The following is a 230,686-nucleotide window of genomic DNA, read 5'->3' on the forward strand; positions in this document are numbered from 1 at the left end:
TTGGGGGTCGCCATGATCGACCTCGGTGGCGGCACGGGTCATGTCGATCAGGGCCCGTCGTTCCGCCGCGTAATCCTTGGACAAAAGCCGGGCAAGCGGCACATCGTAAAAATCCGGATCGGCATAAAACCGCGCACGATCTTCAAACGCCAGTTTCTTGGCTTCGGTCATCAGGTGCAGATAGTCCGCCGAATTGTGCCCCATGGCCGCTAGGTCATATCCCTCAAGGATGTTCAGCATCTGCAACGCGGCGATACCCTGCCCGTTCGGCGGCAATTCCCACACATTATACCCACGGTAGGAGACACTGACCGGATCGATCCAATTGGCGCGCTGCGCTGCGAAATCGCTTTTGCGCAAGGGCCCGCCAATACGCTGGAAATAGGCATCCATGACATCCGTCAAGGGTCCGTCGTAAAAGGCGCCGCGCCCGCCATCGGCAATGGCCTGAAGGGTTGACGCCAGGTCCGGGTTACGGAAAATCTGGCCTTCCGCCGGCGGGTTTCCGTCAACCAGATAGGTCGCGCGGTAATTGTCGATTTCCTCGATCACACCCTCGCCGTGCAGGCGTTCGAACAGACCTTTCGAGCGTCCAAGATAATAGCCGATCAGCTGATTGACCGGAAAACCGTCACGGGCATAGGCAATGGCCGGCGCCAAAACCTTCGCCATGGGCAAACGCCCGAACCGGCCGTGCAATGTAAACCAGCCGTCCACGGCACCGGGCACCGTAATGGACAGGCTGCCCCAGTCCGGAATATCGTCATCCTGACCGGTGCGCTCCATCAGCGTGGCTTTCAGCGCTGCCAGCGTCTGCCCGCGCGGCGCGCGCCCGGACGCATTCAACCCGTGCAGACGGCCTGTCCGGGGGTCCCAGACAATGGCAAAAAGGTCGCCGCCGATCCCGTTGCCGGTGGGTTCCATCAGGCCCAGGGCGGCATTGGCGGCAATGGCCGCATCCGCCGCACTGCCGCCGGCTTTCAGAATATCGACCGCCACCTGACTGGCCAGCGGAACAGAGGTCGCCGCCATGCCCTGCACACCCAAAACAGGGCTGCGTGTCGCCCACGGCGCGCCGTTGATGCGGTCGCCGCGATTGTCGCCGCGCAAGGCATGGTCGGTCATGGCGGCAGCCTCCTTATCGTCCTGTGTCTGCGTATCACCGGCCGGCTGTGCGCATCCGGCGGCCAGCCCAAGCGCACCGGCCAATAACATCTGTTTCAACACTGTCCTGTATCCCATTTGCATTCCCCCTTGGGCCCCATGTACGGCCCGCCATCGCAACCAAGCCGGTTGCCGCCCCGGTCAGATAGGCGATAATAGAAGCCACGCGCAATGATACAAGACATGAGGACAATTCCCATGACCGGTGGCCGACTTCTGATGCTTGCAGCCCTGAACGGTCTTGTCGCCACGGCACTGTCCGCACTGGCGGCGCACGGCCTGACCGCGATCCTTGATGAAACGCCGCTCGGCTGGGTACGGCTGGCCGCGGATTTCTGGCTTGTGCATGCGCTGGCCATGGCCGTCTGTGCCGGTGCTGTCCACGCAGGCGCCGGACACTGGGCGGCGCGCGCCGGACTGTTGTTTCAGATCGGCGTGCTTGCCTTCTGTCTCAGCCTTGTGATCAGGGCTTTCGGATGGTTGCCGCCCGGTCTGACATGGCTGACGCCTGTCGGCGGTCTCAGCCTGTTCGCCGCTTGGTCCAGCCTAGCGCTTGCAGGCCGGTCGTGGCATCGTGCCCTTTCAGGGGCAGAATAACCACGACCTCCAGCCCGCCGAGTGATGACTGATCAAGACGGCTGAGCCCGCCATACATATCCACGATATCGCGCACGATGGACAGGCCAAGACCCGATCCGGGCACCCGTTCATCCAGCCGCTGCCCGCGTTCGAACAGGCGGTCGCGCTCTTCGCGGGGAACGCCGGGACCATCATCGCCGACGGACAATTCCATCATCGCGCGGCGCCCGTCGTCGGGCAAACGGTGCGCCGATATGGCAACACGGCTTGCCGCCCACTTGCCGGCATTGTCCAGCAGATTGCCGACGATCTCGTCAAAATCAGCGGTTTCACCATCGAACATCAGACCGGCATCCAGATCGCGGATGAATTTTATCTCCTTGTCGCCCCGCATGCGCGAGACCGCATGGATCAGCTTGTCCACACGGTAGCTTATCGGTACGCCGGGGCCGGTCCCGCCACCGGCGATCCGCGCCCGTTTCAGATGATGGTCGATCTGGCCGCGCATGGTATCAACCTGATGACGGATACGCCGCGATACCGTCTCCGGTAATTCATCCGTTTCATTCTGCAGGACGGACAGCGGTGTTTTCAGCGCATGGGCCAGATTGCCCACATGCGTGCGTGCCCGTTTGACCAGACGCTGATTCTGATCAATCAGGGCATTGATTTCCTGCGCGATGGGGCGCAGGTCTTCGGGAAAACTGCCTTCCAACCGGGCGGCGTGCCCCGCCCGCACATCGGTCAGCTTGCGGCGTATACTGCGCAGTGGCCGCAGTCCGTATGCCACCTGGATGATCAGTGCCAGCGTCACGATCACCATCATCACACCGAGAGCCGCCACCAGCAGCCAGTTGAACCGGCTGATGGCGCGTTTGATCCCGGCGGTATCGGTGGCAACCTGATAGCGGAAAATCCGCTCCGCCTCGGGCAGGATGATATCCCGTTCGGCAATACGCAGGGTCTGACCGCCCGGCCCGCTCCCTTCGCTGAGACGCAGATCGAACATCTGGCTCTCCAGATCTGGCTGTAGGGCAAAATCCCAGAGCGACCGCGACCGGAACGGCCGCTCGCCAGCCTCGGAAATCTGCCAGTACCAACCGGAATAAGGACTGTCGAACCGTTGGTCGAATAAAGGCCGCGAAAAACGCAGCACGCCGTCGCGCCCGATCTCGCTGTTGCCGATCAGCGTATCCAAGAGAACCGACAGCCTGTCGTCCATGTCTTCCAGAACATAGCGTTCAAACGCATAGGACAGGATTGCCTCGCCCACGCTCAGTGCCAGTGCGGACCACAGGGTCGCCGCGATCAGCAGCCGTCCGGTCAGGGTCCTGAGAAACTGCCGGGGATTGCGCCGTTCGCCGTCCACAACGTCACCCCTTGCCGGCCCATTCCAGCCGGTAGCCAAGGCCGCGTTCCGTATGCAACACGGGAACGCCAAGCTTCTTGCGCACTCGGTTGACGAACACTTCAATCGTGTTCGAATCCCGGTCGAAATCCTGATCGTAGATATGTTCGGTCAGTTCCGTGCGGGAGATCACCTTGCCCTCATGATGCATCATATAGGACAGCAGCTTGAACTCCTGGGCCGTCAGCTTCACTGCCGTACCATCCACATAGACACGCCCGCCACGGGTATCCAGTGTCACCGGCCCGCAGTCCAGTGTCGGACTTGACTGTCCGGCCGCACGGCGGATCAGGGCCCTTACACGCGCCAGCAGTTCCTCCATTACGAACGGCTTGGTCAGATAGTCGTCGGCACCGGCGTCCAGTCCTTCGACCTTGTCATTCCAGCTGTCGCGGGCGGTCAGGATCAACACGGGAACGGTATGACCCTGATTGCGCCAGCGTTTGAGGATACTGGTACCGTCCATGACCGGCAGGCCCAGATCCAGAATAATGGCGTCATAGGGTTCCGTATCCCCCAGGAAGTGGCCATCCTCGCCATTATCGGCATGATCGACGGCATAGCCCGCTTCCAGCAGTTGCGATTTCATCTGGCGTGCCAGTTCGGCATCGTCCTCGACAATCAGAATACGCATGATTTCCCCCTAAATCATCGTTGCCCGACTAGCCTTTTCGGGCAACTCATTTCCGTGACATGACCTTGCCGTTTGCCGCATCCACCAGGGCATAGACGACCCGGCCGTCCTTGCGGCGCACGCGCACCTCATAAGTCCAACCCGTATTGGTGCGCATCAGACGCTGGCCGACAATCTCGCCGGCAAGCTGCCGTTCAACCCTTTTTTTGAGCTCGGGGTAGGGAAGGATATCGCCCTCGCGTGCGGCACGCAGAGCCGCATCCTGTTCATCGCGCTGTTGCGGATAATCAGCGGTGTCCGCAGTCTCGGCAGACGAAACGGCAGACGAACACAGCAGAGCAACCAGGGCTCTGGCAGGGTGGGAAAAGGCACGGATGATGTGAACGATCGAAATCATGATACCGTCTTGCCGTTCATTGCCATACCCTTTGTGAACCCAGTCTGAACCGCATTGTTCATAAAACACCCCCTGCACACTCTCTGGCAGGGCGCTTCAACACTCAAACCATATCCCTTGACCTCGATCAAGCTTGCCTATGGGCTGCCTGCCTAGGATGATGACCATGGAACACACCTTATCCGCCTGTCCTGCGGAACAGGCTGGTCATGTCGACACATGCACGGAGGAAGCAGACATGCTGAAATCGATTATCCTTCCGATGACACCGGGATCGCCGGACAATAGCAGCATCGCCGCCGCCGCAGATCTGGCAAAGGTGTTTCAGGCCTGCGTGACAGGCCTTTTTGTCCGCTCTGACCCGCGATCCGCCGTTCCCTTCATGGGCGAAGGACTGACCGCCGACATGATCCAGCAACTGTGTGACACTGCGGAACGCCAGGGCCTGGCGCAGGCGGAGGAAGGCCATGACCGCTTTACCTGTATCATGGCCGAGAAAACGATCCCGGTTATCGATGAAGGCGGGGGCGACGATGCCCGCGCGCACTGGTCGGTCATGGTGGGCGCCATCACCGACCATGTGGGCCGGCGCGCACGGGTGGCCGATCTGGCTGTTTGCCAGCAACCGGGCGACGACGACGGCGATGCACGCGATATCCTGCATGAACTTCTGTTCCGCTCGGGACGGGCCCTTTTGATGGTGCCCAAGGGCATGACCGGCGCCATCGGCCGCCGTGTCATGATCGCCTGGAATGGGCGCGCGGAGGGTGCGCGGGCGATTGCAAACGCAATGCCCTTTTTGAAAAGGGCGGACAGCGTTCATCTTGTCCAGATCGGCGACATCGATGCGGAACGTCCCTGCCTGGAAGATCTGGCTGCCTACCTTGCGGAACACGGCGTCACAGGCCGGATTGACAGACGCCCCGACGATCCGAGGGATGTGGGCAGCGCCCTTTTGGCCGTGGCCGGCGAGATCGACGCCGATCTGATGGTGATCGGCGCCTATTCCCACGCCCGCTGGCGGGAAATGGTTCTGGGCGGCGTGACGCGGTCAATTGTGGCGGATGCCGGGATTCCCGTTTTTATGAGCCATTAAGCCGTTGACGGCAAAAGGACCGACCAAAGGCCCCTCCAGAAAACCGGCCGGTAAAACGCAGCCGGGAAACGACCCGCATCTGTCCGCCTGCATTCGTCATCGGCATTCGTCATTTGCACAACCGGCGCACAGGGCACGGCCGCAATATGAATAGTGGTTTGACCCGGAAGGTATAAATCAGCATAGGCTGACACATGACCCCTCGCATCCTGCATGTATTTCCAAGCTTCGAGGTGGGCGGCGCGCAGCGTCGCCATGCCACCCTTGTCACGAAAGGCAGCGGCCATTTCATCCACAGCGTGTTTGCAATGGACGGAAATTACAAAGCGCTGTCGCTGATAACGTCCGTACCCACAGCCGAAACACAGCCCGCATTCCGACGCCGTACCATGGTGCGGTCTGCGCTTGCCTGCCGCCGCCTGCTGGCGGAGATGCGGCCGCACCTGCTTGTCACCTACAATTGGGGCAGTGTGGAATGGGCCCTGGGCAACCGTTTCAGACCGCTGGTCCCGCATATCCATATCCAGGACGGTTTTGGCCCCGATGAGGCGAACGGCGAACTGTGGCGACGCAAATTGGTCCGGCGCCTGGCATATGGCGGAGCGGCCCGTGTCATCGTACCGTCCGAAACGTTGGAACACATCGCCCGCAGTCACTGGCATATCCGGGATGCACGCCTGCGCCGCATCGATAATGGCGTCGATCCCGGCCGCTTTGCCGGTCCGGCGGACGACCACCTGGTCCGCCGCCTGAAACTGGACGGCGACGGACCGGTCATCGGCACGGTGGGTGCCCTCAGACCGGAAAAGAATATGGGCCGTCTGATCGAAGCCGTCCGCACCGTAGCGGACAGCATACCCACAGTGCGTCTTGTCATTGTCGGCGACGGCATTGGCCGCAGCGCCCTTTCCATGCTCACGGAACGTATCGGCTTGAAGGAAAATGTGATTTTCGCGGGGCATCTCGACAAACCGGAAGACATTCTGCCGGCTTTCGACGTCTTTGCCCTGTCATCGGATACGGAACAGGCGCCACTGGCGCTGATCGAGGCCATGGCCACCGGTCTGCCCGTCGCCGCCACGGATGTGGGCGACGTGAGGACGATGGTCCACCCGGACAATGCGCCCCATATTGCAGGGCACGATGCGCAGACACTGGCCGGCAATCTTATGACATTATGCAGCGACGCCGACCGCCGGACGGCTCTTGGTGCGGCAAATCGACGAACCGTTCATGACCGGTTTGACGAAACGGCGATGATCGCGGCCTATGAAAGGGAATTCGACGCCGTACTCGGCGGCGTCTGACCCTGTTCCCGCGCGCCTGTATCATCAGTCGGATTATCACCCGCGGTAATCCGAACTTCTGCCAGATCGGGCAACAGTCTCTTCAGACAATTGGCGACCGGCCGTAGACACGTATCCTCAAGCGCCGTACACAGCAGACGCTGTACGCGGGGCAGGTGACGCAGATAGCCTGGTTTGCCGTCGCGGCGCCACAGCCGTACGAAAATCCCCAATACTTTTGCATGGCGCTGGGCCCCCAAAAGCCGCATGTCCCTGAAAAGAGATTGCTTTTCATCCTCGCGCAAACCGGTGCAATAAACATCCAGAACGGCGGCACACACATCGGGTCCGACATCGCGGCGCGCATCTTCCACCAGGGACACCAGATCGTACGCACGCTGTCCGATAACCCCGTCCTGAAAATCGAGCAGCCCGCATATGCGCGTGTCCAGCGGGCCGGTGGGGTCGGCACCGTCGACAATCATCAGATTATCCACATGATAATCCCTGAGCACAAAGGTCTCGTATTTGCGCGCGAGAGGGGCCAAAACGTCCCGCCATGCGGACAGATACGCCTGTCTTTCATCGGCGGCGACCCCATGCCCGCGCGCAGCCGGCACGAACCAGTCGATAAAAAGCGCGGCCTCCCCCATCAGAAGGTACATATCATAACGGGGCCGGTTTATATCGGTTGCCGCAGCCTGCCTGTGCAGAACCCTGAGAACATTGGCGGCCTGGGCATAAAGGCAGATCTCATCCACACCGCTTTGCAGGAGACGCGTAAAGGTGGACTCGCCAAAATCCTCGATCAGGGCAAGGCCGGCCTCTTCATCCGCCGCCATGATCCGGGGCACCCTCAGGCCAAGACCCGCCAGATGGCGATTGACACGCAGATACGCGTCCAGACTTTCATGCGGTTTGGGCGCATCGACCAGCATGGCGGTACCCTGCGCACTCACAAGCCGGACATACCGGCGAAAAGAAGCATCCGCCGGCAGGGGGTAACGCCCGGCCTCTTGCCAACCGGCCCGCTCCAGAAAATCATCCTGCCGGCCTGCCCCGGGATTCTCTACTCTGACCATGTCCGTAACACGCCACACCCTCGGAATATCCTCCTTGGGTGGCATGATCGCGGTCATGATGGCAAGTGTGGAATGCAGCGGTGCCATACCGGCATTGCAGGACAACGCCGCCGATCCCCGCTCCCGGTCCTCAGAGAACCGGTTTAGTCCAGTGTTTTCAGGTCGGTTGCCGCGACCTTTCCATCCCGCACTTCCGACAATTCAAAGGCGAGTCGCTGACCTTCGGCCAGCGTATCCATCCCGGCAGAACGCACTGCGGTGATATGAACGAAGACATCCTTGCCCGGGTCTTCGGGCACAATAAATCCATATCCCTTTTCAGAATTAAACCATTTTACCGTACCGGTTGGCATTGCTGTCTCCTTGGGTATTCATAGTTATTCGCGCCGTCCGCCCATATGGGATTCACAGACGCTTTCCGACAATTTCACGGGAAAGGCCCTTTCCTTCCTTAGCAGGTTTGGCGGACTCTTTTGTGACCGTCCCGATCGTGATCTTTTCCATGGAAGCGCAACTGACTGGACCCGAGACTGTCATCCCGCATACGCTTGAACCGCTGAGCTCCCGCAAGAATCCCAGGGTCGCGCAAGGCACTGCGGACACAGACATTATGGTATGATGGAGAAACACGATGACGATCCGGCGCCGGGATATTCTGATGGGACTTGGCGCGGCCGGCACGGCGGCTTCTCTGGCAAGCATGGTCAGAACCGTTCCGGCAGCGGCGGCACCAAATGTTGATGTCCTGGTTGTCGGCGCGGGGGTCTTCGGCGCGTGGACGGCGGCGGCCCTGCACCGGGCCGGGATATCCGTCGGTCTGGTCGAGGCTGTCAGCCCGGCACACAGCCGCGCATCCTCGGGCGGAGAAAGCCGGGTCACGCGCTGCGGCTATGGTGACGCCGATCTTTACACCGACTGGGCCTACAGTTCACTGGACGACTGGCGGGCCCTGTCGGACCGCAGTTCCCTGCCCCTGTTTCATGAAACAGGTGTGCTGTGGCTCAGCCGGCCGGGCGACCCGTTCCTGCAGGCGACGCTGGCCGGGTTGACCAAGCGCGGCATCGCCCACGACCTTCTGGACACGGATTCCCTGCGGCTCGTGATACCGCATATGACATTGGCCGACGACGATGTCGCCCTGCTGGAGCCCGGCGGCGGCGCCCTGATGGCGCGCCGGTCCGTCCAGACACTGGTCCGCGACCTCGTGGATGGGGGCGTGCCCCTGATCACGGCCAGAATCAAACCGGTCACCGGGGATGACAGCGGTCGCCTGACCGCAATTGTCACCGAAAACGGCGACAGACTGACAGCGGACCGGTTTGTTCTTGCCTGCGGCCCCTGGCTTGACCAGGTCGCGCCGGACGCCATGGCGGACCGCTTGTTCGTCACCCGGCAGGACGTATTCTATTTCGCCGTTCCCGCCGGCGATCCGTCCTATGCCGCCGGCGGCATACCCGTCTGGGCCGATCTGCCCTTTTACGGCATGCCGGACATTGAAGGGCGCGGTTTCAAAGTGGCCAGCGATACGCACGGCCCGGCCATTGATCCGGACCGGGCCGACCGTCGTCCCAGTCCGCAAAAACTGGCCGAAGCGCGGGACTTTCTTCATCGCCGCTTCCCAACCCTGGCCGGCGCACCACTGATCGAAAGCCGCGTCTGCCAGTATGAAAATACATCTTCCGGCGATCTTCTGGTGGACCGGCACCCGTCTTACGACAATGTCTGGCTGGCTGGTGGCGGTTCCGGCCACGGTTTCAAACACGGACCGGCCCTGGGACGCTTTACCGCCGATCTTGTCATGGGCCGACGCACCCGCACGGAACCGCGCCTGTCTCTGGCCACCAAGTCCAGAACACAGGATCGCGCTGTCCAATAAAAAATTGGTCGGGAAACTGGTACAAGCACAACCAAAACAGACATCCCCGTGACAAACCGCACCCTTGCCGATAGCCTGAAGCAAAAGCCGCTTGCGAGATGGGGAGGACACCGCACATGACACGACGGAATTTTATGATCGCCGCCGGGCTGAGCGCATGCCTTTGTGCGACTGGCAGCGTCGCGGTAGCGTCCAATATAGCCGATGACACCGACGTCCGGGCCAAACTGCTGCTTGCCGATGCCTGGATCGAAACCCAACTGGCCTATGACCGGGTTCCGGGGGCCTCCTTCGCCCTTGTCCATGATCAGGAACTGGTCTGGGCAAAAGGCTACGGCTTCTCCAATCTCGAAACGAAGTCTCCCGCCACGCCGGATACCAAATACAGCATCTGCTCGGTGTCCAAACTGTTCACCAGCATCGCCGTGATGCAGTTACGCGACGCCGGCAGGGTATCCATCGACAGTCCATTGTCCGAAATATTGGACTGGTACGATCTGCCTCCCGCACCAACGGCGGAAGAGGCCGTAACGCTCCGCGCGGTTCTGTCCCACGTGGCGGGTCTGCCGCGCGAAGCCGCCACCCCCTATTGGACGGAGGTCGATTTCCCCGGACGCGATGTGGTGCGAGCAGAACTGGCGGCGCAGCAGCCGCTGTACAATCCTTACGACCGGTTTCAGTATTCCAATCTGGGTATGACGCTGGCCGGCGAAGCCGTCACTGCGGCATCGGGACAGGACTATCACGACTATGTCAGAGCCAATATCCTCCGGCCCCTTGGTCTGAAGGACACCCATTCCGAACTGCCGGAAAAGGATTACGGGAAATCGATGGCCGTCGGCTATATGCTGCCGGGCGAGGACGGCACCCGTCCGGCGGTTGATTACTACCCCGTCAGGGCCATCGCGCCGGCGGCGGGCTATGCCTCCACTGTGCGGGATCTCGGCAAATTTGCGTCCTGGCAATTCCGTCTGCTGGATCAGGGCGGTGAGAATGTGCTCAAAGCCACGACCCTCAGGGAAATGCAGCGCGTGCACTGGGTCGCACCCGACTTTGACGGGCCGGCCTGGGGCTTGGGCTTTGCCTTCACACGGGACGGGGGGAACACCTTTGTCGGCCATGGCGGCTATTGCCCCGGATACCGGACCGCCTTTCTGATGCGCCGTGAAAGCAAGGTTGCCGTCATTGCCATGGTCAATGTCAACGATGTGTCCCCATCACGGATGGCACGGATTCTGTACGGTCTGACAGCCGGCGCCATTGCCGAAGCCGCCAACGGCTCTGATGCTGAAAACGGCAAGACCAAAAAAGGCGGGAAGCCCCGCAAACAGACCAAAAACAAGGATGCGGATTATTCCGTTTATCAGGGCCGGTACACACGGCCCGGCTTTCCAACCGGCATTGCTGTCGGTGCCGGACGGGACGGTCTGTTCATGACGGAAATATACAGCAGCAATCCGGTCACGCGCATGCGCACATTGGTGCCTGTGGAAGACCATATTTTCCGCGTTATCGACACGAAAGGCCGCGAGGCCGACACGGTTCGCTTCGAGGTGGACGACAAGGGACGGCCCGTCCGCCTGTGGCGCCACGGCAATTATCTGGAACGCAGCGGCTAGCCCCTGCCCGGCCAAAGGGCGGAAAGCACTTTTTAAACGATCTCCGAAATGGGGACGGGAATATCCTGCCGGTGTATCCAGATCAGGCCGTATAACAGCCGCAAAAATGTCAGCCCGTTGTCAGCGATCCGCTTTGTACGCTCAGGATCCTGATTCAATCGCTCAAATTCTGCCCTGTTGAGATACCGCCAGACGTCACTGTCCTGTCCGCACGAGAACAGCAGGTCGAAAAAATAATCCTCAAGAGCCACGATATCCAAAGCATGGCCTTTCAGTCCCGCCAGCCTCTCTTCAGGGCCGTCGGTCAAAATGGGATCGGGAACCGATTTCATCGATACTCTTTCAGGGGGTTTCCCGCCGGCCTCGGCGTCCGTCAGCACCTTGAAATATCCATCATGGACGGCAAGGGACGAACGGCTGAAGGGAATGGACAGGACATCCGGGTCCAGCGCTGAAAATAAATCGTGAAAGGCCTTTTCATCGTGCCGGTCTTCATTTGAATACAGGCAGGCAAGACGCCACAGCTCGATATCGGCAAGGGGCTCGAAGGTCGGCCGGACCAGATTCAGCATTTGCGACGTATAGGCGAAATGCCGGCGCGCCCGGTCCGTCAGATACAGGGCATTGACCAGAAAATGCGCGGGCATGCCCCCACCGGCAAGCGACAGAAGATGATCGGTTATCCGCATATAGGCCGCCTGCCGGAAGTCATCCGTAAACAGTTTTCTATGGCCCAGCATGCGGCGCATGACAAAGAATGCCAATGCTCTGCCATCCGTCAGTGCCCCGAATATGTCCCGTGTGAAAACACGCCGCCAGTTGTCCAGAACAATGCGGTCTTTTTCCCTGATGCCTTTCAACAGGGTATGCCATTTGACCACGGCGGACCGCAGGGAACGCAGCCGGTAGGACAGGCGGGCAATCTCGCCAAACCCGCCTCTGACCCTGACGACATCCGTGACCCGGCACCGTCCAAGATCGAACTGGTAAATCGTCGATTGACCCTGCTGCCTGAAAACGGCCCGCCGTGCCAATGTCCGGCGGTCGATGCGTTCGCCGTTGAAGTTTTGCGGAAAAGGCGCGAACCGCATCCCGAACCGGTCCGCAAGACGGTCCGGGATGACGATATCATCGCGCTGACCGCCCTCGCTTCTGAAAAACAACTGATTGCGCAGGCCCGCATGGCGCGACGCCGCAAGCACCATGCGGCTGTCAAGGCCGCCGGTCAGGTCATAAACAATGTCATGGTCAGGATAACAGGCATGGACGGCCCGCAGACTTCGGCTGAGCGCCCCGGCTGCACGGGCAAGCTGTCCATCCCTGTCCGCCGAGCCGTGCGCAAGACGGTTCAGCGGCAGAAACTCAAGCTCATCGCGGCGACTGTCCCCTGTCAGCATCATGTCGGACGGAAACAGCGCGACATCCTCAAGCCCCGTCGTATCGACAGCCCCCATGCCAAGAGCCGCTTCGAACGCGGCCCCGCGAAACAGCCGGCGGGGCCGTTGGCCCAGCGCCGTCAACACGGCCTCGATCATGAAAATATTGTTGCCGAAAACCCGAAGGTCCCGCGTCTCGAAAACAAAAACATTGTACTGCGACAAGGGGTCCAGCGTCAGGTCGAACCGCCCCGTCTCGAAATCGATATGGCAGATACAAAACACACCCGATGCCGGCACATGGGGCGCCCCACCGCGTTTGGCGGCAGCGGCATAGTCGCTTAAAACCGCCCGGACACCGGGACGGGGTTTCGCGCCATCAGACGCACTGACGGCCTGCCCTCCGATGACACCATGTCCATCGAAGATCACGGCCTCCGACGTGCCGTCCACACTGTTTTCCGGCACGATGAACATATAATTGTTCAGACACCCGATGTGATGCCCGCCGTCAATCGTCGTCAGCCGGTGCCAGTCGAAACCGTTTTTAAGGCATGCCAGATCAGTTTTGGCCGATGCTCTGGCAATCAGGAATTCCACGGCTGGACCTTCATCATTCCGGGTCGCACCGGACGCCCCGCACGCACGGCACAGCCTGCAAAACAGGTCAATCCCGTGTCAGCGCGCCGGCATCGATCTCGAGGATACTGCGCAGCAGCACGTCCGCGCCCCGCGCCATATCCTCCGGCGCGGTATATTCCTGCGGCGAATGGCTGATTCCGTCCTTTGACGGCACGAAAATCATACCTGTCGGCGCAATGGTCACCATATCCTGTGCATCGTGCCCGGCCCCGGACGGCATAACCCTGGCGCTGTAGCCCAGGCTTGCGGCAGCCTCGGCGATAATGCGGCGCATGCGCGGATCGGTCGGTGCCGGATGCGAGGCCACATCGACGGGCTGAAAGCCTATGTCGGTACCGGTTTCACTGGCGATCCCGGCAGCGGCCTGCCGGATCAGGGAAAACATGCGATCAATCTTGTTCTGCTCCAGATCGCGTATTTCCAGGCTCATCTCCACCCGCCCGGGGATGACGTTCGGGGCCCCCGGAAATGCCTTGATACGGCCCACCGTCGCCACCTGACGTCCCGGTTCCTCAAGAGCGATACGATTGATGGCCAGGGTCAGCCGTGACGCCGCCACCATGGCATCCCGCCGTCCCGCCATGGGGGTCGTGCCGGCATGATTGGCAAAGCCCTCGACGGTCACATCCCACCAGCCGATGCCAACGATCCCTTCAACCACACCGATATGAGTACCGTCACGGTACAGGACCGCCCCCTGTTCGATATGCAACTCCAGAAAGGCCGCGATATCGCCCGGGCTCACGCTGTCGGCATTGACATCATCGGGGTTGCCGCCAATGGCCCGGATCCCTTCGGCAATGGACATGCCCGCATGGGTCTCTACGGACATGGCCTCTGCCTTCAATCTGCCGGTATAGGCCAGCGATCCGACAAGACCGCCTTCCTCATTGGAAAAATTGATGACTTCCAGCGGATGCCGGGTCTTATGCCCGGCGTCGTTCAACAGTTCAATCACTTCCAGCGCGGCGATAACGCCAACATCGCCGTCATAATTGCCGCCGCCGGGGACTGAATCGGTATGCGAGCCGAAAACAATCGGTTTCAGACCCGGTTCGCGTCCGGCACGGGCACCGATGATATTGCCCCCTGCATCGATACGCACATCGAGGCCCAGGGCACGCATTTCATCCATCAGCCAGGCGCGGCTGTCGATATCAGCCTGACTGTAGGCAACCCGGTCCACGCCGCCGTCGGCATTGCGCCCAAACTGGCTAAGCGCATCTATGCGCGCCTGCATGCGCTGCGGTTGCGCCCTGTCCATGTCCGCCGAAACGGCGGGCAGCATTGCCGCCAGTGCCGCGCCAAATGCCATGGCCCAAACCTTCCACCCCGTCATCGGCATCTCTCCCTATTCAAAAGGCGGTTCGCGGTCCCAATCGAACCCCGCCGGCAATCCGCCGGATACCGGGTCGGAAAACACCGCATCGCGTTTTTCCATGAAAGCGGCAACCCCTTCGCGGCCGTCATACATGCTGGCGTGATACATGGTGCGGCTTTCGAGCCTGTGCGCTTCCATCGGATGGGCGGCCCCCATCATCCGCCACAATAACTGGCGGTTGACGGCAACCGACATGGCACTTGTCCGGTCAATAAAACGGTGCGCCCGCGCCAAAGCCCGTTCCATCAGGATATCCGCATCGACAATCTCGGACACCAGCCCCCCGGCCAATGCTTCTTCCGCCCCGAAAACACGTCCCGACAGGGCCCATTCCAGCGCCTGCGCCATACCGACCAGGCGCGGCAGAAACCAGCTGGCATTGCTTTCAAGCGTGATACCGCGCTCGGCAAAGACAAAACCGAATTTTGCATGCCGACTGGCAATCCGGATATCCATCGGCAACTGCATGGTGGTGCCGACACCGACACTCGCCCCGTTGACCGCCGCGATCAGGGGCTTTTTCATTCTGAACATTCGCAGGGTCAGAATACCGCCCAGGTCACGGTTGCGCACCATATCCGCAGAAGCGACATCGACACTCTCATCCAGTCCGAACACATTGCCGCCCGTCCCCAGGTCCATGCCGGCACAAAAGGCCCGGCCTGCCCCAGTAAACACAAGGGCACGCACGGTGTCATCCCGGTCCGCGTCATCCAGCACGTCCAGCAGTTCGTCATTCATCTGAACGGTAAAGGCATTCAGCCGGTCCGGGCGGTTCAGCGTGATAATCCGCACCGGTCCTTCATCGGTGATTGCAAGACACTCATAAGCCATCGGCATTCTCCCCCCGTCCGTCTTCGCCTGCGGTCCGGCAGGATAGGAATGTGCGGCGGCCGTGGCAATCCGCAAGCCGGTTTTGTCAGTGAAAAACAGGTTGTACCCTTTCAAGGCAGCAACAGGTCAAGGCCCGTCCGCAATAACATCCCTGGGGAAAATTCCGCGACAGTAAAGACTTATTTCAGATCGTCCAGCAGGGTATCCAGCGCCGCCTCGCCCGTGCGTGTCGGGCTCACCGGTTCGGATACGGGCGGCGGGGCATTGACGGAATCGGCCTTTTCGCCGCCGGTGGAGGCATCGCGGACCATCACCCGGCTGATGGCCGCAAAAAGAGCATTCGGGTCCACCGGTTTGGAAACATAATCATCCATGCCGGCTTCAAGATATTCCTCACGCTGGCCTTTCATCGCATTGGCCGTAAAGGCAATGATCGGCACATGGGCCATATCGCCGTCCATGGACCGGATTGTCCGCGCGGCGGTGGGGCCGTCCATCACCGGCATCTGGACATCCATCAGGATCAGATCATACGGCATGGACCGGACGGCGGCGACGGCTTCCTCGCCGTTGGAGACGATATCGATGGAATGCCCTTCTGCCGTCATCAGTTTCTCGATCAGCAGCTGATTGACGGGATTGTCTTCGGCGGCCAGAACCCGCAGGCTTTTCATCGCTTCGCGGTCGACACGGATACCGTTGGCGGTGCTGTCAACGATTTCGCCGATCTGGAACGGGATCTCGAACCAGAAGCGACTGCCCTTGCCGGGTGTGCTTTCAAAATCAATGCTGCCGCCCATCAATTCGACAAGCTGTTTGCAGATGGCCAGCCCCAGCCCGGTGCCCTGATATTTGCGTGAAGAGGATGTATCCACCTGGGTGAAGCGTTCGAACAGAGTGCCCTGCTCGCTTTCCGGAATGCCGACACCCGTGTCGCGGACCTCGCAATAAAGGATACGCGTACCATCCGGACCGGGCCGGCAGGCGGCACTCAGCGTCACCCGGCCTTCCTCGGTGAATTTGATGGCATTGCCGGACAGGTTGAAGAGAATCTGCCGCAAACGCCCACTGTCACCACGCAGCCATATATCCCCGTGGGCCTGATTATCGCAGTGAAAGGCGATATGCTTGTCACGGGCCAGCGGCTCCAGAAGGGACGTCACATTGTCCAGCGTGGTCGACAGGTTGAAATGCTCGTCCTCAAGCTCGATCCGCCCGGCCTCCAGCTTGGAGATATCCAGGATATCATTGATGATTTCAAGCAGGGCCCGCCCCGATGATGTGATGTTCCTGGCATAGCGGGCCTGTTCCTCATTCAGCCCGGTTCTCACCAGCAGACCCGCCATGCCCAGAATGCCGTTCAGCGGGGTGCGGATTTCATGGCTCATATTGGCGAGAAAGTCGGTCTTCGCCATGTTGGCACGCGCCGCATCCTTGGACGCTGTCATAAGGCGGGCTTCCAGCTCCTTCATCTGGGTGATGTCGGTATGCGTCCCCACCAGGCGCAAGGGGTTGTTGTTTTCGTCCCAGGCAACGACAATCCCGCGGGACAATATCCAGCGATATCCGCCATTCTTGTGCTTTAAGCGGAACTCGGTCCGCATGACCGGCACCCGTTGCTCGACACAATCGGCGATATCCGCTTCGGAGCGTTCTATATCGTCCGGATGGGCCAGGTTTCGCCATGTCTCAAAATTGTGCGGCAGTTCTTCCGGATCATATCCCAGCATGGTGCACCAGCGCGGGCTGTAATACACTTCATGGGTGACGGCGTTCCAGTCCCACAGGCCGTCTTCGGCCCCTTCCAGCGCGAACTGCAAACGCTCCCGATTGCGGCGCTCTTCTTCCAGGGCCTCGATTTCGGCGCTGATAACCCGGCTGACAATCACCAGACCACCCACATCGCCATTCTCAGTATGCCAGGGCGACACCGACCACTTCAAGTGCAGGATCGACCCGTCCGCGCGCTCGAAAATATCATGGTCGTTGACTTCGGTCTCTCCGCCGAGACAGCGCTTGAGAACCTCGCGCCAATGATCCGGCATGTCGGGAAAGACGTCATAATGCAGCTTGCCGATCAGCGGTATGAAGTCTTCGAGACTGTACTCCCGCACCCAGGCATCATTATGGGCCAGATAGTGCATATCGCGGTCGAAAACCGCGACAATGCCTGGCAGGGCCTTGACCAGACTGTTAAAATCGGGCGACGTAACCATGGGGCTATAAAGACAATTCCCTTTGCAGCTGACGCGATTTTAGCGCAAGCCCCTAAAAAATGTTAAAAAAGTTAAATCATAAGGCGAACTCCCATGCAGAATGCACTGGAACGCAAAAAACTGGACGCAGGCAACATCATTGCGCGTGTCGGTACCATCAAAGGGGCCCGCGTCTTGCATGATGATCCGCTTGTGTTTCAGGTGGATGGCTTCGTTGACACGAAAACCTGCGCCCACATACGCCGCGTGGCCCATGGCAAGATGCAGCGTGCCCATGTTTCCGGTGACAAGGCCGGTTTTGTCAGCCCCGGCCGCACGAATTCCGTTGCCTGGATGGATCACGGACAGGACGACATATTGTTCGCGCTGGCCAACCGCCTGTGCGCCATGCTGGACGTCCCGCTGTCGCACGCTGAAAACTATCAGATCATCCATTATGGGCCCGGCGCTGAATACCGCGCCCATTTCGACGCGTTCGACGCCGGCACGCAGCGCGGCGAACGCAATATGAAAAACGCCGGTCAGCGCATCGCCACCGTCTTATGCTATCTGAACGATGTGACCGAGGGCGGCGGGACCTATTTCCCGAAACTGGATGTACGGGTCCGGGCCAGGGCCGGACGCCTCGTCGTCTTCGCCAATTGTGCGCCGGGCACGACCCAAAAACATCCCCTGTCCCTGCATGCCGGCGAACCTGTCATCGCAGGCGAAAAATGGGCCTTTAACCTGTGGCTGCGTCAGTGGCCGAAAACCCAGGCTAAAGCCGGATAAAACTGGATACCCTGCCCTCATTTTAACAAGCGGGAAACCCCGGCCACCGCTCGACCCCGGTGCGACCTTCCTTGCGGATACGATATCAAGTGGCGGCCACACGGACCATCGTGGTACGGCCCGGTCCGGTCAGCACGGGTCGGAACCCGGACAGGTCGCGATCAAGGGACGGGTCGCCGGTGTCACACAAAAGGGTTCGGTCCGGCAGGGCCAACAGCTTTTCCATGGACGCCATAATAACGATATTGGGGATGCCGACACGGCGGATGACAGCAGGGCTGAACTGCTGGTTGCCGCGCCCGAACAGAAACCCCTGCCCACCGATGACACTGACAACCAGACGCGCGGGCATATCGCCGATCCCGGTCAATATCTGCCCCGCCCCCAGATCCGTTGCGATCAGACGCCCCCGGCAAACCAGATCGATCCCCAGCAGCGTCCCGTCAAAACCGAGATCCCGCTTTACCGCGTGCAGGGTGGTGCCCGGTCCAAGCAGTGTCATACGCTCGTCTGCGGCCAGACGGCATATGTGCCGTATGGCACCGGCCTGCATCGCATCCTCGCCCGTCCGCGTTGACGCCTTGGCCCACTGCACCAGCAAGGGCACATAAGGCACCTTCATATACCCATACAGAACCGGCGATCCGCCGGCACTGCCGGCCGGGCGGTCCATGACCTCGGACAATCGCAGCAGGTCGCCGCGCCTCTCAGCGTCCACATAGGCGACAACGGCCCGCGCGGCGGCGGCCGGCGTTGTCGCGAAAACCGCCGAATGCATCTTCACCCCTGCCGGGATGCCCAGAACGGGAACCCGGTCACCGACCGTGTCCAGCAGAACACGGGCGGTTCCATCACCGCCCGCGAACAAAATCAGGTCCACACCGTGCCGGATCAACGCATCCGCCACCCGGCGCGTATCGTCAGCGCTGCTGGGATCGCCCGGCGGGTCGGCGACACAGACGGGGGCAAAACCGGCAGCCGCCGCCACATCCGCTCCCATAACGCCCGGACAGGTGACAACGGATATTTTACCGGCCCCTGTACACTCCTCCTTGTCATACAGTTTGCTCAGGGCCAGGCATGCACGCCCAGGGGCCAGCGGGGACGCACCCATGGACAGCGCCCGCCGTGCAAGCGACCCGTCGGAGCCCTTCAGCCCCACCGCACCGCCCAGTCCGGCAATCGGGTTGACAAGGAAACCAAGACGAAACGGCATCGTGTTATGCGTCCCCCATCAACGGCCGGCGGCAATCGTCAGCGGTTTCTGTGCAAGAATGGGCGTGTTTGGTGCCTCTGTCAGGACGCTAGCCGATGACTGTCGTCTTGGCGAGCGCAAATGTTCGTATAGAATTTTTTTGTGCGCATAGCGATACAAAAATGCCTGTGAATGATTGACTCATCCGCTCACCGACATAGACTGACCCCATCCGTGAGATGCAGGAAGAGAAGCCCCATGACCGAGCACCCGCAGCGCCCGCACCCCTACATGCCCAATTCTGTTTCCGCTATAAAACAGAGCATGTTGGACGCTCTCGGCATATCCTCGCCGGCAGTTTTGTTCGAACAGATACCGGCAGGCCACAGGCCGGCGACCCCTATCGCCCTGCCACCCGCCATCAGTTCGGAGAGCGAACTTTCCCGGCATATGCTGAGCATGCTGTCGCGCAATGCCTCCTGCGAGGATCATCTGAGTTTTCTCGGCGGCGGCTGCTGGCGTCATCATGTACCGGCGGTGTGTGATGAAATCGTCAGCCGCAGCGAATTTCTGACCCCCGTCTGGGGCACCCCCTCATCCGACCACGGTCGCAATCAGGCCTGGTTTGAATTCACCAGTCAGCTGGGCGATCTGATTGACGCCGACCTTGTCGGTCTGCCGGTTTACAGTTGGGGATGCGCACTGGGCCACGCGGTCCGTATGGCCGTACGCATGACCGGACGGCGCAAGGTCCTGGTCCCCGCCATCCTGTGCCCCGAACGCCGGTCCGTCCTGGAGAATTACTGCGAACCGCCGGACATGCCGTCCCATATCATAATCGAGTCCATTCCCGCAGGTGCCGACGGCGCGCTGGATATGGATATGCTGAAAGCCAGGCTGGACGACGATGTGGCCGCCGTGTATTTCGAAACCCCCGGCTATTTCGGCACCATCGAACCGAACGCCGGGGATATCGGCGCACTGGCACGCGCCAACGGGTCGGAAACCATCGTCGGTGTCGACCCGCTGTCCCTTGGCATTATGGCCCCGCCAGGCAGTTACGGCGCCGACATCATTGTCGGCAGCATACAGCCCCTTGGCGTGCACATGTCCGCGGGCGGCGGCTTGGGCGGCTTCATCGCATCGCGGGACGAACCGCGCTATGCCTATGAGTATCCGACCCTGATGCTCAGCATCGCGGAAACGGATCGGCCCGGCGAACACGGTTTCGGTATGGCACTGATGCACCAGTGCTCATACGGCGCCCGCGAGGAGGGAAAGGACTGGACCGGAAATTCCACCTATCTCTGGGCCATTGCCGGCACGGTCTACATGGCCCTTCTGGGCCCACAGGGTTTCCGCGAACTGGGTGAACTGATCATACAGCGCGCCCATTTCTGTGCCCATATTCTGGACGAAATAGACGGTGTCAGCGTGCCGCGCAAAACCGGCTTCTTCAAGGAATTCACCGTCAATTTCGACGGGACCGGCAAAAGTGTAGCGGACATCAACAAAGCCCTTCTCAGCCGGGGTATTTTCGGAGGCCACGACCTGTCCACCGATTTCCCCGATCTGGGTCAGAGCGCCCTGTACTGCGTCACCGAACTGCACAGCGAGGCGGACTTGCACCGTCTGGCCGACACCCTGAAAGAGGTATGCCAGTCATGAGCAAACACCCCACTCTGCGTCGCTATCAGGCCCCGGTCTGGGATGAACCGCTGATCATGGAAATGGGGGCTCCCGGCCGGCGGGGCGCACATTTCCCGGTTACCGAGACCGCCATCGCCGAACTGGTCGGACCGGCGGCGGATCTGGTGCCGGCATCCATGCGCCGGCGGACCCCGCCCGCCCTGCCGGAGATGAGCGAACCGGATGTCCTGCGCCATTATCTGCACCTGTCGCAGGAAACGCTGGGCATGATGGGGATCAGCCTGTTCGGCACCTGCACCATGAAATACAATCCGCGCCTGAACGAGGCCCTTGCCGCGCGTCCGCAGGTGGCGGAAACACACCCTTATCAGGATCCGTCCACCCTTCAGGGGACGCTGGAAATCCTGTATCGCTTCGACGAATTGCTGCAATCATTGTCGGGCATGGATCAATTCACGTTCCAGCCCGCCGGCGGCGCGGACGCGGCCTATACCCATGTCTGTCTGACCCGTGCCTATCACGCCGCGCGCGGGGAGTTGGGCAAGCGTAACCAGATCATCACCAGCATCCAGTCACACCCGTGCAATCCGGCAACCGCCGCCGCCGCCGGTTTCGAGGTTGTCACACTGATGCTGGATGACAATGGCTATCCCAGTCTGGACGCCCTGAAAGCCGCGGTTTCAGACCGCACAGCGGCCCTGATGATCAACAATCCGGATGACATGGGAATTTACAATCCGGACATAAAGGAATGGGTCCGCATCGTTCATGAGGCCGGCGGCCTTTGTTTCTATGACCATGCCAATTTCAACGGTGTGATGAGCAAGATTCGCGCCCGCGATCTGGGTTTCGACGCCTGCATGTTCATGCTGCACAAAACCTTTGGCGTGCCGAAGGGCGGCGGCGGCCCGGCGGTGGGCGCCTATGGCTGTACGGCGGAACTGGCCGAATATCTGCCAAGCCCCGTCGTCCGGCGCAGCGGCGGCCTTTATGAACTGGTGTCAAGCGGCACGGGATCGGTCGGCAAGGTCAGGGAATATCTTGGCAACGTTCATCAGGTGATCAAGGCCTATTCCTGGCTGCGCGCCATGGGGGCGGAAGGGATCAGCGAGGCCTCCGACATATCGGTCCTGGTCAACAATTATATGGAACGGGAACTGCTGAAAATCCGCGGCATCACCCGGTCCCATCCCGATGTCGACGGCTGGCGCATCGAAATGACGCGTTACAGCCTGGGCCAACTCCATGAGGATACGGGCGTCACCGTGGCCGACGTTCAGAACCGCATGGTTGATTTCGGAATCGATGCCTTCTGGATGAGCCATGAGCCCTGGATCGTTCCGCACCCCTTCACACCCGAAGCCGGCGAAATGTGGTCCAAGGAGGATGTGGATTACTGGATCGCCGTCCTGCAACGCATATCGGACGAAGCCTATACCAACCCCGAAATCGTCAAAACCGCGCCGCACAATCAGGCCATTGCCAAAGTAAAAGGCGACGGTCTGGACGATCCGGACACATGGGCGATGACCTGGCGGGCCCACAAGCGCAAGGGCGGCAGGCGGGGTTAACCCGCCTGCCCGATGCCGGTAGGACTTTTAGGAAACCCGCCTCCGCTCTGGGAGGAAATCATCAGGGCCGTGGAATCAGATGGAACCGTTCCTGCCGCCCATCGAGAAAACGGACCGTCTTCCCGTCGAACCAGGCGTCTTCCTCCAACATGAAACGGACACTCTGCCCGTCCCATTCGGGCACGGCTTTTTCCACGTTCAATTCAATTGACCAGGCGGTATCGGGATAAAGGGGATAATCGCCCTTGCCCGGGGTACCGTCCTGATTGTCCCACATGCCGACCCATGGTCCCGCGCCGTGACCGTGATACCCGATAGGATGGCTGTAAATGGTCGCGGCCAGCCCCTCGGCCGTCGTCTTCGCACGGGCCGCGGCCAGCAGGTCATTGCCGCTGTCCCCGGCGCGGTAGCTTTCCATCAGGATATCCTGCACCCGGTTACCGGCCGCCAGTCCCGCCTTCAGGCCGTCCGGCGCGTCGGTTTCCCCCGGGCGCAGCACATAGGCATGATGCTGGGTATCGGTATTCAGCCCCAGATAGGTTATGCCCAGGTCCACATGCAGCAGGTCACCGGGGCGGATCACCGTATCCGGCTTCATCTTGGAGAACATGGTGGTCATGTTTTTGGTCGGGTTCGCCGCGCGCTGAATACGGACCGACGGATGGAACCATGTCTCCAGACCCAGGGCGCGGATACGCTCACGGTACCACCAGACCACATCCTCGGATGTGGTCAGCCCCGGCGTGATGACCCGTTCGGAAAATCCTTCGGCGATGATGGCATGGGCGATCCGGACAATCGTCGGATACACCTCCAGTTCCGCGGCCGTGCGGGTTTCCAGCCATCCGATCGCCAGGTTTTCCCCCGATACAAGACGGGATGCATAGGTCGCGCCCAGGGCATCGGTCAACCCGTCGGCCTCGCTTGCACTCAGCCCGTCCGCAAGGGCGAAGGTTGCGGACCGGTTGACGGCAATGCGCTTCGGGTCCCGCTCCGCCACAAGGGCGCGGATGCGCGCCCATTGGTCGGGCTCGGCCTCGGGGTTCCAGGCCGCCTCGAACGCCGTGCCGACCGCATACCGGCTGACGGACAATTTTTCCACCGGCTGTCCGTCACCGGGGTCGAAAAACATCAGAACGGTGCGCCGCCGCGCCGCCAGCCAGGTGGCCGGCAGCATGGTTTCAACCACGGGGTCTTCATTGTATTCCCGCGCGATGAGGATCCACATGTCGATGCCTTCGCGCCGCATCAGGGCCGGCACCACCGTTTCCAGCCGGTGGGCCAGCCATGCGTCGCGAACCTTTGCCTGGGCGCGCAGGTCCAGAATGGCGGGCATGGCGGGATCGCCTGTTTCCCCCTGCGCAAGGGCACTTCCCGGCAGGCAGGCCCCAAAGGCTGCGGACACTCCCACAAGCAAGACGACAACACACGGACTCAGTCGCATCACGACCCCCTTTCCTTCCTGTTCACCAGCGCAAGGGGCAAGAGCCCGGCGCCCGGCCCGCCTCTTTACGGCCCCTTATGTCACGGATGCGGGGCGCGACCATGCGCCCGCGCTTTCCAGGTCCTGCATCACACTGTCGGCGGCATCGCGCGCTGCGTGGACGACCGCGTCAATCTCCCTTTTGCCAATGATGAACGGCGGTGAAAAGGCGATTGTATCGGCATTCGGCAGGGCGCGGCTGATCACACCGCGCTCGATCATGGCCGCGACGATCCTGGGGGCGACCTTCAGCGCGGGGTCGAAAGCGCGCGGCGTGTCCCGACGCGCGACGAACTCGACCGCGCCGATCAGGCCAAAGCCCCTGATTTCGCCCACCAGCGGATGATCGTCGAAAGCATCCGCCAGGCGTTCATGCAGATAGGCCCCCATCGCCCCTGCCCGTTCAACCATGTTTTCCGATGCGATCAGGTCCAGATTGGCCAGTGCCGTTGCGGCGGCAATGGGGTGCGCCGTATAGGTATACCCGTGGCCGAAGGCGCCGTAGTGTTCGCCCCCCTTGACGATGGTCTCCCATACAGGCTCGGAAACGATGCACCCCGACAGGGGATAATAGGCCGATGTCAGTCCCTTCGCCACGGTGATCAGGTCGGGCCGGATATCCAGGGCATCGCAGCCGAACATATGGCCCAACCGGCCGAAGCCGCAGATGACTTCATCCGCGATCAGCAGAATGTCATGGCGTGCCAGCACATCCTGTATAGCGGCATAATAGCCTCGGGGCGGTACGATCACGCCGCCCGCTCCCATGACCGGTTCCATGATCATCGCACCGATGGTATCGGCCCCTTCGCGGGCGATCAGCTGTTCCAGGTCGTCCACCAGCTTGGCGGTGAATGCCTCGTCGCTCATACCGTGACCTTCCCACAGGCGATGCGGTGCGGTGGTATGCAGGATATGCGGCAGCGGCAGGTCAAAGCCCGCATGCAGACCCGGCAGGCCGGTCATGCCGGCGGACATCACCGTCACCCCGTGATATCCCCGGCTGCGGGCAATGATCTTCTTTTTCTGCGGTCGGCCGAGCACATTGTTGTAGTACCAGACCAGCTTGACCTGGGTATCGTTGGCATCCGATCCCGAATTGCCGAAGAAAACCTTGGACATGGGCGAGGATGCCGCGGACGGCGCCATTTCGATCAGACGCGCCGACAGCACGGCCGGCATATCGCTGGCCATGGATGAAAAGGCATGACAGTAGGACAGGGTTGCCGCCTGATCACGCATGGCATTTGCCAGCTCATCCCGGCCATATCCCACATTCACACACCAAAGACCGGCCATCGCGTCAATAAAACGCCGGCCTGTCACATCCTCCAGATGAACACCGCTGCCGCGACTGATGACCAGCGGCGGACCGCTCCGTTCATGTTCGGCCAGCATGGTGAAAGGGTGGAAGCTATAGCGCCGATCCAGGTCGGATACATCTGCGGCGGCACCCGCGCTGCCAGCCATTTTGGCGTTATTTTCGGTCAAAGGATCCTCCCGTCACATCGGCACCGTATGGTAGCATATGGCGACCATACGGAATTTCCGTACATATGTTCGCGTATTTTATCCAACAAGCACGGCCATACAAGCGCAAAAACCCGCCTGTAAAAATCATTCTTCATCATCATCTTCGGCATCTTTTTTTATTATATGTGAACAAAATCAGGAATCCCGCATGGCATCATCGCCATATGCGTCAACCGAACCACGCATGATATGACGGCACCAAAAAGTTCGTATTGAGAAAGAATGTGCGTTATAAGAACATTATTCAGGCAAAATTCTCTTAAAGGGGTGTTCAGTATATGCCAAAGCTGCAGGATAAGGGGCTGCTTAAAACCGATCTGCTGATCGACGGGGGGTGGCATTCCGCCAGAGGCGCGGCGACATTTCCCGTTCACAACCCGGCCACCGTCGATCTCATTACACAGGTTGCGCAGGGCGGACGCACGGAGGCGGACGCCGCAATCGCGGCGGCGGACGCGGCGCTGCCGTCCTGGTCCGCCCGCACCGCCAAGGACCGCGCGGCCATATTGCGTCGCTGGCACGACCTGATTCTGGAAAACGCCGAAGATCTGGCCCGCATCCTGACTGCGGAACAGGGCAAACCGCTTGCCGAAGCGCGCGGCGAAATCGCCTACGGCGCCGCCTTTTACGAATGGTTTGCCGAAGAAGCCAAAAGAGTATACGGCGAAACCATTCCGACCCCCGATCCCGACCGCCGCCTTATGGTGCAAAAACAGCCCATCGGGGTCTGTGCCGCCATCACACCGTGGAATTTTCCCATGGCGATGATCCCACGCAAAGCCGCGCCGGCGCTGGCCGCAGGCTGCACCATGGTCCTGAAACCCGCGAGCCAGACGCCCCTGTCCGCCCTGGCGCTGGCGGAACTGGGCCAGCGTGCCGGCCTGCCGGCGGGGGTTTTCAATGTCATCCCCGGCAAGGCTTCCGAAGTCGGCGATGCACTGGTCACCAGCCCGCTTGTGCGCAAGGTCACCTTCACCGGCTCGACCGAAGTCGGCCGTCACCTCATGGCCAGGGCCGCCGGCACCATCAAGAAGCTGTCGCTGGAGTTGGGCGGCAATGCCCCCGTCCTGATTTTCGACGATGCGGATATGGACCGCGCCGTCGAGGGTGTGATCGCCTCGAAGTTCCGCAATATGGGTCAGACCTGCGTTTGCGCCAACCGTATCTATGTACAGGACGGCATATATGACCGCTTTGTCCAAACCCTGAGCACCGCGGTATCCGCGCTGAAGGTGGGCGATGGTACCGCGACCGATACAGAACAGGGCCCCCTGATCGATGCGGCCGCCGTACAAAAAGTGGAAGACCATATCGAGGACGCGGTATCCCTTGGCGGACAAGTGACGGCAGGCGGAAAACGCCATCCCCTGGGCGGTCATTTCTTTGAACCGACGGTGATCGCGGGCGGTACCCAGGACATGAAGATCGCGCGCGAGGAAACGTTCGGTCCCGTTGCGCCCATTTTTCGCTTCAAGGACGAGCGGGAAGCCATTAAACTTGCCAACAGTACGGAATACGGACTCGCCGCCTACTTTTTCACGCAGAACAATGGACGCATATGGCGTGTCGGCGAGGCGCTTGAGTTCGGCGTTATCGGGGTCAACACCGGTAACACATCCTATGAGGGGGCGCCGTTCGGCGGCCTGAAAGAGTCCGGCCTGGGCAGGGAGGGATCTCATCATGGAATTGATGAGTTTCTGGAAACGAAATATCTCTGTATAGCCGGGATAACTGGTTGATAAAAATGGATAAAATAGTGCCGTCAGACGTACTTGACACAGAACCGCAACAGGCTTCCGCCCCGCAGATCAGCGACCGGGATTATGTCAATTCACTGGCCAGGGGGCTGGAAGTGATCTGCGCCTTCACCCGGTCCAAGCCACGCATGACATTGAGCGATATCGCCCGTGCCACGGGGATGACCCGCGCCACGGTGCGGCGCTTTCTGTTGACGCTGGTACGTGAAGGCTATGCCGAGACGGACGGCAAATTCTTTGCCCTGCGCCCCAAGATCCTGCAGCTGGGTTATTCCGCCCTGTCCTCGATGGACATCTGGGATGTGGCGCAGCCCATTATGGACCAGCTGTCCGACAAGCTTCAGGAAAGCTGTTTTGCCGCCGTCCTGAACGGTCATGACGTCATTTATGTGGCGCGGGCCACATCGGACCGACTGATCAATGTGGGCATCAATGTAGGCAGCCACGCGCCTGCCCATTCGGTCTCGACCGGGCGCGTTCTCCTCGCCGCCCTGCCGGAAGAGGACCTGCAACAGTATCTGGAAAATGTGACACTGACCAAGCTGACGCCCAACACCACCACATCCAAGGTCAAGCTGCGCAACCTGATTGAGGAATGCCGTCTCAGTGGTTGGTGCATTGTCGATCAGGAACTGGAAATCGGCCTCCGCTCCATATCGGTGCCGATCCGTAACGCCGACGGCACGGTCGTCGCGGCCCTGAATGTTTGTTGCCCCAGCTCACGCATCACCCCGGAAGAGATGCGCACGTCCATTCTGACGGAATTGATGACCGCCTCGCAGGCGATCACGGCCGGTCTTCAGAAATAGCCTTTCGGAAAAACTTCGGCCGGCATATGCCCGATACAAAGAGAAAGCCGCGCGGACCTTGGGTGTCGCGCGGCTTTCCGTTTTCTATTTCAAGCCCGCCTTAGTTCAGCTTCGCCTTTGACAAAGGCGTATGCTGCCAAAAGGCGGCAATCTCATCATCCAGACCGGTCATTTCCCAGCGGATCAGTGACATCGGCAAGCGCCCTGCCGCCATGAAGGCATCGTGGAAGTCCTTCAACGCAAAGGCGTCGCCAAGCTGGTGCTTGCGGTCAGCCAGCAGTTCCTGCATCTGAAACATGCCGACAGTGTATCCCAGACCGTATCCGGGCGGACGGCGCAGATAAATTTCCGCATCCACCCGCGCCACATCCGGATCCAGAAACGGTGTCCAGTCCATCCAGTAGGCGGCCGCTTCCGCCGTGGTCATCTCATTGCTTTGCATCAGCACATCGCCCACCGTACGGACGGCCCGGAAAATGCCGAAGATATAGATCAGTTCGCGCGTGCGCGGCCGGGTCTCGAACAGCCCCAGTTGCAGACCCATTTCTTCCAGATAGACGGCCCAGCCCTCGCTGCGCCCCCCGTCGCTGATATGCCGGCGGATGGGATGGGTGCTGTTGCGCTCAACCCAGCCGTCATAGCGGTGCCCGGGAATCACGGCATGCAGATGGTCAGGCGACGGATCGCGGTATTGTATCTGCTCCCAGAAATTGGGGCCCTGCGGCCGCTCTATCCACGGTACATTGAACCCCATGGACACCCAGTCTCCCGGAATATAATCGGGGATGGAGATAATCTCGTCCTCGACCAACCAGGCGCGGATCATTTCATCCGTTTCCTTGATGCGCAGCTCATACTCTTCGCGCGAAGCCGGCAAGCTCAGCACCGGCAGGTCGCGGTTGCGGTGCTGCTCCAGGGCGTAAAACGCCCAAAGACGTTCCAGTTCGCGCCGGCCGAGGGCAACAACCTCATCCGGTCCGTAAGGCATCAGCTTGACCTGCTTCAGATACCAGTCGAACGCCCGCTTTCCGACACCGGCCGGCGCGGTCATGCCTGCCCGGCTTTCCCTCAGCCAGACATGAAACGCCTTGACCGCATCGGCGGCTGCCGTGATCGCCGGCAACAGGTCGGGCTGGGCCGTCCTTGCCCGCCCGGCCAGATCCTCATACCAGCCGATCACACCGGCCGGCGGCACATCGCGGTAAGGATGGCCGTGACCGACCCCGTCCGCATGGGTCAGATTATGAATGGCAAGATCCGCATAATCGCCGGCGGCCTCCGTCAGATTCTGGCGGGCCTGTTTTGTCAGGGCACTGATCGCGGCCAGTTCGGTCTCGAAGGTCTCGCGCGCCTCACCGGATACCGGCAGGTCGGTAAAGGTGACGCGCAGCATCCGGTCCACATAGAAACCGGGATCCCGCGACCACAGACGCGACACATTCAGATAAAAATCGTGCTGGTCCAACTGTGCCCGGACAGCCAGATAATCGACCTGTTGCGGCCGGCTCCACCGCGCCACCCCCATATCGCCCAGACGGCCCTGAAACGCCCTCAGATCGGCTCTGCGGCGGTCTACCGCCCGCCGGCCGTAATCCACCAGGCCATTCACCTTGGGTGGGGTCTTCCATTCACGGAATTCCTGAAACAGAGCGACCAGGTCCTCATATGATCCGGTCCCGTCCGGTGGGCCGGCAGCCTCTGCACCAGCCGGCAGGACAGCCACAGCCATCCAGCAGACCACAAAAACGGCGCAAACGCCTTTCATGCCAGTCTTGAACATTCTCTTCCCCCTGAAATATCGGGATATCCAACGGTTTCATCCCCCTTTGAAGGCTATGGGATGTACCTTACAGGGTCAATATAATTGTTCTCTATACGAACTAAAAATTACATAGCGAACATATATGATTTTTGCACGAACTTGAGAGTGTGTTTTCCATGTCCGAAAAATCGCCGGAAAGTATTTTATTGCAAGCAATTATACCACAGCGCCCGAAATTCGGCGGAACACAGCTAAGAACGAAAAACCCTGAACACTGGTTCACAAAATCCAACCGATCCGGCCACCTATGGCATCCGTCACTCGCGCAAGGCTTCAACAGATGGCCGTTCCCAGAACATGACCGACCCCATCCTCAAGACCCGTCATTTCATAACCGACGAGAGAAATGGGAAGACCGCCCACCGCCATAAAGGCGTCGCGGGGTACACGCAGATCAAACGCATCGCCCAATTGCCGCCTGGCAGCCAGGCAATAAAAAAACCGGGACCGGGAACCCGCAAAGTCCCCAATCCCGGTGAAGTATCGGAGAAGAGCGCCCGGTGAACCACCCGGACGCTCCCGCTCGCATCAGAAGCTGAGGGTCGCGCCGAAGAAGAAGCGGCGACCTATGGGATCGTAAAGCTGTACATTGGTGTTGGCATCACCGCCTGCCCGGAAACCCAGAACCGGCGGATCATTGTCCAGCAGATTGTTGACCCCGGCAAACAGACCGACATTGTCCATCAGCTGATAGTTGACGGTCAGATCCCAATAGATCTCGGATCCAACGGTTCCGTTTTCATTGGGGAAAGCCAGTTCTGACAGCTCCAGGTCACCGATATAACGCAGCTCATTGCGCAACTGCAGCGGGCCGCTGCTGTAGGCGGCGGTGAACATGGCCCGGAAATCGGGCGTGATACGCGTCCCGTCGTTGGAACACGGACCCCCGTAAAACCCGGCACAGTCAATTTCAGCCTGACCTTCAATCGGCACCGTGGTGTCCTCGAACTGCCAGGTCGAGACCATCCGCAGGTCCAGCGTTGCCCCTTCGCCCGGCAGGGCAATCGCATCGGGCAGGTCCAGGCCGTAATTGACCATCAGGTCGACACCGCGCACCTGCCGGCGCGCAACATTCAGCAGTGGCGCGGCCACCTCGTCGATATTGCCTGTCGACAACCGGGTGATCGACTGACACGCCGTGCTGTTGATGTCCAGATTGGCGAAACAGGTATCCACCAGCAGCTGGGCCCCGACCTGGGCGACCGCGTCATCCACCTTGATATCGAAATAATCGATGGTGACGGACAGACCCGGAACCGCCGCCGGCGTAAAGACGGCACCGACGGTCAGCGTGTCGGACTGCTCCTCGTCCAGATTGGGATTGCCGCCGGAAAAGGTGAAAAAGCCCTGGCTCGCGCCCACGTCCAGCGTATCGATAACCTCCGCCGGGACACCCTGTTGCAGGCACAGGTCCTTGACCGCCTGCGATGGATTGTTCGCAGCCACACACGGATCGACACCGCCGATAAAGCCGGTTGTCGGCGCCGCGAACAGTTCGTTCAGGTTCGGCGCCCGGATGGCGCGGCTGTAGGACGCGCGGGCCCGCACCCCTTCGGTGATCAGCCAGTCAAGACCGCTTTTCCATGTCACCACACCGCCGATGGTGGAATAATCGGAATACCGCACGGCGCCTTCCAGAGCCAGGCTTTCCACCCCGGGCATGTCTGCCAGAAGCGGCACCCGCACCTCGGCGAACAGCTCGAACAGGTCGAACTGACCGCTATTGATAATCGGCGCCACCGCCTGGGAGGCCAGATCCCCGGACAGGGCGATCTCATCCGGCACGGTGTCAAAGGTCTCTTTGCGCCACTCCACGCCAAAGGCGGACGAAATCGCGCCCGCCGGCAGTTCGAACAGATCACCGGCAATGGACGCGCCCGCCACCTGACGGGTGAACTCATCCCGCTGACTTGTACTGACGCTGAGGAAGTCGGACATTTCAGGGGTCAGCGTATCGGTCCCGAACAGATTGACCGGCACGCAGTTCAACAGATCGATGCGGCACTGGGGCACACCGTCCACCACAACCACATCCAGTCCCAGTGTCGTGCGGGACCTGGACAAAAGGCCGGTCCTGTTGGTGTTCACATCGGCCCGCTGATACTGGTAAAAGCTGTCCCAGCGCCAGGTTTTCTCGCCGATGTCCAACGTTCCGCGCAGACCGCCCGTCATGTTCAGCGAGTCCGTGACAAAGCTGACATTACGCGGCCCGAATTCCTCGAACCGCCGCCCCGTGTTGCGAACCACGAAAACGCCGTCACCGTCCTCGTCAAAGAAATCCGTGTTGGCGGCAAAGAAATCGCGCAGTGGTTCCGGGAACAGCGGGTTCGTATCCGCATTGGGAATAACCAGCGTGCCGTTTTCCTGACCGAAACTGGTCGGGCTGACGGCTTCCGGCGCCTGCTGGAAGGCATTTTCATTCTTGGTGTAGAACAGTTGACCGTATGCCTCGACACTATCGGAAATCTCATAATGCCCCGATGTCGTGAACTGCCAGCGCTCCAGCGGCCGCAGCAGGAAGTTTTCGTCCGCATAGTTAAACTGGTCCGTCGGACGGCAGAAGGGCGCGGGCGCACCGTCGGCACCGAAGCGCACACCCTGAACCGGCCCCGGACAATCGGTATTGACCAGATCCACACCGTTGATCTGGTCAAACAGCGATGAATTGATCCCGATCAGGCCGCCCGGAATATTGCCGGACCCGAAAGGCTGCAACACCCCCTGGCTATCGGCCAGAAGCGGCTGCGCCGAAAAGGCCCTGTCGCCCATGAAAACAGGATCCCGCTTCGTGTAGGACGCCTGCAGTGTGATGTTGCCGCGTCCGTCATTGGCGTTCATGCCCATCAGCACGTCGACCTTGTGGGAATTGCCGTCACCCTCATCGGATTGGCCATATTGGTACCGCGCCTCAATCCCTTCGAAATCGTCGCGCAGGATGAAGTTGACGGCACCGGCGATCGCGTCCGATCCGTAAACGGCTGATGCCCCGCCGGAAATAATCTCGACCCGTTCGATCAGCATATCGGGAATGGCGGCAAGATCGGCAAGCCCGTCAATATTGCCGGGCACAAACCGCCTGCCATCGACCAGGACAAGGGTCCGCACGGCACCCAGACCGCGCAGGTCGGCTGTCAGAACACCCGATCCACCGCTTTGGTTGGTTGTACTGGTGGTGTCGGGGTTCAACTGAGGAAACTCATTCAGCGTTTCTTCAAGTGTGACATTGCCCGACGATCGGATTGTGTCCGACCCCACGGTCAGGACCGGGCTTGTCGCCACCAGGTCCTGACGCACCAGACGCGAGCCCGTGACCACCACTTCCTCTAGCGTTTCCTCTTCGTCCGCACCGCCGCTGGAAGACTGGGCAATCGCATGACCGGACGCCATCAGGACGGCCGTTGACAGCGCCGTGGCCGTCAACAGTGACCTTCGCATGGACAGTGTACGCACTGCCCTGCCAACCGTTTCTTGATCGTGCATATTTTCCCCCTCAAACCTTTAATTTATGTCCCAACAGGCACAAAAGGGTTCGCACTTCTTACGTGCTTCTTGCGCCCTTCGGCTATTGCCCGGCTCCCCTGCCGCTCACCAAAAACAAATCAAAACAAAAGCTTACGGGTTCGCACGCGGCTTACAATGAAAGCAAAATGGCTGCTTTCATGGATATCGTTATCCAGGACCAAACATGAGTCAATGAAATTTGGGCGCATAGCGAACATTAAAAGATATTACGCACGCATAGTGGTTCATTAATGTAACAGTATAAATATCCTGAATCTGCCCTGAACTTTCCCCCTGGCTGCAGGCAAGCAACCATTCAGAGCATCTTAAACCTCAGGAAAACCCGGCTTATTTCATCATATATACCTGAGTTGCGCGGCACACGCCCCATGCCGCACCAAGCCCACATACAATAGTTTCCATCGCACTGATATATCCGACGACGACGCATGTTGATTAAAAAAATCTGTTCGCTATTGTAATCAATGTACGCAAAACGTTTATTGGATGAGGCTTCCTTTGGCTTCAATCGACACACAGAAGACCAAAACGTCCAACAGCGAGGATTGGGGGGATTTCTGGTCCCGGTCCGCGATAGATGCCTGTACCGCCCAATTCCCTGACGACGCGCGCAAGACCATCGCCGACCACTGGCGGGGTATTTTCGCCGCGCTGCCGGACGGGATATCCATTCTTGACGTTGCAACGGGCCGGGGGGCGGTGTTGCACCTGGCACAGAATACCCTGCCGTCCCTGAACGGTGTCTCGATGCTGGGCGTGGACCAGGCTGAGATAGAGACCGCCGCTCTGCCTGCCGGCGATGCAGCACCAATTGTCATCAAAGGCGGCATTGATGCTGCCGACCTGCCGCTGCCCGATGGGGCCTTTGATCTTGTCACCAGTCAGTTTGGCCTTGAATACGCTGACTTCCATCGTGCGCTTGGCGAATGCATCCGGGTCTGTCGCGGACGTTTCGTCGCCCTGGTTCATGCGGCCGACGGGATCGTCGTGCGCCAAAATGGAGCCCAGAGCGGTCAGATTGGCTGGCTGATGGGCGAAATCGGCTTTACCCGGCTGCTCAAGGATCATTTCGCGGCGCCATCCCGGACCAGCGCCGGCCATATGGATCATGCCCTGACGGCAATCAGGGAACGCGCACGGACGGAAGAAAACCCCGGCATGCTGGCAAAACTTTATAATGACGCTCTGGAACTCCAGAATCTCGCGGCCCGTTATCCCGTTGCCGAAATCCTGAACATGATTGACGGCATGGAATATCGCATGGCGGCGCATGCCATGCGCATGCGTGCGCTGGCCGATGCCGGACGGGATGCAAATGAGATGCAGGCAGCCGCGGCGCTTTTGGAAGCGGCCGGGTTCGCGGCACCGTCCCTGGCACCCGAACGCACCCAAAGCGGCCATTTGGTCGGCTGGTGGATAGACGCGGCGCGGACAGCGCCCTGAAACAAGCAGACGATTGGATTGCCCCGATGAAACAACCGGAAATCTCGAACACCCCGATACCGGTATGCTCACCCCCGACCTGGGCCGATAGCCCGGCCCTGTGTGTGTGAGGGGGGGCAGATACCGGTCAGGACGACTATTGGCCGGAATATAAAAGCGAAGGAGACACCATGACGCAGAACAGAAGATTTCGAGGGATCGCCGCCGGGGTCGCCGCGATCACCGTCGCCCTGTGGGCGGTTCCGCTATCGGCTGCGCAAAAGGGCGGCAGCCCGCAGTATGACGACCTTGTCGCATTGTTCGGCGACTGGCGCACCTTTGAGTCCCCCGGCCTTCTCGAAGGGGCACCGGATTACACCGCCGCCACCACCGCGAAACGTCACAAGGCACTTCAATCCTATCAGGACCGACTGCAGGCAATCGATGCGTCGGCATGGCCGGTGGTACAGCAGGTCGACTGGCATGTGCTGCGGGCAGAGATGAACGGGATGGATTTCAACATTCGCGTTTTGAAGCCCTGGGCGCGCGATCCGGCTTTTTACAAATCCGTCTGGACCTATCAAAGCGACACTCCGGCCCACGAAGGCCCGACCCATCACGCCCTTGTCGAGCTGTGGACCTACAGCTTTCCGCTGTCCCGCGAGTCCGAGAGGAAACTGGCCGCCGAGCTTGCCACCATTGCCCCCCTGCTGAAACAGGCGCGCCGTAATCTGGTGGGCAATGCCCGCGACCTTTGGGTTGCCGGTACGGCAACCATGCGTGAACAGGCGGATGCCTTGGGCGGCCTGGCGGACCGGACCGCTGCGGCAAGCCGCGATCTGAAGGCCGCTGTGGCGGACGCCCGTGCGGCCACCGACGCCTTTATCGCATGGCTTGATGAACAGGAGCCCTCCAAGACCGGTCCGTCGGGTATCGGCAAGGAAAACTACACCTGGTATCTGCGCAATGTACATCTGGTGCCCATGACCTGGGAGGACGAGGTGCAGTTGCTGAAACGCGAACTGGCGCGGGCGCATGCATCCCTCAGGCTTGAAGAACACCGCAACCGCAATCTGCCCCAGCTTGTCCCCGCCAGGGATGCCGCGGAGTATGAGCGGCGGGCCCTGCAATCGGTCGACAAATACATGGCCTTCATGGTGGATCAGGATATCCTGACCGTTCAGCCCTACATGAAACCCGCCCTTCAGGAACGGATCGGCGTTTTCGTGCCGGAAGAGCAGCGCCATTTCTTTGGACGCGCACTGCATGTGGCGCCGATGACATTGTGGACCCATTTCTATCACTGGTGGGACCTGGCGCGCATATCGGACATGCCCCATGAAAGCCCGATCCGGCGCGGTGCGCTTCTGTACAATATTTTTGACAGCCGCGCCGAAGGCATGGCCACCGCGATGGAAGAAATCATGCTGCATGTCGGCCTGTTCGACGACAATCCGCGCGCACGGGAAGTGGTCTGGATCATGCTGGCCCAGCGTGCGGCACGCGGTCTGGGCTCTCTGTATGCCCACGCCAATACCTACACCATGAAAGAGGCGGCAGATTATCATGTGAAATGGACGCCGCGCGGATGGATGCGGGCAGATCTGGACCTGCTCGGGTTCGAACAGCAACTGTTCATGCGCCAGCCCGGCTATGGATCAAGCTATGTCACCGGCAAACATCTGGTCGATTCCCTCATGGCGGAACGCGCCGAACAGCTCGGCGCTGACTTTTCCCTGAAGCGCTTCTTCACCGAAATCGATGAAACCGGGGTCATCCCCATGTCTCTGGTCCGCTGGCAACTGACCGGCAAACGGGACGAGATCGACGCCCTTATGAAAGCAGACTGAATACAGAAGGCAAACGGCGGGTTCGCGGCACGGCAGTCAGCTGTTGTCGCGGACCCACCGGGCCACCTCGGAATGGGTGGCAAACCAGACCGGCCCGGCCGCCTTGGCATGGTCTATGATCCTGTCCAAAATCCAGATACGCGACCGGTATCCGATGACGAAGGGATGCATGACCAGTTGAAACAGTCCGCCTTCGGTAAGGGCAGCATCCAGTTCCCGGCGGAAGATATCGAAGACCGCATCGGGCGGCGTCCACGGCCGCGTCGCCGGCTCGCGGTTGAACATCAGATAAACCGCATCATCCCGCAGCCATTCCACAGGCACCTCGACAACCCCTGTCGGCTGACCGTCCGACAGCAACTCATAGCACGCCTCGTCCGCCATGAGAGAACTGTCATATTCGATGCCGAGCTCGGCGATGATATCGACGGTATGCGGACTCAGATCCCAATTGGCGGACCGGAAGCCCACAGGTGCCTCACCGATCAGGTCGGCCAGCACATCGCGGGCGCGCAGGATCAGGTCCCGTTCCGTCGCCGCATCCAGCAGCGAATTGTTTTCATGAATCCATCCATGCAGGCCCACTTCATGGCCCGCGTCAACCAGACGCCGGGTTTCGTCCGGATCGATCTGCGCGCACACCGCCGGCATGAAAAAACTGGCGGGAACATCGTGCCGACGCAGAACATCCATGATACGCGGCACGCCCACACGCCGGCCAAACTCACCCCAGGCCAACCGGCCAATGGCCCTGCCGCCCGCGCCCAGCTCGAAGGTTTCATGATCGCAGTCAAAAGACAGCGCCACCGCACACCGCGCCCCACCCGGCCAGAACTTGGGCTTTAACGCCCGGCCCGCACGCACACGCTCCACAAGGGCCCGCCATTCTGTTTCCGGGGTGTTCCAGGGATCGGTTCGGCGTGTCATCGGCCAGCCCTCTCATTATAGCGGTTTGTCTGAAAAACAGGGCTTAAAGCGTCTGTTCCCGGCCCCCGCCTGTCAACACAAAATGGGCGCTTAGCGAACAAATATTCCAAATACGTACACTTCTTACATGAGAACAGCTCTTATCATGTTTCATTTTTTGCATCGGTGCGGCGCTTGCGCTCCGCCAGCAGGGCCATAAGCTGCCGGTCCCGCCAGGCACACCGCGCCTGCCAGTCTTCAAGCGGCATAAGACGGCGACGCGCCGTCTCCACCTCGGCCACCATCTCCTCGGTCCAGGGGTCGTCCTGTCCGCGCTCCGCGCCCATTCGGGCATAAGCCGGACCCAGCCGCTCGGCATGGGCGCGGATACCGCCGCGTGTGTTCAAGTCCACCGTTTCAAAAGGCCCCACCACGGACCAGCGCAGGCCGAGGCCGTCGCGCATCACCCGGTCGATATCCTCGACCGAGGCCACCCCGTCGCGCACCAGGCAATATGCTTCCCGCAGAACCGCGCCCTGAAGGCGGTTGAACACAAATCCCGTCACTTCTTGGCGCACATGCACCGGAACCAATCCGGCACCGGATAGAAAACTCTTTGCCTGATCAATGATTTGTTGGCTTGTAAACGGTGCCGGCACCAGTTCGATGACGCGAATCAGATATGGCGGGTTGCCGGGATGTGCCACAAGACAGCGCTGTGCACCCGGCAAGCCCGTGGCAAACTCGGACACCGGCATGGCGGATGAGGAAGATGCAAGAACGCAGTCATCTGGGGCCAACGAAGCCATCTGGTCGAACAGGGTACGCTTTAATGACAGGTCTTCGGGCGCGCATTCCTGTACATAGGCGGCATCGCCCACCGCCTCTGCCAGATCGCCTGTATATACGATCCGCGCGGCAAGATCGTCCGGTGCGGCGTCAATCAGTCCGTATGCGTTAAGGTCTTCCAGCGTTGCTCGAATAAGGGCAGGCGTCGCCCGGCGCTGTTCCTCGTCCGGCTCAAACACGCGCACACTGTGCCCCCTCGCGGCGAACAGAAGGGCGAATGCACGTCCAATACTGCCTGCACCCACCACCCCCACAGGGCGCCGGCTGACGGATTCAAAGACTGTACTCACGAAAAATCCCCCCTGTGACCGGCCATGAATGCCGGCAGTTGCGTTCGTATTGCGAATATGTGTACACTTTATTCGACGCCTCTGGCGTAAAAATCAAGGGTCGGAAGTACGGTCTTGGCTGCCATCCGTCCAACACACAGCCATATGGTCACACAGTCATACAGATACGTCAGGCAAGGGGGCGGCTATGCACGATCTTTCCAGTAAAACCATTCTGGTTACGGGCGCATCAAAGGGAATTGGCGCCGCCATTGTCCGCAAACTGGGCGCCACCGGTGCCCACGTGGTGGCCCATTACGGATCCGACCGTGCCGGCGCGGAAGATGCGGCACGCAATATTCCCGAAGGCCGCAAGCATTTCGTCCAGGCCGACATGAATGACCCGGATGCGATTGAAAATTTATGGGATGACGCTGCCGGCTGGCGTGGCGGGATCGATGTTTTCGTCAACAATGCCGCCATAATGTTGTGGGATGGAGGTGTAGACGAACCGCTGGACCAGTGGGATGCCGTCTGGGAACAGACGTTACAGGTCAATGTTCTGGCGCCGGCACGCCTTCTGCGTCGGGCTGTCCGCGATTTCAGCGCCAATGGCGGCGGCGCGATCGTAACAATATCCAGTTGGGCGGCGCAGCGCGGCGTGTCCAACCCGGCGACCATCGCCTACGGTGCCTCGAAAGCCGCCATTCACAATGCCACCCAGGCCATCGCACGCAGCTACGCCCGCGACAATATTCTTGCCTATGTCATCGCGCCGGGGGTGGTCCGCACCCGAATCTCGGAGGAATTCGCCCGGACGCAGGGCGGCGAGGACAAGGTCTCCGCCGGTCTGGCCATGGGCGCCTGGGTCGAGCCCGAGGAAATCGGCGATCTGGTCGCATTTCTATCCGCCGGGACTGCGCGTAACCTGTCCGGCAGCACTATTGATATCAATGGTGCAAGTTACATACGCTGACGGCTGGAGGGCTTGAAGCGGACGGTATGGAGGTCTGATGCGCGTTTCCGTTCCGGGTGTCAGCCGGCACCCAACACCGGTCACTTTTGATTATGAGGGACAGGCCGTCGACGCCGCCCCAGGCGAAACCGTCGCGGCCGCTCTGCTCAATGCCGGCCAGGGCGTGTTCCGCGAGGATAACAAAGGGCATCGGCGCGGTCTCTTCTGCGGCATGGGCGTATGCTGGGACTGCGGCGTTCTGGTTGACGGCGTGCCCAGGCGCGCCTGTATGGAACCGGTAAGCGCCGGGGCACATGTCAAACGCCTGACGGCACGCACGCAGGCACCGCCTGTATCACAGCCGCCTACCGGCACCGCCCCGTCCTCTTCCGCCCTTTGGGCGGTCCGGTCACCGGACATATTGGTGGTGGGCGCGGGACCCGCCGGTCTCAGCGCCGCCAGGGATGCCGCAGCCGCGGGACTGGATGTATTGGTGGTGGACGAACGCGCCAAGGCCGGCGGTCAGTATTTCAAGCAGCCCGGCGACGGCTTCGATGTGCGCGAAGACGTATTGGACGCGCAGTTCCGCGAAGGACGCGGCCTCGCCCGGGACGCGGCCCGTGCCGGCACGGAGTTTCTGTTCGGCGCCACCCTTTGGGGTGCGTTTACCGACCTGGAACTGGGCGTCGCAACCGATCGGGAAACCCTGTTGATACGGCCCAAACGCCTCATCCTCAGCCCCGGCGCCTATGAGCGGCCCTTGCCCGTCCCCGGCTGGACATTACCCGGTGTCATGACGACGGGGGCGGTGCAAACCCTGCTCAGGGCATACCAGACCGCGCCGGGCCGGCGTGTGCTCATCGCCGGCAACGGTCCGCTGAACCTGCAGGTCGCCCGGGAACTGACCGATGCCGGTGTCAAAGTGGTCGCCGTCGCCGAACTGACGGCACGCCCCGGTCTGGCTGCGGCATCCGCCCTGCTCGGCATGGCCGGGTCATCCCCGTCCCTGGCGCTGCAGGGGGCAGGTCATTTGGCACGATTGGCCATGCGCCGCGTTCCGGTACTGTATCGTCATGTTCTGTTAAGCGTCGACGGCAACGACCACGCCCGCCGCGTCACCATCGGCCGTATCGCACCAGACGGCAGCCTTGTCCCGGGAAGCGAGAAAAGCTGGGATATCGACACTGTGGCCATGGGCTACGGATTTCTGCCGCAAAGCGAACTGGCGCGTGCGCTGGGATGCCGCCACAGCTATGACCCGAAACGACGCTGCCTTGTGGTTGATCGCGACGACAACGGCCGCACATCCGATGAGCGGATATTCATATGCGGTGACGCCGGCGGCCTGGGCGGGGCCCGTATTGCCGCCGCACAGGGAAGCCTGTCGGCCCTAGCAGCGGCCGAAGACCTGAAGGGCGGCCTGACACCGGGCGAGACAAAACACCGCCGGACCGCTTTACGAAGCCTGGCACGTCACAGACGGTTCCAAACCGGTCTTTGGCGGTTTTACGATGCCCCCGTACCGGACGTGGGGCTGGCCACGGCCGATACACTGATATGCCGATGCGAATGCGTGGACCGCGCCGCCATCGAGACCACCATGGCCGAAGGGAATTGCAGTCTTGCCGCAGTCAAACGGGCGACACGTGCGGGCATGGGACGCTGTCAGGGACGCTATTGCGGCCCGGCCATGGCCGCCATGCTGCAGGACATGTATGGTCGAGAGCCGGCGGAAGAAGCCTTTTTCGCACCACGGACCCCCTTCAAACCCATGCCGATCGGCAAACTGGCGGGGGACATTCCGGGGGCGCCCCACAGACGCGGCGCCGTTTGAGAACATTTGTTCGCATTGAGAACATTTCTCCTTGATTTCCCGTCTGTCTCGTCTAACCATGGGGCCAAGGACAAGAAACGGTGTAATGATTTCCAGGACGGGAGGACAGGAACACATGGGCATGTTTCAACAAATCCGGTTTGCCGCACGGCATGGGAAAAGCGTGCTTTGCAGCCGGTTCTCATCCCTGCTGACGGTGCTGTCCGTAACGGCCGCCATGGTGCTTGCCATCACCGGGGACGCGGCCGCGCGGCCGCTGGATACCATTCTCAAGGACGGCACGCTGAAGGTTGGCGTCAACCCCAACTTCCCGCCCATGAGCGCATATGGCATGACCAATCAGCTTGAAGGGTTCGACGTGGACATCGGCAACCGGATCGCCGCAGCGCTCGGCGTGAAAGTGCAATTCGTCCCCACGGAAGCGGCCCAGCGCGTTGCCTTTCTGACGTCAGGTCGGATCGATATCGCCCTCGGCGCTCTGACCCGTACGCCCGACCGGGCCAAATTGATCGATTTCACCGTGCCCCTCCACACCGAGGCCATGGGGGTTCTGACAACGGAAAAAGTCGACGCCGCCAGCTGGGCGGATCTCAACAACGAGGATATCACCCTGGTCAATATGCGGGGCAACCTGTCCGTCGATATCCTGAAGGAACGCCTGCCGAAAGCAAAAGTCCTGCTGGTGGACGGCAATGCGGATACGGTGCGGGCGCTGGCGCAGGGCCGGGCCGATGCACTGGTTGAAAACATCGATTTTTTCATGAACTTCACCAAATTCTACCGCAATGTGAAATGGCGCGTCCTTGACGATCCCATCTTTGTCGCCTGGTGCGGCATCGGCGTTGCCCGTGACAGCCGGTCCCTGCGCGATTACCTGAACGTGCTTCTCTTCGACATGCATAAATCCGGCACGGTCAACGAGATATGGCAGAAATGGTACGGCGCGCCGATGGTGATACCCATTGACCCCGATCCGTTTTTCTAGACTCCAGCCGCCAGACCGGACTCCCAGGCCGGATTTTGATGCCACAGCATATGCCGGCAGCCGCCCGTCCGTAGTCCCGGAGCGTTTCACAGGATGACTTACACATTCCAGTTCGGTGAGGTGATCGAGGCCCTGCCCTATCTTCTGGGCGGGGCGGCGGTGACGCTTCAGATCGCCTTCGCGGCCTTCTGGGGCGGGGCGCTGATCGGTATCCTCGGTGCCGTCGCCAAGGTGTACGGACGTCCGGCCACCGCGAAGGCCGTGTCGGCCTATGTGGTTTTCTTCACCAACACGCCCGCGCTCGTACAGATTTTCTTCCTGTATTATGCCCTGCCGGATGCCGGTGTGGTGCTCGACCCCATGACCGCCGTTTTGATCGGTTTGGTTCTCAATTCCGGTGCCTATCTGACGGAAATCCTGCGCGGCGGCGTGGAGTCGGTGCGCCGCGCCGAAATGGAGGCCGCCAGTGTGCTCGGCATGTCGCGCCTGCAAGTGCTGACATACGTCATGCTGCCCCACATCACCCGGACCATCTATGCCCCGCTTTCCAATTTTTTCGTCTGGCTGGTGCTGGGCAGCTCGCTTGCCGCCCTGTTCGGGGTGGAGGAACTGACGGGGCGTGCCATCAATATCAGCACATCCAATCTGCGCACGATTGAAACCTTTATCGTCGTCGCGGGCATCTATGTGGTGCTGACGGTCATTGCCAGCCTGTCGCTGGCCGCTGTCGGGCGCTGGGTCTTCCGCGTCAAGGCTAAGGTTCTCTGATGCTTGACTATATCCTGTCACAGATCCCGATGTTCGCCACATGGCATAATCTGGTTTTCTTTCTGGAAGCGGCCGGGCGCACCCTGACCATGACCCTGATCGGCTGCGGCATCGGTTTCACGGCCGGTCTGGCCATCGCGGTGCTGCGACAATCGCGCGCAAGGGTGCTGGCACCGCTGCGTATGCTGGCCGTCGCCTATGTGGAAACCTTCCGCCGCATACCGTTTCTGGTCATCCTGTTCATTGTTCTCTATGTCATACAGCCGTTGGCACCGGATGCCTCGCTGCTCGCCATTGCCACGGTCGCGGTGTGTCTTCTGTCCACAGCATTCCTGTCGGAAATCGTACGGGCCGGACTTGAATCCGTCCCCCGCCAGCAGACCGAAGGGGCGGCGGCTCTGAATTTCACGGCGGCGCAAAGTCTGTTCCTGGTGGTCCTGCCACAAGCCTGGCGGGTCATTCTGCCGCCGGCGGCGGCCTTCATCGTCATGTTCATCAAGGACACGTCGCTTGCCTCCCAACTGGGGGTCATCGAACTGACCTTCGCCGGGAAAATCCTGGTCAATCGCGGGTTTTCGCCCTTCCTCGGCTATGGGGCGGTGCTCATTCTGTATTTTGCCATGTCTTACCCCTTAAGCCGGCTGGGGGCCTATCTGGAGAAACGCCTTGCACCATCTCGACATTCGTGACCTGTCCAGCGCATACGGCTCGCAGCAGATCCTGAAAGGCGTCACCCTGTCCGCCGACAAGGGCGAAGTGGTCAGCCTGATCGGCCCTTCCGGCTCCGGCAAAAGCACCCTGCTGCGCGTGCTGATCGGCCTGACGCCCCCCACCGGCGGCGACGTCCGGATCGCCGGCGAGACGGTCAATTACGCCAACCGCAAATCCGTCCGCGCACTGCGCGACCGCATGTCAATCGTGTTTCAGCAGTATAACCTATTCCAGAACATGACCGTCCTGCGCAACGTCACCATTGCCCCCGTCAAGATCCGCAAACGCGACAAGGATGAGGTCCACACCCAGGCCCGCGCCCTTCTGACCAAGGTCGGCATGGCGGAAAAGGAAGACGCCTATCCCGATCAGTTGTCCGGCGGCCAGCAGCAGCGGGTCGCCATCGCCCGCGCGCTCGCCCTGAACCCCGAAATTCTTCTGCTGGACGAGGTCACATCGGCCCTCGACCCCGAACGCGTCAACGAGGTACTGGACACCATCCGCAGCCTGACGCGCGAAGGCATCACCATGATCATCGTCAGTCATGAAATGGCCTTCGTGAAAGAGGTCTCGACCCGTGTCGTCATGATGGATGACGGCCAGATCGTCGAAGAAGGGCCGCCTGAACAGATATTCGACAATCCGCAAAAACAGCGGACACGCGACTATGTCGGGACCATTTTGCGGCACTGATCCGGCAGCACCCCGCACAGCCCCCAGCGGCATCTGTGACAGGACGTTATGTCCGCCTTGCGGCACCGGCCTGCTTGTGTGATTATATACGAACGTATGTACGCTGATCGCACAAAAATTCAGGGGGAAATGTGCCATGCATCGTCGTTTCTGCAAAGGCCTTGGCCAGGCCTTCATGATCCTGGCCTTTTTGACCGCACCGGTATCGGGCGCGTCCGCGCCACCCGGCTATGACACGCTCGTCACCCTTTTCAAGGACTTCAGGGCCTTCGCACCGCCGACGGTCAAAGACGGCGTGCCGGACTACAGCGCCGATGCCATGGCGAAACAGCATGCCGCGCTCGGCGGTTTCATGGACAGGCTGCAGGCGATTGACGACAGCCGCTGGCCCATCCCCCGGCGTGTCGATTACATGCTTGTTCTCGCGGAAATGCGCGGCCTTGATTTCCAGCACCGCGTGATCCGCCCCTGGGCGCGGGATCCGGCTTTCTACAGCACGACCAATCTGGGGTTCGGGCCGAAAATGCATGGGGCCATGGCCATCCCGTCCCTGCCACTGGCGCCGGAAGATCTGCCCGCTTTCGCTGCAAAGCTGCGCGCAGTCCCCGCCATTCTCGTCCATGCGCGTGAAAATCTCACGGACCCACGCGGTGACCTTGCCCGGCTGGCGATCGAACAGAAACGGATTGAGCGCAATGTTTATGACCGTCTTGCCGGTGCATTGGCAGCCCACCACCCCGCGCTGGTTCCCGCTGCCGAAGCCGCGCGGGATGCCGCCGCCGCCTTCATGGACTGGCTGACCGGGATTGAAAGCGAACTGCCCGCCCATGGCGGTATCGGGCGCGAGCAATACGACTGGTATCTGAAGCATGTTCTGCTGTTTCCCTATTCCTGGGAAGACATGCGCATCATCGGCCAGCGTGAATATGAACGGGCCATGGTGTTCCTGAAACTTGAAGAACACCGCCACCGCGACATCCCGATGACCGCGCCGGCGGACTCGCTTGCCGAGTTTGAGCGCCGCCGCGAAGAGGCGGATGCCGACCTCCTGCGTTTTCTGGCGGAAGACGGCATCATGACGGTGCCGGACTATCTGGTGCCTGTGAAGAATGAAGGGCCTTACATCCTGCCGGCCGACCGCGACCCGGCGAAACCCGGCCCGTTCGAAGCCCCGATCCGGCGCCATTTCTTCCGGGAGGCCGAAGACCGCGACCCACGCCCCTTGCGTGCGCACAATGTTCCCGGACACCTGTATGATGCACTGTTCATCCAGCGGGATGACCGTCCCATTCGCGGCACACCCCTTCTTTTCTTCATCAGCGGCACCCGGGCCGAAGGCTGGGCCTATTATCTGGAAGAAATGATCCAGCAGCTCGGCTTTCTGGACGACCGGCCCAAGACCCGTGAAATCAACTATATTCTTCAGGCCAAGCGCGCCGCCCGCGTCCTGCCGGAACTGATGCTGCACGCCAATGGCTGGACATATGCCGAGGCCCTTCACTCCCTGACCAGTCGCACGCCTTACTGGATGGGCCCCGATGATGCCATTGCCCGGTTCGATCTGGAACTGTATCTGCGCCAGCCCGGCTACGGCATCGGTTATTATATGGGAAAAGTGCAGCTTGAAGCCCTGATGGCCGAGGTCGCGGCGGCGGAAGGCCGCGCTTTCGAGCTGAAGACGTTTCACGACCGCTTCATCGGGGCCGGCGTCATCCCCATATCGCTGATACGCTGGGAAATGACCGGCAAGGATGACCAGATCGCGGCCATGCGCTGACACACGGAGCCTCTCGCCAGAGGCAGCCGTGAACACACAAAAGGGGCCCCGGCATGGCATCGCCGGGGCCCCTTTGCACTTGCTGCGCTTTGGATGTGCGGTCAGCCCGTCTTTTTGCCGATATGACGGCGCGACAGGAAAAACGCGTATGATTCCGGCAGGACCGTATGGGGCGCCGGATGTCCGAGCGCAATGGCGGCATGATAGGCGAAATTGGGATTGGCGATCAGTTCGCGTCCCAGGGCCACCAGATCGGCACTGCCGTCCGTGACAACCCGCTGCGCCTGTTCCGGCTCCAGGATCAGACCGACCGCCATGGTCGGCATGTCCGCGTCCGCCCGCACCGTATGGGCATAGGGCACCAGGTATCCCGGTGCCGGCGGTGCCTTCGCACGCCCGGACGCCCCCGTGATACCGCCCGCCGAACAGTCCAGCACATCGACCCCTTGCGCTTTCAGGGCCTTTGCCAGGGCGACGGTGTCCTCAATGGTGACGCTGCCGTCCTCGCTGTCCACTGCGGATGTCCGGTAAAACACCGGCATATCCGACGGCACCACGCGGCGCACCGCTTTCACCGCTTCCACGGCAAAGCGCATGCGGCCCGCCAGATCGCCCCCCCAGGCATCGCTGCGATGGTTGGACAGGGGCGAGAAAAAGCTGTGGATCAGATAGCCATGGGCGCCGTGCACTTCGATGAAGTCGAAACCGGCCGCCACGGCCCGCGCTGCGGCATGGCCGAACTCGGCCAATAAAGCCTCGATTTCCGCAGACTCCAGCGCGCGCGGTGTCGGCCAGTCTGCCGTCAGCGGAATGGCGCTGGGGGCCACCGTCTGCCAGGCCTGATCGGGCACGGTCTCGACCAGCGGGCGCGCGCCTTCAAGCGGTACGGCGGCGCTGCCCTTGCGCCCGGCATGACCGATCTGAATACCGACCGGGGTTCCCTGATCGTGGTACAGCCTCGTGACGGCCTTGAGGCCCTCGATATGGCTGTCCTGCCAGATTCCCAGACACCCCGGTGTGATACGGCCGTCCCTGGTGATGCCGGTGGCCTCCACCACGGCACCGCCGACACCGCCCAGGGCGAAACGACCATGATGCGCCATATGCCAGGGAGTGATATGCCCCTCATCGGCACAGTACTGGCACATGGGCGTCACGACGATACGGTTCTTGAATGTCACGGACCGCACGGCAAAAGGCTGAAACAGCGGCGGCACCGCTTTGGTGCCGTCGGTGTCCCGGCCTACGCTTTCCGGATCCGCGTCCCGTGTTACGCCGGACCGGCTCAGGGTTTCCGCCGCACCGGCCTCAGTCGATTGCGCCATTGTTTCCGCCTTTATTCATAACTGTTCAGCAGATCGTCCATTTGTTTCATCAGGGCAACCACCTTGGTGCGCCGATCGATACCTTCCTGGCCCAGATCGTCAAACCGCATCAGTGGCGGGCGGACGTCGCCCACCGGATATCCGGCCGCGGCGGACAGGGCTTTCGAATAGCACTGGTGTCCATATGTCGGATGCCCTTCCGCGATAATATGATCGATCTTGACCAGAAGCCGCTGGATCTCCTCGGCACGGTCACGGTGGCCTTCCACCAGATAGTCCCACATCCGCGTGGTATGCCAGGGCAGATAGTTGCCGTATGGATTGACATAGCCGACCGCCCCGAGAAGGTGGCTTTCCACCGGGCGCTCGCCGGCGAACACATTCATCACGCCGTCCGTCGCCTCGACAATATCGTAGACGCGCCCGACATCCATGCTGGCTTCCTTGATGTAGCGGACATTGTCGAACGCCTTTGTCAGCCGTGCCACCATGGCCGCAGACATGTCCACATTGGATGTGAACGGATTGTTGTACAACATGATGGGGATCGAGATGGATTCGGCGATCGCCTTGTAATAATTGAAAATCTCGTCGTTCGTCGGCGTGTAGTAATAAGGCGGGATCACCATCACCCCTTGCGCACCCAAGCGTTCCGCCTGACGGCTGAACCGGACGGCACGCGGGGTATGGGCATCCATGGTCCCGACCAGCACATCCATCCGTCCGTTTACATGCGATACGGTTTCCGCGACCACCTGTTCGCGTTCTTCCTCGGTCAGGGTCAGAAACTCACCCGTCGTCCCAAGCACGATGATCCCCGGCACACCGCTGTCAACCTGCCAGTCGATGAACCGCCGCAGTGACGGCACGCATATGGCCGAACCGTCCTCGGTAAATGGCGTTATCGCTACCGTGTAGCTTCCCCGGAATTCTTTGGACATATCCCCCGTTCACTCCTATTTTGCCACGGGCCTCCCCGAGAGCGATATATCGACCTTTATTGCAGAAGCGTTGGAATCAAAATAAACGCTCTGCGAACATGTGTTAGCATAGCGCCCAAAAATTGGTAATCAATCCAAACTATGAGACAAAATGATATGCCGGACGTGATTATCATCGGTGGCGGGCTTTCAGGGTGCGCCACGGCCTACTTTCTCGCCGCCGACGGCGTGAACGTCACGCTTCTGGAACAGGGCGATCTGAACACCTTGGCGTCGGGCTCCAACGCGGGCAGCCTGCATGCGCAAATTCCCGCCGATGTTTTCAATGAATATGGCGAGGACTGGTGCCGTGCCTTCGCACCGACGCTGCGCCTCTATGCCCGGTCGATCGACCTGTGGCATGACTGCGCCCGCACCTTCCGCGCGGACGGCGGCACGGATATGGAGGTCGCGACGACAGGCGGCCTTCTGGTCGCCGCCGACGCCGCTGACATGCGCTGGATGGAAAGAAAGGCGGACATTGAACGCGCCGCCGGCATTCCCATCGATCTTCTCGACCGGACGGCCCTCAGGGATATGGCACCGTATCTGTCGCACACGCTGGAAGGCGGCGCCTTCTGTCCGCTGGAGGGCAAGGCCAACCCCCTGATCGCCGCCCCCGCCTTTGCCCGTCAGGCGGAAAAACTGGGCGCGAAAATCCGCCGCCGCACCGCCGTCCTGTCGTTGGAGCAAAATGCGGGCGGCTATGTGCTGGAAACAACGCACGGGCGCATGACCGCCTGCCATGTGGTCAATGCCGCCGGCGACCGGTGCCGCGATGTCGCAGCCATGCTGGACGTACCGCTCGACATTTTCTCCATGCCCATACAGGTCAGTGTCAGCGAACCGGTGGCACCGTTGATCCGGCATCTGCTGTATTACAGCCGCAAGGCCCTGACCATGAAACAAAGCGCCGCCGGGACCATTCTGATCGGCGGCGGCTGGCCCGCGCGGCTGGACGCCATGGGCAGGCCCGTGGCCGATCCGGCGTCGCTGGCCCGCAATCTGGCCGCCGCGCTCGAGGTTGTACCCGGCCTCGCACCCGTCAACATCGTCCGCACCTGGGCGGCCCATGTGAACGGCACGCGGGACTGGCGGCCGATCATCGGCGAGGTCCCCGGCCTGCATGGGTTCCATATCTGCTATGTCCCATGGATGGGCTTTACCGGCGGCCCTGCGGCCGCCCGCATTATCGCCAGCCGCATTCAGGGACGCGAACCGCCGCTGGACTGCGATACAAATATCTTTGCGCCGTAACCGGCAATGCAGCGGACCGGGTGGGATGGTATCGATTGCGGGCGGCACGGCCGAACCGCCCGCAACGTCGGCCTCTTCCGTCTACACGGCAGCTGGAACCGCCGTCTCGGAAAGGCCCGGTGTCCACTGAATGGGGTCGATTTCACCGCCGACGTCATAGACAGCACGGCCCATGATATCGTTGACGATGACGGCGCTGCGCCAGGCCAGCAGGCTCAATTGGGCATCGGCGACGCCGTGGCTGTGCCGCGCCGCATTCTGGGCGTAGATCCGGTTTTCACCGGGGCCCGACCATGACACACGGTAGCGCGCATCAAGTCGCAGCCGGCCGTCACCGTCCACGTCAATACGGTCCGTCAACGGGTCCAGACAGTCCGGCAGATACCATTCATAGCCCGTGGCCAGGATCACCACATCCGCCGGCACACTCTCGACGGCGCCGGAAAAATCATTGCGCAGCGTCAGCCGCGCCCCGCCGGCCTCATGACGCATGTCGACCACTTCGCGGCCCGGCATCAGCGCTGCGACATCGGGACGCCCCTGAAGATAGTGCAGATCGTAAAGACGGCGGTAAATGCCGGTCAGCGTGCTGTCGGAAATACCGTCGCTGGCCAGTTTCTGATGCGCCAGCAGCCGCTGCTTGCGCTGCTCCGACACCTCCTGAAACGCGGCCACATAACCGGGTGTGAACCATTCATTGGTAAAGGCGCTTTCATCAAGGGGCAGAAAATTCGGCCGCCGTGAAATCCAGGCGATATGGGACGGCATGCCGTCCCCCTTGGTGATCAGATGTTCGAAAATCTCGGCGCCGCTTTGCCCGCCGCCGACAACGGCCACACGTTTGCCGGCCAGATCCGTGTCGCTCAACAGAAACCGGCTGGAATGGATACAGGCGGCCTTTTCATCCGCACGCACCCACTCGGGCATGCGGGGGCGGCTGCCGCTGCCCACCGCCAGATGTCTGGCCCTGACGGCACCCTTGTCATGCCGCAGAAGGAACATGCCGTCGCCGTAAGTTACGTCCCGCACGGACGCACCGAAGCGCAGCGCGTCGATACGCTCGGCGACCCAGCCCATATACTCGGCGAATTCGCTGCGCAGCACACTGCCGAAATTGGCGGACAGAAACCGGTAAAACCGCTTCTTCGCCACCAGGAAGGACACGAAGGAATAAGGGCTGGTCGGATCGGCTGCGGTGACAAGGTCCTTCAAAAAGGATGTCTGTAGGGCAGCCGTCTCGAACAGCAGACCCGGATGCCAGGAAAATGCCGGCTTCTGTTCGAAAAACACCGTCTGCGCATCGTCAAGCGGCGCCATCAGCGCCGCCAGGCTGAGATTGGCGGGGCCGACACCGATCCCTGCCACGGTATGGGGAAAATCGTTCATGTGTTTATGACTCCGTTGATGAAGGGTGCGCGGCGCTGTCAGCACCGCAAAGATGCAGGGGGTTGGCCAGGTCCGTCCCGACAATCGGCAAGGGACGCTCGGGGGAATCGCCGTATCCGATGCGGAAGCGGGCGCGGTTGATACACACCCGCTTGACTGTCGGCGCCAGGATATCGAACAGGGCGAACCGCTCACGCAGGTCAGGGTGGGACGCCCTGTATCTGGCCAGCACGGTGGCGCAAATGCGGTAGAAACGCTGTTCGTCATATCCGTCGCGCCGTGCCAGTCCGGCGGATATGAAGCGCAGAACCGTGACGAAATGCGCCGTCAGCAGATCGTGCAGAATATGCAGCGCCGGCTTGCGCGGCAGGGCCGCCAGAATGTCCGCGTCCAGATCGTCCCATTCCCGCAGGGGCATGTCCACCAGGGCGAAATCCCCCTGAAAATCCTTCAGGGCCAGGCGGGACGGCACCCAGTCCCGCAGAACCAGCGTGATGTTCTGACCGTGCGCGATGGTGCCGATGCCATAACGGCACATCAGATGGTACAGCGGCACCAGCACCGCCTCGAACAGGCGTTCCAGCCACGCGTCAGGCTCCAGTCCCGAACGGGCGATGATCTCACTGATGAAAGGACGGCCGGTGTCGTCCTCCTCCATCAGTGTGGCCATCAGCATCGCCGTCTCGCCGGCGCCGAGGTCGTCAAAGACATTTTCACGCCAAATCACGCCCAGCAGTTCCTGAAACTGATAGGGGGCCCCGTCGATACGGTCATAGGCCGGGTGCGGATAAAAGGCGCCGGCCACCTCCTCCAGCACCTGGACATTGCGCGACGACAGGACGGGATCGCGCCGGCACAGGCCGCTCAGCCAAGCCGACAGGCGCGGCCCGATGGCAATATATTTGCCCGGTATCCCGCGATAGGCCGACGTGTTGAGGATCGTCAGCGCCAGCTTGACATCCAGCCGTCCGGGCCGGTCCTCATTCGTCATGGTACGCAGCGATATCTGCGGTCTGTACCGGTCGCCGAACGGGCCAAGCCAGACAATACGCCCCGCCGCGATCTCATCGCCGTAAGCGGTCCGCAGATGGTTTTGCCACTGCCAGGGATGCACCGGCACCGGCAGATAGGACGCCGGATCAAGACCCCGTGCCCGCATCAGGGCCTCAAGCCGCGACCGCTCGCCCGTGTCGAGCGAGGCGTCGACCAGATCGGACATATCCATGCCCGCCTTCAGACTGAACCGGCAGTGATCCCGGCTGACGGCAAGCCATGTCAGTGGCCAGACAGTACCGTGTTCGGGGGCATACATCTCGAAATCATCAACCCCCCAGCCGATCCGGCCCTTGCTGGCCGGCGCCTTGGGATGACCGGACAGCATGCTCTGCAAGGACCCCGGTGCCATGTCCAGAAAATCGCCCACCGAAAGGCCCTGGCGGACGGCTGCGATCCGCATGTCGGCGGCGCAGGTGCTGTACAGCTCCCGCAGATAGGTGGCGAGCGTCGCCGGGGTCATCTCCGTCTCGGCCGCCGCGTCGAGAAAAAACTGCGCCGCGCTCAGGGGTGTGTGCAGGCCGCCGGCATCGACACGGCACAGCGTCCCGGCATCGATATCCAGCTGTGTCCAGATACGTCGCCAAGCCTGAAAGCGATAGCGGACGCCGCTTTTCAGTACCAGTTCAAACACCGCCCCGCCATGTTCGCCGGGACCGGTCTCCGTCGGCGCGAAGGCCTCTTCATAGGACAGTTCGCTGATTGTCTTGGCGACAAGCGCGCGGTTGACCGCGTCCCATGCATCGGCCTCGTTGGCGGACAGGCCGACGGGCGCCGCGTCCTGCACGGCAACAGCCACCTCAGAACCCGGCATGACGAAAAAACTCCTCACGTTCGCAAATCAGCAGGGCCGCCCGCTTATGGGGAAAATCGAACTCCTTGACCTTGCGGTAACCGACCATCTCGCCGTACCGGATCATGTGCGGATGGGCGGCGTTCGGCTCGCCCACAATGCGCCGGGTGCGCGGTTCATCCAGAAACAGATAATGACTGATACTGCGGAAGGCGCACAGGGTACGGTGGCGCCCCAGCATCTTCGGATTGCCGATCAGGCCGTGCCAGCCGCGATCGTAATCCTCGGCATCATAATAAGGGCCCAGCCTGTCCTCTTTCGCCCAATAGGCCTCGAAATATCCGGTGTCTTCGCCGTCAAAGGCACTGATCAGACCGTATATGTGCGGGTCCTCCGCCTGGCGGCGGAGATAATCGGCGTGGTCTTCCCGGCTGCCCGCCAGGTCCCAGTGTATATCCACCCGTGGCTGGTTCATCCAGCCGTGAAACAGGTCCAGGTCCGCCACCGGGTCGATGACGCGCATGGAAAAGGTCTGTCCCACGATCGCGTCCGCCCGTGAATAGACCTGACCCCTTGGTTGTGGCGGGCGTATGGGGTGGTCCGCCTGATGCGGTATGCGGCTACTGTCCGGCATGATGGTCCGTTCATCCTTCTTTGATGTGTGCGATGGGATTGTCGATATCGACATAGGCGGCCAGAATGCTGCCGGCCGCCGCTGTTTCATCGATACCGCCGAGAAATGTGTGAAAATTGCCCTTGCACGCCAGTGTCGGCGACGCCAAAAGATAGTCGGCAAATCCGGTATCCTTAAGAGTGGACCGGCGCACATCGGTCAAGAACCGGCGCAGGCGGCCATGCAGGATACGTTCATCCGCCAGACCGGCGATGCCGATCGCGCTGATCACATTGAAGATATTGTTGACGACGAAATAATAGGCGAACAGCCGGTGCGTCAGGTCGTCCGGCATGACCAGCGGCGGCGTGGCCTCGCCCCGCACCAGATCCTCCATGGGCACGGCCACCGCCTCGGAAAAGGCCGTCCCCTGACAGTCCCGAAAATGAAAAATGCGCGGCAGTCCGTCGTCGTCCACTTCCATCACCGTGTTCTGCTGATGGGCACTGAACAACAGGCCGTAATTGGCCTGGGCGATCAGGCACGGTTTGACGGCGATGTCGAGAAACCGGTCGAACCACAACAGCGCGGCCTCACCCTCGTCCAGGGTGCGCCGCCCGGCAATGCCGCGGATCAGGCGGGCGATCAGACTGTCGCGTCCGTCATACCCTTCCTGACACAATGTCCCCATGGCAAAGGCGCGCCCACCGGCGGCACCACGGAATGGATTGTCACGGAAAATCATCGCCGACGGCCAGAAGGGCGCGCCGCTCCCGTCTTTCAGCATCAGATGCGCCGGCTCCGCCATGATGCGCAGGCTGGGGCACTCCGCCACCAGGGCCTGTCCCGGTGCACTGGCCAGAAAGCGGGCGACGAATTTGCCCCGGTCCGCGTCCACCGGCTGTAGAACCCGTTCGGAATTGGTCACCCGCACACTCAGCGAAAATTTGATCATGTGCCGTGCATGACCAGCCCAGACCGTGCGGGTGGATGAGGTCGGGCGATACTCGCTACCGCCCGGCCCCAGATCGATCACGGCACCACTGTCCCTCAGGTCGGCCAGCACGGGTCCATCCGCCAGCGTCGACGCCTGCCAGGGATGCATCGGCATCAGCATGAAATCCGGTGACGGCAGCACACGGTCCGGAAAACCGGCCCCCAGACGGGGGTCATCGCCGGCCAGATGCCGGGTGATCGCGTCAGCCGTCGATCCCACCGTCGCGCTCAGAACCGCATCGCGGTGAACGGCAAACCAGTGCAGCGAAAAGGCGGCATCGTATTCGGGGGCATAAAGGCGCATGTCCGCGTCGCTGAACTCGTCACAGCTGCGCGGTGCCGGATGGACCGGATGCCCCAGAAGAGCCTGTTCCGCCCTGATAAAGTCCGTTTCTCCATCCGGTGTGGCACTGCCCTCGTCCCTGCCCTCGCGCACCTCGATGGCCCGGACGATATTGGCGGTGCTGGTTGCCACCCGGTCGCGGAAACAGCGGCTGTCAGCCGGGGATGTTTCACCCGCAATCGAGGGCTCGGTCAGAACCAGGCGCACCAGTTCGGCAAAGGCGATCGGTTTTGGCCGCGCCCAAGCGTCGTCCCGGACCAAAAGGGGAAACCGGAAACTGTGACGGCCGCTGATCGAGAAATGGCGCAGCGGCACAAGAACGCTCTGCCGCGCCCGGTCAAGCGGCAGCACGATCATGCCGTCACCGTGGCCATCCTCCACCGCGCCGTCCTGCCCAGCATCCGGCACATGCCGCCACCCCGCCCACTCGCGCAGCAGGGCATTGAGAAAGGCCGTGGCCGATACATCCTCGCCCAGAATGCGCGGCAGCGCCGCAAGCCTGCCGGTGGCAGCCGCTGCCGCCTCCGCCTGTGACAGGGAAGATATCTTTTCAGAAACGGGCAACGGCACTGACATAATCTTCTCTCTTAAATTGATTAAGGGTCTATAAACGCAACTTATTGCGTCTTTTGCGAGAGTTATCAAGAATGAATTTCATTTTCAATCGCAAATTTATGACACTTAGGGTAAAGAAAGGCGGCGCCTGTACAACCGCCCGAAAATGCAGGGAAAAGGGCCCCGGGGAAAATTGCCGGGGCAAGATTTGGATAAGGAATCAACACCGTGACAACTGAAAACGACTGTCCGCAGAACGCGAAAACCGGCATATCCGCCGTGGTGGCCATCGCCGGCTGCCTTGGCCTTGGTCAGGCGATTGTCTTTGTGTCCATCCCTGTCTTGGTCGATATGACCGGGCTGGGTCCCGCCGCCCTTGGCACCGCCGTGGCCATCGGCACCGCATTGTTTCTGGTCGGCGCGCCGTATTGGGGCCGGCAAAGCGACAGGCGGGGCCGGGCACCGGTCGCACGAATCGCCATTCTTGGCCATGGCGTCAGCAGTCTGCTTCTTCTGGCCAGCACGGGCGCGGCCCTTTGGGACCATATCGCCGCGCCCGTGGCTTTCGCCGGCATTCTGGCCTCGCGCATCGTCTACGGACTGACCGTATCCGGCCTGTATCCCACGGCCCAGGCCTGGATTGCCGATCTGACGGATCCGGCCGGCCGGTTGAAGGCGGTGGCCACGCTCAGCGCCGGACTCAGCCTTGGACGGATCATCGGACCGATGATCGCGGCGGCGGCCGCCGCCATCCATATGCTGGGGCCGCTGGTGGCCCTGGTGCTGCTGGCGATACCGCCGCTTCTGTTGCTGAACAGTGCCCCTGACCGGCGGTCCGCGCGGGAAAACGGGCCGGTGGCCCCGCGCCTGAAACTGACTGACCGCCGCATCGCCGGCCCGGTCCTGTTCGGATTTCTGCTCCACGCCGCTTTCGGACAGGTGCAGTTTGCCGCCGGTCTGGTTCTGGAAACGCGCTTCGGGCTGGCCAGCCACGCCGCGTCCAGTTGGCTCGGCATTTTGATGACGGCGGCGGCCCTGGCCATGCTGGCCGTCCAGTTGGGCGTGATGCGGCGCCTGAAGGCGCCGCGCCCCTCCCTGCTGACCGTCGGCGCCGGGCTTCTGACCGCCGCCGCCCTCATATTGGCGACGGGGCAGACCATGGCGGTTTTCGCCGCCGGCTTCATTGGCATGGGGACCGCCGTCGCCCTTCTCATCCCCACCTACACCGCCGCATGCAGTCTGGCGGTCTCACCGGACCAGCGCGGCGCCGCCGCCGGCGCTCTCGGCGTTGCCCATACCTGCGGCTATACCCTGGCCGCCCTGATGGGCGGCGGCCTCTACGGCGTGGACCCGCTGCTGCCCTTTGCCGGCTGCGCCCTGATCGGAACCGTCCTTGTCGTCATCGCCCTGCGCCTCAGATTTGCCATGCCGGCCCAAGACCAAAAACAGAAACAAAGGCAGGAACAGGGACAGGCGGACGGACCCGGTCGGCAGACCGTTTGACGGCTCTTCTCCCCTCGCCTAGAAAACGGGGGATCAGGGGCTTGTGCGGATTGTCCGGTATGAAATTTACAGAAGACGACTTTACCGTCGTCACCCAGGTGATGCGCTGGCGCAGGGATACCCGCCATTTCCTGACAGAGCCGCTGCCGCCCGACATTCTGGCCCGCATCCTGTCGACGGTCGACATGGCGCCGTCCGTCGGCAATGCCCGGCCATGGCGCATTGTCCGTGTACGCGACACGGACCGCCGCGCCGCTGTCGCGTCCCTGTTCGAACGGGCCAACAGGGCGGCGGCACAAGAATATGAACCGGAAACGCGCGCCGACTATCTCCGGCTGAAACTGGCGGGTCTGCGCGACGCCCCCGAACATCTGGCCGTTTTTACCGTCCCCGACCCGGTCGAGGGGCGCGGCCTCGGCCGGCAGACCATGCCCGAAACCGTGCAGTATTCAACAGCCATGGCCGTCCACACCATCTGGCTTGCCGCGCGCGCCCTCAATGTCGGTGTCGGCTGGGTCTCCATTCTGGACCCCGTCGCGGCCGCGACCGCGCTGGACGTTCCCGGCCACTGGCGGTTGACGGCCTACCTCTGTCTCGGCTGGCCGGAACGGGATGACGACCGCCCCCTTCTGGACAGAACCGGCTGGCAGCCCAACACCCCGACCGAAATCCTTGATCGCTAAGGCGAAAGTCCGACTGACAGGGACCATATGTCCACCCCGGCGCTTGGCAGGGCTGCAAAGGACCGCCCCATGATTGACATCGGCTACAACCTGATCCTGTCCTGTCCCAACCGTCCAGCACCCATTTACAGGCACCCGGACGGTTGGACCGATTGACTAGTCAGTCAGCGAGCACTCCATAAAGCCCCTATAGACGCCTCTCTCACCGAGCCAGGCCAATATGACGATAAGGAAAGCATGAGCCACGGCACGACGCGCTCTGGCAAATCATGCCGGACCCGCTAAAATGACCCCTGCATTTTGGGAGGGATGAATGCACAGGGCATATCAGGGACTGTTCGGTCTCGCCGTCGCGGCGGGACTGCTCAGCGCGTGCGAGCAAGACACGCACACCACGCCGGAAGACACACGCGTCCGCTCGACCGATGAATTTGTCGCGCGCGGCGGCGCCGCGATCGATCCGGAAACCCACCCCGGCAGGGCGTTGTTCGAGGACAATTGCGCCTTCTGCCACAATGGCCGCGTGCCCAAGGCCCCAGCCAAGGTGTGGCTGGAAATGACCGCGCCGGACGCGATCCTGGGCTCCATGCGCGAGGGCATCATGCAGCAGCAGGCCGCCCATCTCGGCGCCCTGGAACAGCAGCAGATCGCGGAATATCTGACGCGGACATCACTGGCCGATTATACCCCGCCACCACCACCGCCCGCCTGCCCTGCGTCGCGGGCCGGTTTTGACGGACGGCCGCCGGCCCGTGTCGGCTGGGGGCATGACACAGCGCGCTTCATCCCCGGTGATGTGGCCGGACTGAACGGCGCCGACATCCCCGGACTGACGCTGAAATGGGCCTTCGCCTTTCCGGCGGCGGTCCGCGCCCGCTCCCAGCCGGCCATCGGGTGGAACAGTATTTTTGTCGGCAGCCAGGACGGGCGCGTCTATGCCTTCGACACGGAAACCGGGTGCAGCAAATGGACCTTCCGCGCCACCGGCGAGGTCCGGACGGGCATTGTCGCCGACCCGGAAACGGCGCGGCTGTATTTCGGCGACTTTCTCGGCAGGGTCTACGCGCTGGACGCGAAGACCGGCGCGCTGATCTGGCGAACGGGGGTGGACGACCATCCCAATGCCACCATCACCGGCACGCCGACCCTGGGCGGCGGGCGGCTGTACGTGCCCGTCTCCTCGCTTGAGGTCACATCGGCCGCGGACCCGGATTATCCCTGTTGCAGTTTCAGGGGTGCCCTGGTCGCGCTTGACCCGGAAACGGGCGATGTCTTGTGGAAAACCCACACCATCGATGCACCGCCCTCGCCCCAGGGCACGACCAGCGCCGGCACCACCATCCTCGGCCCGTCCGGCGCACCGGTGTGGAGCGCGCCCACATACGACCCGGCGCGGGACCGCGTCTATTTCGGGTCCGGTGAAAATTACTCCTCCCCCGCCGACGGCAATTCGGATGCCGTCTTCGCCGTCGACGCGGCGACGGGGCGCAAACTGTGGCACACGCAACTGACAGCCGGCGACGCTTGGAATGTGGGCTGCATGCTGGGCAACGCCAACTGCCCGGTGGAGGAGGGGCCGGATCTGGACCTGTCGGCCGCGCCGCTTCTGGTGCCCCTTGACGACGGCCGGGATATTATCGTCGTCGGGCAGAAATCGGGGGTGGTTTACGGCATCGATATCGATACGGGCGCCAAGCTGTGGCGGCAGCGGCTCGGCCATGGCGGCACGCAGGGCGGCGTGCATTTCGGCATGGCACGCATCGGCAGCCGGATTTTCGTCCCCATTGTCGACATGAAGGACACGCACGACGCCCGTGTCTATGACGCACGCCAGTATGGCGCCGGCATTCACGCGGTCGACGCGGCGACGGGCACCATCTTGTGGCGCGCCATCGCGGACGATGTCTGCGACGGGCGCCCGCACTGCGATCCCGGCATCTCGGCGGCGGCGACCGCCATTCCCGGCGCGGTGATCGCCGGCCATCTGGACGGGCGCCTGCGGGCGTATGACGCGGACACGGGCGCCGTCATCTGGTCATACGACACCACCGCGCCCCACGACACCGTGACCGGCGCGGTGGCGCGCGGCGGCTCCATGAGCGGACCCGGCGCGGCGATCATGGACGGCCTGCTTGTGGTCAATTCGGGATACGGGCTGTATTTCCATATGCCCGGCAACCTGCTGATGGTCTTCGGGACGTCCGAGCCCCCCAAAACATCTGAGACGGCCGTGGCCGTTGGAAACGGCACTCCCTGATCCGTCAGCAGGCAGGCAGACTGGCCCGGCTCATCAGCCGTCCGCCAGTCCCCAGGCGATACAGCGGTCGAGGATCAGGTTGAAGGGCGCGATCTCCCAGGCGCCCTTCTCCACCGTGTCGTAATAGGACAGCAGCGGCTCCATGTCATAGTGGCCGCGCCGGTGTCCCAGGGTGAAATAGACGATTTCGCCCGCACCGACCTTTTTGCGGTACAGCACCGGGTGGCGGCCGTCATGGGGCCAGTCCCGCTCGACAAAGCCGCGCGCGGGGCCGGTGGCCGCCGCGTCCAGAAGGACCTCGGCCTCACCGAACAGACGCATGTAATAAAGCTCGTCCCCGCCTTCGACATCGAAATCGCCCAGCCCCGCGACCAGCGGATCATCCGGGGCCCGCACCGACACCCGGTAAGGCGCGATGGGCGGATGGGCGGCGAACTGGCTGCCGATCAGGTCCATGAAGCCCGTATCGTCCTCGGGCGCGTACCAGCGCCCGCGTTCATTTTGCGCCAGGATGGAATTGGTCCCGTGCAGCGCCAACCAGCGCCCGCCGCCCTCCACAAAAGCGCGCAGCCTTGCCACCGCATCCGCGTGAGGCACGACATTGCAGGTATACGTCACCAGCAACCGGGCCGTGTCCAGCGGCGTCAGGTCGGCGTAACTGTGCGAAACGGTCGTCCGCACATGCGGGGATGCGCCCAGGCGCCGCAACAGGTCGGCGCGCGCATAATCGATATCGTGATACTGACCGCCCGCGATCAGATGGGAGCGGATTATGGGCTTTGTCATGGCTGTGTCCCGTCATATGCTGGCGCCCGCGCGGTTCCAGACCACCCCATGCCGGAGGATGCATGCGACAGTTTGAAGACCTGACCGTCGGCGAAACCGCCTGTTCCAAACCCATGACCGTCGCGCGGGACGCGATGCTGGCCTTTGCCCGCACATACGATCCCCAGTGGTTTCATGCGGACGCGGAGCGGGCGCGAGAGTCCGTGTTTGGCGAGGTGATCGCCAGCGGCATCTACACCGCCGCCCTGTGGCGACAGCTTGACCACACCATCAACGGCGATGTGGGTTTCATCTGCGGTGTCGCCTGGGAGGACGCGCGCTGGCCGACCGCGCTGAAGGCCGGCGACACCATCCGCGCGGCATCCGAAATCCTCGACCTGCGTCCGTCCGGGGGGGATGCGACGCGCGGGGTCGCCGTCTATCTTTACCGGTTGCTCAATCAGCATGATCAAGAGGTCTTCTCCTGCCGCAGCGTCAATCTTGTCCGCCGCGCGGCTCAGGACTGACCCACACGGCCCCCTCTTCGCACTTCACGGGGAATGTCTTCAGCGGCACGTCGGTCAGCTTGCCGATCGGGCTGCCGTCCTTCAGGTTGAAACGCTGGCCGTGCAGGGGGCAGAAAATGAAACAGCCCCTGATCTTCCCGCCTTCCAGTTTCTGAAGCTGATGCGTGCACTTGTTCTCAACCGCGAAAACCCCCTCGCGGGTCCGGCAGATCAGAATGTCCGTCCCCTCCAGGGTAACGGCCCTGTCGCCGTTTTCCGCGATGTCGTCTTCGGCGCAGATTTTGTGAAAGACCCCGGACACCGGCCTCTCCTCAACGCCGCTGGTCGAACCGGCGGCCGACCATGGCGGACGCGATGTTGACCTTCTGAATATCGATGGCGCCGCCCGCGATTCCCCAGCCCCATGCGTCCCGCATGCGCCGTTCCATGGCAAATTCGGCCGAATAACCGTAAGCGCCCATCAGTTGCAGGGCCGACCCGGTGACCTCCCGCGCGATTTCATTGGCGTAGCATTTGGCGACCGAGGAATCGAGAATGCTCGGCAATCCGTATTCCGTGTTGCAGGCCACACGGTGGATAAGAAGCCGCGCCGCCTCGACGCGCATCTGCATCTCGGCAAGGCGCAGCTGCACCGCCTGAAATTCGACAATCGGTTTGCCGAACTGTTTGCGGTCCTGCACATAGGCAACGATGTCCTCCAGCGCGCCCGATGCCTGTCCCAGCGCCATCGTCGCATTGCCGCAGCGTTCCAGGTCGAACGCTTCCATCAGTTTTTTAAACCCGCCGGCGGGCACGACGATATTGTCCTCCGGCACCACGGCATCGTCGAAAAAGATGTCGCACGACGGTACACCGCGAAACCCCATCAGGCTTTCCTGCGGGCCGAAGGTCATACCGGGCGTGTCCTTTTCCACATAGACGGCGCCAATGCCGCGCGCGCCCGGATCATCGGACAGACGGCAATAGACAAGATACCCTTCCGCGTGGCCGCCGCCCGAACACCAGCGCTTCATACCGTTGATCGTGACCTTGCCGTCCTTGGACACCGCACGGGTCCTCAAATCGGTCAGGGCCGAGCCCGCATCGGGCTCGGACATGGCGATCGCCACCACCGCCTCCCCCCGGCACACCGCCGGGATGACCCGGCGTTTCAGCGTATCACTGCCGAAATGCTCAATCGCGCGCACCGGCCCGACACAGGATTCAAACACCGGAAACGCCATCGCCGACGAAATCTTGGCGAATTCCTCGACGATCAGCAGCGCTTCCAGATTGCCGAGGCCGAGCCCGCCATACGCCTCCGGAATATTGACCCCCAGAAACCCCATCTCGGCATATCGTTTGACAAGATCGTGGCTCGGCGGGGTCGCGGTTTTCTCACACACGGCGGCGGCCTCGGGCAACTCCCGCCGGGCGAAGGTCCGGGCGGTCTCCTGCAGTTGGCGCTGCTCGTCGGTCAGTCTGAAATCCATATGTCACGGTCCTTGGGTGGTTATGGGGCGCAAGTGTAGCCAGTCCCTCAAAACCTGCCAATAAAAAAACAGTCATGATTGTTTTTAAGGTGGCGTTGGCGTATTCAGGGATAAAGGACGACACAGCCAAGGGGACGCGTGTGGACAAACTGCTGGCAGGCTTGCGGATTCTGGATATCGGCCGCTATGTGGCGGGGCCGTATTGCGCCACGCTGTTGGGATATTTGGGGGCGGACGTCATCCGGGTCGAACGCCGCACGGGCGGCGAGGACCGCTATATCGCCCCCCTGTTCGAGGATACGGGCGGCACACCGGGGACCGGCGGTCTTTTCATGCAGACCGGCTGCGGCAAAAAATCGGTCACCCTGAACCTCAGCCAGGACAAGGGGCGCGAGATTCTCAGACGGCTTGCCGCCACCTGCGACGTGGTTGTGGCCAATCTGCCGCCGGCGGCCCTGGAAAAACTGGGGCTGGACTGGGACAGCTTTTCGGCGGCGGCGCCGGGGGCGGTACTGGTCACCCAGTCGGCCTTCGGCAGCCGTGGTCCGGGCCGGGACAAGGGCGGTTTCGACGGGATCGGACAGGCCATGTCCGGCGCCATGTATCTGACCGGCACACCCGATGCCCCGGCCAAGGCCGGCGCCCCGTATGTGGATTTTTCCACCGCGCTTTTTTCCACCATCGGTACCCTGGCCGCCCTGATGGACCGTACGCGCACCGGCAGGGGCCAGTGGGTGGAAACCACACTGCTCGGCAGTGCGCTGGCCGCCATGAATGCCCATCTGGCCGAACAGGCGGTCACCGGGCGCAACCGTCCGGGCACCGGCAACAGGGTTCAGACCTCCGCCCCTTCCGATGTGTTCAGAACCACGGACGGCCACATTCTCGTCCACACGGTGGGAGACGGCCTTTTTGCACGCTGGGCCAAACTTGTCGGGCGGCCCGACCTGATCGAAGACCCCCGGTTCAAGGGGGACCAGGCGCGCGGGGACGCCCGCGACTTTCTGTGCGGCATCATGGCCGACTGGTGCGCGGGCCGCACCATGGCGGATGCGCTGGACGCGCTGGACGCCGCCGGCGTGCCCTCGGGCCCGGTTCTGACCCAGCAGCAGGCGCTGGACAATCCGCTTGCCCATGCCTTGCATGCCTTCCGGGCCATGGCGGTTCCGGGTCACACCGCCAGCGCGCCCGTGGCGGACATCCCCATCCGGTTTTCCGCACTGGACGCGGGTGTGGAGACACCGCCGCCGGCCCTCGGCGCGGATACGGACACCGTTCTGGAAGCCCTGGGCATCGATGCGGCCGCCCGCGCGGCACTGCGGGACGACGGTGTGATCTGACGGTGTCATCCGGTGGCGTCATCTCGGGACGTCATTTCAGGGCGTCATATGGCGGTGCGACGGCACGGTGTGACCGGACAGCGTCATTCACGCGTCCCTTACAAGCCCCTTCCTTGGGTCGTATCAATCTCCACATTATTAAAAAAACAGACATGTCTGTTTTTCTTTTTTTGCCGGAAAAGTCATGCTAGGCTTGAAGGAAGCAATGCAACCCCTATCCGACGGAGGCCTGACCGTGGACTCGCAAACCATCGCAAGAATCAAATCGGGCATGGCCTATGAAAAGGATCGCGACGGTCCACCACCCGGCTTTCCCGCCTTTCCACCGATCCCGAGCGCCCGGTATGTGGACGAAGACTTCAACACGCTTGAAATGGACCGCATGTGGAAACGGTCCTGGGTCTATGCCTGCCATGCCAGCGAACTGCCGGACAGGGGCAGCTTCATCCTGTGGCGCAAGCTTGGCTCGCCCATCGTGATCGTGCGCGGCAAGGATGACACGATCCGCGCTTTCTACAACACCTGCCGCCACAGGGGCGCACCGCTGGTCAAGGAGGACAGCGGCAAACTCAACCGGTTTGTGTGCGGCTATCACGCCTGGACCTACAGCCTGGACGGGGACCTCGTCGGTCTCAGGGATGAACGCGACTTCCCCGATTTCGACAGAAGCTGCCACAATCTCATACAGGTCAGCTGCGAAAGCTTCGGCAACTGGGTCTTCGTCAATTGCGATCCCGAGGCCGAACCGCTGATGGATTATCTCGGCCCGGTCGCGGACGAGATGGCCGAATTCCAGCCCGACAAGATCAGGCTGGCGCACAAGGCGGAATATGAAATTCCCTGCAATGTGAAAGTGCTGCTGGACGCGTTTCTCGAAACCTATCACCTGAAATCGATCCACCAAAAAACGGTCGACCGTTTTCTTGACCATATGGGCACGACGATCGAACTGTGGGCCAAGGGGCATTCGCGCATGGTCACCCCGAACCGCCGGCCCGAATGGAAAGACCCCGGCGTCGCCGGCCTGCCGGAAATCGACACGGTGGGCGAGATCGCGCGGGACAGCAATGTTTCCTACAACATCTATCCCAACATCGTGTGCCCGCCGTCGCCGACCGGCATGCCTTTCATCATTTTCTGGCCGAAATCGGTCAACAGCATGACGCTGGAATGCATCTGGTTTTCCCCGGACTGGGGGGACGGCCCCCTGCCCGATATCTGGAAAGCCCGTCTCGACAATTTTGAACGCATCCTGGAAGAAGACACCCAGTTCGCCCCGCAAATCCAGGCGTCGGTGGAATCGGACGGCTTCCGGGGCATCCCCCTGTCCTATCAGGAACGCCGCATTTATCACTGGCACGAAGAACTGGACCGCCGCATCGGCGCCGACCACGCGCGCGAGGGTGTCAGCGTCGAACTGTTGCTGGAGCCCTATGTCACGAAGCCCGGCATGTCGAGCGCGGCGGAATAGGCCCGCATGACCGCATTCGGCATTCTTGACTATGGCGCCTACCTGCCCCGCAGACGGTGCCCGCGCGCGTCGATCCTGGACGCGGTCGGGTGGGCCCAGCCCGGCCTGAAGGCCCTGGCAAAGGGCGAGCGGTCCTTTGCCGCCTGGGACGAGGACGCCGTCACCATGGCGGTCGAAGCGGCCCGCGGTGCCACGGCAGGCGCGGACACTTCCCCGGAACTTCTGTGTTTCGCCACCACGACCGCGCCGTTTCTGGACAGGCAGAATGCCGGCATCATCGCCGCCGCGCTGGACCTGCCCCAGGCAACCCAGACCATGGATATGGGCGGCTCGCAGCGCGCGGCGAGCTCGGCACTCATCAATGCCTGGCGGCAGAGGCCGGTTTCGTCCCTTGTCGTTGCCGCCGACACACGCCCGACACAGGCGGCCAGCGTAATGGAAATGCTGTCCGGCGACGGGGCCGCCGCCTTTCGTCTGGGGGAAGGCACGCCGCTTGCCGTGATCGAGGCGCATGCCTGTGTCCAGGCCGACATTGTCGACCATTACCGCACCGCCGGGACCGAAACCGACTATGTGCTGGAAGAACGCTGGTACCGCGACATGGGGCTGGCCAGACTGGCGCCTGCCGCCGTGTCTCCGCTGCTGGACCAGGCACAGATCACGGCGGACGACGTCGACCATCTGATTGCGCCGCTGGCCAATCCCGCTCTTGCCCGCGCGGTCGCCAAAAGCCTGGGCGTGGATGCGGCAAGGATTGCGGACAGCCTGTTCGACCGGGTCGGCCACACCGGCACCGCGCACGCCCTTTTGATGCTGGCTGGTGTCCTCGACACGGCGGCGCCGGGGGACCGGATTCTGATCACCGCATTCGGACAGGGGTGCGACGCCGTGCTGCTGCGCGTGACGGACGCGATTGCGGATGCGCCGCGCCGCCGTCTCGCCCGCTGGCTCGGCGACAGGCATGTCGAAGACAATTATATGAAATTCCTCGCCGCCAGGGGTGTTGTGGACCTGGACTGGGGCATGCGGGCGGAGCGCGACAACCGCACCGCGCACACCGTCGCTTACAACAAAAGCCGCGACACCTACGGGCTGGTGGGGGGCTACTGCCGGGCGTGCGGCACACCGCAATATCCCCGGTCCCGCCGCTGTGTGGCCCCTGATTGCGGCAAGCTGGACACACAGGACTCGTACGGATTTTCCGAACGGTCCGGCACGGTGAAATCCTTTACCGAGGACTGGATGGCCTTCACCCGCGAGCCCCCGCTCATCTACGGCAATGTCTCCTTCACGGGCGGCGGCAATATCCTGATGGAAATGTGCGACTTCGCACCGGGCGCGGTTTCCATCGGCACCGAGGTCGAAATGCGGTTCCGCATCAAGGATTTCGATCAGGCGCGCGGCTTCCGCCGGTATTTCTGGAAGGCGGCACCGGCACAGACCGACACACAACGGGGAGACCGGCATGGCTGAAGGCATCCGGGACAAGGTCGCGATCATCGGCATGGGCTGTTCCAAATTCGGCGAACGCTGGGATATGGGGCCGGAGGATCTGGTCAACGAAGCCTTTGAAGAAGCGATTGCCGATGCCGGCATCGACAAAACGGCGATCGAGGCCGCCTGGTTCGGCGTCTTTTTCGATGAACAGAATGTGGGCAAATCCGCCTATCCCCTGTCGCAATTTCTGCGGCTGCCGAACATTCCGGTGACCCGTGTCGAAAATCTGTGCGCCACCGGCACGGAAGCCCTGCGGGGCGCCGTGTATGCCGTCGCGGCCGGGGCCTGCGATATCGCCCTCGCCGTGGGTGTTGAAAAGCTGAAGGACACCGGCTTTTCTGGCCTGCCCGAACGGACCAAGGGCACGTTCGAGGACCTGTACCAGCCGGGCTTTACCGCACCGGGTGCTTTCGCGCAGCTGGGCGCCGCCTATGCCGCCAAGCACGGCATGAATATGGACGACCTGAAACGGGCCATGGCCCATGTTTCATGGAAAAGTCACGAAAACGGCGCCCGCAACGAAAAGGCGCATCTGCGGCGCCGGCTCGCGGTGGATGACATTATCAGGGCGCCCATGATTGCCTACCCGCTTGGCGTCTATGACTGCTGCGGCGTATCGGACGGCGCCGCCTGTGCCATCGTCGCCCGTCCAGAAATCGCCAAAAGCCTTGTCGGCGACACTCATGTCACCATCAAGGCGATGCAGCTGGCCCCCTCCAACGGGGTGGAAATGGGGCATCAGTCCTGGGACGGGGCCCATACACTGACCACCCGCAAGGCCGCGGACCGCGCCTACAGGGAAGCCGGCATTTCCGATCCGGTCGCCGACATCAGCCTGACGGAGGTGCATGACTGCTTTTCCATCACCGAACTGGTCCTGATGGAAGATCTCGGCCTGTCCCCCGACGGACGGGCCCCGAACGACATTCTCGACGGCCGCTATGACGCGGCGGGGGCCATTCCCTGCCAGATCGACGGCGGGCTCAAATGCTTCGGCCACCCCATCGGCGCGTCGGGCCTGCGCATGACCTATGAGATTTATCTTCAGCTTCTCGGCCGTGCCGGCGGGCGGCAACTGCCATCGCCCAAATTCGGTCTGGCGCACAATCTTGGCGGCATTCCCAACCGGAATGTGGCCGCCGTTTCCATCTTTGGCGTATCGGACTAGGTCAGGTAGAAACCGGCGACGTTTCATACAGAAAGAAAAAACCATGGCATCTCAGGCCAAAACAACCCCCGCCCTCGTCACCCCCGACTATTCGGGCATGTCGCTGGAAAATCTGGCAAAAACCGCAACCGTATATCGCTCCGACCTTCTCGCCGGACAGACGGCCGTCATCTCCGGCGGCGGCAGCGGCATGGGCCGGGCCATGGCCGTTCTGTACGCCAGGCTCGGCGCCGATGTGGTCATCTGCGGCCGGCGCGAGGAAAAACTGGCCGAGGTCCGGGACGCCATCAAGGAATATGTCGGCCGGGAGATCAGCTATCAGGCCCTGACCATCCGCGATGCCGACGCCGTGGATGATTTCATGCGGGACGCCTTCGACCGCCATGACGGCATCGATGTGCTGATCAACAGCGCCGGCGGCCAGTTTTCCCAGGATGCGATCGACTTTTCGCGCAAGGGCTGGCTGGCGGTCATCGACACCAACCTCAACGGCACCTGGTGGATGATGCAATCGGCCGCCCGGCTGTGGCGCGAACGGGATGAGCCGGGCAACATCATCAATGTGGTGGCAACGGTTGAACGCGGCATGCCGCAATCGGCCCATTCCTGCGCCGCGCGCGCCGGGGTGATCTATCTGTCAAAAACCGTGTCCACCGAATGGGCGCCGCTCAAGATCAGGGTCAACTGTATCGCGCCGGGCGCCATCCAGTCCGAAGGCGTCACCCAGTATCCGGACGAGGCCCTGAAGGATTTCCCCCTTGCCAACCCGATGAAACGGTTCGGCTCGGTCTGGGACATCGCGCAAGGGGCGGTCTATCTGACGGCGGACACCTCGAATTTCGTCACCGGTGAAGTGCTGACCATCGATGGCGGCATGTCACAGTACGGGTGGGTCTGGCCCATCGGCAAACCCGACTATTTCAAGGACTGACCGAAAGGACGTTTGGACAATGGCCGACACCCCCCTTGCCCGCATGCCCCGGCACGCCATGGATGACGGGCTCGGCGCCGTCTGGGACAGATTGAACGGCCTGACGGGCGAACCGGCCTTTGTCGAAGCCTTCGCCGTCGCACCGGAGCTGCTGTCCTTCGTCATGGACGACTTTTACGGTAAAATCTTCTTCGCTGGCCGTCTCGACAATAAATACAAGCAGCTGGCCCGCCTGTATCTGTCGCTCACCCATGGCTGCATGACCTGCAACAAACAAAATATTCCCGGCAGTCTTGAGGCCGGCTTAAGCCGACAGCAGATCGACGCCCTGCCGGACCATATCGACGACGGTCCGTTCGACGCTGCCGAGCGCGCGGTGTTGCGCTATGCCGCCCAGATGGCCCTGACCAACCATGATGGCCATATGACCGCCGCCCTGCATAAAGATCTGCGGGCGCATTTCGACGACGCCCAGATTTGCGAGCTTGGCGTGGTGATGGCCGTCATCGGCGGCATGGCCAAACTGTCCTTCGTGCTAGGTCTGGTCGAAAAGGAAGACTATTGTCCCTTCGCCTGACGGCAGTGCCCGAAACAGGCAGCCCGGACTGAACGGCCGCAGCCCCTAGAATTTGACGATGGCGCCGCCGTCCACATTCAGCCCCACACCCGATATGAACCCTGCATCGTCGCCGGCGAGAAACAGGGCGGCCGCCGCAACATCCGTCGGCACGCCAAGCCGACCGACAGGGGCCTTTTCCACCCAATAGGTGCGAAAGGCCTCATCCTCGAAAAAGGGGGCGGACAGGGCGGTCACCACGGCGCCCGGTTGCAGATAATTGGCGGTGATGCCGTAGCGCCCCAGATCGACCGCCATGGACTTTGTCATGCCCGCGACCGCGTGCTTCGACGTCCCATAGACGAACAGCTCCGGCCCGCCCATGTCCGACATGATGGAGCCCAGATTGATAATTCGCCCCGCGCCGCTTTCCTTCAGAAGCGGCAGGGCCGCGCGGGTGATTTTGAACATGGCCGTGACATTGACGCCCATCACCCGGTCCCACAGCGCGTCCGTCGTGGTCTCGATACTGCCGCCGTGGGCGATACCGGCATTGTTGACCAGAATGTCCAGACCGCCCAGCGCCTCTGACGCCCGTGCCGCGATCGCATCCGGCGCCGCCGCTTCCGTGATATCCTGCGCCATGGGGACGGCGCCCGCATGATCCGCATAGACATCGCCCACATTGGACTGCGGCAGATCCACGGCAAGCACCCGCGCCCCTGCCGACAGGAAAGCCCTGGCGATGGCCTCGCCGATGCCGCTGGCCGTGCCGGTCACGACCGCCCGCTTGCCGTCCAGTGCCGCTGCCGTTCCGGTCATATCCCTCTTCCCCCTGAAACGGGAAGACCGGCCCGCAAGCCGGTCTTCCACACTCGAAACAACGCCGAAGGACGTGCCTAGAAGCTGACGCCCATTTCAACGCCCCACACAGCCGGTTCGCCGTACTGGCTGAAAATCCACAGGTTGGCGACCGCCTGCGACGACACGCGGTACGTTTCGTCCAGAAGGTTGCGGCCAAAGGCCCGCACGAACCACCCGCCGTTTTCGCTGACGATATCCACCGTGGCGTTGACCAGGGTGCGCGAATTCAGGAACGTGTCGAAATCCTCATCAATGTCCGAGTAGGAGAAGACATTGTCATCCTCGTAAGCCGCCGTTGCATTGAGGCGCAAAAGCAGCTCGTCGGCGATGGGGGTTTCATAGCGGCCGAAAAGCGTCCAGGTGAATTCGGGCGTCCGGGTCAGCGGCCGGTCCGAAAAGTCCACATCGATCACGCCGTCAAAATCGGTATCGGCTTCAAAGGTGTTGAACTTACCGTCCTGCCAGGAAAAATTGCCGCCCAGCACAAGGCCCTCGACCCCGGTGACCCACAGTGTTTCCAGCTCGATCCCGAAAACGCGGGCGTCCGCCGCGTTGAAGAAACGCGTCTCCTGAAACTCGACACCCTGGCTGTTGGTCAGCGTCGCCGCGATCTGACGCTGCGCATCCGTATAATCCGCATAGAAAAAGGTCGGATTGAAACGGAAGGTGCCGTCCGCGAACTCGGTCCGCAGGCCGGCCTCATAGGACGTAACCTTTTCAGGCCGTGTCGGCGCGATCAGTTCCGGCGTCAGTTCATTGCCCGTCGTCCCCGACTGGTCGTTAAAAGCGCCCGAGCGGAAACTGCGGGACACGCTGGTATAGCCATAGATATCGTCGGTGAATTCATAGGAAATCACCGCGCGCCAGCTGGGCTCGTTAAACTCGCCGTTTTCCGTATCGGCCAGAACACCGGTTGAAAAACGGTCGAAGTCCGCGGCACCAAGCGGCCCCAGGCTCTGGAAACTGAGGCTGGGATCAAACCCGCCGCCAAGGGCCTGATAGACGATCTGGTTGCGGCCGATCCAGTTCTTGTCCTCCCAGGTGTAACGAAAACCGCCGGCAATGGTCAGGCGGTCGTTCACCTCATAAGTGGCGTCGGCGTAAAGCGCGAAGGCGTCGGCATCCTGTGCGTTACACAGCACCTGCGGGTTGGAGTTGAAGAAACCGGGCGGCGTCCCCAGACCGAAAAGATCAAGGAAACCAAGCGTCTGGGTCACACAGAATGTGGTGTCGTTCGACTGGTAGAAGGTGCCGGTCACCATATCGATCCGGTCATTGATGGTGAAATTTGCCCGCAGTTCCTGTTGGAAGGTTTCCCTGTCGTCCGCCCGATTGGCATCGAAAAGCGAAACGGGCCCCACTTCGCCCACATAATTGTTGGCCAGCAGGGAAAGCTGTTCGCGGTATCCGGTGATCGACGTCAGCGTGACATCGCCCATCTCGTAATTGATATTCAGATAATAACCGTCGACATCGACCTCATGCCCGTTTGAAAGCCCGATATCGGCCCCGATGGCACTTGGGGCGGTCACACCGGCATTGTCCAGCGGATTGCCCGGGTCCTGCGTAAAGCCAAGCTGGTTGAAGACAAAGCGCGGATCGCCCACCGGCGTCTCGTTGACCGCCGGCACGGTATCCGAATCATCGCGGATCAGTTCATACTGAAACAGAACTTCAAGTGCGTCCGTCGGCTGCCACAACAGCTTGGCGCGCATGTTGAAGACTTCCTCGCCGCCGAGACGGCTGTTGTCACCCTCGCCCGTCTCACCGGCCAGCGGGTTAAGATTGTTGCCCTGATCGTCAAACGGTCCGAACGGTGTCACCGGCCCGAAACTCGCGCCGTTGCGGTAAAACCCGTCGGAGCGTTGATACTGGCTGGAAACCCGCAGCGCCAGCCGGTCGCTGATCGGCACATTGACGGCCGCCCGTCCCTCAAACCGGTTAAACGAACCGTACCGGGCCCTGAGATCAACGGCAAAGTCGTCAAACTCCGGCCGCCGCGTGCGCACATTGACGACCCCGGCCGTGGCGTTTTTCCCGAACAGGGTCCCCTGCGGTCCGCGCAGCACCTCGATCTGTTCGATATCGAACAGATCGAGCAACTGCGTCTGAACGTGCGGCACGACAAAATCGTCCAGTGTGACGGCAACCTGCGATTCCGAATAGACGATGATATCGGTTTGCGCGGCACCGCGAATCGCAAAGGAGGCGGCATTGAACCCCGTCACCTTGGACGCGGAAAAGTTCGGCACCAGCGCGGCGATATCCCCCAGATCCTTGGGCACAAGGGCATCGGCCTGCTGCGCGGTCAGTGCCGTCACGGCGACCGGCGTTTGTTGTAGCTGCGTCTCGCGCCGCGTGGCGCGTACGAACACTTCCTCGATTTCGATAAACTGGTTTTGTTCGGCACCGCTGTCCTGTGCCACCGCCGCCGACGGGCACGCGGCAACCACCAGCATGCCCGCGCCGGCCAGCGCCACAGGCGCCGCACTCATGCGCAGACGCGCCTTCGTCTTGCATCCTAAAGGCATTCCAAACCCTCCCACTTGATGCTCCCTCCCCGGTCTGGACGTACCGGTTCCCCCCACGAAATCCGGTCATCCACTGTATTACTGAGAACAAATTAAAAACAATTATGACTGTTTTTTTTAATGCACGCAAGTCACAGGAATCTTTCTAAAACCAAGACTTATAAACACCCTACCTTTGGTATATTTTTTTGCGTCGCACAAAAACAATCCGACATGTTTGTTTTTTGTTGACCGCTACCGGGTTTCGCGATGAAACTGAAAAAGGAGGTACCTGCCGCAGGCGGAAGCGCCGCGGCGTCAGCGGAGGGGAGAGGTCCGCGTGTCCTATACATTCATCGCAAGATTCAAGGTTTTTCCCGACAAAAAGGCCGCCTTCATCAAGGCCGCCCGCCAGATGGAAGACGCCGTCCGGGACCGGGAACCCGGCGCCATTCATTATAAATTCCACCGTCTGGATGAACCGGATGCCTTTGCCGTGATCGAATCCTTCGCGGACGAGGCGGCGGAACAGACCCACCGGCAATCGGACCATTTCGCGGCACTGGCGCCCGCCCTGATCGACTGTATCGACGGGACATGGACGCGCGAACATCTGCACCCGCTGGAGGACTGAACCCGATGGCCCCGCGTGATCCGGATACCGTCCTGACCCTGTGTGATCTGCTGCTGGCCGCTGTCGCGGACGGGGCGGACCGGGATGCCGTGGTCTTCCCCGAGACCAGGCTCAGCTATGGTGCGCTTCTGGCCCGTGCACGGCGATGGGCGAAGGCCTTTATCGCGCTCGGTGTGCCGCAGGGGGGCCATGTCGGCCTTCTGATGACAACGCAGATGGATTTTGTCGAAGCGCTGTTCGGCGCCGCCCTTGCCGGCGCGGCGGTTGTTCCCATCAATGCGCGCTATGCCCCGGCCGAACTGGCGTATCTGATTGAAAACGCCGACCTCAACACACTGGTGACCACGGACAAGGTGGCCGGCGCCGTCGATTTCGTCGGGCGTATCGGGGCGGCGTTTCCCGGACTTGACCGGTCAGGCGACGCCCGCCACCTGACCCTTGAACAGGCCCCCCGGCTCAACAATATCGTTGTGACGGGGACGGGCCGCTATCCCGGTTTCATACCGGAAGAAGCACTCGACGCTCTGACCGCCGGCGTCAGCGACGCCGATGTCGACGACCGGTGTGCCGCTGTCCGCCCCGACGATCTGGGACTTATTCTCTATACATCGGGCACCACGTCCAATCCCAAGGGATGCATGATCCCCCACAGGGCGATCACCTCGAACAGCCGCGCCCTGGGCCGGTACCGGTACCGGATGACGGACAAGGACCGTTTCTGGTCGCCACTGCCCATTTTCCACATTGCCGGCATCCTGCCGATGATCGCCGTCTTCGATGTGGGCGGCGCCTATCTGACCATCCCGCATTTCGAACCCGGCATCGCACTGGACATGCTGGAACGCGAACAGGCGACCATGGCCTATCCGTCCTTCGTCACCATCATGCAGGACCTGATCAATCATCCGCGTTTCGCCGGGACCGACCTGTCGCGCGTGCGGCTGATGAACTCGAACCTGGGCGTACAGCCGGCCGCGATCAAACAGGCGATCATGGACGCAATGCCCCACACCGTACAGGTAGGCACCTACGGTCTGACGGAAGCCTCCGGTACGGTCTGCACCAGCCGCCTTGACGACGATGTGGGCACCCGCACCTCGCGCCTCGGCGTGCCGCTCAGGGGCTGGGACCTCAGGATCGTTGACACCGACACGGGCCGGGACTGCGGACCGGACGAAAAGGGCGAAATCCTCATACGCGGCCCCGGCATGCTCAAAGGCTATTACCGTGATCCGGAAAAGACGGCGCAGTCCATCGACCCGGACGGCTGGCTGCATACGGGCGATCTCGGCTCTCTCGATGCGGACGGACAGATCATGTTCCACGGCCGCACCAAGGACATGCTCAAGGTCGGCGGCGAGAATGTCGCGGCCGCCGAGATTGAAAATGTGCTGAACACCCATCCGGCCGTGGAACTGGCCCAGGTCGTCGGCGCCCCCGACCCCCGCTATGTTGAGGTGGCGGCCGCTTTCATCAAACTGCATGACGGTGCCAGGGCCAGCGGAACAGACCTGATCGCCCACTGCGACGGCAAGCTCGCCCGTTTCAAGGTGCCGAGATATGTCCGGTTCGTCGACGACTGGCCCATGTCGACCAGCAAAATCCAGAAATTCAAACTCAGAGACAGGATCGCGGCGGAAATCACCGCCGCCGAGACCGGCTGAAACGGAAACGGCTGAAAGAAGCCGAAAAACAACAGGGGCACCGGAAAGGACGCACCATGACCGCATTTGTCGCCAGGCTTGTCGTCAAACCCGAAAAACGCGGGGAGTTTGAGCGTCTTCAGACCGAACTGCGGTTGTTGACCCACGCGCATGAGCCCGAAACCCCCGTCTATGAACTGATCCAGTCGCGCGAGGATGAAAACACCTATCTCTGCATCGCCACCTTCACCAGTCAGGATGCCTTTGACCTGCACATGGGCACGGACTTCCACGACCGTCTGGCGCCGGCCATCCTCGACTGTCTGGCGGAGGATATGGATCTCGGCTTTTACAACATCATCGGCGAGGCAAAGCGCCAGCCTTGAGAAAACATCGCCAAGGACACGGATATGACCGCATCCTCCCAACCTGCGATGCCGCGACTGGCCGGCAAGACCGCCGTCATCATCGGCGCGGCGGGACGCGGCAATATGGGCGAGGTGATCGCGCGGCGGTTCGCGGCCGAGGGTGCGCATGTCACCGTCGCGGGCCGTCACCGGCAACCGCTTGAAGACCTGGCCACCGATATTGGCGGCACATCGGCCCTGTGTGACATCACCCGCAAGGCGGATGTGGACCAGCTGTTCAGCGAGGCCGCCGCCCGCCACGGCCGCGTCGACATCGCGCTCAACGCCACCGGCTGGGGGCTGGTCAAACGGTTTGAAAAGACGACCGAGGACGAGCTGGACGCAATGCTCGCCCTGCAATTCAAGGGGCCGTTTTTCTTCCTCCAGGCCGCCGCCGCCACGATGAAGCAGACGGGCGGTGCCATCATCCAGATTTCGTCCGCGACCGCCACCGTGATGCTCAACCACCATGCCGCCTATATGGGCAGCAAGGCCGGGATCGATCACGTGGTGCGCTGCGTCGCCTATGAATACGGGCGCGACGGGATACGCGCCAACTCGATCTCGCCGGGCTTTACGCAAACGCCGATGACGGCGGACGCCGCCGCCATGCCGGGCATGGTCGACGCCTTTGTGAAGGAATATCCCCTTGGCCGCATCGGCACCTCGGATGACATCGCGGCGGCGGCGGTCTTTCTGGCGTCCGACGAATGCTTCATGACCGGCCAGAATCTTCAGGTCAACGGCGGCCTGACCCTGCGGCGCAATCCGACACAGGCGGAAATCAACGCCGCCCTCGCCGCCGCGGTCCCTCAGGATTAAAGATCGATCGGGCGCAGCACACGAGCCCCGTCCCAGCCCGCCGCCTTGCGCGCCACAAATCCGTAAAACCGCCGCATGTCCGCTGTCGGTTCATAGAATTCCAGAAACATCCCGTAATCGGCGCGACCGTCCATCATGACGAACCGGGTTCCGTCGTCCGTGGTCGCGTCAAGGGCGCAGGCCAGGCCGTCACCGGTGGTGCGCGCCACCGCCGCGTCCAGGTCCGTGACAAAAATTGCCGCATGATGCAGGCCGTGCTCACTTGCCGCGAACATGTCGCGCACGGCTGACGGTTCGTCGTCATGCTGGTGGATCAGCTCGATCATCAGGCCGCCCCACTGGCCGTAGGCGGAACTGTGATCGAACGCGGCATCACGCCCGCGATAGCGGCAGCGTGCCAGCGGAATATGGCTCAGCAGATAAAACGGCCCGGCGCCGAGCTCCGCGGCCGCCTTGTCCGCCATCCGGGCGATATCGGGGGCATGGTAAGCCAGTTGGACGACCCGGCCATAAGGCGTATCGCGCGGGATATCATGCGGATGCGGGCGAAACATCGCCCCTAGCCCGCCAGCGCGCTCGCATCCCGTAAGGGGTCCGTCCCGTCCCACGCTTCGCCCGCCGCGCGCACGCGGGCGAAATAATTGTGGATGAACGGCAGGTCTTCCAGCACTTCGACCATGCAGCCAAGCGCGGGCGAGGTATCCACATAACAGAATTTCAGCGGCCCGAACGTCCCGCTTGAGGCGACTTCGAAACCAAGCCCCCGGTAGCGGGCCACTTCCGCCTCGTAATCCTCCACGATCACCGCGACATGGTGGAAACCGTCCCGGCCTTCGGGCACCAGATCCCGGTAACAGGACGGGGACTGGCAGTGTTGTTCGATCAGTTCCACATGAATGTCGCCGGCCTGTGCCAGCGCGGCCGAAAATTCCACCGCCTGCGGCCGACCGCGATAAAGCGGCGTGCCCACCTGGGGCCGGTCCAGCACGAAAAACGGGCCGATGCCGAAGGTATCGGTCCAGTACCGCGCCGCTGCCTTCAAATCCCGCACCACATAGGCCATCTGAAGGATTTTGTGATTGGTCAGCGGATGCGGCGCGATCATGGCATCCCTCCTTAAAGCGTCTCGGGCGCTTCGAGGGCCGCCGCCAGCGCCGCGAGGAAACGCCCGCCGAGCGCCCCGTCAATCGCCCGGTGATCGCAGGACAGGGTCAGCGCCATGACACTTTCAAACCGGCCGTCCTCGCGGGCGACACGCTCAATGCTGCCGGCCGCCAGAATGGCGCCCATGGGCGGGTTGATGACGGCGTCAAAACTCGTCACCCCGTACATACCCAGATTGGACAGGCTGAAGGTTCCGCCCTGAAATTCGTGCGGCGCCAGTTTTTCCGCCCGCGCACGCCCGGCCAGGTCCTGCATGGCCGCCGCGATCTCGGCCACCGGTTTCGCCTCGGCCCGGCGCACCACCGGCGTGACCAGCCCGCCCGGCACGGCAACCGCGACCGCAATGTCAGCATGGGCGAAACGGCGGATGGTATCGTCGACGAAGTGTACATTCACGTCGGGCACCTGTTGCAGGGCAACGGCGCACGCCTTGATCAGATAATCATTGATCGACGGCACCGTCCCGCCTGCATCCTTCAGGGTCTGCCGCCGGGCCAGAAGCGCATCAAGGCCGACCGTGCGGCGCAGGTAGAAATGCGGGATCGTCCGGTTCGCCTCGGACAGGCGTTTGGCGATCGCCCGGCGCATACCGCTCAGCTTGATCGTCTCAAAACTGTTTTCTTCGTCCGCCGCGTCGCCGTCCGCATTGGCCGCAAGGCCCTGCGCCTTGGCCGCCTGTTCCACATCCTGTAGGGAAAAGCGCCCGTTCCGGCCACTGCCGGTCACGTCCGTCAGGTCCACCCCCAGCGCCAGCGCCAGTTCCTTCGCCTTGGGCGACATCGAAATCCCTGCGGGCAACACCGCCTGCGGCGTGTCGGTTTTTGCGGGCGCGCCCTCCCCCAGCCCGTCCAGATCGAGCGCATATCCCCCCACCGGGTGGGCCTCTGCCGGGCCGTCCGCCGTTCCGGCAGCGGCCTCAGGCGCGTCGCCAGCCGGGCCGTCATCGACCCCGAACCCTGCATCGGCCGCCTTGAAATCGGCGACAAAGGCATCGACGGCGCCGTCAGGCACATCCTCGGGCGCGAAAACCGCGATCAGCGCCCCCACCTTGAACACATCGCCGTCCTCGCCGATCCGCCGGCGCAGCAGCCCGCTGTATTCCAGCTCCACCTCATTGGCGATCTTGTCGGTTTCGATCACCACCAGGATATCGCCCTTGTTGACCGTCTGGCCCACCTCGGCATGCCACTCGCGGATGACCCCCTCTTCCATCTCGATGCCCCATTTGGGCATGGTGAAGGCTGTGATCTCGCTCATCGGGTTTTCCTCTACCGGTAGGCCGCGACGGTGCGCACCGCCGTGTCGATATGGGCCGGTCCCGGCACATAGGCACGCTCCAGCCCCTTGGAAAACGGCACCGGCGCATGGGGGGCCGTCACCTGCTGGACCGGTGCCTTCAACGACGAAAATCCGTGGCTTGCGATAAAGCCCGCAATGTCGGAAGCCACCGAACAGCGCGGCGGACATTCGTCGACAATCACCACCCGGCCGGTTTTCTCGACGCTGTCCAGGATCGCGTCCTCATCCAGCGGACTGATGGTGCGCAGGTCCAAAAGATCGCAGCTGATACCGGCCTCAGCCAGGCCCGGCAGGGCCTTTTCGGCGAAAGTCACCATGCGGCCCATGGCGATGATCGTCACATCGTCCCCTTCGTTCAGCAGGGCCGCCTGTCCGAAGGGGACGGCATGGTCGCCTTCCGGTACCTCGCCCTTGCGGCCGTACATGGCCTTGTGTTCGAAAAAGACCACCGGGTCATCATCGCGGATCGCCGTGGTCAGAAGACCCTTGGCATCCGCCGGATTGGACGGCATCGCCACCTTCAGCCCCGGGACCGAGGTGATGATCTGATACATGGTCTGACTGTGCTGGGCCGCCATGTTCATGCCGGCGCCGTAGGGCACGCGGATCACCACCGGACAGGTCGCGCGGCCGCCCGACATATAGCGGAACTTGGCCGCCTGGTTCATGGTCTGATCCAGCGCCAGCCCCAGGAAATCCGCGAACATGATCTCCGCGACCCCACGCTTGCCGGCAAGGGACGCCCCCACGGCAAGGCCGACAATGGTGTTTTCGGAAATCGGCGTGTCGATCACCCGGTCTTCGCCGAATTTCGGCAACAGGCCGGCGGTGACGCCGAAAATCCCGCCGGACGCCTCGCGCTCGCCCGAGGTGCCGCCGGCCCCGCCCGAGACATCCTCGCCGCAGACGAAAACACCGGGGTCGCGCGCCATCTCGCTGTGCAGAACCTCGTTCAGTGCCTCTCTGTAGGTTATGACTGGCATCGGGCGCTCCTACTGGTAAGACACGTAAACATCGGTGGTGATATCGTCGGCAGGCGGCATGGGCGCGGCCCGCGCCTCATCCACCGCCGTATCGATCAGGTTCAGGACTTCGGCGTCGATGGCGTCCAGCGCGGCCGCATCGAGGCTGCCGTCCGCCGCCACGCGGGCGCGGAAATTCTTCAGACAGTCCATGTCCTCGCGGTGGCGCTTGACCTCGTCCTTCGCCCGGTATTTCTGTGGATCGCCCTCAAAATGGCCGAAAAACCGGGTGGTGGTGAACTCAACCGTGCAAGGCCCCTTGCCGGCGCGGACATGGTCCAGCAATTCGGCCATGGTTTCATACACAGTGAAATAGTCGCAGCCGTCGGCCTTGACCGCCTTCATGCCGAACGCCGCCGACCGCCCGGCGATATCCTTCGACCCGACCGCATAGTCGGCGCCGGTGTGTTCCGAATAGCCGTTGTTCTCGATCACGAAAATGGCCGGCGCGTTGATGACCACCGCCATGTTCATGGCTTCCAGCACCGCACCCTGATTGACGGACCCGTCACCGCCGAAGGAGATGGCGACCCGGCCCTTGCCGTCCAGCTTGGCCGACAGCGCCGCGCCCACGGCCAGCGGACCGCCGGCGCCGACGATACCGTTCGCCCCCAGCATCCCCTTGGTAAAATCGGCGATATGCATCGAGCCGCCCTTGCCGTTGCACAGACCCGTCGCACGGCCGTAAATTTCCGCCATCATCGCCTTCACATCACAGCCCTTAGCAATGCAGTGGCCGTGTCCCCGGTGGGTCGAGACGATCATGTCGCTGTCGTCCAGATGGTCGCACACACCGACCGCGACCGCCTCCTGCCCCGAATACAGATGGGTGAAGCCAGCGATCTCGCCGGTCATGATTTCCTTGTGCAGACGTTCCTCGAACTCGCGGATCGTCTTCATCTGACGATACGCCTCAAGCAACTGGTCGCGGCTGTATTGTGTGGCCATGGTCCTGTCCTGGGTTAGACCCCTCGCCTAAGACCCTTTGCGGGCATGAACGCCCGCAAGATAGTCTTCGAGTGTCTTGTGGAAATGACGGATGCGCAGTTCCTGCTCGCCGAGCCAAAGGCCCTGATATCCGACGCTGTTCATACCCTTCTGGACAAAGGGCAGATTATAGGCGTCCTGATTGATCACCAGGCCGAGCGAGGTCTCGCCATGCTTATACTGGCGGTGTTTGGGCCGCTCGTAAGCCTCCATGTCGAACTCGTTGTCCGGCAGCTCGAACATGTAATAGTCGAACAGCATCTTGTTCGGGTCTTCCGGGTGCGGCCGCTGCCGGAACATCATCATGTCGTCCGCATGGACGTTCATGGTGATGTTGGGGAAGATCATGTAATGATAATCGTCCGTCAGCTGGTCGTCGTTCAGGCGGGAATAATCCTTGCCCTGCGCCGCGCCGTTCTCGCGCTTGAACGTCTGCACCGCCTCCCGCACATCGTATATCGATCCCTCATACGCGGCCGGGTCCATGCCGGCACCGCGCATCACCACCTTGATGGGCGGTGGAATCTCGGACGGTGAAATCACCCGCGGGCTCAGAACGCCAAAGGCGATCAGATAGCGGTTGTGGCGTTCGTAACAGTCGATCTGGATATCCAGATCGTCCAGATAATACAGAAGCTGCGGGTGAATGCCCTGCACATGGTAGCTTTCGTTGAAGGCATCGACCGAGGCTTTCCAGTTGCAGTCCCATTCGACCGTCACCCACTCGGTCAGCACCATCCGGTCGAACCGGTAGGGGTCGAGATGCTCGGGAATGATCCCCAGATAGTCCCTGAGCGGCATTACATCCGGGTCCATGCTGAACCAGACGAAAGACCCCCATGTGTCACAGGGCAGCTCCGTCAGTCCGCCGCATTTGGGCGCCCCTTGGGGAAAGGTCTCGACATCCGGAATATCGAAAAAACGGCCGTCCAGACGGTACTGCCAGTTATGATAATGGCAGCGTATGGCCTGATCCGCCTCCTTCGTCTGGTGCGCGCCGTGGACAAGCTGATTGCCCCGGTGCTGACACACATTGTAGAAGGCCTTCACCCCGCCGTCCCGCTGGCGGATAAGGAGAATACTCTCGTTTCCGATCTCGGTGACCATGTGGTTGCCGGGCTCGGGGATATCGGCCTCGCAGCAGCCGAGCAGCCACACCTTGGTCCACATATGGTCCCATTCGCGCGCCATGTAATCGGCCGAGGTATAGCGTTCCTTGGGGATCAGGTCATAAGGCAGCTTCGGTTTCGGCGCCGCCTTCACCGGCGTGCCTTCCGACCCGCGGCGCCGTTTGGTGCGCTTGATCTTCTGTTCGCGGCGGACTTTCATCGGACTAGAACTGCACCCGTTTGGTATAGCCGCCGTCGACCACCAGATTGACCCCGGTCACCCAGCTTGCCGCCGGGCTGGACAGGAAGACGATGCAATTGGCCACCTCCTCCGGCGTGCCGAGACGGCCGAGCGCATGGGTGCGCTCCGTCTTCTCGTAAAACCGTTCATTGGAAATCTTGATCATGTCCCAGGCCCCGCCGTCGAAATAGATGGGGCCGGGTGTGATCGTGTTGACCCGGATGCCCTGTTCACCGTGCGCCTGGCTCAACTGCTTGGCATAGGTGATCAGCGCCGCCTTCATCGCATTATAGGCCTGCGGCACCATGAAGGTCTCGACCGCCGCGGTGGTGGAAATCATGGTCACGGCGCCGCCGCCGCGCTGCTCCATGTGCGGGATCACCGCCTCGACACCGCGCACGGTGCCCAGCACATCGATCTCGAAATTCTTCCACCAGTTTTTTTCGCTGTCGGCCCCGCCGCCCGCCGACACATTGGGAATGAAGATATCGATGCCGCCCAGTTCCTCGGCCATGGCCTCGATCCAGGCTTCGTACTCTTCCTTGTTCTTGATGTTGCAGGGCGCGCCGGTGATTTTTCCGTCGGCCAGAAGGGCGATTTCCTTCACCGCCTTGTTCACACTTTCGGGCGAGCGTGAGCAAATGGCCACATTCGCCCCTTCCTCGGCAAAAAGATTCGCCACCCGGCGCCCGATCCCCTGTGTTGCCCCCGTGATGAGGACATTCTTTCCCCGTAAGCCAAGATCCATTCAGAATTCCGATCCGGTTAATGGTCTGAGCGGTGTCCCTCCACCAAATTAAATACAATCATGTTTGTTTTTTTTAACGTCGTCAAGTCATCAACGTAAGGATGCGGTCACGACGCCGCCCGGGCCAGCATGCCGTTGTCGACGACAAACTCGGTGCCGGTCACGAAACGGGCCTCGTCACTGGCCAGATACAGCACCATATTGGCCACATCCGACGGCGTGCCCAGAGCATCCGGCGGCAGAATGCCGCTTTCCGGAATCGCCTGCGGTGCCTCGTCGGTGCGGCCCTGCGCGAACTGCACCATGGGGGTTTCAATGGCGCCCGCATGGATCGAATTGCAGCGCACCGGATAGCCCGAGGCCTGGCAGTGCACGGCGATGGATTTGGTCATGGCGCGCACCGCCCCTTTCGCCGCCGTATAGGCGAAAAAGACCGGGTATCCGATGTGCGAGGCCACCGACGACATGTTAACGATCGACGCGGCAGCGCTTTTTTTCAGCAGCCGCAGGCCGTGCTTGCACCCCAGGAACACCCCTTCCGACATCACCCGGTTGGCGAACTGGAAATCGGCAAGTGTGCAGTCCTCGGGCGAGGCCAGTTGCACCACACCCGCATTGTTGACCAAAATGTCGAGACCGCCGGCCGCGTCCTCGATGGTGGCCATCACCCGCACCCAGGCCGCCTCATCCCCCACATCATGGGCGATAAAGGTGGCACCGGTACCGATATCCTTGGCAGCGGCACGGCCCTGGTCTTCGTTGACATCGCTCAGAAACACCCGTGCGCCTTCCGCGGCCAGCAGCCGTGCATCGGCACGGCCCAGACCCGACGCGGCCCCTGTGACCAAAGCGACTTTACCGTCGACGCGTCCCATATTAATCCTCTACCCTTTCGCTGATGTCGCCTCTGCCGACCCGCCGGCGGACCTTCCCGGTGTTCGCGGCTTTTCTTCTTCGGCAAGCTATAATACAATCAGGTATGAATGTTTTTTTTGGAACGGTCAATGAACACAGACGCCCCATCGCCCGTCAGACGCCGCAACGCCCGCACCGGCCCCACCGCCGCCGGTAAGGAAATCGGCCGTCAGGCACAGAAAAGCGCCTCCACCCGCAAGATGATCGTCGATGCGGTGCTGCAATGCCTGATCAAATACGGCTATGCCAACACCTCGACGCCGCGCATCGCGGATGAGGCGGGCCTGTCGCGCGGGGCGATGATGCACCATTTTTCCAACCGCAACACCATGATACAGGCGGCCATTGAATATCTGCATGCCAAGCGCCTGCGCGCGTTCCGCCGGGCGGTGTCCAGCCTGCCCGAGACCGAGCCCCATCTGCATGACGCCCTGATGGCCTATTGGCGGCAGGTCACCCATCCGCTTTTCGTCGCCTTTCACGAACTGGCGGTCGCCTCGCGCACGGACAAGGACCTGGAACGCATCCTCAAACCCGCCCAGGCCGCGTTTTACCGCGAATGGTATCAGCTTGCCGTCGACCTGTTTCCCGAATGGCAAAGCGACAGGACCAGTTTCATCCTCGCCCTGAATTTCGTCCAGTCGACGTTGGAGGGCGCGGCTGTCCGGCGGCTGTCCCACCCCATGTCCGGGCAGGAAGAGGAACAGCTGTTCGACTATCTCGAGACCTGCCTGCGCAACCTGATGCCCGCCGACCTGAAATCGCGCACCGGCACAAAACGGCTGGAAACCGTATCCGGCGCCTGACCCGCCACCGGCTGGTGACACCATTTACACACCGGCCCGACCTGTGAGGGGACCCCATGACGGACACTGTTATCCTGCATCACCACGACCCCTCCCCTTATGCTGAAAAGATCCGGCGTCTCTTCGGTTTGAAAGGACTGTCCTGGGCGTCCGTGCAGATCCCGATGGTGATGCCGAAACCGGACCTGACGGCACTGACCGGCGGGTACCGGGGCACCCCCGTCCTACAGATCGGCGCCGACATCTACTGCGACACCCGTCTGATCGCCGCCGAAATCGAAACCCGCTATCCCGAGCCCGCGGCCTGTGCCATGGCCCCCTTCAGCATCTTCAGCCGCCAGCATTGGAGCGACGATGCCGTCTTTCCGCAGGCCGCCGCCCTGGCGCTGTATGAGAATGCCGCCCTTCTGCCGCCCGAACTGTCGAAAGACCGGGCGGACTATTTCCAGAACCTGGATTTTGCCGCTTTTGAGAAGGACGCCCCCTATTTCCGCGAGCAGGTGCGCGCCCATCTCGCCCTGGCCGAACGTGAACTGGCGCTCGGCCGCGCTTTTCTGGGCGGCACACGGCCCACATGGGACGATATGGGCCTGTGGATGATCACCTGGATGATCGAGGGCAATGTCGCCAGCCTGCATGACTGTCTGGACGGCCTTGACGCCCTTACCGGCTGGCGCGCACGGATGAAGGCCGTCGGCACCGGCACACGCACGGATATTTCCGCCGCCGAGGCCCACGATATGGCCGCCGGCACCAAACCGGTGCGCCGCCATGACTTTGTCCCCACCATACACACTGCCGGCTACCGGGCCGGTCAGCCGGTGCATGTGGCGCCGCACGACCATCCCGGCGACCGGGTCGAGGGCACGCTGCGCGCCCTGGGGCCTGACCGCATCACCCTCACCCGGCAGGCCGATGCCTTCGGCGAAATCGACGTGCATTTCCCCCGCATCGGTTACCGTCTGACCGCACTTTCCCCATAAAAACAAACAAACCTGTCTGCTTGTTTTTTTGCCTTTCTTTGCTAAGATTGGATGGTCGGCATTCCGGGCCATGTACCGGAATGCACGCAAGGGGGAGGCTTTGACAGGACAGCCCGGCCGCAGGAGGCCGTTGAGAGACCGGGCGTGCCCGCGATTTCAGATAACCGCGATTCAGATAACCGCGATTCAGGGGAGAGGGACGATGGACGGATTTGAAGCGAAATGGCCGATGACGCTGAAGGCGCCGCAAGGATCGTTCGAGGCGAAACAGCCGCGCCCCGAGGGGCTCGGTCTCGACGTGCCGGACCCGTCGCGTTACTTCTCCCGCGATTTCATGGCCGTCGAATGGGACAGACTGTGGCCGCGCGTCTGGCTCTTGGCCGGCGTCACCCCGGACATCCGGGAGCCGAACGATTATATCCTCTTCACCCACGGGCATGAACAGATCATCATAGCCCGGCAGGAGGATGGCGGCATTCGCGCCTTCTACAATGTCTGCCCCCATCGCGGGAACCGGGTCTGCCTGACCGACCATGGCAGCGTGCGCAAATTCACCTGCCCCTTTCACAGCTGGCGGTTCAACATGGACGGATCGCTTCATGCGATCACCGACGAGGATACGTTCGACCCGGCCCTCGTCCGGCACCGCCCCGGCCTGACCGAGGTCCGCTGCGAAACCGTGGCCGGGCTGATCTTCATCAACATGGACGGCAAGGCACCGCCGCTGAAAGACTGGATCGGCCTGCCCGACGGCTATCTCGACCTTTACGAGATCGAAAAGATGAATGTGGTGCGCCACATGCGCACCGAATGGCTCGCCAACTGGAAAACCGGTGTCGACGCCTTTTACGAAACCTATCATCTGCCCCATATTCACCCCCAGACCCAGGGCGTGATGGAGGATTTCAGCCAGGTCGACCTGTATCCCAACGGCTTCAGCCGCATGATCGTGCCCATCGGCGTCAAATCCCACCGGGTTGACGACCGCGACAGCATCGACCCCTATCAGGCCCACATGATGCGCGAAGTGGGGCTGGACCCCGACACCTTCGACGGCAGCGCCGAAGACGTGCGCCGGGCAATCCAGGCGGCCAAGCGCGCGCGCGGCAAGCGCTTCAACCTGACCAATTACGACAGGATGACCGACGGCCAGTTGACCGACAGCTGGGCCACCGGCCTGTTCCCCAATGTGCAGATGGGCATGCACCCGGAAGGCGTCTTCATCATGCGGTTCATCCCGCACCCGACCAACCCGGAAATCTTCTATTACGACAATATGACCCTGTTCCGCCATGTGGACGATCCCGGCTACACCGTGCCGGGCTGGATGGGCCTGCCCGAAGGCACCGATGTCACCGGCGACATCCGCCCGGACATCGAAACCTTCGCCGCCGGCGAAAAGGCCGACCTGGGCGAAGTGCTCGATCAGGATGTGGAACTGGTGCACGCCGTGCAGGAAGGGGTGAAATCGCGCGGTTTCAAGGGCCCTCTCTGGTGCGAGCAGGAAGACCGGCTGCGCCATTTCCACCGCGAACTGGACCGCTACATGACCGGCGAGAAATAAGCCCCGCCGCCCAACACATGGCGCCTCCGCAAATCATCGAAGAAAGCCGCCCCTCATGAGCAAAAACTGGCCCGATATTCTGAAATCCATGTCCCGCAACAACACCGCCCTGGCCAAGGCATCGCCGGCGGTGATGCGGGCCTTCGGCACGCTTGCCGGCGCCGCCACCGAGGACGGCGCCCTGGACCGCAAAACCAAGGAACTGATGGCGGTGGCCATTTCCGTCGTCATCCGCTGCGACGGCTGCATCGCCTATCACACCTATGCCGCCATCAAGGCGGGCGCCACAAGGGATGAGGCGGTCGAGGCCATCGGCGTCGCGGTGGAAATGGGCGGCGGCCCGGCCAGTGTCTATGGCGGTGACGCGCTGGACGCCTTCGACCAGCTCGCCGCCCTTGGCGATTAAGCAGGCCAAGGGACCTCACAAACCGGCTTGACGGGCCGGCCTGATTGACTGGTCAGTCAGCCGGTCTCTTATTTGGGGGTTCAATCGACAGCACGGCGGGCCACCGACGTCGGTCCTGCCCTGCGCCCTAAAACATCTGTTCCCTAAAACATCCGCCCCCTAAAACACCCATTCCCTAAAACATCGGTCACCGGACAGATCCGCGGTGCCTTTCCGCCAGGGCCTTCATGGTTTCCACACAAAATTTATACGGATATCGCCGCCATTCCACGCAGAGAAAAAACAGCCTTTCATCATAAAAACAGCCTATCAAAGCTGAACGAGAGGCACATGAACAAACGCTTATTTGTCGGCGATCTGGCACCTGACTTTACCTGTCCGTCCACCAACAACGACAATTTCCATTTCAATGCGGCGGCGGGGCGCTACATCGTCCTTTGCTTCTTCGGCTCGACGTCCAATGCCAAGAACCGGAACGCCGTCGACTTTATCGCCGGCGACGCACGCCATTTTTTCGATGACGAACGCATATCCTTCTTCGGCGTCAGCATAGACCCGCGGGACAAAGCCGGAGACCGGGTGCAACAACAGACTCCGGGCATCCGTTTTTTCTGGGATTTCGATCATGCGGTCAGCCGGCGCTACAATGCCCTGAAAGATGACGGCATGGGAGGAAACGGCGTCATCAGATATTCGCCCTTCACCCTGATACTCGATCCCGGCCTGCGTATCATCGCGCATATCCCCCTCACCGATCTGGAGCGGCACAACCACAGACTGGTCAGGGTTCTCAGCGGGCTATTGCCGGTTGACCGGTATGCCGGCGTGCCCATGACCGCCCCCGTCCTGATCATTCCGAACGTCTTTGAACCGGCGCTCTGCCGCCGGCTGGTCAAACTGTATGAAACGGTCGGCGGGCGGGAATCCGGCACCATGGTCGAGAAAGACGGCTATACCGTCGGCAGGCTTGACCAGGGGTTCAAACGCCGTGCCGACTGCAAGATTGACGACCCCGCCCTCAAGGCGGCGATGAAACGGCGGATCATCCGGCGGATCGTCCCCCAGGTGAAAAGCGCCTTTCAGTTCGATGTCGGCGTGATCGAGCGCTACATCATCGCCTGCTATGATTCCAAAAATCAGGGGTTCTTCCGGCCCCACCGGGACAACACCACGAAAGGCACGGCGCACCGCAAATTCGCCTGCACCATCAATCTCAACACCGGCGACTATGAGGGCGGCGCCCTGCGCTTTCCCGAATTCGGCCCCAGGACCTACAGCGCGCCGATGGGCGGCGCGGTCATATTTTCATGTTCGCTGCTGCATGAAGCCACGCGCGTCACGCGGGGTAAGCGCTATGCGACCCTGCCGTTCCTCTATGACAGGGCGGGGGCACAAATACGCCGCGACAATCATCGTTTTCTGTCCAATGCCGAAGGCGCCGTGGGCAGACAGGCGTCTTGAGAATGGCAGCCCCGGCCATGGCCGGCCCGCCACGGGCACACAACCCCTCGTGTCCCTGGCGGGCCGGTATCCCCGTCACCTGTAACCCCATCACCGTCGGCCCCGTCACACACGGGTATACGTGCACCGTTTTTTACGGCGCGGATACATATTCCAGGCGGTAGCCGATCCCGGGCTCGGTATGGATATACTGGTCGCGCATGCGATCCTTTTCGATCTTGCGCCGCAACTGCCGGACATAAACGCGCAGATACTGGTTGTCGTCGCCGTACGCTTCCCCCCACAGGTCGCGGATCAACTGTTTGTGCGGGATTACCCTGCCCTCATTCTTCACCAGTATGCTCAACAGGGCATATTCCTTCGGCGTCAGGTGGATCCGTTCGCCGCGCAAGGCAACCTTGTGCGCGATCAGGTCCACTTCCAGGTCGCCGATGACAAAGGACGTTTCCTCAAGGTCTTCAAGAATGCGGTCCCGCAACTGCGCCCTGATGCGCGCGACCAGTTCGGCCATGCCGAACGGCTTGGTCACATAGTCATTGGCGCCACGCTCGAATGCCTCGACCTTTTCGCGCTCTTCCCTGCGGACGGACAGCACGATGACCGGCACCTTGCTCCATTCGCGGATGGATTTTAACACCTCCAGGCCGGACATGTCCGGCAGCCCCAGATCCAGAATGATCAGGTCGGGCTTGTCCATGGACGCGGCCCCCAGGCCGTCCTGCCCGTTTGCCGCCTCAAGCATGATATAATCATTGCTTTTCAGCCCGATCTTCAGGAACCGGCGGATTTCCACCTCATCGTCGATCACAAGGATCCTGGCGCCGATCTTTCTCACGCCGCCTCTTCCCTGGTGTCATCGGGCGAAACGGACAGGCTGGCGGCCGGCAGTGTCAGACGGACACAGGCCCCCGGCGTGTCGCTCCCGCGCCGCCTGATGCGGATATCGCCGCCATGCGCCTCGACAATGCGGCGGGCGATCCACAGGCCAAGGCCGGTTCCCGCGTTTTTCGCATCCGCCTGTTTCGCGCGGTGAAATTTGTCAAAAATGGTTTCTTCCTCGCCTTCCGGAACGCCGACGCCTTCATCCGCGACCTCGACCGCCAGCATATCGTGACCGGGCACTGCCGCGATGCCGATGATGATCCTGGTTCCGGGCGGGCTGAATTTTGCCGCGTTGTCCAATATATTGCCCAGGGCAACGCCGATCAGTTTTTCATCGCCGCGAAACGCCAGCGACGGGTCGCCCTCGCGCACGACAATCCTGTGCCGCCTCAGCCGTCGTTCCATGCGCTTCAGCGTCAGGTCCAGCACATCGTCAAAGGCGACGGCGTCGCGGGCGATCAGAAACCGCCCCTCCTCCAGCTTCGCCACCTCCAGAAGATTGTCGACATAGCCGAGCAGCTTGTCCGCCTCCGCCAGCACACTGTCGTTTAACTTTTCCCGGTCGCCTTCGCTGATATTGCGTCCGTACAGCTTCAGGGAGGACATCGCCCCGATGATGGAGGACAGCGGGGTCTTCAGATCGTGCGACACCGAGGCCAGAATGGCGTTGCGCAGCGCTTCGCCCTGCCTTTTGACCACCTCTTCCTGTTTCTCGCGCTTGTATTTTTCCCGCTCGTCGATCACGGCCATCAGATCGCGCTCCCGGCGTTTCAGCCTGACGGCCAGATTTTTCGACATGCCGGCGATCCAACTGGTCAGCAGGGCGGCAATGACAAAAACGCTGAACTTGATGATGTTGTCCGCGCTGTTCGCGGCCCCGAGAAACGGCGGCACCAGGAGCCAGTCATACAACAGGCTGCACACCGCCGCCGCCACAACCGCCGGCCCCTTGCCGAGCAGAATGGCCGACAGCAAAACGGCAACGATCAGAAAGCCGCTGATGTTCGAAAACTTTTCAACCGTCAGATATTCCAGGCCGTACACCACGCCCGTCGCAAAGGTCGCCAGCAGAAAGGCGGACAGATAGTCATGCCAGGTCACGCGTTCTTTCAAAACGCGCCGGCTGAAAAAACTCCGGGCAAACTGTCTGAACCGCGTTTCATCCGCCATCTGTCATGACCTGCCTGAAAAACCGTGCCCAAGATAACTTTAATCTGAAAGAACAGTATCTGAAATCACTGTATCAGACCTGCCGGGTCTGTCGTGCATCGCTTGCGATTTTCACAACAAACGGCAAGGGATGTCAAAACAACCGCATCGGTGGATTGAACGGATAAGCCGGGCGCAAGGGCGGCACGTTCAATATCGCGGCGACCGGCGGATCGCCGCATGACCGGGAATACATGACCCGCACGGTGCCGCGCCCGTCCGGGGCGTCGGATTTATCGTCTATATCAGGATGGTCATATCCTGTAGATCGGCAAGCGTCAGGCCGGTCAGGCTGACGGACTGGGGAGTGCCGTCCTCGCCCGGCCCCAGATCGATGACCAGGCTGGGGTTGCCGTTACCGTCCACGCTGAGGCGCGCGGCCGCCGCCACATCGTCCAGACTTTCAAAATCCCGCACCGCATGGCGCAGATGGAGCGCATCGTCGCCGATGTCAAAATCGGCCACCCGGTCATTGCCCGCCAAACGCCCGAAGGTGAAGGTGTCGCTGCCGGCGCCGCCGATCAGCAGGTCATCGCCGTCACTGCCCCACAGCGTGTCGTTGCCGAAGCCGCCATTCACCGTATCGTCACCGTCACCGGTGAAGATGATGTCGTTGCCGTCGCCGCCCAAAAGCATGTCGCTGCCCTCGCGGCCGAACAGGATGTCATCGTCGTCGCCGCCGTCGATATTGTCGTCACCGACACCGCCGCCCAGCGTATCGTTGCCGGTGCCGCCCGACAGGGTGTCGTTGCCATTGTCGCGCCGCCCGGCGAGGATTTCATCATCGCCGCCGGCGCCGCGAATGTTGTCGTCGCCTTCCTGACCGCGCACAACGTCATCCGCGTCACCGCCGATCAGGGTGTCGGCAGCCGGCGTGCCTTCCAGATCATCGCTGGGCTCACCGCCGCCATTGCCCGGATCGCCGGGATCGCCAGGATCGACCGGCTCGGGGTCGGCGACCAGCAGGTCGAAGCGGGCGGCGCCGGACGTGTCCTCGCCGTCGCTGACCCGGAAGGTGAAGCGCGCATCGGCCCCGCGCACGTCCGAGGTATAGACCAGCCGCCCGGCGGAAATCTCCGACGCCCGGATCGACTGGCCGACGCTGACGGCCACGCCGTTCAGGGTCAGGGTGCCAATCTCCGGCAGGCTGTCGATGAGGACCGTCCGTATGGCATCGCCGTCGGCGTCACTGAAGCCGAAATCTCCGATCCGCAGGGTATAGGCCGCGCCCGCGTCCAGGCCGGCAGACCCGCCCCCCGTCACCGGCGGCGTGTTCGGCGGCGGCGGGCCGGCGCTGGCCACCGTGATCGTGGCATTGGCCGGACTGCTTGCAAAGGCGGTGCCGTCATTCACCGAATAGGTGAAGCCGGCGTTGCCCACACTGCCGCCGGTAAAGACCAGATTGCCGCCCGTGATGTCGGCTACGGCAATCACCTGCCCGTCCGTGACCGCCGTGCCGTTCAGGGTCAGGCCCGACACGCTGGTGTCGATGCGCACGCTGGCCAGGCTGTCCCCGTCCACGTCCGAAAAGGCAAAGTCAGAGACCTGAAGTGTCCGCCCTTGACCCACTGTCGCCGACAGGCTCGCCCCTGTGGACGTCGGCACGTCATTGACGCCTGTGATGGATGTCGCGATGGTCTCCGTATTGGCTGAAATGGCGGTAGTGGTGCCGTTGGTGCTTGTGTCCACCGTGGTGCTCAACGCGCCCGAGGCGAAACCGCCGCTATAGCTGTCATCCAGCGCGCGGACGGTTAGGCCCGGCGGGGTGCCGGCGAAATCCGCTGCCGGTACGAAGCGCACCAGCGTCGTCGCCGCCAGGGGCAGTGCCGTGGCGCCGTCAGTGACGGCGCCGATATTGAACCAGCTGGTGCCGCTGTCGGCGGAATACTGCCATGTTCCTTGCGTGACCGCGTTGGCGGTGTTGCCGACAATGGCATAGCCGGATACGGACGCCCCGCTGTCCGGGTCGGTCACGGTGATGCCCAGACTGTTCAACGCCGCGCCCGTAGGGGCGGTCGTGTCCTCGGCCACGGCGCTGAGTGTACCGCCGGCGGTTAGGCTCGGCGCGTCATTGACCGCGCTGATGGAAATCGTCCGCGTGTCGCTGCTGCTGCCACTGTTTGTGTCCGTGGCGGTGACCGTGACGGTCCGGTCCGATGTGCCGGGGGCATCGGAGGTATTGTCGTAGCGCAGCGACTGCAACACCTCCTGGACAATGCCGTTGGTGGCATCCGTATCAAAGGTGATGGTCAGTGCCGTGCCGCCGGTGACCGTGCCGCCGGTGGCCGACAGATCCCCCACATCGGTGCCGTTGGCCAGAATGTCGGTGCCCGAAATGGTGATGGCCGTGCCGTCGCCGTCGGTGTCACTGATGCTGATCCGGTCGGCGCTTTCCATGTTGCCGGTGACCTGGATGGCCAGCGTGCCACCGTTCCAGTCCGCGTCGCCGTCGCTATCGGACACCGTGGCGCTGCCGTCGATCTGCGTCGCCGCATCCCCTTCGCTGTAGCTTAGGGTCCCGTCCGCGATGACCAGGCGCGGCGCGGCGTTCAGCACGGTCTGCAGTTCAACCGCGCCCGCATCGATGGGCCCACCATTGTCCAGCGACGTCTGATCCACACTGCGGGCATTGCCGGCGGCATCGACCGTCACATCGACCGGCCCGGCCCCGAAATCCACGCTCAGCGGCCCGGTGCCCACATCCAGCGCCGGGTTGGACGGGGCGGCGTTCAGCGCGATGGTCTGCACCGGCCCGCCATTGTCGGCCAGCACCCCGGCGGTGATGGTCGTGTCAGCGCCGTTGGCGACGGTCGATGCGAACACGGTTGTCGGGTCGGCATTGATGACGGCGGCATCGACACTGGCGTCAAACGCGCTGGCATCAGCGCCGATAAGATTGGTGCCCGTGAATGTCGTGTTCGGGGTCGGGTCCCTGAATTCATCATCGGCGTTCGTCGATGCATTGCCCAGCACGATGGAGTTCTGAATGGCAAAGGCACCCGATCCGCCCAGATTGACGCCGCCGCCGCCATTGACGGCGGAATTGCCGCTGATGGTTACATTATACAGCGAGGCCCTGCCGCCGCTGCCGGCCAGGGAAAGACCGCCGCCCACATTGGCCGAGGAGTTTCCACTGATGGTCACATTGACCAGGGTGGCGGGCGCAAACAGCAAAATGGCGCCGCCGCCATGATTTGCCGAGACGACACTGGAGGTGCTGTTGCCCGTGAAGGTACTGTCTGTGATGATCGCCGTTGTACCATGGGTCACCGTCAGTCCGCCGCCATAGGTAGTGCCGGAATTACTGCTTATGGTTGAATCGTCGATCGTTATGCTTCCATTCGTTCTGACGCGGATACCCCCGCCCAGAGCGGCCGAATTGCCGGAAATGGTCGTGTTGGACACGGTGATATTGGCAACGCCGCCGCCGTACAGGCCGCCGCCCGAGAAGGATCCGGTGGACGTGTTGTTTTGGATGGTCGAGTCCGTGATCGTGACGGTTGCCGCACTGACGCTGACACCGGCGCCATTGCCCGCGACGTTTCCGCCCGTGATGGTCAGACCGTCAAGCGTGACATCGCTACCGCCGCCTGTAATGTTGAAAACACGGTCTGTACCGCCGCCGCTGATGGTGATATCCGGCACATCGTCGTCATTCAGATCGCCGTCGATGATCAGATCCTTGGCAATGGCAAGCTCACCGCCCGTGAGCGTGATGGTGCCGCCGGAAATAGCGCCGGAAAAGGTGACCGTATCGCCGGGCGCTGCATCTAGAATGGCCTGTCTGAGCGACCCGGCGCCGCTGTCATTGGTGTTGGTTACAGTCAATGTCGCCATGATACGCGCTCCCGTTGGCCCTGGAAGTGTATGTGTCTAAAGTTCAGTCCTGCGCCGGCTCAGCCTGCCGGGTGATCATTTTCGCCGCGCTGCCCTTTAGCTCGCGCCAGAAATTCAGTTGGGCGTACTGCTCGAAAAGCTCCGGCGGCAGGATGGTACGGCGCGGTTTCGGCTCGACCTTCCTGTGCACCCGGTGCAGGCCGGACACGCCCAGATTTTCATCGAACGCAGGGGCGTCATATTCGACAGTGTCGAAATCATGCTCGAACGGCTCTTCGCCCAGAAATTCGTAAACCAGGCCGATCACCTCGACAGGGCGCGCCACCAGAAGGTCATAGTCGATGATCAGCAGCCGGTCGGCATGGGGGCCGTACAGGGCCCCGTTCAGGGCGGACCAAGCATAGCCCACCAGCCCGTTGCGGTTGGCCAGCGCCTCGCACCGGGTGAACACCGTGCTGCGCTCCTGCGGGGTGGCGAACAGGCGCGTATTCTCAAAGGCGTTGGTCTGGAACTGGTGCTCCATACTGTCCATGATCCAGGCCACATCGCGCACACAGGCCAGAACCTTGGCATCCGGGAACAGGTCGGTCAGCGCGGCCAGCGTGGCCGTCCACGCCCGATTGGTGTCGAAGACCACCTGACGGTCAGGCGGCAGGTCGGCGTAATAACTATCGAACAGACCGCGCGCCAGCCGCTTGCGCTGATCCACCGACACCATGGGCGCCAGTTCCGAGCCCGCGCTGACACTGGCGATCAGATTGGTGAAAAGACTGCCCACCGGACTGGTCATACCGGCGTGAAAGGCCGGGTTCTGCCGCAGGATCGCCGCCAGCAAGGTCGAGCCGGAACGCGGCAGGCCCGAAATAAAGTGAAAGCGCCTCTGTGTTTTCCGATCAGTCATGGCAGCGTCCCGACAACACAGTGCGTCACACCGGAAGAAAACAGGAAATAGCGCCGCGAACGGATACAGGCGTTACCTTGTTTCTCTTTCCGGGATATATTTTCCCGCACGTTACAACTTTTTGTCAGTATACCATATGACCTGTGAAGCGTTACATCAATGCCATTAAAGATAAATTTTAGAGAATAAATCCCTATCCCTCTGTGAGGAACCATCTCAATTATCAATAGTTTCGCCTTTAAATTGAACAATCCAAAGGAAGGTAAATCAATCCGGGATAGTCTGCCGCGTATATGCAACAGGCCAAAACATACTAAGGCGAACACAACCGGCCGCACGGGCTCTCATGCGTCATGCCGGCACCCTGCAAACAGCACCGTTCCGTATGTGGCAAGACACCATCGCCCACCAGATCCGCCATGCACGCCGACACGGTCCAGGCGACCGTCATCCCGGCTGGATGGACAGACCCGGCCTGCATGCGGATGGAGGGGGGCAAGGTTTCGCAAACCTTCGATCAACGCCCAATCCTGCAAGATCGCTCCAAAAAACCGGCGCAAAAGACAGGCTTAAAACCCGTCTGACTGACTGGTCAGTCAGACGGGGTCTTTTGGCGGCCTTATTCGGGAACGCCGTAAATGCCCACACGCCATGCCCCGACGCGCGATCCTTACAATGGGTAACAAACGCTCTGTTCCGCCGATGCGGGATAAACCGCATACGGTATCGATGGCTTTTCGCGGTGTGCGCGGTAAACCAAAAGATGTATGTCATGGGTGTTGAGAAACACTTTGATCATGGCCGGCGGCATGCTGATGTCTCGCACAGACGCCGGATAATCGGGACCCGCACACAATCCATGCCCTGCAATGACGACCCATATGACATGGCGATCCTTGGCAACGGCGTTTCCGCCTGGGCCTGTGCCCATGCCGCCCGGCGGGCCGGGCTGTCTGTCGCCGTGCTTGAACGCCGCCCGGACCCGGGCCCGCCCGTGGGCGAACATCTGCCGCCGGAAGGGATATCGGCGCTGTCGGCGCTCGGCCTCGCCGGTCTGCTCGACACCCCCGCCCACCGCCCAAGTCCGGCGGTCCTGTCGCTTTGGGGCGGGCCGGTACCGGTGCGGCTGGATCTTTTGATGCGGCCGGGCGGCCGGGCGCTGCATGTTGACAGGGCGGTCCTCGGCACCGATCTGAAGGCCCGCGCCATCGCTGCGGGCGCTGAGGCTATCGCGCTCAGGGGCCGGCCGCGTCATGGCGGCAGTCCGGGGCGCTGGACGCTTCAGGTGAAAACGCCCGGCGGCGGCCGGTATATTGCCGCAGGGCTGCTGGTCGACGCAACCGGCCGCGCCGCCGCCCTGGCGCAAGCCATGGGGGCCGGGGTTGAGCGGCACGACACCCTGACAGGCATTGCCGCCTTTCTGGAGGATACGCCCTGTACCGACGGCGCCCTGTTGATGGAAAGCCTGGCGGACGGCTGGTGCTATGCCGCGCCGCTGGCGCGCGACCGTCTGGTGGCTGTTTTCCTGACCGATGCCGCCAACCTGCCACGGGGCCAGGCCGCGCGGCAGGCATTCGCCGCCGACCGTCTGCGGCAGTCCCGCCTGATCGCCCCCCGGATGGCCGGGGGACCGGCACCGGACAGCCGCCTGCGCACCGTCCCCGCCTGGAGCCAGATCACCGGCCCCAGTCTCGGCCCCGGCTGGATCGCCATCGGCGATGCCGCGATGGCGTTCGACCCGCTGGCATCGGCCGGACTGACCAAAGCGCTGTTGGATGTGCGCGAAACCGTGGACGCCATCACCGACGGCAGGGCGGAGGCCTTTCATACCCTGGCGCGCCGGCGCGCAGCCCGCTACGCGGCCTATCGCCGGGAGCTTGCCGAAACATATGGCCGGGAAAGGCGCTATCACCCCGCACGCTTCTGGCAGGCGCGCCGCGCCGCCCGCGCCGGACAGGGCGGCCGGGCCGGGACAGCCCGGCAACCCGTTTGGGGTTAATAGGTGCCGTTGCCATTCCTGGTGGCAAGCGTGCGGGCCATGCGGGCGGACCGGAAAAACTGGCGCTCTTCCTCGCTCTGCCAGCCGGCGCGGCGGGCGGCTTCATCCTCGGGCGTCGGGGCGGCGTCCGGCTCGGCGCCCAACAGGGCCGCGCCCTCGACCGCCTTCATTCCCGGCAGGTGCGGCAATGTCTCAACGAACAGCACCGGGGGAATGCCCGGCAGGTCGCCTGGTCCCTCACGGCGTTCCACCACCCCCATCTCGGCGAAATGCTCCACCATGTTTTCCATAAGCTTGATACCGCCGGTCCCGTATTTTGCCAGCGGGTAATACCAGCTGCGCCGTCCGTAAAAGGCCTCGATCCGCTCCTCATCGGGCAGCTTTGTGTCCATGACCCTGTCATAATTCTCCACCGGCAGCACATGGTTCGGCACGCGGGCGGGCCAGAATGTGGGCAGATTGGGATCGAACGACAGGTCATATCCCGACCGGCACCCGGCGGTGTCGGCCTGCCAGGGCAAAGCCATCCAGCGCGTCAGCCCGCCGGGCGCCTGGGCGTGCAGCGGACCGTCGGGGCCCAGCGCCCGCGCCGTTGTCAGCCGGTCGCCATAATCCGGCTCGGGGTTGTCGGGCCGGCGCACGCGGATACGAAACGGCCTTTTCCAGATCGAGGCATGGCGCATGGGCCATGTCAGCTCGCACCCCGGATGGAACGCGTCCGCAAGACAGTAATGCAGCGGCGCCCGGTCCAGCATCGCCGGCTGGTCCGCCACGGCCACCTGCGCGATGTCGGTGGGCTCCGACGGGACCTTGCCCCAGTCGGCGACGAAATCGCCGTTCACCCAGCGCCGCATCTTCCGCGCCGCCGCCGGCCACAGCGGCAAGCCGTTGTCCGGGTCGTCGTCGGGAAAGGTGCCGAAGGCATCGCCGTAAATCCACGGCTGGGTGCGCAGCGACACGCCGTCGCCCGTAACCGGGCGGAACGCGTTGAAAATCTGTCGCCGCAATTCCTTGTGAATGTCGCTTTGCCCGTGAATGCACGAAATCTTGTCGATCAGCGCGGGGTCGGTGAAATCCAGCGGCCCGCCTGGCCCGAAAAAGGCCACGAAGCCCCGGTTGACCCATTGCAGCCCACTGAGCCGGCCAAGCAGCGGGTAGATATCACGGGTAAAGGACACCTGCTCGCTGGCGGGTGTCCATCCGGCATCCGCCCACACCTCTTCCAGCAGGTCCAGAAGGGTGCGCCAGCCGATAATCTCCGGGGCGAAATTGGGCGGCGCGACCGCCACCCACGCCCCCTCGCAGGGGATATCCCGGCCGCCGATACGGACGGTCGCCGTGACCGGCCCGTCACACCCCCCGTCATACCAGCCGGCCGCATTGCCGAAGGGGTCCTCGACCGTGCCGCTATCGTCAAAGACGGGCAGCCCGGCGGGCGAGCCGGACTCGCCGAACCCGCTCAACACGACAAGACGCCCGACCTCATCGGTGCGCAGCTCACCGATCGTGGTCTCGGCCGTGTCTTCCTTGTACCGGAAAACACCGGTGAGTTTTTCGGCCTCCGTACCGCCCGCATCCTTGCCGGAAATAGTGCGCATGCCGGGGTCGATGACCAGATCCTCGCGCCTGTCGGGCGCATAGTCCGGATTGCGCCGCTGCAGGGCGAAATCGGCGGCGGCGGGCAGGTCCATGGCCGCGCGAAATTTGTACCAGGCGGCCTTGCGCGCCACCATATGAACGCCCCATTCGATATCGATACCGGCCTGATCCGGCGTCAATTCCTCCACCACATCGCCGGCCGCGTTATAGCCGTAAATACGGAACTGCACCGCCTCGCGCTTCAGCGTGCCGTCGGATGCATGGAAGGACCCCGCCTCCATCGGCTCGGGGGTGATGACCTGCGGGGCCAGAAAATACTCCGCACTGTTGCCGATACGGGCGATGCCGACGCCCGGATGGATGGCGGCGCGCACTATGTCCTGTGTCATCTGATGGCTCCTTAAGGGTCAGGGATTTGGGTTTTCAACATCGGATCGGCATACCCGGCACGCTCACGCGGAACACTCCGGACAGCCTCTACGTGGGAACAGGAAGACGGGATGAAAGACCGGAAACCTGCCGGCGGATGGACACGCGCCAAGACCGTACCCCTCCCGCCTGTACCGCCGTAGTCCTGGGTAACCGCACTCTCACAGCATTCTTTCGCCGGCACCGCCCTACTCCCTTCCCATCCCGGATTTCAGCAACCGGTCCCGCAAAACATGCAAAAATTGAATAATATTTTTATATACAACTTTAAAAATATATACCAGCGTCCGTCAATCTCTTGTTCCGGTTTAAAACGCTGAACGGCAAGGAATCCGTCCCGCCAAAGGGCACCCCCTCAGCCAACCTCCGTCCCGAAAGGTGCCCAAAATCAGACGCAACAGATGCGTGGTCGGCGCGTTTACCAACGGCAAGTCATGCGTGCACTTGGCGGCAGCGCGTCGGCGCCATATTACCGGCACACAGTGGTAGACGTGCGGCCACATGAACATGACACCGCTTTACGCCGTGCAAACTCAAACGGAGGCCGTCATCGCGCAGTGGAAAGCGCGAAAGAATCTGGAAAATGCCCAAGGTTTGCCTGCCGCGCCCGCCCGGAAACCATTATCAGCGGCGTACCGAGGCCTTCGGCAAGTACGTTTTGGTTGCCGTCAATTTCATATTTCTCAACCAAAACGAATTTTATGCTCTATTCTTTACAACCATATTCGCCATGATGAGCGAGAAAGCATAAATCACATCAATGGTCAGATCTGTGATCTGAACGGAGATAATTCGATTATCGAGGAGGTTTGGCATGAAGAATAATCTTAAAAACCCTATTCTTCTAGGTGAGGCTCCTAAAGGAGAAAATGGTTATCCCTTTGACTGGAATGCGTGGAGTTCAAAAAGACTAGCCGAGGCCATGGGGTATGAAAGTAAAAACATATATAAATTTTTTCATCCCAAAAACTTACTGAATGAAGTGCAACTAACCGGTAACGACCGGTTTGATGACTTTGACCATGCCAAGGCGCTCGCCAATTTTCCAACTCTTATCGGATCTGGCTCTAGGGTTGTTTGTGTTGGCACACGCGTCACGCAAGTTGTCTCTGACTTTCTGGGCTTGGACGATAAGGGGGTGGAAACTTACATACCGTACTGTAAATGGGGTAAAGTAACTGCGGATGGGCATGTTTTCAGTCGGATACCACATCCGGCGAATAGGTCCGGTCGATGGTGTCATCGGGCTGGCCGTCCGGCTCAGCCGGAGCAAGCAATTAATTTTCTGGTTGCGACGATACGCGAGAGATATCCAGACGCATTTTCCTGGAGAAAAGAAATCACTCTATCATAGTATCCACACACATATGAAGACACAAACAGGTGCTCCGTGATCCGAGTTCCGGCGTAGCCCGCGGTGTCACGTTAGCTCTATAGGGGCGTCTTTCCCGAAGGGGGGCGCCGCTTGAGGAGCCGCATGATATCTCCTCGTTTACGGGGACATAATATATCCCTCGCTGAATGATTGGTCAGGCAATGGCAGTGGTCTGACGACATTTTCCAGGTTTCTCGGCCTGTACCACCGAGCCGTGTGGCCTGATGGCCGTGCAACGGTTGTCGCACTGCGATTGAAGCGCGGGTTTTGTTGCATACAGGGGGGCTCGGATCGGGGTTTGCGGTGTCGGCCAGCGCAATGGGACGCATGGTATTCATGATTTTGTCAGATGAGACGGCCCCAAAAAGAGCCGGTTGACTGACCAATCAGTCAGGTCCGTTTTTAGGCCCGCAGAGGGGTCTTCCACGCGCTCAAATCCGGATTTGAGCACCTTATTGCGGGTTTTGAAAACGGCAAGTCATGGCCTGAAAAACGACAGTGCAGCCCACAGGGCGCTACCCGAAATACTCCGGCGCGAATTCAAAATATTTCAGTGCGAAACCAAGCGCGAAGCCACTTGCCAATGACGGCGGCGCCGAGCGGAATTGCCGGCGGATAGGACTTGCCACACGCTTCAATCGTAAATCCTTGATGATGCCTTGCTGGGAGCCAAGGGCGAGCACGGCGGATAGCGCGGCCATGGCGAGCGCCTGGATAAACCCCTCTTCAATCGGCCTGTCGATACCAAGCGCTGTCTTCAGGGTGACGGCGCCCCCGATGAAGGCAAAGGTCAAAATCGACTTTGACAGCTCGAATTCAAGCTCCTGGCTCAGCAGGTGCGACGGGCTTTCATCGGATGGGGCATCCGAGAAGAGGGTCCGGAGTCTGTTTTTCATAACTGCCTTTTGCCCGAATTGTCTGAAAACCTTGCTCACCCATCACCACGCGAAATTCCCTCGCAGGGTGTTCAGCTATAGCATTAGTTGATGATCGATATACCGTCTACAGGAATGATGGTGTCCTGGGTAAAACTGCTGTCCGCCCGATACGTACGCTGGATGTCGAACGCCAGGCTCCCGCGGTCATCGGACCGGTGTGTGACCCATCGCAATTGATAGAAAGACGTCAAAGGAAGCACATTGTTTCGACAGCGCGGGACTGGCAAACAGGACTGCGCAGGGCAGTCCGTCAATGCCGGGAAGGAACGGCGGAATCATACAGTAACATCGCGACCAGCCAGCCGCGCGGATGACGTCCGTCCAGATATGGATTTCGGAGAACGAAACACCGCCTCAGTACCAACCGGCATTGATGAACGCGCGGCCAAGCCAGGCGGATGCTGTCCTCATGGATGCACCGGCGCGAGCGGACCGTCATGGTCATGGTGCTCGGCGGCGGTTTCTTTCCGGCTCGCCAGAAGCGAATAGAGCACCGGTACGACGAACAGTGTAAAGAGGGTGCCGATGATGACGCCGCCGACCACGACAACGCCGATCGCGTTGCGGGCGCCGGCGCCGGGATCCTCGACCAGGACGAGCGGCACGTGACCGAAGACGGTCGCAAGCGTCGTCATCAGAACCGGGCGCAGCCGTGTCATGGCTGCTTCCCGCGCCGCCTCGCGTTTCGACAGCCCGTCTTTTTGCTGCGCATTGGCGAACTCGACAATCAGGATACCGTTCTTCGCCACGAGCCCCACAAGCGCGATCAGGCCGATCTGGGTGAAGATGTTGATGGTCGCCACATTGAGAAAGGTGAAGATAAGCGCGCCGGACAATGCAAGCGGCACCGACCCCAACAGCACGACCAGAGGATCGCGGAAACTCTGAAATTGAGCCGTCAGCAGAAGATAGACGAACAGGATCGAAAGACCGAGGACGCCGACCAGTGTTGAGCCTTCCTGCCGGATCTGCCGGGACTCGCCGGCGTAATCAAGGCCGTATGAGGACGGGAGACTATCGCGCGCGGCGTTTTCAAGGGTGGCAAGCCCCGTCTCCTTGGTGACACCGGGGATCAGACCGCCATACACACGGAAGGCATTCAACTGCTGGAACCGGCCGCGCGCTCTGGGCGTTATCTCGTCGGCGATTTGCGCGATCGAGGACAAGGGAATGAGCGTTCCGTCCGGTGTTTCAATCTGGATGATATCGAGGGAGGCCGGCGTCAGACGGGCAGCGTCCTCCAATTGCGGGATCACCTTGTAGGAACGGCCCTCATAGTCGAAGCGGCTTACATGCGCCGATGACAGGAGAAGCCCCAGTTGCCGGGCGACGTCGGAAACCTGCATGCCGAGATCGGCGATGCGCTCCCGGTCAAGATCGATCAGGCTTGCGCCCCGATCGATCTTGAGATCCGTGTCGGCGAAGGTGAACCGGCCGCTTTCAAAGGCCGCCGCGACCAGCTTATAGGCATAGGGTTGCATGTCCTCGAACGAGGCCGAGGACACCACCACCAATTCCACGTCATAGCTGCCCGCGTTCGGCAGCGACGACGGCAGGATCGGAAAGGCCCTGACGCCGGGAACCTGCGCAACGATTCCGAATACCTGGCCGATAAGATCGGGGGCGGATGCCTCGCGCTCTTTCCACGGTTTGAAATTAAGCCCGCCGAAGCCGCCGGACGGCGTTCTCACCGACCACATATTGTCGACGCCGGGGACAGATTCGAGGGCCTCGACCACCTCGTTGGCGTACCTGATCGTGTAATCGAGCGTCGAATCCGGCGCGGCGCTGAGAACGATATTGATCTCGCCCTGGTCTTCTATGGGCGCAAGCTCGCGCAGCGAGAATGCGTACATGACCGGCGCCGCCAGGACGAACGTCGCGGCAACCAGCACCACCGGCCCCCGGAAGGCAAGCGCCGCGTTCAGGAGCGGTGCATACATGACCCGCAGGGCGTCGAAAAGCCGGCCTGACAGTTTGGCGACGACACTCTCTTCGCCGGCGCTTGCCAGCCTTGCACTCATCACCGGCGACAGGGTCAGCGCCACGAGCCCTGACACAAGAACCGCCGTCGCCAGGGTAAAAGCGAACTCCTTGAAAAGCGCGCCCGTGAGGCCGGTCAGAAAACCGATCGGTGCGAAGACCGACGCGAGCGTGATCGTCATGGACACAATGGGGAAGAACAGTTGCCGCACACTCAACAGCGCCGCCTCGACCCGGCCCATTCCCTCCCGGATGTATCGAACCGTGTTCTCAACGACGACAATCGCGTCGTCCACGACCAGCCCGACCGCCAGCACGATCGCCAGAATAGTCAAAAGGTTGAGCGAAAACCCGAGGGCCGACATGGCGGCGAGCGCACCCAGGAGCGAGATGGGAATGGCGACCAGCGGCACAAGGGCCGTGCGGAACGATCCGAGGAAGATGACGACGACGAGCGACACGATGACGATCGTCTCCGCCAGGGTAGCGGCGATTTCCCGCAGTGCATCGCGCGTATAGGACGTGCCGTCGAATGCCATCCGAATGCTGATGTCCGGCGGCGCCGCCGCTCTGGCCGTGTCGAGCGCGCTATAGAGCGCCGCTGCAAGGTCCAGCTCATTGGCGCCCACGGCCGGCCAGACAGACAGATAGACCGACTCCTGCGTATTGAAGCGAACGTCCTCGGTCGCTTCCTCCGATCCCAGTTCCACGCGGGCGATATCGTCGAGGCGGATCACGGCAGCCCCCTCGCGCTTGACGATCATTGCCGCGAATTCCTCCGCCGTCGACAGGATCGTCGCCGCGCGCAGCTCCGTTTCGATGTCGGCGGTTTCGGCGCTGCCGATGGGCGCGAGCACATTGTTGTTGCCAAGGGCCGCCGTCACCTCGTCGGCACCGACGCCGTAAGCCGACATGGCGACCGGGTCGAGCCAGATCCGCATGGCGATGGGCCGCGCCCCTTCGAAGCCGATCCGCTGGGCGCCCGGCAGAACCGCAAGCGCCGGCTGAACTGCCCGTGAAAGATATTCGGTGATCGCCTCGCGGCTGCGCTGATCGGACGTGACCGAAATATAGAAGGTCGCGTTGGGCCGATCCGCCCGCTGAACGTCGATGCTCGGCGGTTCGATACCGTCGGGCAGATCCGACGCGATGGCGTCGAGCTTGGCGGAGACCCGCGCGAGCGCCGCATCCGCGTCCGCATCGAATGTGAGCCAGACGCGGACGGTGGAAAGACCCGCCGTGGTGATGCTGTCGACGTAATCGATGTCGGGAATCTGCGCCACCGCGCGCTCTATGGGTTCGGTGACGAAACCCTGCACGTCCTCCGCCGGCGCGCCGACAAAAACAGTTGTGATGACAAGGCTCGACGCATCGATGCGGGGATATTGCTGCACCGGCAGGTCGAAGACGGCGCGCAGCCCGAGCAGCACGATGAACAGGCTCAAAACCGCGGCCAGGGCGGGACGGGTCACGAAAACGTCCGCCGGAGACCGCCGCCCCCCGACCGGAGAAGACTTCTCGATGCCAGCGCTCATTCCATCCACTCCGCACCGGGCCGCTGCGCGGCAGCGGCGTCTTCCGCAGCGCCCGTCGTTTCCGGATCGTCGGTCTCGCGGTCACCGGCCGGCATGACCAGGGCGCCGTCGCGCAGTTTGAACGAACCGTCCGCCGCGATGACAACGCCGGGCTCCAGGCCGTCCAGGATGACAACGAACCGGTCACCGACGGTCTGCCCGAGACGCACCTGTCTGGACGCGGCGCGCAATTGTCCGTTCACGCCGGCGACGACATAGACCGCATCGCCGTAAGGGCTGCGGGCGATGCTGGTGCGCGGGACGACGACTTTTTGCTTCGGCGTCCCCGTTTGCAGGATGACGCTCGCCAGTCCACCGGCGGCCCTGGCGAAGGCGGGGTCTTCAACAAGGGCGCGAACGCCAAGGCTCCTTGTCGCCCGGTCGATGAGCGGATTGACCGCGGTGATCGTCCCGGTCGCTTCCAGCGTCTCAAGTCTGACCGTGACGGGACGGGATCGGTCGATAAGAACGGCCGAGCGTTGGGGAACCCTGAAGTCGACATAGACTTCGTTCTGAAGGCCGACAATCTGCGCGATGAGGTCGCCGGCTTCCACGAACTGTCCGGGCTTGAGATCGGTGATGCCGACCCGTCCGTCAAAGGGCGCCCGGATCGTCTTGCGGGCGATCTGGGTCTCAAGGGCCTGAACGCGGGCCTCGGAAGCGGCGGCGAGCGCACGGGTCTGTTCGACAAGCGCTTGCGACGTGGCGCCGCGCTCGAAGAGTTCCGCCTCGCGCGCCGCTTCGCTCGCGGCTCTTTCGGCATCGACCCGGGTGGCGGCCAGATCGGCTCGTTCCGCGGAGGTGTCTATCCGTACAAGCACCTGACCGCGACGCACTTCATCGCCGGATGAAAACCCGACCCGGTCGACGACGCCCGGGACCTCGACCCGAAGCTCGACAAGCTGCACGGCCTGCAATTCACCGATGACATTGATCGTGTCCGCAACCATGGTGGTCCCGACCGTGACGAGTTCGACGGTTTCCACAGGTTCGGGAAAGGACGCCGCCTCCGCCATGGCGGCGCTGATCTGAGCGTATTTGACGAATCCGAGGGCGCCGGCGGCGCCGGCGGAAAGAACAACGGACAATGTCCATGCGAGAACCCGGACACGACGGGGAGAGTGCGCCATCACTGCGCCTCCTTTGCTGGGTATGCGGCGATGGTGACCGGGCCGGGGGTTTCATCCATGCCTGCCGCCGGCAAGCGCGCGGTAAAGCCGGATCTGCGCGCGGATGCGCTCGGCCTTCGATGCGGCGAGCGTGTCTTCCGCGTTGAGCCGGACCCGTTCGGCGTCCAGCACCGTCAAAAGCGGTTCACGGCCGACTTTATAGCGAATGCGGGCGAGGTCCTCGGCGGTCGCCGACGAGGTCTGTGCAGCCGTAAGCGCGGCGACACGCAACGCCTCTTCATTGTAAGCGGCGAGCGCCGTGTCGACATCTTCCAAAGCAACGACGACGCTTTGCCGGTAGAGCGCGAGCGCTTCGGCGGCGTCGGCGTTCGCCTGCTCGATCCGCGCGTAAATCGCCCGGCGATCGAACAGTGACCAGGTAATCCTGGGGCCGATGGCGAAGTTGAAAGCGTCCGCCGTAAACATGTCTTGCGGCTCAAGAGCGGAGGCGTTGACCGAGCCCGAGACGGTAATGCGCGGAAAAAGATCGGCGGTGGAGACACCGATCCGCGCCGTCGCGGCGGCAAGCGAGCGTTCCGCAGACCGGATGTCGGGACGCCGTTGGATCAATCCGGCCGGCGAACCGGTGAGCACCACCGCCGGCAAGGCCGGAAGTTCGGCTGCGCCTTCAGCGAGCCGGTGGTCGAGACTGCCCGGCGCCAGGGCAAGAAGCATTGTCAGCCGGTTTCGCGCACCGACGGACAGCGTCCGCAATTGCGGCAATGTCGCCCGGGTGAGCGCGACCTGCGCTTCGGCGCGTGCCACATCCAGTTTCGAGGATCGACCCGTCTCTTCGCGATCCATGGTCAACGCAAGCGTCCGCCGCTGGCTGGCAAGATTGCGCGTCGCGATGTCAAGCCGGCGTTCGGCTTCCCGGTAGTCGGTATAGGCGAGCGCGATGTCGCCGGCGATGACGCGCGCCAGATCCAGGCGCGCCGCCTCGGCGGCCCCGGCGGCGGCGACGGCGTTCTCGGTCAGCCGGTCGATCCGGCCGAACAGGTCAAGTTCCCATGCAGTCGTAAGACCGGCGTACACCGGCGTGTCGACATCGGTGGGAATGCCGGGGAAAGCAAACTGCGCCGGCGCCTGCCGCTGTGCGTCGGCACGACCGGTGGCCTCAAGCGTCGGCAGTTTCTGCGTCCGGGTTTCGCGGAAGATCGCGCGGGCCCGGCGGACGCGCGCGGAGGCGGCTTCAAGGTCATTGTTCTGTGCAAGGCCCTCTTCGATCAGCGCGCTGAGGAGCGGGTCGCCGGTTTCCCGCCACCACAATACCGTCGGCTCCGCGCTTTCCGGCAGCCGCGCCGTCGCCGCCACATCGAGGGGCGGCGCACTGTAATCAGGCCCGACCAAGGCACAGGCGGATAAAGTCCCGAGGGCGAAGACAAGCGCCGCCGCCCGGCGCATGGGCCTTGTCGACGTCATGCAAGCGCTCCGAGCGGGCAAGGCCTGCGACCCTTCCGGGTTTGGTCGTAAATTTTCAGTTGTCGTCATGGCAGTCTCTTGGCCTGGATCGCGTGTGAAAAAGGCTTGCAAAGGCGAGCCGCAATAAGGCATACAACCTCAACATTAGTTGAGGTCAAGGACTGATTCCATGCCCGAAAAAATTGACGTCAAGCGTCCGCTCAGCGTGGGAGAGGTCTCGGCACGCAGCGGCGTCCCCATCTCGACATTGCATTTCTACGAGCGCGAAAAACTGATCGAGAGCTGGCGCACGACCGGCAATCAGCGCCGCTACACCCGTGATGTCCTACGACGGATCGCCGTTATCCGGGTGGCGCAAAGAGCCGGCGTCCCCCTGGCCGAAATCCACGATGCACTCAGTGCGCTTCCACACGGTCGGACACCGACCCAACGGGATTGGACCCGGCTTTCAACGTCATGGCGCGACCGCCTGAATAACCGCATCGAAGCGCTTACCAAGCTGCGCGACGGACTGAACGACTGCATCGGCTGCGGTTGCCTGTCGGTGAAACAATGCCCCCTGCGGAACGCCGGCGATCATCTCAGTTCCAAAAATCAGGGCGCTGTGCTGCTTTGAACCGGACCACAGCTTCTTGGCCTTTGGCATTTCGCGGTCAGGCAAGGAACTGAGATCCTGGTGCGACGAGAGCCCGCTCGTGAGGGCGAACCCGCCAATGATCGGCAAAAAGATGCGTGCTGAGACGCTCACCCAAAATTAAATTGCAGTGGTGAAAGAGAAATTTACCAACCTGGAAGACGAGAGATCTGGTCCTCCGAGCTCATTAGCACTCCAATGGCCACTTTCAGCGACATTCTTGGTGAACAAATCAGCGCACAGCGGGGTACGAAACGCTTCATCAGACTGAAACGGCGCGCTGCACGGCCACACAACAAAATATTTGAACGCACGGAAGTTGGTAGCGGAGGAGGGACTTGAACCCCCGACACGCGGATTATGATGCTGGCCAAAACCCTTTATTCACAAAGGGTTTCCGGCAAACCAGCAGAAACACGACACTCACAAAATCAACGACTTAAAGCACGTCTTGCAAACTCACCAATAGCGTTCTGTCCCTATCGACATGGAGGCACGCTATGAGAGAGCGCATTTCCGTTAATGTCAGTATCCCTCTTGAACTGGCGGAAGCCCTTATCGAGCACGGCCCCGATTTAATCGACGGACTAAAAGCCTCTGTTGAGGAAGTATACAAACGGCAAGCGGAAGACGCTCGCCGTCTCGCATGGCAGGAAGAACGCCTTGCGCAACATTGGCGGAATTGCATCCAAGCCTATCGAATGTACCGCCGTCTCCAACCCAGTATGGGCGCAGCAGGCGCGTATCCGGTCATCGCTGCAAAATTTGGCTGGCCCTCTGGGGTGGTCAGTGCCTTCGTTCGGCAGCGCCGAAAAAAGGTGAACGATTATCTTAAAAGCCGTCGTCTGGCTTCTGTCCATCGGATGGTACTGGAAGGACGAACGGACAGCGAGATAGCTGGACATCTAGGCGTAAGCCTGCGGACTGTCGCAAGGTTTTTGAAGGAAATCAGAGGCGACAGCAGTCTCATCAGGCAAATCTATAAAAATACGGAGGGCGTTCAATGACCTCCGCTCTTGTAGTCTTCTCCACACATTTCAGAACAGGCACTTCAGACGTCATGTCACAGCCTCGCCACGGTGGCGCGATAGCGCCAGTGGTGCGGGCGGGGCTTGACTTGGCGGCGGCTCCTTACGCTGTCGACCCGGTCGGCAGGGACAAAGACCCTGCTGACCTGCCTAGCGGCGAGCGTTATTTAATCATTTTTGACACTTATCTCATCCACCAAACCGCCATCTTGGATATTTGTCGCCCATTTGTTTATGGTTTCTGCGTTCTTAATTATGCTCCTCTTGAAATCAGCCGATTTTTCCGAATCTCTTCCAAAATAAAACAAAAAATTCAAGTTTCTTTTGTAAGCAGAAATATAGTATCCAGTTGCGCGACCTACAACATTTGTGATTATTTTTATTTCTTTATCAGTAATAAAACATCCCGCCACTTTAGTTTTTACAAATTTATCTTCATCTTTAACACTATTAAGATAATCTATTACAACATCTGTCGTTCTTATCAATTTAGGAAATATATCACTAAGACTCGCGTGCTTTCGGGCACTTTCAGCACTTTTATTTTCTCTGATTTGTCGGTCTGTCGAGTAATAGACAGCTGCGGCACCTATAAGTGCTGCGCCTATAGCGATAACTCCAGTGATCAATGTTTGCCATTTAGCAACACCTACCCACCAAATGGCAGGTGTTGTAGCAAGCCATCCACCTATGAAACCACTTATAATAGCTGTGACAAATATTACGCACAGCCAAATGTAGGTTTGTCCACTCATTCTCATTTCCCCCTGCGAGCCGCATCATGACGCGGCCCCTTGAAAGTATCGCAAGCAGTGTTGAAAGTATCGCAAGCAGTGTTGCCGCTGAAGAAAGCCTTAGGTCGAAAAGGCACCGACTGCGGCGTGTAGCATCAAAGCTGCTTCCTCATGAGCGCGTCAAGGGCTGCGGGCACAAGCGCACAAGCCAAACCGTCGATGTTCACAGGTCTGCCACCGGCGCACATTTCGTCGGCGTCGAAACATGTGGCTCCGTCTGGCACTGCCCGGTCTGCGCCGCAAAGGTTGCCGAGAAACGCCGTGAGGAGGTCGCCACGGCTATTGAGGGGGCGAAGGATGAAGGCGGTGCGTCCTACATGCTCACGCTCACTATGTGCCATGACAGGGCCGACAAGCTGGCATTTCTGAAAGAAATCATCGCCAACTCATGGCGTGCCGTGCAGAACCGCCGTGCGTATCGTGCTCTTAAAGCACGCCTTTCGGTTCGCGGCACCGTCCGCGCTCTTGAAGTCACGCATGGCAAGGCCAACGGCTGGCATCCTCATCTGCATATCCTGTTTGTTGCAAAGCGGCCTCTTTGCGAACATGAAATCGAGGAAACGCGGCTTGCGCTCTATGAAATCTGGTCGGACGTCCTAGGCAAGCGCGCTGATCGCTATGTTGCTCTAGATGCCCTCGACTTTCGGCCAGCGCACGCATCTGACTATGTGACCAAATGGGGCGCTGACCGTGAGCTTGTGAAAGGGCAACAAAAAGACGGGCATGGTTCCCGCACACCTTGGCAACTTCTGGAAGATTATCAGAAGGGAGACCGCTGGGCAGGCCGGCTGTTTAAAGAATATGCCCATGCCTTCAAAGGGGCACGCCAGCTTACATGGTCCAAGGGCCTCAAAGACCATTTCTGTATTGGCGAGATCAGCGATGAAGAAGCCGCCCAAAAGGCCGAGGAAGCAAGTCCTGAATTGCCATTGAGTGACGGCATGAAGGAAGGACGTATCGGCACGCTGGATGCCAGGACATTTGATGCAGTCTACCGCCTTAACCTGACAGCTTCTGTACTGGACGCGGCCCATGAAGGCGGCTGGCAAGGGGTATGCGATCTACTGTCTAGACACGGCCTTAAAAACGCTCTGGATGACAGCTGGAGCATGCCACAACCGCCCAAACCCTCAAAACCTTCTCACCCGAAATATTATGTCAAATGCAGCAAGGAGGACTTTCTCGGAGACCTCCCTGTGCATGGCCCCGGGAACACCCCCAACAATACAGGGGGGCGTCCCGGAGAATTCCCCAAACCCTAGAGAAACTGCGGCTTTCCAGCCACGGGGAATGCTGGTGACACCGCATATTGAAAAGGAGACTTCTTATGGAAACCACATCTGAAATTGGCAAACGCCTGAAAGCTGCAAGGGAGAATGCACGTTACTCCCGAACACAACTTGCCAAGGTAACGGGCATTCCCGCCAAAACCATTGAAAAATATGAATATGGGACCACAGACCCGTCTGTTACGCGCCTTCTGAAAATGGCACAGGTTCTCGGCACATCAGCTATTGACTTGATCGCCGGTGAAGACCTCAGCTTGGATAATGATGAGCCGGTGATAGTGAAGCAACTCGATCAGCTTGACCATATGCGTGAGGATGGACTTGCCAAGTACTGGCGTGAATTTCCGGCTTTGCTAGCATCTACCGAGGAAAAGCTCGCGATAATCTCAGTGCCTGATCTACTCGATATTGCCGAGGATCGGGGTCTTGTCGATTTACCGACCGTTCAACACATTGAACGCCTCGCTTTAGAGGGAGCGGATAAGCCACAGGCGCTTTGCAAAGAGATAGCAAATCGGATTGTTGATACGCTCTATTTCGGAGCGGACTTATACGCTGTGGAGAGGAAAGAACTTGAAAGGCTGGCGAAGATTTTAGGTGTTCAACCTGAAGGAACCGCGATCTTCTTTTGGGGTTGGTCGAACGACGAGGAATTGATTGGAGCCCTTCGTCATAAGCTCCGGCAAGACGCATGGCAAACAGGGGAAGGCAGTCCCCACATGCCAATGCAATTTCCTCTGAATGAAAATGATGAGGTGGCCGTTTAGACGGCCTCTCACCATACAACACTAAAAAGTAAAATTTAAAAATACAATATTATCAATGTACTACATAAAATTTCTCCCAATTAATATTTTTTTGGTGTCGCGTCTTTACTTTTTAGTGACTCCGGGGGAAGTTATCTGCATGGCAAGAGTAGACAAATTCACCGAAGTCCGTGCGCGCAAACCTTTGGGCCACATACTGCAAGAGGCACGCCTTACAAAAGGCTGGTCGCGTAAGGAATTAAGCAAACGTACTGGCGTTGGGGAAAACTCAATCGTCAGATATGAAAAGGCTGGAATTGAAGAGGGTGGCCAATATCCGCAAGCCTATAAGCTTGCCTTAATTTGTCATCATCTTGGGGTTTCCGCTGCCGAGGCGATGTGGTCGATGCTACCAGAGAAGGAATATGACGCTAGATCGTGGGAAGACAGTGAGTACTTAGAAAATCATCCTCATCACGCTTTTTTGCAAGAACAATATGTCCAGATGCTAGAGGATATTCATTTTCTCAAACACGTAACACGCCTCGCATTAGATGAGGAATATCCTTTGTATGAAGGTGAGTACGAATGGTTCAAAGAAGAGGCATTACGCAAGATTAACCGACTTGATGCGTGGGAAGATAGACAAGCTGTTTTAGGAATGATCCATTTTGAATTTGGAGGCGCTGTATTCCCGGGGCCGACGGCAGATGATCATTGGCTCCACGACATTCGAGATGGAACAAGCTCCGAATTTATGAAGCATGCGCACATCCTTAAAGGACTTCGGGCAAAGGAGGTGCTCGAAGGCGCACTAGAGAAACTCAAAAAACTATCACCTTACCTTTTTAGAGAAAAAGAGCCCAAGGAGACAGGTTTGGCCGCCAACTCCTTAGGCTCTGATGCATCAAAACCAACCAAAGACACCGGAGGCGCTGATGGCTGATAGTGACGTCAAAGAGTTTACTTCGGAACGCAACGCTCTGCAATCGAACTCTGGCCGTTTGGCAATCCCTCTTACAGAGCAGTTAAGCTGGTCTGCCAAGGAAGCCGCAGCCGCTTGCGGCGTCTCTGCTTCCACATTCTCGGCTTGGGTGCGTCAAGGCTTGATGCCACAGCCATGGAAGGGGACGAAACGCTACTCTGCCGCCCAAATCCGGCAAGCCTTCAGTGTCATGGATGAACAAAATGCCTTCGTCAGCTCTCTAGACATGTGGAGGGCCAACCGTGGCTGATTTCCGCCCAAAGGGTATTTTCCAAACGCATAAGACACTCGCGGACGGCACGCGCCGCACATACTGGTATCATCGCGCCAGCCGTCAACGCCTCCCCGGCGAGCCGGGCTCTGAAGAATTTATGGCGGCCTATGTCAAGGCTGAAACCAGCATTAAAAGCACAGATCGCAATGAAGGCACCTTAAAGGGGCTTATCCAACGCTACGTGACCAGCCCTGAATTTGAAGACCTGCGGGAACGCACTCGAAAAGATTACGGTCGCATGATCCGCAAGATTGAAGATGCCTTCGGCGACCTGCCAGTCGACGCGCTTAACGACCCCCGGATCAGAATGGACTTCAAGGACTGGCGCGATAAACTGGGCAAGTCCTCCCGCCGTCAAGCGGATTATGCTCTGTCCGTTCTGTCGATCATTCTCAACTGGTCGGTAGATCGCGGCTTCATTCATCACAATTACGCGCTTCGCCCTGGTAAGCTTTACGGTGTTAATCGAGCAGATAAAGTCTGGTCAGAGGAACAAATAAATGCGTTCCTCGCATATGCTACTCCTGCCTTACGCCTTGCCTTGATTTTGGCCCGGGATACGGGCCAGCGACAGGGTGACTTGCTGCGTCTGACATGGTCGGCCTATGACGGTGAATGGATCAGGCTCACTCAATCGAAAACAGGCAAGCATGTTGAAATCTATGTCAGCGATGAACTGAAAGCAGAGCTTGAAGCCACCAAAGCGAAACAACGTGGCGCTGTTACGATCCTGACGCGCTCAGACGGCCAGCCGTGGAAAGAGGACCATTTCCGCCATGAATGGCGCCGGGTGACGCTCGCAGCAAACTTGGACGGCCTACGCTTCAACGACCTGCGAGGAACCCTCGTTATCCGTCTGGCTGAGGCTGGCTGTGAAATCCCTGAAATCTGCTCCATCACAGGGCACTCATTGAAGTCCGCCCACACAATTCTGGAAGCTTACTGGTCAGCAACTGGCAAGCAGTCCAGTGCCGCCATTCACAAGCTGGAAGCGGCACGCAAGACGATTTCTGCAAACCAAACTGCAAACCGAAGCAAATTAGGGAGGAGTGATAATGCTTAAGTCTTTGAAATTCAATGGTAGCGGAGGAGGGACTCGAACCCCCGACACGCGGATTATGATTCCGCTGCTCTAACCAGCTGAGCTACTCCGCCCCGAACATGGGGCCCAAGGGTGGGCCCGAAAGGACAGCCCCAGCATATCGCCGGAGCCCGCGTCATATATCGAATAGGGCTTCACCCCGTCAAGTCGCAATTTGCCCTGCATCGGGGTCAAACAGCCGCGCAGTGGGAACGACACCGTCAGGCCTGGGCGATATAGGCGCGCATGGCGTCCGCTTCGGCCTGTACGTCCTCCAGCCGGTTCTTGACGATATCGCCGATCGACACGATGCCGACCAGGGCGCCGTCGTCCAGCACCGGCAGGTGGCGGATGCGGTTTTCCGTCATCACCGACATGACCTGCTGGATCGTATCGTCGCAGGAACAGGTGATGACACCGGTGACCATCAGGCCGGCCACCGTGCCGGCCAGCGCGCCGTCCCCCTTTTCATGCAGCGCGCGCACAATATCGCGTTCCGACAGGATGCCGTCGATGGTGCGCCCGTCATCGCTGACCACCAGCGCCCCCACATTGTGCCGGGCCAGACCGGCGACGGCCTCCCGCACGCTGGCCTGGGTGGAAATCGTATGCACGGGGCCTTTGCCCCCGCCCAATATAGTTGCGACTGACATCGGTTTCTCCCTCCATGGCGGACGGTCCGCGATACGGAGCCCGCCGTCATGTCCCGCCGACAGTATACCACGCCGGCCTGACCGTGCCAAAATGTGGCGGACCGGTGATGCATTCTGCACGTCGGATAGAGGGCCGGAGGGAGCATCGGCCCGTGTTCAAATAGTCTGGCGGTCAGGCGGCGGCCAGCCGGGGGTCGGCGCTGACGGCCTTGCCGATCCAGCCGCCGCCGAGGACGCGTGTGGCCGTTTCCGCGTCGTAAATAACAGCCGCCTGCCCGGCCGATACCCCGTATTCCGGCACGTCCAGCACGATATGCAGCCCGCCGTCTTCGCCGGAATGGACCCGCGCCGGCACGGCCGGACGGGTGGAGCGGATTTTCACCTGCACCGGCAGGCCATCGTCCGGGAGGGCATCGCCCAGCCAGTTGGTCTCGCGCACATGGACAGCGGCGGTGCGCAGGGCATCCCTGGGGCCGACAATCACGCGCTTGGCCGCCGGGTCCAGCTTCACCACATACAGCGGCGTGTCCTGTCCGCCGACACCGATCCCGCGCCGCTGGCCGATGGTATAGCGGACAATGCCCTCATGACTGCCGAGCACGGTGCCGTCCATATCGACGATCTCGCCGGCTTCCATTGCGCCGGGACGCAGCCGTTCGATCACATCGACATAACGGCCCTGCGGCACAAAGCAGATGTCCTGGCTGTCGGGTTTGTCCGCGACGGTCAGGCCGAACCGTTCACCGTGCGCGCGCACCTCGGATTTTTCCATGCCTCCCAGGGGAAAGCGCAGAAAATCGATCTGCGCCTGTGTGGTGGCAAAGAGGAAATAACTCTGATCGCGGCCTGTATCGACACCGCGCAGCAGCCGCGCCCGGCCGTCCGGTCCCACATCGCGGCGCACATAATGCCCGGTCGCCAGACAGTCGGCGCCCAGATCGCGCGCGGTTTCCAGCAGATCCTTGAACTTGACCGTCTGGTTACAGCGCACGCACGGGATGGGCGTTTCGCCCCGGATATAGCTGTCGGCGAAATCCTCCATCACCTGTTCCTTGAAACGGCTTTCATAATCAAGGACATAGTGGGGGATGCCAAGGCTTTCGGACACGCGCCGGGCATCATGAATGTCCTGCCCGGCGCAGCAGGCACCCTTTTTCTGAACGGCCACGCCGTGATCATACAGTTGCAGGGTAATCCCGACCACATCATAGCCCTGCTCGGCCAGAAGAGCCGCCGTCACACTGGAATCGACACCGCCCGACATGGCCACGACCACGCGGGTCTCCGCCGGGGGTCGGTCGAACCCGAGGCTGTTCATGCTGTGTCCGTCACTGTGTGGCATCTGGGGCATCCCGACGATCTCATCACGCGTTTGCGTATCACTCATTCCTTTGACTGCGCGCTATATAGGGTTTCCGTACCCAAAGGGCAAGGAACCCGCCACACATCATAAACCGGTCGTGCCATCACCGACCCTTATCCCACCCATAAGGGAGACCGCCGATATACAGGATCGCAGGGCAGAGCCATTTGTCGGCGCAGCCCTCAAGACTGTATGCTCCGTCACCGGCCCCACCCCTAACACGTCATTAGATCACCCGATTTTCGCCTCTTTTGTTCGGCAGAAGGACACCGCCACGGACAGTGGCAGCCATTTGAAATCCATACAAATTACAAACAGGGAGGGTACGGCATGACAGCGCTCTTTTCCACATTCCCCCGCATTGGGGCCGGCGGTGCGGCCATGCGCCGTCTGGCATGGACCGCCTGCCTTATGGCGGCGATGACGGGCACGGCCTCCGCCGCTGCCGAGGGCACGCGGACAAAAGGCCCGGCTCCGACCGACATCTCCGCCGTGGTGCGGGCCGAGGGCGTGGACCCGGCCCGGGCGGCTCTTCTGATCATACGGCGGCGGGACCGGGCGGAATGGCGATCGGGCGGTGACAGGATCGGCAGGCGTTTCCCGCCCGCCTCCACATCGAAAATCCCCCATACCCTGATCGCGCTGGAAACCGGCCTCGCCGGGGACGGCGAAACCCGCTTTGAATGGGACGGGGTGGAACGCGCCCTGCCAGTCTGGAATCAGGACCAGACGCTGGCGACCGCCTTCGCCCGGTCCGCCGTCTGGGTTTATCAACGCATCACCAGCCGTCTGGGCCGCGGTGTCATGTCGGACTGGATCACCCGGTTCGGATACGGCAATGCCGATGTGGGCGGCGAAAACGACCTCACCACATACTGGCTGCGCGGACCGCTGGCCATTTCCGCGCGCGAACAGACCGTTTTTCTGGAAAAGCTGATCGACCGCACCCTGCCCCTGTCGGACCGCACCTATGATATCGGCCGGCGGGTCATACGCACCGAATCCGGCGAAGGTTGGTCCCTGTACTCAAAAACCGGATGGCGCCAGGACGGGGTGAATACCGATATCGGCTGGTATGTCGGCTGGCTGGAAACGGCGAACCCGGATACGGGCACGAATAAGGGCATGATGACGGGCGATACCTATGTCTTTGCCTTCAACATGGACATGCCCGACCCGGCGCAGGACGTGCCGAAACGTATCCGGGCCGTCAAGGCCGCATTGTCGCGCATCGGTGCCCTGCCAGCCCCCTGACACCTTCATCCATGCCTGACCGCTTTCCTTGATAGCGGCAGCTTCCCTGCACCGTTCAAGACGCGTCTGCCGTGGCAGAACGCCCGGGGCGGGCCACCATCCGGCGGCCCGGCAGGCATGGCCATGGGCATTGCGGCAGACATTGCCGCCCGCCGGTCCCGACGGGCAATATTGCCGCCGCGCTCTCTCATTTACCGAACGCACAACATGTTGCCATTCCTGGGGTTTTATAAAATTCCGGATTCTGGCCCGCCCCTTGCTTTCCATTGCGGCGAGGCAAAATCGCCCTCATGAGCGACCGGACAGTCACCGACCGCTCTCCCCCATGGCAGAACCGCCAGCCAAGTATGGTCTCCGGACCGGCCTGCGTGCCGGTCGCGGACCGACCGACAGGACAAGGCGACGGATACCGGCATGACCTCTGCCATCGACATTCTGGACTTTTTCGCGCCCCGGACGGGCGACCGCAAATCGGGCGCCGGCAACAGCGCCGTTCAGGGCGTCGAGCCTTTTTCCGCATTTCTCGATGCGGACAGGACGGAAGAAAACAACCGCAGGGATACGAGGGCGTCCAAAGGCGACAAATACGAAGACGACAGATCGACCGCCCGCAACAGGGATGACGACAGCCGCAATGCCCGCGATACCGACACCCGCGATGCGGACAGGCGTGACGCCGATGCGGCGTCAGAACCCCGGCGCGGTCGCGGTATAGAACGAAACAGCACGGACGGGCACGCCCCATCAGCCGATGCCACCACCGACGGACCGGCGGCACAGAGCGCGCAGGATACACCCGGCGCGACCCCGGCGGCCTCCGCAACAGGGACAGAAACACAGTCAGACACTGCCGCCACCGTGGCGGGAAACCCGTCCCTGACGGCACACGACACCCCATCCGCCACGGCTGCGGACCCGGCATTCACGACCGGAGGCACAACCCACTCAGGGGCTGTAACAGCCAGCGAACAGGCCGTACCCGCGACAACGCAGGGCCGCCAGGCTACAGACAGTGCGGCCACGCAGGCGTCACAAGCAGGGACGGTTCAGGCACAGACACCGGCAGGCACATCCGGCGGCACTCAGACGGCCGCGGCACAAGCCTCCGGGGAAGAGGCACCGGGCACACAGCCCCATAAGGCACAGACAGCCCCGTCCAGCGCGGCGCAGGTGCCCCAAACATCGATACCTCAGGAACAAACCGTCCCAGCCCAGATCACCCCGGCCCAGACCGTTTCGCCCCGGACCGTTTCAACCCAGGCAGCCGCAAATCCGGTACAGGATGCACAGGCACCGGGTACGGCACAGGCACAGGGCGCCGCACAGCAGTCGGCACACGACGGTAAAACGGCAAAAACCGACGGCACCGGCGAAACCGCACAGACGACACAGGCCGCATCAGGCACTGCCGCCAGCGCTGCCGGTCAGGCCGGCGCGGCCCAAACCGGTACGAGCCAAACCGCTGCGACAAAGACCGCCCAGCGGCCCGCATCGCTGGCAGGCGCCAAACGCACGGCCATCATTGCGTCAGGTCACGGTACCGGCGGTACGGCCGACGCCACGCGAACCGGCGGTGCCGTGGACGCCAAACTCACCCCCGTACCGCCCACACCGGTCCAACCACAGCCGAACCCGGCCGGCGCCGCGCAAACACCGCTGACGCCGGAGCGGCTGGCAGGCTTCAGCGACAGCCAGCCGTTCGGCCCCATCGGCGGCGGCCTCAGCAGCCTGAACGGCGAGGCGGATCCCCTGATGGGCCAGCGCCTGTTCGGCGCGCGGCCGTCCCCCTCGCTCGGCTCGCAGGTGTCGCAGCAGTTAAACGCCCATATCAGCCGTGCCGTTTCCGACGGGCGGCAGGAATTCACCATGCGGCTCGACCCGCCGGAACTGGGCAAGCTGATGGTACGCCTGCAATTCAGCGACAGCGGCACCATCCGTGCCCAGGTTCTGGTGCAGCGCCCGGAAACGCTGGACCTGTTGCAGCGCGACCTGCGCGGGCTTGAACGGGCGCTGGAGGCAGGCGGCCACAAGCTGGACGGCGGCATCGACCTTGGTCTCGACAAGGATGGCGGGCAAAGCGCCGGCCGCAGCTTCACCGAACTGGTTCAGGCGGAACGCATGGAAGAACAGCGGCACCGGATCGCCGCCTCGCTCGGCCTTGACGGCGATGATGACGCCGAGACCGCAGGGGCTGACGGAAACGGGGCTGATGGAAACGGCGCCGCCGGCGATACCGGCGAAACCATCCCGCTCGACGCCATTCTCGACGCGGTGACACCGGAAACCGGTGTGGACGTCAGGGTTTAAGGGACAGGCAAGGACAGGACCGATGGAAATTACAGGCACCAATTTCGCGCAGCCCGTCAGCCGCAGCCAGCAATCGACGCTCGGCATTGCGAATGATTTCGAGACATTCCTGAGCCTTCTGACGACCCAGTTGGAAAATCAGGACCCGCTCGACCCGCTCGATACCAATGAATTCACCGACCAGCTGGTGCAATTCAGCGGGGTTGAACAACAGATCCAGACGAACCAGAACCTGGAACTGCTCAGTGCGCAACTGAATGCCGCCACCACGGCGAACATGGCCTCTTTCCTGGGCCGGGGTGCGGTCATCGACAGCAACATCGCCGACCATCTTGAAACCGGGGCGACCTGGGAATACCAGCTGGCCGGCACTGCGGACATTTCCACGCTGAGAGTGATGAACGCCGACGGCGAGACAGTCTTCGAGACGCCGGGCGCCCTGCCCGAGGGCCGCCATGTCTTCCACTGGGACGGCCGGGACACCGAAGGCAATGTTCTGCCGCCGGGCAGCTATTCCCTTGAGGTCGAGACCACAACCGCCGACGGCGCCAATATCGGCAATGAGGTTTTTGCCGCCGAAATCATCCGGGAAATCGATATGAGCGGCGGCGTGCCCTTCTTCACCGTGGGCTCCACCCGGGTCACACAGGATGAAATTCTGCGCCTGATCCTGACACAATAGGCGCGAAAAGAACATGTTAGGCCGGACCGAGAATGGACCGGCATCGCCCGGCGCGGTTGAGACACCCGCCCAGGGCAACAGCAGAAGGCGAAAATGACCATGACACGCGAAAGAGTAACAGGAGACTGAAACCATGGCATTTAGTGCCCTCGCGGCCGGCGTATCCGGTCTGCAGGCCTTCTCGGAAGGCATCGGCGTCATCGCCGACAATATTACCAATGTGAACACCGTCGGCTACAAGGAGACCCGTTCGCGTTTCTCCACCCTGGTCACGGAAACAAACGCCATCACCAGCTATTCACCGGGCGGCGTGCGCGGGTTCAGCGACACACTGGTCAGCCGGCAGGGGTTGCTACAACCATCCGCCTCGCCGACCGATATCGCCGTGGACGGGGCCGGCTTCTTTGTCGTGCGGGACGCGGACAACGCCAATGACCAGACAGGCGAACTGCTCTTCACCCGCGCCGGCAGCTTCCAGCAGGATCCGGAAGGGTTCCTGCGCAACACGGCCGGGCTGGCGCTGCTGGGCTGGCCTGTCGACAGCCAGGGCAACCTGCCGGTCAATCTGAATGACCCGAGCGAACTGCAACCGATCAACGTCAACCAGTTCAACGGACTGGCGCAGGCAACCACGTCGGTCTCGATCGAAGCCAACCTACAGGGCACCGGCGCCGTCAACACCGCCTATGCCACCGCTATCGGCGCGGGCGGTGTCGGCGCCATGGCGCGCAACAACGATCCGACCACCACGACGAACGCGGCCACGCCCGATTTCGAAACCAATGTACAGATTTTTGACAGCCAGGGCCGTGCCATCACGGTGAATTTCGGTTTCGCCAAGACCGCCGCCAACACCTGGGCACTTGAGATTTATGCCGCCGATCCGACACAGCTTGACGGTACCAACCATCCGAACGGCCTGATTGCGAACGGTGAAATCTCCTTCAATACCGACGGCACGCTGGACCTGGGGAACAGCCAGCTTTTCCAGGGCAATACAGCGACCACGGACGTTCTGGGCAGCGGCGCGGGCATCGACATCACATTCGACAATTCGGTCATTGAAGTCGATACGGCCTCCGTCGTTTTCGACTTCGGCACGGACGGCCTGCGTGATGGTCTGACCCAGGGGGTGGAACCGTCGGCCCTGTCATCCTCGAACGTGGATGGGGCTGCCTTCGGCGGTGTCGACGGGATCCGGATCGATGAAAACGGCGATGTCTTCGCCCTGTTTGAGAACGGTCTGTTCCGCAATGTCTTCAAACTGCCGGTGGCGACCCTGCCCAACCCCGACGGCATGCAGCGCCGCCAGGGCAACGCCTTTGCCGCCTCCGACAGTTCCGGGGATTTCAGCTTCATCCGGGCCCGGACCGGCGGCGCGGGACGGATTTCACCCAATTCCCTGGAACAGTCCACCGTCGATCTCGCCAATGAATTCGCCGAGCTGATCAAGGTGCAGCGGGCCTTTTCCGCCTCAACCCGGATCATCACCACATCGGATGAGGTTCTGGAGGAACTGACCCGGCTGATCTAGGCCAGGCGGACGATCAAGACCACTTTTTCGCAGTCAGTCTCAAAAAACGGCAGTCTCAAAAAAGCGGGCCGGACAAAACAGTCCGGCCCGCTTTCGTCATATTCAGTCCCGAGCGCCAGCGCACCCGCATCACGGCGCCCGCCCGTCGAACGCATACGCCAGAATTTTATAGGCCAGCTTCGCCGCCAGAAAATCGGCGGCATGATATCCCTTGATCGGCGCCAGCTCGTTTATATCGGCGCCGACAATGGTCCCAGCGGCAGACGCCGCCTTGATGATGGCCATGGCATCGTTCCAGAACAGGCCGCCCGGCTCGGGCGTGCCGGTCGCCGGCATCAGGGACGCGTCAAATCCGTCCAGGTCAAAGGTCAGATAAACCGGGCGCCCTTTCAGCGGCGTGACGATTTCGTCCACCCGCCAGGCATCGCGGTCCTTGCCCCAGTGGATGCGGATACGGTGACGGTTGGCCTCCAGAAAGGGAATTTCCTCCGCCGAAATATTGCGGATACCGACACTGACAAGCTCGACCCCCGGATGGTCGAGAACCCGCCGCAGGGCTGCGGCGTGCGAATAATGCTCGCCCTCATACCCGTCGCGCAAATCCGCATGGGCATCGAAATGCAGAACGATCAAATCGTCATATCGGTCCAGAAACGGGCGGATGGCCCCCGGCGTGATGGCATGCTCCCCACCGAAGACAAACGGAAACTTACCCGCCGACAGCAGGGTCTCCGTCATATGGGCCAGCCGGTCCAGTGCCGCCGGTATGTCCCGGCCGTCCACCGGCGGTTCGTCAACGGTGACGATACCGATATCGCGGAACGGTTCGCGCCACAAATCCTCGTCGAACAGCTCGACCTCATGGCTGGCGGCAATCATCGCGGCCGGGCCCTGCGCCGTGCCGCCGCCGTAGGAAACGCTGGCTTCCAGACCGTAGGGCACGACCACGGCCCGCGCGCTGTCGAAATCGGCGGCATCCTCTTCCGCCAGACCGAGAAAGCCGTCTGCTGGGGCCATCAGGGGAAAGGGCGCGCGCATCCGGCTATTCCTGAAACAGCTTGGCGAAATTGCGTCGCGGGCGGCCCTGCCAGGCGCCGCGGTGATACAGGTCGGACGCGATCAGCGGCACCACCGTCGTTGCCTCGGCATAGACCATCTGTTCAAAAACCGTGTCCACCTTGCCCCAGCTTGACGCCTCCTTCAGCGTCGATGACGAGCAGGCCCCGTCGCGCACGTCCGCCACGGTGACCTGAACGGCGTATTTGTGCATTTCCGCCTCTTTGCCAAGAATTTCGGCACACACCACCGTATCCTGCACGAAATTTTTCGGTACCCCGCCACCGACCATGAACAGGCCCGTGGTGCCCGCGGCGATCTTGATATCCGTCAGCTCGCGGAAATCGGCGACGCTGTCGATGGTCATATGCGCGCCCGGCCGTTCCACCTGATGTTTCACCAGGCCGAAGCCGGCCGAACAGTCGGAAAACGCCGGCACGAAAATGGGCACATTATGGTCGAAACAGGCCTCGATCAGGCTGCCGCGCTTTTTCGCGTTATCCTTCAGCCAACGGCCCATCTCGTGGATGAACGCCCGGCTGGAATAGGCGCGGGGCTCCAGGCTGTCGGCAATTTCCTTGATGGTATGGTCGCAGGCCTGCAACTCTTCCTCATCGATATAGGTGTCGTAGATGCGGTCGATATACAGGTCGCGCAGACGTCCGTCGTCCATGAAGGCATCGCCCTGATAATGTTTGAAGCCCAGCGCCTCGAAAAAGTCCATGTCGACGATGGACGCCCCGGTGGCGACGATTGCATCGACGATCCCGGCCTCGACCAGATCGCGGTAGACATGCATGCAGCCGGCGGCCGAGGTCGATCCCGCCAGCGTCAGGATGACGGAACAGTCCCGGTCCTCCAGCGCCCGGTTCAGAATGCGGGCGGCACGGGCGGTATCGCGCGATGTGAAGGACATTTTCTCCATCGCGTCGATCAGAGGCCGGGCGTCAAACTGCTTGATGTCGAAATGTTCGACCGGGGTGGACAAAAGGGCCGCTTTTTCATTGCCGCCCGGGCCTTGCGGGGCCGGCGCGGCGGTCTCGGTGGGTGCTTCAGACATCTCGGTTTCCTCAAATCGGGGTAAAAATGCCCTGGTCGCCATGGCTTCAGGGGCCGACGGCGACCAGTGTGTCGGAATAAAATCCATTGAAACGGGTTTGCATGGCCTGCCCGTATGCGCCCAGATGGGCGAACCGGATCAGGTCGCCCTCGCGCACGCAGGACGGCAGATAAAACGGCCCCTTCATATGGTCCAGGCTGTCACAAGTGGGGCCGAACAGCTCAAACGGCTCTTCGTCGCACAGCACCGCACGGCCGTCCGACGGTTTCAGTGTCACGGGAAACGGCCATGCCGGCTGGCCGGCGTCGAACAGGCTGCCATAGGTGCCGTCATTCAGATACAGCGCCCGGCCCCGCCGCATCTCGACACGGGCCAGAACGCTGCCGGCTTGGGCCACCAAGGCGCGGCCGGGCTCGCACAGCAGGGGCATGTCGCGCAAGCCGACCGCCTCGGCCGTCCGGCTGATCGCATCCAGATACGCCTCAAGGGGCGGTGGCGTCATGCCGGGATAGGTCACGGGAAAACCGCCGCCGACGTCAAGCGCATCGACAGGCACACCCGCCCTGTCAATCAGGGCGGCCACTTCGCTGAGCGCCCGCGCATAGGACAGCGGGTCCATGCACTGCGACCCCAGATGGAAACACAGCCCCAGACGGGCCGCGAACGGCCGCGCCGCGCCCAGCAGAGCCGGCACCTGCGCAGGCGCGGCGCCGAACTTCCCGGACAGATCATAGGCCGCCGCGCCGCTGTCACGGCTCATCCGCAGGAACAGCGACAGGTCGCGGGCCCCGCCGGTTTCTTCCATGATCTTGGCCAGTTCGTCCGGACCGTCAAAGGCAAAGGCCCGCACGCCGAGCCCGTAGGCCTCGCGGATCGCCGGCCGCGACTTGACGGGATGCATGAAGTACAGCACGGCCCGGGGCAGGACCGCGCGGACCAACCGGACCTCGCGGATGGATGCCACATCGAAAGCCCGCACACCGCCCAGCCATGCCAGGCGCAGCACCGCCGGTGACGGATTGGCCTTGACCGCATACAGGACCTTGCCCCGGAACCGTTCGACAAAAAACCGCGCCCGGTCCACCACCCGGTCAGGGTACAGCAGGTGCAGCGGATCATCCTGCATATGATCCCGCACGGCAGCGTTTTCGTCCGGAGAACGCGGCAGATCGGCCAGCGCCCAGTCAAGACCGTCTTCCGGCAGCGTCAACGGCAATAAGCCGTCATGAACCGCATTTTCCGCCCGGTCCAACCGGGCCAAAGGCATCAGAAGGGACATGGCATGTCGCCCTTGTCTAACAATCGGGTTCAGCGATCAGGACCAAATATATGGACCGCGAAGACATCGCAGCCGGACCGCAAGGTTTTTGATTCGGAAAGCGGCGGAGGCAACGGCCTCCTCATGCGCGCCCCTTTATGCCTGGGGACGCGCGCGCACGTGGGTCAATTTGCCGACAAAGGCAAAATAGCGGCAATGACCCTGCGACAGAAAATTCCGCCTTGTGCCGGGGAATATATGGTCGGACGATATGTGAATTGCGCGGCGCGCATGGCAAATTTTCGGGTTCACGGGCAAATCCCTTCAATCAACCGGCACCGAAATCATGGCGCCGCCATTATCAAAGGACGATTTGCGTCGTTACCCGTACCCCATGGCAGTCTGCGGGCGGTCTCCGGCCATCCACATTCATGGCTCGAAGCCGCGCGGTTGTGGGGTCGTGGCACGTGCGCGCCTCGGACGCGCATGCATATGCGCAATTTCCCCACCGATTACAAGGGGGAAAACAGCCTTTATCACATGGAGGAAAACCCGTTTTCCCGGCGGTCGTGAAAACGCCGATTCCCGGCCGGAATCACACCGGACCGCTCCCATCCGGACACAGCCCACCGGCCCGCCACCGGACGGGTACGGAATACGGCCGGGCATACGGTTTAGGCATACGGTCAGGAATATGGATTGATAACCGGGCGGCATGACGGACATGACCGGCCCACGGCGACAGGTCCCGCAACCGCCGTCCCCTCACGCCTTCGTCAGAAGGTTTTATTAGGGTTTTAATAAAGTTCATCAGCATATTTTGCCCTGACGGGCCACAGCAGACATAGTTCACATCACATACATGACACCAGCACCGCACACGCATGACCGAACTGTGATCTGCAGGGTTTCTTATGCCGCACCCGACCGGAAAATCATCGGCGCCATATGTTCCAGGCCCCAACGGCCGCCGGCTGACACTGGACACGCTGCCGAAAACCGATACCGAGCGCTGGGTCATCCGCCGCAAGGCCGAGGTCGTTGCTGCGGTTCGCGGCGGCCTTTTGACACTGGATGACGCATGCAGGCGCTACGCTCTCAGCGTCGAGGAATTTCTGTCCTGGCAGGACGCGGTGGATCGTCAGGACCCCGCCGGACTGCGCGCAACCCGGCAACGAAACCGCATGCCGCCGCAAGGCTCGTGACAGACCCCGTGCCTCGGACACCGCCCCTTATGCAGCGCAGCGGTCCCTGTTTGTGTAGGGAAAACCCGAATGGCGGACACGGGGCTATGTTGCAGTATGCGACGATTTCATGCCTTTTCCCGTCAACCGGGCTTTCGGTACACCGATTAGGCAATTATTGCCTAGATTTAACCAAGCGTTTACGCAGTGCCCGTATAAAGTTTCGCAAGTACAGGGTTTCTATGATCGGACCGACGGTTAAAGGGTCCGGTCATTCAGCAAGCAAAGGCCTGCGTGTGACAACTGATAAACGGACCGGGCACGGCACCGCACGGAACATCGCCCCCGTAAGCGAGGATTAACGTGGAAACCTTTCTTCAGTTCATGCGGAACCTGGGCACCGCGCGGATCATCATGATCGGCGTGGGCGCGGCCATTTCCGTGCTGTTTTTCGGTTTGATTATCGGCCAGTTGCAGACATCGCCGATGACGGTCCTTTATTCCGACATCGAACCGTCCGACGGGGCGCAGATCGCCACGCGACTGGAATCGGAAGGCATCCCCTACGAGACATCGGGGGGCGGTCGCGTCATCAGCGTGCCGCGCGATCAGGTCGACAGGCTGCGGCTGGTGCTGGCGGGCGACGGGCTCAGCGGCGGTGTCGTCGGCAAGGAAATTTTCGATCAGGAAGGCAGTTTCGGGCGCACCAGTTTCGAGCTCAACGTCAACTTCGTCCGCGCGGTCGAGGGAGAACTGTCCCGCACCATCAAATATCTCCAGTCCGTCGCGGAAGCCCGCGTTCATATCGTCATGCCGGAACGCCGTCCCCTGATGCGGAACGCGCCGCAGCCCTCGGCCTCCATCATGCTGCGCACACGGGGCAGTGTCGGCCGCCCGCAGGTCGAGGCGATCCAGTCCCTCGTTGCCTCGGCCGTGCCCGGCCTGTCACCGGAACGCGTCACCATCACCGACACGTCCGGGCGCCTTCTCTCCGACGGGGCCGAGGACAGGGACCTCGCCAACTTCTCAAATCTTGAAGAAGCCCGGCTGGCCAAGGAACGTCTGTTCCGCGACAAGATTGAAAGCCTGATCTCAAGCCGCGTGGGCAATGGCCGGGTGCGGGCGGAGGTGTCGCTGGACATAGACATGAGCCGTACGACCCTGAGCCAGACCAGCTTCGATCCCGACAATCAGGTGGTCCTGTCGCAGACACTGACCGAGGAGGAAAATTCCGAAATCGATTCCGTGGGCGGCAATGTCACCGTCGGCAACAATCTGCCGACGGCGGCACCACCCCAGAATGCCGAGGGCAGCCGCAGCAGCCGGTCGGAGGAAGTCACCAATTTCGAAAATTCCAAAACCGAATCCGTCACCGTCCGCGAACCCGGCCAGATCCGCCAATTGCGCGTGGCCGTTCTGATCGACGGCATCCGCGAATTCGACGAAACAGGGCTGACCACAAGCTACAGCGACCGCACGGAAGACGAAATCGAACAATTCCGCGAGCTTGTGCTCACCGCCATTCCTTTCGATGAAGATCGCGGCGACGCCATCACCGTGCAGTCCATGCGCTTTGCCGATCCCGCGCCCCTGGCGGAACAGGAACAGGTCTTCAATCTGTTCGGCTTCAACAAACAGGATGTTTTCCAGTTGCTGCAAGTCAGCGGGCTGATCCTTGTCGCCGTTCTGGTCCTGCTGACGGTGGTGCGTCCCCTGGTCGCTCGCATCGTCGAGGCCATTCCGGAAGCCCCGCCGCCCATGGACCCGGCGCAGATTGAACCGCAGGGAGAACACACCCCGGCCATTGCCGGCCCCAGCGGGGTTTCGGCGGAAATCATGGAACGCGCGGCGGCCGGCGACACAGAGGCACAGGCCCTCGTCCGCGCCGCCCGGGAATCCGGCGCCCTCAGCGCGGACCGCTTGGCCACCGACAGCCGGATCGACATGGCCCAGGTCGAAGGCCAGATTCAGGATTCAGCCGTCAAAAAGGTGTCGGAGATTGTCCGGTCCAGCCCGGATGATTCCGTAGCGATTGTCAGAAACTGGCTTTATGCCGAATAAGGCATGACGCCGCGCACCCCCCGGTCGCCGTGAGAAACCGGCGGGCCGGAAACCCGGAAACCACATCGGGGGCCGCTCCCCCGCATACGGACAGAAACAGGCAAGAGAAACGCGGTGGACACACAAATCGAAATCGCAGAAGTCGCTAAAATGAGCGGCCCGCAAAAGGCTGCGGCCTTCATGCTGGCCATCGGCGAGGAACACGGCCGGGGCATCTGGGAACTGCTGACGGATGACGAGGTCAAGGAACTGTCCCAGCATATGTCCAAGCTGGGTCCGGTCTCCGCCGATGCGGTCGAGGAACTGTTTGTGGAATTTGCCTCGATGGTCTCCACCGTTGGCAAACTGAACGGGTCTTTTGACAACACAGAACGCCTGCTGCGCAAACTGCTGCCCGACGACCGCGTGCATCAGATCATGGACGAAATCCGCGGTCCCGCCGGCCGCACCATGTGGGACAAGCTGGGCAATGTGAACGAAGTGGTCCTGGCCAGCTATCTGAAAAACGAATACCCCCAGACCGTGGCCGTGGTCCTTCAGAAGATCAAGCCGGAACACGCTGCCCGCGTCCTGTCCGTCCTGCCGGAAGACTTTTCCATGGAAGTCATCATGCGAATGCTGCGTATGGAATCGGTGCAAAAGGACATTCTGGACAAGGTGGAACAGACGCTCAGGGTCGAATTCATGAACAATCTGGCCCGCACCAGCCAGCGCGACAGCCATGAGACCATCGCGGAAATCTTCAATTTTCTCGACCGCAGTGCCGAAAGCCGCTTCCTGTCCGCGCTTGAAGACCGCAACAGGGATTCGGCGGAACGCATCCGCGCGCTGATGTTCACCTTCGAGGACCTGGCGAAACTGGACCCGTCCGGCGTGCAGACGCTGCTCAGGAATGTGGACAAGGATCGTCTGGCCCTGGCCATGAAAGGGGCCTCGGACACGCTGCGCGACCTGTTCTTCTCCAATATGTCCGAACGCGCCGCGAAAATCCTGCGCGAGGATATGGAAGCCATGGGTCCCGTCAGGCTGCGTGACGTGGATGAAGCCCAGATGGAAATGGTGAACAAAGCCAAGGACCTCGCCGAAGCCGGCGAAATCCTTCTGTCCGACAACAAGGGAGAGGATGAGCTCATTTACTGAGCCGCCAAAGCATTCAGGGTATAGAGAGTATAGATCGTCATATGTCCGACCCAGTAAAATTCACATTCGACCAGGCTTTCGACGGCGGTGCCAAATCCCGTTATGAGGAGGACATAGAAACCCTGCGACAGCAGGCCGAAGAAGCCCGCATGAGGGCCTATGAAGAAGGCGCGGCCGCCGGTCATGCCAGGGCCCATCAGGAGATCGAGGCCGCCATGGCGCAAACCCTTGAGCGGGTCTTCGATGCCGCCGGCAGACTGTTTCAGGGCCGCGCGGAACTGGAAGCCCGGCTGGAAACGCAGATGGCGGAACTGGCGCTGGCGATGGCAAGGCGGCTTGCCCGCAGTCTTCTCGACAAATATGCGGTCGAGGATGTCGAACGGCTGGCCCGCGACATTCTGGCAACCGTGAAAAGGGACAGCCGCCTGGCCCTGACCGTCAGCGAGGCCCTTGCAGGCCCCTTGAAGGAACGGCTGGATGCATTAAAAACGGAGACACGCTTTTCCGGTGCGATCGACGTTCGCGGCGATGCGGACTTCGCCTGCGGCGATTGCCATCTTGAATGGGACGATGGCGGTGTCGAACGCCGCCAGGCCGATGTGGAAAAGGAAATCGAGACCCTGGTGCACCGGTTCGTCAACGGCGGCGGCACCGCCGGTGACACAGCGGTCGAACAAAAGGATACCGCCGCATGACGGCGGAGGATCAGGCACCGCCCGGCCCGCGACGGCCGGGTGTGAAGGAGACCCGAAATGGCTGACGAAACCGACAATTCCGGCGAGGTCGGGCTGGAAAACCTGAACCAGCAGACTTCGGAAGGGCCGGAACTGGCCCGCAAGGACAATGAAACGGTCCGCTCAGCCGCTGAACTGGAACCCGTTTTCGATGTACCCGTCACCGTACAGGCCGTCTTGGGAAAATCCACCCTTGAGGTCAGCCATTTGCTGAAACTGGCGCCCGGCGCGGTGGTGGAACTGGACCGCAAGGTCGGCGAGGCGATCGACATCTATGTCAACAACCGGCTGGTGGCCCGCGGAGAGGTCGTGCTGGTGGAGGAACATCTCGGCGTCACCATGACCGAGATCATCAAGCTGGACGGCTCCTCGGGGCGCTGACGGGTCCGCTATCGCAGGACCTTCGGGTCCTGCGCGACGGGCCGGCACAACAGGCAGGGACGAAACAGGCACATGAGCACGCTCAGCGGTATGATTGCGGCCTTTCTTCTGATCATCGCGGCGATTGTCATCGATGGATCACTGCTGGGTTTTTTCAATCTTCAGGGCCTGCTCATCGTTGTCTTCGGTACCATCGCGGTCACCGCCATCAGTTTCCGCTGGGATGAAATGCTCGAAATTCCGGCCAATATCTGGACATTGCTGCGCCACGGCCAGCGCGATCCGTCGATGGAAGCCGTCCGTATCCTGAAAATCGCCGTCGAGGCGCGCAAGCATAACGACTTTCTGATCCTTGAACGGTTGCTGCCGCGCCTGAAGGACACGCCTTTTCTAGCCCAGGCGCTCCAGCTCGTCATCGACGGTGCCCCGGCTGAAGAGATCGAGCAGATGATGAGGCGCGAAGCCGGCTCCACGTCTGCCCGGCACATGCGGGCCGTCGACTTCCTGCGCCGCGCGGGCGATGTGGCCCCGGCCATGGGGCTGATCGGTACCCTCATCGGCCTGGTCAAGATGCTGGGCAATCTGGACAATCCATCGGAAATCGGTCCGGCCATGGCCATTGCCCTTCTCACCACCTTTTACGGTGCGGTGCTGGCGCATCTCGTTTTTATCCCGCTCGCGGCAAAAACCGAGCACTGCACCGCGGAAGAAGCGCTCGTCAACAATCTGTATGCCATGGGCGCCACCTCGATCGGACGCAAGGAAAACCCAAGGCGGCTGGAAATGCTGCTGAACACGATCCTGCCCCCGGCAAAGCGCGTGAGCTTTTTCCGATAGGACGCGCGGCGGGTTCAGCCGGGGACACACGGAGTAGGACGGAGACATAGAATGCGATTGCTTATAGTCGGGACCCTGGAAGGTCAGCTTGGCGCGGCCAGCCAGATGGCGATGGAACGGGGCGCCCAGGTGACACATGCCCCGGACACTGACGCTGCTCTGAAAATTCTGCGCAGCCGGGGTGCCGACCTGTTGATGGTCGAGGTCATACTCGATATTCCCGCCCTGATCCCGCGGCTGCGTACGGAACATTTTTCAATTCCGGTGGTGGCCTGCGGCATCGGCACGGACCCCAAGGTGGCCGCCGCCGCCATCCGTGGCGGTGCCAAGGAATATATCCCTCTGCCGCCGGACGCCGAACTGATTGCCGCCGTTCTCGAAGCCGTGGCCGAAGACGACCAGCCCTTCATCTACCGCGACCCGATCATGAAAAATGTCGCCGCCCTCGCCGAACAGGTTGCCCCGTCGGAAGCCAGCATCCTGATCACCGGCGAGTCCGGAACGGGTAAGGAAGTGATGGCTCGTTTCGTGCACCAGAAAAGCCGGCGCGCCAACAAGCCCTTTGTCGCCGTCAACTGTGCCGCGATTCCCGAAAACCTTCTGGAATCCGAGCTGTTTGGCCATGAAAAAGGGGCCTTCACCGGCGCCGTCGCCCGCCGGATCGGCAAGTTCGAGGAAGCCGACGGCGGCACCCTGCTGCTGGACGAAATATCGGAAATGGACATCCGCCTGCAGGCCAAACTGCTGCGCGCCATCCAGGAACGCCAGATCGACCGGGTCGGCGGTTCGAAACCGGTCAATGTCGATATCCGCATCATCGCCACCTCGAACCGCAAGATGCAGGAGGAGGTGAAGGCCGGCACGTTCCGCGAAGATCTGTTCTTCCGTCTGAATGTGGTCAATCTGCAAGTGCCGCCCCTGCGCCAGCGCCCGGCGGACGTAAAGGCCCTGGCGGAATTTTTCGTCGAAAAATACACCGAAATGAACAAGGTTCCCGCACGGCAATTGTCGGAAAATGCGTTCAAAGCACTGACCGCGCACACATGGCCGGGTAATGTGCGGGAACTTGAAAACGCCATGCACCGGGCCGTATTGCTGGCAACGGGCGATGCCATCGAGGCCGCCGCCATCATGCTGCCGGACGCCAGCGGCAATCTGATGGCACCGGACACTCTGACGCAAAACGGCGGAAGTCCGGATACCGACGGTGCGGCTGCGGACACCGCCTCCCATCAGGGGGAAGAGAGCGGGGCCACCCTCGTTGGCAAGACCGTCGCCGAAGTCGAACGGGACCTGATCATAGACACGCTGAAACACTGCCTCGGCAACAGGACGCACGCCGCCAATATCCTGGGGATTTCCATCCGCACGCTGCGGAACAAGCTGAACCAGTACCAGACGGAAGGGGTGACCGTGCCCCAGCCGGGGGACGGTGGCCAGCGGGCACCCGTCTAGACATGCCCCCGGTCCGGCCGCCGCGAAAAGGGACGCTTGACCGGATGACCGGTCGGGCATCCCAGGCGGTATGGACGCGGCAGGAATGCGATAACCATGGGTAAAGGCAAAGGCGCATGAGCGATACGGCATCAGGCCAGGCCTCTGACGGCGGAACCGGCGCGCCCTCCGGCGGCGGCGGTCTCGGCGATCTGGGCGCGCTGCTGTCGGGCGGCGGCGGCCGGTCCGATATCCTGTTCGCATTCGGCTTCGTCCTGATTCTTTTGATGATGATCGCGCCCATGCCGTCGTGGCTGCTCGATCTGGGGCTTGCCTCATCCGTTACCTTTGCCGTCATGGTGATGATGACGGTTCTCTTCATCGAAAAACCCCTTGGCCTCAGCAGTTTTCCAACCATTCTGCTGGTTGCGACCATGCTCAGACTGTCGCTCAACGTGGCCTCCACACGTCTGATCCTGTCGGAAGGGCATAGGGGGCCGGACGCCGCCGGCAAGGTCATTCAGGCCTTTGGTGAATTTCTCATGGGCGGTCAGGTGGTGATCGGCATCATCGTCTTCGCCATCCTGGTGATCGTCAATTTCATGGTCATCACACGCGGGTCGACACGGATCGCGGAAGTCGCCGCCCGCTTCAGTCTGGATGCCATGCCCGGCAAGCAGATGGCCATTGACTCAGATATGTCCGCCGGCCTCCTCAGCGAGGACGAGGCCAAAAAGCGCCGTCAGGAATTACAGGACGAAAGTGCGTTTTTCGGGTCCATGGACGGTGCGGCCAAATTTGTCCGGGGTGACGCCATTGCCGGCATTCTGATCACGCTGATCAATATTGTCGGCGGAATCGTTCTCGGCGTTGTCATCAATGACATGTCGTTCATGGACGCCCTCAACCGCTACACCATTCTGACGGTGGGGGATGGTCTGGTCTCGCAGATCCCGGCGCTGATCATTTCCACCTCCGCCGGCCTTCTGGTCACGAAAGCCGGTGTGGAAGGTCAGACGGACAAGCTGCTGTTCCGTCAGTTGACCGGCTATCCACGGGCGCTCGGCGTATCGTCCGTCCTGCTTTTGGGCATGGGGTTGCTGCCGGGCATCCCCCTGCTGCCGTTCGGTTTGTTGTCGGGCGCGCTCGGCTACACGGCCTATGCGGTCGGGCGCAAGAACAGGGAACGGGAAGTTCATGCCGAAACCGCCAAGGCCGACGCGCAAAAGAAAGCCGCGCCGGCGGAAGAGCCCATCAGCGCCGCCCTTGCCATCGACCAGTTGCGGCTTGAACTGGGATACGGTCTGCTCACCCTGATCAATGACGACAGCGGTTTCCGCCTGACCGACCAGATCAAGGCGCTGCGCCGCCAGTTGGCAAGCGAGATGGGCTTCGTCATGCCGTCGGTGCGTATTCTCGACAATATGCAGCTGCCCTCCAACACCTATGTCATCCGCGTCAAGGAGACCGAAGTGGGACGCGGCGACGTCCGGCCCGGCATGCTGCTGGTCATGGACCCCCAAGGCCGTCCCGTCGAACTGCCCGGTGAGAACACCACCGAACCCGCCTTCGGCCTGCCGGCCACATGGGTGGACAGCGGCGCCAAGGAAGAGGCGTCCTTCCGCGGATACACGGTTGTCGACGCGGCAACCGTCGTCACCACGCATCTGACCGAGGTGATCAAGGACAATATGGCGGAACTCCTGTCCTATGCGGAGACGCAGAAACTGCTGGAGGACATCGGGCAGGAACACCAGAAACTACTGGGCGACATCGTGCCCAATCAGATCACCGCGTCGGGCATACAGCGGGCACTCCAGGCTCTTCTGGCCGAACGGGTGTCCATTCGCGACCTGCCGACAATTCTGGAAGGCATCGCCGAGGCCACGGGCTTCACCCAGAATATCGTGCAGATCACCGAGCATGTGCGCACCCGGCTGGCCCGCCAGCTTTGCGCCGCCCATGCCACCCCTGACGGTTTCGTGCCGCTCGTAACCCTGTCACCGGAATGGGAGCAGGCCTTTACCGAAAGTCTGGTGGGTCAGGGCGAAGACCGTCAACTGGCCATGGCGCCCTCGCGCTTGCAGGAATTTATCAATGCCGTGCGCATTGTCTTCGATCAGCAGGCGGAACGGGGTCAGACACCGATCCTGTTGACCAGCCCGCTTGTCCGGCCTTATGTGCGATCCATCGTCGAACGCTTCCGCCCCGCCACGGTGGTGATGAGCCAGAACGAAATTCACCCGCAGGCAAAGATCCGCACGCTCGGACAGGTCTAGAACACAAGGAACCGAATGACCGGTCACCCCCATGCATATGGGACGGCCGAAAATATGCTGACTGAAAACCCCGCCGGCTGAAGACTGTACATCATGCCGGACAAATGCCATTGCTTCATCAATCGGGTCCGGTCGCACGGGCCGAACACATAACGGGAACGGACTGAACGGTTATGCGGCTCAAGACATTCCATGGCAAAATCATGGCGGACGTCATGGATCAGGTCCGCGCCAAGCTGGGGCCGGATGCCATCATCATCTCGATCGACGAGGGCCCGGACGTCAAAGGCGTCCGCGTCACCGCCGCGATCGAGGACGGTATCACGCAAGCTCCGCCGGACCATGCGCCGGAACCCGTGCAAACGCCCACCGATTTTGAAATCGCGCATCCCGTCCCGCCGACACGGGAATTTGACACGGCGGACGTCAAAGCCGTTCTCAGCCATCACGGGCTGCCCTTCGACACGGCCGGACAGATCAGCGATGCCGTAGACGCCGTGGATGCCGCCAGCCTGCCGGAAGCCTTTTCCGTCGCTCTTGAAACCTGCATTCAATTCAGCCCGCTGACCGATTTTCATGCGCGTCCGGTCATGCTTGTCGGCCCGCCCGGTGCCGGCAAGACGATCACGGCCGCCAAGCTGACGGCGGATGCCCTTCTGCATGAACGGAGCGTGCGGCTGATATCGACCGACACGGTCAAGGCCGGCGGAATCCAGCAGCTGGATCATTTCGCGCAGTTGATGCGCCAGACCGTTTCCACCGCCGACACGCCCGACGAACTGAAAGCGTTGCTCAGCCAGGACAAGGCCAGGACCAAAGCCGACCTGACGATCATAGACACACCGGGGACCAACCCGTTCGACCTTCAGGAACTGGAAACTCTGCTGAAATTCATCCACCGGGTTGATGTTGAACCCGTTTTCATCCTGCCGGCGGGTCTTGATCCGCTGGACTCACAGGAAATGGCTGGTATTTTCGCACGCATGGGCTGCCAGCGCTTTATTGCCACACGTCTGGATGCCGCGCGGCGCTATGCCAATCTGATCATGGCGGCACGGCCCGGGTATCTGGCACTGGCCGGTTTCAGCCGCAGTCCCTTCGTGGCGGAAGGACTGGAAGCCGCAGCGCCGCTTTCCCTTGCACGGCTTCTGACAGCCCTGCCGAAACCGTCTGCCCCGAAACCCTTTGCCTCAGCTTCTTTACGGACCAAAAGCGCATGACAAACAGTCCTTCCCGCCCCGACGCGTCCACGTCCAGTCCGCTCGCGGACAAGGGGTCGTCCTCGGGCAACGGCAACGAACGCAAGCTGATCACCATCGCCTCGGGCAAGGGCGGTGTCGGCAAGACCTGGCTGTCCGTAACGCTGGCGCACAGCCTGGCACGCACAGGCAAGCGCGTCCTGCTGTTTGACGGTGACCTGGGTCTGGCCAACGTGGATATTCAACTGGGTTTGACGCCGGAACAGGATCTGGGCGCCGTCATCGCCGGCGATGCGGCCCTGGATGATGTCATTGCCAGGTACACCGCCGCCGACGAGACATCGTTTGACGTCGTGCCCGGCAAGTCCGGTTCCGGTGCGCTCGGCAATCTGTCGCGGGCCATGCTGGAACGTATCCGCGGCGACCTGATCGCGGCGGCGGCACGCTATGACAGGGTTCTGCTGGATCTGTCCGCCGGTATCGACAACGCCGTTACCACCCTGTCCGCCCACAAGGGTGAAATTCTGGTGGTGATGAGCCCGGACCCCACATCGCTCACCGACGCCTATGCCTTTATCAAGCTCGCGGTCATGCGCAATCCGAAATCGGATATCCGCATCGTCGTCAACAATGCGGAAAACCGCAAGGACGGGGACCGCGTCTATCAGGCCATCAAAAGGGCGTGCGAAGGTTTTTTGAAGATTTCGCCGCCGCTTGCCGGTATCATTCGCTCGGACAGGCGCGTTACCGACGCCATCCGTGCGCAAGTGCCACTGCTTGCGCGCCACCCGCAATCGGAGGCGGCCGCCGATGTGGAAAGCCTTATGGCAAAACTGGTCTAGCCCTGGTCAGACCTTACCCGGCGCCGCGACGGCAAAGGCGGCGTCGTGAGCGACATATACGGCTCCGACGGCCCCGGTCCGGTGCGCCGCGTCACCCATGTGGGCGAACAGCCGCGCGAACGTCCGCAGGGCACGGGCCACAGTCCCCGTCAATCCAATGTAAACAGCGGCGGCGACGATAACACGAAAACGGCACGCGGCCATGAAACCCCGGGCGCACGCGATCCTGCCGTTTCCATTGCCGCCAGTACCGCGCATGTCACGGTTGGCGACCGTCTGGCGCGGCCCGTCGATCGTCTCGACACCGAAGGCCGTCCCCTGATCGTAACCGAGACCGCGACCTTCGCGCTGAAACCCGATGCGGGACTGCGGGCCGGGGATGACGTGATCCTTGAAATCCGCGAGGCGGACCGGACCATCGCCGCCGATCTGCTTGCACGTAACGGCCAGCCTGTCGATCCGCCGGTCAGGCTGAACCTGATCGTCATCGCCCTGCATGATACCGGGCATTCCTACGCCAATGCGGTGACACCGCCGCCATCACCCTTGCCCGATCCGGCACTGCCTGTAAATGCCTTGCCGCCCAGTGTCCCCCCATCAGCGGAAACACTGGCGCATACCCTCTCGCATGCAGAGACCACGGGGACGGATGACCCCGCTCTCGCCCTGCGCCCGACCGCCCCTTCACAGCCGGTACCGGGTCACGGCGTATCGCTTGCCGATACCCCGCACGATCCGACCGTGCCTGTCTCTTCTCAGGATTTATCCACACTGATTGCCGCGCGCGAACAGGCCCCTGCCGCCGGCACTCAACCGGACATACAGCGTGCCTATGCCGCCGTCGCCGGTACTGGTCAGCAGCCGGTGGGCGCATTGGGCGAAACCGTACAGGCCTTCACCGCGAACGGACAGACAGTCCGGGTCACGGCGATTGATCCCGCCGTGACCGCCTATCCTCCCCAGGCCCTGACGGAAGGCCTGTCGCTCACCCCCCTCAGCCTGTCGGAGACAAAACAATTGCCGCTGCCCCTCATGGCACTGGAAACGGCGCAGACGGGTTATGCGCGGCTGGAAACGCCCCGTGGGGTGCTGATGCTGCCGACCGCTGCTGCCAGCGCCATGGTGGGTCAGGCCCTGCTGATCGATCCGCCGGACGGCCTGCCGAAATCACCCCGGCCCTCAGGTCCAACGCCGGCAGACACCCAGCCGGCACCGGCAGCCCGGTCGGAGACTGCTACTCCACTGCCGCACTACAGCGCCAGCCTGACGCGTCCCGACGGGTCGGGCCAGCGTGTCGACATCGCTTTTCCCCCGCCCGGCCGCCACGATGACGGCACCGCCGCAAAACCCACCGGGCTGATCCATGAAGGCATCGTCTCGGGCATGCATACGCTGCGCGCCTTTCTCAGCGGCACAGGCCCGAAAAGCGATGTGGAGATTGAAACATCCCACGGCCGGCTGACCTTGACATTGCCGGGCACGGTCAGACCGGCGCAGGGCGATCCGATCCAGATCATCCTGCCCGCAGCGGCAACCACCACCCAATTCGCCGTCGCACCGTCTGCTGCCCTCACGGAAACCGTTGCTGCGGTAACGACGCCCGCAGCACCCCCTGCCACCTTGCCCACGGGACCTGGCCTTGCGTCTCTGGGCGAGGGGTATGAGGCACTTGCAGGCCTCTCACCGGCGGCTCAGGACACACTGACCGCCCGCACAGCGTCCGGCGGCGGCCGTCTGGTGAACAGCCTGCTGTTTTTGCTGGCCGCCATGGGCCGCGCACCGGATACGTGGATCGGTAACGCGCCGGCACAGGCGCTTGCCGGTCGGGCGGACGGACTGCTCGCCCGGTTGCGGGAGGATGTGCGCACCCTTTTGTCACGCGGCGGCGAGCCCGTCGGCGACTGGCAGCGCTGGCTTCTCCCGTTCGATCTGCGTGACGGGCAGGCCCCTCTGCTCGCCCTGCTGGTCCGCCATGAGCCGCCGGCGGACACACAAGACAATGCGGATAAGGATAACGACGGGGACGAGGCATCGCCGTCAAAACATTTCATCCTTCAGGTGGACTTTTCCGAATTCGGACCGATCCAGCTGGATGGCCGCATCGCCCGCGACAGGGACCGCCCCCGTTTCGATCTGACCCTGATCAGCGGGACGGCCCTGCCGACGGCTCTGATGGACGACCTGAAACCGCTGTTTCACGATGCCGTTGCTGCCGCCGGCCATGATGGCGCCCTGACCTTCAGGACCGGCGCTGCCTTTGACATCGATGCCTTTCATGGGCTGGACGCGGCGCCCTCACTCCAGTAAAGCCTAACAAAGAGGCCGCAGGAAATGGCCCGGTATCCGGCAGGCGTCTGCCAATGCCGGGCCGCTACCCCTCCTCCCGATACCCTGCCGGAGACATACCCATGGGGCCCGCCCTTGCTTTCATCATGTGCGTTCTGATCTGGGGCTCCACCTGGATCGTGATCGATAGCCAGGTTGGCATCGTGCCGGTCGCCTGGTCCGTGGCATACCGGTTTGCTTTTTCCGCTCTTGTCCTGGTGGCGATGTGCCGCATCCGCGGCATATCTCTGCGCCTGCGCCGCGGGGATCACGTGACGGTGATCCTGTTGGGTATTTTTCTGTTCTCGACCAATTATGTACTGATCTATTTCGGCAGCGCATACATGACGTCGGGCCTGGTGGCCGTGGCCTTCTCGCTGCTGTCCTTCCTCAATATCGTCAATGCGCGACTTTTCCTCAAAACCCCCATACAGCCCGCCGTCATGGTCGCGGCACTTCTGGGGGTTTTCGGCCTTGTTCTCGTTTTCTGGCCGGAAATCGCGAACCTCGGCAACAGAAACGACACGCTGATCGGCGTTGGTCTTTGCGTTGTATCCACATTGTCGGCGTCCTTCGGCAACACGGTCATCGCCAGCGAACCGGCACAGCGGCTTCCCCTGCTCAGCCTCAATGCCTGGGGCATGGCATATGGGGCACTGGCCAACAGCCTTTTTGCCGCCGTGACAGCCGGAACACCGGTGATGGACACACGGTGGACCTACTGGCTTGGCCTGACCTATCTGGCCATTTTCGGAACGATCTTTGCCTTTCTCATCTATATGTGGCTGGTCAAGCGGATCGGCCTCGCCCGCGCGGCCTATATCGCGGTGCTGATGCCATTGGTGGCCCTGACGCTGTCCACCCTGTTCGAGGGGTATGTGTGGACGCTTCCGGCCGCCGTCGGCATGGCACTGGTGGTCACCGGCAATGTCATCATGATCCGGGCGCGCCGCAACGACGCCTAGACAATGCCCGGCGTACCGCAAAAACGGCTTCCGGCAGGCAATACGGACCGGCGCCCGGATATCAATCCAGTTGGCCGGACACTTCTTCCAGGGCTTCGCCCATCGCGCGGACGATGTAATCCACTTCCCCGCGCTGAATAATCAGCGGCGGGCATATGACAATCGCATTGCCCACGGGCCGGACAATAACCCCGCGCATCAGACAGGCCTGACTGACCTTGTCGCAAACGGCCATGTCCAGAAGATACTGTTCCCGCGTGGTCTTGTTTTTGGCGATTTCAACACCGGCCATCAGCCCTGTTGCCCGCACCTCTCCCACAAGGGGGCGGTTCTCCAGTTCCTTAAGCTTGGATGCGAAATAGGGGCCGATACTGTCTCTGGTGCGCTTCACCAGATCCTCTTGTGCCAGAATGTCTATATTCTTCAGGGCCAGCGCCGCCATGACAGGATGCGCCGATGTGGTGAACCCGTGCTGGAACACCTCACGCTCGGTCCCCTTGATCACATCGAGAACCGCATCCGAGACGACCGCCGCCGAAATCGGCGCATAGGCCGACGACAGTCCCTTTGCCAGGGTCATCATGTCGGCTTCGAAGCCGAACGTCTCCTGTGCGAACCAGGCCCCGGTTCGGCCGAAACCGCAAACCACCTCATCCGCCACCAGCAAAATGCCGTGCATGCGGCACAATTCGGCCAGCCGGGGCAGATACGCATCCGGCGGTATGATAACACCGGCCGTGGCCTGTACCGGCTCCGCGAAGACGGCCGCGACAGTCTCCGGGCCCAGCGCATCAATCTTGCCGGCAACGGCGGCAATGGCCTGATCGGCGAACTGCTCCGCGTTCAGGTCACCGCCATGCCGGTACCAGAAGGGCGCCATGACGTGGTGCACATCCATGTCCGCCGGGGACAGGCCGAATGGCGCGATCATCGCCTGTTGCCCGTTCAGAACCGTGGTCGCCATGGTGCTGCCATGATAGGAATAGTCGCGTGAGATTATGGCACGGCGCTCCGGCTGTCCCTTGCGGGACCAGTAAAGCCGGATCATTTTCAACAGGGTCTCGTTCGCTTCGGAACCGGAATTTGCAAAAAAGACATGGTTCAGCGCCCCCGGCGCCAGGGCCGCGATCCGTGCCGCCAGCTCGGCCGCATACGGATTGGATGCGGCTGAAAAACAGTGATAATAGCTGAGCGTCCTGATCGTATCGGCCGCGATATCGGCCATATCCGGCCGGCCATAGCCGATATTGACACAGCCAAGGCCACCCATGGCATCCAGAAGACGGACGCCCTGCCCGCCGACATACATACCGGCGGCACTGTCGATGATAAACGGCGGCACCTGATCCATCAGGGCGGGGTCGGTGAAAGGATGCAGATGGTGGCGGGCGTCCTGATTTTGCCAGCCCGCGATTGCGGCCATAAGTTCCGCACGTGCCTTGTCATCCATGTCTGCCCCCTCTGCCGGACGAATATGCCCTCATTCCCCTGCTTTCTGCTTATCAGATGCGAGCCGGTAATGAAACGCCGACAACGATCCGGGCGGGCACGATGGTTTCAAAGATCGTTTTCAGTCGAACGACGGTGGCGTTCCAGCCCTTGTTCATCCAGGAGGGACTGTTCAATCCCGGCTAGGCGCCTTGCCTCGCGAATGGCCTCGCGTTCTGCCGCGGTTTCAAAGGTTTTGAGCTCGTTAAAGGCTTCCGCCACCTGATCGCGCTGGCGCTCGATCTCTTCATCCTTGCGGGCCAGCCTTTCGCGCACAATCTCCTCGCGCTGGCGTATGCCTTCCATGAACGCCCCGAATACGAGCGCTCCGACCTCACCGCCCGCCTGCCGTTTCTCCGCCTCAAGCTCGGCGTCGAGGGCGTCAAGCATATCCAGAAACTGCTGACGCTGTTCTTCCAACGCAACCAGCGCGCGGCGCTTCTCGTCCAGTTCCCACTGGCGAAAGCGGATAATGCCCGACAGGCGGCTCATGCGTTATCCGGAATGTTCGGGGTTTTCAAAGGATCGGCTGACCGGCGGGCGCCCCGGTGGACGCTGCCGGGCTTCCAGCCCCGGACGGCATGGCGCCGCCGGCGGATGCTGAAAGACGTTCGGCCGCCGGCCCCATTTCCAGAATCTGGCGCAACCGGGCATATCCCTCGGCCAGGGATGTCCGGTCATCTTTCCACTGGCCAAGATACTCTTCCAGCGGATCATTGTATCCGATCGCCGCATCCACGTCCGGATTACTGCCCCGCCGATAGGCGCCAAGACGGATCATTTCCTCCATGTCGGCGAAGGTGGCCATATACCGCCGCGCCTCCCGCACGATCAGGTTTTCCTCTTCCGTATTGCAGGCCGGCATGGTTCTTGAGATCGATTTCAGGACATTGATCGCGGGAAAGCGTCCGCGCTCGGCGATTGAACGCTCCATGACGATATGCCCGTCCAGAATACCCCGCACCGCATCGGCAACCGGTTCGTTGTGATCGTCGCCCTCGACCAGCACCGTGAACAGGCCGGTGATATTGCCCTTCCCTTTCGTGCCCGGTCCGGCCCGCTCCAGCAGGCGGGGCAATTCGGTGAAAACCGTTGGTGTGTATCCTTTTGTTGTCGGCGGCTCGCCGCCGGCCAGACCGATTTCGCGCTGCGCCATGGCAAAACGTGTGATGCTGTCCATCAGGCACATGACATCGCGGCCCGTATCGCGGAAATATTCTGCCAGCGTCATGGTCAGATACGCGGCCTGCCGGCGCATCAGGGCGGATTCATCCGATGTCGCGACGACGACGATGGACCGGGCCAGCCCTTCCGGACCAAGATCGTCTTCCAGAAATTCCTGAACCTCGCGGCCCCGTTCGCCGATCAGACCGATCACACTGATATCGGCGCTGTTGAAACGGGCGATCATGGACAGAAGAACCGACTTGCCGACGCCGGAGCCGGCAAAGATCCCCATACGCTGTCCGACACAGCAACTGGCGAAACTGTTCAAGGCCCGCACACCAAGATCGATCTTGTCGCCGACACGCTGACGGCTGTGTGCCGGCGGCGGGTTATTCCGCAACAGGCGCGGCTCGGGGCCGATCGGCAACGGGCCCTTGCCGTCTATGGGTTCGCCGAAGGCATTGACGACACGACCCAGCCAGCCCTCGCACGGCAGAACGGCCGGCTCGGACTGTGTCAGGACGGCTTTCGCGCCGATGGCGACACCTTCCAGCTGGTCGTACGGCATGGCCAGCGCCGAGCCGTTCTGAAAGCCGACCACCTCGACCGGGACTTTGCGACAGTTCAGCGTATTGACGGACAGACGCGAACCGATGGCCAGACGGTGCGATGTACCGGCCAGTTCAACCAACAGGCCGCGCACACCCGTCACCTGACCGTAACGGACTTCCGTTTCTATTCTTTCAACGTCTTGAATCAGCTGCTGCATGTGGGCCCCGGCACTCGTCTCCACACTATGCTCCAAACCATTTAATCTTTGGTAAACACCTGAGGCCGTTGCGGGTCGTCCAGACACTTTTCAGCTTCCCGGAAAATATTCCCACTTTGCAGTCTTCCGGCGGCCGAACAGCATCATAAAAGGGGTAGAGCGCGATTTCCTTGGACAGTTTTGTTAACCTTGGTTAATATTTTAAAGATTTTGCGCACTATTGGGGGACTTTCTCGGGCCGACAAACACCCTGTTCGTGTGATCTTCGGCCCGTCCATCCGCGCCGGACTTGTCCATGCCCGCTGTGTCGGGCCGGGCCGGAGGATGGTTTCGCTGTGTGGCCAACGCAAAGGGGACGAGGCATGCGCGTTCTGCTGATTGAAGACGATCCGACAATGACCCGCAGCATCGAACTCATGCTGTCGGCGGAAGGGTTCAACACATACAGCACGGATCTGGGAGAAGAAGGCCTGGATCTCGGCAAACTGTATGACTATGACATCATATTGTTGGACCTGAATCTGCCGGACATGCATGGATATGATGTCCTGAAACAGCTTCGCACCGCCAAGGTCGGTACGCCGATCCTGATCCTTTCCGGCCTGTCCGAAATGGAGAACAAGGTCAAGGGCCTGGGTTTCGGTGCCGACGATTACCTGACAAAGCCCTTCCACAAGGAGGAATTGATCGCCCGTATTCATGCCATTGTCCGGCGTTCGAAAGGGCATTCCCAGTCGGTGATCAAAACCGGCGATCTTGCCGTCAACCTGGACACCAAGACGGTTGAGGTTCACAGCCAGCGCGTCCATCTGACCGGCAAGGAATATGCGATGCTGGAACTGCTCTCCTTGCGCAAGGGCACAACCCTGACCAAGGAAATGTTTCTCAACCATCTTTACGGCGGCATTGATGAGCCCGAGCTGAAAATCATCGACGTCTTCATCTGCAAACTGCGCAAAAAGCTGGCAACGGCCACCGGCGGCGACAATTATATCGAAACGGTATGGGGCCGCGGCTATGTGTTGCGCGATCCTTCCGGCGAAGCAACGGCACAGGCAAGCTGAGCCTTAAATCAATCGGTACTGACTGACTATAACTGATCAGAAAGCCGCCATGCGGGCATCGGTCGTCCTGGTCGCTGCCGGTATGTCATCCCTGTCATTCATATACGCATCACGCCAGACACGCATGATGCTGGACATAGTGACGCCACCCCCGCCCTGACAGCGGTGGTGGCGATTTCTTGCTCGATACTGTCGCGATGACCGGGATGACGCCCGCACCGACACGGTTATTGGCTCAGAAAAGCCTCTGCCGCCGCATCGTTTTTCACATACATGCCGCGATATCCCTTGACCGGTCTCAGAGTGTCCGTGATGCCCAGAACGGTTTCAGCCGCGCCGAGAAAAAGGGCACCGTCATCGGCCAGACAGCGCGTCATCCGTTCCAGAACGTCTTTCTTGGTTGGCTGATCGAAATAAATCAGGACATTCCGGCAGTAAATCACATCGAACGTGCCCAGACCGGTAAAGGGCGATAACAGATTGAACGGGCGATACTGCACCATGGAACGGATATCGCGGCTCAGCTGCCACGTATCCCCTTCCTGCTGGAAATATTTGATCAGCATCTGGATCGGCAGACCGCGCTGAACCTCGAACTGTGTGTAAGCACCCGCCTTGGCTTTTTCCAGCACGTCCTGGCTCAGGTCCGTACCCACGATATCAAGCGACCAGTTCTTCCATTTGACCCATGCCTCCCGCAGGATGATGGCAAGCGAATAGGGCTCTTGCCCCGTCGACGCCGCCGCACACCAGATACGCATCCGGCGCTGCGTCGCGCGGTTCTTTTCCATGACGGGCAGAACCTTGTCACGGAACAGGTCAAACGGTGTGTTATCCCTGAAGAAGAAGGACTCATTGGTGGTCATCGCTTCGGTTACGTCGACCAGCAGCCCTTCATCGCGGCTCGTTCGCAGCTTCTGGACCAGCTGGTCCAGACCTTCCAGGCCCCTTTTGCGCGCCAGCGGTGTCAGGCGGCTTTCCAATAGATAAATCTTGTCGGGCGTCAATGTCAGGCCCGAGCGCCGCTTCAACAGATCGGCTAGATATTCGAAATCTTCAGACCGCATTACCTGCCCCCTTGCACGCGTCTCGCGGTCGAAACGCCCAATGCGTCCACAGGTAGCACCTCGGTGCACAAACCTGCGGTGGCCACGGCGCCCGGCATACCCCACACCACGCTCGACGCCTCATCCTGGGCCAACACGGTCCCGCCGGCCCGCACCACTTCGCGCGCGCCCTTGAGACCGTCATGCCCCATGCCCGTTAAAATCACGACCAGTGTTTTATCGCCATATATCCTGGCAATGCTTCGCAGCATCGGGTCGACGGCCGGACGGCAAAAATTCTCCGGTGGGTCTTCCGTCAGCCGGATTGACAGACCGCCGTCCTCTTCGACCATTTCCATATGTTTCCCGCCCGGCGCCACATAGATTTCTCCGGCACGGACAGGACCGCCATTCATCCCTTCTTTTGCCGGCCAGCCGGTCGCCTGCGCCAGATGTTCCGCCAGAATGGATGTGAACGTCGCCGGCATGTGCTGCGTGATCAGGATCGGCACATCGGGCTGCTGGGAAAACCCCTTGAAAAACTTCATCAGGGCCTGCGGCCCGCCGGTCGACGAGCCGACCGCCAGCACCTTAGGTCTCAGGGTGGAACCGCGCCTCAACGAGACGCTCTTGTCCCCCGTACCGGCAGGAGCCACAGTCGCGGGCGACGCACTGGCGGACCGCGCCTGAACACGGGCCACACCCGGCCCTGTATCGGCAGACCGCCCCGTGACGGTCACCGGACGGGCCGGGCGGCGCGCCGTGACAAAACCGCTGCGTCCGCCGGCGGCCGATGCGGCGCCTGCTGCACCGCCCTCGCTCTCGGGCAGGGGCTCCGAGCGCCGCTTGCGCCGGCGGCCCGCCCATGCCTTCACCTTTTCAACAAGCTCCCGTCGGAAATCGATACTGGCATTGACCGACCGCGCCGTTTCCGGCTTGGGAACATAATCCACGGCGCCCATCTGCAACGACCGCATACTGACTTCGGCATTCTTGCGCGTCAGCGTGGACGCCATGACCACCTGAAGGTCCGGGATCATCTCGATCATGCGCGGCAGGGCGGTCAGTCCGTCCATTTCCGGCATTTCAATGTCGAGAACCACGACTTCCACGTCATGGTTTTTAAGCTGACGCAAGGCCATCACGCCATTGTTCGCCGTGGTAACAACCTCAATATCGGGATCTTCATTCAAGTAACGGGAAAGAAAACCCCGGATAATGGCGCTATCATCCACCACCATTACCCGATAAGGCCCACCTTTCACGTTCTTTGCCGATGAAGAGGACAAAGTCGATGCCACAATGTGCACCTTTCTTTTCTTAATCGTTAAAGGAGGCCAACCTGGGAGAATTTAGCCTCTATAATCTCACGATCGAACGGTTTCATGATATACTCATTGGCACCTGCTTCAATGGCGGTCCGAATATGAGACATATCGTTTTCCGTTGTGCAAAAAACCACAACGGGCTGCTCCACACCTTCCAGCGCGCGGACCGCCTTCAGATATTCCAAACCGTCCATGACAGGCATATTCCAGTCGAGCAGAACGGCATCGGGCATGGTGCGCTCGCATGTTTCAAGGGCATCCTTGCCGTCCACGGCTTCGATGACTTCGAAACCAAGCTCTTCCAGAATACGTCTGGCCACTTTGCGGATGACTTTGGAATCGTCTACAACCAGACAGGACTTCATTGACCGCTCGCTCCTTTTCCAACCTTGTGGCAGCACCGTCAGTGTCGCTCAAGATACGCCCCTAGCCTTCGGGAGACCGTTACGCGGCCTTGGAAGTCATGTCAAAATCTATCAGCTTTTCCACATCCAGAACCGCCAGAAGCTCATTATCCAGACGGTATATGCCGAGACTGACCTCTCGCCAGACAGGGTCCAGCGTGACCGGGTTTTTTTCGAACAACTGATCATCCAGCGACAGCACCTCACCCACCTGATCGATCTGTAGGCTGTAAGGTTCCCCTTTATGCTCAACCACGATGGACATGCTCTTCTTGCCCTCATCCAGTGGCGGCAGGCCAAGACGGCGACGCAGGTTAATGGCCGTGACGATTCGTCCGCGCAGGTTCAGAACCCCTTCCACCCATTCGGGCGCCAGAGGGATCTTGGTTATATTCTGTGCGTTCAGAACGTCATGTACGGACAAAACCGGAATACCGAGAATCTGACCGGCCAGGACAACCGTCACGAAATCCTGGCTGCTGCCCGCCACAAGGCTGAGGTCACTCCTGACGATTACATCGTTCATGCCGCGTCTCCCTGGATTTTAAGCTGCTGCGACAGGCTCTTGAGCAGCGTTTCCTTATCGAACTTAGCCACATAGTCGTCAAAACCGACCTCGCGCCCGCGATTGATATCGCGCTCCGTCGCCAGTGAAGACAGGGCGATCATCGGCGTTTTCGCCCAGGCGCCGCCGGCGCGCACCAGTTCGGCGAATTCAAAGCCGCTCATATCGGGCATCTCGATATCCGATATGATCAGATCGAACACGGCGCCTTCATCGCGCAGTTCAAACGCCTTGCTCGCTCCATTGGCGGTCGTGACCCGGTAGCCCGCGACCGTCAGGACGGGGCGCAGCATGTTTCGGAAGAAATCGCTGTCATCCACCATCAGAATGTGCGCACCGTCGCTTGGCGCCGCGTCATCCGCGAGATCACGGCTGCTCAGCCAATCGGAAAACGCCAGACCAAGGAAGTAAGACACATCGATGACAGCGGTCGCCTTGCCGCTGATCACCGCCGAACCGACCATGCCGTCATGGTCGGAGGCAAGCTTGATGGTGAATTCCTCTTCGACGATGTCGAGGATCTCATCCACCGCCAGCCCCATCGTGTAGTCGTCATCGGTAAAGACAAGGATGGGCTGCCGGCCTTCGGTTTTCAGCTCCATGGCGGAATCCGCCATGATGATCGGCATCAGGGCGCCACGATACTGCACCACGTGACGGCCGTCGGAACTCTCGATCTTTTCGATCTCGATATCCTCAAGCCGCGCGACCAGGGCCAGGGGAACGGCTTTCGGCGCTTCGCTGCCGGCACGGAAGACCAGCATGCTTTCCTTATCCTGCGAGGTGGCCTTGCGGACGGCGTCTTCGGCTTCGCGCGCCTCTTCTTCATGATGGTCGGAAACGCTGGAATTGGCGCGGGTGGCAATACCGTTGGGATCCAGAATCATGATCACACTGCCGTCTCCCAGAATTGTATTGCCGGAATAGACCTCCAGATCCTTGAGGATCGGGGCAACCGGCTTGACGACGATCTCCTCCGTATCGAAGACCTGATCGACCACAATACCGAAAGTAAAGGCGCCCACCTGCGTGACAACGATGAAGTCGTCTCTCGGTTCGGCCGTCTCCACCGCCTCTTCCTGTTCCTCGATCTGCTTGCGTGACTTGAAGCCCAGAATTTCGTTCAGATACACCAGCGGCAACAGGCGGTTCCGCAGGCGCAGCACCGGGGTTTCATTGATGGTCTCGATCTTGTGATCGCTGTCGCCGGAAGCCCGCACCAGCTCAAGAACGCTGATCTGCGGAATGGCGTACCGCTCGCCCGAGGCCTCGACAAGCAGGCCGGCGACAATGGCCAGGGTCAGCGGGATTTTGATCTGGAAATTGGTGCCCTTGCCTTCGACGGAGGTCATGTCGATCGTTCCGCCGATTTTTTCGATATTGGACCGCACAACATCCATACCGACACCGCGTCCGGACACGCTGGTGACTTTCTCCGCGGTCGAGAAACCGGGATGGAAGACGAATTTCTGAATCTGGTTGTCGGACATCTCATCCAGTTCAGCGGTCGTCGCCAGTCCCTTTTCGAGAATTTTGCCTTTCAGCTTGCTGACATTGATCCCGCGGCCGTCATCCTTGATCTCCATGATGATATGGCCGCCTTCATGAAAGGCGTTCAGGATGATGGTTCCCTGTTCCGACTTGCCGCTGGCAATCCGTTCCGCAGGGGTTTCAATACCGTGATCTGCGGAATTGCGGACCATATGGGTCAGCGGGTCCTTGATCAGTTCCAGCACCTGGCGGTCCAGTTCGGTTTCGGCACCGCGCATGTCCAGTTCGATCTTCTTGTCCAGTTCCACCGTCAGGTCGCGCACGATCCTCGGCAACTTGGCCCAGGCATTCCCGATTGGCTGCATCCGCGTCTTCATGACGTTTTCCTGCAGCTCGGTCGTTGTCTGGCTGAGCCGTTGAAGCGGCACCGCCAGCTCGTTGTTTTCCATGTTACGGGTGATCTGCAGCAGCTGGTTGCGGGTCAGAACCAGCTCGGAGACCATGTTCATCAGGTCTTCCAGAAGGTCGACGCTGACCCGTATCGATTGGGCCGCCCGCTTGGTCTCGGTGGCACCCGGTGCGTCCTGCGCCTTCTTCTCGCCGGTCTTGGTGCCCTCATTGGCCTTTGTCACCGCCTTGGATGACGCCAGCATGGCATCGCGCACCAGTTCGAAAGACATGGCCGCTTCGTCGGCAGCGTCCGTGTCCACCTTGCACTCGACAAGAACAGCTTTGACCAGTTCCTGAAGGGCCTCGAACGCGTCATCGCCGAAACCGGGCCGGTCGACAATCTGGCGGGCGACCGTATCGGCCGTATCCAGATCGTCCTTGTAAAGGGACAGCATCAGCCCCATCAGCCGGTTCTTGCGCAGGTCTTCGGCCACATCCTTGAAAAAGGCGCCAAGTTTGGGATGGGTGCCGAGGCGGTTTGACACCAGATGCGCGGTCACCGCGACCGTATCTTCGCCTCCCAGACGGTCGAACAGGGACCCTTCCGCCTTGGCGGAGGCGGCTTTTTCAGCTTTTGCATCGGAAGCCGGGGCCTCATTCTCGGGACCGGGCGTCGCGTTGAAGACCGCTTCCAGTTCTTCAAGCGTCACTTCACCTTCCTTGAGGGGACGGCCAAGTTTCGGATCGATGATTTCACCCTCGACAGTGTCGTCATCCTCCTGCACGTCCTCGGCCGGTGCTTCGGCTTCAGGGGCGTCCGCTCCCTCGGCGATGGCATCAAGCCGCCCGATCAGTTCGCTGTCATCGCCGACCGGCTCTTCCTCGGTCTCTTCCAGACCGGCGAGGATTTCCTTGATGCGGTCCAGGCTTTCCAAAATGACGGTCACGGCGTGTTCCGTCACCTGCAACTCGCCGTCACGGAATTTGCCAAGAACATTCTCGGAAGCATGCGCGACGGACTCAAGCCGTGGCAGTCCCAGAAACCCGCATGTTCCCTTGATCGTGTGAACAAGTCGGAAAATATTGTCGAGAACTTCCTTGTTATTGGGATCCTGTTCCAGCTTCACCAGCTCCACATCGACCACATCGATGCTTTCGCCTGTTTCGGTCAGGAATTCACTCAACAAATCATCCATCGCATTCGTCCCTGCGGATTTGCGTGCCGCGCGCCCGCGACACATTAAATTCTAGCCTTTCGTAGCGCTCGCAGCTTCGGCAAAAATCATTAAGATCATGTAAAATCTTAAGCGTTGCCGGCCGCCATTTCGAAATCGCAACACACATACCGAAAGGCAACCCCGTCTTCCGACTCTTCGATTGTTACGCGCGCATTCATTCGTTTGGCAAGATGACCGACCAGCAGTGCCGGCGCCAGGCGGGGTTCATGATCGCTGTCAGGCAGCGTTCCCTCCAGCGCGGCACGCACCGCAGTCAAAAGTTGTACCCGCGGACCGGTCGCGGTGATCTCGAACCCTTCATCCTCGCCCTCCGTCTTTGCCGAAACACCTATGACACCGCCCCTGAGAAGACATTCAGTGCCCAAAAGCGCCAGATTCAGCAAGGGCTTTACAAAGGTCATGGGCGCCTGTCCATCACTCAATTTCCAGTCGAGGGCCAGCTTCTGCATGGTGACAAAACCGTCCAGCGCCCGGCGCGCCTCACCTAGGTCGATCTTGCTGGACAGCCCCCCCGCTGAACCGAAAGAAAGCCTGAAAAACAATAACTTGGTATTCGTCTGTTCGGATGAAACCCGCAGCAGGTCAAAAACCTGCTCACGCATGTCCGGATTCTTTTCATCTTGCAAAATTTCCAGACCGTTCGTAACCGCGCCGACGGAACTGACAAGATCGTGGCAAAGACGGGAACAAAGAAGCGCCGCAAACTCGGTATCGGACATCTGCTTTCCTTTTATGCAACGTACCTGATGGCAATGTTATAATTTTAGACATTATTTCGACCGCTTTCCTGCCTGACAAAGGCTGCGCAGACAAGCGGTATCTTGCAGGTTGCGGGCGGTACCTTCCAATGATCTCCCGCATGGTCTAGAAGGTGGTCGCCGACAGCGTGACAAACCGCCGTTCCCGTGATTTTGCCACAGGCGGGCGCGTATTCCTGCACAGAATTGAAAGGCTTTTCATGTCCCTTCGCGAAACCGACCTCATCCCCGCCCTGCTGACCGTCACACAGAAGGCCGCGCGCGAAGTCATGGCCGTTTATGACGGTCATATGGAGATAAGCGAAAAAGCCGATGCCTCCCCCGTGACGGAAGCGGACCGGCGCGGCGAAGCCGTCATCACCGCCGCCCTGGAACAATTAACGCCAGCAATCCCCGTCGTCGGCGAAGAAGCGGTCGCGGATGGAAAACGGCCGTCCCTTGACGGTGAGAGACAATTCTGGCTGGTCGATCCCCTTGACGGCACGAAGGAATTTATCAGAAAAGGCACGGACTTCACGGTCAATATCGGCCTGATCAGGGACGGTGCCCCCTGCCTGGGTGTTGTTGCCGCCCCCGCGCGGGACATCATCTATTGGGGCGTTGTCGGCGAAGGGGCCTGGGCCGCCCCGCTCTGGCAGGACGGGATCGCGGACGGAACCGCGGACGCGGCCCGCGCCATTCATACCCGCCAGGGTCACACCGGCCCACTGACCATCGTCGCCAGCCGGTCCCATCGTTCCGAAGCGCTTGAGGCATGGCTTGCACATTTCCCCGACGCCGAGCATGTCTCCTTCGGGTCATCACTCAAACTGTGTCAGGTGGCAAGCGGTGACGCCGACCTGTATCCCCGTCTGGGCCCGACGTGCGAATGGGACACGGCAGCGGCGGACGCGGTTCTGCGCGCGGCGGGTGGAATCGTTCTGGCACCGGACGGCGCCCCCCTTGCCTATGGCAAGGATACCAGGACATTTCTGAACCCGTGGTTTCTCGCCAAGGGCAATCCGGGCCTGAAAACACCGGCGCTCGCCTGACTTGGCACGGCGATAAAACCGTTCGCTCAACACGGCCTCCGTCCTGTACGCCCAGTCCGTCCCTGAACGGCCTGTCTGCCGCGTCCCTCGGTGGATGTGTGCGGCAATGCACACCATCCATGTCAGCCGGGGTTTTCCGTCGGATCATGATATACTGGTCCCGCCACACCGGCTTGGGGGGCAAGCCGGACACAGAATACTGGGGGAGAGAGAACCATGTTGCTGCTCATTGCCGGCGTTTTTGTTTTTGCCGGGGTCCACACACTGCCCTTGCTGGACCTGTCGCTTAGAACGCATCTCAGGACCCGGATGGGAAACAACGGCTATCGCGGCCTGTTTTCGCTTTTCGTGATCGCCGGCGTCGTGCTTATGGTCCTGGGCTGGAAAAGCGCCACGCCCGTTTACATCTATAGCCTGCCAAACTGGGCGAGCCACATGACACTCGTGATCATGGCTACGGCTTTCATACTGTTCGTCGCCGCGCGGGCACCGACGAACCTGCGCCGGTTCATCCGGCACCCGCAGCTGATGTCCGTCCTGTTGTGGAGCCTGGCCCACCTTCTGGTGCGCGGGGACAGCAGATCGCTTGTCCTGTTCGGCGGGCTCGGCGTCTGGGCCTTGCTGGCGATGCATGCCTCAAACCGCCGCGACGGCGACTGGATCAAACCGGGCCCGGTCTCACCCGTCGGCGATGTCATCACCATTACCCTAGGCCTGGCCGTCTTTACCGGCTTCGCCTTTATCCATGAATGGCTGTTCGGCGTCAGCCCTTTGTATCTGCTGGGGCTGTAAACGGGAACCGATCCGCCAGTCTCAACACCGTCAGTCCCATCCCCGCCATAAGCCGGCACCGCCGGGTCTCAGCGCCGCCGGGTCGCAATGGGCAGCGGCGGCGACCAGGCCGGGTCCGAGGCATCAAGCGGGGTCGGAACCCGCCGTTCATTGTAGCCAGTCAGATCAACGGACCACAGGCTGGTTTGCCCGCCGCGCCCCTGGGAATCATATCGCTCGGTACGGAAAAACATCAGCACACGGCCATTGGGCGACCATGTCGGCCCCTCATCCTGCCAGGCATCGGTCAATAGCCGCTCGCCTTCACCGTCAGGCCGCATCACACCGATACGGAATTTACGCTGGCCTCCGCCGATCTTGGTGAACGCCACCAGATCGCCGCGCGGCGACCAGACCGGTGTGGCATAACGGCCCTTGCCGAAGGAAATGCGCCGCACATTGCCGCCGCCGGCATCCATCACATACAGCTGCTGGCTGCCGCCACGGTCGGAATTGAACACGATGGACCGGCCGTCCGGCGAGTAGGACGGCGATGTGTCAATGCCGGGATGATCCGTCAGACGGCTGACCCGGCGTGTCCGCAAGTCCATTTCATAAATATCCGAATTGCCGTCCTCGGCCAGTGACATGATCACCTTGTTGCCGTCGGGGGAAAACCGCGGGGCAAAGGTCATATTGGGGAAATCACCCAACACCTCGAACCTGTTGGACAGAATATTGAACAAATAGACCCGCGGCTTGTCATTGAAATAGCTGAGATAGGTGATTTCCTGACGGTTGGGCGAGAAACGGGGCGTCAGAACCAGATAGCTGCCGTCGGTCAGGAATTGCTGGTTGGCACCATCCTGATCCATGACCGCCAGACGCTTCACCCGGTTCAACGGGTCGCCGGATTCGGCGATATAAACGATACGGGTATCGAAATAGCCTTCCTCTCCGGTCAGCCGGGTGTAGATACGGTCGGAAATCACATGGGCGATCCGGCGCCAGTTCGTCACCGGCGTGGTGTATCCCATGCCCTCCAGCTGTGCCTCGGAAATCACGTCCCAAAGACGGAATTCAACCCGCAGATTGCCGTCGGCCAGAATCTGCACCCGCCCCGTCACCAGCCCCTGCGCCCCAAGCGGCCGCCAGGATGAGGCAAAACGCGGGCGCCGCGTTTCCGCCGTGATCGGCTCGATGAAAGCGGCGGGGTCAAGGGCGCGGAAAAGACCGGTCGACTGAAGATTGCTGGAAATCACCTGGGCAATCTGAACACCGATATCGGACAAGGGGCCGGAAGAGGTTTCCTGCTCGTTCACCGCGGCGAAATCGGGCAGCGCCAACGGCACCGGATCGACCGTGCCACGCGTCACATCGACACTCAACTGGGCCCGTGCCGGCAGGCTGACGCTCAAAAACAGCATGGCCAACAACAGCACGGGCGGAAGCAGGACGTCCCCGATCCGTACCGCCCATCCCCGGTCACTCATGCCCGTTTTCGTCACCCTGTTCATTAGCCGCACACCTTCCCTTTGATGTCTCAACTGCCCGAAAACTCGGCCCCGTTGAAATTGAAATCGATATAGCGCTGTCCGGTCTGGATATATTGGCTCGCCTCTTCATAGGGCGCACAATTGCCCACCGCCCTCAGCGCGCTTTCGGCAAAGACCCGGTAATAGTCATTCGACAGGTCGCGGGCATTCACATATTCAGGGGTCCGCGACAGGCTTCCGTCGGGGCGGAGCCATATCCGCACCGTGACCTCGAACGTCTCGATATTCTTGGCGCCGCCAGGGAAAAACCAGCATTTGGACAGCTTGTTGCTCAACGCATCGCGAAGCGACGCCGTCGCAATCGCCCCCCTCAGGCCGGCCAGACGGCTTTGCGGTTTCTCCTCTTTTTCCTCGGCTGCCGTCTTGTCCGCCTCGGAGGGCGCCGCTTCGTCCTCTTCCTTTATGGAACGGTCGATCAGGGCGGCGATCCGCGAGCTTTTCAGCCGGCTCGGCGGCTTCGGCTTGGCGGACGGGCGCACGCTGGTCCTCAGCTTGGCACGCTTGACGTCCTCGGGCCGTGGCTTCGGTTTGGGGGCGGGCTTCGGGATATCCGTAACAGCTTTGGCCGCAACCTCGGGCAGGGGGACGGTGTCCGGATCGCCGCTGTCGGCCGGCTCGTCGCGGGCGTATTGCGGCTGTTGCCGGACGGTTTGTTCCTCAGCCACCTCAGGGGCCTTGGGAGCAGCGACCTGGGTCTTCTCGGCAATTCTGACAAATTCAACCGCCACGGGCGGGGGCGGTGCCGGGCGGGACCGGGACAGCGACGGCAATCCCACCACCGCTGCCGTAAACACGGCGGTGTGCAGCAGGAGGGACAAAATCCAGCCAATTCGTCCGCCCGTCACGTCACGTTCACTCCCAACACCCGTCCTGTGGCCCGGACGGGCCTGACCCGGAAACTGCCTTATCACACTCCACGCACGCGCACACGTGCGATATGGGCAGCCCGTTCACATATGTCACGACTGATCCGACACCAGGGCCACCTTGGTGAAACCAGCACTGTTTATCGCCCCGATCACCGCCATGACACGGCCGTAATCCAACCGGCGGTCGCCCCGCACGTAAATGCGCAAATCCCTGCGTGTGCCCGCAATGGCGGTCAGACGGGGGATCAACTCTTCTATCGTCACGGAAGTGTCAGCCAGAAATATGGCGCCTTCATGATTGATCGATATCTCCAGCGGCTTGCTGTCCTGCGGCAGGTTGCGCGACTGCGCCTTCGGCAGGTCGACGGGCACGCCCGCCGTCAACAGGGGCGCCGTGACCATGAACACGATCAGCAGCACCAGCATCACATCGACAAAGGGGGTGACATTGATCTCGGCCAGGGGACGGTAACGCGCCCTTTTGCCGGGGCGGCGGATGCCGCCGCCGTTTGAAACGCCCGCGCCCATCGCTCAGGCCGCCCGCTCGTCCAGCTGGCGGGACAGAATGGCGGCAAACTCGTCCGCGAACCCCTCGACCCGGCCGGCAAATCGGCCAAGGTCGCCGGACAGCTTGTTGTAGGCCACGACCGCCGGGATGGCCGCCACGAGGCCGAGCGCGGTTGCCAGCAGGGCCTCGGCAATGCCCGGCGCCACCGTGGCAAGCGACGTGTCGGAAGCAAGCGCGATCGACTGAAAGCTGTTCATGATCCCCCACACCGTTCCGAACAGGCCGACGAAAGGCGCCGCCGATCCGATGGTCGCCAGATATCCGACCTGCCCTTCCATACGGTCCATCTCGCGCTGCATGGTGACATTCATGATCCGCTGGATACGATCCTGCACAGTGATCTTGTCCAGCGTGCCGACACGGCCCGACAGGCTGCGCTGCCATTCGCGCATCGCCGCGACAAAGACAGCGGCCATGGGGTGATCCGGCGCCGATTTAAGGCCCTGATACAGATCGTCAATCGAATTGCCGGACCAGAAACTGTCCTCGAACAGGTCCGCCCGTCCGCGCGCCGTTTTCAAGCGACCCGCCGTGTTGAAAATGATCGACCAGCCCCACAAACTGGCCGCAAGCAGTAAAACCATGACGGACTGCACGACGATATCGGCCTGGGCAAACATCCCCAGAACGGAAAAATCCGCCGTATTGCCACCCAGTTCAACGGCACTGACCGTTTCATCCATCTTCACTCACTCCCCGCTTGCATGTGCTTTTTCATACCAGTCGCGCCAAAGGGCATGGGCCGGTTTCGGCCACCGGCGCGGACGTCCGTCTTCGCCGACGACCGCGACCACCACATCCGCTTCGGCCACCATCATGTCGCCGCGTGTGATCCACTGGCGTGCTTCGACGGCTGCGGCCCGAACCCGTGCCACCATGCTGTGACCAGTCAGAACATCGCCGACGCGCGCCTGCGCGTGGTAGGTGATATTGATCCCACGCACCACATAAATCAGCGGCCCGCCGTCCGCCGCGCCGCGCTCCATCAGACTGTCCACATCCAGGACCGTGCCGCGAATGCTTTCTGTGCGCACGCGTTCGAAATAACTCACATAGCGGCCATGATAAACCATGCCGCCCAGGTCCGTGTCCTCGTAATAGACCCGGATCGGATAATGAAACACGCCCTCGATCCAGCGGCCATCGGCCGGATAAAGATCACCCTGTCCTTCAGTCATCGCTGCGTATCATCGCTTTCAGCGTAGCCCTTGCCCTATGTTCCGCCATCAAGCAGCGGCAGTTGGCCGCCTTCTCCGTTTCCTGCGGGCGGCGTCAATCCCAGATGTTTCCACCCCTCGGCCGACAGCACCCGTCCGCGCGGGGTCCTCTGCACCAAACCTATCTGCATCAAATATGGCTCAATGATGTCCTCGATCGCATCGCGTGGTTCCGACAGGGCCGCGGCAAGCGTTTCGATCCCCACCGGTCCTCCGCCGTAGGTTTCCCCGATACAGGACAGAAAACGACGGTCCATCTGGTCCAGTCCCAGGCGGTCCACCTGCAAACGGGTCAGCGCCGCGTCGGCCACGCCGGCATCCACCACCGGCTTGCCCCCAACATCCGAAAAATCGCGGACCCGGCGCAGAAGCCGCCCGGCCACTCGCGGTGTCCCGCGCGAGCGGGCGGCAATTTCATGGGCGCCGTCCTCACTGATATTCAATCCCAGCAGCCGCGCGCCCCGTCGCACCACTTCGGTCAGCTCCGCCGCGCTGTAAAACTCAAGCCGGGTCGGTATTCCGAACCGGTCGCGCAGCGGCTTGGTGATCAGCCCGGACCGGGTCGTCGCGCCGACCAGTGTAAACGGCGGCAGGTCGATCCGCACACTGCGGGCCGCCGGCCCCTCACCGATGATCAGGTCCAACTGAAAATCCTCCATCGCCGGATAGAGAATCTCCTCGACCGCTGGATTCAGGCGGTGAATCTCGTCGATAAACAGAACGTCGCGGGCCTCCAGATTGGTCAAAAGCGCCGCCAGGTCGCCCGCCTTGGCAATCACCGGTCCCGATGTCGCGCGGAAACTCACGCCCAGTTCCCGGGCGACAATCTGCGCCAGCGTCGTCTTGCCCAGACCCGGCGGTCCGAAAAAAAGCACATGGTCCATCGCGTCGCCGCGCCCGCGCGCGGCTTCGATGAAAATTTTCAGATTTTCCCGCGCCTGTGCCTGGCCGATAAACTCGTCCAGCGTCTGCGGCCTCAGATTGGTGTCCAACGTATCGGCACCGGTCTCACCGGCTCCGACCAGACGGTCTTCGTCCATGGGGGAATTGCCGGCGGTCATGACGGGCTCAATTCCTTCAGGGCGGCCGGGACAAGGGCGGACAGGTCGGCATCCTCGCCCAGGGCTGCCCGCGCCTTCGCCACCGCCGCCATCGCATCAGCGGGCCTGTATTGCAGATTGACCAGCGCGGACACCGCATCGTCCATCACGCTGCTGTCGCCAGCCCCACCCGCAGGGGCGGACGCCGCACCGCCCGCTGTGGACGCGGCCGCGCCGAGGGCAAGTCCCGCCACCTTGTCCTTCAGTTCATTGACAACGCGCTGGGCCAGTTTGGGGCCGACGCCGCTGGCCTGGGCGACCGCGCCCTTGTCCTGCGCGGCAATGGCCATTTTCAGCGCATCCGGGGTCAGAACCGACAGAATGGCCAGCCCCACCCGCGCCCCAACGCCCTGTACCGACGTCAGCAGCCGGAACATGTCCCGTTCAGCCACATCGGCAAAGCCATACAGCGTGATGGCATCTTCGCGGACGACCGTCTCAATATGCAGGCGGACAGCTTCGCCCGCGCCCGGCAGTTGGGACAGGGTGCGTGTGGACCCATGCACAAGATAGCCGACCCCGCCCACATCGACGATGGCCCAATCGGGTCCTTGAGAATCCAGCACACCGGTCAGCTTGGCGATCATCTGCGATATCCTCCTCCGGCCGGACGGCCCGGCGCCTTTGCCGCTGCGGCTGTGCCCACATGATGGGCGTGGCAGATGGCAACCGCCAGCGCGTCCGCCGCATCGGCGCCGTTAATGACCGCGCCGGGCAGCAGAACCCTGACCATGGCATCCACCTGTTCCTTGCCGGCATGGCCGACACCGACGACGGACTTTTTCACATGGTTCGGCGTATATTCCGCAACGGGCAGGCCGGCTTCCGCCGGAACAAGCAGGGCGATGCCGCGTGCCTGACCCAGCTTCAACGTCGATGTGGGGTTCTTGTTGACGAAGGTCTCCTCGACAGCGCATGACTGCGGCTGCCAGTCGGCGATGACGGCCTTCAGACCGTCATGCAGGTCCACCAGCCTGTTCGCAAGGGACTGTTTGGCGTTCGACACGATCACTCCGTTGGCGATATGGCGCAGCCGCGTACCCTCCGTTTCCACAATGCCCCATCCGGTGCGTTGCAATCCGGGATCCAGGCCGAGCAGCCGCATGCGATATCCCTTCCCCTGTCCGTGTCCGCCGTGACCGGCTTGCCCGTGGCCGACATGCCTGTGACCGGCATCAGCCGGCCAGCTTCTCCAGTACCTCGTCGGAAATATCGTAATTGCCGAACACGGTCTGCACGTCGTCATTATCATCCAGTGCGTCGATGAGCCGCATCAGTTTTTCCGCACCCTCCTGATCCAGCTGCACCGGTTCCTTCGGTTTGAAAATCAGCTTGGCCGCTTCCGGGTCGCGGCCGAGCCGCCCGGTCAGGTCACTGGAGACGGCATGCAGGTCTTCAGCATCAGTGTAGACGGCATGGCTGTCCGCGTCGGAATCCACCTCCTGGGCGCCGGCTTCCAGCGCCGCCTCGAACATGGTGTCGGCATCGCAGACATCAGCGGGAAAGATAATTTCCCCCACCCGGTCGAACATAAAGCCTACCGAGCCGCTTTCACCGAGATTCCCGCCATTTTTGGAGAAAATCGCCCGCACATCCGATGCGGTCCGGTTCCGGTTGTCGGTCAGCGCTTCGACAATCAGCCCGACGCCGCCGGGACCGTATCCCTCATAGCGCATTTCATCGTAATTGTCCTCGTCCCCGCCGGACGCCTTGGCGATGGCGCGTTCTATATTGTCCTTCGGCATGGACTGGGACCTGGCGGTGGCGACCGCAAGCCTCAGGCGCGCGTTGGAATCCAGATCCTGCCCGCCCATTTTGGCGGCAACGGTGATTTCACGGCTGAGCTTGGAGAACAGTTTGGAACGCTTGGCGTCCTGCGCACCTTTGCGGTGCATGATGTTTTTGAATTTGGAATGGCCTGCCATTGTGCCCTCTTCTTGACGCATCGTGATGAGCGAACGGCGCACGGCCGGCCCCGGCACGGATCCGGAGACGGAAACGCCGTCATGTCGCGTGGCCCATTTACTGGCAGGAAGCGCCGCCGTTATCAAGGGGAACCACGGCACCGGTCACTGTCTGGCCGTCGGTCATGCCGCCGACCGTGACCCAACCGCCGCCATAGGCAAGAAGGCCGCGGTGATCCATGGTCGCAAGCGGCTTGTCGGCCAGCCGCCGCCACTGACCGGTCGGCATGTTCCAGGCCATGACCTGGGCCGTCGGTACCGCCGGCGTCCCGTTATAGCCCTGGCCGTCATAATTATAGGCCGTGCGGCTGCCGCCGGCGACATAGATCAGACCGGTCCGCGTGTCCCCTGCGGCGGCGGCGCGGTACACGGGGCCTTCAGGCATTGGCGGCACAGGCGTCCAGACGATTGCCGCCGGGTCCTCCGCGTCGATTGCCCCGGTCCACGCCTGCGCATAAGGGGCGAACTGCCGCCGGCCGTCGGCGTCCACACCGACGACCGCGACACCGCCAGCCACCAGCATACGGTTCCCCACGATACCGCCGGCATGGCCGAAAACCGGCTTGCCCGGCCAGTTGGTGGCGCGGAACCAGCGGTCCTCGGCGGCATCGTAAACCTGTGTATGGACCACATTGCCCACATCGTGCCAACCGCTGACGAAATAGACATAGCGGTCGCGGTAAACCAGGCTGACACTGTCATCAACGGGGATCGGCATGTCCGCGCGGCGTTCATAGGTTTCCGTGACGGGATCGAAGGCGAACACCTCGGGCATGGATTTTTCCGCGCCGTCGCGGGCAACCGTATAGCCGCCGAACAGATAAATTTTGCCTGCCACCGCTGCGGCGGTTGCGGCCAGTCGGCCTGTCTCGACCGGAACATCGCCCAGACGCCGCCAACTGTGCGCCCCGGCCTCCAGCACATAGGCTTGGCGCGATACCGCTTTCCAGGTCTTGCCGGCCCCCAGCCCCATGAAACTGTACAGCCGCGCGCCGCCGGCAACGCCGTCCTGTTCACCCTTCGGGCCTGACGGGTCCGGTCCCGGCCACAGGGCCACCGCATTGTTGGCACGGGGTTCGGGCAGGGCCGGTATGGTGCAAACATCCTGCCCATGTGCACGCACGGACACGGCCAGACAAAAACAAACCAGCAGACGCTTTATCATCAATCCCCGCGTCCCTGTTTGTGCACCGGCACACCGGCGCGGCGAAACGCATCGCGTTCCAGCAGGCAGTATCGCACCGCATAATACAGACAAATTGCGACCGGCAGTTCGACAACGATACGCGCGGCGCTGAAGGGTATCTGAAGAGCCGTCATCCCGATGACTTCCAGCGCCGTGACGCAAAGGGGGCTGACAATGGCGGTCTCAACCATGGCACGGCGGCGCAGCGCCTTGAGATTTACGGTTCCGTCTCCGACCTCACCATCATTGGGCTTACCGTGCAGCGTCGCCTCCCATTTCCGATACTCCATACGTTCGGCCGTTATACCGTGTGATTGACCGCCCGGCGCGCGGTACATGGCGCCTGTCTGCCGATCACCCTAGACCATGTTTCAACCCGATAAACAAGGCCGCCACCGTGAAAAGCCGGTTCCCATGCGGTTATGAAAAGCAGCCTATTCAGAGCGACGCTTCCAGGCTTTCCTTCAACTCCTCCAGTTCCAGCCACCGCATTTCCCTGGCATCCAGGTCCTCGCGGGCGGCGCTCAGATCTTTCGAGACCTTGGCGAAACCGTTCGGGTCCCGGCTGTAAAAATCGGGGTCGGCCAATTCGGCCTCCATCTGGGTGATACGCATAGACAGCATTTCAACCTCCGCCGGCAGGCTGTCCAATTCGCGCTGGTCCTTGTAGGATAGTTTCCTGCGTGTCTTCGCCCTGGCCTGTCTCAACGGGACCACATCAGCGTCCCCGGTGTCTGTCCTGGTGGATTTCCGCGCGGGCTTTTCAGCGGATTTTTCTGACGGACGACTGCCCCGGTCGCCGCCTTCACGCTGAAGATAATCGCTGTATCCGCCCGCATGCTCCGTCACAGCCCCGGCACCGTCGAACACAAAGCAGGCGGTCACCACCCTGTCGATGAAACTGCGGTCGTGCGACACCAAGAGAACGGTACCGGTATAATCGGCCAGCAATTCCTCCAGCAGGTCCAGCGTTTCCATATCCAGATCATTGGTCGGTTCGTCCAACACCAGAAGATTGGACGGGGACGCCAACCGTGCCGCCAACAGAAGACGGTTCCGCTCACCGCCCGACAGCACGCTGACCGGGGTGCGGGCCACCGACGGATCGAACAGAAACGCCTTCAGATAGGTGGCGACATGCTGCGCACCGCCCGGAGCATGTACATAGTCACCGCGTCCGCCCGTCAGGACATCCTGCACGGTCATGGCCTCGTCCAGCGCGGACCGTTTCTGGTCGATCACCAGCGGCGTCAGATTGGTGCCAAGACGGATACGGCCCTCATCCGGTGTCACATCGCCCAGAAGGGTGCGGATCAGCGTTGTCTTGCCGGCGCCGTTCGGCCCGATAAAACCGATGCGGTCCCCCCGGTGGATGCGAAAGGACAGCCCCCTGAACAGGGTGCGGCCGTCATAGGATTTGCCAATATCTTCCGCCTCGGCCACCAGCGTTCCCGAGGCGTGTCCCTGTGAAAGGCTCATCTCCGCCCGCCCCGTGGGCGCGCGGCGCTGCGCGCGCTCGGCCCGCATGTCCCGTAACCGTCTCAAACGCCCCTGATTACGCTTGCGGCGGGCGGTGATCCCTTCAACCGCCCACCGGCTTTCCGCGGCGATCAGTTTATCCTGGCGGGCCTGCGTTTCGGCCTCTTCACGCAAAAGCGCGTCCTGCCAGTCCTCGAAACGGTCAAACCCGCCGTCGAACCGGCGCAGCACGCCCCGGTCCAGCCACAGGCAGGCCGTGCCCAGATGCTCAAGAAACGCTCGGTCGTGGCTGATCATCACCAGGGCGCCCCGCCAGTCTTTCAGCGCCGTCTCCAGCCATTCAATCGCCTGAATATCCAGATGGTTGGTGGGCTCATCCAAAAGCAGAAGGTCGGGCGCGCCAACCAGCGCCCGCGCCAGGGCCGCGCGCCGGATTTCCCCGCCGGATGCATCGTCCGGCGACGTATCGCCGCGCACCGACAGGGCATCCATCACCGCATCCGCCCGGTAAAGCTGGTCCCGTTCGCCTTCGGGCAGACCCTCGGCCACATATTCCTTAAGGCTGCGGCAGGCCGAGACATCCGGCTCCTGCTCAAGATAGGCCGTGCGGATACCGGGCTGTTGACGTCGCGCGCCGCCATCCGGTTCGAGCCGTCCGGCGATCAGTTTCATCAGCGTGGATTTACCGGCACCGTTGCGCCCGATCAGACACAGCCGCTCACCGGCCCGGATATGCAGATCGACACCGTCCAGCACGGCCGCGCCGCCATAAGCGATCTGAACATCGTGGAGACTGACAAGGGGCGGCGCCATCGCGGTACACTTTCCATCTTCAAACAGGACGGGCCATCTTCAAACAGGCCGGAAAACACATGGACGGCCCCTGCACCGGTGACCGTGTGCCGGCTTGTTAGCCCATGTTCTCCGCACTGAAAAGCGCCATGACCGCCTGCCAGAAGATACGCCTGGCACATATCTCATAATATCCCGATACCCGACCGGGCAGGCCGGGCGCAAACCGGAACAGGCCTTCCCGGTTTGCGTTTCCCGTTTTTCGTATCCGCCGTATCGGGCAGGACTCAGGCGATCAGCTGATCCGCGATGGGCAGACGGCGCAGGCGCTTGCCGGTCGCGGCGAAAATGGCATTGGCCAGTGCCGGCGCAACCGGTGGCACACCGGGTTCGCCGACGCCGCCGGGGACGGCATCGACATCCATGATCGCCACCTCCGTCACCGGGGTTTCATCAATGCGGCAAACCGGATACCCGTCATAATTCCCCTGGACGATCCGCCCCTTTTCCGCCGTGATCTGGCCGTGTCTGGCAATCGACAGGCCGAAGATAACGGCGCCTTCCATCTGTGCCTTCACACGGTCGGGGTTGACGGCAAGGCCGCAGTCTATCGCCATCCAGGCCCTGGGCACACGCAACAATCCGCCCTCGTCCACCGCAACCTCCAGCGCGCAGGCGACATAGGAGACAAAGCTGCGGTGCACGGCGATGCCGATCCCGCGCCCCGGTCCCGGATCGCGACCGAAACCGGACATGTCGGCCACTTTTTTCAGCACCGCCTTCAACCGTCCGGTGTCCAGCGGGTGACGCTCCAGCGTTTCACCGTAATTGCTGTAGGTACCGCCATCGTCGGACGGATCGAACCGCCGGTCACTGCCGATCAGGTCCAGCCATGTATCCACGGTGGATTGTCCCCTGGCATGGGCGACTTCATCCACCATCGATCCGACGGCAAAGGCCTGCTGGATATTGGCGACGGACCGCAGCCAGCCGATCCGCACATGGGCCGGGGCCTTGCCCGTTTCCACCCGCACGCTCGGCACATCAAAAGGCATGTCGAGCAGGCCCAGGCTCAGCTCGAAATCGCCGGGCGCGTCCGCGCCGTTCTGAAAGGTCGCACCGATGGAAGGATAGGCCGCCTTGTGGCGCCACCCGGTCACGCGTTTGTCGGTGTCCATGGCAACGGTGACACGCTGGGCCGCGATGGTATGGTAAAAACCGTGGCGGATATCGTCCTCACGGGTCCACACCATTTTCACCGGCCGGCCGGCGGCTTTCGCCAGAATGGCCGCTTCCGCCGCGAAATCGGGCTTGGACTTGCGTCCGAAGGCCCCGCCCAGCAACGCGGAATGCGCCCGGACCTGCCCCGGCTCGATCCCGGTCAGTGCGGCAACCGTCTGCTGTACGGTCTGCGGATCCTGCGCGTGGGTCCAGATATCCACCGTGCCGTCGTCAGCCCAGTCGGCCGTGGCCGCCGGCGGTTCCATCGGGGCATGCACCAGATGGGGTACGAAATAGTCGCCGGTCAAAACCGTGTCGGCACCGGCCTCCGCCTCATCCACATTGCCGCGGTTGAGGTGGCTTTTGCCGTCGCCATCGATGGACGCCCAAAGCTGTTTTTCATACGCCGCCGTGTCATAGGCCGCGTTCGGGCCATCCTCGAACGTGGCGGCCAGGGCATCGCGGCCTTTCATCGCGGCCCATGTATTGGTGGCCAGAACCGCCACCCCGCCAAGAGGCTTGAACGCCGCCGGCAGGCTCAGGGCGGGCAGTTCCACCACATCCACCACACCGTTCACCGCTTTGGCCGCATCGGCGTCATAACCGGTGATGCGCCCGCCGACGACCGGGGGCCGCACGGCCACGGCATACAACATACCGTCCCGCCGGATATCCTGGCCGAACACCGCCGTCCCGGTGATGATACCCTTCATGTCCAGGATCGGCACCGGCTTGCCCACATAGCGCCACTGGTCTTTCGACTTGAACGTCAGCGCGTCTTTTTCCGGGACCGGCTGGTCCACCGCCAGCGCCACCAGTTCGCCGAAATCGGCCGCACGGCCGCTCGCCGGGTGGACGATGCGGTGATTGTCCGCTTTCACCGATGCGGGATCGACCCCCCACTTGGCCGCCGCCGCCCGTTCCAGCATCAACCGCGCGGTCGCGCCGGCCTCGCGGAAAATATCGTAGAATTTACGGATCGAGGTGGACCCGTCCGTATTCTGGTCGCCGTATTTGGCATCGCCCAGCGCCTGATGAAAGGCACAGCGCGACCAGTCGGCGTCCAGTTCATCGGCGATGATCATCGGCAGGCCGGTTCGGCTGCCCTGCCCCATTTCCACCCGGTGAATGGTGATGTGCACCGTGCCGTCACCGTCAATCGCCAGATAGACGGAATTTTCCAGCTGCCCCGCCCTGCCCGTGGCCTCGGCCCGAAACCCTTTCGAGACGATCGGCGCGGACAGCAGAAACCCGGCAGCGCCAAGGCCTTTCAGAACGCCGCGCCGCGAGGCTTCGACAGCCGTCAGTTTGGTCATCAGTGTCATGGTCGCCTCCCTCATGCCCTGGCCGCGTCGGCCGTGGACGCGGATCCGGTGCCGGCAACGGACCGGATCGCCGCCTTGATCCGCTGATAGGTGCCGCAGCGGCAGATATTGCCCCACATCGCCTCATCAATGTCCGCGTCACTCGGGTTCGGGTTTTCGGTCAGCAAAACCGCCGCCTGCATGATCTGTCCGGCCTGGCAATAGCCGCATTGGGGGACATTATGCTCGGCCCAGGCCTGTTGCAGCGCGTGCAGCGTTTCCCCGTCCGCCAGCCCTTCGATCGTGGTGATACTGCTGCCGTCCTGAATGTCGTCCAGGCGCGTCTGGCACGACCTGAGGGCCTCGCCGTCCACATGGATGGTGCAGGCACCGCACAGTCCCGCCCCGCAGCCGAACTTGGTCCCCGTCAGGCCGGCAATATCGCGCAGATACCACAAAACCGGCATATCGCCGTCCCCGTCCAGCTCGACGGATCGGCCGTTCAAGGTCACCTTGGTCATAAAATCTCTCCCCTGACGTGAAGGCCGAGTATAGCAAAGACCCGCAACCGCGCCAGAGGGACCGCAATCACGGCTGCGCGACCGCCCTGCGCGTTGCACTGTCGGCCCGCCGCCCGGCACCATGGGGGATAACGGTCCTGTGCCGGCATCGTGTCTTGCCCGTGAGGATAGCCCTCTGCCAGAAACACCCGGTATTTCACGCCAACACCCCTGATGGAGACCGGTCATGCGTTCCCTGCTGTCCCTGATCGCCAGCGCGACCCTCATTCTGTTGACCCTTCAGGCGGCCCCGCCCGCCCTGATACCGTCGGCCCTGATCCCGTCGGCCATGGCGCAGGAGCCATCGGCCGAGGCCGCAACGCTTCTGCATGGCGGAACCTGGGTCAAGAAATCGAAGCACATCCGGGGTCAGTGGAAAATCGTTGAAGAAGACGGCAGGAAGATCATCGTCCTCGGTGACGATTTCCGCACCTCCTCGGCACCGGACCTGAAGATTTTTCTCTCCCCGCTGGACATCGCCGACCTGAAAAACCGCAATGCCATCGATGGTGCGCGCTTTATCAGCCCTCTGGCCTCGGCGCGGGGGGCCCAGCGTTATGAAATTCCGGCGGATGTGGACCTTTCCGCCTTCAAGGCGATCATCATCCACTGCGAGGCCTACACAAAGCTCTGGGGCGGCAGCAACCTGTCCGACTAGCGCGATCCCTCGCGTGCCCGACGCTGCCGAACCACGCAGCGTAGCAACACCGTCGAACCCAGAGCAGGCCGTCAGGGCTGAGGCCGCGAGAACACCCATGTATCATCGGTGGACGCGGCCGGGTCATAGGCATACCCGGCCACATCGAACGCTTTCAGGGCCTCCGGGTCATCCAGACGGTTGTCAATGGCATAGCGGGTCATCAGTCCCCGCGCCTTTTTCGCCAGGAAGGAAATCACCCGCGCGCGACCATCCCTGACCTCCTTGAAGGTGGGCGTGATCACGCGGGCCTTCAGCCTTTTGGGGCGCACCGCCTTGAAATATTCATTGGACGCCAGATTGACGAGCACGGGCTCCGCCTCGCCGGCGAGGTCCGCGTTCAGCAGGTCGCTGATCCGGTCACCCCAGAAACCGTAAAGGTCGCCGGCCGTCTCAGTGGACAGTTTGATCCCCATTTCAAGCCGGTAGGCCTGCATCAGGTCCAGCGGTCTCAGAACACCGTAAAGCCCTGACAGAATGCGGATGTGGCTGTCGGCAAAAGCACGGTCATCCGCCGACAGGCTTGGCGCATCCAGCCCCTGATAAACATCGCCCTTGAAGGCATCGATGGCCGGGCGGGCGTTGGCCGGGGTGAACGGCGTCTCAAAATCCCTGAAACGGCGGACATTCAGCTCCGCCAGCGCATCCGATATACCCATCAGGGCTTTCAGGTCGCCGGCCTTCAGCGTGCGGGCCCGCGCCACCAGCGTTTTTGCATCGCCCATCAGGCGCGGCTCACGGGTATCCGTCGCCAGGGATTCACTGTCAAAATCCAGTTTTTTCGCAGGACTGAGAACGATCAGCATCGGCGTTTTCTCCTTGATCGACGGATCACTTTCCAGTGGCGGCGCGCCCCGCCGGCCCGGTGTGCGGACTGTCCGCGGTACCACCGCGCCGGTGCGCGGCATACCACAGCGTGACAAGCGCCGACACACTCAGCAGTGCAAAGGTGACGCTGTTCAGCGCCTGCCATCCGAGATAGCGCAGCACGACGCCGGAGGCAAATGAGGCCAACGCCGACAGGCCGAAAACAATCAGCTCGTTCACCCCCTGTATCCTGCCCCGTTCCGAAGGCCGCAATATCTGCACCAGCAGCGCCGTCCCCCCGACAAAACAGAAATTCCACGCAATACCCAGCGCCACCAGCGCCAGGGAAAAATTCAAAATCTGGACATCGTTCAGCGCCGTCAGGAACGCAACGGCAAAAAGCACCTGCCCGGCCAGCAGCATGGGCACCAGCCCGACCCGGCTGATCAGCATGCCGGTAAACAGGCTTGGCAGATACATGGCCACCACATGGCCCTGTATGACATGGCTGCCCGTCACCGCATCGAACCCGCACACCTCCATCGCCAGCGGGGTCGCGGTCATCACGAAGCTCATCATCGCATAGCCCAGCCCCGCATTGAGAACAGCCGCCCAGAAAGCCGGCATGCGCGCAAAATCCCCCAGTCCGCGCGGCGGGTCGCCGGCATCGCCCGGTGACTGGACGGTCTTGTCGCTGTCGCCGACAGGCGCCCGGCCGGCGGTTCCCTCAGGGGCCGGCGGTCGTGGACGCGCCGGCAGCAGGGCGATGGGGGCCTGCACGAAAAAGGTGACGGCGGCGATGAAGACAAACGCCCCCATGAAGGCATGCGGCAGGAACAGATCGTTCAGCGACCCGACGGTGTTGGGCACGATTATCGCCGCCAGCAAACCGCCCAGCAAAACGAGGGAAATCGCCCTCGGCGCCTTGTCCTCGGGCACGCTTTCGGCTGCCATGTAACGATAATACTGGGCACTGGCCAGATAGGGTCCGATCAGCAGCATCGACGCCGTCAGCCACCAGAAATCGCCGGCCTCGATCGCCATGGCGGCGGAAACGGCACCGAGCAGGCCGCATGCGGCACCAAGACGAAAGCCGGCGACACGGCCGTACCGCGCCATGTAAAGCGACATGGGCGCCGTCGCCACCGCGTTGGAGACGATGGACATGGACACGGGCAATGTCGCCAGTGCCGCGTCCCCGGCCAGTGTCTTGCCCGCCAGCGCGGCAAAACTGACCACCGTCATACTGGCGGCGATCATACCGGCCTGCGCCAGGATCAGCAGAAATATGGTCCGTGGCTGCATCGAAGCACACTATCCCAAAAACACGATATGGCTCCTGTGTAAGGATTTACACGAAACTGGCAAGGGCGATACGCACACGCGGGGCCGATTGACGCACCGGATCGGCCGCGAAAGTACAGACCATCGCTTCCGGAAAACCGCACATCACCGGAAACGCGTCACAGAGATCAGAGGTATCGGGATCAGGGCTGGCAGGGACCAGAGGTGTCAGGAGCAAAAGCCTCAGGGGTCGGGATTGAACGTCGCGCAGTCACCGGCATGGGGGGTGTCAATCCCGTGCACGATGCGCCAGCCGGCGTCCGTTTCATTCAGGATGAAATGATTGACGCCGCACGTCGCCAGCTCGCCATTGAAATACAGCTTGAACGGCGCCCAGACACTGGCCAGCGGTCCGAAACGGTCAACCCGCACGTTGAAAATCCGTTCGTCCGCCGCACCGGCATCCTGCCTGTCGACCCAATTGGCCCAGGTCTCGAAACTGCCCGCGCGGCGACGGCCGTCCGCCATCACCCGGTTCAGGCTGGCCCCCTCCATGACGAGGGGCCGCACCGCCGCGCCGTCCCCTGCCCGCATGGCATCGAACAGGGCCGTGACAACGGCCAGCGGACCATCCGTCCCGCCCGCATCACCGCCTTGGCCCACATCGGCCGCCCCGTCCTTAGCAGACGCGTCCCCAGCAGACCCGTCCCCAGCAGACCCGTCCGATGCGGCCGGGGTCGGCAGGCCGGCCGCCGCGATGCACAGCATCCCGGCGGCAATCACACACCGCATCATTCAGCGGCTTTCGGCTTTGTCGCTGTTGCGGCTGGTCTGGCTGCGGCTGGCTTGGCTGCGGCTGGCGCCGATGTCGCCTTTGCCGGGGCCGCCTTTGCCGAGGTTGTCTGAGCCTGCGTGGCTTTTGCCGGGGCAGCGGCCTCGGGCTTTGCCTTCGGGTCCTGGGCTTGCGGCTTCTTCGCGGCCGGTGCAGCCGGTTTTGCCGTGGACGGCGCACCGGCACTGCCTGCTTTGGACGGCGATGCCGTTTTCGCCGCAGTCGCTCTGGCCGGCGCCTTGGGCGTTGCGGCCGCCTTCGGTGCAACGGCTTTAGGGGCGGCTTTGGGCGCGGCATTTGTCCCGGATGCCTGTGTTACAGGCGTTTTTTTCGCGGATGCCGTTGCCGCGGGTGTCTTGCCGGTCGCTGTGGACGAAACCGCCTTCGGGGTTGTCTGCACCGTTTTGGCCTTGGGCGCGGCGGCCGTCTTGGCAGCTGTCCCGGTCTTGGCCGTCGCCTTGGGGCTGGCGGCGGGTTTGGGCTGTGTCTGCGCCCCGGACTCCGTCGCAGCCGGTTTGGGGGCCGCCGTTTTGCGCACGGCCGGCTTGCGGGTCGCTGTCTTGGGGGCCGTTGTCTTAGGAGCGGCTGTTTCGGACGTCGTGGTTTTCACGGCCTGACGGGCCGCCGGTTTTGCGGCGGCTTTCGGTGCGGGCTTCACAGCCGCGCTTGCAGCCGATGCCGACACTGTCGGCGTGGCTGCCTTTGCCGTCGTACCTTTACGCGGCGCGGCGGCCTTGCGTGCTGTGGTCGCGGTGGACTTGGCCACCGTTTTCGTCGCCGGGGTGGCCGCCTTGGGCGTCACCGACTTGGGTGTCGCGGCTGTCGCGGCCTTGGCAGTGACGGCAGGCTTGGCGGCTGGCTTGGCGGTGGATTTGGCAGCGGGCTTGGCCGATGCCTTGGGCGTCCGGGCGAGTGCGCGGTCATGCGCGCGGATGAAATCCCGCACCTTGGGCTGGATAACGGTCCGCCAGCGGCGTCCGTTGAAGATACCGTAATGCCCCACCTGCGGCGCCTGGAAATACTGTTTCCTGTCATCCGACAGATTGGTTGAAATATCGAGGGACGCCTTGGTCTGACCCAGACCCGAAATATCGTCCAGTTCCCCTTCAACCGCCAGCAGGGCCGTGGTCTTCAGGTTTTCCGGGTTGATATGACGGTCGCGGGAATACCAGTCACTCTCGGGCAGGGCGTGGCGCTGAAACACCGTCTCGATGGTCTGCAGATAAAACTCAGCGGTCATGTCCATGACCGAGCGGTATTCCTCGTAAAATCCCTTGGTCTTGTCGGCGCTTTCACCGTCGCCGACGATCAGATGCTCGAACAGTTCCTGGTGCTTGCTGACATGGTCGCCCAGATTCATGGTCATGAAACCGGCCAGTTGCAGGAAACCGGGATAAACCTTGCGCATGAACCCCTTGTTGGGCAACGGCACCACGGTAATGACCGTTTCCTCGAACCAGTGCAGCGGGCGCTTGGTGGCCAGCTGATTGACCTCGGTCGGATTGATGCGGGTATCGATGGGGCCGCCCATCAGGGTCATGCTCGGCGGGGTGCAGGGATGCTGTTCCGCCTCCATCAGGCTGACGGCACCGTAAACCGGAACGGCCGGCTGGCAGACGGCCATGACATGCGTGTTCGGTCCCAGTTCCTCAAGCCAGCCGATCAGGTAATCGATATAATCGTCCAGATCGAAACTGCCGTCGACAATGGGGATATCCCGGGCATCCCGCCAGTCGGTGATATAGACATCATGCTCGGGCAGCATGGCCTCGACCGTCCCGCGCAGCAGCGTGGAGAAATGGCCTGACATCGGCGCCACGATCAGAACGCGGGGGTCCTTGCGGTGGGTCATGCGCTTGAAATGCCGCAACTGGCCAAACGGCCTGCGGCTGACGACTTGTTCCTCGACCGCCACCGGCTTGCCGTCGATCAGGGTTTCATGCAGTCCGAACTTCGGCTTGCCGTAACGCCGGGTCAGCTGCTCGACCATGTCGAAGCTGGCCGCCGCCAGCTTGCCGACGGGCGTACGCGAAACCGGATTATAGGGGTGGCTGAAAACCTGCTGCCCCTGATCAGCGATAAAACGCAGCGGCGCGAAGGCGGCATGCTGCAATTCATAAAGCGTATAGAGCATCATCGCTGGTATCTCCTAAAATTCATGCCGGAACTCCATGCCGTCAAAAGCAGGTCGGATACCGGTAAAGGCAATTTGTGTTGCACTGCACAATTTCCACCAAACTATCCTTTTCCGCACGGCTTCGCAACCGGCGTGAGGCAAAACATTAAAAACCGGTGGAAAAATGACAAAAAGTCCCGCCACATGAAGGGACCATCGGTGACGACTCCGGGCCACGGCGACCCAGGGGACATATTTTATCAAAAAGGCAACGCCCGAATAATGGCCGCCATGCATCGAACAGTGTCGACATATGGCGCGACCATCACACCGGAGCGGATGATACGCACCGGCGCGGGCTGCATGGATATGCATGGCAGCACGCCAGTATTGCCGGGTATCCGGTCTTTTGGGAGCGGGCGCCTATATCACGCGGGCATTGTCCGGATAGGCGGTCTCGGCATCCCCGACGCCGACCCGTGACGGCGGAAAATAAATGATGAAGCTGGTGCCTTCATCGACGGTGCTTTCCAGTTCGATCCGGCCGCCATGGCTGTCGACAAACGCCTTCACCAGCGCCAGTCCCAGCCCGGTGCCCTCATGGCTGCGACTGTGCGCCGAGGCCGAGCGCATGAAAGGCGAGAAAACCAGCGCCTGCTCGTCCGGCGGGATACCGATCCCCCTGTCGCTGACGGCCAGCCGCATGCCGCCCTCATCCGTCAGTGCCGCCGAAACCGTGACATTGCCGCGCCCCGTCGGCGTGAATTTGACGGCATTGGACAACAGGTTCAGCACCGTCTGTTTAATACGCAACCGATCGCCGTAAAGAGCCGGCAGATTGTCGGCCACATCCACGTCGACGGTAAAGCCCTTGGCCTGTGCCTGACCGCTGATAAGGGCCTTGGCCTCATGACACAGACGCGCCACATCGACCCATTCCTCTTCCAGGCTCAATTCCCCGGCCTCGATCTTGGCCAGATCCAGCACCTCGCCCAGGACATCGGACAGATGCTGGCTGGACGACCGGATATCCTGAAGGTATTCCCGGTATTTGTTATGCCCGATGGGACCGAAAAGCTGCTCATCCATGATGGATGAAAACCCGATGATCGCATTCAGCGGCGTGCGCAGCTCATGGCTGACATTGGCCAGAAACACGCTTTTGGCGCGGTTGGCGGCCTCGGCCTCTTCCTTGGTCGCGATCAGTTCCATGGTGGTTTTCTTGGTCCGGGCCACTTCTTGTTCCAGTTCCCAGGACCGGCGGCGCAGCGCCTCCTCGGATGAGCTGAGCGCCCGGTTGGTCGAGCGCAGATTGTCCAGAAGCACCTGCACCGCATCGAAGGCCAGATTGATCTGTCCCACCAACAGGCCCAGTTCATCACGCTCATGGCGGCGCAGCGGGGAAATACGCTGCTCGCCGGGGTGTTCGGGATTGATGCGCGATACCTTGTCGACGATCTGGCCGAGCGGTTTGGTGATCCCCCGGTAAAAGGCGAAATACAGCAACATCACCAGAAGCAGATTGCGCACGAACCCGGATACGAAAATCGTCACCGCGCGGGAAAAGAACGGCTGAAGACCCAGCGCCCGGTCCACGATCACCCGCAGTACGCCGGGCTGTTCCGCCATGCTTGGCGGCAATTGCAGCGGAAACTCGTAAACCAGCATGTCGTTGAAAATCAGCCGCGCATAGCTGGACCCGAAATCGGCGCCCGCCATATCCCGCGCGCTGGATGCCAGAACCGAGCCGTTGTCATCCAGAATCATCGCCTCGGCCACATAATCATATTCCAAAAGGCCCGAGACAACTTCCTGCGCCAGGTCGGAGTCCAGAATCAGAACCGCCCGCGTGGCGGCGTTTTCCGCCACTTGCAGGCTTTTTCGCACCTTCACGTCCAGAAGGTCCACTTCCTCGCGGTAATCAAGATACACCTGTCCCGCCGACAGCAGCATGCCCACGGCAAAGGCGATGATGACAGCCGTCACCGCCATCTTGAACGAAACGCGATTGGACCAACTGAGTTTCACGTAACCACGCCCCTTGCCCACCAGGTTGCGGAAAAATCCTCAATCGCCAAAGAAGAAAACCGTGAAGATACCCGCAAGGCCGTTCTTCATCCTAGCATTGATCGCTGCACATAAAAACTTGGTAACAGTTTTATCACCGGCGATATTGGCATTTTGCTTCACCACTCACCCACATTGGGCATGGAGGACCATGGCTCCGCCGGTGCCAATGCTTCACCGCGCTGCAGCAATTCAATGGAAATATTGTCGGGACTGCGGACAAAGGCCATGCGCCCGTCGCGCGGCGGCCTGTTGATGGTCACGCCTTTGTCCATAAGATGCTGACATGTCTTGTAAATATCATCGACCGCATAGGCGATGTGGCCGAAATTCCGACCGCCCGTGTATGCTTCCGGGTCCCAGTTATGGGTCAGTTCGACCTGGGCGTCCTCGTCACCGGGGGCTGCCAGATACACCAGGGTAAACCGCCCTTGCGGATACTCCGTGCGTTTGACTTCCCTGAGGCCGAGGGCATCGCGGTAAAATGCCATCGATGCGTCCAGGTCCGTCACCCGGACCATGGTGTGAAGATATTTCATACGCCTTTCCCTCCAAAAACATCGCCCAGAAGCGCCTCCAGCTGCCGGGCGTCTTCCGCGTCAAAACTGCCGGTCCGCGCCGAATCCACATCGAAAACGGCAATCAGCCGCCCGCTGGCGTCCCGCACCGGTACGACGATTTCCGACCGGCTGCGGTGGTCGCAGGCAATATGGTTTTCAATCGCCAGCACATCCTCGACAATCTGCGTGCGGCCGGTTTCCGCCGCCGTCCCGCAGACCCCCCGGCCAAACGGAATGCGCAGGCATCCCATGGTGCCCTGATAGGGGCCGACAACCAGTTCGCGCGGTCGCTCCGGGTCCACCACGTAAAACCCGGTCCAGTAATACCGGTCCGGAAAGGCCTGCGCCAACAGACACGACACCGTCGCCATGCGGGCCGTCACATTCGGCTCGCCCGCCAACACCGCCATGATCTCCCCGCGCACGGCGGCATAGGCCGCCGTCTTTTCCGTCACGCTGTCTCCGTCCGCCATGATTATCCGCCCTGTTCCTGAAAATGCATCGCCGCGTCCGCCAGACGGGACAGGTCCGCCCCGTCGGTCCTGAAATACCGGATGCCCGTCTTTTCGATGGCACCGAGACGGTCGTAAAACCCCAGTGCCTGATCATTGTCGTCAAGCGCCGACCATTCCATCGCCGCGCAGCCGCGCCGCACCGCCTCGCGCGCCAGCGCCGCCATAAATCCGGTACCCAGGCCATGTCCACGCACATTTTGGTGAACGAAAATATCATCGATATAAAGCAGCCGTGCACCGGTGAAACTGGCGAATTTCACCCCGAACAGGGCATAGCCGACCGGCGCGCCGACTCTGCGGGCGATCAGGCCATGGGCAATCGCCAGCGGCCCGAACAGCAGGTCCGTCAGAGCCTCAGCCCCCACCGTCGCCGCGTCGGGGCGCCCTTCATGGGCGGCCAGCGCCCGGATCAGGTCAACAATGGCCCCGACATCGCCCTCGGCGACATCCGTGATTGCAATGTCCGTCATGGTGTCTGCCCGAGTTAATGCCCGAATTACCGCCCGAATTACAACCCGTGCAAGCCGGCGTTCAATGACCCTATACAGCCCCTTAGTTGCATCGTTAAGTGGTTCTGAACAGCTATTCTTCAATCCGGATACGGCAAATATTCCGCACCGGGGCCCCTGCCGTCCCCTTCGGTATCCGCCCGACAGACCGCCCGGCATCTGGAAGACAGTCTCCACCGGTCCTATATAAGTCCTTGATATATGACGGTCCGTCTCCCTGTCGGCACGGACAGTGCCGGCGGCTGGCCGAAACGGACAGGACACAGGCCGGGATACACATGCCCAAACCATATCATGACGGTTTTCCGCGCTCCGCCCGCCTTGGTGACAGGGCGGTCCGACAGGCACGCCGGGCGGCCGCATTGTGCCGGCCGCCCTACCCGGACATGGACAGCCGTATCCACGACAGCCGCAAAAGGGCGAAAAAACTGCGCAGTCTTCTGCGCATGGCGGCCCCGGCCCGCCCCGGCGCCGTCCGGCAGAGCGACAGGCGGATTGCCGCCGCCGCCAGGGATCTGGGCAAAACCCGCGACAGCGCCGCCCGGCTGGAATGCCTCGACCGCCTGATCGCATGCACCGACGCCCCAGAGGACAAGGCGGACTTGCGCCTGCTACGCGGTATCCTGGCGGACAGGACCCGGGGCCACGCCCATGCGGTGGACGGTGCCCGGGCGCTTAAGGGGTTTCGCCGCGCCATGGAACGGACGGAAAAAGCCCTGCGCGCATGGCCCTCGGACGCCTTCGGCCCCGGCACGGTCCGCCGTGGGCTGCTGGCCGGATACCGCGACGCGCGCACCGCGTGGAAACAGGCGCGCGCCGCACCGGATGCGGACCATCTGCATGACTGGCGCAAGGCCCTGCAAACGCACCGGCACCAGATGCGGCTTCTGGCGCCGGCGCCCGGCACACGGCACGCGCGCCGCTGCGACCGCCTGGACGGGCTTGCCGACCTGCTCGGCGACGATCACGATCTGGCCATGCTGGAGGACTATATCCACCGGGACAGGACCGCCCTGCCGCGACGCGCCGTGTCGGCCGCCGTGCGGGCGTCCCGGCACCAGTCCGCCCGCCTGCGCGCCGAAGCCTTCGCCGTGGGGGAAACATTGTTCCGGCGCAAGCCGAAAGCCTTCCTCCGGCGGTTGACCGCAAGCCTGTAATTGACGTGGTTGTTATACAGTTATAACAATTTCACCGGAACAAGACACGACGGACCCCGCACACAGGCCGTGCGGACGCAAAGGGGGACAATCATGACCGGCGAACCCACCATGCAGACGACAACAAAAACCGCGAAGCAGATCTTTGAAGAGGTCTGGGCCAACCCGGCGCGGGCCAAATTCGGCTTCGGCGACAAACTCGCCGTCGTCAATGTGGACCCGCAAAAGGGCTACACCCGGCCCGACCTGTTTCCGAAAACAGCCTATATCACCGACCCCCGCCAGATGGACCATATCAGCACCATGTCCACCCGCGCCCGCGCCAGCGGCCTGCCTGTGGTGTGGACCCATGTGGCCTATATGGAAAACGGCGCCGACGCGGGCGTCTGGGGCACCCGTACCGATACGCCCGACAGCCTCCAGAACATCAAGGTGGGATCAGAGCGCCACGCCTTTGACGACCGGCTGGACATCGACGACACGGTGGACGCCGTCTATACCAAACGCATGCCGTCCGCTTTTTTCGAAACGCCGCTCCAGTCCTTTCTGACCTGGCACCGGGTAGACACGGTGGTGATCACGGGCGGGTCCACGTCCGGCTGTGTGCGGGCGACGGCGGTGGATGCCCTGTCCCACGGCTACCGCGCCATCGTGCCCATTGAATGCGTGGCCGACAAACACGAAAGCTATCACTTCGCCAACCTGACGGACCTGCAACTGAAATATGCCGATGTGGTCCGGACCGCCGATGTGCTGGACTGGATCGACGCCTACACGCCGGCCTGACCCGAAACGCCCGCCTGATCCTGAACCCAGGCATGATATGGGACCAGCAATCATGACAGCAGACCCCCGCAAGTCCGACCCCGGCCTGTACGACTACTGGCCGTATGAAAACCGGCCCAAAATCACCTGGCCGGACGGCAGGAAGCTCGCCTTCTGGATCGCGCCGAACATCGAATTTTACGAATTGAACCCGCCCGTCAACCCTCAGCGCAAATCCTGGCCGCGCCCCCATCCGGACATCACGCCCTACAGCTACCGCGACCACGGCAACCGCGTCGGCCACTGGCGTCTGATGGAGCTGATGGATGCGTTCGACATGCGCGGGTCGGTGTCCCTGTCGGTCGCCATGTGCCAGCACCACCCTGAAATCATCGAGGCCTGCACCGCCCGCGGGTGGGAGTTTTTCTCCCACGGCATTTACAACACCCGCTATATCTACGGCATGGACGAAGCGCAGGAACGAGCCATTCTGGAAGATTCCATCAAAACCGTGCAGGACGCCACCGGTCAGCGCATCCGCGGCTATCTGGCCCCGGCCCTGACCCATACCGAGCGCACCATCGACCTGCTGGCCGAGTATGATTTCCGGTACAGTTGCGATCTGTTTCAGGACGATCAGCCACAGCCGCTGAAGACGAAAAGCGGCAAACGGCTGATTTCTATGCCCTACTCGCTCGAGGTCAACGACCATTATGCCTACAATGTCTATGGTCAGAGCCCCCGCCAGTATACCGACCTGCTGAAACGGCATTTCGACACCCTGCTGGCAGAGGGCGAGGCCAGCGGCACGGTGATGTGCATTCCCCTGCACGCCTATCTGGTCGGACGGGCGCACCGCATCGGCCCGTTTCGCGATGTGCTGGACCATGTGGCCGCCCACCGGGACGATGTCTGGATCACCACCGCCGGCGAAATCGCCGACTATTATCTTCAGCATCACTATGACACGGCCCTGGCCGATATCAGGGCCAAAACCGCCAAAGGAAGGGGATAAAGCCATGCCGCTGCCCGACGATTATCTGCGTTATCCCCACCGCTCCCACGGCATGGATCACACGCTGTACCCATGGTCCAATCTTTTCGAACGCCCACCCGTGGCCTGGCCCGGCGGCGCACCGGTCGCCCTGTGGGTCACAGTGGCGCTGGAATATTTCCCCCTGACGCCGGATGACGGACCGGTGCGGGCACCCGGCCACATGGTCACCCCCTATCCGGACTATCGCACCTACACCACGCGCGATTATGGCAACCGGGTCGGCATTTACCGCATTCTCAAACTGCTGAACCGGTTCGGTCTGAAGGCCGGCGTACCGATGAACGCGGCCATCGCCACCCGCTATCCCTATCTGGTCGAGGCGGTTCTGAAAGGCGGGCATGAAGTCATCGCCCACGGGCTGGACATGAACCATCCGCACCATGGCGGCCTGCCCCGCGAGGATGAGGACGCGCGCATCGCCGAAACCCTCGATATCCTGCGCCGGGCCACCGGCCAGCCCGTCACCGGCTGGCTCAGCCCCGCGCGCTCGGAAAGTGAAAACACCCCCCATCTGCTGCCCGGCCACGGCATCGGCTATCTCTGCGACTGGGTGAATGACGACATGCCCTACGGCATGACGACGGAGGGCGGGCCGCTCATCGCCATGCCCCATACTTACGAGCTGGAAGACCGGCACCAGCTTGTCACCCTGGGCCACACCGAAGACCGCTATGTGGAAGAAGTGCTGGACGCCTTCACCCTGTTCCGCGTCGAGGCAAGCCGGCACGGCGGGCGGATCCTGCATATCGCCCTGACCCCTTATATCATCGGCCAGCCCTTCCGCATCCATGCACTGGAAACCCTGTTCACCCGGCTGGCATACAGCGGCGCCATATGGTCGGCCACCGGCGCCGAAATCGCCGCCGCCTGGCAGGCCGGCTAACCCGCGCCACAAGAAGACCCCCAAGGGGAAAGGCAGGGCTAGGCGTCGAGGAAGTCCCGCACGCGGGCCGCCACCGCCGCCGCGTCCGCCTCGAACAGGTCGCCGCTCAGGTCCGGCCATTCGGCCAGACTGGCGCCGGGGATCAGGGCGGCGGCCTTGCGGCTGTTATCCGCCAGCTGTTCGTCCGGCACCGGCACCAGAACCGGCTGGGTCACACGTGGCAGGCGGTCGTCGGCGTCATAGTCGAACACCGCCTGAAAGCCCCGGTTGATACCCTCGGCCCCGGCCCGCAGGCTTTCGGCGAACTGGGCCAGAAACCGCGCATCGCTTTGCCGTCCCCTCGCGGCCAGTCCCTTCTTCCAACGGCCGGCCAGATAGCTGCCGTCGTCGAAATAGGGCCTCGGCGCCGCGTAGGCCGCCTTAACATCCGCGCGTCGGGCCGCATCCACATAAGGGATACCCGGCAGCACCAGGCGGCGCACGCGTGCCGGCACCGTCACCGCCAGTTCGACGGCGATAAAGGTCCCGGTGTGAAAGCCGAGCAGATCGACCCTGCCAAGGGCAAAGGCGTCCAGCACGGCAATCATGGCGGCGGCGTAGCCGGCCATGCCCTGCGGCGTCTTTGGCGCATCCGACCCGCCATACCCCGGCGTATCCGGGCACAGCACCAGTCGGTCCCGCGCCACCGCCTGCTGGAACGGACGGTAATAATCGCCCGAATAGGGGCTCATGTGAAAACACACCAGCGGCGGCCGCGCGCCACCCTCCGACGCAGCGGATGCGGACCCGTCCGCCACACGCACATGGATCTGCCCGTCCGGCCCGTCCACATAGGTTTTGCGGATATCCGTCATGACACGCCCCTCAAGAACCAAGGGTTCAGGACGGGTGGGTCAGAATGGTGTAAACCACCACCAGATTGCCGTCAGGGTCCAGAAAGCCGAGCTCACGGCCCGTACGGCCGTCATTGGTCACCAGCTTGCCCTCGTCGAATATGGTCAGACCGGCCTCGAACACTTTTTGCTTGATGCCGTCGAAATCCTCCACATCCAGCACGATGGCCGACCGGCTCGGCAGGGGCATGGCGGCCAGCTCCACCCCTTTCAGCTCGGTCAGTGCCATGACACGCGGCTGGCCCGGCGCGTTCAGCACGGCGAACCGCATCTTGGCATGGCGCGGAATCTGGAACACCTCGTAGCTATAGGAATCGTCTGGCGAATCCTTCATGAACGCCAGCTCGAAACCCAGAATGTCACGGTAAAATGTCAGCGCCCGCTCCATGTCGCTGACCACATAATTGGCCCGCTGGAAGCGCACTTTCGGTTTTCCCACACTTTCCATTGAAATCCCCCTTCCGATCCCTTTTAAAGTTGTTATAGAATTATAACAAATTCTGGTCAATGGAGGGGTCGAATGACCACGATGGTACGCCGAACCACCCTGCTGGTCCGCGATATGGATGCATCGCTTGCCTTTTACCGCGATGTGCTGGGCCTGGATGTCTATTACGACAATGAAATCCCCCTGACAGGCGAACTGCTGCCCGCCGGCGACAAGGGCGATGTCACCCGTCTGGTGATCGTGCGCGGCGAGGACCCGGTTATCGGCATGATCGGCCTGCTGCAATGGATCGACCCGGTCAAGCCCGCACCGCCGGTCGACCACACGGTCGGCTACGGCAACCCGATTTTCGTGCTGGCCGTGGACGACGCCGCCGCCACCCATGACCGCGCCAAAGCCCACGACTGCACCATCCGCGCACCGCTGAGCGAAACAGAATATCCCGGCGCCGACGGCGGCGTGGTCCGCGTCCGCTCCGTCGGCCTGTTCGACCCTGACGGCCATTTTTTCGAATGCAATCAGCGTCTGGAGGGGTAGGGCCGGAAGGGGTTATGGGTGTTGCGGGCCCGGCCCTCCCGCTGCTGATTTTTGCTTGAGCCAGAGCCAGGCCGTGTCGATCCCCCTTTGGACTATGGTTTGAAGAGCCCGGTCGTTACGGCAGGGCTTCATTTACCCGAAGGGCAACAGGTCCTCCACCTGTTTGGTGCCTGGCAGGACGAAAATGTCACCCCACCAGACATATTAAAGTGAAAGATCACGTTCCGGATGAATGAGCGCGTGACACGCCGCGCTTGAAATATCGCTGAAACCGTTTAACTTTCTTGCGAATAATTCGCATCTGCGCAGAATTCGCCAATACATCTGGCAAAAGGTCACCGGCTGGTATGACGCAAATACCAAAGAAAATAAAAGCCGGAGACAGTGAGGGGAAGGCATTGGCCCTGCCCATGGGGCAGGATCAGTCGTTTGCCGCCTTTTACGAGCAAGTCGCCGAGGAACTGGTGAAGGGCCTAAAAAAACGCTTCGGGAATGGCCCTCCGGAACCTCAGGACCTGGCGCACGAGGCCTTCCGCCGGGTTTTTGAGTATCCCGGGTTTTCAGACGTGGACAATAAGCGTGCCTTCCTGTGGCGCACAGCCTTGAACCTGGCGGCCATTGAACGCCGCAAAATGGATGTCCGCACCCGTAAAGAACCGGATGTCCTAGATACTTTTTTTTCAGACAAGGGTGACATTCCCACCCCTGAAAGCATCCTATGCATGAGGGAGCAACTGGGTGCGATCCGTGTGTTGGTCGAGGCAATGCCGACACGCCGGCGACTGGTGCTTCTGATGCGAAGAGTGGAAGGCTTGACCCAAAAGGATATCGCGAGAAGACTGGGTATCAGCCGCAGCAGCGTCATCAAGCATCTGGCGCGGGCGGATCAGCAGCTCAATGAACTCCTCCTCAGCGACGAGGATTAGACGCGATGCCGAGACATCTGACGCCCGAATTGAAGCGCATCTCTTATGAAGCGCATGAATGGCTCGCTCGACTGGAAGAACCGCCGCTGTCATCGCAAATCCGCGCGGACTTCAATGCCTGGCTGACACGCGACCCAAGACACAGGCAGGAGTATGAGAAAGCACAGACCTCTGTCGCGCTGACGCAAACGCTTCACAAGAGCGATTTCCCTGACACCATACGCCCCTCGCGATACGGAACATTCCGTTCGCATGTCATGGATGTCGTTGATTTTGTCTGGGATAGAAAAGGCCTGTCGCTCGCCGCGGGTGGCGCGTTGGCTGCGGGTCTCGCCTTTGTGGTGTTTTTTGGACCCCGGCAAACGATCACCGATCCTTTGTCCGCCGCCCCTGTTGTCGCCCAGTATGAAAGCAACCTCGGTGAACGCACAACTGTCGCCTTGGCAGACGGCACGGAAGTCACGCTCGGCGCGCGGTCATCGGTTGAAACCCGGTTTTATGCCTATAAGCGCACGGTGACGCTGACCGCAGGAGTCGCCTATTTCGATGTCGCGCCGGATGCGGCCCGGCCATTCACCGTCAAGGCAGGCGATCTGACGGCCACTGCCGTCGGTACCGCCTTTGATGTGCGCAACAGTGGCGATACATTCCGGGTGGGCGTGGCAGAAGGCCGTGTTGAAGTCGGCTATCCTTTCATCATGAACGGCCAATATATGGGGATGACCACAACCCGGGATCTTGCCGCCGGCCAGGAGGTTACTGCGACGATCGCAGATGGTCTCCAAAACGTGGCGGATACCGGAACACACTTCATCGCAGCCTGGCGCACCGACAGGCTTGTCTACCAGAATGTCTCCATTGCTGAATTGGTGGTTGATCTGAACCGTTACGCGCAGACGCCGATTGCCGTTGACGGGGACGCGCCTGAGATCAAGACGCTACAATTCAGCGGTGTCTTTCCCGACGTGAATATCGACGCCGTGCTGGATACGCTGTCTGATATTCATCCCATCCGGATTGACAGGACAGATCCTGGACAGACTGTTCTACGAAAAAAATAAAGTCATCCAACATTTTGAAAAAAATTAGTGAATTAAAAATCAGTTCACTTTTTTGCTGGGTCAAAGGAACATTTTTCGGCCTTCGAGCATCTCATGAATGAAGCGGTTAATGACAACAACTCGCAAAATCATTCACAGGGGATAGTCAGGGCATGTCACGTCGTTCTTGGGCAAAAACAACTCTTCTTGGCGCGGTTTGCGCAGCGGCGATCGGGCTGGCAGCGCCGACCCTGGCGCAGAGCGGGTCGGATCAGGCGCCGATCAGATATGTACAGATTGAAGCGCAGCCGCTGTCGAGCGCGATCCTAGTATTTTCACAAGAGTATGGCATTGCGGTGTCCGGCGATGGCGCGCTTATACAGGGGAAGACGACATCGCCCGTATCAGGCCGCTACGCACCGGCCGCCGCGTTAAGCACCATGCTGCGAGGGACGGGTCTGACAGCGACCTCGGGCCGAACCGGGGGGTATGTGCTGGTGCAGAAGGTATCCCGGACGCATTCCGCGGCGCCTGAACAGGCTGCCGTTGCCGAAGAAATCATCGTGACCGGAAATGTCAGGGGCCAGGTGGCCACTGAACAGCAGTTGGGTCTGCTGGGGACCAAAGGCAGGCTGGAGACACCCTTGAGCACCACCAGCTTCACGGCCGAATACATTAAAAACCGGCAGGCAACCGAAATATATCAAGTGCTGCAGGGCATCCCCTCGGTTCAGGCGACAACGACCCCCAACCAGGGTGTGACGAATTTCCAGTCCCGCGGCGTCCAGGTGTCGAGGGATGGCTTTGGCTTCAATGGAACCGGCGAATCTGGTATTCGCCGCGCAGCCAAGTCTGGTCGGCATTGAACGGGTCGAGTTTTTGCGAGGGCCGACAGCCCTGTTCGCCGGTCAATCGGCCGGTTTCTCTTCGCTTGTCGGGGGAACCGTAAACTTCGTTCCCAAGCGCGCTCAATCAAAAGACGTCAACACATTGACCGCCGGTTTCCAGTCGGACTCCGTCGGGTTTGTTCAGTTCGATATCGGGCGCCGCTTTGGCCGGGAAGACGAGTGGGGCTTACGTGTCGGGGGCGAAGTGCTGGGCGGAGACACTCAGGTCAATTTTGGCGACCGTGAACAGCGTGCGATAGCGGTCGCCGTCGATTACAACACGGGCCAGTTCCGTGCCGCCCTTGACGTAAGATATAACGAGAATGAACAGGGCGGACACACGCGCGAGATTTTCAGTGCCTCGAACGGGCCTGTGCCCACTGACTTTGATGCGAGTTTCAACCCGAACCAGCCATGGGGCTTTATCAACACCGACTCCCTGCTCGGCGCGTTGAGGTTGGAATACGACGTTGTCCCGAACACAATGATTTTTGGCGCCGCCAGCGGCAGCCTCAATGGTGAGCAGAGCATCACCGGATTTCCCTCCAACCTTCAGCCGAATGGCGATTTTACGACGAACACCGGCGACTTCCAGACCGACGCCGAACGCCTGAATTTCGAAGGCGGCATACGCTCGGAATTCGAGACCGGCGCGATCACCCACAATTTCGTTGCCGCCGCGAACTGGGGTTTCCAGTCGGAAAGATTTGACTTTGTAGGGTTTGACCCGAACGACGCGTTTACCAACAATATCTTCAATCCTGTCGTCGTGCCCAATCCCGGCGTTCGCTCAACCCTTCCGGAGAATGACACCGCACGAAATACCTATGTCGGAGCCACTTTGCTCGATACGCTTGGCTTTTTCGAAGATCGCCTGCAATTGACGCTGGGAATCCGGTATCAGGACCTTCGGATCAGAAACCTGGATGGCATGACCGGCGATAAACTTAGCGAGTCGACAGGCGACAACTTTTCGCCGGGGTTTGGCCTTTTGTATCGGATAAGCGACAGGATATCGATTTACGCCAATTATCTTGAAGGGTTGAGCAATGGTGGCGCCGCACCGGCTTTTGCCGTGAATGCCGGGCAACAGCTCGGACCGATCGCTTCAGATTCCATTGAAATCGGCAGCAAGTTCGACATCGGAGAGTTTAGCGTGGATATCGCACTCTTCCAGATACGCGATGTTTCCACCGCTGTTGATCCCGACACCAATATTTTCGGCGAGGTCGGTGAAGAACGCATCCGGGGGCTTGAAATCTCCACATTTGGTGAGCTTGCCCAAGGTATCCGCCTGATAGGCGGTCTGACGGTTTTCGACGATGAGATCACCGCCTCTGACGTGGCGGCAAACATCGGTGACCCGATCCCGGGTATCCCCGATTTCGTTGTCTCCGCGAATATGGAGTATGACATCTCCGATACCGGCCTGACGGTGATTGCCCAGTTCCGCCATCAGGGTACGGCGGACATCGTCCTCGGAAACGATCTGACGATCCCTTCCTGGACCACCCTCGGTTTTGGAGCGAGGTTCAGCTTCGATAAATTCGTTGCGCGCATCAATGTCGAAAACGTCGGCAATGAAACCTATTTCAACGGCAGTCCGTTTGGAGAGCTTGCCCTCGGCACGCCGCGAACGGTCCTGGCGTCGCTGACCGCGGCCTTCTGATCTGCGGCGGTCGGGCCCTAGCTCAATCCGTCTCGGCCAACGCCGCCTCGAACCGGTCCACTTCCCGCGTATAGGCCCGGCGCAGCACCGGCAGCAGCAGCAGGACCGGCAGCCCGTACAAGGCCGGCACCAGTGCCATGGAATAGCGGATCATGCCTTCATCGGCGAAGAAACTGTCGGTCAGCAGCGCCACGCCCGGCGGGCCGATGAACAGGCCGGCCATGCTGATGAACATATAGTAGAGCGCCGTCACCCGACCGCGGATTTCACCGGGGCAGATGGCGAACAGCGCCGGCACCCCGACCGACGACACCATGGCGATGCCGATCGTCGTCACCTGCGAGGTGACGAAAGCGCTCATCCCCGTCGGCAGCAGCGGGAACAGCGCCGCGCTCGGCACCATGACGAACAGGCCGACAGCCATGATGCGAAAGGCACCGTCGGCGATTTTCCGCATGCTGTAGCGGTCCGCCAGCCAGCCGGCCAGATTGACGCTGACCGGTCCCAAAATCAGCAGGGCGACCCCGTTGATGCGGCTGAAGAAACTGGCCTCCCAGCCCCAGGTGCGCTCGAACAGGGCCGGATACCAGAAACTGGTATAGGCCGTCACCGTCATCACCGACACGATCAGTGCGACCGAGACAAAGGGCAGCCAGCGCGCGCCCAGATAGGCGAAGGTCTCGCGGAAACCGGGGCCACCTGCGCCGCCCATGCTGCCGGCGTCGCGCCGCGCCGGTTCGCGCACCAGCGCCATCAGCAGCGCCAGAAGCACCCCCGGCAGGCCCAGCATGACAAAGGTCAGATGCCACGGCTTCTCGATGCCGTAGGCCGCCAGCGCCGACAGGTCCAGCGAATCGGCGAAATCCAGAACCGCCGCCACGATCAGATAGCCGGTGCCCGCGCCCACCGACAGCGCCGTGGAATAGACGGCAATCGCCCGTGCCCGCAGATATTTCGGAAACATGTCGGCAATCATCGACAGGGCGCAGGGGCTGAGCGTGGCCTCGCCGACGCCGACGCTGATGCGTGCGGCGAACAGGGCGCCGAAGCTGCGCGCCAGCCCGGAGGCGGCGGTGGCGACCGACCACAGGGCCACACCGACGGCAATGATGGTGCGGCGGCTGCGCCGGTCCGCCAGCCAGCCGAGCGGGATGCCCATGGTGGCGTAAAACACCGCGAAGGCCGGCCCCATCAGCAGCCCGATCTGCGTGTCGGTCAGGCCCATATCCGCCTTGATCGGCCCGACCAGCAGGCCCAGCACCTGACGGTCGATATAGGAAAAGATGTAAATCAGCGTCAGCAGGCCGACCACATACCAGGCATAGACCGGATTCGGGAAATCCTGTCCGTCGGCCGCCCGCGCGCTCACCATGTCCGATTTCGTTTCCATCCGCCCCCGCCCCTTCCCTGATGTCCGGATTTCCGGGCCGTGGTCGCCCCGGTGTCACGACCCTGTTTTGTCGGGCCCTGACATATGTCATAGTCTTATATCAACTTTGGGCTTTCTAATGGATGTCTGTCAATGCCGGGAATGTCTCCCGGCCCGCACGGCAACCCAATCTGACGAGGGGAGAGGAAAAATGGGGGACGGTTTCGACATCGCCATATACAGCCATGACGTCCTGCGCTGGATGCATGTCATTTTCGCCGCATACTGGCTGGGCGGCGAGTGGGGCGTGTTCAACGCCTCCACCAATGTGGCCAAGGCCGATCTGAGCCTGGAGGAACGCCTGCGCCACATGGAAACGGCCTACCGGATCGACATCATGCCCCGGTCCAGCATCATCTGGCTGCTGCCGGTCGGCTTTCACATGGCCGACAATCTCGGCCTGTCACCGGTCTCGGGCATGTGGGTGAATGTGGTCTGGGCGGCGACGGCGCTGTGGTGGCTGCTGATCTGGATGGCGTTCCGCGCGCGCGGCACCCAACGCGGCATCATGCTGACCGAACTGGACGATAAAATCCGCTTCGTGGTGATCCCGGCGCTGATCCTGACCGGCGGCTATATGCTGGTAACCGGCAACATGGCCTTCGGCGGCGAGGAACTGCCCATGTTCTGGTTCGCGACCAAGCTGTCGCTGTTCGGCTTCATCCTGATCATCGGTCTTCTGCTGCGCTTCACCATGAAGGACTGGGCCGTCGGCTTCAACCGCCTGAAAGCCGAAGGGCCGAAACCCGAAATCAACGACATTTTCACCACCACGCTCTCGCGGGCCCGGAAATACGCCTATGTCTACTGGATCGGCATCGGCACCATGGCCTTCATCGGCGTGACGAAACCCTTCTGACGGGCATCCGTCATTGCATATGTTGTTATGTCTATATAACATTTTTCAGCACAGATCATCGAAGGAGGTCGAAATGGGACGTCGAGGCAACGGGGTCATGCGGCACACCCGCATGAAAAGGGCTTTTGCCAAATGTAAACACGCCGCGCTGGCCCTGGCGGGCGCGGCGGCGGTGACCGGCCTGACGGCGGGTGGCATCACGGCGGGCGCCGGCGCCGCCGATCTGGACCTGACCACGCCGGACGGCGCCATTGCCGCCATGCGCAAGATCCAGTGTTCACTGACCGACAATGAACCGATTTTCTACACCTGGGAGGGCGAGGTCTTCTCCCGCCGCGCGGGCGAACCCGACAAGAAGCTGTTCCGCGTCGCCGGTATGAATGTACGCACCTGCGCCAGCCTGGACGGCGGCAAGCGCGGCACCGGCTACCGCATGGTCAGCCGCGAGGTCATGCTGTATCTGGACCCGAAAACCGGCGCCGTCCTCGACACCTGGCGCAACCCGTGGCTGGACAAGGATGTCAACGTCCTGCACGTGCTGAACGATCCGGTGAACGGCCGCCCCAGCTTCCCTTACGGCGAGGACGGCACGCCGTCCTACCGCTGGTTCGGGCGCGAACAGGACGGCGAATGGTTCATGTCCATCACCGTGCCGCTGTTCTATCACAATGAACTGGGCGGCGAGTATCAGCGCTATGTCGGCGGCGCCTATCACGCCACCGAAATGTTCAACTTCATGGGCAATATCGACGCCCTGACCGACGGCGACACCACCTCCTCACCGGCCAAGGTCGGCTGGGTGCGGATTTCCCATTGGCTGCCGTGGATGGAAATGCAGGGCCGCGAGGGCGATCTCTACGTCCATGCCTCGGGCCAGAAAATCGCCGGCTTCGACGCCCTGCCCGAGGTCCTGAAGACCTTTATCGACGACCGGGCGCCCCTCTACAAGACACCGCCGCCCGCCGACGACAAGCGGCCGAACGAGACAAGCTGGACCTATTTCAAGAAACATGTCGACGGCGAACGCCTGCCGCGCGGCGGCGCCAACTGACGGCGGGTTTCCGGGCCGCACCGGTCAAAAGGGTGTCTTGCACGCAACACATCTGACTGCCGTATAAGCGTGCGACCGCTTGAGAAAAAAACGACACCGCCATCCAGCAAGGGTGGCGGTGTTTTTTATGATCGCCGTTTGCGCGGCCCTGATCCCAGTTGTGCCGGTCTCCGTGGGCCGGATTTCTACAAGGCGAACATGGGACGCGGGGCCGACCGACTCAACGGCCAAGGGCCCCTAGATCCCGGCCGCGTATCCCTGCCCCCTCAGGACTCGGGTTCACGGGCCCATATCAACAGCACCAGCCCGCTGATCATGAACAGCGCGCACGCCGACAGCAGCCACGAATTCACATACCACTGCTCGCCCCATGTGAACTCTCCGGACATCATGCGCCGCCAGCCGCCGAAATGCTGCGTGCTGCCGACGGAAAAGCCGAAGGCACCGATGACGCTGGCCAGATAGCGCACCGTCCAGTGAAACGGCCGGGGCAACAGCACCAGCAGGCCCAACAGGCCGATCACCGTACGCTGCACCCGGCAATAGGGGCACTCATACACAACCCCCATGAACTCGCTGATCCAGGTAAGAAGCGATACGGCAATGGCGGCAATGCCGATCAGTCTCGTATGTTTCCAGAAAAATACCGGCATGCGCACTCTCCCCCTTTGCCAAACATTCACAGCCCGAACCCGTCCCGGCCCCAAGTCCGGGCGGGGCATCAGGCACCCCTGACGCCGTGCCGTTCATGGCATCTTAAACACAGGGCTCAAAAATGACAGGCGCTGAATCACTTGGCGCCGATCAGGGATAGCCGGACAGTGGACACAGCGGCCATTTGTCTGGGCGGGCACATTGTCCCGAACACGCACGGCACCGGAATATCTTCAGTGTTTATAGATATTTCCTGTCAATCAGGACAACGGTCGCTTCATTCGTACCGAAATTGCTGCCGTCACCATGGCTGCGATACGCGCAGACACAATTGGCAACGATCTCCGGACCCTCTTTGGGGGCGGGAGACGGCTTGTTGTCGGCTTTGGCCGGAATAACTTCCCGCACGAAAGGTTGGTAATTCGTCGCGTCCATCGCCTCCCATATCTTTTTGCCGTCCGCGCCGGAGCCGACATTTAATTTGCATTGTCCGAATGCGGGATGTGAAAATGCGATATGGATTTTGTGTTGGGGCTGAACTCTTCTGCCCAGATATTCCTCGCATTTAAAGGTAATGTATCCGGACATATGCCCGCTGACGGTTGAGTCCCTTTTATTTAATGCGATGAGTTTTTCTTCACCACGATCGACTTTATAATCAACGGGCCAGTCATCGCCACTGTCATGGTATTGGTCCGCGACAAGCTTGTAGCCGGAAAAATTCAGGATCCTGATGGCAATAAGGGCTTGTGTGGTCATGGCATTATCCTTGGCCGTAAACTATTCTTTCCAGCGCTTTGACATAGGCGTCACCGGAATCATAAAACCTTGCGAATGCGGGTTGAATTCTTGACCCTTTTCCGAAACTCGCCTCCAAAGGCTGTGTCACACCGTCATTCAACGGCAGGAGATACGGCAAGGCCTTCGGGTATTTTGACGGATCATAGTGGTCCGGAAACAGGCAGACGTCATTTCCTTCAATATAACCCTCTGATTTCGATTTGATCTCATAGCCATGATACTTGAAGGGGCTTTTTTTATTGGAAATAACATCCTTCTCCACCTTGAGGAAAAGCTCGCACCGTTTCGGCTTTGTCCCCTGCTCAGGATTTCCATTTACAGGGGACTGGTCGGGGGCAATCACAAGAAGGTCACGAATGACCGCTGACGGCAGGACTTTCAGCGTGTCGAGCCAGGTTTCCGACTCTTTCCGGGGCGGAAGGGTCGCGTGATCGGGCTGCTCGTAATGAACGCTTGTCGCATTCGTCACGATCGGCAAAGCGGTAAACACATCCGGGCCATGACCATCCGCCAGCAACGCGGCCAGTTGTTTGCCATAGGTACCTCCCCGAGGGGTCCGGACGAATTTGCGGCCGATCGGGCGTTTGACCTGCGCATGAACAGCCATGCTGAAGTCGCGGCTGGGCTCGACAGGGCCCATGAAGGCCTGCTCGGTTCCGTGCAGAACGGAAAGTTCACTGCCGGGTTCATGCAACACACCGACAAGACACCCTGTGGGCGAAATCAATCCGGCACGTTCCAGAAGGCGGACGATCCCATACCAGTCGGAACGATAAATCGCCGAGGCTTTTATCCGCCCCGCCAGATAATCGGACAGGGCGATCAGATCGCTCCCCTTGGACAAACGGAAATCCCTTTCCAGACCGGAAGCCGTCGCATCCAGGTGGCCGCTGCCCATCACCGCATTGGAAATCGCCCCGTTCAGCCGTATCAGATCCTTGACGAGAACGGCCTCGCCGTCGCTCAGCTCCGACAGATCCGCATCGCCGCCACCGGACTGCTGCGAACACAGCTTGAGATAGGACCAAAGCGTCATATAGTCCGCGATCTTACGCAGCAGCTCCAGGCATCCGACCATCTGCAGATTGTCGATCGGCTCGACCTGAAGCTCCGGGAACAAATCGCTCCAGGGAACGATGTCGTAATCCAGCGTTATCACTTCACTGCTGCTGCTCATGACCGGCCTCTTTTCAAACGATATGTGAACAGGCAACGCTTTCAGGCGTATGTCCCGCGTCTTGCTTTTTCTTTGAAATCCTCATTTTCCTGAACCAGGTCCGACATCGATAGCGATGTCTTGCGACGCACGGCTTCGGAAAAAGCGCGCGGCCGGTTTGCCGCTCTCTCCTGCGGGGGCGGCAGCTCCCCTTGCGCGGCGGTCTGCTCCGCCTTTTCAAAAAGGTCGTCGAAGGCTTGACCGGAAAGTTCCATGGCATTCTGTGCCAGTAACTTTCCGGCTATTTTAAGAAGATCGACATCCTCTGCCGTAAGAGAGACCCGGTCGCCGTTTTTATCTATATAATTACCATCATTAATCTTGGCGATGATCGTTTGCATGGCCGTTTGGGCTTCCGTCCCCACTTTGTATTCACGGGGCGAAGGCGCGCTTTCCAGGGCTTTCAGCTCACTCGTTACCAAGGTCTTCAATGCCTGGATGTCCTGATTTTTTGACACCAGGGACAGGCGCCTGTCTTTCGCGTTTTGCCGCGCACTGTCCGGAATTGTCGGCATGGTCGGCGGCTTTAAAGCGTCTTTGATCGGCGATATCTCAACCGTGTTCAGATTGAACGAAGCGGCATCCTTGACCGCGGTATTGATAACGGACAGGGCGTTCTTCAGGGATTCTTCGATGCTGACATTATGGGGATTGGTGACAATCTTATAGTTCACATCATATTGGCTGGTCTTGATCTCGGATTGCTCGGCCTTCTTGTATCCGCCCGAGACAGCCCCCACGCCCGCATAGCCGGCTTCGGCCTGCATGGCCAGGGACGAGGCCTCTGCGGCGGCATTGGATTTTTGCTGCAACTCAAGAACCAGGAATCCCATCTGGCCCTTTTTCACCGCCGTGACGACATGGGTGCCGAACCGCTTGTAGAATTGCGACACCAGCCGCGCCTTGCGAAGCTTTTTGTCCGACAGGGCTTTGAGCGTATCCTCATGCGACTGGGATGTATCCGCCGCCGCGGTCCCGTCGGAACCGGCATCGCCGCCGCCGGCCGTTGCCGCGTCCGAATCCGAGGATTTGCCCCGCATTTCGATGTTGTGAATTGCAAGATCGAGCGCCCTGATCTGGGCGAGAAGCTCGGAAATCTGCGGCGCGGCCTTTTCCACCATGGCGGCCGCCAATTTGGCGTCATCGGTCTCGGGGCCGCTTGCACGGGTCTCATCCGCCGGATTGTAAAGCAGCGCTTCCCGATAGGTCCGCGCCACCCCCACAAGCCGGTACACACTGCCAAAACTTTCGGCTTTATTGGTTTCGCTGGCATGCGCCAGGCTGAGCCCGGCGGTCAGCAGACCGTAGCTCGCCTTCACACCGCCGAATTTCTCGCTTTTCGACCCTGAGGATGACTTTTCACTCGTACTGATCAGTTTTGCCAGTGTCTCGGATTTGGTCGGCCATTGCTTCCAGCCCGGGATCAACCCATCCGTATTGTTCTGGCCTTGAGCACTGGCGGCAAAATCACTGGTTCGGTCGAAAACCAGCCGGTCCTTATGGATGAATGTGTTGTGGATCTTGTTGGTCAGGATATTGACGCCCTGGCACAACTCCACCTCCGGCACCATGTTTTTCAGCGTTTGCTCGATACGCTCCAGACCGGTTGTCCCCATCCCTCATCATCCCCCGATAAGCAGGCATCGCCATACGCGCGGTGCGTTTTAGAAACACGTTGTGGTTTGATTCTCTATCCGAATTAGCATTCCTCACGTATTTATACAATTAAAGTTTGATTTCAAAAATATTTCACGCTCTTAGGGCGATTCTTGATTAGCAGAACAATTTTTCACTTTTCGGATTTTTACGTCTTATGGCACCAAAATATGTTCTTAAAAGTGTATATAATTCTCTTGAAAAATCTTTTTTGACGTAAAAATTCCGAATATTTGCTCCAAAAACCTCTTCAGGTTTTTTAATGGAAGTTTTTAAGTTGTTTTTCGGTGAAAAACATGTGCATAGAAAAATACAATTATTAATAAATGTATAAGAAATTTTTAACACCTTAAGCGTTTGTTCAGAGAAACCGTTCCCTTTTTGGTCAACCCGCCCCGTCATAAGGAGATGACAAATGGCATACGTCCAAATTTACTTTAATGGCTTCAATGTCGCCCCGCTGGCCTTCACCGGCACAGCAAATATCGCCGATGGAGTTGCCGTGCAGGTAACGCCGCAACCTGCACACTGCATATGGGGTGCGGCCCCACACGACTTCACGCACGCGGCAGGAACATTCCGGGGCAACGAACGCCAGCCGGAAGCGTATCGCATCACACAAGCCGACGACGCGGGGATTGTCTTCACCCCCAATGCCGCTGGAATGCCGACAGTGACCTATCGGCCATAGAGGCAGCGGGACGCAGGAACATATCTGGGAACATATCTGGGGACATATCCGAGCAACGAACACCCGGTCATGGGTGCTTTATGCAAGGGCCTGTCGGCGGCACGGCCTGTCACGGCCGAACCGCCCCGGCCCGGCACTAAAAGCGGGCCGGCACTCAGGTCTTGTGGCGCTCAACCATCACAGTCCCGGACCACCTTGACGATCTGCTTGCCCATATTACGGCCCTCATACAGGCGGATCAGCGCTTTCGGCATGGATTCCAGCCCCGTCAGCACATCCTCGCGGTAGGTCAGGCGGCCGTCGGCGATCCAGCCCGCCATCACCCGTTCGGCTTCCGCGAACAGCGGTTCATAGTCATAGACGAAAAACCCCTGGAACAGGGCCCGCTTGGCGCCCAGTTCCTCCCAGTTTTTCAGGGCATGGGGACCGTCGCGCAGATATTGCGATATGCGCCCGCAACTGATCACGCGGGCATAGCGCGCCAGTCTCGGCAACACCGCATCCAGCACCGCACCGCCCACATTGTCGAAAAAAACGTCCACACCGTCCGGCGCCAGGTCGCGCAGCCGCGCCGTCACATCCTCCGTCCTGTAATCAATGGCGGCGTCGCAGCCCAGATCGTCCGTCAGCATGCGGCATTTCTCCGGGCTGCCGGCAATGCCGATCACCCGGCACCCCATCAGCCGCGCCACCTGCACCGCGATGCTGCCCACACCGCCCGCAGCGCCCGAGACCACACAGGTCTCGCCTGTCCGCGGCCGGCCGATGTCCTTCAACGCGCAATAGGCGGTAAACCCGGTGATCCCCAGCACACCCAGCGCCGTGGACAGCGGCGCCGCCGTCTGTTCAACCCGGAACATCAGCGAGCCGGGCGCGCCGTCGGCAACGGCATAGTCCTGCCAGCCCAGTTTGCCCTGCACCCGCGTGCCCACCGGCCAGTCCGGATTGTTGGAGGCGACGATCACGCCCGCGCCGCGCCCCAGCATCACCTCGCCGATCTCGACCGCCTTTTCGATCCCGGCGCCGTCGATCATGTAGCGCCGCATCACCGGCGCCACCGACAGATAATGCGTACGGACAAGAAACTGCCCCTCGCCCGGCACCGGTACCGGCACCGTCCGCATGCGGAAATGATCCTCCCGCACCGCGCCCGTGGGCCGCGCCGCCAGACACCATTGCCGATTGACCGCCTGTGTCATGGTTCCCCCCCCCTGAATTCCTGCCCCAGTTCCTGCCTGAGTTTCTGCCCAAGCGACTGTCTCAGTTCCACCCTGACGGACCGCGCCCGGTCGCACCGCGACCGCCGGCCTCTCTTCAACCCTGCCACCCATTCTCTTCCCGGTTCCGTTCTCAGTCCTGCCTCAGCGTGCAGCTGGCCTGTATCCAGCGCAGATTGACGGCGATGCGCGTGCCCTCGGGCTCGGTCCAGGCATAGGACACCGCGCGCGCCTCGCCCTCGCGGTGGATATACAGCACCAGCGAATCGCGGTTGCGCCCATAGGGCCAGCGCACATTGCGCAGGCGCAGGCCGTATTTGCTTGTGTCGGCCCCACCCGTCTTGGCAACCCAGACGGCGCCGCCCTGATCGTCCGTCTTCAGACCGGGGTGGAAATCCCAGCCGCCCTCGGCCGCCTCATTGGCCAGGGACACCCAGCAGGAAAAGGGCCGCGCCTTCAGCAGGCGGTATCCGGACCCGCCCGGCCCGTCCACCGATCCGGCTTCCGGTCCACTGTCCGTATCTGCGGCCATCACGCTGCCATAGGCCGTGGCGCTCAGGAAAAAACGCGTCGGTGTGCCGCCGACCGCCGGGGTCACGCTGGTACAGGCCCCGGCGCGGGTCTCGCCCAGAAACTGATCGTGCAGGCGGCGCCAGTGGATGGTGCAGTCAGGCGCCGCCTCACCCGTCCCCGGCAGGGCGTCGCGACCGATAAAACGGTCCTCGACAATCACGCCGGCCGTGTCGTCCGCTCTCAGCACCGACACCCATGCCCCTGCCGGGGTGTCCGGGTCGCTGCCGGCACTGGCATGGTCTCCCGGATACCGGTGCGTCATCGAAAAAGCGGGACCCGAATCACTTTCGGTCAACGCCGCCACCCGGCGCAGCCGCCGTTCGCGTGCCGCCGCCGGGGTGTCCAGTTCCCCCTGGAAATACACCTGTTCCACATTGTCGAAGCTGCCGGCAAACCAGTCCGCCATCAGCCGCAAATCCCGGCGCAGAACATCGCCGCCGTCCACGGCATGGGCCGATTGCACCGTGATCAGGTCAAAGACCAGGCCAGAGGTCAGGCCAGAGACCAAACCCGTCAGCAACACCGATTTCAGCACACCCGCCAAAACCCGGCGGCCCCTCGGCCTGTGTCCAGTTTTTTCAATTTGCAACATCGACACGCCCCCGGATCAAATTTGAAACATTTTGGCAACACCCCTGCAAAGAAAGTGACAGGATACCACTTCAGCAAGTTGACATAGAGATATATCAATATTAGAAATTATATACCAGTGAAAGGGCGTGAGGCGTAATTTTCTTTCTACTGGTGCACTGGGCATAAGCCGTGCCATTGCGGCAAAAACAGAAAACCTGGGTGGGGGAAAATGACAGGAAAGCAATACCTTATGCGCTCAACCGCTGCGGCCGTCGTCTTGATGGCACCCGCTTACGGCAGCGCGGTTATCGCACAATCGGCCGATACGGAAGAAACATCGATCACGCTGGAAGAAATCACCGTCACGGCCCGGAAAAGAGAGGAAAGCCTACAGGATACACCTGTGGCCGTGTCCGCTTTTACCGCCGAAAATATCCAGAATTTTTCAATGGAATCCATTGATGATATCGCCCGCTACACACCGGGGCTGAGCTTCTCGCGCGCCTTCGGCCGCACGACCGAGCGGCCCGTTATTCGCGGCGCCGCCAACATCCTGGCCGGCGTCCAGTTCGGCGTGGAAAGCGGCACGGCCTATTTCGTCGACGGCGTCTATTATGCCGGTGATATGCAGGCGCTCGACCTCGATTCGCTGGAACGGGTCGAAGTGGTCAAGGGCCCGCAATCCGCCCTCTATGGCCGGAACACCTATGCCGGTGCGATCAACTTCGTCACCCGTGGCGGCACGGACGAGTTCGAGGGCCGCGTCACCGCCCAGGTCGCCGAACACGACCAGTATGAATTCTACGGCCGCGTGTCCGGCCCCATCGCCGGCGAAAAACTGACCGGCAGCTTTTCCGCCCGCTACTATGAATATGGCGGCGAATGGATCAACGAGCCGACGGGCGAGACCATCGGCGACGAACAGTCCGTCAACCTGAACGGCATCATCGACTTCAACCCGAACGATGCCATCAGCATCCGCGCCCGCATGAACTATACCGAGGATGACGACGGCGTCCGCCCCTTCGCCCTGTTCAAATCCGACAACAACAACTGTTTTCCGGGGCTGCGTTCGAACGCCAATTATGACCCCAATCATCTGGGTTTCCTGAACCCGCCCTTCGGCTTCATCTTCGACGGCATCCCGAACAACGACAACCCGAACCAGTATTATTGCGGGGTGATCCCGGCGACCGACGTGGCGACCCAGGATGTGGACGGCGCGCCCTTCATCGGGGTGGAACGGGAAATGGTGCTGGGCACGCTGAAAGGCGATTTCGACTTCGCCGACGGCCACACGCTGACCCTGCAATTCGGCTACCGCGATCAGGACCGCAAGACCGGGTCTGATTCCGACCATCAGACGGGCAGCCTGAATTTCGTCGCGCTCAGCCCCTTCTTCGCCATCCCGACGACGAACGCCCTGTTCAACACATCGGCGCTTGACCGCAGCTGGGATTACAGCTTCGAGGCCCGCGTCCAGTCGCCGCAGGACCGGCCCTTCCGCTGGCTGCTCGGCGTCTTCTATTTCGATTTCACCCAGGCCAACAATGAAATCGACTTCGCCTTCACCGACGATGAGGATTTCCAGGGGCCGCGCCGCTCCCGCGATACGGTCGAGAACAAGGCCATTTTCGGGATGGTCGAATATGACTTCACCGAGGACTTCACCCTGACCGCCGAACTGCGCGTGGCCGAGGAAACCAAAACCCTCCAGCAGTTCGCCACCGCCATTTCAACCGCCACCTTCGACGGCGAGGCGACATTCGATTCCGTCGCGCCGCGCTTCATCGCCAACTACCGCTTCGACGACGCGGTATCGATGTATGCCAACTATGCCAAGGGCATCAAGCCCGGCGGCCTCAACGGCGCCACCGGCCTTGAAGTGGACCGCGAAAATTATGACGAGGAAGAATCCGACAACTACGAGGTCGGCCTGAAAGCGGACTGGTTCGGCGGACGGCTGCGCACCAACATCGCGGCCTTCCTGACCCAGACCAACAATTACCAGCTGACCACCGCCGTGGCCGCGCCCGGCACCAATGCCGTCACCTCCCTCGTCACCAACCAGGGCGACGCGGAAATCAAGGGGATCGAGATCGACGCCCGCGCCGCCATCACCGAGGACCTGCAAATCGGCGGCACCTATGCGCTGACCGACGCGGAATTCACCGAAGGGTGCGACGCCTTCCAATATGTCCTGACCTCGGGCGGTTTCCAGATGTCCGCCACGCCGAACGTACCGGCCGTGGCCGACGCCCCGGTTCTGCCCGGCGCCGACTGTTCCATCGCCGGCAACCAGATCCCGATGACCTCGCGCCACATGGCCAGCGCCTTCATCCAGTATGAGCGCCCGGTGCATGAAAACTTCAACTTCTTCTTCATCACCGATTTCAGCCACGAATCGTCAAAATTCGTCCAGGTCCACAATGGCAGCGAAACCGGCGACGCCAACATCCTCGGCTTCCGGACCGGCATTCGCGGCGCCACATGGGAACTGGCCGTCTTCGGACGCAACATCACGGATGAGGACGCCATCCCGGTCGCGACCCGCTGGTTCGACGTGCGCCAGGGCTTCAACACGGTGGCGCCGGAAGTGGGCGCGGACAACACCTTCCTCGGACCGCGGGCGCCCTTCGCCAGCTTCCGTCGCGGTGCCCAGTTCGGCTTCCAGCTCAGCTACGATTTCTAACTCTACTTTCCTCCCGAAAGCAGCAAGCGGGCCGACGCCTTGGCGTCGGCCTTTTTTCATGAATTCGGGGGTTTCAAAGCCAAAATTTTCGTAACCTGCGTCCCAGTGCCCATGCCGACGGTCATATGCGTTTTGAAACCCGCACCGACCACACCGGCAGACAAACTGGCCACGGGTCCACCCCAAGTCCCCCGTCGTTCAGAACAAAGGACATTCTGCCCATCGAGGCAACGTTTGCCCTGTATGGGTCATGTCTTTAGACGTCACCGGGCATCCACATGAGACAAAATCGGGGTCACAGGGGCCAGTCAACAACTCCGTGATCTTTCACGTCTTCGAATTCATGCGGCTTCGTATGCTCGCAGAAAATTACAAGATTTTTGCTGTCATGGCGCGCATTGGGCACGATGATACCCGACGGATCGGTTGTTTCTGGGGAGCCAAGAAAATAAGCTGCTTCCCCGACTTGCTGGCACGTGGGATATTCGGATTTCCTTACGAGATAATCCAACTGCCCGAAGCTTGCCATGTCCACGCCGAGGCGTTGTAAAAGCCTTTTGTCCGAAAGGTCATAAACGCCGTTCAGTGACACTCGGATTTCATGCAATGTGTAACGCAGCTTGGATGGAAATACCGGCTGTCCGCGTTTGAGATGAAAATACATTTCCGCAATCGCGCCTTCGCGGTGCAGGGCTGTATAAAGAACATCGAATTCACCGGTATCCCAACGGTTGCCGGCGGATGCGCACTGGCACGGATCGCGGGCTTCCTTGACCACACGCCATACGGTGGCTTCAAAGGGCCGGACTTGAAGCTCTTCCAAAAGATCGAGCAAGCGGTTGTCACGCGGTGCGACAGGGCTCACGATCAGAGATATCCATCCGAATCCAGACGATTGAGTACATCCAACACTTCGATCGTTCTTTTCTGATGGATAAGGTCGACGGCTCTCTCGCCGCCCAACTGCGGGTGGCGTGAATAGAGCCAGGTGCGGATTTCTTCCTCGGTATAATAGTCCTGCAACCGACGCACCACATAGACGAGATCGGCCAGAACCATTTCATTGCGCGGCTGCGGCTTGGCGGTGCCGGAGCGCCAGCGCGATACCGTCGCTTTCGATACACTCGTCAGATTGGCGATATCCGTGCCGCGCAAGCCACCAAGGGTTTCTATTTCCTCAAGATTGCGCGCGATAGAAGTGGGAGCCGGTGCGTTCATGGCCGTTCCCCGCGATGGTCACGCTCTTCACCCACTGGCAGGCATTGAATGGACCTCGCCGATTGCCCCATGTCACTCACTCGCTCGCCCAAGGCAGTCATCCACAGTAGTTTCATATCGGTTTCACAGTATCATTTTATGAAACCGATATGAAAAGGTCAACATCAGCGTCGCGCCGCCCTTCCGCCACCGGCCAGGGACTGCCATCATGAACCGGATTGTGGGTCACGCATACGGGACCGGGATCGGAAAGTCAGAGCCGGGGCCGCTAATCAGGTCTCGGCCGTCCAGAAATTGGCCATGTCCCCCTGCACGCGGGACAGGTTCAGGGTCAGGTGGTAGATATCCGGCCGGTAGTAGACGGTGATATACTCCACCGGCCTGTCGCCGTGGTCGAACACCACCCGCGATACCTTCAACAGGGGCGAGCCCACCTGCACGCCCAGCGCCGAGCCCAGCGCCGCGTCTGCCAACGTTGCCGTCACCAGCTGGCGCGCCCGCGAAATCGTGGTGCCGGACCGCTCGATCAGGGCCAGGATGGGATGGGCCTCCAGATCGTCCGCCGTGTAGGACCGGCCGATATCCTCCGGCACATAGGTCACCACATAGGAAAACGGCGTATCGTCCTTGTGGCGCACCCGCACCGCGCGCTGCACCACGGTCTCGGGCCGCAGGTGCAGGGCGTCGGCCGTCGCCGGCGGCGCCTTGACATAGTCGAACTCATGGATGGTGACATCGGTTTCCTGGGCGATGGTCAGCAGATTCTCGATCAGCCCTTCCATGTCGCTGGACGGGTGCGAGACCGGCTGCTTGTACGTCACCGTGGTGCCCCGTCCGCGCTGGCGCGCCACCAGCCCCTCGGCGGCCAGTTCATCCAGCGCCCGCTTGGCGGTGATGCGCGACACGCCGAACATTTTTTCCAACTCATGCTCGCTGTGGATCAGACTGCCGTCGGGATACACCCCGGTCATGATCTTTTCGCGCAAAAGGACATAAATCTGATGATACAGCGGGGTCGGCAGGCTTTCGTTTACCGCGCCGTCCCGCACCTGCAATGATTTTGCGTCTTTATCGGCCACTTGTTCCGCTCACTTGACACTCCAGCCAGACCGGTCCCTTAACGTGATACAGATACAAACACCAGTGCGGTTTCGGAAACCGGCGGGGATCGAAAGGTCCGACCCGAACAGTCTTAGGCCCTTCCGCGCGGGCGTACCAGCGCTTTCGGTCGCCCCGTCGGGCCCCCGCGCTCTCAGCCGGTTTTCATCATACCGGGTCATGGCTTGAGCATAAGGTTATTGCCTTAATAATATATTATTATATCATCTATGCCGGTTTCGCAAATCCGGCCATGTTCATGGCCCAACGGGGGGAGGTCACACCGTGTCCGCCTATATGATCGTCATCGCCACCTTGAGCGACCCGGCAGGCTTTCGCGACTATGCCGTCGAAGCCGCGAAAATGATCGCCGATTATGGCGGTGAATATATCGTGCGCGGCCCCGGCGAAAGCGAATGTCTGGAAGGCGACTGGCCCGACGATGAAAAGGTCGTTATCTCGCGCTGGCCCTCCATGGACGCCGCCCGGCGCTTTTGGCACAGTGACGATTATGAACGCATCAAACAGCTCCGGCTGGGCAAGGCCACGGTCAGGGTCCGGCTGGTGGACGGGGTAAGCGACACGTGAGCACAAAGACCGACACCATCACGGCCCCTGAGGTTCCTGAGGCCCCCACCCCCTTGCAGGTCCCTTCCCTGAAGGTCCGCAACCCGCGCACCGGGGTATGCGATTATGACATCACCCCGGCCGAACGGGCCGAGGTGGAGGCGGCCGCCGCGCGCCTGCGCACCGGGCAGACAGCCTGGGCCGCCGCCGGGCTGGATCACCGCCTTGATGTTCTGAAAACCTTCGCCGCCCGTCTGGCCGAACGCCGGGGCGAGGTCATCGACGCCCTGACCGCCGACACCGGCCGTCTCGGCATTTCGGTGATGGAGGTGGACGGCATCGGCCCCTCCATCGACCGCTGGGCCGCCATCGCCCGCGCCGAGGCCGAAGACCCCACCGGCACATCCACGGCCATGCCCTTTCTCAGCTACCGCATCAAACGGCATGTCTATCCCCTTGTCGGTGTCATCAGCCCGTGGAATTTTCCGGTCACCCTGTCCTTTATCGACGCCCTGCCGGCGCTGGTCGCCGGCGCCGCCGTCCTGATCAAACCCAGCGAGGTCACGCCCCGCTTCGCCGCCCCGTTGCGCGACATCATCGCCGGCATCGACGGCCTGCGCGACGTGCTCGCCATTGTCGACGGTGACGGCGCGACCGGTGCCGCCCTGATCGATGCGGTCGATGCCATCTGCTTCACCGGCAGTCTGGCCACCGGCCGCAAGGTCGGCGCCCAGGCGGCGAAAAATTTCATCCCCGCCTTTCTCGAACTGGGCGGCAAGGATCCCGCCATCGTTCTGGACAGCGCCGATGTGGACAAGGCGTCGACCGCGCTTCTGCGCGCCTCCATCCTCAACAGCGGGCAGGCCTGCCAGTCGATTGAACGGATTTATGTCGCCCGCCCGGTCTTTGACGATTTTCTCACCCGGCTGGTCGACAAGGCAAAGCGTGTCACCTTCAACACGCCGGACCTGCACAGCGGCCATCTGGGGCCGATCATTTTCAAAAAACAGGCCGATATCATCGACCGCCAGATCAGGGACGCGGTCGCCAGGGGCGCCGTCGTGCATACCGGCGGCACCATCGCCGACCATGGCGGCCTGTGGTGTCCGCCGACGGTCATCACCGATGTCACCGACGACATGGCCCTGATGCGCGAGGAAACCTTTGGCCCCGTCCTGCCGGTGATCCCCTTCGACACGGTCGAGGACGCCGTCGCGCTGGCCAATGCCGGCGACTACGGCCTCAGCGCCGCGGTCTTCGCCGGCACGGCGGATGAAGCCGCCGCCATCGCCGAACGGATCGAGGCCGGCGGCATCAGCATCAATGACGGCGCCCTCACCGGCCTGATGCACGAGGCCGAGAAAAACTCCTTCAAATGTTCCGGCCTCGGCGCCTCCCGCATGGGGGCGTCCGGCTATACGCGCTTCTTCCGCAAGCAGGCGCTGATCACCAACACCGCCGCCCCCTTCACCATCGACATGTTCGATGAATCGCGCACCGACTATCCGTAAGCGGGCGCTGATATGTGTACCTCCCTGTCCTTGAAAGTGTCCTAGCCCATGCCCGTGATCCGCACCGACAGCTTCACCCCGGATTTCTCCGTGCCCGTCGTCATCATCGGCGCCGGCGCCTGCGGGCTGACGGCGGCCATCGCGGCGAAACGCGCCGGCGCCGAGGTCATCGTGCTGGAACGCGACGCCCACCCGGCAGGCTCCACCGCCATGTCCTACGGCGGCATCTGCGCCGCCGGGACACAGGCCCAGGACCGCGCCGGCATATCCGACACGGGCGACGCCCTGCGCGAGGATATCATGACCGTCACACGCGGCCAGACCGACCCGGACCTCGCCCGCACCATCGCCGCCAACTGCGGCCCGGCGGTGGACTGGCTGACCGGCGACCTCGGCCTTGACCTTCAGGTGGAAACCCACTGGACCGGGCTCGGCCACCGCCAGCCGCGCCTGCACATGCCGCCCGGTCGCTCGGGCGAGGTGCTGATGGGCATGCTGCTGCGCGCCGCCGAGGCGGCCGGCGTCGACATCCTGACCCGCGCCCGCGTCACCGACCTGTACGCGGATGCGGACGACCGCATTCTCGGCGTGCGCATCGAACGGCCCGACAGCGTCGAACTGCTGGGCTGCGACCAACTGGTCCTGGCGTCGTGCGGCTTCGGCGCCAATGAGGACCTTGTGGCCCGCCACATGCCGGAACTGGACGGCGCCTGCTATTACGGCCATGAGGGCAATGAGGGCGACGCCCTTCTGTGGGGCGAGGCACTCGGCGCCGCCACCGGCGACCTCGGCTCCTATCAGGCGCTCGGCTCTCTCAGCGATCCGGAATCCATCGTCGTGCCGCACACGCTGCTGATCGGCGGCGGCGTTCAGGTCAACACCGACGGCAAACGGTTCGAGGATGAACTGGACGACATTTCCGGTCAGGCGCTGACCATTCTCAAACAGCCCGGCGGCGTCTGCTGGGTGGTCTATGACGACCGCCTGCACAAACAGGCCCTGGACATTTTCGACGAATACCGCGAGGGCGACAAGATCAACGCCTATCGCACTGCCGGCACATGGCGCGATCTGGCCGCCCTGATGCATGTCCCGGCGGACACTCTGGACGCCACCATGACCCATATCGAGGGTTTGAAGGCCGCCGGTAGCACCGACGATTTCGGCCGCCCCTTTGCCCCCGAACAGGCGCTGGTGCCGCCCTTTTACGCCGTTAAGGTCACCGGTGCGCTGTTCCACACGCAAGGGGGGCTGTGCGTCGACGGCACGGCGCGCGTCGTCCGTCCCGACGGCAGCACCTTCCCCAATCTTTATGCCGGCGGCGGCGCCGCGCGCAGCGTCTCGGGCCCGTCCGTATGGGGCTATCTGCCGGGCATGGGCCTGTGCACCGCCGTCACCCTCGGCAAACTGGCGGGCGAGACGGCCGCCCACGCCCTCTGACCCCGGCACACCCGTTCAACACCGGCCATAAGGAAACATCCCGGCATGACCACGTCTTCCTCCATCCCGGCTTATCATGCCATCGCCTATCAGGCGCCCTGCCGCGCCGTGAACGCCTGCCCGGACGCTGACAGCGCCCGCGCCCTGATCCGCGACAGCATCGCCGATCTCGCCGGCAAGATCCGCCAAAGCAAGCTGTTCGTCGGGCCGGATGTGCGCCTGATCGTCCTGCCGGAATATTTCCTGACCGGCTATCCCATGGGCGACACGTTCGAGACCTGGATCGCCAAGGCCGCGCTGGACCCGGACGGCCCGGAATATGACGCCCTTGGCAAAATCGCGGCGGACAACGACCTGTTCCTCAGCGGCAATGTCTATGAAACCGACGCGCATTTCCCCGGCCTTTATTTCCAGACCAGCTTCGTCATCGACCCCGCCGGCAGCGTCATTCTGCGCTACCGCCGGCTCAATTCCATGTATGCCCCCACCCCGCACGATGTGTGGGACAGATATCTGGACATTTACGGCCTCGACGGCGTGTTCCCCGTGGCCGATACCGAAATCGGGCGGCTCGCCTGTATCGCGTCGGAAGAAATCCTCTACCCCGAAATCGCCCGCTGCCTGGCCATGCGCGGGGCGGAAATCTTCTGCCATTCCTCCAGCGAAATCGGCAGCCCCATCGCCACCCCGAAACAGATCGCCCGTCAGGCCCGCGCCATGGAAAACATGGCCTATGTGGTCTCGTCCAACTCGGCGGGCATTCACGGCTCCGGGTTTCCGGTGTCGTCCACCGACGGCAATTCCGCCATCGTCGGCGACAAGGGGCAGGTCCTCGCCGAAAGCAACACCGGCGAAGCCATGACCGCTTTCTATGAAATCGACGTCGACGCCCTGCGCCGCCGCCGTCGCCGCCCCGGCATGATGAACCTGCTGTCGCGCCAGCGCTTCGCCCTGTTCGCCGACAGCTACCGGGACGCCGATTTCCAGCCGGCGGGCAGCATGCTCGCCGCCGACGGCACCGTCAAAACCGTGGACCGCGGCCATTTCACCACCATCCAGCACGACGTCATCGCCAAACTGGCGAAACGGGGCGTGATTTAGGCATACGACCACATCCGAATAGTGGGTCTGAATTCCTCGCGCCAAGCGGGTTGGACGCTCACATCCGCCTTATCGGTATCTTTTTGGCCGCATACTGGAAATTGGTCTTTTCAACACCCAGCCAAAATCTTAGGTTCATTTATATATTCCAAAGCACTGGGGCTGTTGCTTTAAAATGATGACATACCGCTAGGGGCGGTACATCTTTGCGCAAACCGGTCACCAACACCGAACAGGTATCGTATCGGACAGCTTAGATTTCGCCCCAGGCGGGTAATCCGAAGAGCGGTTTTTTGGTGCCATGGCACGGTGCGCGAATATGATGCGGAAATGGCAGGCCCTCACAATTCGTGTGGCCTTGCAGGTCATATGGCAGAAGCCTTTTCCATATGTTTTTCCTCCCCACGGCACATCCTCTGAAAAATCCGGACCGGCGCTCAGCCAAAAGCGCCGTCACACACACCTGCATAGAGATCTGACATGCCCAGTTTCTTCAATCTCTCCAACCTGAACGGCAGCAATGGTTTTGTTCTGAATGGTCTTAACGACGGTGACAACTTCGGTACTGCCGTCAGCACCGCCGGAGACATCAATGGCGATGAGATCGACGATATCGTGATCGGGGCGAGTGTTGCCGACCCATCTGGCAGAATGAGCGCAGGGCAAAGCTTTGTCGTGTTTGGCCATACAGGCAACTTTAGCTCCGATTTGGACTTGTCCGACCTGAACGGGAACAACGGTTTTGTCGTCAACGGCATCAATCCGGGCGACTTTTTAGGCGATGCTGTCAGCACGGCAGGCGACATCAATAATGACGGGATTGATGACCTGATCATTGGCGCACCGCTTACCGATGTTGACAGCATCAATTCCGCCGGCGCAAGTTACGTAATCTTCGGTAAAGGCGAGGGCTTTGATACCTTCATTGATCTAACTGCTTTGGATGGCAACAATGGCTTTGTCATAAACGGTATTGATGAAGGCAATAACGCGGGAATTGCTGTCAGCACGGCCGGCGACATCAATGGCGATGACATCGACGACATTATTATCGGCGCATCGCGCAGCCTCACAAATTTTCCCGGACAAAGCTATGTGATTTTCGGCAGAGCTGGCGGCTTCGACGCAGACTTCAATGCCAGCACACTGGACGGAACAACCGGCTTTATTATCAATAGCATTATCGGCGACGATCTCGCCGGTGAAGCCGTCGGCGGCGCTGGCGATATCAATGGCGACGGTTTTGACGATCTGGTCATCGGTGCTTTCACAACAAGCACGAATGAAAACAAATATGTCGGCGAAACATTTGTCGTTTTCGGTGGCAGCAGCACTTTCAGCCCGACATTTGATCTTGCCACACTCAACGGCAACAATGGTTTCTCCATTCAAGGACAGGGCAGATATGACGTATTGGGTGCATCCGTCAGTCTCGATGGCGATATCAATGGCGATGGCCTCAATGATCTGATTGTCACTGCGCCGAGTGCAGATGCCGGGCAAGCTTATGTCATCTTCGGCACAACGGCGGGATTCAATGCAAGCCTCGCCCCGTCCGATCTCGACGGCAACAATGGCTTTGTCATAACCAGCATCGACGCAGTGGAACGTTTCGGCGGGGCCAGCGCCACTGGCGATATCAACGGAGACGGTATTGACGATATTATAGTTAGCGCGTCGAGCGCGGACCCTTTCGGTAATACAATGGCTGGCAAAACCTACATCGTTTTTGGCCAAACTGAAGGGTTCGGTGCCAGATTGGACTTGTCCACCCTTGATGGAGACGCAGGCTTTACCATCAACGGGATCAACGCCTATGATCGTAGTGGCCACGCCATCAGCATAGCCGGCGATATCAATGGCGACGGCTTTGACGATCTTATCATCGGCGCGCCGAATGCTGCGACAGGCACAACAAATGCGGGGGCAGCCTATGTAGTTTTCGGCGGCAGCGCTCTGGCACCGACAGTTTCCGGACTGACAGCACAGAGCGCCGCACAAAATGCGGCAACCCGCATTGATCTTACAACCGTCAGCGTGTCCGAACACATCGCCGGCAATCCGGTTACATTGACGATCATGGCCTCCGATACCGGTGCCGTTCTGAAGGCCGCCGACGGTTCAAACCTTGGTGTGACAGCCACCGACGACGGCAACAATATGGTGACATTGGTTGGTACGGCGGCGAATATCACCGCCTATTTGGATGGCGTCGGCAACATTACATATACCGGTAGCGGCAACACTGCGCAGGATACGTTATCGCTTCAGGTAAGTGACGGTATTTTTCCCACACAGGAAGCAATCACGGCGACCGTCACTTTAGCACCACCCCCAAACATCGCACCGTCCACGGCGAACGGCTCGGCGGCCTTGGATGCCGGCGCCACATATGTTTTTACGACAAGCGACTTTGCCTTCTCGGACGCGGACGGCGGTGACTTCGCCGCGATCCGTATCGACGGATTACCGGATATCGGTGCGCTGACGCTACTCGGATCGGCCGTCGACGCCGGACAGGTCATCAGCCTGTCCGATATTGCCGTCGGGCAGCTCGTCTATACCGCCGATGCAAGGGGGGCGGACTCCAGTTTCAGCTTTCGCGTCAGCGACGGCGCGGCCCTGTCGTCCACGGCCCGGTTCAGTCTTACAGTCACGGACCCGGTTCCGGGTGACGGGTCCGGTGGCAACGATCCGCTTGGCCCCGTCGCCGGATCGCCAGGAGACGACATACTGATCGCCGGCGATACCGACGACACCATTCGCGGTCAGGAAGGCAACGACGAAATCCGTGCCGGCGGCGGGAATGACCGAATTGTCGCCGGGCTGCGGGACGACGGGAATGACACACTGTTCGGCGGCAATGGCAATGATACGGTCGGCGGCGGTGTCGGCGATGACGATATCGATGGCGGCAATGACAATGACCTGCTGTTTGGCGGTGCCGGCAACGACGCCATCTTCGGCGGTGACGATGATGACACGATTTTCAACGGAACCGGCAATGACACGGCCAACGGTGGAAATGGCAACGATACCCTGTGGGGCGGCGCCGGCGACGATATACTGGCCGGCGGCACTGGCAGCGATACCTTCATTTTCGGCCAGACAAGCGGCAATGACCGCATTGTCGATTTTGATATTGGTGCCGACATTCTCAACCTGCGGCATGCGCCGGCACAGTTTCAGACCCTGTCCGATGTCAGCGCCGCAGCACGCTTGGTGATTGACGGCGCAAACGGCAACCCGAATCTGGTCATCGATATCGGCGATGGGCAAAGCGTCATACTGGCAGGTCTGATTCCGGTCGACATCAGCGACATGACAATCGTGCTGTGACAGCAATCATGGTATGATGGCATTTACATTCTGGCATCCGACAGCGGTCTCCCAAAATTTGGGAGATGGTGGCACACGGCTTTCAAAAGGCTGCTGCACGTAGGGATCGAGCAGGGGGCAAAATCCAGCAATCGGCCATAAAAAAACGCCGCCGGGACTGTCCTGTGCCTGCGGGCGCATTACTCCAGTATTGCTGGCTATACATCAATGATGCGGTCAATCCGGTCATCGGTCAAGGATCATTTTTTCGCGCCTCAAGGTGACAAATGTCATGGCTGGCCTGTTTTCCCCGCCATAGAGTGGCAGGGAAATTCGGAAGGGAGTCGCCATCATGACAAAACCGGAATCCATTGACGTTCCGCCGCCCTGGCACCTTGTGGGCCAGCACGCCGTTTTCCCGAAAGCGCGCCATGACGAAATCGCCCGCTTCAATTTTCTCGCCAATATGAACAAGCATCTGGCCCAGACGCTCGGCCCCGGCAACAAGCTGGCCTATGAAACCCGCGTCCTGCCCGCCCTGCGCAAGGAACTGGGCCGCGATCCCGAAAACCGGCATGAAATCCGCCGCGCCATGAACAAGGACCCCTATCACCGGTTCTGGAGCGCCCTGAAGCGCAACACCATGGAACAGCGCCAGCAGGCCGGACGGTCCATGGTGCTGCGCCAGATCGACGATCTGGTCGCCGCCGCGAAAGACCTGAACGCGGGGTCCGACCGGCTGAACCTGGACCCGACGACGGACCTGCCCAATTACGTCAAGAATGTCGACCATCACTGCATGCCCGGCAGCTATCACACCGAACTTATGCCCGACGATGTCTCGGCCGGCGCCAATTATGACTGCGGCCTGTTCGTCACCACGGGCGGGGCGCTCGGCACCTATTCCGACGGCGGCGGCAAGGCCGTGGCCGAATGGGCCACGTCCAATCCCGATTTCAGGCCGAAACGGATCCTTGATGTCGGCTGTACGCTGGGCCACAACATGCTGCCCATCGCCGAGGCCTATCCCGATGCCGAGGTCACCGGTATTGATGTGGGCGCGCCGGTGCTGCGGTACGGCCATGCCCGCGCCAAGGCGCTCGGCGTCGACAATGTGCGTTTCGTCCAGATGAACGCCGAGGACCTGTCCCGGTTCGAGGATGAAAGCTTCGACTGGGTGCAGACCACCATGTATCTGCACGAAACCTCCAATGCCGGCATGGCCCGCATGATGAAGGAATTTTACCGCGTGCTGGCGCCGGGCGGTCTGCTGCTGCACGTGGAACAGCCGCAATACACCGACGACATGCCGCTGTATGAACAGTTCATCCGCGACTGGGATGCCTTCAACAACAACGAACCCTTCTGGTCGAAGGTGCACGAACTGGACCTGCAGGAATGCATGGCCGACGCCGGGTTCAGCCACAATGAAATGTTTGTCACCGGCGTCCGCGCCGTCGTCGACAGCGATGTCTTCCCGGCCGCCAAGACCGGTGATCTGGAAGACCATGGCCGCGCCGCCGCATGGCACGCCTTCGGCGCCTGGAAGGGGATGAACGATGCCGCTTGATCACATCACGCTCGCCAACACCAAATCCACCGGCAAACGCCCGCAGTATTTCGACGATCCGGCGGTGGACCGGCTGACCTCCATGCTGTTGGCCACGGTGCAGGAACTGGCCGTCACACGCGAACGCCTGGACACCATCGAACGCCTGCTGGACAGCAAGGGCGTCCTCTCCCGCGCCGAGACGGAAACCTATCGCCCCGCCCTCGACGTGGCCGAGGAACGCGGCCTTGCCCACCGGGACCTGATCTCCCGCGTCATGCGGGCCGTCCAGCAGGATATGGAGGCTCTGACCCGCACGGAAAAAACCCCCGATCAGCTTGCGGATGAATTTTCGCGCGGCTGATTGCGGGAACAGCGCACGGCAGATGTGCCCGGCAATACCCGCCGGGCACATATCCGTCTGCAAAGACCGCGAAACCATCCGTCAACACCGTCAAGGAGTATCAGGGACGTGCCCAGGCTTGACCCGCTGACATGGGATGAAATCGATCCCGAAATCCGCCAGCCCATGCGGGACGGGGCGGCGATGATGGGCTTCATGCCCAATGACGCCCTGACCATGGCGCGCAATCCCGCCCTGTTGCAGGCCACATGGCAGCTTGTCGCCGCGACGCTGGGCCGGGACCGGCCCGACAGTCGGGTGGACGGCGCCCTGAAACGGCTGATCGGTCTGGCCGCCAGCCGCAGCGCCGGCTGCGATTACTGCCAGGCCCATACCGTCTTTTCCGCATTGAAACAGGGGGTGGACAGAGACAAGATCCGGGCGCTGGATACGTTTGAGGACAGCCCGGCCTTTTCACCGGCGGAAAAAGCCGCCATCCGCGTCGCCGGCAAATCGGCGCAAGCGCCCAATGGTGTCACCGACGCCGATTTCACCGCACTGAAACAGCATTTCAGCGATGACGACATCACCGACATTGTCGCCGTCATCGCCCTGTTCGGCTTTCTCAACCGCTGGAACAGCACCCTGCTCAGCGATATCGAGGCCGAACCGACCGCCTGCATGCTGTCGCTTTAGACTTTACGCACACGAAACCACGGCCTGAACCGGCACCGCCCGGCCGGCCGCACATTGGGGAGGGAAACACGCAATGACACACGCCATGGATACCGAAGGCCGGATCAAGGCCGGCACCGTCAACACACCGGACCTGGACGGGTCCGTCGCCGATTATGAACAATGGCTCGGCTACCGCGTGGTCGAGCGCGGGCTGGTCTCCGACACCCACGCCGCGCACTGGCAGGCACCCGCCATGGCCGGCAACCGCTATGCGGTCATGGCGCCGGCCTCGGGCGCGCCCGTATATATCCGCTTTGTCGAAGGGACGGCCGTCCCCGCCTACAAACCGCTGATGTCGTTCGGCTGGGCCTCGCTCGAATTGACCATACAGGACTGTGACGGCCTGCACGAACAACTGAAAGCCTCACCCTTCGAGATTATCGGCGAACCCGCCTATCTGGATTTTTCCGATGCCATTTACCCCATGCAGGCCGTCGGCCGTGCCGGCGAGGTGCTGTATCTGAACCAGGTCAACGGGTCCCTGCCCGATTATGACCTGCCGCTGGCACAAAGCCCGGTGGATCATATCTTCATCACCATTCTCGCCACGCCGGACATGCAGAAGGGCGTCGATTTCTATGTCAAAGGGTTCGGCTGGGCCCAGGGCAACACCTATGACGTACCCTATTCCGTCATCAACAATGCCTTCGGCTTCCCGGAAGACCGGTCGCACAAATTGTCGATGAACTGCGTCGGCCGCATGGTCAATAACGAAGTGGACCAGTATCCGGCGGAAACCATCGTCCGCCCGCAGGTGGACGGCGAGCTGCCGCCGGGCGTGTCCATGGTGTCCTTCATCACGGACTCGCTGGACGCTGCGCACACAGGGGCACTCGGCCCCGCCGTCCGCCTGGAGGGACACCCCTATGACGGTCGCCAAAGCGCACTGTTTCGCGGCTCCGCCGGGGAACTGGCCGAACTGATCCAGCGGACCTGACAAACCGGGCAGACGCGTCTGTTACGTCCCGGCTGTCCGGAACGATACCGATCATGGCCAAACCGGTCATGATCGGGCTATCCATATAGGCGGACGGACAACAGACAGACGGGCAACAAACAGACGGGCAAGGGAGCGGTGACAGCGTGACGCCACGCACGGCGGACGGGGATACGGCAGATACGCCGGACGGAACAGGCCCGGACTGGCGCCTGCTGCTCGGCCTGATCCTTGTGGGCGTGCCGGGGCTTTTCCTCGCCCTCGGCAATCTCGGCCCGCGCGCCGACGTCCACTGGGACCTGTCCGTGCCCTGGGCGGAAAGTGAATTTCACACCCGCAACGCCATCCGCTTCGCTGAAGAAGTCGCCGTGGTCACGGACGGGCGCGTGCGCATCACCGTGCATCCGGGCGCCGTCCTCGGCATCAAGGGGCCAGGCTCCCTGCGCGCGGTCGAGGACGGCATCGTCGCCATGGCCGAAATGGCCGGTTTCCAGCAGATCGGCAGCGAACCTGTTCTGGGTCTGGAGGCCCTGCCCTTCCTCGTCGACACCCATGATGAACTGCGCACCCTGTACCGGTTTCTGCGCGCACCCGTTGAGGCCGCCTTTGAACGCCACGGGATGAAGGTGCTGTATCTGGTGCCGTGGCCGAACCAGAATTTGTACACGCGCGGCCAGCCCGACAGCCTGCGGTCCCTCGCCGGGCTGAAGGTCCGCACGCTGGATGCCAACACCACCGATATGATGGACCGTCTCGGCCTGACGCCGATCCAGATGCCCTCGCCCGATGTGGTGCCGGCGCTGGCCGCCGGCGCCATCGATGCGACGCTGACCTCCACCACCACCGGCGCGGCACAGAAATACTGGGAATTCCTCGATGTCATCATCCGCACCAATCACAATTGGGCGTCGAACATGATGGTGGTCAATGCCGATGCCTGGGCCGGTCTGTCGGACCGGGACAGACAGGCGATCGAGGCCCTCGCCGCCCGGCTGGAGCCGGACTTCTGGCGGGTGTCGGAACGGGACGACCGCGAAAAACTCGCCGTCCTCAAGGCCGAGGGCATGCAGGTCATGGTGCCCGATGCGGTCATGGCGGGGCAGTTGCGCGCCGTCGCCCGGCCCATGTGGCATGAATTTGTCGCCCGCGTGCCCGAGGCCCGGCCGGTACTGGACGCCTATCTGCGCGCCACCGGCCGCGCCCCGCTGGACGACGCCGGCCCAAGCGACGGAAACGGGTCATGAGCCTCCACGCCGACACGGGCCGAGCCCAGGACGGGATACTGGACCGCCTGCTTGTCGGCATTGACGCGCTGTGCCGCGTCGCCGCCTGGGGGGCTGCCGCCGTTCTGGCCGCTTTGTTTCTGTTGGGTCTGGCGGAAATTCTGCTGCGCAATCTGTTCGGATACAGCCTGCCCATCGCGGTGGAATACAGCGGCTATCTCGTCGGCATCAGTCTTCTGCTCGGCAGCGGCTGGACCCTGCAACAGGGCGGCCAGATCCGCGTCGGGCTGTTGATCGAACGCCTCGGCCCCGCCGGCCGGCGGGCGGTGGACACCGCCGCCACCGTCTTCGCCCTTGTCACCGCGCTGTTTCTCGCCGCCGCGCTGGTCCGCTACACGGGCGGCACCGCCCTGCGCGGCACGGTCTCCTATTTCCCCAGTCAGACACCCCTTGTCATTCCGCAGGCCCTGCTGGCCGCCGGCCCGGTCACACTGGCGCTGGCGCTGCTGGCCCGTCTTGTCCGCCTGCTGCGCGGGGACGGTCCGGACGGCACCGGCACCCCAAGTCGCCCGGACAGCACAGCGGCGGAGGACGGATCATGACCGGCCTTGTCGCCGCCAGCCTGTTTCTGCTCATCGCCCTGCTCGGCCTCGGGGTCTGGGTCGGCCTTGCCCTGATGGGGGTGGGGGCGGCATCGCTTCTGGTGTTCCGCGATCTGGATGTGGCCGCCTTTCTCGCCGGCGATATCTGGCGCGGGCTCAACACGCCGGAACTCAGCGCCCTGCCGCTGTTTATCCTGATGGGGGAAATCCTGCACCGTACCCGGATCGCCAGCGACATGTTCACAGCCCTCAGCCCCTGGGTGCGGCGCGTGCCCGGCCAGTTGATGCATCTGAACGTCATCGGCTGCACCCTGTTTGCCGCCGTCTCCGGATCGTCCGCCGCCACCACCGCCACCGTCGGGCGCATCACCCTGGGCGAACTGGAAAAACGCGGCTATGACCGCGATCTGGCCATCGGCTCCCTGTGCGGTGCCGGGACGCTCGGCTTTCTCATCCCGCCCAGCCTGATTCTGATCGTCTATGGCGTGCTGTCATCCACGTCGATCATCGACCTGTTCATCGCCGGCATTGTCCCCGGTCTCATGCTGGCGCTGGGCTATATGCTCTATATCGCCGTCCGTGCGCCCCGTCCTGTCGCGGCGGATACGGACGGCGACGCCGTATCGTGGGGGGCAAAGCTGGCCGGCCTCGGCCGACTGCTGCCCGTGGTGCTGCTGATCATACTGGTCATCGGCTCCATGTATGCCGGCCTCGCCGGGCCAAGCGAGGCCGCCACCATCGGCATCGCCGGCGCCCTTGTCATCGCCGCATGGCAAAGGGTGCTGACAGCGGCCACACTGGTGGATGCGCTGATGGGCACGGTGCGCACCGCCTCCATGGTCGGGCTGATTGTGGCCGGGGCCTTTTTCCTGTCGAAAACCATGGCGATTTTCGGCCTGCCACAGGCGGCGGCCGCGCTGATCGCCGGGCTGGACCTGCCGCCCATCGGTCTGATCCTGTTGCTGATGCTGCTCTATATCGTTCTCGGCATGGTGCTGGACGGTCTGTCCATCATCGTCATGACCCTGCCCATCGCCCTGCCGCTGGTCGTCGGCGCCGGGTTCAGCCCCGTCTGGTTCGGTATTTTCATCGTCGCCGTGGTCGAGATGTCCCAGATCACGCCGCCCATCGGCTTCAACCTGTTCGTCGTCCAGGGCCTGACCGGCGAACCGATCAGCCGCGTCGCACGCGCCAGCCTGCCCTTTTTCACCATCATCGCGGCGCTGGTCGTCGCCATCACCCTGTTTCCGGAGATTGTTACATGGCCACTATAGTCAACCGGTCCTTTATCGTCGCCAACGGGCGGTCCGTCCATTACCGCCATGCCGGCCCGGCCGGCGACGCGCCGCCGCTGATCCTCTGCCACCAGTCGCCGAAAACCTCGGAAGAACTTGTCCCCCTGTTGCAGGATTGGGGCCGGTATTTTCACTGTTACGCCCCGGATTCCCCCGGTTATGGACTGTCCGATCCCCTGCCGGGCAAGGCGCTCGCCCTTGCCGATCTGGCCGACAGCGTCGCCGATTTCATGGATGCGCTGGGTCTGGAAACAGCCGTCATATACGGCATCCACACCGGCGCCAAAATTGCCCTCGGCACGGCCGAACGCCATCCGGACCGGGTCGCCGGCGTTGTCGCAAACGGCGTCCTGGTCAACACCCCGGCCGACCGCCAGGACTTGGCGGACAGATATCTGCCCCCCTTCAAACCGTCCATCGACGGGGCCCATATGGCCATGGCCTGGCACCGCATGCGGGACCAGCGGGTGTTTTTCCCCTGGTATGACCGGCGCGATGCCGCGCGCATGCCCATTGACGTCAGCGCACCGGACGACCTTCAGGCCAGCGTCATGGACCTTTTCGCCGCCGGCGACACCTACGGCGCGGGATACGGCGCGGCCCTGTCTCTGAACACCAGGGCCCTGCTGGCGCGCCTGACCGTGCCGGCCCTGATCACATGCGGCCCCGGCGACGTCCTGTTGGAACATCTGAAAAATATCTCCGCGCCCGATTGCGTCACCGTCCGGGGCGCGGACAGCGACGCCGCGCTGAAGACCATGGCCGCCGATTTCCTCAAAACCCACGCACCCGGCGCCACATCCCCGCAGGCACAGCCCCCCGCCCATGGTCGCCGCCTCAGACCAACGCTGAGGGGCGAGGCCGGCGCCCGCTGCCACGGACTTACGGGCGGCCGCCGGGCGCCCGACGCCCGCCGCATTCTCGTCCTGCCGGATCTGGGCGGCAGTGTCTGCACCCTGCGCGATGTGCTGGAACCGCTGGCCAGCGATATGCAAATTCTGGGGCTGGACCCCACCGGCTTCGGCTGGTCGGACGCGGACGGGGGTGACCCGGTGGCGGCGCTGGATGCCGCCGTCGGCGATTTCGCCCCTGATGCGGTCGTCGCACACGGCCTGTCCGCCGCGCTGGCGCTGGATTGGCTGGCGGCCACCGATGCCCCGGCGAAAAAACTGGTGCTGCTGGACGCCGTATTCCCGGACGACAGCCTGCGCCCCGATATCGCCACCGGTCTGATCCCGGACCTGACGCCGCAGGCCGCCGGGGGCCATTTGCTGGCCGCATGGCAGGCAGTACGGGAAAGTGCCCTGTTCTATCCCTGGTTCCGGCCCGTGCATGCCGCCGCCATTCCCAGCGACGGCAAACTGGTCACCGGCCCGCTGCAACAGGCGGCTGTCGCCCTGCTGCGCGGCTGGCGCACGGCGCAAAGCCTGCTGCCCGCCGCGCTGGACGCACCGTCGCGGCTGGCCGGCAGCGGCCTCGACACCGTCGCCCTTGTGCCGGACTGGTCGCAGGGGCGCGGCGGCCTCGCCGCCCTGCCGGCCCCCGTCTCCTGTCACCCTGTCGCCCATGCGGACCGGCCCGGCGCCCTGCGCACGGCCCTTCTGGCATAAAACCAATGGCCATACCCGCATCCATCGGGGCCTCAGTCCCTCCCTTGGACTGCTCCCTTATGACCTAGGTCATGGCACGGGCACACACCCGGCCATAGACTGTCACACTCATATGTGTTTCGGAGATTTCCATGCCTGATTCAGCCTTTGCCGAAATCAAGACCGCCATGCCGCTTCTCGCCTCCAACGAAGGGGTATGGGAAGGCTGGTACCGCTATTACGACATCGACGGCAAAATGATCGACGCCCACCGGTCGCGCCTGATCTGTCGTTTTCCCGACAGCGGCCCCTACCCCTATCATCAAAGTAATATCTACACATGGGACGATGGCCGCACCGAAGTCCGCGACTTTCCCGCCGCATACCGCGACGGACGCGTCTGGTTCGATACCGACCTGATCGACGGCTGGGCGGCGGAAGTGCCGCTGGACGAATACAAGCGCACCACCATGCTGAACTGGGTGCGCAAGGGCGAGCCGGACCTGTATCTCTATGAAATGATCCACAACAGCGACTGCGGCAAATTCCGCTCCCGCGTGTGGCAGTGGATCAAGGCCGGCAAAACACACATGCGCACCCTGATCGACGAGGAAAAAGTCACCGACGATTGGCGCGCATTCGAGGCCGGCCAGTGAAATCCCAGTGAAATCAAAGGCCGGTCCGCGACCCTTGGGGGTCTGTCCGGGCGGTGGGAAATGCCTCAGTGCATTTCCTCGCCGCCCGATACATTCACCGCCTCGCCGGTGATATAGACGGCCTCGTCCGATGCCAGGAACGCGCACGTTCCCGCCGTATCGCCCGGCAGGCCGGGCCGTCCCATCGGGTTTTTCGCCTTCATGTTCGCCAGATAGGCGTCAACACTGTCAAACCCCAGCAATTTGGAAAAATACGCATTCTGTTTCGCGCCCAGGCCCGTGGTCACATGGTTGGGGCAGACGGCATTGACCGTGATGCCGTGCGGCCCCAGTTCAATGGCGTTGGACCGGGTCAACCCGATCATGCCGTGTTTCGACGCGGTATAGGGTGCCATGTGCGGAAAACCGGACTTGGCCGCCTGACTGGCGATATTGATGATGCGCCCGCCGTCCCCCTGTTCCATCATGGCGATGGCGGCATGCTTGGTGCACAGGAACGCCCCGGTCAGATTGACGGAAAGCACCGCGTCCCATTCATCCGGCGCCACATCCGTCAGCGGCTTCATGATATAGCCGATCCCCGCATTGTTGACGAGAATGTCGACCCGCCCGAAGGCGTCGCGCGCGCCGTCGATCAGGGCCTTGCACTGTTCGTCGCGGCGCACGTCGCACGGGATGGCGACCGCCTCGCCGCCCTTGTCGCGGATGGCGGCGGCAATACCTTCCATCTCATCCGTGGTGCCGATGTCGCCTTCGCCCATATGCGTCTGCGCCCGGCCCAGGTCCGAGACGACGACCTTCGCCCCTTCGGCGGCGAAACGCTCCAGTATGGCCTGACCCAGCCCCTTTTCCCGGCCCGATCCGGTGACAATGGCAACCTTGCCTTTCAGGGATGCATACATGCGCCCTACTCCTCGATGGACTGGCTGAGGATAAAGGTCGGGTTGTCGGCCACCGCCTGAAATTCCGCCGCCACCGTCTGCATCACATCGCCGCCCACCTCGGCCCCGAACGTGTCCATGTCGGACACATGGATGATTTCCACATAGCGGTAGGGCGGCGGCGCGTCCGATCCCAGCAGCCCGGTGGACCGATACACGTCAAAGGCCGAGACGGACGTCAGCCCGCGCACCGTCGGCAGGTCCGTGCCCTTGGCCCAGGCTTCATAATCGGCGTCGCTCACACCGTCCTTCAGATTGAACAGCACGATAATGGTCGTCATGGTTTCCTCCCCAAATCCGTTTGCAGTTCATCGCGCCGGCGCCAGCAGATCGAACAGATCGAGGCAATCCGGCAGGGTTTCCAGGGTTTCGACGCAGGCCGTCAGGCGCTCCCGCGCCGGCTCCGTCAGCGGCACGCACGCCAGGCTACCGGCGAAGGCCAACTTGTCCAGCCGGGCGTCACGGTTCAGCGGATTGTCCGGCGCCCCCAGGGTCGCCGGGATATGATCCGTCAGCGTGCGCCCGTCCGACAGGTGAAAGACAAGCGTCTGCGGCGACAGGGCGTTCAGGTCCGGATTGTCATCGACAGTGACATGAACCCGGTCCCCCACGACGCGTAGGGCCGCATCGGCAAAATCGTCGGGCGTGAAGGCGCGCGGGTCGATCCGGCCGTCGCGCAGGGCCAACGCCACCAGAAACGGCAGGCACAGCCGGGCATAGGCCGGGCCCATATCCGCCGCCCACGGCCGTCCGACCAGCCGGTGGACCAGCGGCGGCACACGGGCCTCCAGACGCTCCAGCGTGTCGCCGGTAACCGTCCCGTCGGCACGGCGCGCCAGCACGGTGGACAGCACGCCGTGACTGGCGCGACCGCTCGGATAGGGCTTGATGGACAGCTCATCGATGGCAAACACCGTGCCCAGACGGTCCAGGAGGATGCGGGCATCGCCGCCGTCCTCGATCAGGGTGAAATAGCCGAACGGCCCCGACAGCACATCGTGCGGGCCGGACAGGCCGCTCTCCGCCAAGTCGCAGGCGGTCAGCGCCGCGCGGGCCGACAGGGCCACCTGCACCGCCAGCGCCGGCGATCCTTCCACATGGGCCTGCATGGTGCCGGCCACTTGCGAATATCCCAGGCCAAGCGCGTCTTTCATCCGTGCGGCCGGGAACTTTCGCAGCCGGGCAATGCCTGCGACCGCGCCCATCAGTCCCGCCGTCGCCGGGCGGAAAAACCTTAAAGGGGCCTCTGTCGCAACGCCAAGCCCGGCGGCGATATCCACGGCCACGATCAGGGCGGCCAGAAAATCCCGCCCGTTGACACTACCATGCGCCGGGGACTGAATTTCAGCCAGCAGCGCGGCGGTCGCCACCGACATGGCATGGACCACCGCCGGCTCGTGCACGGCGTCCCATTCCAGGCAGTGAATGGCATAGGCCCCCATGACCGCGCCGCCATGCAGGCTGAACCCCGCGTCCAGGCCGGCAACCCGGCACGGCCCGCCGCCCCAGCCGCGCACGGCCCGTAAAACCGGCTCGGCCACGTCCGCGCCGCTGCCCGCCAGACCGCACGCCAGCGTATCCAGCAGAAACAGCTTGGCATTTTCGACCGTGGCAGCCGGCAGACTGTCCCACGACAGGCCCAGCGCGTAGGCGGCAAGTTCATCGAGATCGCTCACAAATGCCCTTTCTGGAAATATGGTCGGCATCAGCCTATTTGATGTCCCGCACGATACTCTCTGCCGCCGGCCGGTTCCATCCCGTGTCCAGCGCGGCGCGGATCAGCATTGCGGCCTTATCATTGCAGCGGCACAAAAACATATATTAATATATCATTAGATCAGATAACAAAACGCAAGCAGGGAATCGCACCTGCCGTCAACAAGACGATTGATACACCCATGGGCACCACACTTTTCGACAAGATATGGACCGCGCACAAGGTTGCCGACCTGGGCGACGGCGACTGCCTGATCCACATCGACCGTATTTTCCTGCATGAGCGTACCGGCGCCGTCGCCCTGAAAGGGCTGGAACAGGCGGGCCGTACCGTCCGCGATCCCAAACGCGTTTTCTGCACCATGGATCACATCGTCGACACCTTCGCCGGGCGCAGCGACGACACACGCATGCCCGGCGGCGGGGACTTCATCCGCGCCACCCGCGAAGCGGCCAGGGCAAACGGCCTGACCCTGTTCGATATCAACGACCCCCGCCAGGGCATCGTCCATGTCATTTCCCCCGAACAGGGCATTGTCCTGCCGGGACTGACCCTTGTCTGTCCCGACAGCCACACCTGCACGCAAGGGGCTTTCGGCGCGATGGCCTGGGGCATCGGCTCGACCGAGGCGGAACATGCCATGGCCACCGGTACGCTGCGCCTGTCCAAACCGCGCACGCTCAGGGTCCGTTTCACCGGCGCCCTTCCGGCGGGCGTCAGCGCCAAGGACATGGCCCTCAGCCTGATCGGTCGGCATTCTGCCGCCGGCGCCAAGGGTATGGCGGTGGAATTTGACGGCACGGCCGTGCGCGCGCTGGACATGGCGGGGCGCATGACACTCTGCAACATGGCCGTGGAATTCGGCGCCTTCACCGGTCTGATCGCGCCGGATGAAAAAACCCTCGCCTTTCTGAAGGGACGCCCCTACGCCCCCACCGGCGCCCTGTGGGACAGGGCCGTGCGCGACTGGCAGGCCCTGCGCTCGGACGCGGATGCCCCTTTTGACGCCGAAATTGAAATCGACGCCGCGACGCTTGCCCCCATGGTGACATGGGGCACCAGTCCCGAGCAGGTCGCCCCCATGAATACCCCCATACCGGACCTGCACGGATTTGCCGACGAAACACGCCGCAAGGCGGCGGAAAAGGCGCTGAATTACATGGGCCTTGCCCCCGGTCAGTCGGTGCAGGGCCTGAAGGTCGACGCCGCCTTTATCGGCTCCTGCACCAACAGCCGCCTGTCCGACCTGGAACGCGCCGCCGGCATCCTCAAAGGGCGCCGCGTGGCGCCCGGTCTCCGCGCCATATGCGTCCCCGGCTCCACCGCCACCAAGCGCGCGGCGGAGGACAGGGGAATCGACCGGATTTTCCGCGAGGCCGGCTTTGAGTGGCGCGAATCCGGCTGCTCCATGTGTTTCTTCGCCGGCGGGGAAAGCTTCGGCTTCCGCGACCGGGTGATCTCCAGCACCAACAGAAATTTCGAAAACCGTCAGGGGCCGGAAACCCGCACCCATATCGCCAGCCCGGAAACCGTGGCGGCCTCCGCCATATTGGGTCATATCGGCGGTGTCGCGGACCTGCCCCGCATCAGGGAAACGGTGTGATGGAGCCGCTGAAACGCATCGCGGCCGTGGCGGCCCCGCTTTACCGCGCCAATATCGACACCGATGTCATCATCCCGTCGCGCGAAATGAAAACCGTGTCCAAAAGCGGCCTCGCGGACGGCATGTTCGCCGGCTGGCGCTATACCGAACCCGGCAGCCGCACACCGCGCGGCGACTTCATTCTCAACCGGCCGGCCTATGCCGGCGCGCGGATTCTGGTCGCCGGTCCCAATTTCGGCTGCGGCTCCAGCCGGGAACATGCCGTGTGGGCGCTGTCTGAATACGGCTTTCGGGTGATCATCGCCCCGTCTTTCGGGTCGATCTTCCACAACAACTGCATCCGCAACGGCATCCTACCGGTTGTGCTGGATGACGGCACCGTCCGCGATCTTGCCGACCGCCTGAAAACCGATACGGATGCCGATACCGACCCGGACGCGATAACCCTGACCGTTGATCTGGACCGGCAAAGGATCGAACAGACCGGCCGCGATGCCATTCCCTTCACCATCGCCCCCCAGCACCGGGAAATGCTGTTGAACGGCTGGGACGTCATCGATCTCAGCCTGTCGCGCGCGGACGATATCGACGCCTTTGAAGCCCGCGACAGGCAGGTCCGTCCCTGGGCTTATCTGTAACGCCCATGCCTGTAACTCAACTGCCTGTAATGGCCTTTTCTGAGATGACCTTTCGCGGTGGCGGGTGTCAGGCGACCTGGCGGATATATCCGCCCGGATATCCTTTCGGCAGCCCGGCATCGGGTGTGAAACCGAACATCTCTTCATCCGGCAGGGCATCGATGACAATGTCGCGCACCGCCAGCAGGGCGTCCAGATCGATGCCGGTCTCAAGACCCATGGCATCCAGCATGAACACCAGGTCCTCGGTGACGATATTGCCGCTGGCGCCGGGGGCAAAGGGACAACCGCCCAGCCCGCCGAGCGACGCGTCCAGCGTGGTGATACCCTCTTCCAGGGCGGCAAGCGCATTGGCAATGCCCAGCCCCCGCGTATTGTGCAGATGGATGCCGGTCATCTTGTCCTCGCCGACGGCGCGGCGCACATTCCGCACCAGCCGCTTGACCTGCGCCGGGTTGCCGTAGCCCGTGGTGTCCGACAGGCCCACCTCGTCGCAGCCCGCCTCCATCAGCGCCTCGGCCAGCGCCACCACCTTGTCCTCCGGGATCGGCCCTTCCAGCGTGCAGCCGAACGCCGTGGACAGACCGCCCTCGAATTTCGGCCGGCTTTCAGCCGGCAGGGTCCGCATCAGCGCGGCGATGGCGCGAACCTCATCCAGCATCTGGTCGTGGGTCCGGCGGACATTTTTCAGGCTGTGCGTTTCGCTGACGGAAAACGGAATGGACAGCTTGTGCACGCCCGCCTTCACCGCGTTTTCCGCCCCCTTCAGGTTCGGCACCAGAACCGCCACCGTCAAACCCTCGATGGTGCGGGCATGGGCGACCACCTCGGCCGTGTCCGCCAGCTGCGGCAGCAGTTTCGGCGGCACGAAGGAGCCCACCTCGATCTCCGGCACACCGGCGGCGGCCTCCGCCGTGATCCAGGCTTTTTTCGCCTCGATCGGCATGATGGATTTGACGCTTTGCAGGCCGTCGCGCGGCCCGACCTCACTGATTTCAATAAACATCGGCGCTGCTTTCAAAAGGGAAAGAGGAAATTGATCTCTCTCCTATAATGTAATAATGATATATCAATCAATGGTTCGAGGGAATGGGGAATTCGATGACAAATGACGCACCGCTGCCGCTTTCCGGCCTGAGGGTGATCGAATTCACACATATGGTCATGGGGCCCAGCGCCGGTGTCATACTGGGCGATCTGGGCGCCGATGTCATCAAGGTTGAGCCCGTCGAGGGCGATCACACCCGCCGCCTCGTCGGTTCCGGTGCCGGCTATTTCCCCATGTATAACCGCAACAAGCGCAGCATCGCCCTCAATCTCAAGGACCCGAAGGGCCTTTCCGTCGCCCGCAAGCTGATCGCCGGCGCCGACATCATGATCGAAAATTTCCGCCCCGGCGCCGTGGACCGGCTCGGCCTCGGCTATGACACCGTGCAGGCCGACAATCCGGGCCTGATCTACTGTTCGGCCAAGGGGTTTCTGGACGGACCCTATGCCCACCGCACCGCCCTGGACGAGGTGGCGCAGATGATGGGCGGCCTTGCCTATATGACCGGCCCCCCGGGACGCCCCTTGCGCGCCGGCTCCAGCGTCATCGACGTCATGGGCGGCATGTTCGGCGTGATCGGTATTCTTGCCGCACTGGAGGAACGCCACCGCACCGGCCGGGGCCAGTGCGTCACCAGTTCCCTGTTCGAAAGCACCGTTTTTCTGGTCGGCCAGCACATGGCCCAGTATGCCGTGACCGGCAAGGCGGCAAACCCGATGCCCGTCCGCATTTCCGCCTGGGCGATTTACGACGTTTTTGAAACTTCGGACGAAGACGCCGTCTTTGTCGGTGTGGTCAGCGATTCGCAGTGGGTCAAATTCTGCGATCTGTTCGGCCTTGCCGACTATGCCGGCGATGACAGTCTTGCCACCAATGCCGCGCGTGTCGCCCGCCGGGACGAGATCATCCCAAGGGTCCGCGCCTTGTTCAAATCCTTCACCAAAACCGCCCTGATGGAAAAGCTGGAGCATTCCGGCCTGCCTTTCGCACCCATCGCCAAACCGCAGGACATGTTCGACGACCCGCATCTCGGCGCTTCCGGCGGCCTCGTGGATGTGTCGCTGCCAAACGGCGGCGGGACCCAAGGCAAGACCAGCCTGCCCGCCCTGCCGCTGGCCATGGACGGTCGGCGCTGCACCGTCCGCCACGACCTGCGCGCCAGTGGCCAGGACAGCCGCGACATCCTGAAAAGCCTTGGCCTCAGCCAGGCGGAATGCGACGCTTTGATCGACGACGGCATTGTCGTTCAATACGATGAATAGGCTGTAATGGGCTTTGTCGCTCGTTACGTCACTGCTTTAGGACATATGATGTTTTTTTCCAGATCAGCCCCGGCTCTGTTGATTATGCTGTGGCTCTGCCGGGCGGGAACAGCCCTCGGCGCGGAGGCCGCCGGTACCGCTGTGGACGGCGCCGGCCCCACGCCCGACACTCCGGTCAAGGTGACCGTCGGCGCCTTCGCCGCCCCCGGCTCGCCGTGGGACAAACAGTGGAAACACTTCAAACAACAGGCCGAAGGCCGGTCCGGCGGTGCCCTAGCCGTCAAGTTGCTGACCAAGGGCGAGGCCGGCGGCGAAGCCACGACCATGACCTATATCCGCCGCAACCGTATGCAGTTCGGCGGCTTCACCCTGGCGGGCGTGGCCTCCGTCGTGCCGGAACTGGACATTCTGCTGACCCCCTTCTTCTTTGCCGACCGGCAGGAACTGGACTTTGTCATGGACGAATATCTCCTCGACACGTTCCAGGACCTGTTCGCCGAAAAAAATCTGGTTCTCGCCTACTGGGTCGAGGTCGGCTGGCTGCACATGTACGGCAAGTCCCCGGTCCTGCAGCCGGCGGACATGACCGGGCGGCGCATGCGCGTGCAGGCCTCCCGCGCGGCGCAGGTTCTGGCCGGGTCCCTCGGCGCGGAAATGCTGCAAATGGAATTCGCCGACCTCATCCCGTCCCTGCAAACCGGGCTTGTCTTCGGCGGCGAAACCAACGCCGTTCTCTATTCGCTGACGGGTCTGGCGAACGAGGCCCCGCACATGACACTGACGCGTCACACCTATGACACCGGCGTCATCGTCGGCAACAAGACATGGCTGGACGGCCTGCCGTCCGACTTGCGCGACATTCTGCTCACCGCCTTCCCACCGTCCGACCAGGCCCGGGCCCAGGTCCGCGCCATGGCAAAGGCGTTGCTGGCGAAACTGGCGGGCCAGGGCATCACCCTTCATGAACTGAGCGACGAGGAACGGGCCGTCTGGCAGCGTGTCACCAGCAACAATTACCGCACCCTGATCGACCAGATCGGCGGACGGGCCCAGGATATCTACGACAGGATGGTCGAGGGCCGCGCCCACTGGCGGCACATGCAGGCAGCGGCGGCAACCGGGGCGATACCCGCCACCGCCCGGACCGGTACGGAGGGACGTTAGATCATGCATGACCTTGCCGGCACATTCCTGCGCCTGCTCACCCGGACCGAACGGCTGATCGCCGTGGCGCTGTTCGCCTTCATGGCCATTGTCATGATGGCCGATGTGGCGATGCGCGAAATCACCGGTGTAGGCATTGACGGTGCGCCGCGCGTGGCCGTCTATTGCTTCATCGTGGTGGCGATGATCAGCTTCGGCCTCGCCTCCGACACCGCGGCGCATCTGCGGCCGCGCTTTGCCGACACGCTGTTCCCGGCCCATTGGGAC

Annotated in this window: 200 protein-coding genes and 1 tRNA gene (2 of these 201 only partly in view); 102 read left to right on the forward strand and 99 right to left on the reverse strand. The window is 61.7% G+C overall.

Going from position 1 to position 230,686, the window contains the following annotated elements; translation table 11 throughout:
* On the reverse strand, positions 1-1,125 hold the 5' portion of the coding sequence (gene ggt / locus BXY39_RS02615) for a gamma-glutamyltransferase (protein WP_342779418.1). It extends 594 nt beyond the left edge of the window; only the first 1,125 of its 1,719 coding nucleotides appear in the window; it begins with the start codon at positions 1,123-1,125; its stop codon lies beyond the left edge, outside the window.
* Positions 1,126-1,362: 237 nt separating this feature from the next.
* Between ggt and BXY39_RS02620 the strand changes: the two genes are divergently transcribed.
* Positions 1,363-1,761, forward strand: coding sequence for a DUF423 domain-containing protein (locus tag BXY39_RS02620; RefSeq protein WP_170163572.1), 399 nt, complete (start codon positions 1,363-1,365; stop codon positions 1,759-1,761).
* Here the strand turns inward: BXY39_RS02620 and BXY39_RS02625 are convergent.
* The 3 genes from BXY39_RS02625 to BXY39_RS02635 are packed head-to-tail and all read right to left on the reverse strand — an operon-like array spanning position 1,685 to position 4,182.
* Complete coding sequence (locus BXY39_RS02625; protein ID WP_121937270.1) at positions 1,685-3,112, reverse strand: sensor histidine kinase; 1,428 nt, start codon at positions 3,110-3,112, stop codon at positions 1,685-1,687. The two genes, BXY39_RS02620 and BXY39_RS02625, sit on opposite strands and share 77 nt — an antisense overlap.
* A 4-nt stretch (positions 3,113-3,116) precedes the next feature.
* A complete protein-coding gene (locus BXY39_RS02630; protein ID WP_121937271.1) occupies positions 3,117-3,785 on the reverse strand; it encodes a response regulator transcription factor in 669 nt (222 codons plus the stop codon).
* Positions 3,786-3,831: 46 nt separating this feature from the next.
* The gene (locus BXY39_RS02635) at positions 3,832-4,182 is read right to left on the reverse strand and encodes a PepSY domain-containing protein (protein ID WP_147453445.1); all 351 of its coding nucleotides are present in this window, start codon (positions 4,180-4,182) and stop codon (positions 3,832-3,834) included.
* A 166-nt stretch (positions 4,183-4,348) separates the two neighbouring features.
* Between BXY39_RS02635 and BXY39_RS02640 the strand changes: the two genes are divergently transcribed.
* Both BXY39_RS02640 and BXY39_RS02645 read left to right on the forward strand, forming a co-directional pair.
* Positions 4,349-5,278 (forward strand): universal stress protein, encoded by a 930-nt coding sequence (locus tag BXY39_RS02640; RefSeq protein ID WP_170163573.1) that lies wholly within the window; start codon positions 4,349-4,351, stop codon positions 5,276-5,278.
* 194 nt (positions 5,279-5,472) lie between these two features.
* Positions 5,473-6,585: a glycosyltransferase gene (locus BXY39_RS02645; RefSeq protein ID WP_121937274.1), complete on the forward strand. Its 1,113-nt coding sequence runs from the start codon at positions 5,473-5,475 to the stop codon at positions 6,583-6,585.
* On the opposite strand, the gene BXY39_RS02650 is transcribed toward BXY39_RS02645, so the two are convergent.
* Both BXY39_RS02650 and BXY39_RS02655 read right to left on the reverse strand, forming a co-directional pair.
* On the reverse strand, positions 6,546-7,733 hold the full coding sequence (locus tag BXY39_RS02650; RefSeq protein ID WP_147453446.1) for an aminoglycoside phosphotransferase family protein: 1,188 nt from the start codon (positions 7,731-7,733) through the stop codon (positions 6,546-6,548). The two genes, BXY39_RS02645 and BXY39_RS02650, sit on opposite strands and share 40 nt — an antisense overlap.
* A 56-nt stretch (positions 7,734-7,789) precedes the next feature.
* Positions 7,790-7,999, reverse strand: coding sequence for a cold-shock protein (locus BXY39_RS02655; protein WP_121937276.1), 210 nt, complete (start codon positions 7,997-7,999; stop codon positions 7,790-7,792).
* Between the two features lie 278 nt (positions 8,000-8,277).
* On the opposite strand from BXY39_RS02655, the gene BXY39_RS02660 reads away from it, so the two are divergent.
* Both BXY39_RS02660 and BXY39_RS02665 read left to right on the forward strand, forming a co-directional pair.
* Positions 8,278-9,522 (forward strand): FAD-dependent oxidoreductase, encoded by a 1,245-nt coding sequence (locus BXY39_RS02660; protein WP_121937277.1) that lies wholly within the window; start codon positions 8,278-8,280, stop codon positions 9,520-9,522.
* Positions 9,523-9,638: 116 nt separating this feature from the next.
* Positions 9,639-11,141, forward strand: coding sequence for a serine hydrolase (locus tag BXY39_RS02665; protein ID WP_170163574.1), 1,503 nt, complete (start codon positions 9,639-9,641; stop codon positions 11,139-11,141).
* Between the two features lie 32 nt (positions 11,142-11,173).
* Here the strand turns inward: BXY39_RS02665 and BXY39_RS02670 are convergent, their stop codons facing one another.
* The 4 genes from BXY39_RS02670 to BXY39_RS02685 all read right to left on the reverse strand — a co-directional run bounded on the left by BXY39_RS02670 (position 11,174) and on the right by BXY39_RS02685 (position 17,590).
* Positions 11,174-13,117: a hypothetical protein gene (locus BXY39_RS02670; protein ID WP_121937279.1), complete on the reverse strand. Its 1,944-nt coding sequence runs from the start codon at positions 13,115-13,117 to the stop codon at positions 11,174-11,176.
* A gap of 67 nt (positions 13,118-13,184) precedes the next feature.
* Positions 13,185-14,498 (reverse strand): Zn-dependent hydrolase, encoded by a 1,314-nt coding sequence (locus BXY39_RS02675; protein WP_211332041.1) that lies wholly within the window; start codon positions 14,496-14,498, stop codon positions 13,185-13,187.
* Between the two features lie 12 nt (positions 14,499-14,510).
* A complete protein-coding gene (locus tag BXY39_RS02680) occupies positions 14,511-15,374 on the reverse strand; it encodes an enoyl-CoA hydratase-related protein (RefSeq protein WP_121937704.1) in 864 nt (287 codons plus the stop codon).
* 179 nt (positions 15,375-15,553) lie between these two features.
* Positions 15,554-17,590 (reverse strand): PAS domain-containing hybrid sensor histidine kinase/response regulator, encoded by a 2,037-nt coding sequence (locus BXY39_RS02685; RefSeq protein WP_121937280.1) that lies wholly within the window; start codon positions 17,588-17,590, stop codon positions 15,554-15,556.
* Between the two features lie 93 nt (positions 17,591-17,683).
* Here BXY39_RS02685 and BXY39_RS02690 point away from each other — a divergent pair, with 93 nt between their 5' ends.
* A complete protein-coding gene (locus BXY39_RS02690) occupies positions 17,684-18,361 on the forward strand; it encodes a prolyl hydroxylase family protein (RefSeq protein WP_245998949.1) in 678 nt (225 codons plus the stop codon).
* Between the two features lie 85 nt (positions 18,362-18,446).
* Here the strand turns inward: BXY39_RS02690 and BXY39_RS02695 are convergent, their stop codons facing one another.
* Complete coding sequence (locus tag BXY39_RS02695) at positions 18,447-19,577, reverse strand: ATP-NAD kinase family protein (RefSeq protein ID WP_121937281.1); 1,131 nt, start codon at positions 19,575-19,577, stop codon at positions 18,447-18,449.
* Positions 19,578-19,814: 237 nt separating this feature from the next.
* On the opposite strand from BXY39_RS02695, the gene gcvPA reads away from it, so the two are divergent.
* Positions 19,815-21,224 (forward strand): aminomethyl-transferring glycine dehydrogenase subunit GcvPA, encoded by a 1,410-nt coding sequence (gcvPA, locus tag BXY39_RS02700; protein WP_121937282.1) that lies wholly within the window; start codon positions 19,815-19,817, stop codon positions 21,222-21,224.
* Positions 21,221-22,777 carry an aminomethyl-transferring glycine dehydrogenase subunit GcvPB gene (gene gcvPB / locus BXY39_RS02705; protein WP_121937283.1) on the forward strand — a complete coding sequence of 519 codons (1,557 nt, stop codon included), beginning with the start codon at positions 21,221-21,223 and terminating at the stop codon, positions 22,775-22,777. The genes gcvPA and gcvPB overlap by 4 nt, the downstream gene beginning before the upstream one ends.
* Positions 22,778-22,838: 61 nt before the next feature.
* Here the strand turns inward: gcvPB and BXY39_RS02710 are convergent, their stop codons facing one another.
* Both BXY39_RS02710 and BXY39_RS02715 read right to left on the reverse strand, forming a co-directional pair.
* Positions 22,839-24,221, reverse strand: coding sequence for a M24 family metallopeptidase (locus BXY39_RS02710; protein ID WP_121937284.1), 1,383 nt, complete (start codon positions 24,219-24,221; stop codon positions 22,839-22,841).
* A 75-nt stretch (positions 24,222-24,296) separates the two neighbouring features.
* A complete protein-coding gene (locus BXY39_RS02715; RefSeq protein ID WP_121937706.1) occupies positions 24,297-25,730 on the reverse strand; it encodes an aminotransferase in 1,434 nt (477 codons plus the stop codon).
* Positions 25,731-26,071: 341 nt separating this feature from the next.
* Here BXY39_RS02715 and BXY39_RS02720 point away from each other — a divergent pair, with 341 nt between their 5' ends.
* Positions 26,072-27,532, forward strand: a complete 1,461-nt coding sequence (locus tag BXY39_RS02720; protein WP_121937285.1) for an NAD-dependent succinate-semialdehyde dehydrogenase — start codon at positions 26,072-26,074, stop codon at positions 27,530-27,532.
* Between the two features lie 5 nt (positions 27,533-27,537).
* Positions 27,538-28,359 (forward strand): IclR family transcriptional regulator domain-containing protein, encoded by an 822-nt coding sequence (locus BXY39_RS02725; RefSeq protein ID WP_121937286.1) that lies wholly within the window; start codon positions 27,538-27,540, stop codon positions 28,357-28,359.
* Between the two features lie 100 nt (positions 28,360-28,459).
* On the opposite strand, the gene BXY39_RS02730 is transcribed toward BXY39_RS02725, so the two are convergent.
* Positions 28,460-30,139 (reverse strand): DUF885 family protein, encoded by a 1,680-nt coding sequence (locus tag BXY39_RS02730; protein WP_121937287.1) that lies wholly within the window; start codon positions 30,137-30,139, stop codon positions 28,460-28,462.
* A 339-nt stretch (positions 30,140-30,478) separates the two neighbouring features.
* Between BXY39_RS02730 and BXY39_RS19105 the strand changes: the two genes are divergently transcribed.
* Entirely contained in the window at positions 30,479-30,685 is a 207-nt protein-coding gene (locus BXY39_RS19105; protein ID WP_147453447.1) for a hypothetical protein, read from the forward strand.
* 24 nt (positions 30,686-30,709) lie between these two features.
* On the opposite strand, the gene BXY39_RS02735 is transcribed toward BXY39_RS19105, so the two are convergent.
* A complete protein-coding gene (locus BXY39_RS02735) occupies positions 30,710-33,661 on the reverse strand; it encodes a TonB-dependent receptor domain-containing protein (RefSeq protein ID WP_121937288.1) in 2,952 nt (983 codons plus the stop codon).
* A 540-nt stretch (positions 33,662-34,201) separates the two neighbouring features.
* Between BXY39_RS02735 and BXY39_RS02740 the strand changes: the two genes are divergently transcribed.
* Both BXY39_RS02740 and BXY39_RS02745 read left to right on the forward strand, forming a co-directional pair.
* Positions 34,202-35,146: a class I SAM-dependent methyltransferase gene (locus BXY39_RS02740; RefSeq protein WP_170163575.1), complete on the forward strand. Its 945-nt coding sequence runs from the start codon at positions 34,202-34,204 to the stop codon at positions 35,144-35,146.
* A gap of 170 nt (positions 35,147-35,316) precedes the next feature.
* A complete protein-coding gene (locus BXY39_RS02745; protein ID WP_121937290.1) occupies positions 35,317-36,975 on the forward strand; it encodes a DUF885 family protein in 1,659 nt (552 codons plus the stop codon).
* Between the two features lie 36 nt (positions 36,976-37,011).
* Here the strand turns inward: BXY39_RS02745 and BXY39_RS02750 are convergent, their stop codons facing one another.
* Positions 37,012-37,902, reverse strand: coding sequence for a polysaccharide deacetylase family protein (locus BXY39_RS02750; protein WP_121937291.1), 891 nt, complete (start codon positions 37,900-37,902; stop codon positions 37,012-37,014).
* Positions 37,903-38,045: 143 nt separating this feature from the next.
* On the reverse strand, positions 38,046-39,020 hold the full coding sequence (locus BXY39_RS02755; RefSeq protein WP_121937292.1) for a 3-hydroxyacyl-CoA dehydrogenase: 975 nt from the start codon (positions 39,018-39,020) through the stop codon (positions 38,046-38,048).
* Positions 39,021-39,207: 187 nt separating this feature from the next.
* Between BXY39_RS02755 and BXY39_RS02760 the strand changes: the two genes are divergently transcribed.
* From BXY39_RS02760 to BXY39_RS02790, 7 genes are all read left to right on the forward strand, one after another.
* Positions 39,208-39,975, forward strand: a complete 768-nt coding sequence (locus tag BXY39_RS02760; RefSeq protein WP_170163576.1) for an SDR family NAD(P)-dependent oxidoreductase — start codon at positions 39,208-39,210, stop codon at positions 39,973-39,975.
* Between the two features lie 37 nt (positions 39,976-40,012).
* Positions 40,013-41,788, forward strand: coding sequence for an FAD-dependent oxidoreductase (locus BXY39_RS02765; RefSeq protein WP_121937294.1), 1,776 nt, complete (start codon positions 40,013-40,015; stop codon positions 41,786-41,788).
* A gap of 121 nt (positions 41,789-41,909) precedes the next feature.
* A complete protein-coding gene (locus BXY39_RS02770) occupies positions 41,910-42,773 on the forward strand; it encodes a transporter substrate-binding domain-containing protein (protein ID WP_170163577.1) in 864 nt (287 codons plus the stop codon).
* Positions 42,774-42,866: 93 nt separating this feature from the next.
* Positions 42,867-43,541, forward strand: a complete 675-nt coding sequence (locus BXY39_RS02775) for an amino acid ABC transporter permease (RefSeq protein WP_121937296.1) — start codon at positions 42,867-42,869, stop codon at positions 43,539-43,541.
* Entirely contained in the window at positions 43,541-44,230 is a 690-nt protein-coding gene (locus BXY39_RS02780; protein WP_121937297.1) for an amino acid ABC transporter permease, read from the forward strand. Before BXY39_RS02775 ends, BXY39_RS02780 begins: the two co-directional genes overlap by 1 nt.
* Entirely contained in the window at positions 44,208-44,945 is a 738-nt protein-coding gene (locus BXY39_RS02785) for an amino acid ABC transporter ATP-binding protein (RefSeq protein ID WP_121937298.1), read from the forward strand. Before BXY39_RS02780 ends, BXY39_RS02785 begins: the two co-directional genes overlap by 23 nt.
* Before the next feature lie 136 nt (positions 44,946-45,081).
* Positions 45,082-46,722 carry a DUF885 family protein gene (locus BXY39_RS02790; RefSeq protein WP_121937299.1) on the forward strand — a complete coding sequence of 547 codons (1,641 nt, stop codon included), beginning with the start codon at positions 45,082-45,084 and terminating at the stop codon, positions 46,720-46,722.
* 101 nt (positions 46,723-46,823) lie between these two features.
* Here BXY39_RS02790 and BXY39_RS02795 read toward each other — a convergent pair whose 3' ends face one another.
* Both BXY39_RS02795 and BXY39_RS02800 read right to left on the reverse strand, forming a co-directional pair.
* Positions 46,824-48,047 carry an NADH:flavin oxidoreductase/NADH oxidase gene (locus BXY39_RS02795; RefSeq protein WP_121937300.1) on the reverse strand — a complete coding sequence of 408 codons (1,224 nt, stop codon included), beginning with the start codon at positions 48,045-48,047 and terminating at the stop codon, positions 46,824-46,826.
* An 11-nt stretch (positions 48,048-48,058) separates the two neighbouring features.
* Complete coding sequence (locus BXY39_RS02800) at positions 48,059-48,988, reverse strand: dihydrodipicolinate synthase family protein (RefSeq protein ID WP_121937301.1); 930 nt, start codon at positions 48,986-48,988, stop codon at positions 48,059-48,061.
* Between the two features lie 156 nt (positions 48,989-49,144).
* On the opposite strand from BXY39_RS02800, the gene BXY39_RS02805 reads away from it, so the two are divergent.
* The gene (locus BXY39_RS02805; protein WP_170163578.1) at positions 49,145-50,284 is read left to right on the forward strand and encodes an NAD(P)/FAD-dependent oxidoreductase; all 1,140 of its coding nucleotides are present in this window, start codon (positions 49,145-49,147) and stop codon (positions 50,282-50,284) included.
* Positions 50,285-50,365: 81 nt separating this feature from the next.
* Here the strand turns inward: BXY39_RS02805 and BXY39_RS02810 are convergent, their stop codons facing one another.
* From BXY39_RS02810 to BXY39_RS02825, 4 genes are read right to left on the reverse strand one after another with little or no spacing between them, the layout of a single operon-like run.
* Positions 50,366-51,670 (reverse strand): lysine N(6)-hydroxylase/L-ornithine N(5)-oxygenase family protein, encoded by a 1,305-nt coding sequence (locus tag BXY39_RS02810; protein WP_121937303.1) that lies wholly within the window; start codon positions 51,668-51,670, stop codon positions 50,366-50,368.
* A 4-nt stretch (positions 51,671-51,674) separates the two neighbouring features.
* Positions 51,675-53,537 (reverse strand): IucA/IucC family protein, encoded by a 1,863-nt coding sequence (locus tag BXY39_RS02815; RefSeq protein WP_121937304.1) that lies wholly within the window; start codon positions 53,535-53,537, stop codon positions 51,675-51,677.
* On the reverse strand, positions 53,524-54,150 hold the full coding sequence (locus BXY39_RS02820) for a GNAT family N-acetyltransferase (RefSeq protein ID WP_170163523.1): 627 nt from the start codon (positions 54,148-54,150) through the stop codon (positions 53,524-53,526). Before BXY39_RS02820 ends, BXY39_RS02815 begins: the two co-directional genes overlap by 14 nt.
* Positions 54,151-54,160: 10 nt before the next feature.
* Positions 54,161-56,044, reverse strand: coding sequence for an IucA/IucC family protein (locus BXY39_RS02825; RefSeq protein ID WP_121937306.1), 1,884 nt, complete (start codon positions 56,042-56,044; stop codon positions 54,161-54,163).
* Positions 56,045-56,251: 207 nt separating this feature from the next.
* On the opposite strand from BXY39_RS02825, the gene BXY39_RS02830 reads away from it, so the two are divergent.
* The 3 genes from BXY39_RS02830 (at position 56,252) to BXY39_RS02840 (ending at position 60,466) form a co-directional block, all read left to right on the forward strand.
* Positions 56,252-57,526 (forward strand): MFS transporter, encoded by a 1,275-nt coding sequence (locus tag BXY39_RS02830; RefSeq protein WP_170163579.1) that lies wholly within the window; start codon positions 56,252-56,254, stop codon positions 57,524-57,526.
* Positions 57,527-57,585: 59 nt separating this feature from the next.
* The gene (bluB, locus tag BXY39_RS02835; RefSeq protein WP_121937308.1) at positions 57,586-58,209 is read left to right on the forward strand and encodes a 5,6-dimethylbenzimidazole synthase; all 624 of its coding nucleotides are present in this window, start codon (positions 57,586-57,588) and stop codon (positions 58,207-58,209) included.
* Positions 58,210-58,522: 313 nt separating this feature from the next.
* On the forward strand, positions 58,523-60,466 hold the full coding sequence (locus tag BXY39_RS02840) for an outer membrane protein assembly factor BamB family protein (protein ID WP_121937309.1): 1,944 nt from the start codon (positions 58,523-58,525) through the stop codon (positions 60,464-60,466).
* Positions 60,467-60,499: 33 nt separating this feature from the next.
* Here the strand turns inward: BXY39_RS02840 and BXY39_RS02845 are convergent, their stop codons facing one another.
* Positions 60,500-61,252 carry a ThuA domain-containing protein gene (locus tag BXY39_RS02845; protein WP_121937310.1) on the reverse strand — a complete coding sequence of 251 codons (753 nt, stop codon included), beginning with the start codon at positions 61,250-61,252 and terminating at the stop codon, positions 60,500-60,502.
* A gap of 62 nt (positions 61,253-61,314) precedes the next feature.
* On the opposite strand from BXY39_RS02845, the gene BXY39_RS02850 reads away from it, so the two are divergent.
* A complete protein-coding gene (locus BXY39_RS02850) occupies positions 61,315-61,758 on the forward strand; it encodes a MaoC/PaaZ C-terminal domain-containing protein (RefSeq protein ID WP_121937311.1) in 444 nt (147 codons plus the stop codon).
* Here the strand turns inward: BXY39_RS02850 and BXY39_RS02855 are convergent.
* Together BXY39_RS02855 and BXY39_RS02860 are read right to left on the reverse strand one after the other, a co-directional pair.
* Positions 61,727-62,059, reverse strand: a complete 333-nt coding sequence (locus tag BXY39_RS02855; protein WP_211332044.1) for a Rieske (2Fe-2S) protein — start codon at positions 62,057-62,059, stop codon at positions 61,727-61,729. The two genes, BXY39_RS02850 and BXY39_RS02855, sit on opposite strands and share 32 nt — an antisense overlap.
* Positions 62,060-62,069: 10 nt before the next feature.
* Positions 62,070-63,230 (reverse strand): acyl-CoA dehydrogenase family protein, encoded by a 1,161-nt coding sequence (locus BXY39_RS02860; RefSeq protein WP_121937312.1) that lies wholly within the window; start codon positions 63,228-63,230, stop codon positions 62,070-62,072.
* Positions 63,231-63,370: 140 nt separating this feature from the next.
* Between BXY39_RS02860 and BXY39_RS02865 the strand changes: the two genes are divergently transcribed.
* The 6 genes from BXY39_RS02865 (at position 63,371) to BXY39_RS02890 (ending at position 70,214) form a co-directional block, all read left to right on the forward strand.
* The gene (locus BXY39_RS02865; protein ID WP_121937708.1) at positions 63,371-64,570 is read left to right on the forward strand and encodes a CaiB/BaiF CoA transferase family protein; all 1,200 of its coding nucleotides are present in this window, start codon (positions 63,371-63,373) and stop codon (positions 64,568-64,570) included.
* 235 nt (positions 64,571-64,805) lie between these two features.
* Positions 64,806-66,041 carry an aromatic ring-hydroxylating oxygenase subunit alpha gene (locus tag BXY39_RS02870; protein ID WP_121937709.1) on the forward strand — a complete coding sequence of 412 codons (1,236 nt, stop codon included), beginning with the start codon at positions 64,806-64,808 and terminating at the stop codon, positions 66,039-66,041.
* 6 nt (positions 66,042-66,047) lie between these two features.
* Positions 66,048-67,514, forward strand: a complete 1,467-nt coding sequence (locus BXY39_RS02875) for a 3-oxoacyl-[acyl-carrier-protein] synthase III C-terminal domain-containing protein (RefSeq protein WP_121937313.1) — start codon at positions 66,048-66,050, stop codon at positions 67,512-67,514.
* Positions 67,507-68,706 (forward strand): acetyl-CoA acetyltransferase, encoded by a 1,200-nt coding sequence (locus BXY39_RS02880; RefSeq protein WP_121937314.1) that lies wholly within the window; start codon positions 67,507-67,509, stop codon positions 68,704-68,706. Before BXY39_RS02875 ends, BXY39_RS02880 begins: the two co-directional genes overlap by 8 nt.
* 43 nt (positions 68,707-68,749) lie before the next feature.
* A complete protein-coding gene (locus BXY39_RS02885) occupies positions 68,750-69,637 on the forward strand; it encodes an SDR family oxidoreductase (protein WP_121937315.1) in 888 nt (295 codons plus the stop codon).
* 19 nt (positions 69,638-69,656) lie between these two features.
* Complete coding sequence (locus BXY39_RS02890; protein WP_170163580.1) at positions 69,657-70,214, forward strand: carboxymuconolactone decarboxylase family protein; 558 nt, start codon at positions 69,657-69,659, stop codon at positions 70,212-70,214.
* Positions 70,215-70,259: 45 nt separating this feature from the next.
* Here BXY39_RS02890 and BXY39_RS02895 read toward each other — a convergent pair whose 3' ends face one another.
* Complete coding sequence (locus tag BXY39_RS02895; protein WP_121937317.1) at positions 70,260-71,015, reverse strand: SDR family NAD(P)-dependent oxidoreductase; 756 nt, start codon at positions 71,013-71,015, stop codon at positions 70,260-70,262.
* A gap of 77 nt (positions 71,016-71,092) precedes the next feature.
* Positions 71,093-73,552, reverse strand: a complete 2,460-nt coding sequence (locus tag BXY39_RS02900) for a TonB-dependent receptor (protein WP_170163581.1) — start codon at positions 73,550-73,552, stop codon at positions 71,093-71,095.
* 355 nt (positions 73,553-73,907) lie between these two features.
* On the opposite strand from BXY39_RS02900, the gene BXY39_RS02905 reads away from it, so the two are divergent.
* Genes BXY39_RS02905 through BXY39_RS02920 form a run of 4 tightly spaced genes read left to right on the forward strand, consistent with a single transcriptional unit; the run spans position 73,908 to position 77,073 of the window.
* Entirely contained in the window at positions 73,908-74,201 is a 294-nt protein-coding gene (locus BXY39_RS02905) for a putative quinol monooxygenase (protein WP_170163582.1), read from the forward strand.
* 5 nt (positions 74,202-74,206) lie between these two features.
* Positions 74,207-75,865, forward strand: coding sequence for a class I adenylate-forming enzyme family protein (locus BXY39_RS02910; protein WP_121937320.1), 1,659 nt, complete (start codon positions 74,207-74,209; stop codon positions 75,863-75,865).
* 56 nt (positions 75,866-75,921) lie between these two features.
* Positions 75,922-76,230 carry a putative quinol monooxygenase gene (locus BXY39_RS02915; protein ID WP_121937321.1) on the forward strand — a complete coding sequence of 103 codons (309 nt, stop codon included), beginning with the start codon at positions 75,922-75,924 and terminating at the stop codon, positions 76,228-76,230.
* 48 nt (positions 76,231-76,278) lie between these two features.
* Positions 76,279-77,073: an SDR family oxidoreductase gene (locus BXY39_RS02920; protein ID WP_121937322.1), complete on the forward strand. Its 795-nt coding sequence runs from the start codon at positions 76,279-76,281 to the stop codon at positions 77,071-77,073.
* Here BXY39_RS02920 and BXY39_RS02925 read toward each other — a convergent pair.
* The 8 genes from BXY39_RS02925 to BXY39_RS02960 form a co-directional block, all read right to left on the reverse strand.
* Positions 77,070-77,627 (reverse strand): VOC family protein, encoded by a 558-nt coding sequence (locus BXY39_RS02925; protein WP_121937323.1) that lies wholly within the window; start codon positions 77,625-77,627, stop codon positions 77,070-77,072. The genes BXY39_RS02920 and BXY39_RS02925 overlap by 4 nt on opposite strands.
* 5 nt (positions 77,628-77,632) lie before the next feature.
* Positions 77,633-78,178: a VOC family protein gene (locus BXY39_RS02930; protein WP_121937324.1), complete on the reverse strand. Its 546-nt coding sequence runs from the start codon at positions 78,176-78,178 to the stop codon at positions 77,633-77,635.
* 11 nt (positions 78,179-78,189) lie between these two features.
* Positions 78,190-79,494, reverse strand: coding sequence for a dihydrolipoamide acetyltransferase family protein (locus BXY39_RS02935; protein WP_121937325.1), 1,305 nt, complete (start codon positions 79,492-79,494; stop codon positions 78,190-78,192).
* Positions 79,495-79,505: 11 nt separating this feature from the next.
* Entirely contained in the window at positions 79,506-80,519 is a 1,014-nt protein-coding gene (locus BXY39_RS02940) for an alpha-ketoacid dehydrogenase subunit beta (protein WP_121937326.1), read from the reverse strand.
* A gap of 9 nt (positions 80,520-80,528) precedes the next feature.
* Positions 80,529-81,506: a thiamine pyrophosphate-dependent dehydrogenase E1 component subunit alpha gene (locus tag BXY39_RS02945; protein WP_211332046.1), complete on the reverse strand. Its 978-nt coding sequence runs from the start codon at positions 81,504-81,506 to the stop codon at positions 80,529-80,531.
* Positions 81,507-81,533: 27 nt separating this feature from the next.
* Positions 81,534-82,874, reverse strand: coding sequence for an aromatic ring-hydroxylating oxygenase subunit alpha (locus BXY39_RS02950; protein WP_121937327.1), 1,341 nt, complete (start codon positions 82,872-82,874; stop codon positions 81,534-81,536).
* Positions 82,875-82,878: 4 nt separating this feature from the next.
* Positions 82,879-83,643: an SDR family NAD(P)-dependent oxidoreductase gene (locus BXY39_RS02955; RefSeq protein WP_121937328.1), complete on the reverse strand. Its 765-nt coding sequence runs from the start codon at positions 83,641-83,643 to the stop codon at positions 82,879-82,881.
* Between the two features lie 107 nt (positions 83,644-83,750).
* Positions 83,751-84,518: an SDR family oxidoreductase gene (locus BXY39_RS02960; RefSeq protein WP_121937329.1), complete on the reverse strand. Its 768-nt coding sequence runs from the start codon at positions 84,516-84,518 to the stop codon at positions 83,751-83,753.
* Between the two features lie 129 nt (positions 84,519-84,647).
* Here BXY39_RS02960 and BXY39_RS02965 point away from each other — a divergent pair, with 129 nt between their 5' ends.
* The 5 genes from BXY39_RS02965 (at position 84,648) to BXY39_RS02985 (ending at position 89,778) form a co-directional block, all read left to right on the forward strand.
* The gene (locus tag BXY39_RS02965) at positions 84,648-85,364 is read left to right on the forward strand and encodes a TetR/AcrR family transcriptional regulator (protein ID WP_170163583.1); all 717 of its coding nucleotides are present in this window, start codon (positions 84,648-84,650) and stop codon (positions 85,362-85,364) included.
* A gap of 56 nt (positions 85,365-85,420) precedes the next feature.
* A complete protein-coding gene (locus BXY39_RS02970) occupies positions 85,421-86,347 on the forward strand; it encodes a glutathione S-transferase family protein (protein ID WP_121937331.1) in 927 nt (308 codons plus the stop codon).
* Between the two features lie 202 nt (positions 86,348-86,549).
* Positions 86,550-87,911, forward strand: a complete 1,362-nt coding sequence (locus tag BXY39_RS02975) for an aromatic ring-hydroxylating oxygenase subunit alpha (protein ID WP_121937332.1) — start codon at positions 86,550-86,552, stop codon at positions 87,909-87,911.
* A 55-nt stretch (positions 87,912-87,966) separates the two neighbouring features.
* Complete coding sequence (locus BXY39_RS02980; RefSeq protein WP_121937333.1) at positions 87,967-88,317, forward strand: carboxymuconolactone decarboxylase family protein; 351 nt, start codon at positions 87,967-87,969, stop codon at positions 88,315-88,317.
* A gap of 330 nt (positions 88,318-88,647) precedes the next feature.
* On the forward strand, positions 88,648-89,778 hold the full coding sequence (locus tag BXY39_RS02985; RefSeq protein ID WP_121937334.1) for a 2OG-Fe(II) oxygenase: 1,131 nt from the start codon (positions 88,648-88,650) through the stop codon (positions 89,776-89,778).
* A 133-nt stretch (positions 89,779-89,911) separates the two neighbouring features.
* Here BXY39_RS02985 and BXY39_RS02990 read toward each other — a convergent pair whose 3' ends face one another.
* The 4 genes from BXY39_RS02990 to BXY39_RS03005 form a co-directional block, all read right to left on the reverse strand.
* Positions 89,912-90,613: a response regulator gene (locus BXY39_RS02990; protein WP_245998950.1), complete on the reverse strand. Its 702-nt coding sequence runs from the start codon at positions 90,611-90,613 to the stop codon at positions 89,912-89,914.
* Positions 90,610-91,830: a sensor histidine kinase gene (locus tag BXY39_RS02995; RefSeq protein ID WP_121937335.1), complete on the reverse strand. Its 1,221-nt coding sequence runs from the start codon at positions 91,828-91,830 to the stop codon at positions 90,610-90,612. The genes BXY39_RS02990 and BXY39_RS02995 overlap by 4 nt, the downstream gene beginning before the upstream one ends.
* A 279-nt stretch (positions 91,831-92,109) precedes the next feature.
* A complete protein-coding gene (locus tag BXY39_RS03000; RefSeq protein ID WP_121937336.1) occupies positions 92,110-95,706 on the reverse strand; it encodes a beta strand repeat-containing protein in 3,597 nt (1,198 codons plus the stop codon).
* Between the two features lie 43 nt (positions 95,707-95,749).
* On the reverse strand, positions 95,750-96,607 hold the full coding sequence (locus tag BXY39_RS03005) for a sulfotransferase family protein (protein ID WP_121937337.1): 858 nt from the start codon (positions 96,605-96,607) through the stop codon (positions 95,750-95,752).
* Positions 96,608-97,466: 859 nt separating this feature from the next.
* Here BXY39_RS03005 and BXY39_RS03010 point away from each other — a divergent pair.
* Positions 97,467-98,606 (forward strand): NAD(P)/FAD-dependent oxidoreductase, encoded by a 1,140-nt coding sequence (locus tag BXY39_RS03010; RefSeq protein WP_170163584.1) that lies wholly within the window; start codon positions 97,467-97,469, stop codon positions 98,604-98,606.
* Here BXY39_RS03010 and BXY39_RS03015 read toward each other — a convergent pair.
* On the reverse strand, positions 98,603-100,594 hold the full coding sequence (locus BXY39_RS03015; RefSeq protein ID WP_121937339.1) for a LodA/GoxA family CTQ-dependent oxidase: 1,992 nt from the start codon (positions 100,592-100,594) through the stop codon (positions 98,603-98,605). The two genes, BXY39_RS03010 and BXY39_RS03015, sit on opposite strands and share 4 nt — an antisense overlap.
* 541 nt (positions 100,595-101,135) lie before the next feature.
* Between BXY39_RS03015 and BXY39_RS19110 the strand changes: the two genes are divergently transcribed.
* Together BXY39_RS19110 and BXY39_RS19115 are read left to right on the forward strand one after the other, a co-directional pair.
* On the forward strand, positions 101,136-101,459 hold the full coding sequence (locus BXY39_RS19110; RefSeq protein WP_147453448.1) for a hypothetical protein: 324 nt from the start codon (positions 101,136-101,138) through the stop codon (positions 101,457-101,459).
* Positions 101,449-101,988: a hypothetical protein gene (locus tag BXY39_RS19115; protein ID WP_147453449.1), complete on the forward strand. Its 540-nt coding sequence runs from the start codon at positions 101,449-101,451 to the stop codon at positions 101,986-101,988. The genes BXY39_RS19110 and BXY39_RS19115 overlap by 11 nt, the downstream gene beginning before the upstream one ends.
* 536 nt (positions 101,989-102,524) lie before the next feature.
* On the opposite strand, the gene BXY39_RS03020 is transcribed toward BXY39_RS19115, so the two are convergent.
* The 4 genes from BXY39_RS03020 to BXY39_RS03035 all read right to left on the reverse strand — a co-directional run bounded on the left by BXY39_RS03020 (position 102,525) and on the right by BXY39_RS03035 (position 109,095).
* The gene (locus BXY39_RS03020) at positions 102,525-102,905 is read right to left on the reverse strand and encodes a hypothetical protein (RefSeq protein WP_121937340.1); all 381 of its coding nucleotides are present in this window, start codon (positions 102,903-102,905) and stop codon (positions 102,525-102,527) included.
* A gap of 449 nt (positions 102,906-103,354) precedes the next feature.
* Positions 103,355-106,465, reverse strand: a complete 3,111-nt coding sequence (locus BXY39_RS03025) for an efflux RND transporter permease subunit (protein WP_121937341.1) — start codon at positions 106,463-106,465, stop codon at positions 103,355-103,357.
* Positions 106,462-107,634 carry an efflux RND transporter periplasmic adaptor subunit gene (locus BXY39_RS03030; RefSeq protein ID WP_121937342.1) on the reverse strand — a complete coding sequence of 391 codons (1,173 nt, stop codon included), beginning with the start codon at positions 107,632-107,634 and terminating at the stop codon, positions 106,462-106,464. The genes BXY39_RS03025 and BXY39_RS03030 overlap by 4 nt, the downstream gene beginning before the upstream one ends.
* Before the next feature lie 51 nt (positions 107,635-107,685).
* Entirely contained in the window at positions 107,686-109,095 is a 1,410-nt protein-coding gene (locus BXY39_RS03035; RefSeq protein ID WP_170163585.1) for an efflux transporter outer membrane subunit, read from the reverse strand.
* A 169-nt stretch (positions 109,096-109,264) separates the two neighbouring features.
* Here BXY39_RS03035 and soxR point away from each other — a divergent pair, with 169 nt between their 5' ends.
* On the forward strand, positions 109,265-109,711 hold the full coding sequence (gene soxR, locus BXY39_RS03040; RefSeq protein ID WP_121937344.1) for a redox-sensitive transcriptional activator SoxR: 447 nt from the start codon (positions 109,265-109,267) through the stop codon (positions 109,709-109,711).
* 518 nt (positions 109,712-110,229) lie between these two features.
* Positions 110,230-110,736, forward strand: a complete 507-nt coding sequence (locus tag BXY39_RS03045) for a helix-turn-helix domain-containing protein (protein WP_121937345.1) — start codon at positions 110,230-110,232, stop codon at positions 110,734-110,736.
* 188 nt (positions 110,737-110,924) lie between these two features.
* Here the strand turns inward: BXY39_RS03045 and BXY39_RS19120 are convergent, their stop codons facing one another.
* A complete protein-coding gene (locus BXY39_RS19120) occupies positions 110,925-111,512 on the reverse strand; it encodes a hypothetical protein (protein ID WP_147453450.1) in 588 nt (195 codons plus the stop codon).
* A 26-nt stretch (positions 111,513-111,538) separates the two neighbouring features.
* Here BXY39_RS19120 and BXY39_RS03050 point away from each other — a divergent pair, with 26 nt between their 5' ends.
* The 5 genes from BXY39_RS03050 (at position 111,539) to BXY39_RS03070 (ending at position 115,908) form a co-directional block, all read left to right on the forward strand.
* The gene (locus BXY39_RS03050) at positions 111,539-112,813 is read left to right on the forward strand and encodes a protein rep (protein ID WP_121937346.1); all 1,275 of its coding nucleotides are present in this window, start codon (positions 111,539-111,541) and stop codon (positions 112,811-112,813) included.
* Positions 112,814-112,878: 65 nt separating this feature from the next.
* The gene (locus BXY39_RS03055; RefSeq protein ID WP_121937347.1) at positions 112,879-113,607 is read left to right on the forward strand and encodes a helix-turn-helix domain-containing protein; all 729 of its coding nucleotides are present in this window, start codon (positions 112,879-112,881) and stop codon (positions 113,605-113,607) included.
* A gap of 139 nt (positions 113,608-113,746) precedes the next feature.
* Entirely contained in the window at positions 113,747-114,532 is a 786-nt protein-coding gene (locus tag BXY39_RS03060) for a helix-turn-helix domain-containing protein (protein ID WP_170163586.1), read from the forward strand.
* On the forward strand, positions 114,525-114,821 hold the full coding sequence (locus tag BXY39_RS03065; RefSeq protein WP_121937349.1) for a helix-turn-helix transcriptional regulator: 297 nt from the start codon (positions 114,525-114,527) through the stop codon (positions 114,819-114,821). The genes BXY39_RS03060 and BXY39_RS03065 overlap by 8 nt, the downstream gene beginning before the upstream one ends.
* Positions 114,814-115,908 carry a tyrosine-type recombinase/integrase gene (locus tag BXY39_RS03070; RefSeq protein ID WP_211332048.1) on the forward strand — a complete coding sequence of 365 codons (1,095 nt, stop codon included), beginning with the start codon at positions 114,814-114,816 and terminating at the stop codon, positions 115,906-115,908. The genes BXY39_RS03065 and BXY39_RS03070 overlap by 8 nt, the downstream gene beginning before the upstream one ends.
* Before the next feature lie 15 nt (positions 115,909-115,923).
* Here the strand turns inward: BXY39_RS03070 and BXY39_RS03075 are convergent.
* From BXY39_RS03075 to mnmA, 3 genes are all read right to left on the reverse strand, one after another.
* A tRNA-Met gene (locus BXY39_RS03075) sits at positions 115,924-116,000 on the reverse strand.
* Positions 116,001-116,147: 147 nt separating this feature from the next.
* Positions 116,148-116,579 (reverse strand): CBS domain-containing protein, encoded by a 432-nt coding sequence (locus BXY39_RS03080; RefSeq protein ID WP_121937351.1) that lies wholly within the window; start codon positions 116,577-116,579, stop codon positions 116,148-116,150.
* A 172-nt stretch (positions 116,580-116,751) separates the two neighbouring features.
* Entirely contained in the window at positions 116,752-117,897 is a 1,146-nt protein-coding gene (gene mnmA / locus BXY39_RS03085) for a tRNA 2-thiouridine(34) synthase MnmA (protein WP_121937711.1), read from the reverse strand.
* Positions 117,898-118,272: 375 nt separating this feature from the next.
* Here mnmA and BXY39_RS03090 point away from each other — a divergent pair, with 375 nt between their 5' ends.
* From BXY39_RS03090 to BXY39_RS03105, 4 genes are all read left to right on the forward strand, one after another.
* Positions 118,273-119,196, forward strand: a complete 924-nt coding sequence (locus tag BXY39_RS03090) for a class D beta-lactamase (RefSeq protein ID WP_121937352.1) — start codon at positions 118,273-118,275, stop codon at positions 119,194-119,196.
* A 414-nt stretch (positions 119,197-119,610) separates the two neighbouring features.
* The gene (locus BXY39_RS03095) at positions 119,611-121,503 is read left to right on the forward strand and encodes a flagellar hook-length control protein FliK (RefSeq protein WP_121937353.1); all 1,893 of its coding nucleotides are present in this window, start codon (positions 119,611-119,613) and stop codon (positions 121,501-121,503) included.
* Positions 121,504-121,525: 22 nt separating this feature from the next.
* The gene (locus tag BXY39_RS03100) at positions 121,526-122,185 is read left to right on the forward strand and encodes a flagellar hook assembly protein FlgD (protein ID WP_121937354.1); all 660 of its coding nucleotides are present in this window, start codon (positions 121,526-121,528) and stop codon (positions 122,183-122,185) included.
* Positions 122,186-122,318: 133 nt separating this feature from the next.
* On the forward strand, positions 122,319-123,719 hold the full coding sequence (locus tag BXY39_RS03105; RefSeq protein WP_121937355.1) for a flagellar hook protein FlgE: 1,401 nt from the start codon (positions 122,319-122,321) through the stop codon (positions 123,717-123,719).
* 129 nt (positions 123,720-123,848) lie between these two features.
* Here the strand turns inward: BXY39_RS03105 and speB are convergent, their stop codons facing one another.
* Genes speB through BXY39_RS03120 form a run of 3 tightly spaced genes read right to left on the reverse strand, consistent with a single transcriptional unit; the run spans position 123,849 to position 127,114 of the window.
* Entirely contained in the window at positions 123,849-124,757 is a 909-nt protein-coding gene (gene speB / locus BXY39_RS03110) for an agmatinase (RefSeq protein ID WP_121937356.1), read from the reverse strand.
* A 4-nt stretch (positions 124,758-124,761) separates the two neighbouring features.
* Positions 124,762-125,835 carry a 1,9-bis(guanidino)-5-aza-nonane synthase gene (locus tag BXY39_RS03115; RefSeq protein ID WP_121937712.1) on the reverse strand — a complete coding sequence of 358 codons (1,074 nt, stop codon included), beginning with the start codon at positions 125,833-125,835 and terminating at the stop codon, positions 124,762-124,764.
* Between the two features lie 46 nt (positions 125,836-125,881).
* On the reverse strand, positions 125,882-127,114 hold the full coding sequence (locus tag BXY39_RS03120; RefSeq protein WP_121937357.1) for a type III PLP-dependent enzyme: 1,233 nt from the start codon (positions 127,112-127,114) through the stop codon (positions 125,882-125,884).
* Between the two features lie 893 nt (positions 127,115-128,007).
* Between BXY39_RS03120 and sciP the strand changes: the two genes are divergently transcribed.
* From sciP to BXY39_RS03180, 12 genes are all read left to right on the forward strand, one after another.
* On the forward strand, positions 128,008-128,298 hold the full coding sequence (gene sciP, locus BXY39_RS03125) for a CtrA inhibitor SciP (RefSeq protein ID WP_121937358.1): 291 nt from the start codon (positions 128,008-128,010) through the stop codon (positions 128,296-128,298).
* A gap of 342 nt (positions 128,299-128,640) precedes the next feature.
* Positions 128,641-130,338, forward strand: a complete 1,698-nt coding sequence (gene fliF / locus BXY39_RS03130) for a flagellar basal-body MS-ring/collar protein FliF (protein ID WP_121937359.1) — start codon at positions 128,641-128,643, stop codon at positions 130,336-130,338.
* Between the two features lie 150 nt (positions 130,339-130,488).
* Entirely contained in the window at positions 130,489-131,478 is a 990-nt protein-coding gene (gene fliG, locus BXY39_RS03135; RefSeq protein WP_342779419.1) for a flagellar motor switch protein FliG, read from the forward strand.
* A 41-nt stretch (positions 131,479-131,519) separates the two neighbouring features.
* Complete coding sequence (locus tag BXY39_RS03140) at positions 131,520-132,173, forward strand: FliH/SctL family protein (RefSeq protein ID WP_121937360.1); 654 nt, start codon at positions 131,520-131,522, stop codon at positions 132,171-132,173.
* A 57-nt stretch (positions 132,174-132,230) separates the two neighbouring features.
* Positions 132,231-132,593, forward strand: a complete 363-nt coding sequence (gene fliN, locus BXY39_RS03145) for a flagellar motor switch protein FliN (RefSeq protein ID WP_121937361.1) — start codon at positions 132,231-132,233, stop codon at positions 132,591-132,593.
* 72 nt (positions 132,594-132,665) lie between these two features.
* The gene (locus BXY39_RS03150; protein WP_121937362.1) at positions 132,666-133,430 is read left to right on the forward strand and encodes a motility protein A; all 765 of its coding nucleotides are present in this window, start codon (positions 132,666-132,668) and stop codon (positions 133,428-133,430) included.
* A gap of 51 nt (positions 133,431-133,481) precedes the next feature.
* The gene (gene flbD, locus BXY39_RS03155) at positions 133,482-134,885 is read left to right on the forward strand and encodes a sigma-54-dependent transcriptional regulator FlbD (protein WP_121937363.1); all 1,404 of its coding nucleotides are present in this window, start codon (positions 133,482-133,484) and stop codon (positions 134,883-134,885) included.
* Between the two features lie 116 nt (positions 134,886-135,001).
* Positions 135,002-137,143, forward strand: a complete 2,142-nt coding sequence (gene flhA, locus BXY39_RS03160; RefSeq protein ID WP_121937364.1) for a flagellar biosynthesis protein FlhA — start codon at positions 135,002-135,004, stop codon at positions 137,141-137,143.
* A 203-nt stretch (positions 137,144-137,346) separates the two neighbouring features.
* Positions 137,347-138,363 (forward strand): flagellar biosynthesis protein FlhF, encoded by a 1,017-nt coding sequence (locus tag BXY39_RS03165; protein WP_170163587.1) that lies wholly within the window; start codon positions 137,347-137,349, stop codon positions 138,361-138,363.
* Complete coding sequence (locus BXY39_RS03170; RefSeq protein WP_121937366.1) at positions 138,360-139,184, forward strand: MinD/ParA family protein; 825 nt, start codon at positions 138,360-138,362, stop codon at positions 139,182-139,184. The genes BXY39_RS03165 and BXY39_RS03170 overlap by 4 nt, the downstream gene beginning before the upstream one ends.
* Before the next feature lie 45 nt (positions 139,185-139,229).
* On the forward strand, positions 139,230-141,491 hold the full coding sequence (locus BXY39_RS03175) for a hypothetical protein (RefSeq protein WP_121937367.1): 2,262 nt from the start codon (positions 139,230-139,232) through the stop codon (positions 141,489-141,491).
* Between the two features lie 101 nt (positions 141,492-141,592).
* Entirely contained in the window at positions 141,593-142,474 is an 882-nt protein-coding gene (locus BXY39_RS03180; RefSeq protein ID WP_170163588.1) for a DMT family transporter, read from the forward strand.
* A 61-nt stretch (positions 142,475-142,535) separates the two neighbouring features.
* On the opposite strand, the gene BXY39_RS03185 is transcribed toward BXY39_RS03180, so the two are convergent.
* The 3 genes from BXY39_RS03185 to fliI all read right to left on the reverse strand — a co-directional run bounded on the left by BXY39_RS03185 (position 142,536) and on the right by fliI (position 145,898).
* Positions 142,536-143,924, reverse strand: coding sequence for an aminotransferase (locus tag BXY39_RS03185; protein ID WP_121937369.1), 1,389 nt, complete (start codon positions 143,922-143,924; stop codon positions 142,536-142,538).
* 107 nt (positions 143,925-144,031) lie between these two features.
* Entirely contained in the window at positions 144,032-144,454 is a 423-nt protein-coding gene (locus BXY39_RS03190) for a flagellar export protein FliJ (protein WP_121937370.1), read from the reverse strand.
* Between the two features lie 25 nt (positions 144,455-144,479).
* Entirely contained in the window at positions 144,480-145,898 is a 1,419-nt protein-coding gene (fliI, locus tag BXY39_RS03195; protein ID WP_121937371.1) for a flagellar protein export ATPase FliI, read from the reverse strand.
* Positions 145,899-146,260: 362 nt separating this feature from the next.
* Between fliI and ctrA the strand changes: the two genes are divergently transcribed.
* A complete protein-coding gene (ctrA, locus tag BXY39_RS03200; protein ID WP_121937372.1) occupies positions 146,261-146,962 on the forward strand; it encodes a response regulator transcription factor CtrA in 702 nt (233 codons plus the stop codon).
* Positions 146,963-147,189: 227 nt separating this feature from the next.
* Here ctrA and BXY39_RS03205 read toward each other — a convergent pair whose 3' ends face one another.
* The 6 genes from BXY39_RS03205 to BXY39_RS03235 all read right to left on the reverse strand — a co-directional run bounded on the left by BXY39_RS03205 (position 147,190) and on the right by BXY39_RS03235 (position 154,143).
* Positions 147,190-148,029, reverse strand: coding sequence for a CheR family methyltransferase (locus BXY39_RS03205; protein ID WP_121937373.1), 840 nt, complete (start codon positions 148,027-148,029; stop codon positions 147,190-147,192).
* Complete coding sequence (locus tag BXY39_RS03210; RefSeq protein ID WP_170163589.1) at positions 148,029-149,249, reverse strand: protein-glutamate methylesterase/protein-glutamine glutaminase; 1,221 nt, start codon at positions 149,247-149,249, stop codon at positions 148,029-148,031. Before BXY39_RS03210 ends, BXY39_RS03205 begins: the two co-directional genes overlap by 1 nt.
* Positions 149,250-149,335: 86 nt before the next feature.
* Positions 149,336-149,701 (reverse strand): response regulator, encoded by a 366-nt coding sequence (locus BXY39_RS03215; RefSeq protein WP_121937374.1) that lies wholly within the window; start codon positions 149,699-149,701, stop codon positions 149,336-149,338.
* Positions 149,702-149,780: 79 nt separating this feature from the next.
* Positions 149,781-150,266, reverse strand: a complete 486-nt coding sequence (locus BXY39_RS03220) for a chemotaxis protein CheW (protein WP_121937375.1) — start codon at positions 150,264-150,266, stop codon at positions 149,781-149,783.
* A complete protein-coding gene (locus BXY39_RS03225) occupies positions 150,263-153,382 on the reverse strand; it encodes a hybrid sensor histidine kinase/response regulator (RefSeq protein WP_211332049.1) in 3,120 nt (1,039 codons plus the stop codon). The genes BXY39_RS03220 and BXY39_RS03225 overlap by 4 nt, the downstream gene beginning before the upstream one ends.
* A gap of 107 nt (positions 153,383-153,489) precedes the next feature.
* On the reverse strand, positions 153,490-154,143 hold the full coding sequence (locus BXY39_RS03235; RefSeq protein ID WP_121937376.1) for a histidine phosphotransferase family protein: 654 nt from the start codon (positions 154,141-154,143) through the stop codon (positions 153,490-153,492).
* Between the two features lie 239 nt (positions 154,144-154,382).
* On the opposite strand from BXY39_RS03235, the gene cysQ reads away from it, so the two are divergent.
* On the forward strand, positions 154,383-155,213 hold the full coding sequence (cysQ, locus tag BXY39_RS03240; protein WP_121937716.1) for a 3'(2'),5'-bisphosphate nucleotidase CysQ: 831 nt from the start codon (positions 154,383-154,385) through the stop codon (positions 155,211-155,213).
* Positions 155,214-155,429: 216 nt separating this feature from the next.
* Positions 155,430-156,005, forward strand: a complete 576-nt coding sequence (locus BXY39_RS03245; RefSeq protein WP_121937377.1) for an NnrU family protein — start codon at positions 155,430-155,432, stop codon at positions 156,003-156,005.
* Positions 156,006-156,073: 68 nt separating this feature from the next.
* On the opposite strand, the gene tolB is transcribed toward BXY39_RS03245, so the two are convergent.
* The 14 genes from tolB to BXY39_RS03315 all read right to left on the reverse strand — a co-directional run bounded on the left by tolB (position 156,074) and on the right by BXY39_RS03315 (position 169,761).
* Positions 156,074-157,477, reverse strand: a complete 1,404-nt coding sequence (gene tolB / locus BXY39_RS03250) for a Tol-Pal system beta propeller repeat protein TolB (protein ID WP_121937717.1) — start codon at positions 157,475-157,477, stop codon at positions 156,074-156,076.
* A 50-nt stretch (positions 157,478-157,527) separates the two neighbouring features.
* Positions 157,528-158,385 carry a hypothetical protein gene (locus BXY39_RS03255; RefSeq protein ID WP_121937378.1) on the reverse strand — a complete coding sequence of 286 codons (858 nt, stop codon included), beginning with the start codon at positions 158,383-158,385 and terminating at the stop codon, positions 157,528-157,530.
* A 114-nt stretch (positions 158,386-158,499) separates the two neighbouring features.
* The gene (gene tolR / locus BXY39_RS03260; protein WP_121937379.1) at positions 158,500-158,937 is read right to left on the reverse strand and encodes a protein TolR; all 438 of its coding nucleotides are present in this window, start codon (positions 158,935-158,937) and stop codon (positions 158,500-158,502) included.
* Between the two features lie 3 nt (positions 158,938-158,940).
* Entirely contained in the window at positions 158,941-159,660 is a 720-nt protein-coding gene (gene tolQ, locus BXY39_RS03265; protein ID WP_121937380.1) for a protein TolQ, read from the reverse strand.
* 6 nt (positions 159,661-159,666) lie between these two features.
* Entirely contained in the window at positions 159,667-160,155 is a 489-nt protein-coding gene (locus BXY39_RS03270) for a YbgC/FadM family acyl-CoA thioesterase (RefSeq protein ID WP_121937381.1), read from the reverse strand.
* A 35-nt stretch (positions 160,156-160,190) separates the two neighbouring features.
* Positions 160,191-161,234 carry a Holliday junction branch migration DNA helicase RuvB gene (gene ruvB / locus BXY39_RS03275; protein WP_121937718.1) on the reverse strand — a complete coding sequence of 348 codons (1,044 nt, stop codon included), beginning with the start codon at positions 161,232-161,234 and terminating at the stop codon, positions 160,191-160,193.
* A 17-nt stretch (positions 161,235-161,251) separates the two neighbouring features.
* Entirely contained in the window at positions 161,252-161,881 is a 630-nt protein-coding gene (gene ruvA / locus BXY39_RS03280; protein WP_121937382.1) for a Holliday junction branch migration protein RuvA, read from the reverse strand.
* Entirely contained in the window at positions 161,878-162,399 is a 522-nt protein-coding gene (gene ruvC, locus BXY39_RS03285) for a crossover junction endodeoxyribonuclease RuvC (RefSeq protein ID WP_121937383.1), read from the reverse strand. Before ruvC ends, ruvA begins: the two co-directional genes overlap by 4 nt.
* Positions 162,400-162,469: 70 nt before the next feature.
* Positions 162,470-163,219, reverse strand: coding sequence for a YebC/PmpR family DNA-binding transcriptional regulator (locus tag BXY39_RS03290; protein WP_121937384.1), 750 nt, complete (start codon positions 163,217-163,219; stop codon positions 162,470-162,472).
* A 97-nt stretch (positions 163,220-163,316) separates the two neighbouring features.
* A complete protein-coding gene (locus tag BXY39_RS03295) occupies positions 163,317-164,423 on the reverse strand; it encodes a Kelch repeat-containing protein (protein ID WP_121937385.1) in 1,107 nt (368 codons plus the stop codon).
* Entirely contained in the window at positions 164,423-164,734 is a 312-nt protein-coding gene (locus tag BXY39_RS03300) for a hypothetical protein (RefSeq protein WP_147453451.1), read from the reverse strand. Before BXY39_RS03300 ends, BXY39_RS03295 begins: the two co-directional genes overlap by 1 nt.
* A 148-nt stretch (positions 164,735-164,882) precedes the next feature.
* Positions 164,883-166,736, reverse strand: coding sequence for an ATP-binding cassette domain-containing protein (locus tag BXY39_RS03305; RefSeq protein ID WP_121937387.1), 1,854 nt, complete (start codon positions 166,734-166,736; stop codon positions 164,883-164,885).
* 266 nt (positions 166,737-167,002) lie between these two features.
* Complete coding sequence (locus BXY39_RS03310) at positions 167,003-169,261, reverse strand: xanthine dehydrogenase family protein molybdopterin-binding subunit (protein ID WP_211332050.1); 2,259 nt, start codon at positions 169,259-169,261, stop codon at positions 167,003-167,005.
* 11 nt (positions 169,262-169,272) lie between these two features.
* Positions 169,273-169,761 (reverse strand): (2Fe-2S)-binding protein, encoded by a 489-nt coding sequence (locus BXY39_RS03315; RefSeq protein ID WP_121937388.1) that lies wholly within the window; start codon positions 169,759-169,761, stop codon positions 169,273-169,275.
* A 226-nt stretch (positions 169,762-169,987) separates the two neighbouring features.
* Between BXY39_RS03315 and BXY39_RS03320 the strand changes: the two genes are divergently transcribed.
* A complete protein-coding gene (locus tag BXY39_RS03320) occupies positions 169,988-170,458 on the forward strand; it encodes a DM13 domain-containing protein (RefSeq protein ID WP_121937389.1) in 471 nt (156 codons plus the stop codon).
* A gap of 71 nt (positions 170,459-170,529) precedes the next feature.
* On the opposite strand, the gene yaaA is transcribed toward BXY39_RS03320, so the two are convergent.
* The 8 genes from yaaA to BXY39_RS19280 all read right to left on the reverse strand — a co-directional run bounded on the left by yaaA (position 170,530) and on the right by BXY39_RS19280 (position 179,148).
* On the reverse strand, positions 170,530-171,303 hold the full coding sequence (yaaA, locus tag BXY39_RS03325) for a peroxide stress protein YaaA (RefSeq protein WP_121937720.1): 774 nt from the start codon (positions 171,301-171,303) through the stop codon (positions 170,530-170,532).
* 25 nt (positions 171,304-171,328) lie between these two features.
* Entirely contained in the window at positions 171,329-172,609 is a 1,281-nt protein-coding gene (locus tag BXY39_RS03330) for an MFS transporter (protein ID WP_121937390.1), read from the reverse strand.
* Between the two features lie 222 nt (positions 172,610-172,831).
* Positions 172,832-173,371 carry a nuclear transport factor 2 family protein gene (locus BXY39_RS03335; RefSeq protein WP_147453452.1) on the reverse strand — a complete coding sequence of 180 codons (540 nt, stop codon included), beginning with the start codon at positions 173,369-173,371 and terminating at the stop codon, positions 172,832-172,834.
* A gap of 8 nt (positions 173,372-173,379) precedes the next feature.
* Entirely contained in the window at positions 173,380-175,557 is a 2,178-nt protein-coding gene (gene phaZ / locus BXY39_RS19450; RefSeq protein WP_211332051.1) for a polyhydroxyalkanoate depolymerase, read from the reverse strand.
* 402 nt (positions 175,558-175,959) lie between these two features.
* Positions 175,960-177,564: a sensor histidine kinase gene (locus tag BXY39_RS03345; protein ID WP_147453453.1), complete on the reverse strand. Its 1,605-nt coding sequence runs from the start codon at positions 177,562-177,564 to the stop codon at positions 175,960-175,962.
* Between the two features lie 158 nt (positions 177,565-177,722).
* Complete coding sequence (locus BXY39_RS03350; protein WP_121937393.1) at positions 177,723-178,142, reverse strand: VOC family protein; 420 nt, start codon at positions 178,140-178,142, stop codon at positions 177,723-177,725.
* Positions 178,139-178,636 carry a GAF domain-containing protein gene (locus BXY39_RS03355; protein ID WP_121937394.1) on the reverse strand — a complete coding sequence of 166 codons (498 nt, stop codon included), beginning with the start codon at positions 178,634-178,636 and terminating at the stop codon, positions 178,139-178,141. The genes BXY39_RS03350 and BXY39_RS03355 overlap by 4 nt, the downstream gene beginning before the upstream one ends.
* Positions 178,637-178,638: 2 nt before the next feature.
* Complete coding sequence (locus tag BXY39_RS19280) at positions 178,639-179,148, reverse strand: GNAT family N-acetyltransferase (protein WP_170163590.1); 510 nt, start codon at positions 179,146-179,148, stop codon at positions 178,639-178,641.
* 317 nt (positions 179,149-179,465) lie between these two features.
* On the opposite strand from BXY39_RS19280, the gene BXY39_RS03365 reads away from it, so the two are divergent.
* The 4 genes from BXY39_RS03365 (at position 179,466) to BXY39_RS03380 (ending at position 183,049) form a co-directional block, all read left to right on the forward strand.
* Positions 179,466-180,344 carry a CHAD domain-containing protein gene (locus BXY39_RS03365; protein ID WP_121937395.1) on the forward strand — a complete coding sequence of 293 codons (879 nt, stop codon included), beginning with the start codon at positions 179,466-179,468 and terminating at the stop codon, positions 180,342-180,344.
* Positions 180,345-180,455: 111 nt separating this feature from the next.
* Positions 180,456-181,130 carry an isochorismatase family protein gene (locus BXY39_RS03370; RefSeq protein WP_121937722.1) on the forward strand — a complete coding sequence of 225 codons (675 nt, stop codon included), beginning with the start codon at positions 180,456-180,458 and terminating at the stop codon, positions 181,128-181,130.
* Positions 181,131-181,182: 52 nt separating this feature from the next.
* Positions 181,183-182,124 (forward strand): polysaccharide deacetylase family protein, encoded by a 942-nt coding sequence (locus BXY39_RS03375; RefSeq protein WP_121937396.1) that lies wholly within the window; start codon positions 181,183-181,185, stop codon positions 182,122-182,124.
* 4 nt (positions 182,125-182,128) lie between these two features.
* Complete coding sequence (locus BXY39_RS03380; protein WP_121937397.1) at positions 182,129-183,049, forward strand: polysaccharide deacetylase family protein; 921 nt, start codon at positions 182,129-182,131, stop codon at positions 183,047-183,049.
* A 38-nt stretch (positions 183,050-183,087) separates the two neighbouring features.
* Here the strand turns inward: BXY39_RS03380 and BXY39_RS03385 are convergent, their stop codons facing one another.
* Both BXY39_RS03385 and BXY39_RS03390 read right to left on the reverse strand, forming a co-directional pair.
* The gene (locus tag BXY39_RS03385) at positions 183,088-183,903 is read right to left on the reverse strand and encodes an alpha/beta fold hydrolase (RefSeq protein ID WP_121937398.1); all 816 of its coding nucleotides are present in this window, start codon (positions 183,901-183,903) and stop codon (positions 183,088-183,090) included.
* Positions 183,904-183,928: 25 nt separating this feature from the next.
* Positions 183,929-184,390, reverse strand: a complete 462-nt coding sequence (locus tag BXY39_RS03390; protein ID WP_121937399.1) for a VOC family protein — start codon at positions 184,388-184,390, stop codon at positions 183,929-183,931.
* Between the two features lie 72 nt (positions 184,391-184,462).
* Between BXY39_RS03390 and BXY39_RS03395 the strand changes: the two genes are divergently transcribed.
* From BXY39_RS03395 to BXY39_RS03415, 5 genes are all read left to right on the forward strand, one after another.
* Positions 184,463-184,927 carry a VOC family protein gene (locus tag BXY39_RS03395; protein WP_121937400.1) on the forward strand — a complete coding sequence of 155 codons (465 nt, stop codon included), beginning with the start codon at positions 184,463-184,465 and terminating at the stop codon, positions 184,925-184,927.
* A 347-nt stretch (positions 184,928-185,274) separates the two neighbouring features.
* Positions 185,275-185,853, forward strand: coding sequence for an RNA polymerase sigma factor (locus BXY39_RS03400; RefSeq protein ID WP_121937401.1), 579 nt, complete (start codon positions 185,275-185,277; stop codon positions 185,851-185,853).
* Positions 185,854-185,858: 5 nt separating this feature from the next.
* The gene (locus tag BXY39_RS03405; protein WP_121937402.1) at positions 185,859-186,914 is read left to right on the forward strand and encodes a FecR family protein; all 1,056 of its coding nucleotides are present in this window, start codon (positions 185,859-185,861) and stop codon (positions 186,912-186,914) included.
* 152 nt (positions 186,915-187,066) lie between these two features.
* Positions 187,067-187,759 (forward strand): TonB-dependent receptor plug domain-containing protein, encoded by a 693-nt coding sequence (locus BXY39_RS03410; RefSeq protein ID WP_121937403.1) that lies wholly within the window; start codon positions 187,067-187,069, stop codon positions 187,757-187,759.
* A complete protein-coding gene (locus BXY39_RS03415; RefSeq protein WP_121937404.1) occupies positions 187,692-189,449 on the forward strand; it encodes a TonB-dependent receptor in 1,758 nt (585 codons plus the stop codon). The genes BXY39_RS03410 and BXY39_RS03415 overlap by 68 nt, the downstream gene beginning before the upstream one ends.
* A gap of 22 nt (positions 189,450-189,471) precedes the next feature.
* Here BXY39_RS03415 and BXY39_RS03420 read toward each other — a convergent pair whose 3' ends face one another.
* Complete coding sequence (locus tag BXY39_RS03420; protein ID WP_121937405.1) at positions 189,472-190,839, reverse strand: MFS transporter; 1,368 nt, start codon at positions 190,837-190,839, stop codon at positions 189,472-189,474.
* Between the two features lie 190 nt (positions 190,840-191,029).
* Here BXY39_RS03420 and BXY39_RS03425 point away from each other — a divergent pair, with 190 nt between their 5' ends.
* Positions 191,030-191,737 carry a hypothetical protein gene (locus BXY39_RS03425; RefSeq protein WP_121937406.1) on the forward strand — a complete coding sequence of 236 codons (708 nt, stop codon included), beginning with the start codon at positions 191,030-191,032 and terminating at the stop codon, positions 191,735-191,737.
* 73 nt (positions 191,738-191,810) lie between these two features.
* Positions 191,811-192,788 carry a DUF1838 family protein gene (locus BXY39_RS03430; RefSeq protein WP_211332059.1) on the forward strand — a complete coding sequence of 326 codons (978 nt, stop codon included), beginning with the start codon at positions 191,811-191,813 and terminating at the stop codon, positions 192,786-192,788.
* A gap of 266 nt (positions 192,789-193,054) precedes the next feature.
* On the opposite strand, the gene BXY39_RS03435 is transcribed toward BXY39_RS03430, so the two are convergent.
* From BXY39_RS03435 to BXY39_RS03450, 4 genes are all read right to left on the reverse strand, one after another.
* Positions 193,055-193,441: a hypothetical protein gene (locus BXY39_RS03435; RefSeq protein WP_121937407.1), complete on the reverse strand. Its 387-nt coding sequence runs from the start codon at positions 193,439-193,441 to the stop codon at positions 193,055-193,057.
* Positions 193,442-193,682: 241 nt separating this feature from the next.
* Positions 193,683-194,201 (reverse strand): hypothetical protein, encoded by a 519-nt coding sequence (locus tag BXY39_RS03440; protein ID WP_121937408.1) that lies wholly within the window; start codon positions 194,199-194,201, stop codon positions 193,683-193,685.
* 4 nt (positions 194,202-194,205) lie between these two features.
* Positions 194,206-195,420, reverse strand: coding sequence for a hypothetical protein (locus tag BXY39_RS03445; RefSeq protein ID WP_121937409.1), 1,215 nt, complete (start codon positions 195,418-195,420; stop codon positions 194,206-194,208).
* Positions 195,421-195,461: 41 nt separating this feature from the next.
* The gene (locus BXY39_RS03450) at positions 195,462-197,075 is read right to left on the reverse strand and encodes a hypothetical protein (protein ID WP_121937410.1); all 1,614 of its coding nucleotides are present in this window, start codon (positions 197,073-197,075) and stop codon (positions 195,462-195,464) included.
* A 455-nt stretch (positions 197,076-197,530) separates the two neighbouring features.
* Here BXY39_RS03450 and BXY39_RS03455 point away from each other — a divergent pair, with 455 nt between their 5' ends.
* Positions 197,531-197,806 carry a hypothetical protein gene (locus tag BXY39_RS03455; protein WP_121937411.1) on the forward strand — a complete coding sequence of 92 codons (276 nt, stop codon included), beginning with the start codon at positions 197,531-197,533 and terminating at the stop codon, positions 197,804-197,806.
* 170 nt (positions 197,807-197,976) lie between these two features.
* On the opposite strand, the gene BXY39_RS03460 is transcribed toward BXY39_RS03455, so the two are convergent.
* Positions 197,977-199,005: an NADP-dependent oxidoreductase gene (locus BXY39_RS03460; protein WP_121937412.1), complete on the reverse strand. Its 1,029-nt coding sequence runs from the start codon at positions 199,003-199,005 to the stop codon at positions 197,977-197,979.
* A 151-nt stretch (positions 199,006-199,156) separates the two neighbouring features.
* Positions 199,157-200,188, reverse strand: a complete 1,032-nt coding sequence (locus tag BXY39_RS03465; RefSeq protein WP_147453454.1) for a hypothetical protein — start codon at positions 200,186-200,188, stop codon at positions 199,157-199,159.
* Positions 200,189-200,419: 231 nt separating this feature from the next.
* Here BXY39_RS03465 and BXY39_RS03470 point away from each other — a divergent pair, with 231 nt between their 5' ends.
* Positions 200,420-202,861 carry a TonB-dependent receptor gene (locus BXY39_RS03470; protein ID WP_170163591.1) on the forward strand — a complete coding sequence of 814 codons (2,442 nt, stop codon included), beginning with the start codon at positions 200,420-200,422 and terminating at the stop codon, positions 202,859-202,861.
* Between the two features lie 295 nt (positions 202,862-203,156).
* Here BXY39_RS03470 and BXY39_RS03475 read toward each other — a convergent pair whose 3' ends face one another.
* The 3 genes from BXY39_RS03475 to BXY39_RS03485 all read right to left on the reverse strand — a co-directional run bounded on the left by BXY39_RS03475 (position 203,157) and on the right by BXY39_RS03485 (position 205,158).
* On the reverse strand, positions 203,157-203,726 hold the full coding sequence (locus BXY39_RS03475; protein WP_170163592.1) for an RES family NAD+ phosphorylase: 570 nt from the start codon (positions 203,724-203,726) through the stop codon (positions 203,157-203,159).
* Between the two features lie 2 nt (positions 203,727-203,728).
* Positions 203,729-204,079 (reverse strand): antitoxin Xre/MbcA/ParS toxin-binding domain-containing protein, encoded by a 351-nt coding sequence (locus BXY39_RS03480; protein ID WP_121937416.1) that lies wholly within the window; start codon positions 204,077-204,079, stop codon positions 203,729-203,731.
* 272 nt (positions 204,080-204,351) lie between these two features.
* A complete protein-coding gene (locus BXY39_RS03485; protein WP_121937417.1) occupies positions 204,352-205,158 on the reverse strand; it encodes a GntR family transcriptional regulator in 807 nt (268 codons plus the stop codon).
* A 304-nt stretch (positions 205,159-205,462) separates the two neighbouring features.
* On the opposite strand from BXY39_RS03485, the gene BXY39_RS03490 reads away from it, so the two are divergent.
* The 14 genes from BXY39_RS03490 to BXY39_RS03555 all read left to right on the forward strand — a co-directional run bounded on the left by BXY39_RS03490 (position 205,463) and on the right by BXY39_RS03555 (position 222,046).
* Positions 205,463-205,765, forward strand: coding sequence for a DUF1330 domain-containing protein (locus tag BXY39_RS03490; RefSeq protein ID WP_121937418.1), 303 nt, complete (start codon positions 205,463-205,465; stop codon positions 205,763-205,765).
* Positions 205,762-207,255: an aldehyde dehydrogenase family protein gene (locus tag BXY39_RS03495; RefSeq protein ID WP_211332061.1), complete on the forward strand. Its 1,494-nt coding sequence runs from the start codon at positions 205,762-205,764 to the stop codon at positions 207,253-207,255. The genes BXY39_RS03490 and BXY39_RS03495 overlap by 4 nt, the downstream gene beginning before the upstream one ends.
* Before the next feature lie 48 nt (positions 207,256-207,303).
* Positions 207,304-208,695, forward strand: coding sequence for an FAD-dependent oxidoreductase (locus tag BXY39_RS03500; RefSeq protein ID WP_121937419.1), 1,392 nt, complete (start codon positions 207,304-207,306; stop codon positions 208,693-208,695).
* Between the two features lie 45 nt (positions 208,696-208,740).
* Entirely contained in the window at positions 208,741-209,796 is a 1,056-nt protein-coding gene (locus BXY39_RS03505; RefSeq protein ID WP_121937420.1) for a nitrilase-related carbon-nitrogen hydrolase, read from the forward strand.
* Between the two features lie 480 nt (positions 209,797-210,276).
* Positions 210,277-213,135, forward strand: a complete 2,859-nt coding sequence (locus BXY39_RS03510; protein WP_121937421.1) for an FG-GAP repeat protein — start codon at positions 210,277-210,279, stop codon at positions 213,133-213,135.
* A gap of 331 nt (positions 213,136-213,466) precedes the next feature.
* On the forward strand, positions 213,467-214,684 hold the full coding sequence (locus BXY39_RS03515; protein WP_121937422.1) for a class I SAM-dependent methyltransferase: 1,218 nt from the start codon (positions 213,467-213,469) through the stop codon (positions 214,682-214,684).
* Positions 214,674-215,027, forward strand: coding sequence for a hypothetical protein (locus BXY39_RS03520; RefSeq protein ID WP_121937423.1), 354 nt, complete (start codon positions 214,674-214,676; stop codon positions 215,025-215,027). Before BXY39_RS03515 ends, BXY39_RS03520 begins: the two co-directional genes overlap by 11 nt.
* A 108-nt stretch (positions 215,028-215,135) precedes the next feature.
* Positions 215,136-215,702, forward strand: a complete 567-nt coding sequence (locus BXY39_RS03525; protein ID WP_147453455.1) for a carboxymuconolactone decarboxylase family protein — start codon at positions 215,136-215,138, stop codon at positions 215,700-215,702.
* 73 nt (positions 215,703-215,775) lie between these two features.
* The gene (locus BXY39_RS03530) at positions 215,776-216,681 is read left to right on the forward strand and encodes a VOC family protein (RefSeq protein WP_121937425.1); all 906 of its coding nucleotides are present in this window, start codon (positions 215,776-215,778) and stop codon (positions 216,679-216,681) included.
* A gap of 146 nt (positions 216,682-216,827) precedes the next feature.
* Positions 216,828-217,925: a TRAP transporter substrate-binding protein gene (locus BXY39_RS03535; RefSeq protein WP_121937426.1), complete on the forward strand. Its 1,098-nt coding sequence runs from the start codon at positions 216,828-216,830 to the stop codon at positions 217,923-217,925.
* Positions 217,922-218,506, forward strand: a complete 585-nt coding sequence (locus BXY39_RS03540; protein WP_121937427.1) for a TRAP transporter small permease subunit — start codon at positions 217,922-217,924, stop codon at positions 218,504-218,506. The genes BXY39_RS03535 and BXY39_RS03540 overlap by 4 nt, the downstream gene beginning before the upstream one ends.
* Complete coding sequence (locus BXY39_RS03545) at positions 218,503-219,780, forward strand: TRAP transporter large permease (protein WP_121937428.1); 1,278 nt, start codon at positions 218,503-218,505, stop codon at positions 219,778-219,780. Before BXY39_RS03540 ends, BXY39_RS03545 begins: the two co-directional genes overlap by 4 nt.
* Entirely contained in the window at positions 219,768-221,411 is a 1,644-nt protein-coding gene (locus tag BXY39_RS03550; RefSeq protein ID WP_121937429.1) for an alpha/beta fold hydrolase, read from the forward strand. Before BXY39_RS03545 ends, BXY39_RS03550 begins: the two co-directional genes overlap by 13 nt.
* 131 nt (positions 221,412-221,542) lie before the next feature.
* Positions 221,543-222,046 (forward strand): DUF3598 domain-containing protein, encoded by a 504-nt coding sequence (locus BXY39_RS03555; protein ID WP_121937430.1) that lies wholly within the window; start codon positions 221,543-221,545, stop codon positions 222,044-222,046.
* Between the two features lie 65 nt (positions 222,047-222,111).
* Here BXY39_RS03555 and BXY39_RS03560 read toward each other — a convergent pair whose 3' ends face one another.
* Genes BXY39_RS03560 through BXY39_RS03570 form a run of 3 tightly spaced genes read right to left on the reverse strand, consistent with a single transcriptional unit; the run spans position 222,112 to position 224,663 of the window.
* Positions 222,112-222,948: an SDR family NAD(P)-dependent oxidoreductase gene (locus BXY39_RS03560; protein WP_121937431.1), complete on the reverse strand. Its 837-nt coding sequence runs from the start codon at positions 222,946-222,948 to the stop codon at positions 222,112-222,114.
* A gap of 5 nt (positions 222,949-222,953) precedes the next feature.
* Positions 222,954-223,268: an REDY-like protein HapK gene (locus BXY39_RS03565; protein ID WP_121937432.1), complete on the reverse strand. Its 315-nt coding sequence runs from the start codon at positions 223,266-223,268 to the stop codon at positions 222,954-222,956.
* Between the two features lie 27 nt (positions 223,269-223,295).
* Positions 223,296-224,663, reverse strand: coding sequence for an MmgE/PrpD family protein (locus BXY39_RS03570; RefSeq protein ID WP_170163593.1), 1,368 nt, complete (start codon positions 224,661-224,663; stop codon positions 223,296-223,298).
* A gap of 222 nt (positions 224,664-224,885) precedes the next feature.
* Between BXY39_RS03570 and BXY39_RS03575 the strand changes: the two genes are divergently transcribed.
* Complete coding sequence (locus tag BXY39_RS03575) at positions 224,886-226,307, forward strand: 3-isopropylmalate dehydratase large subunit (protein ID WP_121937434.1); 1,422 nt, start codon at positions 224,886-224,888, stop codon at positions 226,305-226,307.
* Positions 226,307-226,945, forward strand: coding sequence for a 3-isopropylmalate dehydratase small subunit (leuD, locus tag BXY39_RS03580; RefSeq protein ID WP_121937435.1), 639 nt, complete (start codon positions 226,307-226,309; stop codon positions 226,943-226,945). The genes BXY39_RS03575 and leuD overlap by 1 nt, the downstream gene beginning before the upstream one ends.
* Positions 226,946-227,012: 67 nt before the next feature.
* Here the strand turns inward: leuD and BXY39_RS03585 are convergent, their stop codons facing one another.
* Positions 227,013-227,951: a hydroxymethylglutaryl-CoA lyase gene (locus BXY39_RS03585; protein ID WP_121937436.1), complete on the reverse strand. Its 939-nt coding sequence runs from the start codon at positions 227,949-227,951 to the stop codon at positions 227,013-227,015.
* Between the two features lie 83 nt (positions 227,952-228,034).
* Here BXY39_RS03585 and BXY39_RS03590 point away from each other — a divergent pair, with 83 nt between their 5' ends.
* The 3 genes in view from BXY39_RS03590 to BXY39_RS03600 are tightly spaced (at most 45 nt apart) and all read left to right on the forward strand, a layout consistent with a single transcriptional unit that may run on beyond the window.
* Positions 228,035-229,255: a CaiB/BaiF CoA transferase family protein gene (locus tag BXY39_RS03590; RefSeq protein WP_425458904.1), complete on the forward strand. Its 1,221-nt coding sequence runs from the start codon at positions 228,035-228,037 to the stop codon at positions 229,253-229,255.
* Between the two features lie 45 nt (positions 229,256-229,300).
* Positions 229,301-230,419: a TRAP transporter substrate-binding protein gene (locus BXY39_RS03595; protein WP_170163594.1), complete on the forward strand. Its 1,119-nt coding sequence runs from the start codon at positions 229,301-229,303 to the stop codon at positions 230,417-230,419.
* Positions 230,420-230,422: 3 nt separating this feature from the next.
* Positions 230,423-230,686 carry the 5' portion of a TRAP transporter small permease gene (locus BXY39_RS03600; RefSeq protein ID WP_121937439.1) on the forward strand. It continues 249 nt past the right edge of the window, so 264 of the gene's 513 nt are visible here — the first part of the coding sequence; the start codon lies at positions 230,423-230,425; the stop codon falls past the right edge of the window.

The organism is Eilatimonas milleporae, from assembly GCF_003688555.1.
GTDB lineage: Bacteria > Pseudomonadota > Alphaproteobacteria > Sphingomonadales > Kordiimonadaceae > Eilatimonas > Eilatimonas milleporae.

What these genes read in the sequence shown, in the direction of transcription:
- BXY39_RS02875 (WP_121937313.1), top strand. Translation starts at nt 66,048, where the DNA reads ATGACCGCATTCGGCATTCTTGACTATGGCGCCTACCTGCCCCGCAGA.
- BXY39_RS03460 (WP_121937412.1), bottom strand. Translation starts at nt 199,005, where the DNA reads ATGACACAGGCGGTCAATCGGCAATGGTGTCTGGCGGCGCGGCCCACG.
- mnmA (WP_121937711.1), bottom strand. Translation starts at nt 117,897, where the DNA reads ATGAACAGCCTCGGGTTCGACCGACCCCCGGCGGAGACCCGCGTGGTC.
- BXY39_RS03595 (WP_170163594.1), top strand. Translation starts at nt 229,301, where the DNA reads ATGATGTTTTTTTCCAGATCAGCCCCGGCTCTGTTGATTATGCTGTGG.
- BXY39_RS03365 (WP_121937395.1), top strand. Translation starts at nt 179,466, where the DNA reads ATGCCCAAACCATATCATGACGGTTTTCCGCGCTCCGCCCGCCTTGGT.
- BXY39_RS03330 (WP_121937390.1), bottom strand. Translation starts at nt 172,609, where the DNA reads ATGCAGCCACGGACCATATTTCTGCTGATCCTGGCGCAGGCCGGTATG.
- BXY39_RS02935 (WP_121937325.1), bottom strand. Translation starts at nt 79,494, where the DNA reads ATGAGCGAGATCACAGCCTTCACCATGCCCAAATGGGGCATCGAGATG.
- BXY39_RS03420 (WP_121937405.1), bottom strand. Translation starts at nt 190,839, where the DNA reads ATGGAAACGAAATCGGACATGGTGAGCGCGCGGGCGGCCGACGGACAG.
- BXY39_RS02715 (WP_121937706.1), bottom strand. Translation starts at nt 25,730, where the DNA reads ATGGCTGGCAGCGCGGGTGCCGCCGCAGATGTATCCGACCTGGATCGG.
- BXY39_RS02820 (WP_170163523.1), bottom strand. Translation starts at nt 54,150, where the DNA reads ATGCCGGACAGTAGCCGCATACCGCATCAGGCGGACCACCCCATACGC.
- BXY39_RS02635 (WP_147453445.1), bottom strand. Translation starts at nt 4,182, where the DNA reads ATGATTTCGATCGTTCACATCATCCGTGCCTTTTCCCACCCTGCCAGA.
- BXY39_RS03270 (WP_121937381.1), bottom strand. Translation starts at nt 160,155, where the DNA reads ATGACTGAAGGACAGGGTGATCTTTATCCGGCCGATGGCCGCTGGATC.
- BXY39_RS03140 (WP_121937360.1), top strand. Translation starts at nt 131,520, where the DNA reads ATGTCCGACCCAGTAAAATTCACATTCGACCAGGCTTTCGACGGCGGT.
- BXY39_RS02895 (WP_121937317.1), bottom strand. Translation starts at nt 71,015, where the DNA reads ATGACCGGAACGGCAGCGGCACTGGACGGCAAGCGGGCGGTCGTGACC.
- BXY39_RS03385 (WP_121937398.1), bottom strand. Translation starts at nt 183,903, where the DNA reads ATGACGGATATCCGCAAAACCTATGTGGACGGGCCGGACGGGCAGATC.
- BXY39_RS03380 (WP_121937397.1), top strand. Translation starts at nt 182,129, where the DNA reads ATGCCGCTGCCCGACGATTATCTGCGTTATCCCCACCGCTCCCACGGC.
- BXY39_RS03560 (WP_121937431.1), bottom strand. Translation starts at nt 222,948, where the DNA reads ATGTATGCATCCCTGAAAGGCAAGGTTGCCATTGTCACCGGATCGGGC.
- phaZ (WP_211332051.1), bottom strand. Translation starts at nt 175,557, where the DNA reads ATGATGCTCTATACGCTTTATGAATTGCAGCATGCCGCCTTCGCGCCG.
- BXY39_RS03225 (WP_211332049.1), bottom strand. Translation starts at nt 153,382, where the DNA reads ATGGATGATTTGTTGAGTGAATTCCTGACCGAAACAGGCGAAAGCATC.
- BXY39_RS02790 (WP_121937299.1), top strand. Translation starts at nt 45,082, where the DNA reads ATGCATCGTCGTTTCTGCAAAGGCCTTGGCCAGGCCTTCATGATCCTG.
- BXY39_RS02780 (WP_121937297.1), top strand. Translation starts at nt 43,541, where the DNA reads ATGCTTGACTATATCCTGTCACAGATCCCGATGTTCGCCACATGGCAT.
- BXY39_RS02845 (WP_121937310.1), bottom strand. Translation starts at nt 61,252, where the DNA reads ATGACAAAGCCCATAATCCGCTCCCATCTGATCGCGGGCGGTCAGTAT.
- BXY39_RS02680 (WP_121937704.1), bottom strand. Translation starts at nt 15,374, where the DNA reads ATGGCTTATGAGTGTCTTGCAATCACCGATGAAGGACCGGTGCGGATT.
- BXY39_RS02765 (WP_121937294.1), top strand. Translation starts at nt 40,013, where the DNA reads ATGCGCGTTTCCGTTCCGGGTGTCAGCCGGCACCCAACACCGGTCACT.
- BXY39_RS03015 (WP_121937339.1), bottom strand. Translation starts at nt 100,594, where the DNA reads ATGACACAGGACATAGTGCGCGCCGCCATCCATCCGGGCGTCGGCATC.
- soxR (WP_121937344.1), top strand. Translation starts at nt 109,265, where the DNA reads ATGCCCGAAAAAATTGACGTCAAGCGTCCGCTCAGCGTGGGAGAGGTC.
- BXY39_RS03480 (WP_121937416.1), bottom strand. Translation starts at nt 204,079, where the DNA reads ATGAACGCACCGGCTCCCACTTCTATCGCGCGCAATCTTGAGGAAATA.
- BXY39_RS02685 (WP_121937280.1), bottom strand. Translation starts at nt 17,590, where the DNA reads ATGGTTACGTCGCCCGATTTTAACAGTCTGGTCAAGGCCCTGCCAGGC.
- BXY39_RS02660 (WP_121937277.1), top strand. Translation starts at nt 8,278, where the DNA reads ATGACGATCCGGCGCCGGGATATTCTGATGGGACTTGGCGCGGCCGGC.
- BXY39_RS02840 (WP_121937309.1), top strand. Translation starts at nt 58,523, where the DNA reads ATGCACAGGGCATATCAGGGACTGTTCGGTCTCGCCGTCGCGGCGGGA.
- BXY39_RS19110 (WP_147453448.1), top strand. Translation starts at nt 101,136, where the DNA reads ATGAACATGACACCGCTTTACGCCGTGCAAACTCAAACGGAGGCCGTC.
- BXY39_RS03185 (WP_121937369.1), bottom strand. Translation starts at nt 143,924, where the DNA reads ATGGATGACAAGGCACGTGCGGAACTTATGGCCGCAATCGCGGGCTGG.
- BXY39_RS02620 (WP_170163572.1), top strand. Translation starts at nt 1,363, where the DNA reads ATGACCGGTGGCCGACTTCTGATGCTTGCAGCCCTGAACGGTCTTGTC.
- BXY39_RS03575 (WP_121937434.1), top strand. Translation starts at nt 224,886, where the DNA reads ATGGGCACCACACTTTTCGACAAGATATGGACCGCGCACAAGGTTGCC.
- BXY39_RS02880 (WP_121937314.1), top strand. Translation starts at nt 67,507, where the DNA reads ATGGCTGAAGGCATCCGGGACAAGGTCGCGATCATCGGCATGGGCTGT.
- BXY39_RS03170 (WP_121937366.1), top strand. Translation starts at nt 138,360, where the DNA reads ATGACAAACAGTCCTTCCCGCCCCGACGCGTCCACGTCCAGTCCGCTC.
- BXY39_RS02955 (WP_121937328.1), bottom strand. Translation starts at nt 83,643, where the DNA reads ATGGATCTTGGCTTACGGGGAAAGAATGTCCTCATCACGGGGGCAACA.
- BXY39_RS02630 (WP_121937271.1), bottom strand. Translation starts at nt 3,785, where the DNA reads ATGCGTATTCTGATTGTCGAGGACGATGCCGAACTGGCACGCCAGATG.
- BXY39_RS03030 (WP_121937342.1), bottom strand. Translation starts at nt 107,634, where the DNA reads ATGGCGCACTCTCCCCGTCGTGTCCGGGTTCTCGCATGGACATTGTCC.
- BXY39_RS02815 (WP_121937304.1), bottom strand. Translation starts at nt 53,537, where the DNA reads ATGCCGGGTTCTGAGGTGGCTGTTGCCGTGCAGGACGCGGCGCCCGTC.
- BXY39_RS03190 (WP_121937370.1), bottom strand. Translation starts at nt 144,454, where the DNA reads ATGAGCCGCCTGTCGGGCATTATCCGCTTTCGCCAGTGGGAACTGGAC.
- ruvB (WP_121937718.1), bottom strand. Translation starts at nt 161,234, where the DNA reads ATGGACGAAGACCGTCTGGTCGGAGCCGGTGAGACCGGTGCCGATACG.
- BXY39_RS03445 (WP_121937409.1), bottom strand. Translation starts at nt 195,420, where the DNA reads ATGAGCAGCAGCAGTGAAGTGATAACGCTGGATTACGACATCGTTCCC.
- BXY39_RS02800 (WP_121937301.1), bottom strand. Translation starts at nt 48,988, where the DNA reads ATGTCCAAAGAATTCCGGGGAAGCTACACGGTAGCGATAACGCCATTT.
- BXY39_RS03105 (WP_121937355.1), top strand. Translation starts at nt 122,319, where the DNA reads ATGGCATTTAGTGCCCTCGCGGCCGGCGTATCCGGTCTGCAGGCCTTC.
- ctrA (WP_121937372.1), top strand. Translation starts at nt 146,261, where the DNA reads ATGCGCGTTCTGCTGATTGAAGACGATCCGACAATGACCCGCAGCATC.
- BXY39_RS02695 (WP_121937281.1), bottom strand. Translation starts at nt 19,577, where the DNA reads ATGCCGTTTCGTCTTGGTTTCCTTGTCAACCCGATTGCCGGACTGGGC.
- BXY39_RS03090 (WP_121937352.1), top strand. Translation starts at nt 118,273, where the DNA reads ATGACAGCGCTCTTTTCCACATTCCCCCGCATTGGGGCCGGCGGTGCG.
- BXY39_RS02980 (WP_121937333.1), top strand. Translation starts at nt 87,967, where the DNA reads ATGAGCAAAAACTGGCCCGATATTCTGAAATCCATGTCCCGCAACAAC.
- BXY39_RS02915 (WP_121937321.1), top strand. Translation starts at nt 75,922, where the DNA reads ATGACCGCATTTGTCGCCAGGCTTGTCGTCAAACCCGAAAAACGCGGG.
- BXY39_RS02745 (WP_121937290.1), top strand. Translation starts at nt 35,317, where the DNA reads ATGACGCAGAACAGAAGATTTCGAGGGATCGCCGCCGGGGTCGCCGCG.
- BXY39_RS02775 (WP_121937296.1), top strand. Translation starts at nt 42,867, where the DNA reads ATGACTTACACATTCCAGTTCGGTGAGGTGATCGAGGCCCTGCCCTAT.
- BXY39_RS03100 (WP_121937354.1), top strand. Translation starts at nt 121,526, where the DNA reads ATGGAAATTACAGGCACCAATTTCGCGCAGCCCGTCAGCCGCAGCCAG.
- BXY39_RS02885 (WP_121937315.1), top strand. Translation starts at nt 68,750, where the DNA reads ATGGCATCTCAGGCCAAAACAACCCCCGCCCTCGTCACCCCCGACTAT.
- BXY39_RS02640 (WP_170163573.1), top strand. Translation starts at nt 4,349, where the DNA reads ATGGAACACACCTTATCCGCCTGTCCTGCGGAACAGGCTGGTCATGTC.
- cysQ (WP_121937716.1), top strand. Translation starts at nt 154,383, where the DNA reads ATGTCCCTTCGCGAAACCGACCTCATCCCCGCCCTGCTGACCGTCACA.
- BXY39_RS03440 (WP_121937408.1), bottom strand. Translation starts at nt 194,201, where the DNA reads ATGACCACACAAGCCCTTATTGCCATCAGGATCCTGAATTTTTCCGGC.
- BXY39_RS02810 (WP_121937303.1), bottom strand. Translation starts at nt 51,670, where the DNA reads ATGAACGATTTTCCCCATACCGTGGCAGGGATCGGTGTCGGCCCCGCC.
- BXY39_RS03315 (WP_121937388.1), bottom strand. Translation starts at nt 169,761, where the DNA reads ATGACCAAGGTGACCTTGAACGGCCGATCCGTCGAGCTGGACGGGGAC.
- BXY39_RS03050 (WP_121937346.1), top strand. Translation starts at nt 111,539, where the DNA reads ATGACGCGGCCCCTTGAAAGTATCGCAAGCAGTGTTGAAAGTATCGCA.
- BXY39_RS03505 (WP_121937420.1), top strand. Translation starts at nt 208,741, where the DNA reads ATGACCACGTCTTCCTCCATCCCGGCTTATCATGCCATCGCCTATCAG.
- BXY39_RS02645 (WP_121937274.1), top strand. Translation starts at nt 5,473, where the DNA reads ATGACCCCTCGCATCCTGCATGTATTTCCAAGCTTCGAGGTGGGCGGC.
- BXY39_RS03220 (WP_121937375.1), bottom strand. Translation starts at nt 150,266, where the DNA reads ATGAACGATGTAATCGTCAGGAGTGACCTCAGCCTTGTGGCGGGCAGC.
- BXY39_RS03400 (WP_121937401.1), top strand. Translation starts at nt 185,275, where the DNA reads ATGACGCAAATACCAAAGAAAATAAAAGCCGGAGACAGTGAGGGGAAG.
- BXY39_RS19115 (WP_147453449.1), top strand. Translation starts at nt 101,449, where the DNA reads ATGAAGAATAATCTTAAAAACCCTATTCTTCTAGGTGAGGCTCCTAAA.
- BXY39_RS02965 (WP_170163583.1), top strand. Translation starts at nt 84,648, where the DNA reads ATGAACACAGACGCCCCATCGCCCGTCAGACGCCGCAACGCCCGCACC.
- BXY39_RS03545 (WP_121937428.1), top strand. Translation starts at nt 218,503, where the DNA reads ATGACCGGCCTTGTCGCCGCCAGCCTGTTTCTGCTCATCGCCCTGCTC.
- BXY39_RS03080 (WP_121937351.1), bottom strand. Translation starts at nt 116,579, where the DNA reads ATGTCAGTCGCAACTATATTGGGCGGGGGCAAAGGCCCCGTGCATACG.
- BXY39_RS02675 (WP_211332041.1), bottom strand. Translation starts at nt 14,498, where the DNA reads ATGACGGGGTGGAAGGTTTGGGCCATGGCATTTGGCGCGGCACTGGCG.
- BXY39_RS03450 (WP_121937410.1), bottom strand. Translation starts at nt 197,075, where the DNA reads ATGGGGACAACCGGTCTGGAGCGTATCGAGCAAACGCTGAAAAACATG.
- BXY39_RS02825 (WP_121937306.1), bottom strand. Translation starts at nt 56,044, where the DNA reads ATGTCAGTGCCGTTGCCCGTTTCTGAAAAGATATCTTCCCTGTCACAG.
- BXY39_RS02970 (WP_121937331.1), top strand. Translation starts at nt 85,421, where the DNA reads ATGACGGACACTGTTATCCTGCATCACCACGACCCCTCCCCTTATGCT.
- BXY39_RS02655 (WP_121937276.1), bottom strand. Translation starts at nt 7,999, where the DNA reads ATGCCAACCGGTACGGTAAAATGGTTTAATTCTGAAAAGGGATATGGA.
- BXY39_RS03415 (WP_121937404.1), top strand. Translation starts at nt 187,692, where the DNA reads ATGGCTTTGGCTTCAATGGAACCGGCGAATCTGGTATTCGCCGCGCAG.
- BXY39_RS19120 (WP_147453450.1), bottom strand. Translation starts at nt 111,512, where the DNA reads ATGAGTGGACAAACCTACATTTGGCTGTGCGTAATATTTGTCACAGCT.
- BXY39_RS02720 (WP_121937285.1), top strand. Translation starts at nt 26,072, where the DNA reads ATGCCAAAGCTGCAGGATAAGGGGCTGCTTAAAACCGATCTGCTGATC.
- BXY39_RS03435 (WP_121937407.1), bottom strand. Translation starts at nt 193,441, where the DNA reads ATGCCGGTATTTTTCTGGAAACATACGAGACTGATCGGCATTGCCGCC.
- leuD (WP_121937435.1), top strand. Translation starts at nt 226,307, where the DNA reads ATGGAGCCGCTGAAACGCATCGCGGCCGTGGCGGCCCCGCTTTACCGC.
- BXY39_RS02945 (WP_211332046.1), bottom strand. Translation starts at nt 81,506, where the DNA reads ATGGCCACACAATACAGCCGCGACCAGTTGCTTGAGGCGTATCGTCAG.
- BXY39_RS03455 (WP_121937411.1), top strand. Translation starts at nt 197,531, where the DNA reads ATGGCATACGTCCAAATTTACTTTAATGGCTTCAATGTCGCCCCGCTG.
- BXY39_RS03290 (WP_121937384.1), bottom strand. Translation starts at nt 163,219, where the DNA reads ATGGCAGGCCATTCCAAATTCAAAAACATCATGCACCGCAAAGGTGCG.
- BXY39_RS02690 (WP_245998949.1), top strand. Translation starts at nt 17,684, where the DNA reads ATGCAGAATGCACTGGAACGCAAAAAACTGGACGCAGGCAACATCATT.
- ruvC (WP_121937383.1), bottom strand. Translation starts at nt 162,399, where the DNA reads ATGCGGCTGCTCGGCCTGGATCCCGGATTGCAACGCACCGGATGGGGC.
- BXY39_RS02925 (WP_121937323.1), bottom strand. Translation starts at nt 77,627, where the DNA reads ATGTTTCGCCCGCATCCGCATGATATCCCGCGCGATACGCCTTATGGC.
- BXY39_RS02910 (WP_121937320.1), top strand. Translation starts at nt 74,207, where the DNA reads ATGGCCCCGCGTGATCCGGATACCGTCCTGACCCTGTGTGATCTGCTG.
- BXY39_RS02805 (WP_170163578.1), top strand. Translation starts at nt 49,145, where the DNA reads ATGCCGGACGTGATTATCATCGGTGGCGGGCTTTCAGGGTGCGCCACG.
- BXY39_RS03310 (WP_211332050.1), bottom strand. Translation starts at nt 169,261, where the DNA reads ATGACACTGATGACCAAACTGACGGCTGTCGAAGCCTCGCGGCGCGGC.
- tolR (WP_121937379.1), bottom strand. Translation starts at nt 158,937, where the DNA reads ATGGGCGCGGGCGTTTCAAACGGCGGCGGCATCCGCCGCCCCGGCAAA.
- BXY39_RS02920 (WP_121937322.1), top strand. Translation starts at nt 76,279, where the DNA reads ATGCCGCGACTGGCCGGCAAGACCGCCGTCATCATCGGCGCGGCGGGA.
- BXY39_RS03025 (WP_121937341.1), bottom strand. Translation starts at nt 106,465, where the DNA reads ATGAGCGCTGGCATCGAGAAGTCTTCTCCGGTCGGGGGGCGGCGGTCT.
- BXY39_RS03210 (WP_170163589.1), bottom strand. Translation starts at nt 149,249, where the DNA reads ATGGTGGTGGATGATAGCGCCATTATCCGGGGTTTTCTTTCCCGTTAC.
- BXY39_RS02960 (WP_121937329.1), bottom strand. Translation starts at nt 84,518, where the DNA reads ATGGGACGCGTCGACGGTAAAGTCGCTTTGGTCACAGGGGCCGCGTCG.
- BXY39_RS03510 (WP_121937421.1), top strand. Translation starts at nt 210,277, where the DNA reads ATGCCCAGTTTCTTCAATCTCTCCAACCTGAACGGCAGCAATGGTTTT.
- BXY39_RS03300 (WP_147453451.1), bottom strand. Translation starts at nt 164,734, where the DNA reads ATGGAGTATCGGAAATGGGAGGCGACGCTGCACGGTAAGCCCAATGAT.
- fliN (WP_121937361.1), top strand. Translation starts at nt 132,231, where the DNA reads ATGGCTGACGAAACCGACAATTCCGGCGAGGTCGGGCTGGAAAACCTG.
- gcvPB (WP_121937283.1), top strand. Translation starts at nt 21,221, where the DNA reads ATGAGCAAACACCCCACTCTGCGTCGCTATCAGGCCCCGGTCTGGGAT.
- sciP (WP_121937358.1), top strand. Translation starts at nt 128,008, where the DNA reads ATGCCGCACCCGACCGGAAAATCATCGGCGCCATATGTTCCAGGCCCC.
- BXY39_RS02760 (WP_170163576.1), top strand. Translation starts at nt 39,208, where the DNA reads ATGCACGATCTTTCCAGTAAAACCATTCTGGTTACGGGCGCATCAAAG.
- BXY39_RS03305 (WP_121937387.1), bottom strand. Translation starts at nt 166,736, where the DNA reads ATGGCGCCGCCCCTTGTCAGTCTCCACGATGTTCAGATCGCTTATGGC.
- BXY39_RS03395 (WP_121937400.1), top strand. Translation starts at nt 184,463, where the DNA reads ATGACCACGATGGTACGCCGAACCACCCTGCTGGTCCGCGATATGGAT.
- BXY39_RS02850 (WP_121937311.1), top strand. Translation starts at nt 61,315, where the DNA reads ATGCGACAGTTTGAAGACCTGACCGTCGGCGAAACCGCCTGTTCCAAA.
- BXY39_RS02750 (WP_121937291.1), bottom strand. Translation starts at nt 37,902, where the DNA reads ATGACACGCCGAACCGATCCCTGGAACACCCCGGAAACAGAATGGCGG.
- BXY39_RS19105 (WP_147453447.1), top strand. Translation starts at nt 30,479, where the DNA reads ATGACCGACCCCATCCTCAAGACCCGTCATTTCATAACCGACGAGAGA.
- BXY39_RS03045 (WP_121937345.1), top strand. Translation starts at nt 110,230, where the DNA reads ATGAGAGAGCGCATTTCCGTTAATGTCAGTATCCCTCTTGAACTGGCG.
- BXY39_RS03585 (WP_121937436.1), bottom strand. Translation starts at nt 227,951, where the DNA reads ATGTTTATTGAAATCAGTGAGGTCGGGCCGCGCGACGGCCTGCAAAGC.
- BXY39_RS03235 (WP_121937376.1), bottom strand. Translation starts at nt 154,143, where the DNA reads ATGTCCGATACCGAGTTTGCGGCGCTTCTTTGTTCCCGTCTTTGCCAC.
- BXY39_RS03000 (WP_121937336.1), bottom strand. Translation starts at nt 95,706, where the DNA reads ATGGCGACATTGACTGTAACCAACACCAATGACAGCGGCGCCGGGTCG.
- BXY39_RS03405 (WP_121937402.1), top strand. Translation starts at nt 185,859, where the DNA reads ATGCCGAGACATCTGACGCCCGAATTGAAGCGCATCTCTTATGAAGCG.
- BXY39_RS03020 (WP_121937340.1), bottom strand. Translation starts at nt 102,905, where the DNA reads ATGAAAAACAGACTCCGGACCCTCTTCTCGGATGCCCCATCCGATGAA.
- BXY39_RS02860 (WP_121937312.1), bottom strand. Translation starts at nt 63,230, where the DNA reads ATGGATTTCAGACTGACCGACGAGCAGCGCCAACTGCAGGAGACCGCC.
- BXY39_RS03165 (WP_170163587.1), top strand. Translation starts at nt 137,347, where the DNA reads ATGGCGGACGTCATGGATCAGGTCCGCGCCAAGCTGGGGCCGGATGCC.
- BXY39_RS03245 (WP_121937377.1), top strand. Translation starts at nt 155,430, where the DNA reads ATGTTGCTGCTCATTGCCGGCGTTTTTGTTTTTGCCGGGGTCCACACA.
- BXY39_RS02900 (WP_170163581.1), bottom strand. Translation starts at nt 73,552, where the DNA reads ATGAGTGCGGCGCCTGTGGCGCTGGCCGGCGCGGGCATGCTGGTGGTT.
- BXY39_RS03470 (WP_170163591.1), top strand. Translation starts at nt 200,420, where the DNA reads ATGCGCTCAACCGCTGCGGCCGTCGTCTTGATGGCACCCGCTTACGGC.
- BXY39_RS03370 (WP_121937722.1), top strand. Translation starts at nt 180,456, where the DNA reads ATGCAGACGACAACAAAAACCGCGAAGCAGATCTTTGAAGAGGTCTGG.
- BXY39_RS02995 (WP_121937335.1), bottom strand. Translation starts at nt 91,830, where the DNA reads ATGGCGGATGAAACGCGGTTCAGACAGTTTGCCCGGAGTTTTTTCAGC.
- BXY39_RS03390 (WP_121937399.1), bottom strand. Translation starts at nt 184,390, where the DNA reads ATGGAAAGTGTGGGAAAACCGAAAGTGCGCTTCCAGCGGGCCAATTAT.
- BXY39_RS03550 (WP_121937429.1), top strand. Translation starts at nt 219,768, where the DNA reads ATGGCCACTATAGTCAACCGGTCCTTTATCGTCGCCAACGGGCGGTCC.
- BXY39_RS03215 (WP_121937374.1), bottom strand. Translation starts at nt 149,701, where the DNA reads ATGAAGTCCTGTCTGGTTGTAGACGATTCCAAAGTCATCCGCAAAGTG.
- BXY39_RS03430 (WP_211332059.1), top strand. Translation starts at nt 191,811, where the DNA reads ATGGGACGTCGAGGCAACGGGGTCATGCGGCACACCCGCATGAAAAGG.
- BXY39_RS03035 (WP_170163585.1), bottom strand. Translation starts at nt 109,095, where the DNA reads ATGACGTCGACAAGGCCCATGCGCCGGGCGGCGGCGCTTGTCTTCGCC.
- BXY39_RS02665 (WP_170163574.1), top strand. Translation starts at nt 9,639, where the DNA reads ATGACACGACGGAATTTTATGATCGCCGCCGGGCTGAGCGCATGCCTT.
- BXY39_RS03530 (WP_121937425.1), top strand. Translation starts at nt 215,776, where the DNA reads ATGACACACGCCATGGATACCGAAGGCCGGATCAAGGCCGGCACCGTC.
- BXY39_RS03590 (WP_425458904.1), top strand. Translation starts at nt 228,035, where the DNA reads ATGGGGAATTCGATGACAAATGACGCACCGCTGCCGCTTTCCGGCCTG.
- tolB (WP_121937717.1), bottom strand. Translation starts at nt 157,477, where the DNA reads ATGAGTGACCGGGGATGGGCGGTACGGATCGGGGACGTCCTGCTTCCG.
- BXY39_RS03320 (WP_121937389.1), top strand. Translation starts at nt 169,988, where the DNA reads ATGCGTTCCCTGCTGTCCCTGATCGCCAGCGCGACCCTCATTCTGTTG.
- BXY39_RS02710 (WP_121937284.1), bottom strand. Translation starts at nt 24,221, where the DNA reads ATGCGACTGAGTCCGTGTGTTGTCGTCTTGCTTGTGGGAGTGTCCGCA.
- BXY39_RS03095 (WP_121937353.1), top strand. Translation starts at nt 119,611, where the DNA reads ATGACCTCTGCCATCGACATTCTGGACTTTTTCGCGCCCCGGACGGGC.
- BXY39_RS03375 (WP_121937396.1), top strand. Translation starts at nt 181,183, where the DNA reads ATGACAGCAGACCCCCGCAAGTCCGACCCCGGCCTGTACGACTACTGG.
- BXY39_RS02985 (WP_121937334.1), top strand. Translation starts at nt 88,648, where the DNA reads ATGAACAAACGCTTATTTGTCGGCGATCTGGCACCTGACTTTACCTGT.
- BXY39_RS02650 (WP_147453446.1), bottom strand. Translation starts at nt 7,733, where the DNA reads ATGGCACCGCTGCATTCCACACTTGCCATCATGACCGCGATCATGCCA.
- BXY39_RS03065 (WP_121937349.1), top strand. Translation starts at nt 114,525, where the DNA reads ATGGCTGATAGTGACGTCAAAGAGTTTACTTCGGAACGCAACGCTCTG.
- BXY39_RS02930 (WP_121937324.1), bottom strand. Translation starts at nt 78,178, where the DNA reads ATGATCGCGCCGCATCCGCTGACCAATCACAAAATCCTTCAGATGGCC.
- BXY39_RS03120 (WP_121937357.1), bottom strand. Translation starts at nt 127,114, where the DNA reads ATGTCCCTTCTGATGCCTTTGGCCCGGTTGGACCGGGCGGAAAATGCG.
- BXY39_RS03500 (WP_121937419.1), top strand. Translation starts at nt 207,304, where the DNA reads ATGCCCGTGATCCGCACCGACAGCTTCACCCCGGATTTCTCCGTGCCC.
- BXY39_RS03555 (WP_121937430.1), top strand. Translation starts at nt 221,543, where the DNA reads ATGCCTGATTCAGCCTTTGCCGAAATCAAGACCGCCATGCCGCTTCTC.
- BXY39_RS03295 (WP_121937385.1), bottom strand. Translation starts at nt 164,423, where the DNA reads ATGATAAAGCGTCTGCTGGTTTGTTTTTGTCTGGCCGTGTCCGTGCGT.
- BXY39_RS03010 (WP_170163584.1), top strand. Translation starts at nt 97,467, where the DNA reads ATGCCCTGCAATGACGACCCATATGACATGGCGATCCTTGGCAACGGC.
- BXY39_RS03425 (WP_121937406.1), top strand. Translation starts at nt 191,030, where the DNA reads ATGGGGGACGGTTTCGACATCGCCATATACAGCCATGACGTCCTGCGC.
- BXY39_RS03150 (WP_121937362.1), top strand. Translation starts at nt 132,666, where the DNA reads ATGAGCACGCTCAGCGGTATGATTGCGGCCTTTCTTCTGATCATCGCG.
- speB (WP_121937356.1), bottom strand. Translation starts at nt 124,757, where the DNA reads ATGCGCGCGCCCTTTCCCCTGATGGCCCCAGCAGACGGCTTTCTCGGT.
- BXY39_RS19280 (WP_170163590.1), bottom strand. Translation starts at nt 179,148, where the DNA reads ATGACGGACATTGCAATCACGGATGTCGCCGAGGGCGATGTCGGGGCC.
- gcvPA (WP_121937282.1), top strand. Translation starts at nt 19,815, where the DNA reads ATGACCGAGCACCCGCAGCGCCCGCACCCCTACATGCCCAATTCTGTT.
- BXY39_RS03115 (WP_121937712.1), bottom strand. Translation starts at nt 125,835, where the DNA reads ATGTCTGAAGCACCCACCGAGACCGCCGCGCCGGCCCCGCAAGGCCCG.
- BXY39_RS03465 (WP_147453454.1), bottom strand. Translation starts at nt 200,188, where the DNA reads ATGTTGCAAATTGAAAAAACTGGACACAGGCCGAGGGGCCGCCGGGTT.
- BXY39_RS02735 (WP_121937288.1), bottom strand. Translation starts at nt 33,661, where the DNA reads ATGCACGATCAAGAAACGGTTGGCAGGGCAGTGCGTACACTGTCCATG.
- ruvA (WP_121937382.1), bottom strand. Translation starts at nt 161,881, where the DNA reads ATGATCGCCAAGCTGACCGGTGTGCTGGATTCTCAAGGACCCGATTGG.
- BXY39_RS02795 (WP_121937300.1), bottom strand. Translation starts at nt 48,047, where the DNA reads ATGGCGCAATCGACTGAGGCCGGTGCGGCGGAAACCCTGAGCCGGTCC.
- BXY39_RS03060 (WP_170163586.1), top strand. Translation starts at nt 113,747, where the DNA reads ATGGCAAGAGTAGACAAATTCACCGAAGTCCGTGCGCGCAAACCTTTG.
- BXY39_RS03205 (WP_121937373.1), bottom strand. Translation starts at nt 148,029, where the DNA reads ATGCGGTCTGAAGATTTCGAATATCTAGCCGATCTGTTGAAGCGGCGC.
- fliI (WP_121937371.1), bottom strand. Translation starts at nt 145,898, where the DNA reads ATGCAGCAGCTGATTCAAGACGTTGAAAGAATAGAAACGGAAGTCCGT.
- BXY39_RS03350 (WP_121937393.1), bottom strand. Translation starts at nt 178,142, where the DNA reads ATGAAATATCTTCACACCATGGTCCGGGTGACGGACCTGGACGCATCG.
- tolQ (WP_121937380.1), bottom strand. Translation starts at nt 159,660, where the DNA reads ATGGATGAAACGGTCAGTGCCGTTGAACTGGGTGGCAATACGGCGGAT.
- BXY39_RS03540 (WP_121937427.1), top strand. Translation starts at nt 217,922, where the DNA reads ATGAGCCTCCACGCCGACACGGGCCGAGCCCAGGACGGGATACTGGAC.
- BXY39_RS03180 (WP_170163588.1), top strand. Translation starts at nt 141,593, where the DNA reads ATGGGGCCCGCCCTTGCTTTCATCATGTGCGTTCTGATCTGGGGCTCC.
- BXY39_RS02975 (WP_121937332.1), top strand. Translation starts at nt 86,550, where the DNA reads ATGGACGGATTTGAAGCGAAATGGCCGATGACGCTGAAGGCGCCGCAA.
- BXY39_RS03520 (WP_121937423.1), top strand. Translation starts at nt 214,674, where the DNA reads ATGCCGCTTGATCACATCACGCTCGCCAACACCAAATCCACCGGCAAA.
- BXY39_RS03055 (WP_121937347.1), top strand. Translation starts at nt 112,879, where the DNA reads ATGGAAACCACATCTGAAATTGGCAAACGCCTGAAAGCTGCAAGGGAG.
- BXY39_RS02890 (WP_170163580.1), top strand. Translation starts at nt 69,657, where the DNA reads ATGGCCGACACCCCCCTTGCCCGCATGCCCCGGCACGCCATGGATGAC.
- bluB (WP_121937308.1), top strand. Translation starts at nt 57,586, where the DNA reads ATGAAATTTACAGAAGACGACTTTACCGTCGTCACCCAGGTGATGCGC.
- BXY39_RS03355 (WP_121937394.1), bottom strand. Translation starts at nt 178,636, where the DNA reads ATGGCGGACGGAGACAGCGTGACGGAAAAGACGGCGGCCTATGCCGCC.
- BXY39_RS02950 (WP_121937327.1), bottom strand. Translation starts at nt 82,874, where the DNA reads ATGAAAGTCCGCCGCGAACAGAAGATCAAGCGCACCAAACGGCGCCGC.
- BXY39_RS02940 (WP_121937326.1), bottom strand. Translation starts at nt 80,519, where the DNA reads ATGCCAGTCATAACCTACAGAGAGGCACTGAACGAGGTTCTGCACAGC.
- BXY39_RS02730 (WP_121937287.1), bottom strand. Translation starts at nt 30,139, where the DNA reads ATGTTCAAGACTGGCATGAAAGGCGTTTGCGCCGTTTTTGTGGTCTGC.
- fliG (WP_342779419.1), top strand. Translation starts at nt 130,489, where the DNA reads ATGAGCGGCCCGCAAAAGGCTGCGGCCTTCATGCTGGCCATCGGCGAG.
- BXY39_RS03565 (WP_121937432.1), bottom strand. Translation starts at nt 223,268, where the DNA reads ATGACGACCATTATCGTGCTGTTCAATCTGAAGGACGGTGTGAGCGAC.
- flhA (WP_121937364.1), top strand. Translation starts at nt 135,002, where the DNA reads ATGAGCGATACGGCATCAGGCCAGGCCTCTGACGGCGGAACCGGCGCG.
- BXY39_RS02770 (WP_170163577.1), top strand. Translation starts at nt 41,910, where the DNA reads ATGTTTCAACAAATCCGGTTTGCCGCACGGCATGGGAAAAGCGTGCTT.
- BXY39_RS03410 (WP_121937403.1), top strand. Translation starts at nt 187,067, where the DNA reads ATGTCACGTCGTTCTTGGGCAAAAACAACTCTTCTTGGCGCGGTTTGC.
- BXY39_RS03515 (WP_121937422.1), top strand. Translation starts at nt 213,467, where the DNA reads ATGACAAAACCGGAATCCATTGACGTTCCGCCGCCCTGGCACCTTGTG.
- flbD (WP_121937363.1), top strand. Translation starts at nt 133,482, where the DNA reads ATGCGATTGCTTATAGTCGGGACCCTGGAAGGTCAGCTTGGCGCGGCC.
- BXY39_RS03005 (WP_121937337.1), bottom strand. Translation starts at nt 96,607, where the DNA reads ATGACTGATCGGAAAACACAGAGGCGCTTTCACTTTATTTCGGGCCTG.
- yaaA (WP_121937720.1), bottom strand. Translation starts at nt 171,303, where the DNA reads ATGCTGATCGTTCTCAGTCCTGCGAAAAAACTGGATTTTGACAGTGAA.
- BXY39_RS02725 (WP_121937286.1), top strand. Translation starts at nt 27,538, where the DNA reads ATGGATAAAATAGTGCCGTCAGACGTACTTGACACAGAACCGCAACAG.